Origin of the sequence: Chelativorans intermedius (genome assembly GCF_025398255.1) — a bacterium.
GTDB classification, from domain to species: Bacteria; Pseudomonadota; Alphaproteobacteria; order Rhizobiales; family Rhizobiaceae; genus Chelativorans; species Chelativorans intermedius.
In genome coordinates this window covers 1-222455 of sequence record NZ_JAODNW010000010.1, presented here as the reverse complement: position 1 = coordinate 222455, position 222455 = coordinate 1, and the positions used below count along the sequence as shown (strand labels likewise).

The following is a 222455-nucleotide window of genomic DNA, read 5'->3' as shown; positions in this document are numbered from 1 at the left end:
GGGTTGAGTTCCGCGACGGCCTCCGCCAACTTCAAGTCGCCGCCTGATCAAGCGTCACCAACTTTCGCCCATATCTCAATCCGCGCTTTCATACATTGGAAAATGTGAGTTGACGCGATATATTAAAGTGTGAATAAAGCGTCATGCTTTTTAGTTCGATTTGTCGAGACTAACGCATGCCGTTTTTGAATGCCGGTCGATGTAGAAACTGCGGCGCGGAATCATTGGAGACATTGGGGCAAGGTAATGGACATGGACGGGACACAGACAAAAAAAGACGAAATGCTTATCGAGCTGACGGCGGACGTTGTGGCCGCCTATGTCAGCAATAATCCTGTGCCTGCTTCGGAGCTTCCCAATCTGATCGCAGACGTCCATGCGGCATTGGGCAGGGTCAACCAGGCGACAGCGGAGCCGGCGCCGGCGGAAAAGCCCAAACCGGCGGTAAACCCCAAGCGTTCGGTCCATGACGACTACATCATCTGTCTCGAAGACGGTAAGAAGTTCAAGTCGCTGAAGCGCCATCTGATGACCCATTACGGGCTGACGCCGGAGCAGTACCGCGAGAAGTGGGGCCTCGACCCCAACTATCCGATGGTGGCGCCGAATTACGCCGCCGCGCGCTCGCAGCTCGCCAAGAAGATGGGTCTTGGCCGCAAGAAGAAATAGGGTTTCGCGCATCAGCGGGGATGCGCTTTGTGATCGGGCGGCGCTTGCAGGCGCCGCCTTTTTCGTGCCCCGGTGGGCATGGACCGGCGGCGGGCGGGACGCTGCTTGCGCACCTTCGGCGCCGCCTCCCCTTTCAGCCGATCATAGGCCTGGCTGAGCGCGATGTGGCGGTTGAGATCGTAGCTCCAGTGGCGGCGCATCCCCTTCAGCCGCTCGCGCTCGATCAGGCGGGCGAGCCGCATCAGGATCGCCCGCCTTTCCTCGCCCGTCGTCTTCAGCGCGGCCTCGAGGTCGATGCCCGAGACGAGAAAGAACGCCGCCATCTGCCGCGCCTCCCGGACCTGCCGCTCCTTGGCGCGGCGAAAGGCGCTGGCCTCCTCGCGAAATGCTGTCATGGACGCAACCTCCTGCTGTTCTTGAGCCCAGTGTGCGGCCAGCAGGAGGGACGGGGATAAACCGGCGGCAATTTCCACCGTCGCGAAGAAAAATGTCGTTTCTCAACAAAGGGATAGGGTTTCATCCCCGGATTTTGAGTTCTCTTTTTGTTCCCTCTTCGGCGACAGGACGATATAAGGAATATATTCCTTATTCTGATTGGAGGATCTGGTTCCGTGCCTTTGACCGCCGCGATCGCCATGCAGCAGGAAGACGAGGGGGAGGATATCGGGGCGCTCGGCCAGCCCGCCTATGCGCCGAGATTGAGCCCGGTGAGCGAGGAACGCGTTGCCGACATCTGCGAATGCATGATGGACATCGTGGCAGCACTTTTCGGTGTCAGTGGGCGCGAGCTGCGACAGCCGGGCCGCAGCCCCGCCGAGGTGGCGCGGGTGCGGCAGATCGGCATGTACGTCACCCATGTGGTTCTCGGGCTCAGCATGACGGATGTCGGCCGCGGCTTCAGGCGCGACCGCAAGACGGTGGTCCATGCCTGCCACCTGATCGAAGACATGCGGGACGACGAGGATTTCGACAGCATCGTGCATATGGTCGAGCGCGTCGCCGCCGCCGCCTTCCGCCAGACGCAGGTGCTTCCATGAAGCGGGCGGAAAGCGGTGCGGCGCGCGCGCGCAAGGAGCGCGAAAGGGTGGTGCGGTTTCTCGCGGCGGGGCCGGCGGCGGTCCGCCCGGCGGCGAAGGCGGACACGATGCTTCTCGAAGCGGGAGAGCGCGGCGCCGTCTCGGCCCGCAGCGAGACGCTTGCCGCGCTGGCGCGCGAGGGTGTGATCGCCCGGCAGGGAGCGCTGCTGGCGCTTTCCCCGGAGGGTCGGGCGCTGGCACGGCGCACGGAGTCCCCTGCCGAGCCCTTCCGCGCCCAGCACATGGAACGGGAGACACGCAGGCTTTCCACCGCGACGGGCGAGACCACGGTTGAGGCCAATCTTTGCGAGTCCCCGCTGGCCCAGCTCGCTCGGCGGCGGACGAGGAACGGCGCCCCCTTTCTCGCACCGGACGAGGTGCGGGCGGGCGAGCGCCTGCGGGCCGACTACACCCGCGCCCGCATCATGCCGCGCCTCGGGGCCAACTGGGACGCCGCCGTGGCCAGCCGCCGCCGGGGCAGCGGCGAAAACGGCGTGGCGGAGCTTACCGAGGCCGCCCTCTCGGCCCGGCAGCGCGTGGAGCGCGCCCTCGATGCGGTGGGGCCCGAGCTTGCCGGCATACTGGTGGATGTGTGCTGTTTCCTGAAAGGGCTGGAGCAGGTGGAGGCCGAGCGCGGCTGGCCGGTGCGTTCGGCAAAGGTGGTGCTTAAGACGGCGCTGGGCGCGCTCAGCCGCCACTACGAGCCGCCGCCCATCCGCCGGCGCGCTATTCTGCACTGGGGTGCAGAAGACTACCGGCCAAAGTTGCGGACATGAGGTGCCGAAGGCCGTTTTACCCTTGAAGAAGACGGCAAGGCCCTGTTCAGTCCTTGGGCAACGCGACAAGACAGAAATACAGAAGAAGAGCCGATCGACCATGCGACACGAGAAGATCGCCGCCTTCCCCTCCGCGCCCGCGCCACGCCCCGAGAAGCGGCCGCAGGAGGACACCCGCCACGGCATCACGCGCATCGATGAATATGCCTGGCTGCGCGCCGAAAACTGGCAGGAGGTGCTGAAGGACCCCGCGCAGCTTGCGCCCGACATCCGTGCCCATCTGGAGGCGGAGAACGCCTATCACAAGCAGCTCATGGCCGGCACCGAGGCGTTGCAGGAGGCGCTGTTTGCCGAGATGAAGGGCCGCATCAAGGAGGACGATTCCTCCGTTCCCATGAAGGACGGGCCCTATGCCTATGGCAGCGCGTGGCGCGAGGGCGGCGAATATCCCCGCTTCTTCCGCACGCCGCGCGAGGGCGGCGCGGAAGAGGTGCTGCTCGACGGCGACAGGGAGGCGGAGGGCAAGTCCTACTTCCATATCGGCGGCGTCGACCATTCGCCCGACCATACGCGTCTCGTCTGGGGCGCGGACGAGAAGGGCTCCGAGTTCTATACCCTGCGCGTGCGCGACATCGCGTCCGGACGGGACCTTGCCGACCAAGTGGAGAACACGGGCGGCAGCGGCGTCTTCAACGCCGACGGCAGCGGCTTCTTCTACACGCTGCTCGACGAAAACCACCGCCCATCCAAGCTCTTCTTCCATCCGCTCGGCGCGGCGGAAGAAGACCGCCTGATCTACGAGGAGCCCGATCCGGGCTTCTTCATGAGCGTGTCGGGCAGCCGCCTGAACGACTGGATCCTCATATGCTCGCACAACCACGAGACCAGCGAGTACCGCATCCTGCCGGCCGATGACTCTCATGCCGAGCCACGGCTGGTGGCGGCGCGCGAAACGGGCCTGCAATACGACCTGGAGCCTGCGGGGGAGGAGTTCTTCATCCTCACCAATGCCGACGGCGCCAAGGACTTCAAGATCATGACGGCGCCTGCCGCCGACCCTTCGCGCGAGAACTGGCGCGAGGTGGTGGCGCATGAGCCGGGACGGCTGATCCTGTCGATCCTCGCCTTCAAGGATCATCTCGTGCGGCTGGAGCGCAAGGACGGCCTGCCGCGCATCGTCGTGCGCGAGCGGGCCGGCGGCGCAGAGCATGTCATCGCCTTCGAGGAGGAAGCCTATTCGCTGGGACTCGCCGGCGCCCTCGAATACGACACCGACACCTTCCGTTTCACCTACTCCTCCATGACGACCCCGACGCAGGAGTTCGACTATGACATGCGCACGCGTCGGCGCACCCTCCTGAAAACCCAGGAAGTGCCCTCCGGCCACACGCCGCAGGATTATGTGACGCGGCGGCTCATGGCTCCGGCGCCGGATGGAGAGCTCGTGCCGATCTCGCTCGTCCACCGCCGTGGACTGAAGCTCGATGGCTCGGCTCCCTGCCTGCTCTATGGCTACGGCGCCTACGGCATCACCATTCCCGCCGCCTTTCGCACCAACTGCCTGTCGCTGGTCGATCGCGGCTTCGTCTATGCCATCGCCCATGTGCGCGGCGGCAAGGACAAGGGCTATCGCTGGTACGAGGAAGGCAAGCGCGAGAAGAAGCCGAACACCTTCACCGACTTCATCGCCTGTGCCCGCCATCTGGTGGCGGAGGGGTACACCAGCCACGACCGGCTGGTGGCGGAGGGCGGCTCGGCCGGCGGCATGCTGATGGGGGCCATCGCCAATATGGCGCCGCAGGACTTCCGTGCCATCGTGGCGGGTGTGCCCTTCGTGGATGTGCTCAACACCATGCTCGACGACACGCTGCCGCTCACCCCGCCGGAATGGCCCGAATGGGGCAACCCCATCGCCAGCAACGAGGACTTCGAGGTCATCGCCGCCTATTCCCCCTACGACAATGTGCGCCCGCAGCCCTATCCGGCCATCCTGGCGCTGGCGGGCCTGACCGACCCGCGCGTGACCTATTGGGAGCCTGCAAAATGGGTGGCGCGCCTGCGCGACCACAACACGGGCGACAACCCCATCATGCTGAAGATCAACCTCGACGCCGGACATGCCGGCGCCTCGGGCCGTTTCTCGCGGCTGGAAGAGGTGGCTTTCAGCTATGCCTTCATGCTGAAGGCGGTGGGCATGGCCGCGTAGGCGCGGCAGACCGGGGCCGGCATCCCGCCAGCCCCGGCGGTGTGCTACCGGTCTGCCGAAGGGATCGCCTTCAAATAGGCGGCAATCGCCTGCCGGTCCTCGTCGGGCAGCCGCGCCAGGTTCTCCTGAACCGCAACCATGGCGCCGCCCACGGAATCAAAGTCGGGCGTGAAGCCGGTCTCGAAATAGTAGACAATGTCGGCGGGAGACCATGCGCCCAGGCCATCGGCGCTCGGCGTGATGTCGGGCACGGTGCCCTCGCCTTCGAGCGACGGAGCGCCGGCCAGCCAGCGTCCGGTATCGAGGCCGCCGTCAAGGGAGCGCGGCGTGTGACACTCGCCGCAATGGCCGGGGCCTTCCACCAGATAGCGCCCGCGCAACACCTCCTCCGGCGCACCGGCGGGAAACTCGACCACGGGCGCCGCATCCAGATGGAGCCTCTTCCACAGCCCGATGCCGCGCCGCACCGTATAGGGAAAGGAAAGGGTGTGGCCGTCCGCGCGCCCGGCAACGGGCGGCAACGTCTTCAGATAGGCGAAGAGATCGGCCACATCCTGCACTTCCATGCGCGCATAGGAGGTGTAGGGGAAGGCCGGATAATAGTGCGCGCCTTGGGGTGAGATGCCGCGCATCACGGCATTGGCGAAATCGGCCACGTCCCAGCCGCCGATGCCGTCCTCGACGTGCGGAGAGATGTTGGGTGCCACGAAGGTGCCGAACGGTGTCTTGAGCGCGTGACCGCCGGCAAGCGAAAGCCGCGCCCCGCCCTCGGCGCCCGGCGGAGCATGGCAGGAGGCGCACCCGGCGAGATGGAAGATCCGCTCGCCATTCTGCGCATCGCCTGGCTGCAACCCGTCCAGCAGTGCCGGATCGAGCGGTTGCGGACGGGTTACAAGCCAGAACAGCCCGCCGCCGGCAGCGGCGAGCAGCACGGCGCCCAGAAGCAGCCTGCGCAGCATGGGCCGTCAGTTGTTGCGCACGCGGAAGTTTTCGTGGCAGCTACGGCAGTTGGAAAGAACCGGCGTGATGGCCTGCTGGAACGCTTCGAGGCTTGCCGGCCCCTCGCGCCCGGAAGCCTGCACCGCAGCGGCCGCGTCGGCCTGGAACTTGCCAAGCGCCTGCTGGAAGCCCTCCGGATTGTCCCAGATCGCCGGTGCGGCGGTGGTTTCGCCCTCGTCCGACCCCTCGGGGAAATAGTCGCCAAACGCCTTTGCGGTGGCGTTCAGAGAGGCAATCGCCGCCTTTGCAACGGCGGGGTTGTAGTCCAGCTCGCCCTTGAGCATGGCGCCGGCGACAGCGGCCGAGGCGGCGTTGGACTGCATCTGCGCCTTGCGCACGGCAACAGGGTCTTCCGCCGCCGTGGCGACCGCCGTGGCAAGGAAGGCGGAAAGGATGGAAGCCGAAATCACCTGTCTTTTCATCTGCACTCTCCGATTCAAATCGCCCCGAGCAACCATAGTGGCCGTGGTGCATCCTGCGCTCAAATCTGCAGCGCGTGCGATCACGCTTTCGTGAATCATCGAACTCTTCCACAGGCGAAAAGAAAACCCGGCGGTGAGGCCGGGTTTCCACGAAGCAAGCTTGGGTGCGTGTGCTCAGGTCGCCTTCTCGTAGAGCTCCAGCACGTAGTCCCAGTTGATGAGGTTGTCGACGAACGCCTCCAGATATTTCGGCCGCGCGTTGCGATAGTCGATGTAATAGGAGTGCTCCCACACATCGACGCCGAGAATGGGCGTTGCGCCGTGAACCAGCGGGTTCTCGCCGTTCGGCGTCTTCATGATCTCCAGCTTGCCGTTCTTCACGGCCACCCATGCCCAGCCGGAGCCGAACTGGGTGACACCGGCATTGATGAAGTCGGCGCGGAACTTGTCATAGCCGCCCAGATCGCTGTCGATGGCCTTCTGCAGGGCGCCGGGCAGGCTCTTGCCGCCGCCGCCTTCCTTCATCCAGTTCCAGAAGTGGATGTGATTGTAGTGCTGGCCGGCATTGTTGAAGAGGGTCTGGTGCTTGCCGTAGGACTGCTTGACCACCTCCTCAAGCGAAAGGTTCTCCATGCCGGCCTCGGCGGCAAGCTTGTTGCCGGTGTCGACATAGGCCTTGTGATGCTTGTCGTGATGGTATTCGAGCGTCTCGCGCGACATGTAGGGCTGCAGAGCCTCGTAATCGTAGGGCAGGTCTGGCAGTTCAAAGGCCATGTTCGGTCTCCCTCGTAACAGCGGTTGAAAATTCTGCGACTTGCAGATGGGGTCGGGCGCCCGTCTTGACAACTCTCCGCCCGCGCAAGTGTTCCTATCAGCTCAGGCGGCGGGCGTCGAATGCGCCCATTCCCAATAGAGATCGCGCGCCTTCTTGGCCACCGGCCCCGGCTGGAGTGCGCGATCCTCGATGCGGGTGACGGGCACCACCTTGGAGTGGTTGCCGGTGGAGAAGATCTCGTCCGCGTCGAGAAAGTCCTGCACGCTCAGGCTCTTTTCCACCACGGGCATGCCGGCGTCGGACAGGAGCTTCATCACGCGGGCGCGCGTGATGCCGGAAAGGAAGGTGCCGTTGGGGGCCGGGGTGAACACCTGACCGTCCCTGACCATGAAGATGTTGGAGGTGCCGGTCTCGGCGACATTGCCCAGCATGTCGAGGACGAGCGCATTGTCGAATCCGCGCGCCTTGGCATCGAGAATGGCCCGGCCGTTGTTGGGATAGAGGCAGCCCGCCTTGGCGTTGGTGGGCATCGTCTCGTAGGTCGGGCGGCGAAAACGCGAAACGCCGATGGAGAAACCACTGGGCGAAATCATCGGTGCCTCGTAGAGGCACAGGCAGAAGCGCGTGGAGGCGGGATCGGCCGGCACGCTCATATAGCCGCCATGCTCTGCCCAATACATGGGCCGGATGTAGACGGCCGTCTTGCCGTCGAACTTCTTCAGCCCCTCCCAGGTGAGCGCGACGATCTCTTCCGCCGGCTTCATCGCATCGAGGCCGAGCGCCCGCGCCGAGGCATTGACGCGCTCGCAATGGCGGTCGAGGTCGGGGGCCACACCCTCGAACCAGCGTGCCCCGTCGAAAACGGAGGAGCCCAGCCACATGGCATGGGTGCGCGGCCCGGCGATGGCCACATTGCCCTCATGCCACTCTCCATCCAGAAAGGTCCAGGTGGTGGTTTGCGCCTCCGGCAGGGCGTTCATGGCGTTTCGCCTCCTTGGTTCGTGTCCTTGTGCGGCAAGGGATAGCGCCTGCCACCGCACCGTCAATTGTCACATCTGCCCAAACGTCGGTCCAGCCGTTCTTGACCGGAGCGCGCACTTGCGGTCAAGTGCAGATATTCCCAAGGGCTTGAGCATGCGGTTTTCAGCTTTCGTTTTCGACGCTTACGGCACGCTTTTCGACGTGCACGCGGCGGTGCGCAAATATGCCGGCGAAATCGGGCCGGAAGGCCGGCGCCTTTCGGAGATCTGGCGCGCCAAACAGCTCGAATATTCCTGGGTCGGCACGCTGATGGGCGAGCATGTCGATTTCTGGACCCTGACCGAGCGCGCGCTGGATTACGCCTTTCGCAAGGTGCCTTCCGCCGACAGGAGCCTGCGGGAGGGACTGCTGGAGGCCTATTGGCATCTCGACTGCTACCCGGAAGTGCCCGGCGTGCTCAGGGCGCTCAAGGGTGCCGGGGCGCGCCTGGCCATCCTGTCCAACGGCTCCAGGGCGATGCTGGAAGCGGCGGTGCGCTCGGCGGCGCTGGAAACGGTTCTCGACGACATCTTCTCCGCCGATCAGGCGCAGAAGTTCAAGACCGACCCTGCCGTCTACGATCTGGTCACCACGTCCTGGCGTCTCTATCCCGACGCCGTTTCCTTCCAGTCGTCGAACCGATGGGACATCGCGGGCGCCGCGCGCTGCGGTTTTCGCACGGTGTGGATCAACCGCACGCAGGAGCCGGACGAATATGCCGACCACCAGCCCGACCTCATCCTGCCCTCGCTCGACGGCCTCATCACGGCAAGTTGATGAGACCGTGCCCGCCGCCTCATGTTGCACTGAAGCAACAAACGCGGGCAATGCGACCGGGCAGCGCGATCTTCACCTTGCCGCCCGATTCTTTCGCTTAAGAAGCAGGTGAATCGCATTGTTGCGTTCTCTTGGCGGGCGCTGTCCATGACGGGCGGGTCCGCCCTGCATTTGTCTGAATTCTTTTTTGAACGAACATGAAGAGAGACATGTCCAGCTTCGACGCCCCCTCTCCCGGCCTTTCGCGCCGCAGGTTCCTTTCCGCGGCGGCGGCCGGCGCGGCAGCCGCTGCCCTCTCCGGCTGCGTCTCCGTGCCCAACACCTCCACGCGGACGGTCTATGTCCCCACGACGCCGCGGCTGGCGCCCGGCCAGTCCTCCTATCGCGTCATGTATGGGGCGCTGGTCGACAACGGGTTCGAGATTCCTTCCGTACCCATCGACAGGATGGACCCGCGCATGCTGCGCCAGGAAGTGGACGACCCGACGGGCGAGAGGCCCGGCACCATCGTCGTCGATACCTCGCAGCATTTTCTCTATCTGGTGAATGAAGGCGGCCGGGCGCTGCGCTACGGCGTGGGCCTGGGCCGCGCCGGCTTCGAATGGTCCGGCCGGGCGCAGGTCGAGAGGAAAGCCGTCTGGCCGAAATGGCACCCGCCGGCGGAGATGATCAAGCGCCAGCCGGAGCTGGAGAAATATCGCACCACCTTCAACAAGAAGACCGGCGAGTGGGAGGGCGGCATGGAAGGCGGGATCATGAACCCGCTGGGTGCGCGCGCGCTCTATCTCTATCAGAACGGCAAGGATACGCTCTACCGCATCCACGGCTCGCCGGAATGGTGGACCATCGGCAAGTCCGTCTCCTCGGGCTGCGTGCGTATGCTCAATCAGGACGCGATAGACCTCTACAACCGCGTTCCGGAAGGCACGCCGGTGCTCGTCACGCACGGGCTCTATTCAGCCTGAGCCCTTAGACCGGTTCATCGTTTCAATGAAACGCTGACCCGGTCCATCTGTTTGTTTTGCCGCATTTTTGCGACGCCAGATGATTCGATCTGGCTGCAAAATGCTGTAGCGCGCGCTCCCTCCGTGAGCGGCGGGCGGGCCGCTCAACGCCTTCTCAGGCTGCCCAGGATTCCGCGAACGAGCTCGCGGCCGAGCGTCGTGCCGATGGAGCGGACGACCGACTTGATGGCGGCCTCCGTGACCGACTGGCGCTGGCGGGAGCTGCGCGCCGTGCCGGAACGGGAGCCACCAAGGCCCGGCAAGGACCAGCCCCCCTTGTCTTCGCGCGCTTCAGGCTCCCGATCGGTCCTGACGGCGCTTTCGGCGGCATGTTTCTGCAGCAGCTCGAAGGCCGACTCCCGGTCCACCGCCGTATCGTACTGGCCCGCCACCGGGCTCTCGCGCATGACCGCCTGCCGCTCCGCCTCGCTGATCGGCCCGATGCGCGAGGACGGCGGACGAATGAGGGTGCGCTGGACGATGGAGGGCACGGCCTTGGCCTCCAGCGTGGAGACCAGCGCCTCGCCCACCCCCAGCCTGGTGATGGTCTCGAAGCAGTCGAAGTCCGGGTTGGGGCGGAAGGTGTCGGCCGCCGTCTTCACGGCCTTCTGCTCGCGCGGCGAGTAGGCGCGCAGTGCGTGCTGAACACGATTGCCGAGCTGTGCGAGCACGCCGTCCGGCACGTCCAGCGGGTTCTGGGTGACGAAATAGACACCCACACCCTTCGAGCGGATGAGGCGCACCACCTGCTCCACCCGCTCGATCAGCGCCTTGGGCGCCTCGTCGAAGAGAAGGTGCGCCTCGTCGAAGAAGAAGACGAGGCGGGGTTTTTCCGGGTCGCCCACCTCCGGCAGCTCCTCGAACAGCTCGGAGAGCAGCCACAGCAGGAAGGTGGCATAGAGGCGCGGGTTCATCATCAGCCTGTCGGCGGCAAGCACGCTCACATAGCCGCGCCCGTCGCGCGTGGTGCGCATCAGATCGGCGATGCGCAATGCCGGCTCGCCGAAGAAGTGCTCGCCGCCCTGCTGTTCGAGCACCAGGAGCGAGCGCTGAATGGCGCCGACCGACTGCCTGGAAACATTGCCGTAGCGCGCGCCGATCTCCCCGGCACGCTCGGCAATGTTGGTCAACAGCGCTTGCAGGTCCTTGAGGTCGAGCAGCAGAAGCCCTTCCTCGTCGGCGATGCGGAAGGCGATGTTCATCACACCCTCCTGTGCCTCCGACAGGTTCATGAGGCGCGACAGGAGAAGCGGCCCCATCTCCGAGATGGTGGCTCGGATGGGGTGTCCCTTCTCGCCGAACAGATCCCAGAAGATCACCGGCGTCTCGCGGAAGACGTAGGGTTCGAGCCGGATCGCCTCGGCGCGCTTCAGCAGAAAGTCCTTCTCCTCGCCCTTCACCGCGATGCCGGAAAGATCTCCCTTGATGTCGGCGCAGAAGACGGGAACCCCGGCATTGGAGAAGCCTTCGGCCAGGATCTGCAGCGAGACCGTCTTGCCCGTTCCCGTGGCGCCGGTGACGAGGCCATGCCGGTTGGCATATTTGAGGAGCAGATGTTCGGCCTTCTGGTAGCTGTCGTCGGCATGCCGGCTGGCGCCAAGGAAGATGCTGTCTTCGCCGCTCATCGGGCCTTTTCTCCTCTTGTCCTGCGCGCCGCAGCCGGCAACGCTCCATTCTGGTATAATGGGCGGGGTGCGATGCCACAATTCCCGCCGGCCGGCTTGTTGCGCCCAGTCCACGGACATTGGCGAAAAGCGGCGGCGCGGCGACGGGCGCATTGCGGCGGGCGAGCGGTCATCCTAAACTCGCTTCATCTTGGCGCCCCGTGATTAGGAAGGGACAGGGGAGGAACATGGATCGCACGATCCTGGCACAGGCGAACTTTCCAAAGGTGGACCGCAAGCAGTGGCTGGAGCTGGTCGCCCGCTCGCTCGGCAAGGATACGGACTATGAATCCCTCATCCGCCACAGCGACGACGGAATCGGCATCGAACCGCTCTACGAACGGGCCGCCGATGCGCACGCCCTGCCCCGCATGCGGCCCGAAGCGCCGTGGACGCTGGTGCAGCGCATGGACGATCCCGACCCCGTGCGGGCAAACGCGCAGGCGAAGGAAGACCTGGAACAGGGGGCCGCGGGCCTTTCGGTGATCTTTGCCGGCGCGCCCAATGCCTTCGGCTACGGCCTGCCGGCCAGCATGGAAGCGCTGGAGATCGCGCTCGCCGATCTGCCGCTGCGCAACGTGCATCTGCGCATCGACGTGCACCCCAACAGCCGTGCCTCGATCGACTGGCTGGTGGAGGTGCTGCGCCGCATGCGCGCCGACCCTGCCCGCCTCAGCCTTTCTTTCGGCATCGACCCGGCCTCGCTGTTTGCCGGCACGGGCCGGCTGCGCATGTCGATCGAGGCGCTGGAGGCTTCGATGCCGCAGTCGCTGGCCGGTTTCTTCGCCATGGCGCTGCCCGGCATCCTGCTGGAGGCGGATGGCCGCGTCTTCCACAATGCCGGGGCGACGGAGGCGCAGGAGCTGGGCATCATGCTCGCCTCCGCCGTCTCGCATCTGCGCATGTTCGAGGAGGCGCGGCAGCCCCTGATCTATGCCGCGCCCCATATCGGCTTTGCGCTTTCGGTGGACCAGGACCAGTTTCTCGCGACCGCCAAGATCCGGGCGCTGCGCAGGTTGTGGGCGCGCATGCTGGAGGCCTGCGCCATCGACCCGGTGCCGGTGGCCATCCATGCGGAAACCTCGTACCGCATGATGACGGCGCGCGATCCCGAAACCAACATCCTGCGCACCACCATCGCCGCCTTTGCCGCGGCAACAGGCGGGGCCGATTCCATCTCCGTGCTGCCGCACACCATCACGCATGGTCTGCCGGATGCCTTTGCCCGCCGGCTGGCCCGCAACACGCAGCTCATTCTGGAAAAGGAATGCCATCTCGACTTCGTGGCAGACCCTGCGGCCGGGGCAGGCGGCATCGAGGCGCTGACCGAGGGGCTGTGCGAGAAGGCGTGGGAGGAATTCCGCCAGATCGAGAAGGAAGGCGGCGTTCTGCGCAGCCTCGCCGCCGGGCACATCCAGAAACGTGTGGCCGCCGCGCGCATGGAGCGGCTCGGCAAGATCCGCGAGGGCGAGCGCAAGATCATCGGCACCACGGTCTACACCATGGACCGCGAGCGCCCCGTCACCACCCTCGCCGCCGAACGGCAGCCCATGCCGCGCGACGGCGCCGTGGCCTGCGATCCGCTTCCTGCCTCTCGCCTCGACGAGGGGCTTGGAGGGGGCGAATGATCCCCGATTTCACCCGCCTCGCCTGGTCGGCACCGGCGAAGGCGGGCGGCGAGCGCCCCGAAGGCCGGCGCGAGACGCCGGAGGGAATCGCCATCCGCCGCAGCTATGGCGAGCAGGATCTCAGGGGCCTGCCCTTCCTTGAGACCTATCCGGGCCTGCCGCCCTTCATCCGCGGTCCCTATCCCACCATGTATGCCCAGCGCCCGTGGACGATCCGCCAATATGCGGGATTCTCCACGGCGGAGGAGTCGAACGCCTTCTACCGCCGCAACCTGGCAGCGGGCCAGAAGGGCCTCTCCGTCGCCTTCGACCTGGCCACGCATCGCGGCTACGACAGCGATCATCCGCGGGTGGCCGGCGATGTCGGCATGGCGGGGGTGGCGATCGATTCCATCCTCGACATGCGCCAGCTCTTCGAGGGCATCCCGCTCGACAAGATGAGCGTTTCCATGACCATGAATGGCGCCGTGCTGCCCATCATGGCCCTCTACATCGTTGCGGCCGAGGAGCAGGGGGTCGCCCAGAAGGACCTTGCCGGCACCATCCAGAACGACATCCTGAAGGAGTTCATGGTCCGCAACACCTATATCTATCCGCCGAAACCCTCCATGCGGATCATCTCCGACATCTTCGCCTATACGGCTGAGCACATGCCGAAGTTCAACTCCATCTCGATCTCCGGCTATCACATGCAGGAGGCGGGAGCGACGGCGGATCTGGAGCTGGCCTACACGCTGGCCGACGGCATCGAATATGCCCGCGCCGGCCTCAAGGCCGGGCTTGCCATCGACCGTTTCGCGCCGCGCCTTTCCTTCTTCTTCGGAATCGGCAAGGACTTTTTCATGGAGGTGGCGAAGCTGCGCGCGGCGCGGCTGCTGTGGGCCGCCCTCGTCAAACGAAGCTTCTCACCGCAGGACACGCGCTCCCTCGCGCTCAGGACCCATTGCCAGACATCCGGCTGGTCGCTCACTGCCCAGGACCCCTACAACAACATCGTGCGCACCATGGTGGAGGCGATGGCCGCCACCCAGGGTCACACCCAGTCACTGCATACCAATGCCTTCGACGAGGCGCTGGCGCTGCCGACGGACCACTCTGCCCGCATCGCCCGCAACACGCAGCTCGTTCTGCAGGCGGAATCCGGCACCACGCGCATCATCGACCCCTGGGGCGGCTCGGCCTTCGTCGAGCGGCTGACCCACGATCTTGCCGCCCGCGCCCTTTCCCACATCGAGGAGGTGGAGGGCATGGGCGGCATGGCGGCCGCGCTGGAGAAGGGCGTGCCCAAGCTGCGCATCGAGGAAGCGGCCGCGCGCGCCCAGGCGCGCATCGATTCGGGCGCGCAGACGATCGTCGGCGTCAACCAGTTCCGCCCGGAGGCGGAGCGGGAGGTGGAAATCCTCAAGATCGACAACTCGCAGGTGCGCGCCCGCCAGCTCGCCAAGCTGCAGCAACTGAAGGGCACGCGTGACGTGGCCGCGGTGGAAAGTGCGCTCGGTGCGCTGACCGAGGCAGCGAGGAAGGGCGACAATCTTCTTGCCTTCGCCATCCGCGCGGCGCGCGCCCACGCCACGGTCGGCGAGATCTCCGCGGCACTGGAAAAGGTCTTCGGCCGCCATGTGGCAGAGACGCGCACCATCTCCGGCGTCTACCGCAGGGAGGTGGGCGAAGACCCGGCCGTGGCACGGGCGGAGGAGAAGATTGCCGCCTTCCGCAAGCGCAGCGGGGCGGCGCCGCGCATCCTTGTCGCCAAGATCGGCCAGGATGGCCACGACCGCGGCCAGAAGGTGATCGCCACGGCCTTCGGCGATCTGGGTTTCGAGGTGACGGTCGGCGCCATGTTTCAGACGCCCGATGAGGTGGCCCGGCAGGCCGTGGAGAAGGACGTGCATGTCGTTGGCGTCTCCTCGCTTGCCGCCGGTCATCTCACCCTCATTCCCGAGCTGAAGGAAGCGCTCGAAAAGCGCGGGCGCGGCGACATCCTCATCGTTGCCGGCGGCGTCATTCCGCCGGGCGACCACGAGGCCGTGCGCCAGGCGGGTGCGGCCGAGATCTTTCCACCCGGAACCGTTCTGGCGGAAGCGGCAGAGCGGCTTGTCGACACACTCCTTGAACGGCTCTGAAACCTTTTGGCACCTATCCTTGCGAAACCGCAAGCGGGGGTGGGCCGGTATGGCCAAACGAGGAGTTTGCCATGATTCAGGTGTATTGCATCGAGGATGATCATCTTCGCCAGGTCGACCTGCAGCCGACGGATTCGCTGCCCGACAATGCGCTCTGGATCGACCTGCTCAACCCCACTCCCGAGGAAGACCAGGCCGTGGAGGGCTGGACGGGCGCGGCCATTCCCACCACCGAGGACATGGTCGAGATCGAGGAGTCGAGCCGCTTCTACACCGAAGGCGGGGTGAAATACCTCACCGTGCCGCTGCTTCATGCCGTGGGCAAGGAACAGCGGAGAATCGCGCCCGTTTCCTTCATCCTCACCGGCCGACGGCTTGTCACCGTACGCTACAGCGAGCCGAAGGCCATCGCGCTCTATGCTGGCCGTGCCTGCAAGCCCGGCAGCGGGCTCCTCGCGCCCGGCAGCGGCGGGCTCTCGGTCATGCTGGGCATCGTCGAGGCGGCGACGGACCGGCTGGCCGACATACTGGAAGGCGTGACGGAAGAGATCGAGACCGCCTCGCAGGCCATCTTTCACCGGCAGGGCGCCGACCGCCCGATGAGCACCAAGGAGTTCCGCCGGCTGCTGACGCGCATCGGCGGCCAGGGCACCTTTCTTTCCAAGGTGCGCGAGAGCCTGTCGGGCATCAGCCGGCTGCTCGCCTATGTCCGCGCCGCGGTGGAAAGCGGGGAGTCGCGCCGGGAATCACGGGTGTGGATCAAATCGCTGGAGCGCGATATGCAATCCTTGGAAAACTATGTCGACTTCCTGTCGAACAAGACCACCTTCCTGCTCGATACGATCGTCGGGCTGATCTCGGTGGAGCAGAACGCCATCATCAAGATCTTTTCCGTCGCCGCCGTGGGGCTGATGCCACCCACGCTCATCGCTTCCATCTACGGCATGAACTTCCATTTCATGCCGGAACTCGACGAGACGTGGGGCTATCCGGCGGCGCTGCTTGCCATGGTGGTGTCGGCCATTCTGCCGCTGTTCTACTTCCGCCGGAAGGGGTGGCTGTAGACGCGGCGGCCACGCGCAGCCCACGAAGCCGGGCCGCCCGGCGGACGAGCAAGACAGGATTGCCGCAACCCGCGAGTGCGCGGCCACCTCGAACCTGAGAAGAGCGGCTACAGCATTTTGCAGCCAGATGGAATCATCTGGCGTCGCGCAAATGCGGCAAAACAGACAGATGGACCGGATCAGCGTTTCATTGAAACGATGAACCGGTCTAGCGCAGCATCTGCTTGACGATGCCGCTGGCCTTGCCGAGGTCCATGCGGCCGGGGAACTTCTCCTTCAACGCGTTCATGCAGCGTCGCATGTCGCGCAGGCCGTCTGCGCCCACCTCGTGGACCACCTCGGCGCAAACCTGGCGCATGTCGTCCTCGTTCAGCGGGCGGGGCAGGAACTCGGAGATGATCCCGATCTCCTCGCGCTCCTGCTCGGCAAGCTCGAGGCGGTTGCCCTCCTCGAAGCCCTTGGCCGATTCCTGCCGCTGCCTTACCATTCGCGTCAGGATTTCCATGATGTCGTCATCGCTTACCGGATCCTTGCCGGCCCCGCGATTGGCGATGTCGCGATCCTTGATGGCCGTCTGGATCAGGCGCAGCGTCGCGACACGTCGTTTGTCCTGCTTCTCAACGGCGTCTTTCAGCGCCTGGGCGATTTTCTCGCGCATGGCATTCATCTCCCGTCGCAATGGCGACCATAACGCTGACCGCCCTGCGACGCAAAGGGTTTTCTGTTTTCGTAAGCCACTGGAATTCTTGCGTTAATTCTTTGCAAGCCATTTTCTCGCGGCGATTGACCGCGTGCTGGCCATCCTCTATTGTCCGCGCCCGCATGGGCCCGCATCGTGTTTGCCCGGTTTGCGGTTTCGCACCGTCTCCCGGTCTGTCGTGCCGGGCCATATGACCCAGTGCGGGCAATATTTCAAGGCCAGCCTATAAGATGGAGATTTGAGATGGCGACGACAAGCGCCCCCTGGAGCGAAACCAAGCCAACGGCGCTCCTGGTGCTGGCCGACGGCACGGTGGTCGAGGGCATGGGGCTGGGTGCGAGCGGCAAGGCGGTGGGCGAGGTCTGCTTCAACACCGCACTCACGGGCTACCAGGAAATTCTCACCGATCCCTCCTATGCCGGCCAGATCGTCACCTTCACCTTTCCGCATATCGGCAATGTGGGGGCGAATGACGAGGACATCGAGGACCTGCACCCCGCCCAGCGCGCCGGTGCGGTGGGCGCCATCTTCCGCGCCGATGTCACCGGGCCGTCCAACTACCGCGCGGGCGAGCATCTGGATGCGTGGCTGAAGCGGCGCGGCATCGTGGCGCTTTCGGGTATGGACACACGGGCGCTGACCACGCTTCTGCGCGAGAAGGGCGCTGCCAACGCGGTCATCGCCCACGCGCCGGATGGACAGTTCGACATCGAGACGCTGAAGGCCGAAGCCAGGGCATGGAGCGGTCTCGTCGGGCTGGACCTGGCCAAGCAGGTGACCTCCGGCCAGTCCTCCACCTGGAAGGAGACGCCGTGGGTGTGGGACGAGGGTTTCGGCACCGCCGACGAAACCGGGATGCACATCGTCGCCGTCGATTATGGCGTGAAGCGCAACATCCTGCGACTGCTTGCAAGCCTGGGCGCGGAGGTGACGGTGGTGCCGGCCACCAGCACGGCGGAGGACATTCTGGCCATGAAGCCGGACGGCATCTTCCTCTCCAACGGGCCGGGCGACCCCGCGGCGACGGGCGAATATGCGGTGCCGATGATCCGCGAGCTTCTGAAGCACGACATCCCGATCTTCGGCATCTGCCTCGGGCATCAGATGCTGGCGCTGGCGCTTGGCGCCAGAACGGTGAAGATGCACCAGGGCCACCATGGAGCCAACCATCCGGTCAAGGATCACACCACCGGCAAGGTGGAGATCGTGTCGATGAATCACGGCTTCGCGGTGGATGGAAAGAGCCTGCCGGACGGCGTGGAGGAGACGCACGTCTCCCTCTTCGACGGCTCCAATTGCGGGATTGCGCTGAAGGGCCGGCCGGTCTTCTCCGTCCAGCACCACCCGGAAGCCTCTCCCGGGCCGCAGGACTCGCACTATCTCTTCCGCCGGTTTGCCAATCTCATCCGCGAGCGGCGGGGAGAGCCGGCACTGGCAGAACGCTGAAGGCGCACGCTCAGGGCTTCAGATCGGACCGTTGAAGGTATCGCAGGCGCTCAGCCGGCCGGTTTCGAGGCCGCGGGCAAACCAGTACTTGCGCTGCTCGGACGTGCCGTGGTTGAAGCTTTCGGGCACCACATAGCCCTGGGTGCGCCGCTGCAGCGTATCGTCGCCGATCTGATGGGCCGCGTTCAGCGCCTCCTCGATATCGCCTTCCTCGAGCAGCCCCTTCTGCGCCGTATGGTGCGCCCAGATGCCGGCGAAGCAATCGGCCTGCAGCTCCACGCGTATGGACATGGCGTTGGCCTCGGCCTGGCTCATGCTGCGCCGCATCTCGTTGAAACGCGGCAGCACGCCGATGACGTTCTGCACGTGATGGCCCACCTCGTGGGCGACCACATAGGCGCGGGCGAAATCGCCGGCGGCGCCGAAACGGCGCGCAAGCTGATCGAAGAAATCGAGATCGAGATAGACCTTGCTGTCGGTCGGGCAATAGAAGGGTCCCACCGCGGAGGAGGCAAAGCCGCAGGCCGAGCCAATGTGCCCGGCGAACAGGACAAGCGCAGGCTCGGGATAGGTGGCGCCCTGCGCCGAGAAAAGGTCGTGCCAGACGTCCTCGGTCTCGGCCAGGACCACGCGGACGAACTGGCTCATCTCGTCATTGGCGGCGCTGCGCTGGACGGCACCGCCGCCCGCAGCAGGATTCTCGGCCAGCATCTCCATAGGGTCGATGCCGACGGCACGCAGGCCGAAGAACAGGATGACGAGAATGACGATGGTGGACAGGCCACCCTTTCCGCCACCTGCCCGGCCGATGGGCAGGCGGATTCGCCCGCCTGGGAAGGGCCGGCCGGCGGTGCGCCCGCGGCGATCCTCGACATTGGTGCTCTGACGGCGCCCTCTCCAGCGCATGACTGCTTCTCCTGCCTTCGCCCCCCACTTTTTTTGGACGTTAGCCGAACCGGATCATCGAGTCATGTCCGCCGGGCGCTGCGGGGCAAGCGGGCCGGCAGGCCGCAGGCCACCCACCTCGATGCCGCGCCAGTTCTTCAGCGTCGGCTCGGCCATGGCCGCAAGCGCGGTGCGCAGGCGATCTCCCTCGGGCAGAAGCCGGGCAAGGGTAGCGGCGATCATCACCTCGGCCGCCCGCCCCGCACCGTCATCGCATTTGATGGCAATGCCGAGGCCCAACTCGGGAATGGCGGCGCAAAAGACACCTTCCGCGCCGCCCTTGGTGAAGAGTCGGCCGCCGCCTGCCTGCATCATCGCCGTGTCGGCGCAGCCGGTGCCGGCCACATAGAACGGTTCGGCCGTGCAGGCGGCGAAGAGGCGCTTCGCAGCGGCGGCGCGGGCCGCAGAAAGGCCGGCGCCGGACGCCATGCGCGCGAAACCCCGCGCCAGCGCCATCAGCGGCACCGCATAGGTGGGGATGGAACAGCCATCCGTGCCGCAGGCATCGACGGCATGGACGGCGCCCGTCACCCCTTCCAGCGCCTCGCGCACCATGTCCTGGAGCGGGTGGCCCTGGCCCACATAGCCGCGATGGTCGATGCCAGCCTGAACGCAGGTACACAGAAAGCCCGAATGCTTGCCCGAACAGTTGTTGTGCAGCGCCCCCGGTGAGCCGCCCTGGCGGGCGAGCGCGATCGTCGCCTCATGGCTGGTGGGCCAGTGGGCGCCGCATTCGAGGGCGGTTTCGTCGAGGCCGACGCGGGCGAGCATGGCGCGCGCCAGCTCCACATGCGCCGGCTCGCCGGTGTGCGAGGCGCAGGCAAGCGCGATCTCGCGATTGCCGAAACGCAAGGCATCGGCGGTGCCGCTTTCGATGAGCGGCAGAGCCTGGATGGCCTTTACCGCCGAGCGGGGAAAGACGGGCCTTTCCACCTCTCCGAGGGAAAGCACCGTGCCGCCATCGGCATCGACCACCGCGACAGCGCCGCGATGGCGGCTTTCCACGACGCCGCCGCGCAGCGCCTCGACCAGAATGGGATTTGCCATGCTCTCACCACGATTGCAGGGATCATTTTGCTGTATGCCGCTACAGGCATGGGGTAAAGAACGGGTGCCGTGCGGAAAATCAAGCGTCTTGCGATCCTTGTTCTCTTCCTTTTCCTTCTGCCTGCGGGTGTCTTCGCCGGCTGGTGGGCGGTGAAGGAACGCCCCTCTTCCTGGCGCACGGCGGACTGGAGCGCCTCCGGCCTGCTGCCACCTGCCAAGGAAGACCCGCAAGCGGCCATCTATGTGCTGGCGGCACGCACCGGCGGCATGAAGGGCGCTTTGTCCGTGCATAGCTGGATCGTGCTCAAGCCGCAGGGCGGCGCCTATGAACGCTACGAGAAGGTGGGCTGGGGCCGGCCGGTGCGCCGCAACGCCCATCCGCCCGACGGGCTGTGGTATTCCAACCCGCCCTTTGTGGTGAAGGCTGTGACGGGCGCGCAGGCCGAACGGCTGATGCCGCAGGTGCGCGCGGCCATCGAGCGCTATCCGTGGTCCCGGCCCGGCGACTACGTGATCTGGCCGGGTCCGAACTCAAACTCCTTCGTCGCGCATGTGCTGAACGCCGTGCCCGCACTCGGCGCCTCCTTGCCGCCCCACGCCATCGGCCGCGACTATCGCCCGGGCCTTCTGGTGTTCGAGCACGATGCGGACTGGACGGACTACCGCCTCTCCCTGGGCGGCTATGCGGGGCTTGCGCTGGGACGCGACACGGGGCTGGAGATCAACTTTCTGGGGCTTGTGGCCGGCATCGACATTCTGCGCCCGGCGCTCAAGCTTCCCGGCTTCGGCCGCATCGCGCCATGGGGAACGGCATCGGCTCAGTCGGGGCGCGAGAGATCGGCCACGCAGAAGCCGCCATCCACCACCAGTGTATGGCCGGTGACGAAGCCCGCCTCCTCCGAAAGCAGATAGGCAACCGCCGCGGCGATGTCTCCCGGCTCGGCGGCGCGGCGCTGGGGCGTTGCCGCGAGCCAGGCGCGCCGGCGCTCCATATCCTCGTCGAACGCGGATGGCGAGGTCTCCACCAGGCCGGCGGCCACGCAATTGACGCGCACGCCGCGCGCGGCAAGCTCCAGCGCCATGACCTCGCTCATCAGCTTCACGCCGGCCTTCGAGGCACCATAGGCGGCATTGCCGCCATTGGCGCGCAGGCCGCTGACGGAGGCGAGATTGACGATCGACAGCCCCTCGCCCATGCGCGCAAGCGCCGCCTGGGAGGCAACCAGCGTGCCAACCAGATTGATGTCGAGAAGCTGCCGGAACAGCTCGGCACTCGTCTCCTCGAAGGGTGTTTCGCGGCGGATGCCGGCGCAGTTGACGAGGGCGGAAAGCAGCCCGTGCGCGTCCACCGCCGCATCGAAGGCTTCGGCCACCTCGTCCTCGTCGGTAACGTCGGCGGCGAGAAAGACGGCCTCCTCGCCGGCAAGCCGGTCCTCCGCCTCGGCAAGCGCAGCGCGATCGGAATCGATGAGCGCCACATACCAGCCATCGTCGAGAAGGCGCTCGGCCACGGCAAGGCCAACGCCGGAGGCACCGCCGGTGACGACGGCCGTCCTGTTCATCCTTCCCTCCGCCCGACGGGGCGGGTGCATGACACTGACGCCATGGCCGATTCCCTGTGCGGCTTTCATTGATAACACATCGCGATGGCGCGGTCGCGGGTCTCGCACCTTGCCTTTGCACGTCCGCTCCCTGCGGAGCCTGTCACTTTTTTCTTGATTGATCAATCAATCAATAATAAACCATCCCCATGCCCAGGATCGGAATGGAACCCCTGCGCCGCCGCGCGCTCATTGATGCCGCCATCGACGCCATCGGCGAGCGCGGCTCGCTCGAAGTCACCATGGCCGAGATTGCCGGCCGCGCCGGCGTCTCCCCTGCCCTGGCGCATCACTATTTCGGCGCCAAGGAGGATCTGCTCCTTGCCACCATGCGCCACATCCTGGCCGAGCTGGGGCGGGACCTGGGCGAGGCGGTGACGGGGCTTGAGGGGCTTGCGCGGGTGCGCGCCATCATCGCCGTCAACTTTTCACAGAAGCAGTTCCGGCCGGAGATCATCGCCGCATGGCTGGCCTTCTATGTGGCTGCACAGCGCACGCCGGCGCTCAGGCGCCTTCTGCGCGTCTATGCGCGGCGGCTGCATTCCAACCTCGTCTTCGCGCTCAGGCCGTTGCTGGAGCGGGACGAGGCAGAGCGCACCGCCGAAGGAATCGCGGCGATGATCGACGGGCTTTACATCCGCCGCGCGCTCAAGGACGGCCCGCCGGACGCCGCATCGGCAATCGCGCTGGTGGAGGATTATGTCGCGCTGCGTACAGGAGGTCTGCGTCATGGCTGAGGCCGATTACGTGATCGTCGGGGCGGGCTCGGCAGGCTCGGCGCTCGCCTACCGCCTGTCGGAGGACGGCAGGCATTCGGTGATCGTCATCGAATATGGCGGCAGCGACGCCGGCCCCTTCATCCAGATGCCGGCTGCCCTCTCCTTCCCCATGAACATGGCGCGCTATGACTGGGGCTACACAACGGAGCCGGAGCCGCATCTGGGCGGGCGGCGGCTGGCCACACCGCGCGGCAAGGTGATCGGCGGCTCCTCCTCCATCAATGGCATGGTCTATGTGCGCGGCCATGCGCGCGACTTTGACCATTGGGCCGAGGCCGGCGCCAGGGGATGGTCCTTTGCGGAGGTGCTGCCCTATTTCAAGCGCATGGAGAACGCCAAGGCCGGCGAGGACGGCTGGCGTGGCCGGGAAGGCCCCCTGCATGTGCAGCGCGGACCGCGCCGCAATCCGTTGTACGATGCCTTCATCGAGGCGGGCCGCCAGGCGGGGTTCGAGCTGACCGACGACTACAACGGCGCCAAGCAGGAAGGCTTTGCAGCCATGGAGCAGACCATTCACAACGGCCGCCGGTGGTCTGCCGCCAATGCCTATCTGAAACCGGCGCTGAGGCGGCAGAACGTGAGTCTTGTCAGGGGCTTCGCGCGCCGCGTTGTGATAGAGAATCAACGCGCCGTGGGCGTGGAGATCGAAGCTCACAAGACGATTCAAGTCGTTAAGGCGCGGCGTGAAGTGATCGTCGCCGCATCGGCCATCAACGCACCCAAGCTGCTCAAGCTGTCCGGCATCGGGCCGGCGCAGGAGCTGCGCCGCCATGGCATCGCTGTGGTGGCGGACAGGCCGGGCGTCGGCGAGAACCTGCAGGACCATCTGGAACTCTATATCCAGCAGGAGTGCCTGCAGCCGATTACGCTGCATTCCAGCCTGGGGCTGCTGTCGAAGGCGCTGATCGGCGCCCAGTGGCTGTTCTTCAAGAGCGGGCTTGGCGCTTCCAACCATTTCGAGGCGGCGGCCTTCGTGCGCTCGCGCGCGGGGGTGGAATATCCCGACATCCAGTATCACTTCCTGCCTGCCGCCATCCGCTATGACGGAAAGGCGGCAGCGAAGACGCACGGTTTCCAGGCCCATGTGGGACCGATGCGCTCGAAGTCGCGCGGCAATGTCACCCTTGCCTCCCCCGATCCGTGGGCCGCGCCGAAAATCCGCTTCAATTACATGGCGCATGAGGAAGACTGGGCCGATTTCCGCCATTGCATCCGGCTGACGCGCGAGATTTTCTCGCAGCCGGCCTTCGCGCCCTATCGCGGCCGCGAGATCGCGCCGGGCGAGGAGGCGACCAGCGACGAGGCGCTCGACGACTTCATCCGCGAGCACGTGGAAAGCGCCTATCACCCCTGCGGCACCTGCCGCATGGGCGCGCCGGACGACCCCATGAGCGTGGTCGACCCGGAACTGAGGGTGATCGGTGTCGAGGGCCTCAGGGTAGCCTGTTCCTCCGTTTTCCCGCGCATCACCAACGGCAACCTCAATGCCCCTTCCATCATGGTGGGCGAGAAGGCGGCCGACCACATTCTCGGCAGACCGCTGCTGCCGCCGTCCAATCAGGAGCCGTGGATCAATCCGCGCTGGCAGGTTTCGGACCGCTGACCGCGCCTTCGGACGCATTCGCGTCGGAAAAGACTGCCATCCTCCGGGATCATGCGTCACGCCAAGGAAGACAACCCCATGCACGCCCAGCCCAAAGCATCGCACTACATCAACGGCGCCTTCGTGGAGGACGAAAGGGGGGCTGCCCTCGATGTCGTCTATCCGGCGACGGCCGAGACGATCGCGCGGCTGCATCTGGCCACGCCCAACATCGTGGAGCTCGCCGTCGAGGCCGCGCGTGCGGCACAGCCGGCCTGGGCGCAGATGAAACCCATGGAGCGCGGGCGTATTCTGCGCAAGGCGGCAGAGCTTGTGCGCGCGCGCAATGCGGAGCTGGCACGGCTTGAGACACTGGACACCGGCAAGGCACTTCAGGAGACGCTGGTGGCCGACCCGGCCTCGGCCGCGGATGCGCTGGAGTTCTTCGGCTGTGCCATCGCCGTCTACAATGGCGAGCATATCGAGCTAGGCGGTCCCTTCGGCTACACGCGGCGCGAGCCGCTCGGCGTGACCGTGGGCATCGGGGCGTGGAACTATCCCATCCAGATCGCCGCATGGAAGGCCGCCCCGGCGCTTGCCGCCGGCAATGCCATGATCTTCAAGCCGTCGGAAAACACGCCGCTCACCGCGCTGGCGCTTGCCGAAATCCTCACCGAGGCCGGCCTGCCCGCCGGGCTCTTCAATGTCGTGCAGGGTGCAGGCGAGGTGGGCGCGGCACTCGTCGGCCATCCGGGGGTTGCCAAGGTCTCGCTCACCGGCTCGGTCGAAACGGGCAAGAAGGTGATGGGCCTTGCCGGCAGCCAGATGAAGCACGCCACGATGGAACTCGGCGGCAAGTCGCCCATCCTCGTCTTCGACGATGCGGACGTGGAAAATGCCGTCGGCGGCGCGATGCTGGGAAATTTCTACTCCACCGGGCAGATCTGCTCCAACGGCACCCGCGTGTTCGTGCAGAAGGGCATCTACGCGCGCTTCCTGGAGCGCCTTACCGCGCGCACCCGCGCCATCCGGCTGGGCGATCCGCTCGACCCGGAGACGCATCTGGGCCCACTCATCTCCGCCGCGCAGCGCGAGCGGGTTCTCTCCTATATCGAGGCGGGCCGGCAGGAGGGCGCGCACCTGCACCTTGGCGGTGGTGTGCCCAGCCTCCAGGGACTCGAGAAGGGTTTCTTCGTCGAGCCCACCATCTTTACCGAGGTGCGCGACGACATGCGCATTGCGCGTGAGGAGATCTTCGGGCCCGTGATGTGCGTCTTCTCCTTCGAGACGGAGGAAGAGGCCATCGCGCGCGCCAACGACACGGAGTTCGGCCTGGCTGCCGGCGTGTTTACCCGCGACTTGGCGAGGGCCCATCGCGTGGTCGGCCGGCTGCAGGCGGGAAGCTGCTGGATCAACGCCTACAATCTGACGCCGGTGGAGCTTCCCTTTGGCGGCGTCAAGAACTCGGGCATCGGCCGGGAGAATGCCCTCACCGCCCTCGACCACTATTCGCAGATCAAGGCTGTCTATGTGGAAACCGGCGACGTGGAGAGCCCCTATTGAGGCCGGGCTGCAGATGGCGATCACTGGCAAAGCCCTGGAAACCGGGCGGCCAACGCGACAGAGCCGGAGCGGGACGCCGGATTGATCCAGCGCCCCATTTCCCTGGAAGATCAGATTGGCCCGGAGCGTGCGTGAACAGCGTGTCCGGGTCTTTCTGATTCCAAGGGTGACATGCAGTGGAAGAATCCACATGGCAGTCACTTCCGGTTGGAGAGCGAAGCCGTCGCCACGGTCGGGGTGGCCCATCCTCCCCGAACGCGCCGGCCGGCGCGGCGCTGCCGCTTCCGCCCCCTATGCGCCTGCGGGCCTGCGACCCGCGAAGCGCAATCTTGGCGGTGGAGATGGAGAGTGCCGGCTTATCCGGTGGGCGAAAGCATTTCGGCTTGCAGAGGAAGGGCGTGGCCGCTATAAGCCCGCCGTCGGGTCGCGGAGTGTAGCGCAGTCTGGTAGCGCACCTCGTTCGGGACGAGGGGGTCGCAGGTTCGAATCCTGCCACTCCGACCAATTTTACCGAATTTTTACCGAAGCCCTCACAGATCATGCGCAATCTTCCCTCGATTGCATGTGAGGCTTTCATGACGAAAAAGCTCGCGACCTTCTGCCTGCTGGGAGCTATGATGGCTGCCGTGGCCGGCTGCTCCACCACGGAGAAGACGATTGCCGGCGCGGCTGCCGGCGGTGTGGGCGGCGCGGTGGCCGGCAACGCGATCGGCGGCAGCGGCGGCGCGCTGGTGGGCGGCATTGCCGGGGCCGCCGCAGGTGGCCTGATCGCTCGGCGCCTTTGACGCATCAGGAGGCGCGCCGCGCCTCCTTCCCATGCTTACGGATGTCGCCGAGTCGCAGGGCCTCGGCCCTGGCCATCATCAACGGGCCCACCCCCTTGGGATCATCGGCGACGACGGGTTCGCTCAGATAATAACCGGGCGTGCCGTTCCGATAGCTGCCTGATGGACCGCCGAGCCCGGCCACCTGGCAGATGCCACCGAAGCGCAGCCTGCCATGCCGATCCGCTTGCAGGGCGCGATGCGAAAGGGCTGCGAGGCTTTCCCGACCGATGGCTGCGGCTGTGTCGAGCAACCCCAGGCGACCGGCCTTCATGAAGGCGTAGGCCAGCATCGCCGTGGCCGAGCTCTCGGCGTAGTTGCCGGAAAGGTTCGGCTGGTCGATCACCTGCAGCCACATGCCCTCCCGCGTGCGAAAAGCAGCGATGCGCTGGAGCAGGGCTGTGGTCTGCCGCGCCACGCCCGACTCCTCCGCGCGCGCTGGGCCGATCAGGTCCGCAATGTCGACCAGCGCCATGGCGAGCCAGCCGAGCGCGCGCGCCCAATGGGCGGGCGAGCGGCCGGTGCGGGGATCGGCCCATCGCTGGCGGCGGCTTTCGTCGTAGCCGTGGACAGGCAGCCCGGTGGCTTCCTCGTGGGTGAGGACGAGCGCCGTGCGAAGCTGGATCAGCGCATCCTCGACGAGCGCCGCCCGGCCCGTCATACGGGCATATTCGATCTGGAAAGGAAGACCCATGTAGAGGCCATCGAGCCATACCTGCCAGGGATAGATCTTCTTGTGCCAATAGACGCCGGAGCGGGTTCTGGGATGGGCGGCAAGCTGCCTTGCAAGCAGCCGGGCGCCGGCGGCATATCTCTCCTCGCCGGTCAGACCGTGAAGATAGATGAGTGCGCGACCGGAAAGCACATGGTCGATGTTGAACTCCTCGACCGAATAGCCCGACAGCTCTCCACCGGCCGAGACCTGCGCGTCGACCAGGCGCTGCAGATGGGCAAGCCAGCGCCTCTCGCCGGTGGCCGCATGGAGCTGCGCAAGCCCGCGATAGATGCAGCCATCCTCATAGCACCAGGCGCCGCCCTTGTAGGGCGCATAGGCCGCAGCATAGCTGTCGAAATACTCCATCATGCCCCTACCCTCCCGAAGGCCGGAGGGGCCGTCCCCGCCCCTGCGCGGCGAAATGCGCCGGCGGGCGGAAGAATGGGCACATGGGGAGCGGTATGGCGCTGAATCATCGGCAACCAATCGGAAAATTACAGGCAGAAAAGGAAGGCGGCGGCGCAGGCCGCCGCCACGGGCGGGATCAGAAGCCGGCCAATACGTCGTTCACGCCGTCGACAATCTCCTGCGCCGCTTCGGCCGCCGAGATCTGGCCATAGGCCACGGCCTCAAGCGTGTCGGCAAAAATCTCGCGCACGTCAGGATGCTCGTTGAAGGGAGAGACCGTGGGACCCTCGGCTTCCATCACGATCTTGTGCGCCTGCAACAGATTGGGATCGATCGCGCCGCTTTCGGCCAGCGTCTGCGCGGCAATACGGCTTGCCGGAATACCGCGCGTGTCGCCCAGGGCGTTGATGCCCTCGGGCTCGTTCAACAGGCAGTTGACGATCTGGGCCGCAGCGCGCGGGTTCTCGCTGTTGCGCGAGATGGAGAAAAGCATGGAGGGCTTGCGGTAGACGCCCTGCGTCACCGCGCCGTCGACGGTCAGGATATCCACGGGAACGAGCGAACCTTCGGCAATGGGATCGTTGAACTTCTTGTAGGTCGAATCCCATTCATAGGAACCGGCGATCTTTCCTTCCGACCAGGCGGGAAGCTCGAAAAGGCTCACATTGCCGCCGGCCGCGACCGTCTTCCAACCGCGGATGACGCCCTTTTCCGCAAGATTCTGGTTGAACTCGATGCCCTTCTGCAGCTCCTCCGGCGTCCAGGCGACGGTGTTGGTCTCGGGATCGACCAGGTCCTTGCCCGTCATCTGTGTCGTCACCAGCGAGACATTGAGGATCGCGCCCAGCCCGTCTCCGCCCTGCGCATCGAAGGGATAATAGTCCTCGCCGAGCTTTTCCTTGAAGACGGCGGCGGCGGCAATCAGCTCGCCCCAGTCGGAAGGCAACGGCAGGCCGGCCTTGTCGAAGGTGGCCTTGTTGAAGAAGAAGACGCGGCCGGTGGTGGAGACCGGTAGACCGTTGAGCCTGCCGTTTACCGTGGCGCTGTCGAGCTGGGCCTTCGACCACTGGCTCAGGTCGATGATGTCCGCAAATGCCTTGAGATCGGCGAAACCGTCGCCTTCCAGCGAGAACAACGGCAGCCAAGGCCAGTTGATTTGCATGATGTCGGCCTCGGTGCCACCGGCGAGTTGGGTGGCCACCTTCTCCTGATGGCCCGACCAGCCGGTAAACTCGGGCTGGATCGTGTGGCCGTGCTTCTCGCCGCAGGCCTTGAGTGCGGCCTGCGTGGCCGCGTGGCGGCTGTCGCCTCCCCACCAGGACATGCGCAGATCTGCCGCCGCAGCGGCGCCCGTGCCGCAGGCCAGGACCACGGCCAGCGCTGTCATCATCCGTTTCATTTCAGTCCTCCCGTTTTTCCTTCGGTTTCAGGCGTTGCCCGCGAGGGAGACGTTCCTTTCCGTCTCCCGATCGAAGATGTGAACAGCCGTCTCGCGCGGGGCGAGGCGGATGCGGTCGTCGCGGATGTCTTCAGGGCGGTACTGCTCGGAGGGCACGACGACGACGAGCCGGATGCCGGCGATGTCGACATGAAGGTAGACCTCGTGGCCCATGAACTCGATGTGAGAGACATGTCCCTCCAGCGCATTGGCCTCATCGGGCGCGGCGATGCGCAGGTGCTGCGGGCGCACGCCGAAGAGAACGGTTCTCCGGCCGTGCGTCTCGAGTCGGGCGCCAAGCGCCTCTCCGAAGGCCAGCGTCTGGCCGGCAACGCACAGATTGATGCCGCCATCGACACCCAGAGTGCCCTCGATCAGGTTCATCTCCGGCGAGCCTATGAAGCCGGCGACAAAGGCATTCGCCGGCCGGTTGTAAAGCGTGACGGGATCGGCCACCTGCATGATGCGGCCGTCCTTCATCACACAGATTCGGTCGCCCATCGTCATGGCTTCCGTCTGGTCATGGGTGACATAGACCACGGTGGAGGACTGGCCTTCGCGCTTCAGCCGCTTGTGAAGGTCGGTGATGCGCACGCGCATGGAAGCACGCAGCTTGGCATCGAGATTGGACAGCGGCTCGTCGAAGAGGAAAACATCCGGCTTCTTGATGAGCGCGCGGCCCACCGCCACGCGCTGCGCCTGGCCGCCCGAAAGCTGCTTGGGCAAACGCTCAAGAAGCGGGTCGATTTCCAGAATGCGCGCCACAGCGCGCGTCGCTTCCTCGATTTCCGGCTTCGGCCTGCGCTTCAGCTTCAGCCCGAAGGCCAGATTGTTGCGCACCTTCATGTGGGGGTAGAGCGCATAGTTCTGAAACACCATGGAGACGCCGCGCTGGCCGGGCGGCAGGTTGTTGACGATGCGCTCGCCGATGCGGATTTCGCCGCCGGTGACGGTTTCGAGCCCCGCGATCATCCTGAGGGTGGTCGACTTGGCGCAGCCGGAAGGGCCGACCAGCACCATGAACTCGCCGTCCGCCACGTCCAGGCTGATGCCATGGACCGCCTTGAAGGCATTGCCATAGACCTTTTCGAGATTCCTGATCTGCAAGCGGGCCATGCGCCTAACCTTTCAATCCACCGGTGGAAATGCCCTCGATGAAATATTTCTGGGCCAGGAAGAACACGGTGAGCGCGGGCACAAGCGCCAGCACCGACATCGCCAGGATGCGGTTCCACTGAAAGGCTTCCGTGGTGTCGATGGACAGCTTGAGCGCCAGGGAAACAGGATACTTCTCGACCGAGGAAAGATAGATGAGCGGTCCCAGAAAGTCGTTCATGGTCCACATGAACTGGAACAGGCACACCGAGATGAGTGCCGGCGCCAGCATCGGCACGACGATGAACACCAGTGTCTGCCAGGTGTTGGCACCGTCGACGCGCGCCGCCTCCTCCATGTCGCGCGGGATGGCGCGCAGGAACTGGATGAGCATGAAAACGAAGAAGGCGTCGCCCGCGAAGGCCGAAGGCACCCAGAGCGGCAGGAACGTGTCCAGCCAGCCGAGATCGCGGAACAGCAGGTATTGCGGGATGCGTGTGACCACATTGGGCAGCAGCAGCGTGGCAATCACCGTGGCGAAGAGGATGCGTTTGCCCGGAAATTCGAAGCGCGCAAAGCCATAGGCCACCGCCGTGCAGGAAATCGCCGTGCCGATCACCTTCGGCAGGATGATCAGGAAGGTGTTCCAGAAGAAGGTAGCGAAGGTGTAGGGCGTCGAGGTCTGCCAGCCCTTGATATATCCGTCCAGGGTCGGCTCCTCGGGAATGAAGCCGGGATTGGCGAAGATCTCCGCGTTCTCCTTGAAGGAGGCGCCGATGAGCCAGATGAGCGGATAGAGCATCAAGAACCCGACGCCGGCGAGGATGGCGTAGCGCACCGCCGAGGAGACCGCGTGCTTGCGGCGGCCCTCGGCCAGGGTGCGCGCCCTCTCCCGCTCGATCTCGGCTTCGCTGGGCGTGGTGGTGTGAACCGTGAACTGCTCTGCCATGGTCAGCTCCGCTTGTCGCCCGCGTAGTAGACCCAGTGCCGCGACGACCAGAAGGCGATCAGTGTCAGCACCATGATGATGACGAAGAGCACCCAGGCGATGGCCGAGGCATAGCCCATGTCGAACTTCTTGAAGGCCTCCTCGTAGATGTAGAGCGGCAGCAGATAGGTGGATTTCAGCGGCCCGCCCTCCGTGATGACATAGGGGCCGTTGAACTCCTGAAAGGCCTGGACCATCTGCATGATGAGGTTGAAGAAGATGACCGGCGTGATCAGCGGCAGCGTTATGTGAAAGAAGGTGTGCCACTTGCCCGCGCCATCGATGGCCGCCGCCTCGTAGAGCGTCTTGTCGATGCTCTGAAGTGCGGCCAGGAAGATGACCATCGCCGAGCCGAACTGCCACAGACGCAGGAGCGTGATCGTGAAGAGGGCATTGCTCGGATCGCCGAACCAGTTGACCGGCTCGCCGCCAAAGGCCGTGATGAGCATGTTCACGAGCCCGGCATCGGCAAAGATGTAGCGCCACAGCACCGCAACGGCGATCGAGCCGCCGAGTATGGACGGCACATAATAGGCGGTGCGGAAGAGATTGATGAACTTCAGGCGGTAGTTGAGGATGTAGGCGATGAAAAGCGCAAAGGCGAGCTTCAAGGGCACAGTCATGAACACATAGAGCAGCGTCACCGTCAGCGACTTGCGGAAGGTCCGGTCGCGCGTGAACAGCTCGACATAGTTGTCGATTCCCGCCCAGCGTGGCGGACGCATCAGATTGTAGTCGGTGAAGCTCAGATAGAGAGAGGCAACGAACGGGATCGCCGTGAAGACGAAAAGCCCGGCGATATAGGGTGCCACATAGGCCAGCCCCAGATATCTGCTCTCGCCGCCCATCATCGCGCCCCCTTTCGGCGAAGCCGGCCAAAAGTGGAGCGAGCAGCCCCCCTGCCATATGCGAAATCATACATGCTTTTGCAAAGGACGGCGCCGCACAACGGAGCTGGCGGAGCAAACTCCGCCGGCGGCACCGTCATCTCCTCCCAGAATGACCAGATTTTGCGCTTGCCGCATCAAACGGGGCCAGTATCCTACCGCGAAGGCCGGTTTGAAATTGACAAATCTGGAAAAAATGATGGATAAAAATGAAGGTGGCGTGCTGGCGGGGATTCCCGAGAGCGCCCTGAAGCTCACGCTGACGCGCTCGACCATCAAGATGCAACACTCGCGCACATGGCGCGTCGACAAGTCCAACAGCGTGCACGACCTCATCATCTGCCTGACGGGCAGCGGCAGCTATGTGGTGGACGACGAGGCGCACACGCTCACGCCAGGCGATGCCATGCTGATACCGGCAGGCAGTCGCTTCGTGGGCTGGCATGCCTCCGGAGAAGCCTATACGGGCGTGGCGCAGCATTTCACACTTGACCTGTTCGGCAAGCACGACCTGATCGCGCAGATGCGCATTCGCCGGACGGTGCGCTTTTCGCGCTGGGAGCTGATCGAGCCGCTGGTGCACCATTATCGCGACATCGCGCCCGCTTCGTCGACGACGCTCACCCAGCACCACCTGTTCATGTTCATTCTGATTGCATTTCTGGAGGACGCCTTTATTGCCTGGAACGCACCGCCGGTCAGCGCCGTGGGCAATGCGGAGGGAATCTCGCTTGCCATCATGCTGGCGGCGACACGGATCACCGCGGACCCGCTGGACGGGGAAATCGCCGAGCGGGTGGTCACGGACGCGCCCTACAACCCAGACTATTTCAAGCGCGAGTTCCGAAGGCAGATCGGCTGGACACCGCGAAAGTTCCAGGAATTCAAGCGTATGGAACGGGCGATGAATCTGCTGGCCAGCGGCAATTCGGTAAGCGAGACCGCAGCCCTGGTGGGCTATTCCGATGCCTACTATTTTTCCCGCATGTTCAAGCGCCACATCGGCACGAGCCCCGCCGGCTACAAGCTGGCGGTCAGGGAAAGCCAGGACGGCAAGTTCCCACGCGGGGAGGAGGACGGCCAGGTGATCTACCCGCTGGTGGAACGGGTGGAATAGCCCTGGCCCCTCACCGCGCGAGCCAGCCCCCGTCCACCGGCAGCACCGCGCCGTGAACATAGCGCGCCGCGTCGGAGGCGAGGAACACCGCAGCACCGCCGAGATCGGAAGGCTCGCCCCAGCGGCCGGCCGGAATGCGCTCAAGGATGGCGCGATAGCGCGCCTCGTCCTCGCGCAGCGCCGTGGTGTTGGCCGTGGCGATGTAACCCGGCGCAATCGCGTTCACGTTGATGCCGTGCGCCGCCCACTCGCAGGCCAGAAGGCGCGTCAGGCCGAGGACGCCGTGCTTCGACGCCGTATAGGAGGCGACGCGGATGCCCCCCTGGAAGGAAAGGACCGAAGCGATGTTGACGATGCGCCCGCCGCGACCGCGCTCCAGCGCGGCGCGGCCGAAGGCCTGGCTCAACAGGAAGACGGCCTTGAGGTTGACGTCGATCACCGCATCCCAGTCGCTTTCGGGAAAATCCACCGCATCGGCACGGCGGATGATGCCGGCATTGTTGACCAGGATGTCGAGCCCCTCCCCGCGCCGCGCCTTGCCTTCCAGCAGGCCGGCGGCCGCCCTGGGATCGGAAAGGTCCATCTTCAGCGGCTCGGCGCTGCCACCAGCGGCCCGGATACGCTCCAGCGTTTCGTCCATGGACGAGCGGCCGGCGCAGACGACGTGCGCACCGGCCGCTGCCAGCGCCTCCGCGATGCCCTGGCCGATGCCCGTATTGGCACCCGTCACCAACGCGCGGCGGCCCGACAGGTCGAAGGACGTCATTTCATCTCTCCGATTTCGACCATCTCCACATCCTTGTAGTCGATATTATCGCCGGCCATAGCCCAGATGAAGCTGTAGGAGGCGGTGCCGGCGCCGGCATGGATCGACCAGCTCGGCGCGATCACCGCCTGATGGTTGGCCACGACGAGATGCCGGGTTTCCTGCGGCTCGCCCATGAAATGGAAGACGCGATGCCCCTCGGCCAGGTCGCGGTAGAAATAGACCTCCGAGCGGCGATCGTGCAGGTGGGCGGGCATGGTGTTCCAGACGGAACCCTTGCCAAGCCGCGTCATGCCCATGACGAGCTGGCAGGTCTCCACAACCGCGGGGTGAATGAACTGATAGATGACGCGCTCGTTGGAGCTTTCGGTGCTGCCAAGCGCCACCTGCGCGGCATCTTCGATGCGGATATGGCGCGTGGGACAGGCGCGATGGGCTGGCGCGGAGACGAGGTAGAAGCGTGCCCCCTCACCGGAGAAGGAAAGCGGGCCGGCGCCCATGCCGACATAGAGCATGTCGCCATCGGCCATGGCGTGTGCCTGGCCCGCAGCGCGCACCTCACCGGCACCCTGCACACAGGCAATGCCCACCTCGCGGCGGTCGAGCAGGCTTTCCGTGCCCGTCTGCGGCACGTGCGAGATCTCGACGGTCGCACCTACCGGCGCGACGCCGCCGACGATCATGCGGTCGTGGTGGGAATAGACGAGGCGCGCCTCGCCGCGGCGGAACAGATCCTCAATGAGGAAATGCTCGCGCAGCTGCGCGCTCGTCATGGTTCTTGCAAAATCCGGGTGAACCGGATGGCGGGTCTGCGTCGTCATCGTGAACGCTCCTCGTGCCCTGGGTTTGCCGCTTGTGCCCGGCGCCGGCGCAGGCGCCGGCTATTCCTCCCGGATCGGTTCGGCCACGAACAGGCCGCCCTGATAGAGCGCCTCCACCGAGTCCTTCGCCGGCGGCGGGGCCTTCGCACAGACCTCTTCGCGATAGACGGCCGAATTGTCCTTCGGCCGCCAGCCGAGATAGCCGACATGGCTGTTGTCCCACCAGCGGTCGTCGTTGTCGGAAATGCCGTAGATGACCGGGCAGCCAAGGCGCGGCACGGCGAAGACGCGCTCGACCAGGGAGACGAAATCGTCGGGGCTGAGCCAGGTGGCGAGCATGCGCCGGTCGACGGGCCTGGGAAAACATGAGCCGATGCGCACGATCGCCGTCTCGATGCCGAAGCGGTGATGGTACATCCGCGCCAGCCCCTCGGCGAAATGCTTGGACAGGCCGTAGAGCGTGTCGGGCATGGGCACCGCCGTGTGGTCCAGATACTGGTCCTGGCGGTAGAGGCCGACCACATGGTTGGAGCTGGCAAGGAAGATGCGGTTGCAGCCATGCCTGCGCGCCGCCTCGTAGACATGAAAGACGCCATGGATGTTGGCGTTGGCGATGACGGAGAACCTGTCCTCCACCGACTGGCCGCCCAGGTGCACGATGCCGTCGCAGCCCTCGACGAGGCTCTCCACCGCGCGCTTGTCGCCGAGGTCGCATTGCACCACCTCCTCCCCGGCACCGGCGGGGCCGAGATCGGCAATGTCGGAGACGCGCAGGGTTTCGGCGAGATGGGCAAGGCGCTGGCGCGCCATCCTGCCCAGTCCGCCGCCGGCGCCGGTGATGAGAAGTCGCTTCAGCATGGGCACTCTCATTGCAGCATGTTCGGAAGGGTCATGGATATGGCGGGAACATACGTCGTCAACAGCAGGGCGACCAGGATGGCCAGATAGAAGGGCCAGATGGTCCTCACCGCGTCCTGGATCTTGACCCCGCCCACCACGCAGCCCACGAACAGGCAGGCGCCCACCGGCGGCGTGCACAGGCCGAGGCCCAAATTCATCATCATGATGATGCCGAACTGCACCGGATCGACACCGATGGAGACAGCGACGGGCAGGAAGATGGGCGTGCAGATGAGAATGAGCGCCGCCATGTCCATGATCATGCCCAGGGCCAGCAGGATGAGGTTGAGCATGAGCAGGATGACGATCGGATTGTCGGAGACGAATGTGAGCGCGCCGGCGAGCAGCTCGGGCACGCGGTAGAGCGTGAGCAGATAGGCGAATGCGGAAGCGCAACCGACCAGGATCATCACCAGCGAGGTGGTGACGACCGATTTCAGCACCGCCTTCTTGAAGTTCTCCCATGTCAGCTCGCGGTAGACGAGCGCCGTGACGGCGATGGCATAGATGGCGCCGAAGGCGCCCGACTCGGTGACGGTCATGACGCCCGAGAGCACGCCGCCAACGATGATGACGGCCGTAAAAAGCCCGGGAATGGCATAGACGAAGCTGGAGGCCAGAACCGCCCAGCCGGGAAACTCCTCCCCGCCATAGCCGCGCCGCACGGCCACCAGATAGGCGGCAATGGCCAGGCAAAGGCACATGAGGATGCCCGGCACGATGCCTGCGATGAAAAGCTTGGAGATCGAAACGCCGCCGGCGGCCACCGCAAACAGGATCATGTTGTGGCTGGGCGGGATGACGATGCCGGCGATGGAGGAGGTGACGGTTACGTTCACATTGTAGTCGGGCGCATAGCCCTTCTCCTTCATCACCGGCATGAGAATGGAGCCCAGGGCGGACGTATCGGCCACCGCCGAGCCCGAAATGCCGCCGAAGAGCATCGAGGAGGCGACGTTGACGACCCCCAGCCCGCCGCGCATGGCGCCGACGGCCGCGGCCGCCAGGCGCACGAGCCGGGCGGCGATGCCGCCCTGCATCATCAATTCGCCGGCGAAGATGAAGAAGGGGATCGCCAGAAGCGAGAAGACCGAGATGCCGGAAAGGATGCGCTGGAAGGCCACGAACAGCGGCAGCCCCTCGTAGAGAAAGCCGGCGACCGCCGCCGCCCCCAGGGCGAAAGCCACCGGCACGCCGGCGATCATCAGGCCGAAGAAGAGGCCGAAGAGGATGAGAAGACCCATAAAGGTGCGCCCTTTCTAGACCGGCTCATCGTTTCATTGAAACGCTGATCCGGTCCATCTATCTGTTTTTGCTACATTTTTGCGACGCCAGATGATTCCATCTGGCTGCAAAATGCCCTAGCGTCCGGGCGCACGCAGGCGCCGGTAGAGGCCAGCGGAGACGAAGAGAACCATCAGCACGCCACAGATGATGAGCGGCGCGGCACGCCAGCTTTCCGACAGGCCGAGCAGGGGCACCTTGCGGTTCAGGTTCGTGGCCACCAGATGCCACCCCTGCCAGGCCATGAAGGCGCCGAAGGCGATGAGGGCCACGTCGCTTATCAGATGCAGCGCCGCGCGCGGTCCCTCCGGCATGGCCTCGCGGATGAAGTCGATGCTCAGATGCGTGCCGCGGTGCACACCCACCGCCGCGCCCAGGAAGGTGATGTAGAGGACGAGGATGAGGGCCGCCTGCTCGACCCAGGTGGGCGTGCTGTTGAGCACGTAGCGGCCGAAGACCAGCCAGCCGAAGATGGCAATCAGCACGACGAGAAGCACGCCGGCGACGCGCAGGCACAGATCGGACAGACCGTCGAGGAGCCGCTCCGCCGTGGCCGGCGTGCCGGCCCGCTCATCCTCTTCCTGCATGATGCGCCCCTTGAACCATGCGCGGGGGGCCGGCATCGCCGCGCCGGCCCCAAGACGCCGCCTGCCCTATTTCGTCTCGCGGATGGCCATAATCAGCGGCTCCAGATCGGGATTCTCCTGGACGAAGGTCTCATAGAGCGGCTGCATCGCCGCCTGGAACATCGCCTTGTCCTCGACCTCGTTGACGATCACGCCCGCCGCCTCGACCTTCTCGCGGCTTGCCTTGGAGCGTTCTGCCCAGAGCTGGCGCTGCGTCTCGGCGGCCCTGACGGCGGCCTGGCGCACGATCTCCTGATCCTGAGGCGTCAGCTCGTCCCAGCTTGCCTTTGCGATGCACAGACATTCGGGAATGATGAGATGGTCGGTGATGGAGTAGTATTTCGCCGCCTCGTAGTGGTTGCTCGACTCGAAGGAGGGATAGTTGTTCTCCGCCCCGTCGATGACGCCCGTCTTCAGCGACTGGAAGACCTCGCCATAGGCCATGGGCGTGGCGTTGCCGCCCAGCGCGTCGACCATCTGCACGTAGAGATCGTTGTTCATCACGCGGATCTTCAGCCCCTCCACATCCTGCGGCGTCTTGATGGGCTTCTTGGTGTTGTAGAAGCTGCGCGAGCCCGAATCGAACCACGAAAGGGCCACCAGCCCGTATTCGGAAAGCGCGTCGGAAAAGCGCTGGCCGATCTCGCCGTCCATCACCTTGTGCATGTGCTCCACGCTGTCGAACAGAAAGGGCAACGACAGCACATTGGTGGCCGGCACGATCGGCCCCATCGGGCCCATGTTGAAGTTGGCGAAGTCAAGCGCGCCGTTGCGCGTCTGCTCGATGGCATCCGGCTGGGCACCCAGAACGCCGCCATTGTAGACGGTGGGATTGATGCGCCCTTCCGTCTTCTCGGCCACCTCCTCGGCGAACTGTTCCATGGCCACGGTGTTGGGATAGCCTTCCGGGTGAATGTTCCAGCCGCGCCAATCGACGGCGGCAGCGGTGCCGGCAAAGGCGAAAAGGGCCGCACCGGCGAGCGCAGCGCGCAGGGATGTCCTGATGTGCATGGTGTTTCCTCCCAGTCGGAATATTTGTCATATATCCTTTTTGTCTTATAATATCTCTTCAGATGCTGCGTCAATATGCATCGGACAGGCCGCGCGTTGACAGGCACGCACGCCGGCGTGCAATCATGCTGCGGCTTGGAAGGGAGAGGTTGGGGATGGCCGAGGAAGCTGCCGAACACCGGCGCGAAGGGCGTGTCAGCCTTGTCAGCAAGGTCAGCGACGACCTGCGCCGCCGCATCGTCGAGGGGGAGCTGTCCGTGGGCGAGAAACTGCCCAGCGAGGCCGAGCTGACGCGCCACTATGCCGTCAGCCGCACTGTGGTGCGCGAGGCGATTGCCGCGCTGCGCTACGAGAACATGGTGGAGCCGCGGCAGGGCGCTGGCGTCTTCGTGCGCAACAACCGGCCGGCCGGCGGCTCGCCCTTCCCGCTTGCGGATACGGCGCGCATCTCCTCCATCATCGAAATCCTGGAGTTGCGCGCAGCCGTCGAGATAGAGGCGGCGGCGCTTGCCGCTCAGCGGCGCTCGCCCGCGCAGGAAGAGGCGATCATGGAGCGCTATGACGACATCAATGCCCTGATCGCCGAGGGGCGGCCCACGCTGGAGGCCGACCGCGCCTTCCATCTGGCCATCGCGGACGCCACGAACAATCCGCGTTTCCGCGAGTTTCTGGAGCTCCTCGGGCCCAGCGCCATCCCCCGCGCCATGCTGCAGCCGGGCCGCGAGACGGCGACGAAGGAATATCTCCTGCAGATCCAGGAGGAGCACCGGCGAATCGCCGAGGCCGTCTCCGCGCGCGACGAGGACGCAGCCCGCCAGGCCATGCGTGTGCATCTGATCGGCAGCCAGCAGCGCTATCGGGCGCGGCTCCGCCCGCAGGGGTGACGGCACCTGCCGCCTGTGCAATACATCATACATCTGTTGACAGATATATGATAAGCCGTATCATCCACGCGAGATCCGCAGCACAGGAACATACAAGACCATGGACCCCCTTGAGCTGAAGTCGGCGCTTGCCGCCGGCCTTCTGTCCTTTCCCGTGACGGCGTTCGATGCCGATGGCGACTTCAACGGCCGTCCCTATCGGGAGCACGTCTCCTGGCTTTCGGGCTTCGGGGCGAGCGTGCTTTTTGCCGCCGGCGGCACCGGGGAATTCTTTTCGCTGGCGCCCGAGGAGGTGCCGACCGTGGTCCGCGCGGCCAAGCAGGCGGCGGGTGAGACGCCCATCGTTTCCGGCTGCGGCTACGGCACGCGCATGGCGGTGGAGATCGCCAGGGCGGCGGAGGCTGCAGGCGCCGACGGCATCCTGCTGTTGCCGCACTATCTGATCGAGGCCGGCCAGGAGGGGCTTTACAGCCACGTGAAGGCGGTGTGCGAGGCCGTGTCCATCGGCGTCGTGGTCTACAACCGCAACAACTCCATTCTCAAGCCCGACACGCTGGCGCGGCTGTGCGAGGAATGCCCCAATCTCGTCGGCTTCAAGGACGGTTCGGGCGACATCGGGCTCGTTCGCGAGATCACGGCGAAGATGGGCGACAGGCTCAGCTATCTGGGCGGCATGCCGACGGCCGAGCTCTTCGCCGAAGCCTATCTGGGCGCCGGCTTTTCCACCTATTCCTCGGCGGTCTTCAACTTCGTGCCCGCGCTGGCGCAGGAGTTCTACGCCGCGCTGCGCGCCGGCGAGCGCGGGACGACCCTTCGCATCCTCAACGAGTTCTTCTATCCTTTCATGGCGATCCGCGACCGCGGGGCGGGCTATGCCGTTTCGGCGATCAAGGCCGGCGTGCGCATCATGGGCTTCGCGGCTGGGCCCGTGCGCCCGCCCCTGACCGATCTGACGGCGGAGGAGACGGCCATGCTGGAGGCGCTGGTGGCGCGCTACAAGCCATGAAGATTGCAGACGTCCGCACCCATGTTCTGGAGCACCGGCTGGACCGCGCCTTCCAGAGCGCTTCCATGCGTTTCGACCGGCGCCAGCACTGCCTTGTGGAGATTGTCTGCGAGGACGGCACCACGGGCTGGGGCGAATGCCTCGGCCCGGCGCTTCCCAATGCGGCGGTGGTGCGGGCCTATGCACAGGCGCTGATCGGCCGCAATCCGCTGGAGACGGAAAAGATCTGGCTGGAGCTTTACAACCTGCTGCGCGACCAGGGCCAGCGAGGGCTGACCGTGACCGCCCTTTCCGGCATCGACATCGCCCTGTGGGACATCAAGGGCAAGCGCTTCGGCGTGCCCATATCTCTTCTGCTCGGCGGGCGCTTCCGCGAGAGCGTGCGAGCCTATGCCACCGGCTCCTTTCGCCTGGAGGGCGTGGACCGGGTGGAAAGCGTGGCGCGCGAGGTGGCCGGATACCGCGAGGAAGGCTTCCACGCGGTCAAGATCAAGATCGGCTTCGGGGTCGAGGAAGACCTGAAGGTGATCGAGGCGGTGCGCGCCGCCATCGGGCCGGACATGCGCCTGATGATCGACGCCAATCACGGCTACGACGTGCTGGAGGCGGTGGAGCTGGGCAGGCGCGCCGCGCCCTACGGCATCGACTGGTTCGAGGAGCCGGTGCTGCCCGAGCAGCTCGACGCCTATCGCGCCGTGCGCGCCGGCCAGCCGATCCCGGTGGCCGGCGGCGAGACGTGGCACGGCCGCTATGGCATGGCCGAGCCCATCGCCAGCCGCGCTGTCGACATCGTGCAGCCGGACATCTGCGGCACCGGCGGCTTCACGGAGATGCGCCGCATCGCCGATCTGGCCGCCATGCACGGCGTGCGGCTCGTCCCCCACGTGTGGGGGACGGCGGTGCAGATTGCGGCCAGCCTTCAGTTCATGGCCGCGCTTGCCCCCAATCCGCCGCGGCCCGAACCCATGGAGCCCATCCTGGAATTCGACCGCACGGAGAACCCCTTCCGGCAGGCCGTGGTCAAGACGCCGCTGGAACACGAAAACGGTGTCGTGCGCATCCCCGACGGCCCCGGTCTCGGCATCGAGATCGAGCGGGCGACGCTCGCGCAGTTCGCGCTGAAAGAGGCTTGAGGTGATCAAACGGAAGCTGTCGGGCGCAAGACCCCGGACGCCGATGCCGACCGGCGCCACCGATACGCAGATGCACATGTATCTGCCAGGCTTTCCCGCCCTGCCCGGCGGGCCGGACCTGCCGGAGGGCTTGCCCGGCCCCGACGCCTATCGCAAGGTGATGGCGTGGCTCGGCATCGAGCGCGTGGTCATCACCCAGGGCAACGCCCACCAGGCCGACAATGCCAATCTCCTGGCCTGCCTTGCGGAAATGGGGTCTGTGGCGCGTGGCGTGGCGGTGATTACAGGCCAGACACCGGACGCGGAGATGGAACGGCTCGCCGCTGCCGGCGTGCGGGGCGCGCGCATCATGGATCTGCCAGGCGGCGCGGTGGGGCTGGAGGCGCTGGAGGCCGTGGAAGCCCGTGCCCGCGCCTTCGGCTGGTGCCTTGCCGTGCAGTTCGACGGCAGCCGCCTGCTCGACCACCTGCCGCGGCTCGAAAGGCTCCAGAGCCGCTTCATCATCGACCACCACGGCAAGTTCTTCTCCGGCGTCGCCCCGTCATCGCCCGAGATTGCGGCGCTGAAACGCCTGATCGACCGGGGCAACTGCTGGTTCAAGTTCGCCGGCTGCTACGAGTCCTCGCGCGCGGGCCCGCCGCACTACGAGGACATCGCCGCCGTGGCGCGGGAAATGGCGGCCCACGCGCCCGAGCGCATCATCTGGGGCACCAACTGGCCGCACAACCTCGTCAGACGCACCGCCGACTACCCGGACGATGCCGTGCTCCTCGACACGGTGCTCGGCTGGGTGCCGCGGGAGCACCACCAGAGGGTTCTGGTGGACAACCCGGCCGAGCTGTTCGGTTTCTGAACCTCGCGGGCTCAGGCAGGCGCCGGCTGGCGCGCCGCGCCGTTCAGGAACTCCAGCACCATGGCTGCCGTCCAGGTGAACCGGTTGCCGCCGCAGGGCTCGCCCGTCATGGGATCGTAATATTCGGCAAAGCCACCTTTCTCGATGAGCTCCAGGCTGGAAGCGCGGATCGCCTCGGCCACCCGATCCATGCCGGCGGCCACAAGCCCGTCGGCAATCAGATAGTTGACGATGAGCCAGGCCGGCCCGCGCCAGTAGCGCTTGGCATCGAAACGCGGGTCGGCCGGATCATGGCTCGGCACCACAAAGCGGCAACGCGCGCCAAGCGCCTCGATGCGGCTGCCCAGCGCGCGGGCGCGCACCTCGGGAATCGCGGCAAGCAGCGGGATGAGCCCGCCCACGGACGGGCTGTCGATAAGCGCGTCCGTCGTGCGGTCGAGGCACAGATACTGGCCATGGGCTTCGCTCCACAGCCTTTCCAGCGCCTTCAGCCCCTTCTCGGCGCGCGCCCGGTTGGCGCGGGCGATCGCGTCCATCCCGAGTTCCTCCGCCAGCGCGGCAAGATCGGCACAGGAGCGGATAAGGATGGCATTGAAGCCCGGATCGACGACGCGGAAGGGCGAAACATCGTGCAGCAGCTCGTTGTCCCAGCCGTGGTGGCGGAAATGTTCGAGCAGCCAGAGATAGCGGTCATACTGCTCCTTGGTCGGCCGGTGGGCGGGGTCAGCGTGCTCCACATCGCGCCGCCGGTAGGGGGCAATGCCCTCATGCGGCACACGGCGGAAGGGCTCGTCCCAATCGACCGCGTTGTCGCGCCCCGACTCCCAGGGGTGGATGATGGCCACCAGCCCCTCGCGGCGTGGGTCGCGCGCGGTGTAGAGGAAGGCGTGCCAGCGGTCGATCTTCTTCACCAGAGCGGCCGCGCGCCGGGCACTTTCCGCCTTGTCGGCCGAGCGCTCATGGATGCGCCGGGCGGCAAAGCCCGCCACCGGCGGCTGGGTGATGCCCGAGGTGGGCACCGGACGCTCGGTCTGCCACACCTCCGGTCCGGGGAAATAGCCCTCGTCCTCCTGGTGGAAGACGATGTGCGGCACCATGCCGTCCGGCCACTGGTGGGCGAACAGGGTCTCCATCTCCCGCCAGGCCCGGTCCTCGTCGAAGGAGGCAAAGCCCAGTGCGGTCAGGCAGGAGTCCCAGTTCCACTGAAAGGGATAGAGGCCCTTGGTGGGCACCGTATAGGCGCCGCGGTCGTTCTCACGCAGGATTTGCGCCGCCTGACTGGCAAGGCGCGCGCGGTGTTCTCGATTCATGTCACGCTCTATCGATGGGGTTGCAGGGATTCTTCGCTTTCGGGGTCGAACCAGCGGATGCGCTGCGGCATGGGCGCCAGCTTGACCGTGTCGCCGCGCCTGAGCCGTATATCGCTGTCCAGCACGGCGCGGAAGAGATGGCCTTCCACCTCGCAGGTGGCCAGCACATGCGGGCCCAGCGGCTCGACGACGCGCACCTTGGCCGGCAGGCCGTCCTCCGCCGGATGCAGGTCCTCGGGTCGGATCGCGAAGGCGATTTCCTCGCGCTCGGCCTGCGGGCCGTCGAAGCGCACCCCCGCCACCTGCCAGGAGCCGTTGTCGGCCTTCCTGGCGGGCAGGAAGTTCATCGGCGGATTGCCGATGAAGGAGCCGACGAAGCGCGCCGCCGGGTTGCGGTACACCTCGATGGGCTCCGCAGCCTGCACGATCCTGCCCTGGTTCATCACGGCAATGCGGTCTGCCAGGCTCATCGCCTCCACCTGATCGTGGGTCACATAGATGGTCGTGGTCTTGCTTTCGGCCAGCACGCCCTTCAGCTCGGCACGCATTTCGAGCCGGAGCAAGGCATCGAGATTGGACAGCGGCTCATCCATCAGGATCACGTCCGGCTCCATGGCCAGCGCCCGGGCCACGGCCACGCGCTGGCGCTGGCCGCCCGAAAGCTGGCCGGAGTAGCGCTTGAGAAGCTGGCCGATATGCATGAGCTCCGCCGTGCGCGTGACGCGACGGTCGATCTCGGCCTGCGGCAGCTTCTGCATCCTCAGCCCGAAGGCGATGTTCTCGAACACGGTGAGGTGGGGAAAGATCGCGTAGTTCTGAAACACCATGGCGATGCCGCGCTGGCGGGGCGGCAGATGGTCGACGCGCCGCCCGCCGATCCACACCTCGCCCTGGCTCGGCGTCTCCAGCCCCGCGATGATGCGCAGGAGCGTGGTCTTTCCGCAGCCGGAGGCGCCGAGCAGCACCATGAACTCCTGATCCTCGACGGTAAGGTCGATGGAGTGGAGGGCGGTGAAGTCGCCGAAGCGCTTGGCGACGTTTCTGATGGAGATTTCGGCCATGGTTTCAAGCTCCCCTATCGGTTGGCGATGCCCCACATGGCGAAGAGATATTTGCGCACGGCGAAGATGAAGATCAGCGCCGGCACGACGAGGACGGCGCCGCCGGCAAACTTCAGGTGGAGCGGCGAGACATCGAGATTCTGCAGGAGGAACGCGGTCAGCGTGCGGTTCTCGATGGTCAGCACGGCAGCGGCGAACACCTCGTTCCAGGAAATGACGAAGGCGAAGACGGCCGATGCGGCGATGCCCGGAAGAACGAGCGGCAGCACCACCTTGTAGAACGCCTGCAGCCGCGTGCAGCCGAGCGTCCAGGCCGCTTCTTCCAGCTCCACGGGGATGCCGGAAAAAAGCGAGAAGGTGATGAGCACGGCAAAGGGCAGCGCCAGCGTGGTGTGCACGATCGCCAGGCCGATGGCCGTGTCGTCGAGCCCGGTGCGGATGAACATGACCGCCAGCGGCAGGGCAAGCAGCGGCAGGGGGAAGGCACGGGTCATCAGCACCATGATGCGGAAGGTGCCCTTGCCCCGAAACTCGAAGCGTGACAGCGCGTAGCCCGCCGGCGCGCCCAGCCCGATGGCCAGCACCATGGTGATGCCGGCCACCAGAATGGAGTTGAAGAGCGCCCTGAGAACGCCGCCGAACTGCAGGAAGAAGGTGATGCTGCCCATCTCGAAGCCGGGCACGAAGCTCTTGGGGAAGGCGTTCACCTGATCGGGCGAGGACAGCGCGTTGACCGTCAGCAGATAGATGGGTGCGAGCACCCAGGCGCACAGCAACACGATCGTGGCAGCGAAGAGAAGCCGCGCCGGCCTGCGGATGTCGGCCGCCGTCGCGGCGGCGGTTGCGGTGGCGGTGGTCATATCCGAGCCTCCTTGGGTACGCGCAGCGTGCGCAGGAAGACCAGAGTGAAGGCGATGGAGATGGCGAGGATGACCAGCGCATAGGCCGCCGCCACATGCCTGTCCTGCAGATCGAACTGCCAGACATAGGTCTCGCCCATCAGCACCGGCAGGTTCGTGCCGCCGAGGGCCGCCACCACCGCAAACACCTCGAAGGCGAGGATGGTGCGCAGGATGAGCGCGGTCTGGATGCTGGGCCGCAGCAGCGGCAGGGTGATGCGCACGAAGCGCTTCCACGGGCCGGCGCCGAAAACCTCCGCAGCCTCGTAATACTCCTTCGGGATCAGCCCCATGCCGGCCACCAGGATGACGAGCACGATGGCCGTCGCGCGCCACAGCTCGGCCAGCACGACGGCGATGAAGATGGTTGCCTTGTCCTGATAGCCGAGCCAGGTGGTCGGCTGGTCGATCAGGCCGAGGCTCGAGAGGATGCTGTTCAGGAAACCCGTCTGCTCGAAGATGGCGAGCCAGATGATGCCGGCGGCCAGATCCGAGATGCCGAGCGGGATCGTCCAGATGTAGAGGATGACGTCGCGGCCCGCCCCCATGCGGGTGACCAGCGTCGCCATCAACAATGCCAGCGCAAGCTGCAGTGGCACCACCGCCATCGCCAGAAGGATGGTATTCCAGAAGGCGGTGGAGAACTTCCAGTGGTCGGCCATGGTGCGGAAGTGCTCGAGCGTGAAGCTGCCATCCTGCGAGACCGCCTGCCAGGCGACCAGCAGAAAAGGATAGATGAAGAACACGCACAGGAAGAGCGTGGCCGGCAGAAGCAGCAGATAGGGCAGCGAGCGCTGTTCCATTCCTCGGTCCCTTGTCTCAGGTCCCAGCGCTGGGGCGGGCACCGGCCCCTGCTGCCACCGTCATCTCAAGGCGTCGGCGGCAGCAGGCGGGGTGCGCTCACCTCCGGGACATCGGTGCAAACCCCGCCCGACCTGCAGCCGGGCGGGAGGCTTCAGAAGCCTTATTCGACCGGGCAGGCACCCTCGGAAGGCTCGTCGGGCGCCCAGCAGGGCGCGCCCGCCTCCTCCATGATGGCGCGCAGCGCCTCGGCCTGATCGTCGAGCACGGCGCGCACATCCTGGCCCGCCAGCACGATGCGCTCGAACGTGTCGTTATAGACCTGGTTGAACTTGCCGCCGAGGTCGCCCAGCCCCATGGGGAGCAGGCCGGGATTGGCATCCTCGGCCCCCGACATGGCCGCAATGGCGGCGCCCGAGATCCTGACGGCCGCCGGCATGTCGTCCGGCAGTTCGACATCGACGACGGGGAAGAAGTTGGTGGCCCTCAGCGTGGCGATCTGCGTCTCGGGCTTCAGCATGTAGGCGGCGAGCGCCTTCGCCTTTTCCATGTCCGGCGCCGTCTCGGGCACGGCCACACCGGCCACCACCGGCATGAAGCCGCGCCCCGTCGGGCCGGCAGGCGCCGGGAAGGCGACGAAGTCGTCCGGCCGTTGGTTGAAGGCTTCGGCCAGCCGTGCCGTGTGGTCGAAGGCCACCCACACCTCCTCGGTCAGAAGCTGCTCCTGCATGAAGGCGAAGCTGGTGGAAGCGGGGTTGGTGTAGGCCCACAGCTCCTTGAACTTGTTCCAGGCTTCCTCCGCCTCTGCAGAGCGGAACTTGGTGACCATGGAGTCGGTGTAGGAGGGATAGAGATAGCCCTGGAAGAAGCGGTGCTTGAGCCCCTTCGGCCCGGCAGGAAAGCCGAACTTCGGCCCGCCGGTCTCCTCGGCAAGCGTCTTCATCCAGGCGATCAGCTCGTCATAGGTGAGCGCGTTGATGTCGGCGCCCTCGGGCAGATAGTCGAGCGCCTTGCGGTTGGCCGCCATGATGTAGGTGGCCTGCATCCAGGGCAGATATTTCTGCTCGTCGGTGCCGAGACGGCCAAGCTGCTGAAAGGTGTCGTTCACGGACACGCCGCCCAGATCGACATCGGACAGATCGACGAGATTGTCCGCCAGGGTGGTGAAATCGCCGTGCAGGCCGCCCAGAAGACCGATCGTGCCCTGCCCGGCCTCCAGCTCCGCCTGGATGCGGGTGAGCCACGGGCCGGTATCGCTCGCCTGGTAGTCGACCGACTCCGAGAAGCCCGAAAGCACCTGCTCACGCATGGCCTGCGTCTCCTCCACCGGCTTGGCCTGAGTGGACCAGAACAGGATGTCGGCCTGTGCGCTTCCTGCCATCGCGGCAAGCGTGCCGCCTGCAAGCAGCGCGCTTGCCAGCCTCTTCATCGTGGGTTTCTTCATCGTCTCTCTCCCTTTCTAGACTTGCCTGATGCGCGGGCGGCCGCCTGCCGGCGACGGTGCCGGCCCATGGCTGCCGCGCTCTATGAAGCGGGGCACCTTGAGACTCGACAGCGGCCCGCTTCGCCCGTCCTCGATCAGACGGGTCAACATGTCGGCGATCTCGCGCCCGCTCTCGCGCGTCGCCTGGTCGAAGGTCGTCAGGCCGGGCGAGGAAAAGCCCGCCGCGGGAACGTTGTCGAAACCGACGACCGAAAGATCCTCCGGCACGCGAAGGCCCATGGCCTGTGCCTCGCGCATCGTCATCAGCGCCAGCTCGTCGAACAGGCCGATCACCGCCGTGGGACGCTCCGGCGCAGACAGCATGCGGCGGATGGCGGCGCGATGCGCGTCGTCGTCAAAGCGCGGCGACCGCGCAATCGCCAGCCGCACCGTGGGGTCGCCGATCTCGGCTATGCCCGCTTCGAGCCCCGATTCGCGGTGGCGGCGGAAGGTCATGCTGTCGCTGATCGTCACGAGACCGAAATGCCGGTGGCCCAGCGAATAAAGACAACGGAATGCCTGCAGGAAGGCTGCCTCGCCGCTGGTGTCGAGCCAGCTATAGGGCGCATCCTCGTCGGAAAGCCGCCCGTGCAGGACGAAGGGAAAGCGCTTCTCCATCAGGAAGGCGACGCGCTCGTCCTTCTCCGCGATGCGCGTCAGCACCACGCCGTCGACACGGCCGGAATGAACGAGGCGCTCCAGAACCTCAAGCTCCGACTGGCCGGCCGACGCGGTGGCGATCATCAGGTCCACACCCTTGGCCACCAGCCCCTCGCCCAGCCCGGTCACGAACTGGCCAAGGAAGGAATCGACGAAGTTCGGCCCGCGAATGGGCAGAACCAGCCCGACGAAACCGCTCTTGCCGGAGACCAGCATGCGGCCGGCCATGTTGGGCACGTATCCCATCTCGCGGGCCTTCTCGGCCACGCGGCGGCGGGTCTCCACGGCAATGTCCTCATAGCCGCCCAGCGCGCGCGACACCGTGGCGACCGAAAGGTCGAGCGCGGCTGCCAGCTCCTTGAGCGTGCTCCTGCGACGCAAACATTCCTCCCCGATTGGCCGTTTCCAGGCCAAAACGTTTTAGATCTTGTTCGATCGTCTTCTAAAACGTTTTAGGAATGTGCCGCAAAAACCAAACGACGTCAACAGCGCCGTTCCCGTTTCGCAAAGCAAGATCAGCCGCCGAACACGGCGTCGTAAGCGGCAACCGCGGCGCGGGCCCTTGTGGCGACTTCGGCGGCATCCGCGGCCGGCCTGTAGAGGCTCGACCCGAGGCCGAAGGTGCGCACGCCTACGGCTGCATAGGCGACGAAATCGCGCTCGGAAACGCCGCCAACCGCGCCCACCGGCACCCCGTCGGGCAATACGGCCATGATGGCCTTGATGCCCTTGGGGCCGAGCACGGAGGCGGGAAAGAACTTGAGCGCGGAGGCCCCGGCCGATACGGCGGCAAGCGCCTCGGTGGGCGAGAAGACGCCGGGCATGGTGATCATGCCGTGCCGGCCGGCGCGGGCGATCACCGCCGGATCGACATTGGGGCTGACCAGCAGATTGCCCCCGGCATCGTTCAGGCGATCCACCTCCTCCACAGAAAGCACGGTGCCCGCACCAATGAGCACGCCCTCGGGCGCCAGCCGGCGCGCCGCCTCGATGGAACGGAAGGGATCGGGCGAATTGAGCGGCACCTCGATGGCCTCAAAACCCGCCTCGACCAGGGCGCCGACGATGGCCGGCGCCTCCTCGGGCCTCAGTCCGCGCAGAATGGCCACCAGATCGCGGGTAAGCTTCGGCCAGGCGATGCGATTCATGCTGTTCTCCTTTCCGGCCACAGCGCCGTTGCGGCGTTGAACAGGCCCCGGCGCACCAGGCTTTCGCCATCCATGGTGCGGCAGGCGATCCCGGCCGCAGCAAGCGCGGCCTCGTAGGCCGCGCCCTGGACACCGCCGCCCACCAGCACGACGGCCGTCTCATCCCCGATCATGCCGCGGGCGGCGGCAATCTCCGCCCCGACGAGAAGGCCCGAAAGGCGCGCCCGCGGGTCCGCCGGCGCCCTGCCCAGCAGGCTGGCGGCACGGATCGAGAAGAGCTTTCCGGTCAGTCCCGCGCCGTCGGCCTGGAGCTCCTCCACGGCGGCGCGGAAATCGGGGGAATGCGGGCTGCCGCCGTCCTGTCCCAGCATGTCGCGCAGGATGGAATGCTCGCTCATCAGGGCGAAAAGCTCGCCGGTCATGAAGGTGGTAAAGGCGAGAAGCCGGCCATCCTCGACACGCACCCACTTGGAATGGGTGCCCGGCATGCAGAACAGGCCGGAGCGCTGGCCCTGCGCCACGGCGCCGGCAAGTTGCGTTTCCTCGCCGCGCATCACGTCTTCCCTGCCCGCCTCGCGCTGACAGACACCGGGCAGAATGCGCACGTCGCGCCCTGCCCCTTCGACGCGCACTGCATGGGCATGGAGCGTGTCGAGCGCGGCGGGCGTGTCGCGATAGGCCGCCTCACGCCAGGCACCGCGGGCGCCGGCCATGCCGGCGACCACCACCGGCAGGTCGGGCGCCGCACCCAGTGCCGAAAGATGCGCCTCCATCACCGCCTCGAAGCGGTCGGGCAGGCAGGCGCGCATCCCCTCCCCGCTGGAGCGGGCCGCCAGCACGCCGCCATGGCCATCCAGAAGCCACAGGCGCATGTTGGTTGTGCCCCAGTCGATGGCGGCGCAGAAGGCGGGCGCGGCCATCGGCGCTCAGCCCTTCAGGTCTTCCGGCAGAAGGGCGGCCGGCATGTCCTGATAGGCGACGGGGCGCAGGAAGCGGCGGATGGCCAGGGTGCCCACCGAGGTGGTGGAGGCATTGGTGCTGGCCGGATAGGGCCCGCCATGCATCATGGCGTCGCTCACCTCCACGCCGGTGGGGAAGCCGTTGGCAATCAGCCGGCCGGCCTTGCGCGAAAGGATGGGCATGAGCGAGGCGGCGAGCGCCGTGTCGGCCTCCTCCATGTGCAGCGTGCAGGTGAGCTGACCTTCCATGCCGTGGGCGATCTGGCGCATCTCCTCCTCGTCCTTTGCGCGCACCACGAGGCCGAAGGGGCCGAAGACCTCCTCATGGAGGGCAGGATTGGCGCGCCACTCCTCGCCGGTGGTCTCCAGCAGAACCGGTCCGGCGTTGCGGCCTTCCGCCTTCGCCGCCAGGCGGGCGCGGGCGCAGTTGAGACCGAGCGCACGGTCGCGCCCCTTGCGATAGGCCTCGGCAATGCCCGCCGTCAGCATGGGCTGTTCGGCGACCTTTTCAAGCGCGGCCTGGGCCGCCTCCAGAAACGCATCGACATTCGGGCCATCGAGCGCCACCGCCACGCCGGGATTGGTGCAGAACTGTCCGACCCCCATGGTGAGCGAGGCAGCCCAGCCCTCGCCGATCTTCGCCGCCCGCGCGGCAAGGGCCGCTGGCAACAGGAACACCGGATTGACCGAGCCGAGCTCGCCATAGAAGGGGATGGGTTCCGGGCGGCCGGCGGCCAGGTTGAAGAGCGCGCGCCCGCCGCCCAGCGAGCCGGTGAAGCCCACGGCCTTGACGAGCGGATGTGTGACAAGCGCCTCGCCCGCCTCCCGCAGGTTGCTCTGGATGAGGGAGAAGACGCCAGGGTGCTGGCCGGTCTTCTCGATGGCGGCAAGGATCGCCTCGGCCACGATCTCGCCGGTGCCGGGGTGGGCCTGATGGCCCTTGACGATGACCGGACAGCCGGCGGCCAGTGCCGAAGCCGTGTCGCCGCCCGCCGTGGAGAAGGCGAGCGGGAAGTTGGAAGCGCCGAACACACCCACCGGGCCGACGGGAAGCTGCATCAGCTTCAGGTCCGGCTTCGGCAGGGGCTGGCGCTGCGGGTCGGCGGGATCATGGCGGCGGTCGAGATACGCGCCCTTTTCGATGTGCCGGGCAAACAGGCGAAGCTGGCCGGTGGTGCGGCCGCGCTCGGCGTTGATGCGCGCTTCCGGCAGGCCGGTCTCGCGCGTGGCTATGTCCGCGATGGTCTCGGCGCGCGCCTCGATCTCGTCTGCAATGGCATTCAGGAAGGCGGCGCGGCTCTCGCGGCTCGAATAGCCGTAAGCCCAGAAGGCTTCCTCCGCGGCCTGCGCCGCCCTGTCCACCTCCGCCGCCGTGCCGACCGAGAACTGGTGGGCGGGCCCGGTGACGGGATCGGAAGAGAAGGTGCTTTCGCTCGCCACCCACGCGCCGGCGATCAGGTGCTTTCCGTGCGGCTTGAAATCGTGCGACATGTCCCGTTCCTTCCGTGAGAGAGCGTTCTGGCGAGATGGCCCCTATCTATTCGTGAAAAGGCGCGACGTCGACCTGGCGGCCGACAAGAAATGCGTCCGCCACGAGCTTGAGCGGCGCAACATCGACATCGCTTTCGCCCTTTTCCACGAGGGCCGCGAAGTGCTGATAGATGCCGTCATATTCGGCCTCCAGCCCGCCCTGGCGCTCGTCGCCATCGACCGACATGCGACTGCCGCCATCGGCCAGCACCAGGGCGCCCGCATCGGTGTCGATGCGGATTTCCCAGGTCTGCGGTCCTTCCTGCCGCCAGTCGAAGACCGCCTCGACGGCAAAGCCCGCAAGGCTTTCCATCGACAAGGCGACACCGATGGGCATGCGGCGGTTTTCCGGCACCTCCAGCGTGGCGCGCGTGACGAAGACCGGCGGCACGATGGCCGTAAGGATGGACAGCGCGTTGATGCCCGGATCGAAGACGCCGAAGCCGCCGGCCTCCCAGATCCATGCCTGCCCGGGATGCCACCGGCGCACATCCTCCTTCCAGACGATCTCGACATGGCGGATGGTCTTGCCGGCAAGCCAGCGGCGGGCGGGCTCGACAGCGGGCGCAAAGCGCGAGTGCCATGTGGCGAACAGCGTCACGCCGTTCTGCCGCGCCAGCTCCGCCAGCGCCTCCACCTCGCCCACCGTGGCGCCGGGCGGCTTTTCCAGAAGCACGTGGCGGCCGGCGCGGATGGCCGCCACGGCCATGGCATAGCGCGGCGCCGGGGGGACGCACAGCGCCACCGCCGGCACATCCTCCCGCGCCTTCAGGAAGGCGTCGAGGTCGGTGAAATTGTCGACGCCCTCCACCGTTCCGTGACGGCTGACGGCGGCCGCCAGTTCGAAGGCGGAGGAGCGGGCGATGGACGGCAGATGCTGATCTCGCGCGATCTTGCCGATGCCGGCGACGGCAATCTTCATCGTGTTCATGGAATGCCTCTCTCCTCGTGCGGTGAAGCGGCCTTTGCGCTAATGCGAATCCCGCGGCACCGGATGACCCCGGCAGCCTTTCAGGAAATCGAAATCGACGCCCTGATCGGCGCCGAGGACGTGATCGTGGAACAGCCGCGCATAGCCGCTCTCCGGGCGTTGCACCGCCGGTTTCCACGCCGCCAGCCGCCGTTCGAGCTCTGCCTCCGGGATGTCGAGATGCAGGCGGCGGGCCGGCACGTCGATCTCGATCATGTCGCCATCCCGCACCACCGCGAGAGGCCCGCCCTCGGCCGCCTCGGGCGTGGTGTGCAGGACGACGGTGCCATAGGCCGTGCCTGACATGCGGGCGTCGGAAATGCGCACCATGTCCGTCACCCCCTTGCGCAGGACCTTGGGCGGCAGGCCCATATTGCCCACCTCCGCCATGCCGGGATAGCCCTTCGGACCGCAGTTCTTCAGCACGAGCACGCAGGTCTCGTCCACGTCCAGCGCCTCGTCGCCGATCCTCGCCTTGTAGTCGTCGATATCCTCGAAAACCACGGCACGCCCGCGATGGCGCATGAGGTGCGGCGAGGCGGCGGACGGCTTCAGCACCGCCCCCCGCGGCGCCAGATTGCCGCGCAGAACGGCAATGCCGCCCTGTGCCGTCAATGCCCTCTCGACGGGGCGGATCACATCCTCGTTCCAGTTGCGGACATCCTTCACCTCGTCCCAGATCGGGCCGCCGGAGACGGTCAGCGCGTCGCGGTGCAGCTTGCCCCCCTCGCCCAGCATCCTGATGACCACGGGAAGCCCGCCGGCGTAGAAAAACTCCTCCATCAGATATTTGCCCGAAGGCATCAGGTTGACGATGGTGGGGATGTCCCGACCCAGCCTGTCCCAGTCGTCGAGGGACAGGTCGACGCCGACGCGCCCGGCAATGGCGAGCAGGTGAATCACCGCATTGGTGGATCCGCCAATGGCGCCGTTGACGCGGATGGCGTTTTCAAACGCCTTGCGGGTGAGAATGTGGGAGGGTCGCAGGTCCTGCTTCACCATCTCGACGATGCGCCGGCCCGACAGATGGGCCATCACGCGCCGGCGGCTGTCGACGGCGGGAATGGCGGCGTTGCCGGAAAGCGCCATGCCGAGCGCTTCGGCCATGGAGGCCATGGTGGAGGCCGTGCCCATGGTGTTGCAGGAGCCGGGCGAGCGGCTCATGGCCTGCTCGGCCTCCAGAAAGTCTTCGCGGCTCATGGTGCCGGCCTTCACGGCTTCCGACATCTGCCACAGCGCGGTGCCGGAGCCCACCCGCTCGCCGCGGAACCAGCCGTTGAGCATGGGGCCGCCGGAGACGAGGATGGCCGGCAGGTCGGCGCTGGCCGCCCCCATCAGCAGGGCCGGCGTTGTCTTGTCGCAGCCGGCGAGCAGCACCACCCCGTCGAGCGGATTGCCGCGCAGCGCCTCCTCCACATCCATGGCAGCAAGGTTTCGGAACATCATGGCGGTCGGGCGCAGCGCGCTCTCGCCGGTGGAGAAGACCGGGAACTCCAGCGGCAGCCCGCCCGCCTCGTAGATGCCGTGCTTCACGCGCTCGGCAAGGTCGCGCAGATGCGCGTTGCAGGGCGTGAGCTGCGACCAGGTGTTGCAGATGCCGATCACCGGGCGCCCGTCGAAGAGATCGGCCGGAAGGCCCTGGTTCTTCATCCAGGAGCGATGGTAGATGTGGTCGCGCGATGTGCCGCCGAACCACTCCTGCGAGCGCAGCTTGCGCGGCCAGGACTTGGGTGTGAATGCGTTCATGCGTTCAGGTTTCCTTTCGGATCCGGCCTTCCGGCCGGCTTTCTTCGTCGGGCCGCAGGCCGGTGCGGGGCGAGGACCATCCGGCCTGGCGGCGGCCGGCCGATCCCGTTCTCAAAGCGCCGTCACGGTCGTGTCGCGCCTTTCCTCCCGCGCCAGCGGGTTCCTCAGCGGCAGGCCGAAACCGGCGGCTTCGATCTCGAAGACATCGCCCTCGCGGCACGAGATGCCGTCGGCGAAGGAAAGCGTGGCCGTGCCGAACATGTGCACGTGCAGGTCGCCAGGCTGGCAGAACAGGCCGTATTTGAAGTGATGATGTTCGAGATTGGCAATCGTGTGGGACATGTTGTCCTCGCCGGAGAGGAACGGCTTTTCCCAGATCACCCGGCCCTGGCGCAGGATGCGCGAGGTGCCGCGAATGTCGGCCGGCAGATCGCCCACCAGAAGCTCCGGCCCGAAGGAGGCGGGACGCAGCTTCGAGTGGGCGAGATAGAGATAGTTGATCCGCTCCGTCACGTGGTCGGAGAACTCGTTGGCGAGCGCGAACCCGATGCGATGGGGCTTTCCGCTCCGGCCGATCAGATAGAGGCCGGCAATCTCCGGCTCCTCTCCGCCGTCGAGCGCGAAGGAGGGCGAGGCGAGCGGCTCGCCCGGCGCGACGGCGCCCACGCCCGTGCCCTTGTAGAACCATTCGGGCTGAACCCCCTCCTGGCCGGGCTCAGGCCTGCCGCCCTCGATGCCCATTTTGAACATCTTCATGGAATCGGTCATGCCGGCGGTGTCCGCCTCGGCATGCATGGCATCGCGCGCGGAAGCGGACCCCAGATGGGTGAGGCCCGTTCCCGTCAGGAACATGTGCGCGGGGTCGGGATGGCGCACCGGCACGTCGAGCTCGCCCGAAGCGGCGAGCGCGGCAAGATCCACCGCCTCGCCGAACCCGTGGTCGGCCACGACATCGGCCAGCTTGCGCGCCCCTTCGACGGCTTCCACGGCCAGCGCATAGACAGTCTGCGCGCCGGCGACCAGCCGCGCATCGTCGCCCCGGCGGCAGATCACCCCGCCTTTCTTCAACTGCGACAGGTGCATCGCCTCCTCCTCAGCTCGACTTGTTCTTGTTGTAGACATCGAAGATCACGGCGGCGAGCAGCACAAGCCCCTTGATAACCTGCTGATAGTCTATGCCGATGCCGAGGATCGACATGCCGTTGTTCATCACGCCCATGATGAAGGCGCCGACCACGGCACCGACGATCTTGCCGACACCGCCGGACATCGACGCCCCGCCGATGAAGACGGCGGCAATCACGTCGAGCTCGAAGGCAACGCCCGCCTTCGGCGTGGCCGTGTTGAGACGGGCAGCGAAGATGAGGCCGGCAAGCGCGGCCAGCATGCCCATATTGGCGAAGGTGAGGAAGGTGAGGCGCTCCGTCTGGATACCGGACAGCTTGGCCGCCTTCTCGTTGCCACCCAGCGCATAGATGCGCCGGCCAAGCGTCGTGGAATTGGTGATGAAGGTGTAGATGGCCGTCAGCACCGCCATCGTGATCAGCACGTTGGGAAACCCGCGATAGGTGGCCAGCATGTAGGACAGGAAGACGATGGCCGCCGCGATCAGGCCGTTCTTCGCCACGAAGAAGGCGAAGGGCTCGTCCTCGATGCCGTACTGGACGTGGCGGCGCCGGTTGCGCATGGCGAGAAAGACGATGGCCGCCGCCGTCGCCGCCCCCAGGAGGATGGCCGTGATGTTGGGCCTGTCCGGCCCGAACAGGTCCGGCACGAAGCCGGTGCTGAGCAGCTGGAAGCTGCGCGGGAACGGACCCACGGACTGCCCCTGCAGCACCCACAGGGTGAGCCCGCGAAAGACCAGCATTCCGGCAAGCGTGACGATGAAGGAAGGAATGCGCCAATAGGCGATCCAATAGCCCTGCGCCGCGCCGATGGCGATGCCGAGCACCAGGCAGGCGGGAATGACGAAGAGCGCAGGCAGCTCGTAATGCACCAGCATGACCGCCGCCACGGCGCCGATGAAACCGACGACCGACCCGACCGACAGGTCGATGTGGCCGGCCACGATGACCAGCAGCATGCCCAGCGCCATGATGACGATGTAGCTGTTCTGCAGGATCAGGTTCGTCAGGTTGACCGGCCGCATCAGCGTGCCGTCGGTGACGATCTGAAAGAAAACCATGATGACGACCAGCGCGAGCAGCATGCCATACTCGCGCAGATGCCCCCTGAAATGGCCGCCGATCGAGAGCGCGGCTCCCTCGCCTCGGGCCTCGCCGGCCTTCTTGTCGCGCGCGGAGAGTTCAGACATTTTCCTTGGACCTCACGATCATCGACATGATCTTCTCCTGGCTTGCCTCGTCGCGGGAAAGCTCGCCCTGTATGGCACCTTCGTTCATGACATAGATTCGGTCGCACATGCCGAGCAGCTCCGGCATCTCTGAAGAGATCATGATGACGCCCTTCCCCTCGTCCGCCAGCTCGTTCATGATGTTGTAGATCTCGAATTTCGCACCGACGTCGATGCCCCGCGTCGGCTCGTCGAGGATCAGCACCTCGGGCTCGGTGAACAGCCACTTGGCGAGAACCACCTTCTGCTGATTGCCGCCCGAAAGGTTCATGACCTTCTGGAAGACGGTGGGCGTGCGCACCCCGAGCCGCCTGCGATAGCCCTCGGCCACCTGGCGTTCCTCGGCATCGTTGATCACGCCGCTTCTGGAGACGCGCGCAAGGTTGGCCAGGGTCGTGTTGCGCAGCACGTCCTCTTCCAGAATGAGGCCCAGCGCCTTGCGATCCTCCGTCACATAGGCGATGCCCGCATCGATGGCGCGGCCGACGGTGGACACGTCGATCTCCTGGCCGCGCAGCCTGACCGTGCCGGAAATGTTGCGGCCATAGCTTCTGCCGAACAGGCTCATGGCCAGCTCGGTGCGCCCGGAACCCATCAACCCGGCGATGCCGACGATCTCTCCGGCTGCCACCTTGAGCGAGGCATTGCGGATCACCTGGCGGTCCGCGTGGAGGGGATGCCAGACGTTCCAGTCCTTCACCTCCAGGAGCGTTTCGCCGATGCGCGGTGTGCGCTCGGGATAGCGATGGGCCATGTCGCGGCCCACCATGTCGCGGATGATGCGCTCCTCGCTGATGGCTTCGCTGTGGCAGTCGAGGGTGGAGACCGTGCGGCCATCGCGCAGCACGGTGATGGAATCGGCGACCCGGCTCACCTCGTTGAGCTTGTGCGAGATGAGGATGGAGGAGATGCCCTGCGCCTTGAACTCGAGCAGCAGGTCGAGAAGCTTCTGGCTGTCGTTTTCCTGCAGCGCGGCGGTCGGCTCGTCCAGGATCAGGAGTTTCACCTCCTTCGACAGCGCCTTGGCGATCTCCACAAGCTGCTGCTTGCCCACCCCCAGCGTGTCCACCAGGGCGGAGGGCCTTTCGTCGAGCCCCACCTTCCTCAGCAGCTTTTCCGTGCGCGCATTGGTCTCCGGCCAGTCGATCACCCCGCCACGCACGATCTCGTTGCCGAGGAAGATGTTCTCGGCGATCGACAGCAGCGGCACCAGCGCCAGCTCCTGGTGAATGATGATGATGCCGACACGCTCGCTGTCGGCAATGCCGGAGAAGGCAACGGGCTTGCCCTCGAAGGTGATCTCGCCCTCGTAGGAGCCATGCGGATAGACCCCGCTCAGGACCTTCATCAGCGTGGATTTGCCGGCGCCGTTCTCGCCCACCAGGGCATGAATCTCGCCGCGCGCCACCTTCAGGTTCACATCATCCAGAGCCTTCACGCCGGGAAAGCTCTTGGTGATGCCGCGCATCTCCAGAATCGATTCCATGGGATCGTTCTTTGCCGCAGCGGCCCGCCCGCAGGCAGCGGGCGGGCCGGACCGCGCTTTCTTTGCTCAGTTGATCTGGTCTTCGGTGTAGTAGCCGGAGCCGATCAGTACGTCTTTCCAGTTGTCGGCATCGACGAGCACGGGCTCCAGCAGATAGGAGGGCACCACCTTGACGCCGTTGTTATAGGTCTCCGTGTCGTTGATCTCCGGCTCGCCGCCCTGGAGCAGGGCATCCACCATGCCCACGGTGACACGGGCGAGCTCGCGCGTGTCCTTGAAGATGGTGGAATACTGCTCGCCGGCAAGGATCGACTTGACCGAGGGAATCTCGGCGTCCTGTCCGGTGACGATGGGCATCTTGAGGTCGCCGGAGCCATAGCCCACGCCCTTCAGGGACGACAGGATGCCGATGGACAGGCCGTCATAGGGCGAAAGGACGCCGTGCACCTGCCTGTCGGTGTAGAAGGCGGACAAAAGGTTGTCCATACGCGCCTGGGCCACCGCGCCGTCCCAGCGCAGCGTGCCCACCGTGTCCATGCCCATCTGCTCGGAGGGAATGACGATGTCGCCGGCGTCGATCAGCGGCTGCAGCACCGACATGGCGCCGTCATAGAAGAAATAGGCGTTGTTGTCGTCCGGCGAACCGCCGAACAGCTCGACATTCCAGGGCTTCTGGTCGGGGAAGCGCTCCTTCAGCCCTTCCACGAGCGAGGTGCCTTGCTGCACGCCCACCTGAAAATTGTCGAAGGTGGCATAGTAGTCGACATGCGCGCTGTCGCGAATCAGGCGGTCATAGGCGATGACCTTGATGCCGGCGGCATTGGCGTTTTCCAGCGCGTTGGAAAGCGTGGTGCCGTCGATGGCCGCGATGACCAGCACGTCGACGCCCTTGGTGATCATGTTCTCGATCTGGGCGAGCTGGTTGGGAATGTCATCCTCGGCATATTGCAGGTCGGTGGTGTAACCGGCGGCCTCGAACTGCTCGACCATCGAGTTGCCGTCCGAGATCCAGCGCGCCGACGATTTGGTGGGCATGGCGATGCCCACATAGCCCTTCTCCTGGGCTGTGGCGGTGCCGGTGAAGACGCTTGCCCCGAGCGCCAGCGCGGCGACGAGAGACGTTATCCTTTTCATTGAAATCCTCCCCAAGGCCAAAGGGCCCGGCCCGATGCCCGCGCACCCGGCCGCACCCGATGGTGGTGTTTTCACAACGAGCGGATCCCCTGATCCGGCGCGCAAACTATGGGAGGACCATATACCAATCAAATGCATTTTCTGTTTATACTCATACCAGAAATGATATATCTCTCCCATGCCCGCCCATTCCCGCACCCCGTTGAAGCTTGCTCATTTCCGCCTGATCGCGGCAATTGCCGAACAGGGACAGCTCAGCCCCGCCGCGGCCGCCCTATCCATGACGCAACCGGCCGCCTCGCGCATGCTCGCGCAGATCGAGGCGATCGTTGGCGCGCCCCTGTTCGAGCGGCACGCACGCGGCATGGAACCCACCGCCGTGGGGCACATGCTGGTGCGCCGTGCCGAGACCTTGCTGACGACGCTGCGCCAGGCGGTGCGGGAGGTGGAGGATTTCAAGGGTGGGCGCAGCGGGCAGGTGCGCGTGGGCGCCGTCACCGGCGCGGCGGTGGGCTACGTGATACCGGCCATCCAGAAGCTGAAGGCGGCCGCTCCCGATGCGGAGGTGCATATCGACGTGGCGCCGAGCGACGAGCTGGTGCGCGACCTTCTGGCCGGTCATTTCGACTTCGTGCTCGGCCGCGTGCCGCCGCCTCACGACCCCGCCGATTTCATCGTCGCGCGGGGGCGGGAGGAACTGGTCGATCTCGTGGTGCGCCGCGGCCATCCCCTGGCCGGACGCAAGGCCGTGCGTCTGGCGGAGCTGACGGGCTTCGAATGGATCATGCAGTCGCGCGGTGCGCCGGTGCGGCTGGCGGTGGAGCAGGCGTTTCTCGAAGCCGGCGCGGCGCTGCCGCGCGACGTCATCAACACCACGTCGCTGCTGGCGATGATCGCGCATCTGGTAACGAGCGATGCCATCGCGCCCCTGTCGCGCGAGGTGTCGGACCTGCTGGGCGGCGACGACGGCAGGCCGGCGCTTTGCGTGCTGGCGCTGCGCGAGACGATCGTCGTGTCGCCCTATCACCTTCTCACGCTCAGGGACCGCCCGCTCTCGCCGCTTGCCGAGCGGCTGCGCATGCTGGTCGCAACGGAGCTGGCGCGGCAGGGCTGACGCGCCGGGAGGGGCCGGCTCAGGCGGCCAGCGCCTCGGCCGGCGGCTCCTTCGCACCCGTCATGAAGGCCACGGCGTCGGACATGGTGTAGTCCTTGGGATTGATGACGCACAGGCGCCGGCCGAGCCGGTGGATATGGATGCGGTCGGCCACCTCGAAGACGTGCGGCATGTTGTGCGAAATCAGCACGATGGGAAGGCCACGGGCGCGCACGTCCTGGATCAGGTCGAGCACGCGCCGCGACTCCTTCACCCCCAGGGCGGCCGTCGGCTCGTCCATGAACACGACCTTGGAGCCGAAGGCCACGGCGCGCGCCACGGCCACGCCCTGGCGCTGGCCGCCGGAGAGCGTTTCCACCGCCTGGTTGATGTTCTGGATCGTCAGGAGCCCGAGCTCGGCGAGCTTGCGGCGCGCCTGCCGCTCCATCTCGGCATGATCCAGCATCTTGAAGACCCGCCCGAGAAGGCCGGGCTTGCGGATCTCGCGGCCCATGAACATGTTGTCCGTGATCGACAGGGCCGGCGAGAGGGCCAGTGTCTGATAGACCGTCTCTATGCCGGCCTGCCGGGCAGCCAGGGGCGAGGCGAAGTTCACGGGCCTGCCGTTCAGCGTGATCTCGCCGCTGTCGACCTGGATGGCGCCCGACAGGGCCTTGATGAGCGTCGACTTGCCGGCGCCGTTGTCGCCGATCACCGCCAGAACCTCGCCGGGATAGAGGTCGAAATCCGCCCTGTCGAGCGCCACCACATGGCCGTAGCGCTTGACGAGGTTGCGTGCCTTGAGGATCGGTTCCGCCGTCATGCCGATACCTTTCTGATCCACTGGTCGATAGCCACCGCCAGGATGATGAGCCAGCCCGTGGCGAAGAGCTGCCACAGCACCTCCACGCCGGCCAGCCTGAGACCGGAATTGAAGACGCCGACGATGAGGGCTCCCAGCATCGGCCCGAGGATGGAGCCGCGGCCGCCGAACAGCGAGATGCCGCCGATCACCACCGCGGTGATGGATTGCAGATTGGCCTCGAAGAAGGAGGTGGGCGAGACCGAGCCGACGCGGCCGATCGAGGACCAGGCGGCAAGTGCCACGATGAACCCGGCCACCATATAGACCGAGACGAGAACCCGGTCGGTGCGGATGCCGGCGAGTTCGGCCGCCTCCTTGTCGTCGCCCACAGCATAGACGCGCCGCCCCCAGGCCGTGTATTGCAGCACGTACCAGAGGACGAGGAAGACGACGATCATCAGCACCACGCCCCATGTGAGCACGGCACCGCCGATCTCGAAACGCTCGCCGAAGAGCTTCAGCAGCGGCGCCTCGGCATCCAGCGTCTGCGAGCGGATGGTCTCACGGCCCGAGAAATAGTAGTTGAGCGCGAGGAACACGTTCCACGTGCCCAGCGTGGTGATGAAGGGAGGCAGGCGCACCAGCGTCACCAGAAGGCCGTTGATGGCGCCGGTGATCAACCCGCAGACCATGCCCACGAGAATGGCAAGCGGCACCGGCACGCCGAAATCCACCGACAGCCGGCCCATGATGACCGATATCATGACCATGACGGCGGCCACCGACAGGTCGATGCCGGCAGTCAGGATGACGAGGCTCTGCGCCGCCGCCAGCGTGCCGACGATCGCCACCTGCTGCATGATGAGAGACAGGTTGAAGGCCGAGAAGAAGTTGGGCGCGATCAGCCCGAACACCGCCGCCGACAGCACCAGCACGATGAACGGGACCATCGTCGGATTGGCGTGAAGAAAGCGCTGCAAGACGGCCAGCGGCCCGCGCGAGACGGGCTCGAACTGGGCAAACTGCTCGCCCGCGCCCTCTTCCTTGCTCAAGTCGGTCATCAAGATCCTCCCAGGCTTCGACAGGGCGGCCGCACGGACCGCCCTGCCCGGTCAAACGGCTGCGGCCGCGCTCAGCCCCAGCAGCGCTCCAGCCCTTCCTCGACGGAGATGGAGGGCACACCTTCGACCGGGTCATCCGTCACGAGGTTGACACCGGTGTTGAAGAAATCAAGGCCCTCGCTGGGCTCGGGCAGCGTGCCGTCCTCGGCATAGCGGGCGATCGCCTCGATGCCCATCGAGGCCATGAGCAGCGGATATTGCTGCGAGGTGGCTCCGATGATGCCCTCGGCGACGTTCTGCACGCCCGGGCAGCCGCCGTCGACCGAGACGATCAGCACGTCGTCGGCCTTGCCGAACGCCTGCAGCGCTTCATAGGCGCCGGCGGCGGCCGGCTCGTTGATCGTGTAGACGACATTCAGGTTGGGATCGACCTGCAGCAGGTTTTCCATCGCCCTGCGGCCGCCCTCCTCGTTGCCGTTGGTCGCCTCGTGGCCGACGATGCGCGGATCGTCCTCATCGCCCCAGCGGTTGGGGTTCTTCACGTCGATGCCGAAGCCGGTCATGAAGCCCTGGTCGCGCAGCACACCGACGGAGGGCTGACTTTCGTTGAGGTCGAGGAAGGCGATGCGCGCATTCTCCGCCGCATCGCCCAGCTTCGCCTTCGCCCAGGCGCCGATCAGCCGCCCGGCCTCGAAATTGTCGGTGGCGAAGGTGGCATCGGCCGCGTCGATGGGCTCCATAGGCGTGTCGAGCGAGATCACCAGAATGCCGGCCTCGCGCGCAGCGCGGGTGATCGGCACGATGGCCTTGGTGTCGGACGGCGTGATGAGAATGCCATCGACACCGGCGGCGATGCAGGTCTCCATCGCCTGCTGCTGGGTTTCATGGTCGCCGTCCACGCGGCCTGCATAGGTGGACAGCTCCACGCCCAGCTCCTCGGCCTTCTGGGTGGCGCCCTCCTTCATCTTCACGAAGAAGGGGTTGATGTCGGTCTTGGTGATGAGGCAGGCGCTCACCTTGTCATCCTGCGCGGCGGCGGGCTGGGCAAGGCCCAGAAAGCCCGCACCGGCAAGGGCGAGCGCAGTGGTCTTCAGTAGCGCGTTCTTGGTCACGGTATCCTCCCGAGAGACAGATCGGCGCCTGGAGGCGCCCGACTCCGTGGCGGCGCGATGTGCCGTCACGTGACGGTCAGAAAACAAAAGCCGGAGGGGTGTGTCAATAGATAAATCACATTTATTTATTTATTGACATGACGAGCGCACCGCCGCATCTTGCGCCCGGAAGAGAAGCGGGAGGAAGGTTGAGCGGCTTGGACGGCGGTCTTGCACGGCAGAACGACGGCGCGGCAGCGCCGCGCCGCGGCCTGGGCACCAACCAGAGCGGCATGCGCGACTACAACCAGCGCCTGGTGCTGTCGCTCTTGCGCCGGCATGGCAGCCTGGCGAAAACGGAGATTGCCCGCATGACCGGGCTTTCCGCGCAGACCGTCTCCGTCATCATGCGCGAGCTGGAGGCTGACGCGCTCCTGGTGCGCGGCGATCCGCAACGCGGCAAGGTTGGCCAGCCCTCCATCCCCATGAGCCTCAACCCGGAAGGCGCCTTCTTCCTGGGGCTGAAGATCGGCCGGCGCAGCTCGGAGATGGCGCTCATCGACTTTCGCGGCGCCATAAGGCGCATGTGCCAGCACTCCTATGCCTATCCCACGCCCGAGGACACGATCGCGTTTGTGACGAAGGATCTGGCGACGCTGGAGAAGACCCTCGACAGGCGCAGGTGGGCGCGTGTTGCAGGGCTCGGCATTGCCATGCCCTTCGAGCTGTGGAGCTGGGCCGACGCGGCAGGCGCGCCGCCGGGCGCCATGGATGGATGGCGCCACACGGACATTCGCGCCGCCCTTGCCGAGCGCTGCCCCTTCCCGGTCTATCTTCAGAACGACGCCACCGCCGCCTGCGGGGCCGAGCTTGTTTTCGGCCATCCGCCGGCGCAGGGCGATTTCATCTATTTCTATGTCGGCGCCTTTGTCGGCGGCGGCATCGCACTTGGGGGCCGGCTGTTTTCCGGCAGCACCGGAAATGCCGGCGCCCTCGGCTCGATGCCGGTGCCCGACCCCGCCGGCACCATGCGGCAGCTCATCGACGTCGCCTCCATCAGCGTCCTGGAAAAGACGCTGGTGGCGCGCGGCCTGGATGCGACGGGGCTGTGGACCTCGCCCGACGATTGGGGGGAGCTGGGCGAGGATCTGGAGCGCTGGGTGGACGGGGCCGCCCACGGCCTGGCTCACGCCATTCTGGCCGCCACAGCCGTCATCGACTTCCAGAGCGCGATCATCGACGGCTGGCTGCCGCTTGCCGTGCGCGCCGCCCTGGTGGCGCGCACGGCACACCATCTCTCGCAGCTCGATTCGGAGGGCCTTACCCTGCCCGCGGTGCGCGAGGGCACGGTGGGCCGCCACGCCCGGGCGCTGGGCGGCGCCAGCCTGCCGCTGGCCGAGCGCTTCCTGGTCGGCGCGCAATCTGCTTTATGAGCCCCATTGCCTGATTCCAAGGAGGAACGACAATGATCCTGTGCTGCGGCGAAGCGCTCATCGACATGCTCCCGCGCGAAACCGCGGCGGGGGAAAGCGCCTTTGCCCCCCATGTCGGCGGCTCGGTCTTCAACAGCGCGCTGGCGCTCGGGCGGCTGGGTGTGCCCGTCTCCTTCTTCTCCGGCCTTTCCGACGATCTGTTCGGCGTCCGCCTGCAGGCCGCGCTCAGAGAGAGCCGCGTCGATCTCTCCTACGCCAAGATCTCCAGCCGCCCCACCACCCTTGCCTTCGTCAGGCTGGAGGATGGCCAGGCGAGCTACTTCTTCTATGACGAGAACTCGGCAGGCCGCATGCTGGCTGCGAACGACCTGCCGGCGCTCAAGGGCGAGGTGGAAGCGCTTCTGTTCGGCGGCATCAGCCTGGCGGCAGAGCCCTGCGGCAGCACCTACGAGGCGCTGATGCGGCGCGAAAGTGCCGCCCGGGTGATCATGCTCGATCCCAACATCCGTCCCGCTTTCATCCGCGAGGCCGAGGCGCACCGCGCGCGCATGCAGCGCATGATGGCCATGGCCGACATCGTGAAAGTCTCCGAAGAGGATCTCGCCTGGCTCGGCGGGCCGGCTTCCCAGGAGGCCGCCGTGCGGGCGCTGCTGCAAGCGGGCACGAAGCTTGTCATCGTGACGGGCGGCGCCAGGGGGGCGACCGCCTTCTGGCAGGGCGGAAGGGTGCACATGGAAGCCGCGCCCGTGACGGTGGTCGATACGGTGGGGGCGGGAGATGCCTTCAATGCCGGCGTCCTTGCGGCGCTGCGCGAAGCCGGCGCGCTTGCCAAGGAAGCGCTCGCCAGCCCGTCAGAAACAGTGGTGCGGGAGGCGCTCTCCTTCGCTGCCCGCGTGGCGGCCTTCACCGTCTCGCGCGCCGGCGCCAACCCGCCCTGGCGTGAGGAGCTTTAACGGGGTGCGGCGGCATCGCGCGGCACCGGCCTAAGCCGGCCTGCCCTCGGCGATGAAGAAGGGATTGGCGAAGGCGTCCAGCCCGTGGCCGCCCTTGGGCCCATAGGTAAGCGGCGCGCCGTCCAGCGTCAGCGTGCGCCCGCCTGCAGCGCGCAGAACGGCGTCGCCCGCTGCGGTGTCCCACTGCATGGTGCGCCCGAAGCGCGGATAGACATCGGCTTCGCCTCGGGCGAGGATGCAGAACTTCAGTGACGAACCGATGGAGACCGTCTCCGCCCCCGGATGGCGGGCGATGAAGGCTTCCGTCTCCGGGGTGGAGTGAGAGCGGCTGGCAACAATGGCCGGCGGCGTGCGCAGCGGGCGGGCGGCGATCTCGTGCCGTTCGGCAAGCGACGCACCGTCGGGCGTGTGCGCCTCGAAGGCGTGCCCCGGACGGCCCGAATAGAGGAGCCGGCGCGCCGGCGCATGGACGACGCCCAGCACCGGCGCCCCCTTCCTGACGAGCGCGATGTTTACCGTGAAGTCGGCGCGGCGGTTGATGAACTCGCGCGTGCCGTCCAGCGGATCGACGAGAATGAAGTCGTCCTCGCCGCACGCCGGCAGATGGCCGGCCGAGGCCGCTTCCTCCGAAACGCAGGGCAGGCCGGGAAGGCGGGCGCGCAGGCCGTCCAGAATGATCTTCTCGCCGTCGCGGTCGGCCGCCGTCACCGGCGAAGCATCGGCCTTCTCCTCGACACGGACGCCTGCCTCATAGTGCCGCATGATGGCCCGGCCGGCGGCCAGTGCCAGCTCCTCGAACAGCGCCAGCAGGGCCGCATCGTCCTGCGGGTGGTGCGTCTCGGCGGTCAGCAATAGCCGCGCTCCCTGAGCCAGGCTTCCAATTCGTCTGCCAGCTCCTCGGGCTCGCGGCCCGCCGTCTTCAGGTGGACATCTGCCAGCTCGGGCTCCTCATAGGGCGAATCGACGCCGGTGAAGTTCTTGATCTCGCCCTTGAGCGCGCGCGCATAAAGGCCCTTGGGGTCTCGCCTGGCGCATTCCTCGAAGGGGGTATCCACGAACACCTCGATGAACTCGCCCTCGTCCATCAGGTCGCGCGCCATGCGGCGCTCGGCGCGGAACGGAGAAATGAAGGAGACGAGCACGATGAGACCGGCATCGGCCATCAGCCTCGCCACCTCGGCCACGCGGCGGATGTTTTCCACCCGGTCTTCCTCGGTGAAGCCGAGATCGCGGTTGAGGCCATGGCGCACATTGTCGCCGTCGAGGATGTAGGTGTGGCGGCCCGCGGCGTGCAGCTTCCTTTCCAGAAGGTTGGCGATGGTCGACTTGCCGGAGCCCGAAAGTCCGGTGAACCACAGGACGGCCGGCTTCTGGTGCTTGAGCTCGGCGCGCGACGCCTTGGTCACGTCCAGAGCCTGCCAATGGATGTTGGCCGCCCGGCGCAGCGGATAGAGGATCATCCCGGCGCCCACCGTGGCGTTGGTCAGCCGGTCGATCAGCACGAAGGCGCCGGTGGTGCGATTGTCCTCGAAGGAATCGAAGGCAATCGGCGCCTGGAGCGAGAAGTTGCACACGCCGACTTCGTTGAGCTCCAGGCACTTGGCCGCCTCGTGGGCGAAATTGTGGATGTTCACGCGGTGCTTCAGGTGGCTGACCGTCGCGTTCACCTGGTCCGTCTCGGTGCGCAGCAGATACATGCGGCCGGGCAGCAGCGGATGCTCGTCGAACCAGACGACATTGGCGGCAAGCTGGTCGGCCACATACGGGCGTGCATCCGGCGCCACCAGCATGTTGCCGCGCGAAACCTCGATCTCGTCCGCGAGCAGCAGCGTCACCGCCTCGCCCTCGAAGGCCCGCTCGCGATCGCCGTCATGGGTGACGATGCGCTTGATGCGCGAACGCTTCCCCGACTTGGCCACCACCACGTCCTCGCCCACCCCGATGGAGCCGGAGGCGACCGTTCCCGCAAAGCCGCGGAAGTCGAGATTGGGCCGGTTGACATATTGCACGGGGAAGCGGAAGGGCCGCTCGGCCAGTCCCTCCTCCACGTCCACCGTCTCCAGATGGTCGAGCAGCGAGGGGCCGGAATACCACGGCGTGTTTTCCGATGCCCGGGTGACGTTGTCGCCATAGCGCGCCGACATGGGAATGGGCACCACGGAGACAAAGCCCAGATCCTTGGAAAACGCCTCGTAGTCGGCAACGATCTTCGCGAAGACGGCCTCGTCGAAGCCCACAAGGTCGATCTTGTTGACCGCCAGCACGATGTGGCGGATGCCCAGAAGCGAGGCGATGATGGAGTGGCGTCGCGTCTGCGGCAGCACGCCCTGGCGCGCGTCGATCAGCACCACGGCGAGATCGGCCGTCGAGGCGCCGGTGGCCATGTTGCGCGTATATTGCTCGTGGCCGGGCGTGTCTGCGACGATGAACTTGCGCTTCGGTGTCGAGAAGAAGCGATAGGCGACGTCGATGGTGATCCCCTGCTCGCGCTCGGCCTCCAGCCCGTCCACCAGCAGGGCGAAGTCGATCTCCTCACCCGCCGTGCCGTGCTTCTTCGAATCCTGCTCGAGAGCGGCAAGCTGATCCTCGAAGATCAGCTTTGTGTCATAGAGAAGCCGGCCGATCAGCGTCGACTTCCCATCGTCCACCGAACCGCAGGTCAGGAAGCGCAGAAGCGTCTTGTTCTCCTGGCTTGCCAGGTAGTTGCGGATGTCGGCGATGTCGGGCTCGGGAAGCGCGGAGCCTTTTTCCTGCAGCATCAGAAATACCCTTCCCGCTTCTTCTTTTCCATGGATCCCGCTTCGTCGCGGTCGATGAGACGGCCCTGGCGTTCGGACGTGCGGGCCGTCAGCATTTCCGCCACCACCTCCTCCAGCGTCTGCGCCGTCGACTCGATGGCCCCGGTCAGCGGATAGCAGCCCAGGGTGCGGAAGCGCACCATGCGCTCCTCCACCTTCTCTCCGGGCTGCAGCTTCAACCTGTCGTCATCCACCATGATGAGCATGCCGTCCCGCTCCACCACGGGCCGCTTCCTGGCAAAGTAGAGCGGCACGATGGGGATGTTCTCCTGCAGAATGTACTGCCAGATGTCGAGCTCGGTCCAGTTGGACAGCGGGAAGACGCGGATCGACTCGCCCTTGGCGACACGCGTGTTGTAGATCTTCCACATCTCCGGGCGCTGGTTCTTGGGGTCCCAGGCATGGGTGGCGGTGCGGAAGGAGAAGATGCGCTCCTTGGCGCGGCTCTTCTCCTCGTCGCGGCGCGCCCCGCCGAAAGCGGCATCGAAGCCGTACTTGTCGAGCGCCTGGCGCAGCGCCACAGTCTTCATGATGTGGGTGTGCGTGTTGGAGCCGTGGTCGATCGGGTTGATGCCGTCGCGCACGCCCTCCTCGTTGATGTGCACCAGCAGGTCGAAACCCAGCTCCGCGGCCATGCGGTCGCGAAACGCGATCATCTCGCGGAACTTCCAGGTGGTGTCCACATGCAGGAAGGGGAAAGGCGGCTTGGCCGGATAGAAGGCCTTCATGGCCAGATGCAAAAGAACCGAGGAGTCCTTGCCGATCGAGTAGAGCATGACCGGCTTGGCGAAGGTCGCCGCGACCTCGCGCATGATGTGGATCGATTCGGCCTCCAGGCGCTGGAGATGGGTAAGCGGTGCCGGCATCTGTCGCTACAACCTCGTCCTCATGTCGGGCGCCGCCTGTTTCGCAGCGCCGGAAACCGCGTCGGGATAGCACGCCCGTCTCAAGCCTCTCAAGGCGCACCAACCCAATGGGCAGGTTCTCATGGCCTTCCTTTTGCGCCGATCGGGCCGAATGCGGAATGTTCTTCCCGACGGGCCCATCACGGGTCGACCTACCCCTCCGCCACGGCGCGGCGGACGATCCGGGCGATACGCTCCTGATCGTCCCGCGCAAGATAGGGATGCATCGGCAGGCAGAGGATCCGCTCCGGCAGGCTCTCCGAAACCGGCAGTCCCTTCGGCGTGCGCGGATAAGCCGCATATGCCTGCTGCAGGTGCAGCGGCTTCTCGTAATAGACGACGGAGGGAATTCCCTCTTCCTGCAGGCGTGCGCGCACCCTGTCGCGCGCCGGGGTCTCGATGGCATATTGCGCCCAGGCCGAACGATTGCCTGCCGGCACGACGGGCACCTTCACCGCATCGGCAAGAAGTTCGTTGTAGCGCGCGGCAACCTCCTGACGCAGCTCCATCTCCTCCGGCAGGATGGCGAGCTTTTCGAGCAGCACCGCCGCCTGCAGCGTGTCGAGACGCGAGTTGAGCCCGAGGCGCACATTGTCGTACTGGCTGGCACCCTTGCCGTGGAAGGCGATGGAGCGCAGAATCTCCACCAGTTCCCCGTCATTGGTGAACATGGCGCCGCCGTCGCCATAGCAGCCAAGCGGCTTGGCCGGATAGAAGCTGGTGCCCGCGACATCGCCGAAGGCGCCGCACATGGTGTTGCCCTGCGCGCCCCCCGTGGCCTGGGCGGCATCCTCGATGACACGCAGGCCCTCCCGCACGGCGATCTCGGCAAGCCCGCGATAGTCGGCCGCCAGGCCGAACAGGTCCACCGGGATGACGGCCCGCGGCGTCAGCCCGCCCTGCGCGCGCACGTGGGAGATCGCGGCCGCCAGGCTTTCCGGGTCGATGTTGTAGGTATCCGGGTCGACATCCACGAAAACGGGCGTGGCTCCGGCAAGCGCCACCACCTCCGCGGTGGCGGCGAAGGTAAAGCTCGGGCAGAAGACGGCATCCCCCGGCCCGATCCCGAAGGCCATCAACGGGATGAGCAGGGCGTCGGTGCCGCTGGCGCATGCCACGGCGTGTCTGACGCCGATATAGGCGGCGATCTTTTCCTCGAACTCGGCGACCTCCGGCCCGAGGATATAGCGGCCTTCCGCCAGCACCTTGGCCAGCCTCTTCTCCAGCCCCGGCTGGATGCGTGCGCGCTGCGCGCCGAGATCGATGAACTGCATGTACCCTGCCTTGCGCCCCCGGCGCGGAATCCATTTCCAAACCGCCCGGTGAATAGGCACATAACGGATATTTCGCAACAGAAAGCCGCATTCACTCTGGCGCAGCCGCTGTTACACGCGGTGAGCCGGCGGCAGCGGCCTTTCCTTTGCGTTGCGCGATCGGCGCCCAGCGCCTAACTAGGTGGCGACGAAACGAGGAGAGGACGAGCATGAGCGCACCATTCAAGGCCTATGACGTTCGCGGCCAGATCCCCGGCGAGATCAACGCCGTCTTCGCATATCGCTTCGCCCAGGCGGTGAAGAAGACGCTGGCGCCGGGATCGGTGGTGGTGGGGCACGACATGCGCCTCGACAGCCCTGCGCTGGCCGGTGCGCTCATCCAGGGCCTGCTCGACAGCGGAGTAGACGTGCTGCCCGTCGGCCAGTGCGGCACCGAGGAGGTCTATTTCCACACCGCCCGCAGCGGGGCCGATGCCGGCCTGATGGTGACGGCAAGCCACAACCCGCCGGACTACAACGGCATCAAGATGGTGCTGAAGGGCGCCGCGGCGGCCACGCCCGACAATGCCTTCAACGCCATAGAGGCCGTGATGCGCAGCGGCGAGCCGCTGGCGGCGGTGGATCGCTACGGCGCGCGCGGCACGCTGCATCCCGTCTGCGACCGCCGGGCCTACATCGAGCGGCTGCTCGAAGAGGTGGCCGGCGAGAAGCTCACGCCGTTCAAGATCGTCTGCCATGCCGGCAATGGCTGCGCGGGGCCCATCATAGACCTTCTGGAAGAGCACCTGCCCTTCACCTTCATCAAGATCGACCACGAGCCCGATCCGAGGCTGCCCAACGGCGTGCCCAACCCTCTCCTGCCCGAGAAGCGCGAGAAGGCGAGCAAGGCGGTGGTCGAGCACGGGGCCGATCTGGCCATCGCCTGGGACGGCGATTTCGACCGCTGCTTTCTCTACGACCACAAGGGCCGCTTCGTGGAGGGCTACTATCTTGTCGGCATGATCGCCCAGCGCATGCTGAAAAAGGCGCCGGGCAGCACCGTCCTCTACGACCCGAGGCTGACCTGGAACACCATCGACGTGGTGGAAAGCGCCGGCGGCGTGGCCAAGCCTTGCCGCACCGGCCACGCCTATTTCAAGCGCATGATGCGCGAGGAAAACGCCATCTATGGCGGCGAGATGAGCGCGCACCACTATTTCCGCGATTTCGCCTATTGCGATTCGGGCATGCTCGCCTGGCTCGCCGTGGTGTGCGAGCTTTCGGCCAGCGGGCAGAGCCTGGCGGAAACGCTGGAGGAGCGCATCGCCAAGTTCCCCTGCTCGGGCGAGATCAACTTCACGGTCGCAGATGCAGGGAGCGTGCAGGAAAGGGTAGCCGCCCACTACGCCCCCGCCAATCCGAAGCTTGAGACCATCGACGGCCTCGGCATGGTGTTCGATGACTGGCGCTTCAACCTGCGCGCCTCCAACACCGAGCCGCTGCTGCGCCTCAACGTGGAGACGCGCGGCGACAGGGCGCTGCTTGAAAAGAAGGTGGCAGAGCTGAAGGGCCTCATCACCGGCTGAGGCCAGACCTTCAGCCGCTGCGATACGGGAATGAGCCGCGAGGGACTCTACAAAGCGCTTTCCGAGGATGGGAAGCCCAGCTTTGCCACGATTGTAAAAGTCGCTCACGCGCTGGGATTGCGTTTGGGCTTCAAGCCGGCCGCGTAATCGCGCCTGAGTGCTTCTGGCGCAAAGGCTGGCTGGGGTTCCTGGAAGTATTTAGAACTTTGTGCGTGTCGCCTCCAGCGGAGGTCAAGGTGCTCATGGAGGATGCGGAGGCGCTTGAGATGGTTTCGGCGTAAGGCTGGAAATTGACATATGCAAGGCATATGTTATGATGCTGCCATCATCATGGAGGTCCGCCATGCCACGCCCAGACATCACGCGAAAAGTGTCCATCTTTCGCAACAACCGCAACCAGGCGATCCGCCTGCCCAAGGACTTTGAGTTCCAGGGAGTGACGGAACTGACCATCGAGCGGCAGGGCGATACGATCCTGCTGCGCCCCGTCCGTCCGGACTGGCTGTCCTTCATGGATGAAGCCAGCGCGGACACAGATTTCCTGCGCGAGCGGCCCGACCTCATTGAAGAGGGACGGTTTTCCCTTGATGAAAACGGGGAGCACTGATGCCAGGCGTCTATATGCTCGACACCAATATCTGCTCGTTCATCATGCGCGAGCGCCCCGCTTCCGTGCTTGAGCGGCTGCAAGCGGTCGTGGACGGCCAGCACCAGATCGTTATTTCGGTCATCACCTATTATGAAATGCTGCTGGGCACGGTCGGCCGCAACGCCTCGCCCCGTCATGCGCGACTGGTGGATGCCTTCGTCTCCCGTCTCTCCACCATTCTGCCATGGGACGCGGTCGCGGCAGAGAATGCCACGCGGATCAAGCGGGACCTGGCGTCCAGGGGAACGCCCATTGGCGGCAATGACACGATGATCGCCGGGCATGCGCTGGCCGCCGAATGCGTGCTGGTGACGAACAACACGCGCGAGTTTGAGAGGGTAAACGGGCTGCGCTTCGAAGATTGGGTAGGGCGAAACTAGGTCGCCCTTGATTGTAATCAATAGGCGATCGAGATACGGTGATTACGCCGTGTCGCTACGGTGCTATCCGTACTAACATATGGAAAATGGGCAATGGGGGGCGAGAACGCCAGAATTCGCCTGAAATTGGGGGCGATAGAAATCGAGTATTAGAGCCTGAATCATAAAGACGGCTTGGATTTCATGATCTTGCGAGCCGCCGCGTGAGCAGGCGGATGCTGGCAATGAGGATCCAGGCCTCGGCGGACGCGATCGTCCTTTCGAAATCCCTTGCCAGTCGGCGACAGCGACCGAGCCAAGCGAATGTCCGTTCCACCACCCATCGGCGCGGCAGCACCTGGAAGCCTCTTGCGCCATCGGACCTTCTGACGATCTCCAGCGCGAAGTTCCCGATCCTTTTCAGCGCGCCCTTCAGCTTTGGGCCTGCATAGCCGCCATCGGCGAAGACATGGCGCAGCCACGGCCAGCGCTTCACGATGGACTTGAGCACCTGCGCGGCGCCGTCGCGATCCTGGACCGCAGCACTGTGCACGACGAGGCCGACCAGCAACCCGCTGGTGTCGGTCACGATGTGGCGCTTGCGGCCATTGATCTTTTTGCCGGCGTCGAAGCCCCGGATACCGCCGCTTTCGGTGGTCTTAACGGATTGGCTGTCGATGACGCCGGCGGACGGGCTTGCCTCCCGACCCTCTTGCTCCCGCGCCGTCATGACGAGGGTATTGTTAATGGCCCGAAGCACACCCATGTCGCGCCAGGCGTAGAAATAGTTCTGCACCGTGGTGAAGAGTGGAAAGTCCTTCGGGAGCATGCGCCACTGGCACCCCGTCGAAGCCATGTAGAGGATCGCATTCACCACCTCGCGCAGGTTTGCCACGCGCGGTCGCCCGACCGGCTTCGGTCCAGGCAGCAGCGGGGCTATCAGCGCCCATTCCTCGTCGCCCAGGTCACTTGCGTAGCGTGCGCCTCCACGGGCATAGTCGCGACGGGTGATATCAGTCCACGGCATCGTGCTCTCCATCGAATCTTCGCAAATCCGACGGAATCACAACCTGCTGATATCACTCAATTCTTTCTAGGTCAGGCACTTAGTAGGCGTATTTGATCGTAGGCTGGCTGGGGCGGCAGGATTCGAACCTGCGAATGGCGGTACCAAAAACCGCTGCCTTACCGCTTGGCTACGCCCCATCGCGCCGCGGCCTGCGCGGACGCAGCCCATATAGAGACAGAGACCGGACAAGGCAACGGCGAATGCAATTCTGTTACATCGCAGAACAATTTATCATCGGCCTCCAGCCTTGATGTTCGACCTTTGCCACATTTGCTGCTAGGAAAGCAGGCAAGCTGTTGATTGCCTCGACCGGGGGATGTACGAGCGGTCTTGAGGGGCGTGAACGTGGTATCGTAAACCATGACGTTGACCGGCATCCGCGACTGGATCCAGGCGCGCTCGCGTCGCACGAAGAGAGCCGCGCTTGTGGCCATCGACGTTTTTGCGCTGATGCTCATCATATGGCTGGCCTTCTGCTTCCGGTTCGAGCGGATCTTCGTTCCCAACCGCGAGCAGATGCTGTTCATGCTTGCTGGGCCGGCCATTGCGGTGCCGATCTTCGTCCGCATGGGGCTCTACCGCGCGGTCCTGCGCTATCTGCGCGAGCGGGCGATCTGGACGATCGTCCAGGCGGTCACGATCTCCACGCTGATCTGGGTGAGCCTCGTCTTCCTCACCCTCTCCTATGGCGCGGAGGGCATTCCGCGCACCATTGCCGTGCTTTACTGGGTGGGCGGCATTACCGCCGTGACGGGCACCCGATTCGGCGCCAAGTGGCTGCTCGGGCGCGGCCGGCCGCGCGCCAAGGAGAAGCGCAGGGTGCTGATCTACGGCGCGGGCGAGGCCGCCGCGCAGCTCGCCGAGGCGCTGCACGCCGCCGGTGAATGCCGGGTCATGGCCTTCATCAGCGATGATATCAGCCTGCACGACATGGATATTCTCGGCATCCGGGTCTATTCCTCGGCTGGCTTCGAGCAGCTCATCCCCAATATGGGCATCGAGGAGGTCATCATCGCCGCCTCCTCCGCCAGCCCGCGCAAGAGGCGCGAGCTGGTGGCCAATCTCGGCCGGCTGCCCGTCAAGATCCGCGTGCTGCCGCCAATCGCCGATCTTGCCGCCGGCAAGTATCTCGTCAGCTATGTGCGTGACATCGACATCGACGACCTTCTGGGCCGCCCGCCAGTGCCGGCGGACCCGGCGCTGCTCAAGACCCCGGTCGAAGACCGCGTCATCATGGTCACCGGGGCGGCCGGCTCCATCGGCTCGGCGCTGTGCCGCACCATCGCCCAGGCCAGGCCGAAGAAGATGGTGCTTCTGGAGTTCAACGAGTTTGGCCTCTATCAGATCGAGCGCGAGCTCCGCCGCTATGGCGATTTTCCCATCGTGCCGGTGCTCGGCTCCATCACCGACCGGCGCCTGGTGCGCCGCGTGCTGGCCGAGCAGGCGGTGGAGACCGTCTATCACTGCGCTGCCTACAAGCATGTGCCGCTGGTCGAGGAAAACGCGCTGGAAGGCGTGCGAAACAACGTGTTCGGCACGCTTGCCCTGGTGGAGGAAGCGTGCGCGGGTGCGGTGGAGAACTTCGTCCTCATCTCTTCCGACAAGGCGGTGCGGCCGAAGAGCGTGATGGGCGCCACCAAGCGCTGGGCGGAGCTGATCGTGCGCCATTACGGCCGCGAGGCCGCGCAGGCCGGCAGGGGCCGCGTCTTCGCCTGCGTGCGATTCGGCAATGTGATCGGCTCCAGCGGCTCGGTCGTGCCCCTCTTCAAGGAGCAGATCGCCGCCGGCGGGCCGGTGACGCTGACGCACGAGGAAATGACGCGCTACTTCATGTCGGTGCGCGAGGCAGCGGAACTTATCGTGCAGGCTGGCGCGCTTTCCGAATCGGGCGACATCCTGCTGCTCGACATGGGCGAGCCGGTGAAGATCCGCGACCTGGCGGAGGACATGATCATGCTCGCCGGCCTCACCGTGCGCAACGAGGACAATCCCGATGGGGACATCGAGATCGTCACCATCGGCATGCGGCCCATGGAAAAGCTGAAGGAGGAGCTATTCTACGACCCCTCCGGCGTGACCACGACGCGGCATCCGAAAATCCTGCGCGCCAAGCCGCTGAACGGCAGCGCCGACAAGGTGCCGGCCATGCTGGCGGAATTGGAGGCGGCGCTCGAGAGCGATGACGAGCGGGCGGTCCGCCGCGTGCTCTTCCGCCATCTGGAGGAAAAGGCCGCAAGAGCCGCCGCGATGCCTGGGGGGAAACCGCCTGCCAAGGCCGGCGAGGGCCTTCGGCATACGGCATGAGCGGAAGGGCGGATTTGGCGCGGCCTATCCGCGGGGACCCCGTCATGCAGGCATGCAGGCCGCCGCAGCGCGGCAAGCGCGCGCTCGACCTTGCCATCGCGCTGCCGCTTGCCCTCCTCCTTTGGCCTGTGGTGCTCGTCGCGGCCGTCGCGGTGCGGGCCACCTCCCCCGGCCCGGCGGTGTATGTGCAGACACGCCTCGGCCGCGACATGGTGCCCTTCCGCTGCTACAAGCTTCGCACCATGCGCGCCGACACCCCCTCCGTGCCCACCCACGAGGCGCACGCGGAGGCGATCACCCCGGTCGGCCGGTTTCTGCGCAGGAGCAAGATCGACGAGCTGCCGCAGCTGTGGAACGTGCTGCGGGGGGAAATGTCACTGGTCGGCCCGCGGCCCTGCCTGCCGCAGCAGGAAGAACTGATCGCCCACCGCAAGCGGCACGGCGTGTTTGCCGCGCTCCCCGGGATCACCGGCCTGGCGCAGGTGCGCGGGATCGACATGTCGCGGCCGCAACTGTGCGCCGAAACGGACGCGGAATATCTTGAAACCTGGTCCCTGCGCGCGGATATCGGGCTTCTGTGGCGCACGCTCCGGCGTTCATAGCCGGTTGCGCTTCGCCAGCGCACGCTCCCAGGCAAGTGCGTGGGCGACGATCCTTTCGAGATCGTCATGGACGGGCTTCCAACCGAGCTCCGCGAAGCAGCGCTCGGGGCTTGCCACGATGGCCACCGCGTCGCCGGGCCGCCTGCCGCTTCTGACCACCTCGAAATCCTTGCCCGAGACGCGCTTGACCGCCTCGATGACCTCAAGCACAGAATGCCCGCGACCATAGCCGCAATTGGCCACCAGGTTTCCGCCGCCGCGGCGCAGGCGCTCAAGCGCCAGATAATGCGCGTTCACCAGGTCGGAGACATGGATATAGTCGCGCACGCAGGTGCCGTCGCGCGTCGGATAGTCGTCGCCATAGATCTCCATGCGCGGGCGCTTGCCGGTGGCCGTCTCGCACGCCACCTTGATGAGATGCGTGGCACCACGCGTGGACTGTCCGGTGCGCAGCTTCGGGTCGGCACCCGAGACATTGAAGTAGCGCAGCGCCGTAAAGCTGAGATCATGGGCAGCGGCGGCGTCGCGCAGCATCAGTTCCGTCATCAGCTTGGAGGTGCCGTAGGGCGATTCGGGGGCCGGCGGCTCCTCCTCCGTCACCGGGTTGCGCTGCGGGCTGCCGTAGACGGCGGCCGTGGAGGAGAAGATGAAATGCCGGACACCGCAGCGCACGGCGCTCTCGATGAGCGCGCGCGACTTCACCGTATTATTGAGATAGTAGCCGAGCGGATCGGAGACCGACTCGGGCACGATGATGGAGCCCGCGAAATGGATCACGGCGTCAACGCCGCGCCGCTTCATCGTCTGCTCTACCAGCTTCTGGTCGCCGATGTCGCCAACCACCAGCTCGGCGGCCTGCGGCACCGCCCAGTCGAAGCCGGTCGACAGGCGGTCGATCACCACCACATCCTCGCCATGGTCGATGAGTTCCCAGACCATGTGGCTGCCGATATAGCCGGCACCCCCTGTCACCAGTACCGTCAACACGTGCCTCCTTCGCCTCGTGAAAAGGGCCATGGACGCTGCCGCCCATGGCCCTGAAGCCGTGTGCGTTGGCCGCTCCTCAACCGCGGCCGATGCCAAGCGCGCGCAGCGCCGCCCAGCCGGCCGGCACCAGACAGGCTGCCAGCACTGCCTTGACGAGGTCGGGCAGGACGAAGGGCGCGACGCCGAACTGCCAGGCACCCGCCGCGCCAATCAGGGTGGAAAGCCAGGCAAAGCCGAGCGCCAGGATTGCCGCCTGGGCAGCGATCATCACCGCACCGAGCTTGACGGCATGGCGGTCCCAGCCGCGGTCCGCCGCGTGGCCGACCATGGCCGCGGCAGCGACGAAGCCGACGAGATAGCCGCCGGTCGGCCCCATCATATAGGCAAGGCCGATGCCCTTTTCCGGCGTGCTCTGGAACACGGGAAAGCCCATGGCGCCCTCGGCGAGATAGAGCAGCAGGGTGGCCACGCCGAGCCGGAAGCCGAAGGCTGCGGCTATCAGCAGAATCGCCAGATTCTGCAGCGAAAGATCCACCGGGCCGAGCACCACCTTCGTCTTGGCAGCAAGCGTCAGCACCAGCGTGCCGGCAAGGGCGAGCAGCACCTGCGCTGCCAGGCGCGCCGCGCCCGACTCGGGCAGGGCGAGGAAGATGAGCGGTCGAGAAGCAATCGCCTGCGACATGGGGCCTCCGCGAGTTCGATTTTGATGCCTTTGTGCGTTCTTCTATATTCGCTTCCATGGTAAGCGGCAACACGCTCCGCCGCACGCTTCACCGATCGGGACAGGACGAGCATGGCCGTGCAATTCGACAGGCGCTTCACACCCCACTATGGCGCGGCCGTCGAGGTGGCGCCCGGCGTGCGGCGCGTGACGGCGCACAACCCAAGCGCCTTCACCTTCCATGGCACCAACACCTATATCGTGGGCGAGAAGGAGCTTGCCGTCATTGACCCGGGCCCTGAAGACGAGGCGCATTTCAGGGCGCTTCTCGACGCCATCGACGGACGGCCGGTGAGCCATGTCTTCGTCAGCCATACGCATCGCGACCACTCGCCGCTGGCGCCGCGCCTGGCGCAGGCCACGGGCGCCAGGACCGCCGCCGAGGGGCCGCACCGGCCGGCGCGGGACCTCAGGATCGGCGAGACCAACCCGCTGGACGCCAGCGCCGACACCGCCTTCGTGCCGGACATCGCGCTGCGCGAGGGAGAACTGGTCGAGGGCGAGGGCTGGGCGATTCGTGCCGTCCACACCCCCGGCCACACGGCCAATCATTGCGCCTTCGCGCTGGAGGGGGAAGGAATCCTCTTCTCCGCCGATCACGTGATGGCCTGGTCCACCACCATCGTGGCGCCGCCAGACGGGGCGATGGCGGATTTCATGGCCTCGCTCGACAAGCTGATGACCCGCGACGACAGGCTGCTCCTGCCCGGCCATGGTGGGCCGGTGACGCGGCCCAGGGAGTTTCTGCGCGGGCTCAAGACGCATCGCAGAATGCGCGAGCGGGCAATTCTTGAGCGGCTTGCCGCCGGCGACCGCACCATTGGCGAGATCGTCGCCGCCATCTACCGCGATACCGATCCGCGGCTGCATGGAGCGGCGGCGCTGTCGGTTCTCGCCCATCTGGAGGATCTGGTCTCCCGCGGGCGCGCCACCGCCGAAGGCGTGCCTTCCATCGACGCGGTGTTCCGCCCGGCATGAGGCTTCAAAGATCGCCCAACGCCTCGATGCGCCGGTCGAGATCCTCCAGAAAACGCCTGATTCGCTCGGCATTGTCGCCCAGGTCGTGGCGGCCGTAGCGGGAGACGGAACGCATGTCGACATAGGTGGCGTTGTCGCGCTCCTCCACGCGGATGGCGACATCGGATGCAAAGCCCAGCAGAAAGGAGCGCGCCACCGCCTCGACTGTGACGTCCGCCGCGCCCTCGCGCCGTGGCACCGGAGCGTGCCGTCGCCAGCGGCGTGCCGCCACCAGCGCCTCCACCGCCTCCACCACCGTCTCCATGGCATATTCGTAGCGCCGGCCGTGCAGGGCCGGATAGGCCAGGGCCTGAAGCTGCGCATCTTCCCCGCCGATCGGCGCGATACGGTTCATGGGCGCGGTGCGCAGGGCAGCAGCGCGCAGAAGCCGGGGCGGCCGCTCCAGATCGGTGGAAATGTCGGTAAGCGGCGGATGGACGGCGAAACGATAGGCCGAGACGGCAAAGGGCGAAAGCACCAGCGCCGACAGGAGAAGCCCCGCGCCCGCCGCCTTCAGGCCGGCAAGTCCATGCTCCCACATCTGCACGAAGCCGCAGACAGCCAGCAGGAGGCCGAAAACCGCCAGCCCGCCCGACAGCCCGAGCAGCCAGAGGAACGGCACGGTCTCCACCAGCCCGAAGCGGTGGGCGAGAGCGGAGACGACGAACAGCATGGCGGAAAAGGCGCCAAGCGCGCGCGACCAGCGCGCCGCCGGCGAGAAGCGCGGTTGCGGAAATGCTGCCATGGACAGGCCGTGCCCGGTTTTGCCTCGCGTCCTCATATCGGCTCGCGCACGATTGGTCAAAAGATGAGCACAAAGCCATGGCACATCCCGTTCTCGGAAGCAGATGTGGAGAAGGGCCGCCGCCCCGAGGGGACGCTGGACCGAATCGTCCATGGCGGATAACGATTCTGGTGGTGGAACCTTTCTCAGCATCCACGCGTTCATCTCTTTGCTGGGCCGGGGGGACGTTATGGTGGATCATGGACACGCAGGCCGGACGAGATTCCAGCACTCCCTCCCCTGCCCTTGAGATCGTCGAACTGGAGCTGGCGCTGCGCCATCAGGATTTCCTGCAGACCGGCTTCGAGGGTGCCGTGCGCAAGGCGCTGGAGCGCATCGGCGGGACGATGCTTTTCAGAATGCGGATGAACGGAATGGCCGGCTGCGACTGGCTGGCGGCGGTCGTGCTGGAGGCGGGCGGCGAGCGCCGGATCGCGCTCGTGGCCCAGCCGGCCGAAGGCGGGGCCCTGCGGGTGGAGGACGCGGCGGCCAGCACGTTGCCGGTGGCGCGCATCGCAGAAGCCTATGCCGACATCATGGGCCGGCTGGAGGCCCGCCCGGCACGGGGTGGCACACGGCCGTTCGAGGCCGAGGGCGGATCATAGCGCCTGGGTGCGGCAGGCGGCCTGCGCCGCCGCCAGGCGCGCGATGGGCACGCGGAAGGGCGAACAGGACACATAGTCGAGCCCCACCGCCTCGCAGAAGGCGATGGAGGCGGGATCTCCGCCGTGTTCGCCGCAGATGCCGAGCTTCAGGCCCTGGCGCCTTGCCCTGCCCTGCTGTGCGGCCATGCGCACCAGCGTGCCCACGCCCTCCACGTCGAGGCTGACGAACGGATCCGCCTCGATGATGCCCTTCTTGCGATAGGTTTCCAGAAACCGTGCCGCGTCGTCGCGCGAGATGCCGAAGGTGGTCTGGGTGAGATCGTTGGTGCCGAAGGAGAAAAACTCCGCCTCGCCGGCGATTTCTCCGGCACTGAGGGCGGCACGCGGCAGCTCGATCATGGTTCCCACCAGATAGTCGATCTGCGCGCCGGCCTCTTCGAGCACCGTCTTCGCTACCTTCTCGATCAGCCCCTTGACGAAGGAAAGCTCGGCAGCCATGCCGACCAGCGGCACCATGATCTCCGGCACCACGGGCGCGCCCGTGCGCTTCGCCGCGTCGAGGGCCGCCTCGAAGATGGCGCGTGCCTGCATCTCGGCAATCTCGGGGTAGGACACGGCAAGCCGGCAACCGCGGTGGCCGAGCATGGGGTTGAACTCGTGCAGCTCCTCGGTGCGGGCGCGCAGCCGCTCGGCATCGACGCCCATGGCGGCGGCCACCTCGCCGATCTCCTCTTCCGTCTTGGGCAGGAACTCGTGCAGCGGCGGATCGAGCAGGCGGATGGTGACGGGCAGTCCCGCCATGATCTCGAAGAGTTCCACGAAGTCGGCCCGCTGCATGGGCAGCAGCTTGGCGAGCGCGGCCCGGCGCTCCTGCTGCGTGTCGGAGAGAATCATCTCGCGCATGGCCAGGATGCGCGCCTCGTCGAAGAACATGTGCTCGGTGCGGCAAAGCCCGATTCCCTCCGCGCCGAAAGCACGCGCGGTGCGCGCATCCGCCGGTGTCTCGGCATTGGCGCGCACCTTCATGCGCCGGGCGGCGTCGGCCCATTCCATGATCGCCGAGAAATCGCCCGAAAGCTCCGGCTGTCGCATGGGCACGGCCCCTGCCAGCACCTGCCCTGTCGAGCCGTCGATGGTGATGAGATCGCCTTTGCGGAAGGTGCGGCCAAGCGCCGTCATCGTGCCGCTTCGCGCATCGACGCGCAGGGTGCCGGCGCCGCACACACACGGCTTGCCCATGCCGCGGGCCACCACCGCGGCGTGGCTGGTCATGCCGCCACGGGTGGTGAGGATGCCTTCGGCTGCGTGCATGCCGTGGATGTCCTCCGGGCTCGTCTCGACGCGCACCAGGATCACCTTCTCGCCGCGCGCCTTCATCTCCTCCGCCTCTTCGGGCGTAAAGACGACGGTGCCCGTCGCCGCCCCCGGCGAGGCAGGCAGACCGATGGCGATCACGTCGCGGGCGGCATCCGGGTCAATGGTGGGGTGGAGAAGCTGGTCGAGCGAGGCAGGGTCGATGCGGCAAACGGCCTCCTGGCGCGAGATGAGGCCCTCATTGGCCATGTCCACGGCGATCTTCAGCGCCGCCCGCGCCGTGCGCTTGCCGGCCCGCGTCTGCAGCATCCACAGCTTGCCGCGCTCGATGGTGAACTCCAGGTCCTGCATGTCCCGGTAGTGCCCCTCCAGCTTCTGCGCAATTTCCACGAAGGCTGCGAAGGCCTCCGGCAGAAGCTTCTCCAACGATGGGCGGTCGGAACCGGCTTCCAGACGTGCCGCCTCCGTCAGGCTCTGCGGGGTGCGGATGCCGGCCACCACATCCTCGCCCTGCGCATTCAGGAGAAATTCTCCGTAGAGCGCCTTCTCGCCGGTCGAGGGATTGCGCGTGAAGGCGACGCCGGTGGCCGAGCTCTCGCCCATGTTGCCGAACACCATGGCCTGCACGTTGACCGCCGTGCCCCATTCCTCCGGTATGTCGTGCAGGCGGCGATAGGTGACGGCGCGCGGGTTCATCCAGCTCGAAAACACCGCGCCGATGGCACCCCACAGCTGGCGGCGCGGGTCCTGTGGGAAGGGCTCGCCCAGCTCGGCCTCCAGCCGCTCCTTGTAGACCGCGATGACCGCGCGCCACTCTTCTGCGGCAAACTGCGTGTCGACGTCATAGCCGCGCCGCGCCTTCTCGTCGGCGAGAATCTCCTCGAAGACCTCATGATCAAGGCCCAGCACGACATCGGAATACATCTGGATGAAGCGGCGGTAGCTGTCATAGGCAAACCGGGGATCGCCCGAATCGGCGGCCAGCGCCTCCACCGTCTCGTCGTTGAGGCCGAGATTGAGCACCGTGTCCATCATGCCAGGCATGGAGGCGCGCGAACCGGACCGCACGGAGACGAGAAGCGGCCGCGCCGGATCCCCGAAGCGGCGCCCGGCAATGCGCCCCACCTCATCGAGCGCAGCGTCCACCTGGGCTTCGAGCTCCGGCGGGTAGGTGCGGCCGTTGGCGTAGTAGTGGGTGCAGACCTCGGTAGTGATCGTGAAGCCTGGCGGCACCGGCAGGCCAAGGCTGCACATCTCCGCCAGATTCGCGCCCTTGCCGCCCAGAAGATCGCGCTGCGCGGCGCGCCCCTCCGCCCGGCCGTCACCGAAACTGTAGACCCACTTGACCATGCCATCCCCTCCGCATCGTTGCCGCACCGCTGCATCGGCCGTCAGGCAGCGATAAGGAGAGGCGCGCGCAATGGCAAGTGTGGCGACGTCCGACGGGCAAACTCAATCGATTTGGGTGGACAGATGGCGCTTGACGTCCGGCCGGTGGTACGGCACTATGAGAACATATCAGGAACACGTGAGGTCGTCATGCGCGAGACAGGAAAGCTCGACTATCTCGAAATGCCCGCCGGCGGCGGCACGCTGGACAGCGTGAAGGCATTCTATGCGAACGTCTTCTCGTGGTCGTTCACGGACTATGGCCCCGGCTATTCGGCCTTCAGCGAGGGGCTCGACGGGGGTTTCGACGGCAGCCCGGCGGAGGGTGCGTCCAAGCCGCTGCCCGTTCTTTATTCGCATGCGCTGGAGGAGACGATGCAGCGCGTCGAGGAGGCGGGCGGGCGCATCGTACGGCCCATCTTCTCCTTCCCCGGCGGCAGGCGCTTTCATTTCACCGATCCCGCGGGCAACGAGCTGGCGGTGTGGAGCGAGACCTGAAAAGCGGGATTTTCTAGCTGGCCTCGCGCATCTGCTCGGCCGTCTGCAGGTCAACCGAGACCAGCTGGCTTACCCCCTGCTCGGCCATGGTGACGCCGAACAGCCGGTTCATGCGCGCCATGGTGATGGGATTGTGGGTGATGATGATGAAGCGGGTGTCCGTGGATGCCGCCATCTCGTCCATCAGGTTGCAGAAGCGCTCGACATTGTGGTCGTCGAGGGGGGCGTCCACCTCGTCGAGCACGCAGATGGGCGCGGGATTGGTAAGGAACACGGCGAAGATCAGGGCCGTTGCCGTCAGCGCCTGCTCGCCGCCGGAAAGAAGCGTCATGGTTTGCGGCCTCTTCCCCGGCGGACGGGCGAGGATCTCCAGCCCCGCTTCCAGCGGGTCGTCGGACTCGACGAGCTGCAGCTCCGCCGTGCCGCCGCCGAAGAGATGGGTAAACAGGCGCTGGAAGTGGCCGTTCACCACGTCGAAGGCAGCAAGCAGGCGCTCGCGGCCCTCGCGGTTGAGGTTCTGGATGGCGTGGCGCAGCTTGCGGATTGCCTCGATCACGTCCTCGCGATCGGCAATCAGGGCCTCCAGCCGCTCCGACAGCTCCGCCTGTTCTTCCTCCGCGCGCAGATTGACGGCGCCCAGCCGTTCGCGCTCGATCTTCAGCCGTTCCAGGCGGCGCTCCACCTCGCCCACCTCGGGCAGGGGCTCTTCCGGCGAGAGCTCCGCCTGGCGGATCACCAGATGCGGTGCGACGTTGAGCGCCTGCTGGATGCGCGCCTCGGCATCGCGGCGCCGCTCCTCGGCCGCCGCCTCGCGCTCCTCGGCGCGGGCGCGGGCCTCGCGCGCCGCCGACAGCGCCTGGATGGCCTCGTTGGCCTGGCGGTCGAGGGCGGCCTGTTCGTTCTCCGCTTCCTGAAGCCGGTCGGCGGCACTCTTGCGCTCGGCCTCGGCCGCAGCAATCCTCGACAGAAGCTCGCGCCCGCGCGCCTCGATCTCGTCCGGCGCGTCGGCAATCTTCTCCATCTCGCCGGCGGCCTCGGCCCGCCGCTCGGCCAAGGCCGCGATGTGCCGGTCGGCATTTTCCGCGCGCGCGGTCCAGCTCTTTCGCTCGCCGGCAATGGCCGCAAGCCGGCGCTGGCGCGCCTCTGCCTCGCGTTTCAGCCCGTCATGGGCCGCACGCGCCTCTGCGGCCCGCGCGCGGGCGGCGGACACCTCGCTTGCCGCCCTGTCCAGGCGTGCCTGCAACTGGGTGAGATCCGGCGCGGCGGCGAAGGCGGCTTCGGCGTCCGCCACCGCCTTCAGCGCCTCCTCATGGTCCTCGGCCAGCCGGCGACGTGAATCCTCAAGCGCCGAGCGACGGCTCGCCAGCTCCCCGGCGGCCTTTTCCGCGCCCGCCAGCGCGTCGCGCGCGGCGCCCGCGGCCTGGCTCGCCTCGCGCAGGCGGGCGCGTGCCTGGCGCTCCGCCTCGACCGCGTTCGCTACGGCCCCTTCCGCCTCGGCGAGCGCTGCCTCGGCGGCGTGCACGGCCGCACGCGCGGCCACCGCCTCGTTCTCCAGCTCGGCCAGCCGGTTCTTCTGCGCCAGCCGCTGCGCGGCGGCGGTCGGCGCGTCGGCGCTCGCCCGGTAGCCGTCCCAGCGCCACAGTGCGCCCTCGGCGCTTACCAGGCGCTGGCCCGTCTTCAACTGTTTCTGCAGGCGCAGCCCGTCGGCGGGCGCCACGATGCCGATCTGGCGCAGCCGCCGGGCAAGCTCCGGCGGCGCGGCCACCACCTCGGCCAACGGCCGGGCACCCTCGGGCAGCGGCGGATCCCCCTCCGCCGATATGGGCTCGCCCCAATGGGCCGGGGCGGCACTGTCGAGCGGCACATCGAGATCCTCGCCGAGTGCCGCGCCCAGCGCGGTCTCGAAGCCGCGCTCCACACGCACCTGCTCCAGAACGGCGGGGAAGCGGTCGTCGCCGGCCGCATTCAGCACCTTGGCGAGCGTGGCGGCCTCGGTCTCGATGCGAGCGAGCTCCGCGCGCGCCTCGTTCACCGGCTGGCGTGCCGCGTTCTCCGCGGCACGAGCGGCGCTCACCGCCTCTTCCGCCGCGGCAACGGCCTTTTCGGCTTCGTCCTGGGCGGCAAGGGCGTGTTCCAGCGCGCGGCGCTTTTCCGCCGGGTCGGGCAGCGCGCCGATGCGCTCGGCAATGCCGGCGAGATCGCGGTCGGCGGTCTCAAGCTGGCGGGCCAGCCGGTCGCGGCGGGCGGCGGCATCGCGCATGGCGCGTTCGGCCTGGGCGCGGGCGGCGCTCGCCTCGGCCTTCTCGGCGGTGAGGGCCGTCAGCTCGGCCTCGCGTTCGGAAAGGGCCGCCTCGATCTTTTCCAGGGCGACGCGCGCCTCCGCCTCGCGCCCCTCGGCGCCGGCCTCCGCCTGCTTCAGCGCGGCCTCCTCCTCCTCAAGCCGCTGCAGGGTTTCGGCGTTGTCGCGCACCATCTGCTCTTCGCGGGCAATGTCGGCATCAAGCTGCTGGATGCGCTTGGCCAGTTCCCGCGCCCGCTCGCGCACGCGCCTTGCCTCCTCCTCGATCTGCGTGCGTGCAATGGTCAGCCGCTGCAGCGCGGCCGCCGCCGCCGCCTCGGCCTCGCGCAGTTCCGGCAGGCGTCTGGCCGCAATAGCCTGGGCCTTCGCCGCTTCCATCTGCCGGCTGGCGCGCTCGGCCACCAGCGCCGTGGCCTCGGCCAGCGCCGACTTCGCCTCCGCCTCCTGCGCCTTTGCCTGCGTCCAATGCAGATGCAGCAGAATCGCCTCTGCCTTGCGGATCTCGGCCGAAAGCTTCTTGAAGCGCGACGCCTGGCGCGCCTGGCGCTTCAGGCTCTCGATCTGCGTCCCAAGCTCGCCCACCACATCGTCGAGCCGCTCCAGGTTCTGCTCGGCGGCGCGCAGCCGCAGCTCCGCCTCGTGGCGGCGCGAATGCAGGCCGGAGATGCCTGCCGCCTCCTCCAGAAGCGCGCGGCGGGCCTGCGGCTTGGCCTGGATCAACTCGCCGATGCGCCCCTGGCCGACCATGGAGGGCGAGCGGGCGCCCGTCGACTGGTCGGCGAAGAGAAGCTGCACATCGCGGGCGCGCGCCTCCTTGCCGTTGATGCGATAGACCGAACCCGCCTCGCGCTCGATGCGGCGGGAGACCTGCAGCTCGTCGGCATCGTTGAAGGCAGCCGGCGCGCTGCGGTCGGAATTGTCGAGAAAGAGCGTCACCTCCGCGGTGTTGCGCGCCGGCCGGGTGGCCGAACCGGAGAAGATGACATCGTCCATGCCGGAAGCGCGCATGTTCTTGTAGGAGCTCTCGCCCATCACCCAGCGCAGGGCCTCGACAAGGTTCGACTTGCCGCAGCCATTGGGGCCGACGACGCCCGTCAGCCCCCGCTCGATGACGAACTCGCTGGGCTCGACGAAGGATTTGAAGCCCAGGAGGCGAAGCTTGGTGAATTTCATGCGCGCGCACCCCGGCGCGCGCTCCGGCCTTCGCCGGCGCGTCTGGCGTCCGCGTCAGAGCAGGGGATCAATGATCGCCGAAAGCTGCTCAATCGTCATTGCTCCCGTATACTTCTTCCCGTTGATGAAGAAGGTGGGCGTCGCATCGACACCAAATTCCTGTGCGCCGCGCGCGCGCACCGCTCTCACATCATCCAGAAGCTTCTGGTTCGTCAAGCAAGCCTCGAAGGACTCCTGTGAAAAACCGGCCAGTTTCGCGATGTTGAGGAGCGCGCTGCGCGCATCCTGAACGGGCGCCCAATTGCCCTGCTGCTTGAACAGCACGTCGATCATGGCGAAATACTTGTCATCCGCGCAGCGCGCCAGCATGAAGCCCGCCTCCGCCCGCGGGTCGAACGGAAACTCGCGCAGGATGAGGCGCACCTTGCCGGTGTCGATGTATTTTTCCTTGAGCGCCGGATAGGTGCGCACATGAAAATAGGCGCAGTGGCTGCACGTCATCGACGCATATTCGACGATGGTGACGGGTGCGTCCTGCGCGCCTACCGTCTTCTCGGGCAGAGCGCCGGGGGCGAGGAGCTTGTCCATGTCGACGCTGCCGCTGGGACGGGGGGCGTTCACGGCGCCCGTGGTGATCGGCGACACGCCCTGTGCGTCGGCCTCGCCCTCGCCGCTGTCGCTGCACGCGCCGAGCAGGGCAGCCGCCGGAAGGGCGGCCAGCGAAACGAGAATGCGCCTGCGCGCGATCGGTCCAGTCATACGAATCACCCAAGCTTGTCCAGAATCCTATCGAAGGCCGAGAAAATAGCGACCATTTGGTGTGGAATAAGGCAAGTTGCGGCCGGCGCCAAACGCGAATTGCACGCGAAGGCTCACGAATCCGCGAGCCGCCTCTTGCGCGCGGCCAGCACGTTCTCGCCCAACCGCTGCAGGCTGGCGCGCAGGCCCTCGTCCTCGATGGCCTGGGTCAGCCCGGCCAGCCGCTGCCGCTCGGGCGGCGAAAGGGGTGGCGGCGGCGTGCGCCTTTGCCTGGGCTGGGCGGAAAGCGGCTTCTGCACGATCTTCACCCGCCCGATGGCCGCAAAGCCCAGAAAGGAGTTGGCGCGGGCGATGATTTCGCCTGTCTCGTGCTGCACGTGAAGAGCGGCCGGGCCCTCGCAGGCGATGACCAGGGTGGCCGGCTTGAAGGGATCGTCCTCGCTGAAGCGGCGCGGCCAGGCGATCCGCTCCGGGCGGGTGCAGCCTGCCAGCCGCTCGCCCACGATCTCCGGCCAGCACTGGACGAGGTCCATCGAAAGCCCCGCGCGGCGGCGCAGCACCGGGTCGAGCAGCGCCGTGGCCAGATCGCTGACCGGAACGGGATTGTGCCAGCGGCCTTTCCCTGTCATGTGCTTGTCCTCGTTCATGGCTGGAACCTAGCGCAAAACGACGGCGGATGACACAGGCATTGGCGGCAGACGAGGAAGATGACTGGCAGAGGGAGACCCTCGCGGATGCCCTTCTTGCCTGGTACGACCGGCATCACCGCCACCTGCCCTGGCGCCTGCCGCCGCAGGCCACCCGGCAGGGGCACCGCCCGGACCCCTATCGCGTCTGGCTGTCGGAAATCATGCTGCAGCAGACCACCGTAGGCGCGGTAAAGCCCTATTACGAGCGTTTCCTTGAGCGCTGGCCCACGGTGGAGGCGCTGGCGCGGGCCGACCTGCAGGAAGTGATGAAGGCATGGGCCGGCCTCGGCTACTACTCGCGGGCGCGCAATCTGAAGAAGTGCGCCGAGGAGGTGGCTCACCGCCATGGCGGCGTCTTTCCGGACACGGAGGCCGGGCTGAAGGCGCTGCCGGGCATTGGCGACTATACGGCGGCGGCGGTGGCGGCCATCGCCTTTGGGCGCCGAGCGGCCGTGGTGGACGGCAATGTGGAACGCGTGGTCACGCGCCTTCGGGCCATCGAGACGCCGCTGCCGGCAGCCAAGCCACAGGTCAGGAAGGCCGTGGCGGCGCTGGTACCGGCGGAAAGACCGGGCGACTTCGCCCAGGCGATGATGGACCTCGGCGCCACCATCTGCACGCCACGCCGGCCCTCCTGTATTCTCTGCCCGCTGCAGGCCTTCTGCGCGGCGCGCGGCGCAGCGGCGCAGGAGCGCTTTCCCGTGAAGGCATCGAAGGCGGCCAAGCCGTCGCGGCGGGGTGCTGCCTTCGTGGCGGTACGGGCGGACGGCGCGGTGCTGCTGCGCCGCCGGCCGGAGAGCGGCTTGCTGGGCGGCATGAGCGAGGTGCCGACGAGCGGCTGGAGCGCAGGCAGCGACGGCGAAGATGGCCCCTCCGCAGCGCCCTTTCCCGCCCCATGGGAGCCCTGCGGCACCGTCACCCACACCTTCACCCATTTCACGCTCGCCCTTTCGGTCTACCGGGCGCGCGTGGCGGATATGCCCGCCCCGGCCGGTTCCTGGTGGTGCGCACCCGGCCTGCTGGCCGGCGAGGCGCTGCCGACTGTCATGAAAAAGGTCGTCGAAGCGGCTATACCCGGCGCCACGAAAGCAAGGAGGCCCACAGGCACATGAGCGAAATCCGCCACATCGTGTTCGACATCGGCAAGGTTCTCATCCACTACGACCCGGAAATCCCCTACGCCCGGCTCATCCCCGACGAGGCGCAGCGGCGCTGGTTTCTCGAAAATGTCTGCAGCAACGAATGGAACCTGGAGCAGGATCGCGGCCGCACCTGGGAGGAGGCGGAGGCCGAGCTCATCGCGCGGCACCCGGAACAGGAGCCTTATATCCGCGCCTTCCGCCGCCACTGGCACGAGATGGTCCCACACGCCTATGAGGATACGGTGGCGATCCTCGAGGGACTGCTGGCGGCCGGCCACGACGTCACCATGCTCACCAATTTCGCCGCCGACACCTTTGCCGAGGCGAAGGAGCGCTTCCCCTTCCTCAAGTGGCCGCGGGGCGTGACGGTCTCCGGCGAAATCGGGCTCATCAAGCCGGATCCTGCCATCTACGCTCACCACGCGGAGCGCTTCGGCCTTGAACCGGCGGCCACGTTGTTCATCGACGACAGCGAGAAGAACGTCGAAGGCGCCAGGGAGGCCGGCTGGCAGGCGGTGCAGTTCACCGCTGCCGACAGGCTGCGCCAGGACCTAGACCGGTTCATCGTTTCAATGAAACGCTGATCCGGTCCATCTATTTGTTTTTGCGGCATTTGTGCGACGCCAGATGATTCCGTCTGGCTGCAAAATGCCTGTCTTATGACTCTAGGCCCCCACCGCCTGCAGGTTCTGGCGCGCACGCTGGCGCAACTCGTCGATGGGTTTCAGCGCGCCTTCCTGCTCGAAGTGCCAGAACGTCCAGCCGTTGCAGGCTTCCAGCCCCTGCACGCGCGCGCCGAGGCGGTGGATGGAGCCCGCCTCATGGCCGATGGCGATGGTGCCGTCGGCGCGAACGCTCGCCGTCCAGCGCTTCTTGCGGTCGAAGAGCTGCGTGCCGGGCTTCACCAGGCCGGTGTCAACCAGGCTGCCAAAGGCGATGCGCGGCTCGGCGCGCTTGCCGGTCATGAGTGCCAGATCCTCCTCGCCGAGCGGCTCCACCGCGGCGATGCGCTCGCGCGCCGTCTCGATATAGCCGGCGTCGCGCTCGATGCCGACGAAATGGCGGCCCAGCCGCTTGGCCACCGCGCCCGTGGTGCCGGAGCCGAAGAAGGGATCGAGAACCACATCGCCGGGCCGCGACGTGGCAAGCAGCACACGCGCGAGAAGCGCCTCGGGCTTCTGGGTGGGGTGCGCCTTGGCGCCGTCGGCATTCTTCAGCCGCTCCCTGCCCGTGCAGATGGGAAACAGCCAGTCGGAGCGCATCTGCACATCCTCGTTGGCCGCCTTCATGGCTTCGTAGTTGAAGGTGTAGCCGCGTGCATCGCGGTCGCGCGACGCCCAGATCATGGTCTCGTGAGCGTTCTGGAAACGGCGGCCGCGAAAGTTCGGCATCGGGTTGGTCTTGCGCCAGACGATGTCGTTGAGCACCCAGAAGCCCAGATCCTGCATGATGGCGCCGACGCGGAAGATGTTGTGATAGGAGCCGATCACCCAAATGGTGGCATTGGGCTTCATCACGCGGCGGGCGGCCAGCAGCCAGGCACGGGTGAAGGCGTCATAGGCGGCGAAGCTGTCGAAACGGTCCCATTCGTCGTCCACGGCGTCGACCAGCGACTGGTCCGGCCGGTGCAGCGCCCCTTCGAGCTGCAGGTTGTAGGGCGGGTCGGCGAAGATCAGGTCGACGGATTTCTCCGGCAGCTTCTCCATCGCCGCGATGCAGTCACCCCTGACGATCGTGTCCACCCATTCGGCCCTGGCGGAAGACGAGGACAGATCCTCCAGACGACGCACCGCTGACATACACACACCTCAACTTGGAACTGTTAACCTGCGGTTATGGTTACCGGGCTGGGTAAATATTCCGTAAGGGCCGGGCAAATTCGGCGCGGCTGTTGCAACCGCGCCCCCATAGGGGCTATCAGCCAGCGTTGATCCGCCCTTGAGCCTCACCCGGAAATGGATGCGCCCAATGCCCGCCCCGGACCTCATCATCTTCGACTGTGACGGCGTTCTGGTCGATTCGGAGATTGTCGCCGCCCGCGTCGAGGCGGAACTCCTGCGCGAGGCGGGATACGAGATCTCCCCGGAAGAGATCGCCCAGCGCTATTCCGGCCTCACCTTCCGCGACATTCTCATGTCCATCGAGAAGGAGGCGCAGATGCTGTTCAAGGCGTCCGTGATCGACCATGCGGAAGCACGCACCGACGAGCGGCTGCGCAAGGAGGTGAAGGCCATCGACGGCGTGGCAAGGGCGGTCGGCGCGCTCAGGACAAGGAAATGCATCTGCTCCAATTCGAGCGGCGAGCGCATCTCGGCGATGCTGGAGAGAACCGGCCTTGCCCCGCTCTTCGAGGGAGTGATCTTCTCCTCGCTCGAAACGCCGAGCAGGCGGCCCAAGCCGGCGCCCGACGTCTTCCTGCACGCGGCCGGTCAGATGGGTGCGGACCCTGCCCGCACCTTCGTCATCGAGGATTCCGTGCACGGCATCGCCGGCGCGCGGGCGGCCGGGATGCGCGTCATCGGCTTCACCGGCGCCTCCCACAGCCATCCGAACCACGCCAACATGCTGATGGAGGCAGGCGCAGAGACCACCATTCACCGCATGGCCGACCTGAACCGCACCATCGCGGCCCTGTCGGAGTGGTCCGAGGAGGTTTAGACCGGTTCATCGTTTCAATGAAACGCTGAACCGGCCCATCTATTTGTTTTTGCTTCATTTGCGCGACGCCAGATGATTCCATCTGGCTGCAAAATGCTGTAGTGGTGCGATCCCAACAGATGGGTACCATCCGTTTCGGTCAGACCACTACCGCCGATGGCAGCGGGCAAAGGCGGCCTATTGCCCGCTGCCCGGTCCCTCGTCATAGCCGACCAGCAGGCGGACCGCCTGGTCCACGCCGCCGGGGATGACCACGTTGGGATCGGTGAACAGGAACTGCGTGGCGCCCGCGGTGTCCTCCACCGCCACGGAATGGCGGAAGAGCTGCGAATAGAGCACCTCCTCGCCGCGCACAGCCACCACCCGGATGGGCATGGTGATGGTGCCGGTGCGCCCCTTCGGCCCCGGAACGATCTTGCCGGCAACCGCAACCGTCATGGTCGTGGCGTCCGGGCCATACCTGCAGGCACGCGTGACGTCGGCGATCGAAGCCTGGTAGATCACGCTGTCGGGGTTGCCTTCCTCGCCGCGCGCATAGGTGCGGAAATAGGCCGTGCCTTCGCGCAGGGTGACCGGCGGGCAGAAGGCCCGCAGCTCGCTCTCGCGGATCGCGTTCTCCTGCGCATCGCCCTCGACCGCGGGCGCGGGCGCGGAGCCGGCAAGGCCGGGGCCGCCCCCCTGCTGGCAGCCTGCCAGAGACGCCGAAGCGAGGAGAATGAAGACGGTGGCGCTGCGCCACTTGAACACTGCTCTACCCATGAACTCACACTTCCCCTTGGCAAGGTCGCTGTTCTATACCAACCGCGCGAGAGAATTTCGACTGCCGGAGAGACTTTTCTCCCGCGCTTTGTGGCTGCTTATGAATCTGGAGCCGAAGGATGGACTATGTGAGTACGCGCGGCGAGGCGCCGGTGCTGGGCTTTTCGGACGCGCTGCTGCAGGGGCTTGCCCGCGACGGAGGGCTCTATCTGCCCCGTGAATGGCCGCGGCTTTCGGCCGAGGAGATGCGCGCCCTGCGCGGCCTGCCCTATGCCGAGGCGGCCTTCCGGCTCATCCGGCCTTTCGTGGGCGGCGAGATCGCCGATGGTCCGCTCAGGCGCATCGTCGAGGAGAGCTACGCCACCTTCCGCCACGCCGCCGTGTGCCCGCTGGTGCAGACGGGGCCCGGAGAGTTCGTTCTGGAGCTTTTCCACGGCCCGACGCTGGCCTTCAAGGACGTGGCCATGCAGCTTCTCGCCCGGCTGATGGACCATGTGCTGGCCGAGCGCGGCGCGCGCGTCACCATTGCAGGCGCCACCTCGGGCGACACCGGAGGCGCGGCCATCGACGCCTTTGCCGGGGCACGGCGCTGCGACGTCTTCATCCTCTTTCCGCACGGGCGCGTCTCGCCCGTGCAGCAGCGGCAGATGACCACCTCGGGCGCGGCCAACGTGCAGGCGATTGCCATCGAAGGCAATTTCGACGACTGCCAGGCCCTCGTCAAAGCCATGTTCAACGATCACGCCTTCCGCGACCGCGTCGGGCTTTCGGGCGTCAATTCCATCAACTGGGCGCGCATCATGGCCCAGATCGTCTACTACTTCACCGCCGCCGTCTCGCTCGGCGCGCCGGACAGGGCGGTCTCCTTCACCGTGCCGACAGGCAATTTCGGCGACATCCTGGCCGGCTATGCAGCAAAGCGCATGGGCCTGCCGATCGGCCGGCTGGTGATCGCCACCAACGAGAACGACATTCTGGCGCGCGCCCTTTCAAGCGGCGAGTATGCCACGCGCGCGGTCGTCGCCACCACATCGCCCTCCATGGACATTCAGGTATCCTCGAATTTCGAGCGGCTCCTCTTCGAGGCCTCGGGCCGTGACGCGGCACAAGTGCGCGGCTACATGGAAAGCCTGCGCCAGTCCGGCAGCTTCGTCATCGCCGCGCCGACGCTTTTGCGGATCCGCTCCGACTTCGCGGCCGGGCGCGCCAGCATGGAGGAGACCGCCGCCACCATTCGCGAAACCCTTGCCCGCAGCGGCTATCTGGCAGATCCGCACACGGCGACGGCAATGAAGGTGGCGCGCGAGAAGGCCGTGGCGGGCGAGATCATGGTGGTGCTTTCGACGGCCCATCCGGCAAAGTTCCCGCAGGCCGTCGGCGAAGCCTGCGGTGTCACACCGTCGCTGCCGTCATGGCTTGACGGGCTCATGGAGAAGGATGAAGTCTATACCGTTCTTCCCACCGACCTAAAAATGGTGGAAGATCACATAAACCGTCACACGAGGGCGGAAGGCTAGGGAGTGCGTTTGATGGGAGTAGAAGTAAGCCGTCTGTCGAATGGCCTGACAGTGGCGACCGAGACCCTTCCGCATCTTGAATCGGTTGCCTTGGGCATTTGGGTGAAATCGGGCTCGCGCAACGAGCGGGAGGACGAGCACGGCATTGCGCACCTCCTGGAGCACATGGCCTTCAAGGGCACCTCCCGGCGCAGCGCCCTGCAGATCGCCACCGACATCGAGGATGTGGGCGGCGAGATCAACGCCGCCACCAGCGTGGAGACCACCGCCTTCTATGCGCGCGTGCTCAATGACGACCTGCCGCTGGCCATCGACATTCTCGCCGACATCCTCACCGATCCCAAGTTCGACCCGGCGGAGCTGGAGCGCGAACAGCACGTCATCCTGCAGGAGATCGGCGCCGCCCACGACACGCCGGACGATGCCGTCTTCGACCGTTTCACCGAGACCGCCTTCCGCCATCAGGCGCTCGGCCGTTCCATCCTCGGTACGCCGGAGACGGTGAAATCCTTCACCTCGCCGCAGCTCCACCGCTTTCTGGAGCGCCAATATGGGGCGGAGCGCATGGTGGTGGTGGCCGCCGGCGGCGTCAGCCACGAGGATTTCGTGCGCCAGGTCGAAGAGCGGCTGGGCACGTTCCGCGAGAAGGCGGAGGCCGTGGTACCGCAATACGCCCACTATGTGGGCGGCGACTATCGCGAGCACCGTGACCTGATGGACGCCCAGATCATCCTCGGCTTCGAGGGCCGTGCCTACCATGTGCGCGACTTCTATGCCTCCCAGGTCCTGTCGATGATCCTGGGGGGCGGCATGTCGTCGCGGCTTTTCCAGGAGGTGCGCGAGCGGCGCGGCCTGTGCTACGCCGTCTATGCCTTCCACTGGGGCTTCTCCGACACCGGCATTTTCGGCGTGCACGCGGCCACCGGGCGCGAGGACATCGAGGAGCTGATCCCCGTCATCCTCGACGAGCTGCAGAAGGCCGGCGAACGCATCGAGCAGGCGGAGCTCGACCGGGCGCGGGCGCAATACCGCGCCGGGCTGATGATGTCGCGCGAAAGCCCGGCAAGCCGCGCCTCGCAGATCGCCCGTCAGCTCCTGCTCTACGGGCGGCCCATCGAGACGGAGGAGCTGATGGACCGGCTCGCCGGCCTGACCGTCGAGCGCCTGGCCGATCTTTCGGCGCGGCTGTTCAGCTCCAAGCCGACGGTCGCCGCCATCGGTCCGGTGGGCAGCCTCGCCCCCTTCGAGTCGATCCGCGACACGCTGGCGGCCTCCCACCCCATGCCGCGCAAGCTGGCGGTGTGAGCGCAGACGGAACCCATGTTCCAGACGCCCTTCTTCCGGCGCGACCTTCCGGCACTGGAGGGCGAGACGATCCGCCTGCGTCCGCCGCTTTCACAGGACCATGCCGAATGGGCGGCGCTGCGCGAGGAGAGCCGGGCCTTTCTGGAGCCGTGGGAGCCGCGATGGGCACCGGACGAATTGTCGCGCCGCGCCTTCCGCGAGCGGCTGAAGCGCTATCACGACGAATACGACCAGGGCACCGGCATTTCCTTCTTCCTGTTCGAGCAGGCAGGCGGGCGGCTGGTGGGCGGCCTGTCCCTGACGAACATCCGCCGCGGCGTGGCCCAGTCGGCGCATGTCGGCTACTGGCTGGGCGAGCGCTTTGCCGGCCGCGGGCTGATGCTGGAGGCGCTGAGGCTGGTTATCCCCTTCGCTTTCGACACGCTGCGCTTGCACCGCCTGGAGGCGGCCTGTATCCCCAAAAACACGCGCTCGATGCGGCTACTTGAAAAAGCCGGATTTCAGCGCGAAGGGCTTTTGCGATCCTACCTGCGCATCAACGGCGTATGGCAGGACCATTATCTCTACGCCCTCATCGCGGGGGAGCATCAGGTCTATTCGAGGCGAGGCTGATCCTTGTTGCGCTCAATCCCAGCCGCATATCGCGCAGCGGCGCTGCTCATGGTCCTGTTCCTTGCCGTCGCCGCAGGGCCCGCGGCGGCGGTGGAGCCGATCAAGATCTCGCGTGACGACGTGGCGCTCGACCTGTCGCGCGCCGTCGAAATCTATCGCGATCAGGGGCCGAACTTCCAGGTCTCGACCGCGCCGGGGGCCGACGGGATCGTGCGGCGCATCGAGGTGGAAGCGCAGGATGCGCGCTCGACTGGCGACTGGGCCGTCTTCGCGCTGGCCAACACCACGGATGAACAGCTCGACCGGCTGATCGTCGCGCCGCATTTCCGGCTGGTCGGGTCCGGCCTCGTCTGGCCCGATCTCGGCTCGCGGCGCATCGCCGCCATCACGCCAAGCGAAGGGTTTGCGCTCGACCGTCAGGAAAGCGGCGACGCCGACGAGTTTCTCGTCACTCTCAACCCCGGCACGGTGGTCACATTCGTGGCCGAGCTTTCCTCGCGCAACCTGCCGCAGGTCTATCTGTGGGACCCGGCCGCCTACAAGGATACGGTCAACTCCTACACGCTGTTCCGCGGCATCGTCATCGGCATTGCCGGGCTGCTCGCCCTGTTCCTCACCATCCTGTTCGTGGTCAAGGGCACCTCCATGTTCCCCGCCACGGCGGCGCTGGCCTGGGCGACGCTCGCCTATATCTCCATCGACTTCGGCTTCCTGACGCGCCTCATCGACATCTCGCCGGGCAGCGAGCAGCTCTGGCGCGCCGGCACCGAGATCGCGCTCGCCGCCACGCTGGTGGTCTTCCTGTTCGCCTATCTCAACCTCAACCGCTGGCACGAGCATTTCAGCTATGGTGCGCTGGCGTGGATCCTGGGCCTTGCCCTCATTGCCGGCGTGGCCTGGATAGACCCGGCCATGGCCGCTGGCATCGCGCGCATCTCCTTTGCCGCCACGGCGGTGGCCGGGCTCGGGCTCATCGTCTATCTGGGCATGCAGGGCTATGACCGCGCCATCATGCTGGTGCCGAGCTGGCTGATGGTCCTCGTATGGCTGGCCGGCGCCTGGATGGCGGTGACGGGCCGGATCGACAACGACATCGTGCAGCCGGCCATCGGCGGCGGCCTCGTTCTCATCGTGCTGCTCATCGGCTTCACCGTCATGCAGCACGCCTTTGCCGGCGGGGCGCTGTTCCAGGGCCTGTTCTCCGACATGGAACGCCAGGCGCTCGCCGTCACCGGCGCCGGCGATACCGTCTGGGACTGGGACGTGCTGCGCGACCGCGTGGTCACCAGGCCCGATGTCAGCCGCCAGCTCGGCCTGCCGGCCGACAGCCTGCACGGGCCGGCGCGAAGCTGGCTGCCGCTGCTGCATGCCGACGACCGCGACACCTTCCGCACCACCATGGATGTCGTGCTGGAAAACCGGCGCGGACGCATCGCCCAGAGCTTCCGCCTGCGCGGCGCCGATGGGCACTATCACTGGTTCACCCTGCGCGCCCGCCCCGTGGTCGGCTCGGACGGCGAGGTGATCCGCTGCGTGGGCACGATGGTGGATGTCACGGAGCAGAAAAAGGCCGAAGAGCGACTTCTCCACGATGCCGTGCACGACAATCTCACCGGCCTGCCGAACCGCGAGCTGTTCATCAACCGTCTCGACGCGACCATTGCCATGGCGGGGGCAGAACGCAGCATCCGCCCCACCGTGCTGGTGATCGACATCGACCGCTTCAAGCAGGTCAATGACGAGCTGGGCATCTCGGCGGGCGACACCATCCTGCTCACCATCGCCCGCCGCCTGCACCGGCTGCTGAAGCCCGGCGACGCGCTGTCGCGCATTGCCGGCGATCAATTCGCCATGATGCTGCTGTCGGAGCGCGAACCGGCCCACATCGCCTCGGTCGCCGATGCGGTGCGCCAGGCGATCCGCGCTCCCGTCACCTTCGCGCGCCGCGAGATCGTGCTTACCCCCTCCATCGGGCTCGTCTCGTGGACAGCGGCGCAGGCTTCCGCCGAGGAGATGCTGAAGGATGCCGAGCTTGCCATGTACCAGGCCAAGCGCTTCGGCGGCGATCGCATCGAGCCCTTCCGGCCCGCCTTCCGCACCATCGGCACCGACAGGCTGCAGATGGAGTCGGACCTGCGCCGCGCCGTGGAGCGCAAGGAACTGAGCCTTGCCTACCAGCCCATCGTGCGGCTGGAGGACGGCAGCATCGCCGGTTTCGAGGCGCTTTTGCGCTGGGAGCACCCGCGCCGCGGCACCATCCCGCCGGCCGATTTCATCCCGGTGGCCGAAAGCTCCGGCCTCATCGTGCAGCTTGGCCTGTTCGCCATGCAGCAGGCGGCGGAAGACCTGCACCGCTGGCAGAAGCAGCTTGGCGACCTGCCGCTGTTCATGTCGGTCAACCTGTCGAGCCGCCAGCTCATCCGCCGCGATCTGGTGGGCGATGTGCGCTCCGTCATCGCCCGCGCCAACATCAAGCCGCGCTGCTTCCGCCTGGAGCTCACCGAATCCCTGGTGATGGACAATCCCGAGCAGTCGGCCCATGTGCTCGGCAAACTGAAGAAGCTCGGCATCGGCCTGTCGCTCGACGATTTCGGCACAGGCTATTCGTCGCTGGCCTATCTCACCCGCTTCCCCTTCGACACCATCAAGATCGACCGCAGCTTTGTCGACGACCACAGCTCGAAGGGCCGCGCGCTGCTGCGCTCCATGGTGCTGATGGCGCACGATCTCGGCCTTTCGGTGGTTGCCGAGGGGGTTTCGGGCGAACAGGAAGCGGAGATGCTGCGCCAGACGGGTTGCGAATATGCCCAGAGTTTCCACTTCGGCGCGCCGGCGGACGCCGAGACCAGCCTCGCTCTCCTTCAGGAACAGTACCCCGGCCCCGTGGCGAGCTGAACCTCGCGCCCCCGCCCTTGACTCATATATATCCCGTCGGTTATCGGTCCGATCAATAACCAGAGAGTTATTGGTCGAGATGCCGCAGCCGCCCCACGACATCCTTTTCAGGACGCTTGCCGACCCGACACGCCGGGCCATCTTTGAGCGGTTGTGCCGCGAGGGCAACCAGACCGTTGCAGCGCTCACGGCCAGGGCGGGCGTCTCGCAGCCCGCTGTCTCGAAGCATCTGAGGGTTCTCAAGCAGGCTGGGCTCGTGCGCGATCGCCATCAGGGCCGGCAGACCCACTACAGCGCACAAGTCGACGCTTTATCGCCACTCATCGACTGGACGAAGCAGATGACCGGCTTCTGGCATGGGCGCCTCGACGCCCTCGAAGAGCTGCTCGACAGGATGGACCAATGAGCGACAGCGACGCCGAAACACTCTCCATCGTCGTCGAGCGGGAAATATCGCACCCGCCGGAAAAGATCTGGCGCGCGCTCACAGAGCCGCATTTCCTGGAGGAATGGTTCATGAAGATGCAGGACGACTTCGAGCCGGCGCCGGGCCATCGTTTCCGCGTCACCGCGGATTGGGGTGTCGTCCATTGCCAGGTCCGCGCGGCCGAGCCGAACAGAAGGCTCACCTATAGCTGGGATACGAAGGACCTGGTCAGCACCGTCACCTGGACGCTTACTCCGACGGAGAAGGGTACCCTCCTGCGCATGGAGCAGACGGGCTTCCGCGCCGACCAGCAGCCCTATTATCGAGGCGCCACGGCGGCATGGCCGCGCTTGCTCGCCGCGCTGGAGGAGGCGCTGGAGCGGATGGCTTGAACCGGACCGCACGAAACCGAGGCAGGGAGATGGCGCCATGAGAGACGAGGGAATGCCGGGCGCAGAGCCGCCATCGCGGCTGATCGACGCCAGAATCGCGGCGCTGGGCGACTGGCGGGGAGAGACCCTTGCCAGGGTGCGCGCGCTCATCCGGCAGACCGATCCCGCTGTGGTCGAAGAAGTGAAGTGGCGAAAGCCCTCGAACGGCATGCTCGGAGTTCCGGTATGGTCGCATGGCGGGATCATCTGCACAGGGGAGGTCTATCGGGACAAGGTGAAGCTGACCTTTGCCAAGGGCGCGGCACTGGCAGACCCCAGCGGCCTCTTCAATGCCGGCCTTGAGGGCAATGTGCGGCGCGCCATCGACATCCGCGAAGGCGAGGAGATCGACGGGGAGGCACTGAAGGCGCTCATCCGCGCCGCCGTGGCGCTCAACGTATCTACGGCGGCAAAACGGCGAACCCAACCAGCCCCGGCCCGCACATAGGAGAAAATCTCATGAACTGGAGCCACTGGATCCGTCAATCCCACCGCTGGCTTGCGCTCGCCTTTACGGCAGGCTTCATCGTCAACGCCTTTGTGGCGATGCGCGGGGCAGAAGCGGCCTTTTGGGTGTATCTCCTGGTACTGGTTCCGCTGTTCCTGCTTCTGCCGACGGGCCTCTACCTGTTCGTGCTGCCCCTTGCCGTCCGGTGGCGGCGGCGCGGGGAGGTATAGCCCGATGGCGGACAAGACGATTCTGCTTTCCGGTGGCAACCCGCAGATTCCAAAGGGCGACGGTGATGCTCCGGTGCAGGCCTATATCGCGGCTATGCCGGGCTGGAAGAGCGACGTCGGACGCCGCCTCGATGCACTCATCGTGCGCACCGTGCCCGAGGTGCGCAAGGCCGTCAAATGGAACTCGCCGCTCTATGGCATGGAGGGTCAGGGATGGTTTCTGGGCATCCATTGCTATACGCGCTATGTGAAGGTGGCTTTCTTCCGCGGCGCGTCGCTGCAGCCCCCGCTCCCTGTCGGCTCCAAGGACAAGTTCACGCGCTATGTCCACATCCATGAGAGCGAGGGGCTCGACGAGGCGCTGTTTGCCTCCTGGGTACGTCAGGCAGCCGCCCTGCCCGGTTGGATTCCCTGACTTTTGGCGGGGCGTGTAGTCTTGCCGCCGCGTCCTCTGGGGGCCGCAGGGCGTGCCGCGCGGCTCCGCCGGGCTTCAGGCGTGGCCGGCCACGGTGCTCAGATGCGCCAGGTCAACGCCGATCGAGGCCAGAATCCGGTCATAGAGGGTCTCGATGTCGTGCTCGAAGAGAAGTTCCGGCGTGGCAGGGCATGCAAGCCAGCCATTCTCGGCGATCTCCATCTCGAGCTGGCCGGCGCCCCAGCCGGAATAGCCGAGCGCCATCAAGGCGTGGCGTGGACCCTTGCCGACGGAAATGGCGCGCAGAATGTCCATGGTCGCCGTCAGGCACACCTGCTCGGAGACGGGCATGGACGAGTCCACCATATAGTCGCCCGAGTGCAGCACGAAGCCGCGGCTGCGGTCGACCGGGCCGCCATTGCGCACCGGCATCTGGCGGGCACGGGCGGGAAGCCGGATCGACTGGCTGCGGTCGAGCAGGCCGAGCTCCACCAGCACATCGGTAAAGCCGAGCTGCTGGGTCCGGTTGATGATCAGGCCCATGGCCCCGTCCTCGCTGTGCGCGCACAGATAGATGACGGAACGCGCAAAACGCTCGTCGCGCATGCCCGGCATGGCGATCAGGAAATGGTTCTGCAGCGTGCCCTGCACCGCCGCCTTGCTGGTGCCCGTCTCACCGTTCATGAAACCAGCCTACCGCGTTTTGACGGCGCTTGAAAGACGCCATCCATGCCTGCCTCACGTGAAAATGATGGGACTTGCTGTCGCAACGGCGTTGCCAGCATCGCGCGCAGACGGCACATTCCGCGCATGACTCGCCTTCCTGTTCTTCTCGCCCTTCTCGCCCTCCTTCCCGCCGCGGCGCGGCCGGCGGCAGCCGCCTCCAGCCCCTGGTTCGAAAGCGAGGGCGGGGCCGTCCGCATCGTCACCTCCGGCCTTGCCGATGCGCAGGGATATGTGCGCGGCGCCCTCGACATCCGTCTGAAACCCGGCTGGAAGACCTACTGGCGCGAGCCTGGCGAGGCGGGTGTGCCGCCGCACATCACGCTGTGGCAGACATCCGATCTCGCCGAGGCGGAAATCCTCTTCCCAACGCCCGAGCGCATCAGCCAGGACGGCGCCACATGGGCGGGGTACCGCCAGAGCGTCTCCCTGCCCGTCCTCTTCAAGGCGCGCGCGCCGGGGGCGGCGGGCATTCTGGAGGGAAGCGTCTTTCTGGGCATCTGCGAGACGATCTGCATCCCGGTCGACGCGACGTTCTCCTTCGATACCGGTGCCGACCCGGACAACCCCGCCGATGCCATTGCGGTGAATGCCGCCTTTGCCGCGCTGCCCGCTCCGCCCCGGCCCGGCTTCAGGGTGGCGGAAACGCGCCGCGAGGGGCGGAAGCTTCTCCTCGAAGCCGAGCTGCCGGAGGGCGCGGGCCCGGCAGTGCTCTTCCTTGCCGGGCCGTCCGGCGCGCGCCTTTCCATGCCCGTCCTGCAGGCCCGCGACGGCACGAAGGCCGTCTTTGCGGCCGAGCTCCTCGCCGCGCCGGAGGAAGCCGGCCCCCTCCACTACACGCTGGTCGCCGGCACGCGCGCCGTCGGCGGCACCATTGCCCTGCCCTGAAGAGGAGCCGGACGGGCCTTGCGCACAGGCTGCTTGACCGCCCCTGTTCCCGCCTTTCACTGCCCCCGCGATTCCGGCTCGCGCGGGAGGGCATGACACTTCGTTCAACCTCACCCAGGAGACTCTGAATGACGATTTCCATCGGCGACAGGCTGCCCGACACGACGATCAAGAAAGCCTCCCCGAAAGGGGCGGAGGACATCGCCACCGGCGATTTCTTCGCCGGCCGACGCATCGTCCTGATCGGCGTTCCCGGCGCCTTCACGCCCACCTGCAGCAACGATCACGTGCCCGGTTTCATCGAGAATTACGATGCCCTGCGCACCCGCGGCATCGACGCCGTGGCCGTGCTGTCGGTCAACGACCATCACGTGATGGCCGCCTGGGCGCGATTCCTCGGCGCGGAAGACAGGCTCGTCTTCCTGGCCGACGGCAATGGCAGCTTCACCCGCGCGCTGGGGCTCGACATCGACCTGTCGAAGGCAGGTCTGGGCACGCGCTGCCGGCGGTTCTCCATGCTGGTGGACAATGGAATCGTGAGAGAACTCAACATCGAAGAGAAACCCGGCCAGGCGGTGACCAGCGGCGCAGCCCGCATCCTCGAACAGGTCGAGTTCCAGGAGAGCTAGCCCGGCGATCCGGCGCTTGGGCGCCGCTTCTCAGGAGGCGGCGGGCGGCGTCTCGGGCGCCTTCCGCCGCTTCTTCTTGAACGGCTCCATGCCGGCGCGGGCCAGCGCGTCGGCGCGCTCGTTCTCGGCATGGCCCGCATGGCCCTTCACCCAGTGCCAGCGCACCGCGTGACGGCGGGTCGCCTCGTCGAGCGCCTGCCACAGCTCGGCATTCTTCACCGGCTTCTTCGCGGCCGTCTTCCAGCCGTTCCTCTTCCAACCCTCGATCCAGCCCGAAATGCCGTCGCGCACATAGCTGCTGTCGGTGTAGAGATCCACCTGGCACGGCTCCTTCAGCGCGTTGAGCGCCTCGGTGGCCGCTTTCAGCTCCATGCGGTTGTTGGTGGTGAGCGCCTCGCCGCCCGAAAGCTCCTTCTCCACGCCGTTGTAGCGCAGGATGGCGCCCCACCCGCCCGGACCCGGATTGCCCGAGCAGGCACCGTCGGTGAAGATCTCGACCTTTTTCACGCCAGATCGACCCCATATTCGCCAGGGCCTGTAATCCGGCGATGGAAGCGCAGGCGGCGGACATACTCCATGGGATCGCGCTTGTTGACCAACGCGCCGTCGGGAATGGTCAGCCAGTCGTAAAGACGGGTCAGCATGAAGCGCAGCGCCGAACCGCGCGCCAGAAGCGGCAGCGCCGCCACCTCCCCGGGCTTGAGCGGGCGCACGCTCTGATAGCCGGCCAGCAGGGCCGCCCCCTTGGTGACGTTGTAGGAAATATCCTTCTCGAAACACCAGGCATTGAGGCAGGTGGCAATGTCATAGGCCAGAAGATCGTTGCAGGCGAAATAGAAGTCGATGAGGCCGGAGACCCTGCCCCCCAGGAAGAAGACGTTGTCGGGAAAGAGATCGGCGTGGATGACCCCGACGGGCAGGTGCTGCGGCCAGCGGTCGACGGCGGCCAGATCCGCCTCCACCTCCCGTGCCAGTCCGGGCTCCACCTCGTCGGCGCGCGCCTTGCACAGCTCCCAGAGGCGCAGCCACTGGGCGGGAGACAGCGCGTTGGCCCGCGTCATGGGAAAATCCGCCGCCGCCGCGTGCAGCTCCGCCAGGGCGCGGCCCACCTCTCGGCAGTGCTGCGGCGTGGGCTTGCGCACCCACATGCCCTCCAGAAAGGTGATGAGGGCCGCCGGGCGCCCGGCCAAGGTGCCGATGGTCTCTCCATCCTGCCGGCGCACCGGCAGCGGGCAGGAAACGCCCTTCTTCGCCAGGTGCTCCATCAGCCCGAGAAAGAAGGGCAGATCCGCCGCCTCCACACGCCGCTCGTAGAGGGTGAGAATGAAGGCGCCCTCGGAGGTGTGCAGCAGATAGTTGGAGTTCTCCGTGCCCTCGGCGATGCCCTTGTAGGAGAGCAGCCGGCCCACCGGGTAGTCGCGCAGGAAGGCGCCGAGCTCTTCCTCGGAAATATCGGTATAGACCGCCATGTCAGCCTGCGCCGTTCACGAAGGCCATGTCGGCGCGCGTCAGCTCGACATCGCGCAGGGCGCGCATCACGGGAAACACCTCGTTTTCCTCCGCCGTGACGGCAAGCTCGATGGACACCTGATAGCGGGCCGCGAAGGCGTCGATGATCTCCTCCACCAGCACTTCCGGCGCCGAGGCGCCGGCAGAGAGGCCCAGCACGGCGATCTCGCCGATCTCGTCCCACGGCAGATCGGCCGCGCGCTGCACCAGCAGGGCGCGGCGCGCCCCTGACCTTTCGGCCACTTCGACAAGGCGGCGGGAGTTCGACGAGTTGGGCGCGCCGACGATCAGAAACAGGTCGGCGCCGGGCGCCGCCTTCCTCACCGCGTCCTGGCGGTTGGTCGTGGCATAGCAGATCGATTCGGCCGCCGGCGCCTGAAGATCGGGAAACCGCGCCTCAAGCACGCGGATGATCTCGGCGGTATCCTCCACGGAAAGCGTGGTCTGCGTCACATAGCCGAGAGGTGCCCCGTCGGGCGGGCGAAAGCTCTCGGCATCCTCGACCGTCTCGATGAGCGAGATCGTGCCTTCCGGCAGTTGCCCCATGGTGCCGATCACCTCCGGGTGGCCGGCATGCCCGACAAGCAGCACATGGCGGCCATGCCTCTGGTGGCGCATGGCCTGCTTGTGCACCTTCGAGACCAGCGGACAGGTGGCATCGAGATAGAAGAGGTCGCGCGCCTGCGCCTGCGCCGGCACCGACTTCGGCACGCCATGGGCGGAGAAGACCACCGGCCTGTCGCGATGCGCGTCGGGAATCTCGTCGAGTTCCTCGATGAAGACGGCGCCGCGCTCTCTCAGCCCTTCCACGACATAGCGGTTGTGAACGATCTCATGGCGCACATAGACCGGCGGGCCATACTTCTTCAAAGCCGCCACCACGATCTGAATGGCCCGGTCGACGCCGGCGCAGAAGCCGCGGGGCCCGCACAGCCTTACGGTGAGCGCCTGCTTGTGTCCGTTCGTCGCCATCGTATCGAAAACTCCTGTCCGGCGGGGCGGAGGGTGGGTCGAGCCTGCCTGCCTGTCAAGTGCGTCCCGTGTGGCGCCGGCGCAAGAACCAGTAGCCCACCACGCAGACCAGCGCAAAGGCCAGGCCATACCAGGTGATGGCATATTGCAGATGGTTGTTGGGCAGGTTGATGCGGGTGACACCCCCAACCGGAAGGCCGCCCGGATTGGGCTTGTCGTCGGCATCCACATAGAAGGGGTAGACCTCCCTCTCGCTCAGGCCGGCCGAGCGCGCCATGGCGTCCAGATCCTTCCAGTAGAAGATGTTTTGCACGGGGTCGTTGTCGGGCACCAGAAAGGACGGCTTTTCCTGGGGGGCCGTGCGCGCCAGACCGCCGATCTGCACCGTTCCCGGCACCTGTCCCTCGACACGGGTCTCGGGATCCTTGCGGTCGTAGGGTACGAAGCCGCGATTGACGAAGATGTAGCTGCCGTCGGCAAGCCGCAGCGGCGTGTGCACGAAGAAGCCGGAACGGCCATGCCACGTGGCGAGATAGTGCCGCTCGCCCTCATGCAGGAAGGCGCCGGCAAGCTCGACCGGGCGATAGTCGATGTCGCCGCCGCCCGCCTCGATGCGCGCCACCGTCTCCAGAGGCACGGGCGCGGCCGCGATGCGCTCCTCGATGCGCGCGATCAGCGCCTCCTTCCACTGCAGGCGCTTGACCTGCCATGTGCCGAGCACCAGCAGCAGCACCAGCACAGGAACACTGAATGCCAGCAGCAGAAAGCCCGTGCGCGGGCCGGTCCGGTGTTCTGCCAGACTCATCGTGTCTCGTCCAATCGCCCCTCGGCGGCCTTGTTGCGATATTGCAGGGCGATGAGCAGGCCCTTGATGAGCCGCAAAGCGCCCATCGAGAGCACCAGCGTCAGGGGAACCCACAGCACGAAATGCAGCCACAGGGGCGCGTTGGTCGTCACCTCCAGCCACAGCGCGAGGCCAACGACGATGAAGCCGATGACAAGAATGGCGAAAACCGCCGGCCCGTCGCCTGAATCGGCGAAACCGTAGTCGAGCCCGCAATTGGCGCAGCGTCGCCCCAGCCGCAGGAACCCGGCAAAAAGCCGGCCTTCGCCGCAGCGCGGGCAGCGGCCGGAGAGCCCGGCCCGGACGGGGTCGACCGGCGGCCAGATGGCCTTGTCTTCGTTCATGGCGTGGCGTCCCGTTCCCGAAAAAAGTCGAGGGGCAGCCGCGCGCCCGCGGCCGCCCCGATGTGCACGGCTCCAGCCCTCCCCGTCAATGGGCGATCGTCGCGCCGGCCGACCCCCAGACATAGACGAAGGCAAAGAGGAACAGCCAGACGACGTCCACGAAATGCCAGTACCAGGCCGCGGCCTCGAAGCCGAAATGCTGTTGCGGGGTAAAGTGGCCGGCCATGGCGCGCAACAGGCACACCGCCAGGAAGATGGTACCCACGATGACGTGGAAGCCATGGAAGCCGGTGGCCATGAAGAAGGTGGCGCCATAGATGGAATCGCGGAAGGCGAAGGGCGCGTGCAGATACTCGTAGGCCTGCACGCAGGTAAAGAACATGCCGAGCGCCACCGTGAGCGCCAGACCGGCGATCAGGCCCTTGCGGTCATTCTCCAGAAGCGCGTGGTGTGCCCAGGTGACGGTGGTGCCGGACAGCAGCAGGATGATCGTGTTGTAGAGAGGCAGGTGGAAGGGGTCGAGCACCTCCACGCCCTCGGGCGGCCATACGCCGCCGGTGAACTGCGCGCGGGCCACCTGCGCCGCCTCGTCAGGGAACAGGGCAGCGTCGAAGAAGGCCCAGAACCACGCCACGAAGAACATCAGCTCCGAGGCGATGAACATGATCATGCCGTAGCGCAGGTGCAACGACACGACACGGGTGTGGTGGCCTTCATGGGCCTCCTTGATGGTGTCGCTCCACCAGGCGAACATGGTGTAGAGCACGATCAGAAGGCCGACCAGGAAGAGCCAGAAATTGGTGGCTGCCAGATCGACGCCGAACAGCGGGAAGGAAGAGCCCTGCGCGGCCCGCATCCAGGCCACAGCGCCGATGGCCATGATCAGCGCGCCGACCGAGGCGATGAAGGGCCAGGGGCTCGGGTCGATGATGTGGTAGTCGTGGTGCTTCGCGTGGGCGGCAGCCATGTTATCCCTCGATCTTCTTCTGGTTCTTTGCTTCCTCGGGGCGCGGCGACTGGGCCGATTCCTGATTCAGCGGGTAGAATGTATAGGAAAGGGTTATCGTCTTCAGGTTCTTCAGCTCCGGCACATTGACGATCTCCGGGTCGACAAAGAACTGGACGGGCATCTCGTAGGTCTGGCCGGGCGCCAGCTCCTGCTCGGTAAAGCAGAAGCACTCCACCTTGTTGAAGTAGGCGCCGGCCAGGCCCGGCGCGACGTTGAAGGTGGCCGTGCCCGCGGTGGCGCGGGATGCCAGGTTGCGCGCCTCGTAGGCGATCTCGACCGTCTCGCCGATCTTCACCGTGATCTCGCGCTGCTTGGGCTTGAACTCCCAGGGCAGCGCCGTGCTGGTGTTGGCGTCGAAGCGGACGGTGATCTCCTGATCGAGCACCGTGTCGGAATACTGCGTTACGCGCTGCGTGGTGCCGCCATAGCCTGTCACCTGGCAGAAGAGCTGGTAGAGGGGCACGGCCGCGTAGGACAGCCCCACCATGCCGGCAAACACGCCCGCACAACTCAGCGCCACGATGCTGTTGCGGCGGATGCGGGCCTTTTCGGGATCGGTCTTGCTCATCTCACCCTCACATCGGCCGGTCGAACAGGGCAGGCCCCAGCTTCATGATGCTGCCCAGATAGACGATGACGACAAAGGCGGCGAGCGCCAGCGCAAGCGCGATGGAACGGCTGCGCCGCGCCTTGAGCTGCGCCTGTGTCGGCTTGATGCGTTCCTGCTCGTGTTCGCTCATCGCGTCAGCCTCCAAGTCGCCCGATCAGGCCGTCGGCGAGAAGCGCGGCGAAGATGGCGAACAGATAGACCAGGGAATAGGCGAACAGCGTCTTGGCCGGCTCCATCACCCGATCCTGCGGGTCCATTCTCAGGACGCGCCAGGCGTACCACACGAAACCGCCGCCCAGCACCGCCGCCACCGCGCCATAGGAAAGGCTTGCAAAGCCCATCAGGCTCGGCAGCACGCCGCTGGCGGCCACCGGCACCGCATAGGCAAAGATCTGGCGCCGGGTGTGCGCCTCGCCGGCCACATTGGGCATCATGGGGATGCCGGCGCGGGCATAGTCCCCCGCCTTGAACAGGGCGAGCGCCCAGAAGTGCGGCGGCGTCCACAGGAAGATGATCAGGAAGAGAACCAGGCTCTCCACCGTCACCGCGCCGGTGACGGCCGCCCAGCCGATGACCGGGGGCAGCGCCCCGGCCGCGCCGCCGATGACGATGTTCTGCGGCGTCGAGCGCTTCAGCCACATCGTGTAGATGACGACGTAGAAGAAGATGGTGAAGGCGAGCAGGCTGGCTGCCAGCCAGTTGGCCATCAGGCCGAGCGTCATCACCGCGAAGGCCGAAAGCACCAGACCGAAGGCGAGCGCCTCGCCCGGCGCCACGCGCCCCATGGGCACGGGGCGGCCCCTGGTGCGCGCCATCACGGCGTCGATGTCGGCGTCATACCACATGTTGAGCGCTCCCGCCGCGCCGGCGCCGACGGCAATCGCCAGGATGGCGATGAGGGCGAGAAGCGGGTTGGGCGCGGCCGGCGCCAGCACCATGCCCACAAAGGCGGTGAAGACGACGAGCGACATGACGCGCGGCTTCAGCAGTGCGATGAAATCCGCCGCGGTCGCCTCGGAGAGGAGACCGTCGCGCTCTTCCACATGCTTTCGTTCGACCAGCGCCATCGCTCTCACGCCATCTTCGTGGTCGGCGCGGCTCTTGGCCGCGCCTGCCATTCGCTACTTGATCCTCGGCAGCTCTTCCCACTGGTGGAAGGGCGGCGGCGAGGGAAGCTGCCACTCCAGCGTCGTCGCGCCCTCGCCCCACGGATTGGCGCCGGCGACGCGCTTCTTGGCGAAAGCTTCGGCCACGCCATAGAGGAAGACCAGCACGCCGATCGCCGCCAAGTAAGAGCCGTAGGACGACACCAGGTTCCAGCCGGCAAAGGCGTCCGGGTAGTCGATGTAGCGGCGCGGCATGCCGGCAAGGCCCAGGAAGTGCTGCGGGAAGAAGATCAGGTTCACGCCGATGAAGGTGATCCAGAAATGCAGCCGGGCGACGAAGGAATTGTACATGTAGCCCGTCATCTTCGGGAACCAGTAGTACCAGGCCGCGAAGATGGCGAAGACCGCGCCCATCGACAGGACGTAGTGGAAATGCGCCACCACATAGTAGGTGTCGTGCATGGCACGGTCGAGGCCGGCATTGGCAAGCTGCACGCCCGTCACGCCGCCGATGGTGAACAGGAAGATAAAGGCGATCGCCCACATCATCGGCACGCGGAAGGAGATGGAGCCGCCCCACATCGTGGCGATCCAGGAGAAGATCTTCACGCCGGTCGGCACCGCGATCACCATGGTGGCGAAGACGAAATAGCGCTGCGCGTCAAGCGACAGGCCCGTGGTGTACATGTGGTGCGCCCACACCACGAAGCCGACGGCGCCGATGGCCACCATGGCATAGGCCATGCCGAGATAGCCGAAGATGGGCTTCTTCGAGAAGGTGGACACGATGTGGCTGACGATGCCGAAGCCCGGCAGGATGAGGATGTAGACCTCGGGATGCCCGAAGAACCAGAACAGGTGCTGGAACAGGATCGGGTCGCCGCCGCCATCGGGCGCGAAGAAGGCGGTGCCGAAGTTGCGGTCCGTCAGAAGCATGGTGATGCCGCCGGCCAGAACGGGCAGCGACAGCAGCAGGAGGAAGGCCGTGATCAGCACCGACCAGGCAAACAGCGGCATCTTGTGCAGCGTCATGCCCGGAGCGCGCATGTTGAAGATGGTGGTGATGAAGTTGATGGCGCCGAGAATCGACGAGGCGCCGGCAATGTGCAGCGATAGGATCGCCAGATCCACCGCCGGGCCGGGATGCCCCACGGTCGAAAGCGGCGGATAGATCGTCCAGCCCGTGCCCGCGCCGTAGCCGCCGGGCGCGCCCGGCACGAACATGGTCAGCAGCAGCAGGATGAAGGCCGGCGGCAGAAGCCAGAAGGAGATGTTGTTCATGCGCGGGAAGGCCATGTCCGGCGCGCCGATCATGATCGGCACCATCCAGTTGGCAAAGCCACCGATGAGCGCCGGCATGACCATGAAGAAGATCATGATGAGGCCGTGGGCGGTGGTGAAGACATTGTACATCTCCTTGCCCGCGTCCACCGCGGCCGCCCCTTCATAGCCGTAGACCATGGATGCCAGGCCGTGGAAGATCTGGATGCCCGGCTCGGCAAGCTCCCAGCGCATCATCACCGACAGGAAGCCGCCGATGATGCCCGCCACGATGGCGAAGATCAGATAGAGCGTGCCGATGTCCTTGTGGTTGGTGGAATAGACCCAGCGCACCCAGCCTTTGGGCTTGTGGTCGTCGTGGTGGGTCTCGGTCGCAGCGCCTGCCATGTCCTTACGCTCCAATTGTCCTTGATGTCGCAGCCGGCCTATTCGGCGGCGGCGACCTTTTCCTCACCCCGGTCGAGCGCCGCCATCAGCGCCCGGTTGGCACCCGCCAGATCATCCTGCGCCGCAGCATACCAGTTCTGGAACTGCTCCTGCGAGACCACGCGGATGGCGATCGGCATGAAGGCATGATCCTTGCCGCAAAGCTCCGAGCACTGGCCGTAATAGATGCCCTCGCGCTCGGCCCTGAACCAGGTCTCGTTGATGCGGCCGGGCACGGCGTCAACCTTGATGCCGAAGGCCGGCAGGGCAAAGGCGTGGATCACGTCGCCCGCCGTCACCAGCACGCGCACCGTCGTGCCCACCGGAACCACCATCTCGTTGTCGACGGCCAGAAGCCGCGGATATTCCGTCCTGTCCTCCTTGCCGGCGGCGGCGCGGTCGTCCTCCTGCAGCATCAGGGAGGTGAAGGACAGCGCGTCCTCCTCGTCCTGATACTCGTAGTCCCAGTACCATTGCATGCCCGTGGCCTTGACCGTCAGCGCCGGCTCATCCTCGGGCGTGTACTGCGCGGTGAGAAGCTGAAAGGACGGAACGGCAAGGAGCAGAAGCACGATCACCGGTCCGACCGTCCACAAGACCTCGATCATCGTGTTGTGGCTGGTGCGCGAAGGCTCGGGATTGGCGCCGGCGCGATAGCGCAGGATGCACCAGGCCAGAAGCACCATCACGAGGAGCGTGATCGGCACGATGAACCAAAGCGTGTAGGCCTCGAACCAGGCTATCTGCTCCATGATGCCGGTGGCAGCCGGCTGGAACCGCATCTGCCATGGCTCGGGCTGCGCCGCAAAGGCACCGCTGGCGGCCAGCGACGGCGCAAGGGCCCCAAGGCTCGCAACAAATTTCTTCATCACCCTCGTCATCTCCCGATCAATGCGCTTCCCTCGGCGGAACCGTCGGATACACCAATGCATGCAGCTTGGCGAGAAGCCACATTGAAACCTTTCCAATACAGGCGCGTTCAAATCATACTCTCATGCGAACCGCAAGAAAGGCGTGAGAAAGCTCACATGCGGCATTTTTGCGCTGTCGCGCCCGGCTGGCCGCGGTTTCGCATTTTCGACCAATTTGGCGGCGATTGTGGCGGCGGCCGGGCCGTGGCGCGCGAAATCAGCCTTTTCTTTTCGCGCACGCGCCGGCAGGATGCGTCGTCGTGATTCGCCGGAAGCAGGGGGTTTGCCATGCCGTGGGTGGCGCGTTCGGTAGCGGTGGTTGCCTTGGGGCTCGCAGCGATTCTGCCCGCCGCCGCCCAGCAGCAGAACGGAAATGTGCGCTCCACCCATGGTGCCTGGTCGATCCTGTGCGACCAGCCGGCGGGGGCGGCCAGCGAGCAATGCGTGATGATGCAGAATGTCGTGGCCGAGGACAGGCCGGAGCTCGGCCTGTCCGTGGCCGTGCTGCGCACGGCCGACAACCAGGCGGAAATCATGCGCGTGCTGGCGCCGCTCGGCGTGCTTCTGCCCAACGGGCTCGGCCTCTATGTGGATGGCGAGGACATCGGCCGCGCCTATTTCATGCGCTGCTTCCAGGACGGCTGCTATGCCGAGGTTCTCCTGGAAGACCCGCTGCTTGAGACCCTGCGCAACGGCGAATCGGCCACCTTCATCGTCTTCCAGACCCCGGAGGAAGGCATCGGCATCCCCGTGGATCTCAAGGGCTTCGGCGAGGGATTCGACGCGCTGCCCTGAGCCCTGTCCGCCGCCGGCTTTTCTTGCCCGCCGGCACTGGATCGGCCCGGCACTTGCCCTTAAATGGTTGGGGTCAGCACAGGACATCCGCCATGCCCCATTCTCTCATCGATTCCTTCGACTGCTCGGCCGAGAAGCTCAGGTCCCTTGTCTCGCAGGCCATCTCGGGCGCCGACGACGGCGAGCTGTATCTCGAATATCGCGAGGGCGAGGCGCTGGTGTTCGACAATGGCCGGCTGAAAACCGCGAATTTCAACACCGACCAGGGCTTCGGGCTGCGCGCCGTGGCCGGCGAGGCGACGGGCTATGCCCATTCCAGCGAGCTTTCCGAGGCGGCCCTGCGGCGGGCGGCGGACGCGGTTTCAGCCGTCAAGAGCGGCCATTCCGGGCGGCTTGCCGCCCCGCCCCCCGGCACCAACCGGCACCTTTACGGCGAGGACAACCCCATCGCCGCGCCGGGCTTCGAGGAGAAGGCGAAGCTCCTTCAGGAGATCGACGCCTGGCTGAGGGCGAAGGACGACCGCGTGCGTCAGGTGACGGCGTCGCTCGCCGCCTCATGGCAGCAGGTGGAGATCCTGCGCGCCGACGGCCAGCTGGTGCGCGACATCCGGCCGCTCGTGCGCATCAACGTCGCGGTCGTCGTCGGCCAGGGCGACCGGCAGGAAACCGGCTCCTACGGCATGGGCGGGCGCAAGGGATTCGGCGCGTTCGTGGCCGAGGACTCCTGGCGATTCGCCGCCGGCGAGGCGCTGCGGCAGGCGCTGGTGAACCTTGAGGCCGCGCCCGCCCCCGCCGGCACCTTCGACATCGTGCTGGCCAGCGGCTGGCCGGGCGTCATGCTGCACGAGGCCGTGGGCCACGGGCTGGAGGGCGATTTCAACCGCAAGAAGACCTCTGCCTTCGCGGGCCTATTGGGCAGCCAGGTGGCTGCCAAGGGCGTCACGGTGGTCGATGACGGCACCATCGCCGAAAGGCGCGGCTCGCTTACCATCGACGACGAGGGCACGCCTTCCGCCCACAACGTGCTGATCGAGGACGGCAAGCTGGTGGGCTACATGCAGGACCGGCTCAACGCACGGCTGATGGGCATGAAGCCCACCGGAAACGGGCGGCGCGAATCCTACGCGCACGAGCCCATGCCGCGCATGACCAACACCTTCATGCTGGCCGGCGACCACACGCCGGAAGAGATCATCGCCTCGGTCAAGAAGGGCATCTATGCCGTCTCCTTCGGCGGCGGGCAGGTGGACATCACCTCCGGCAAGTTCGTCTTCGGCTGCACCGAGGCCTACATGATCGAAGACGGCAAGGTGACGCACCCCATCAAGGGCGCCATGCTGATCGGCAACGGGCCGGACGCCATGCACCGGGTGAGCATGATCGGCAACGACATGAAGCTCGACCCCGGCGTCGGCATGTGCGGCAAGAACGGCCAGGGGGTGCCGGTGGGCGTTGGCCAGCCGCATCTCAGGATGGACCGGATGACGGTGGGCGGCACGCAGGCGCAGTAGCTGCGCCGCCGCACGGGTGTCCGGGCTCTATCGCCGCGCCCGCTCCAGCAGCGCCACCGCCTCCACATGCGGCGACCACAGGAACTGGTCGATCGGCACCACGCGGACGAGGCGATAGCCGCCCGCCACCAGAATCGCCAGATCGCGGGCCAGCGTGCCGGGATTGCACGAGACGGCGGCCACGCGGCGCACGGCGGAGCGGGCGATCTGCCTGCTCTGCGCCTCGGCGCCGGCGCGCGGCGGATCGAAGACGAGGCCGTCGAAGGCAGCGAGCTCGCGCGTCGTCAGCGGCCGGTGGAAAAGGTCGCGCCGCTCGGCGGTCAGCGGCTTGAGGCCGGGGGCGGCCCTGGCCGCTGTTTCGAGCGCGGCGAGAGCGGTCGCCTCCCCCTCCACCGCGTGCACGCGCATCGCTGCGGCCAGACGCAGCGCAAAGGCGCCACTGCCGGCGAAGAGATCGGCCACGTGGCGCGCGCCCTGCAGGTGCTCTGCCGCCAGGGCGGCCATCGCCTCCTCCGCTGCGGCCACCGCCTGCAGAAAGCCGCCAGGCGGCGGCACGACCGCCACGCCCGAACAGTCCACCGTCGGCCTTGCCCGCTCCACGAGCACCTCACCGTCGAGAGAGAGGCGCGCATGGCCTTCCGCAAGCGCCCAGGCCACGGCCTGTTGCCGCCGCTTCTCGCCCACCGCGCCGGCGCCCTCCGCCGCGATGTCGAGGCCGCCTGCGGTTGCCGTGGCGGTGAGGCGGAACGGCTTTCCCGACCCCATAAGCAGCACGGCGAGACGACGCAGCCCCGGCAGGGCGGCAACGATCTGCGGCATGGCGACCGGACATTCCTCGATGTCCACGATGCGGTGCGACTGCGCCGCATTGAAGCCAAGCAGGGCACGGCCCCCCGCCACGCGCGCCGTCAGCACCAGGCGGCGGCGCGAGGCGGGCGGGCAGGCCAGAAGCGGCGCCACCTCGGCATCGAGCCCCCGGCTGGCGAGGGCCTGCACCACCTTTTCGCGCTTCCACGCCGCATAGGCCTGCGGTTCGAGATGCTGCACCGCGCAGCCGCCGCAGGTGCCGAAGTGCCGGCAGGCGGGCGGCACCCGCCGCGGCGAGGGCGTCTCCACCTCCAGAAGCCTGCCACGCTGCCCTTTCACCTCGGCCGATACGCTCTCCCCCGGCAGGGCGAACGGCACATAGACCGTCCCGCCCGGCGTCTGTGCTACGCCGTCGCCCTGGGCACCCAGCGCCTCGATGCGCAGCGTCGTGGTCATGGCGCCTTGAGCCCTGCAAGCAGGAACTCCTGGTTGCCGTCACCGCCCTCGATGGGCGAGGCGGCAAGGCCGATGGCGCGCCAGCCCGCATTCGTCTCCAGCCAGGTGCGCATGGCCTCGGCAACCGCGCGCCCCTTCTCGGGCACGCGCAGAAGCCCGCCCTTGCCGATTGCCGCGCGGCCTGCCTCGAACTGCGGCTTGACGAGGAAGAGGCCCCGCGCTCCCGGCGCGGCAAGGGCGAGCGCCGGCGGCAGCGCGAGTTTCAGCGAAATGAAGCTGACATCGCAGACGAGAAAATCCGGCACATGGCCGATGATGGCCGGCGTGAGGTGGCGGGCGTTCACCCCTTCGAGACAGGTGACGCGCGGGTCTGCCCTTACGCGCGGGTCCATCTGGCCATGGCCGACGTCGAGCGCCGTCACATGGGCCGCCCCCCGCTCCAGGAGCACCTGCGTGAAACCGCCGGTGGAGGCGCCGATGTCGAGCGCATGGGAACCGGCCGGGTCGAGGCCGAAGGCTTCGAGCCCGTGAACAAGCTTCAGGGCGGCGCGCGAGACATAGCCGCGCGCCGGGTCCTCCACGGCGATTTCGGCGTCGGCGGGAACCGGCTGTCCGGGCTTGGCCGCCAGTGTGCCCGCAACACGCACCGTGCCGCGCAACACCGCATCGCGCGCGCGGGCGCGGCTCTCGAACAGGCCGCGCTCGACCAGAAGCTGGTCGAGACGGAGGCGGGCTGGTGTCGCGGTCATCGTACCTTTCAGGGGCCGGATGGCGGCAGCCGTCCACGGCGGGTTGCCGTCAGGCCCGCGCGGCCCGTGCCTCCTGGCCCAGCGCGGCGAAAACCGTGCGCACGATGCCGGCCGCGTCCAGACCCGCATCGGCATACATCTTCTCCGGCTTCGCCTGGTCCATGAAGATGTCCGGCATCACCAGCGGGCGCACCTTGAGGCCGTTTTCGAGCAGGCCCCGATGGGCAAGGAAATGCAGCACGTGAGCGCCGAAACCGCCGATGGCGCCTTCCTCGATGGTGACGAGAACCTGGTGCTCGCGCGCCAGCCGCACGATAAGCTCGCAGTCCAGCGGCTTGGCAAAGCGCGCGTCGGCAACCGTGGTGGAAAGCCCCGCCGCCTCCAGCTCGTCGGCCGCCTTCAGGCAGTCGGCCAGGCGCGCGCCGAGCGACAGGAGCGCCACCTTGCCGCCTTCGCGCAACACGCGGCCCTTGCCGATTTCGAGCCGCTGCCCGCGCTCCGGCATCTCCACGCCGACGCCGTTGCCGCGCGGATAGCGGAAGGCGATGGGGCCTGCATCGTGACGCGCGGCGGTGCGCACCATGTGCTTCAGCTCCGCCTCGTCGCTGGCCGCCATGACAACGAAATTGGGCAGCGTCGAAAGATAGGTGATGTCGAACGCGCCGCAATGGGTGGCGCCGTCGGCCCCCACGAAGCCGGCGCGGTCGATGGCGAATCGCACCGGCAGATTCTGGATCGCCACGTCGTGCACCACCTGATCGTAGGCACGCTGCAGGAAGGTGGAATAGATGGCGGTGAACGGCCGGTACCCCTCCGAGGCCAGGCCGGCGGCGAAGGTGACGGCGTGCTGTTCGGCGATGCCGACATCGAAGGTGCGCTCGGGAAACTCCTTGCCGAACAGGTCGAGCCCGGTGCCGGAAGGCATGGCGGCGGTGATGGCGACAATCTTGTCGTCCTCGCGCGCCTCCTCGACAAGCGCCTGCGCGAACACCTTGGTGTAGCTCGGCGCATTGGCCGGCGCCTTGGCCTGAGCGCCGGTGATGACGTCGAACTTGGCGACGCCGTGATACTTGTCTGCCGCCGCCTCGGCCGGCGGATAGCCCTTGCCCTTCTGGGTGACGACATGGATGAGCACCGGCCCGCTGCCATGGTCGCGCACATTCTTCAGCACCGGCACGAGGTGCTCCAGATTGTGGCCGTCGATGGGGCCGATGTGGAGAAAGCCCATCTCCTCGAAGAGCGTGCCGCCGGTCACATAGCCGCGCGCGTGCTCCACGGCGCGGGTGATGGCCCGGTCGACGCTCTTGCCCAGATGGGCCGTCAGCCTCTTGCCGAAATCGCGAATGCCCTGATAGGCCCGCCCGGAGGCCAGCCGCGCCAGATAGGCGCTCATGGCCCCGGTTGGCGGCGCGATGGACATGTCGTTGTCGTTGAGGATGACGATGAGGCGCGCATCGAGGGCACCGGCATTGTTCATCGCCTCATAGGCCATGCCCGCCGACATGGCGCCATCGCCGATCACGGCGATCACGTGGCGGCGCTCGCCGGAAAGGTCCCGCGCCACGGCCATGCCGAGGCCGGCGGAGATGGAGGTGGAGGAATGGGCGGCCCCGAAGGGGTCATACGGGCTTTCCGCGCGCTTGGTAAAGCCCGAAAGCCCGCCCTCCTGGCGCAGCGTGCGGATGCGGTCGCGCCGGCCGGTGAGAATCTTGTGCGGATAGGCCTGGTGCCCGACATCCCAGATCAGCCGGTCTTCCGGCGTGTCGAAGACATAGTGCAGCGCCACGGTGAGCTCCACCACGCCCAGCCCGGCGCCCAGATGCCCCCCGGTCTGCGACACGGCGTCGATGACCTCCGCGCGCAGCTCCTCGGCAAGCCGCGGAAGCTGCTTTTCCTCAAGCCGCTTCAGGTCCGCGGGAATGCGAACGGTGTCCAGAAGCGGCGTTTCGGGGGGCGATTTCACTTCGTTCTCGCTGGTTGCCGGTTTGCGGGACATGGGGTCTGGCTTTACTGCGGGTCGAGCGGTTCGGTGCCGGCCGGCGCGCCCTCGCGGGACAGGCGGATCTTCTCCACCTTGTCCTCCGCCGCCTTGAGCAGACGGTCGCAATGCGCCTTCAGCGCCTCGCCGCGCTCGTAGATGCGGATGGACTGCTCAAGCGGCACGTCGCCGCGCTCCAGGTCGTTGACGATGTTCTCCAATGCCTCCAGCGCCTGCTCGAAGGTCATGCTCTTGATGTCGTCGTTGGCCGCTTTCTTGTCGGCGTCGGCGTTCATCCCTTACCCTTTCATCAAGCGCCCGACATGGGCGGCGACGGAAAGCGCCAGCCCCTCAAGGTCGTAACCGCCTTCCAGGAGGCTGACAAGCCGGTTGTCGGCCAGACGGCCGGCATACTCCATCAACCGGGCCGTCGCCCAGGCAAAATCCTCTTCGTTCAGCGCGAGTTCGGCAAGGGGGTCGCGATGATGAGCATCGAATCCCGCCGAAATGATGATGAGATCCGGGCGGAATGCGTCAAGGCGCGGCAGGATCTTCCCGCCGAAAGCCTCGCGAAAGACCGCGCCGTCCGAACCGGGCGCCAGAGGCACGTTGAGGATGTTGCCCGCTCCGGTCTCGGAGGCAGCCCCGGTGCCCGGATAGAGCGGCATCTGATGGGTCGAGCAGTAAAGCACGGAGGGGTCTTCCCAGAAGATGTCCTGCGTGCCGTTGCCGTGATGCACGTCCCAGTCGACGATGGCCACGCGCTCGGCGCCGTGCGCCTTCTGGGCGTGGCGGGCGGCGATCGCCGCATTGTTGAACAGGCAGAAGCCCATCGCCCTGTCCCGTTCGGCGTGGTGGCCGGGCGGACGCACGGCGGCAAAGGCATTGTCGGCGCGCCCCTCGAACACATCGTCCACCGCGGCCGTGGCGGCGCCGACGGCCCTCAGTGCGGCCTGCCAGCTTCCCGGGCTGACGGAGGTATCGGCGTCGATGCGCGCCAGCCCTTCGGCGGGAATGGCCTCGCGGATGCGACGGGCATAGGATTCGGGATGGGCCAGGAGCACCATGTCCTCTCCGGCAAGCGGCGCCTCGCGCCGCTCAAGCGGCGCAAAGACATCGTGCGCCAGCACCTTTTCGATGGCGCGCAGCCGGTCCGGCCGCTCCGGGTGGCCCGGCGGCGTGACATGCTCCAGAAAGGCGGGGTGGGTATAGAGACGCGTGGCCATGCCCCGATATAGGCGCTCGCGCGGCGTTTGGCCACGGGCGGGCGAAGGCGGCGGCAGACCGTCAACAGGATTGGACCCCTGCTACCATATCGGCTATCAAGCTCGAACGTGCCGGCTGGGCGCGAATAAGCGGAAACGGGGCGGGGCCTGCAATGGAGACATTCAATCTCTTCATGTTCGGCCTCGACGCCGTGATCTACTTCACGATCATGGTCAGCTTCCTGCATTTCCGCTACAGGCTTGGCCTCGGCGTCTTCCTCACCGCCCTTGGCGTCATGCATTTCATGGAGACCTACCTCGCAGCGGTCTTCTATGTGCCACTGCCGTTCGGCATCGTCTCGCCCGGCTCCTCGATCTTCTTCGCCGGCAAGCTGATGATGATCCTGCTTCTCTACATGAAGGAGGATGCCGCCACCGTGCGCATGCCGATCTACGGCCTGTTTCTCGGCAACATCCTGACGGTCGGCGTCGCCGCCATCCTGCAGCTTCACATCCCGGTGGAAATCGCCCCGGGGCGCGTGGCCGATCTTACCTTCATGCGGGAGATGGGCTGGCTGATGGTATGGGGCACGGCGCTGCTTTATCTCGATTCCCTCGGCATCATCCTGCTTTACGAGCGTCTCGGCCAGTTCATGAAGCACTGGACGGCGCTGCGCTTCTTCCTGTGCGGCGCGGTGATGCTCACCTTCGACCAGATCGGCTTCTATACCGCGCTGCGGTTCTTCCTCGGCGCGCCCATCGAGGTCTTCTGGGGCGGCTGGATCGCCAAGATGTTCGCCGCCGGTCTGTACTCGGTGCTGTTCGCGGCCTATCAGCGCCTGGCCACGAAGGGGGATGGCGCGCCGCATTCCGGCCGCTCGCTGGGCGACATCTTCAACGACCTGACGTTCCGCGAGCGCTATGAGGACCTGCTGGCGCGCACGGGCAAGGACTTCCTGACCGGCGCCTTCGATCGCAGCCGGCTGGAGATCGAGGGACCGCGTCTCGTCCACGACAGCGCCAGGAAGGGCGAAACGGCAAGCCTCATCATCCTCGACGCCGACCACTTCAAGGCCATCAACGACCGCTTCGGCCACATGCAGGGCGATGCCACGCTCAAGGAAATCGCGCGCATCATGCGCCACGAATGCCGCTCGATCGACCTTTTGTTCCGCTATGGCGGCGAGGAGTTCGTCGTGCTGTGCCCGGGCCTGGCCCACGGCGATGCCTGCGCCCTGGCAGAGCGGCTGCGGCGCAAGATCGCCGGCGCCGTGCGCACCCCGGACACCCAGCCCGTTACCGCCTGTCTCGGCGTGGCCACGCTCGGCGAGGACGGGCAGGACTTCAAGGGCATGCTGTCGGTGGCCGATGCCCGTCTCTACCGCGCCAAGAAGCAGGGCCGCAACCGCACCGTCGGCGCCATCGACAGAAGCGATGGGAGCGGGCTGCAGACTCCGGCCCAGGCATAGAGGCCTTTGGCGCTCCGGGCGCAGCGGCTGGACCGGTCCATCGTTTCATTGAAGCGCTGATCCGGTCCATCTCTTTGTTTTTGCCGTATTTGTGCGACGCCAGATGATTCCATCTGGCTGCAAAATGCCCTAGCCGCCGCTGCCCATGATCTGGGTGTCGACGATCTCGATGCCAAAGCCTTCGAGCCCCACATAGTGGCGCTCGCGGGAGGCCATGAGCCTAATGGAGGTGATGCCGAGATCCTTGAGGATCTGCGCTCCGAGCCCCACCTCGCGCCATTCGCTCTCGCGCCGCATGGCCTCGGCATGGCTCTCGGCCTCCTCGCCGCGGTGGCGGCGCGGCTGATGGGCCACACCCAGGGAGCCCTCGCGCAGATAGACGAGCACGCCGCGACCCATCGCCCCCATGGACTTCATCACCTCGTGCAGCCGATACTCGGTTCCGAAAACATCGGCCATCACATCCTCGGTGTGCAGGCGCACCGGCACGCCCTCCCCGTCGCGGATGTCGCCGAAGACCACCGCCACATGCTGCATCGCCTCCCACGGAAGGGTGTAGGCATGGGCGCGGGCGGGGCCGCCCGGCGTTTCGATGTCGAAGCTCGCCACCCGCTCCACCAGCCGCTCCTGGCGCTGGCGGTAGGCAATGAGATCGGCCACCGAGACCTGCTTGAGACCGTGCGTCTCGGCAAAGGCGGCCACCTGCGGCCCGCGCATCACCGTGCCGTCATCGTTCACCAGCTCGCAGATCACGCCGATGGGCGGCAGGCCGGCAAGCTTGCATAGATCGACCGCCGCTTCCGTGTGCCCGGACCGCATCAGAACGCCGCCCTCGCGGGCGACCAGCGGAAAGATGTGACCCGGTCGCACGAAGTCAGCGCTGCCGGCATTGGGATTGGCCAGGTTGCGCACTGTCAGCGTGCGGTCCTCGGCGGAAATGCCGGTGGTGGTGCCATGCCGGAAATCGACGCTGACGGTGAAGGCCGTGTGATGCGGCGCGTCGTTCTCGGCCACCATGGGCGCCAGGTTGAGCCGGCGCGCCTCCTCCCGCGGCATGGGCGCGCAGACGATGCCGGAGGTGTGGCGCACGATGAAGGCCATCTTCTCCGGCGTCGCATGAACCGCCGCGAGAATCAGATCGCCCTCGTTCTCGCGCCCGTCGTCGTCCGTTACCACCACGATCTCGCCGCGCTCGAAGGCGCGAAGGGCATCGACGACTTTTTTCTGATCATAGGGCATGTGCGTTCCTTAGCGAATGGCGAGTAGGGCGCAGCGAGCGGGGAGAATCAGGCCCGCAGCCATTCTGTTTTCGTGCAGCAAACTCACTGTTCGCACCTCCCTATTCGCTCAAATCCGGCCCGTCTGGCCTCTGTGCCGCAGATAATGGTCGGCGATGATGCAGGCAAGCATGGCCTCGCCGATGGGCACCGCGCGAATGCCGACACAGGGGTCGTGGCGGCCCTTGGTGACCACCTCGACCTCCGCGCCGCTCCTGTCGACCGAGCGCCGGGGGGTGAGGATGGAGGAGGTCGGCTTTACGGCGAAGCGCGCCACCACCGGCTGGCCGGTGGAAATGCCGCCCAGCACGCCACCGGCATTGTTGGAAAGAAAGACCGGCCTGCCGTCGGGGCCGGCGCGCATCTCGTCGGCATTCTGCTCGCCGGTGATGCGCGCGGCCGCAAAGCCGTTGCCGATCTCCACCCCCTTCACCGCGTTGATGGACATCAGCGCGCTGCAGATGTCCTGGTCGAGCTTGCCGTAGATCGGCGCGCCGAGGCCCGCCGGCACGCCCTCGGCCACCACCTCGATCACCGCGCCCACGGAGGAGCCGTTCTTGCGAATCGAATCGAGATACTCGGCGAAGACCGGAACGGACTGCGAATCCGGGGTGAAGAACGGATTGTCGGGGTGATTGACAAAATCCCAGTCCCAGTTGGCGCGGTCGATCTCCTTCTCGCCCATGGAGACCAGCGCGCCGCGCACCTTCAATCCCGGCACCACCTTGCGGGCAAGGGCGCCGGCGGCCACCCGCATCGCCGTCTCGCGGGCGGAGGATCGCCCGCCGCCACGATGGTCGCGCAGACCGTATTTCGCCTCGTAGGCGTAGTCGGCATGGCCGGGGCGGTAGCGCTGTGCGATCGCGCCATAGTCCTTGGAGCGCTGGTCGACATTCTCGATCAGCATGGAGATCGGCGTGCCGGTGGTCACCAGTGTCTCGCCATCCTCCTCGGGCAGGACGCCGGAAAGGATCTGCACCTGGTCGGGTTCGCGGCGCTGGGTGACGAAGCGCGAGCGGCCAGGGCGCCGGCGGTCAAGCTCGGCCTGGATCTCGGCGCGCATGAAGCGGATGCCCGGCGGGCAGCCGTCGACGACACAGCCGATCGCCGGTCCGTGGCTCTCGCCCCAGGTGGTGACGCGGAAAAGATGACCGAAGGTATTGTGAGACATTGTGCATTTCCCTGCGCGCGGGCCCACCGCTTCTATTTGCCTTTTCAGGCGTGGTCAAACGCTTGCAAAGGACCAGTTTTGACACAATTGCCGGTTCTATCTTGCAAAGAACGCCGCAAAGCCGTCATAGGTTCTTGCCAGTGCGTCGATCATGAGGTTCCGCCCATGCGCATACCCGCAGCCCTGCTTTGCCTGGTTCTCCTCGCCGCGCCGGCGCTTGCCGCCGACACCGAGGGCACCATAGCCGCCATCGACACCGAAAGCATGACGATCACGCTCGAAGACGGCGCCACATACAAGCTGCCGCCCGAAATGGACGTGTCTGCCATCGCCGATGGCATGGAGGTGGTGATCGCCTACCGCGTCAACGAGAACGGCGAACGGCAGATCACCGACATGTTCCTGCCGGAGTAGGTGCCGGCCGGGGATCCTACAGCCATTCGAGCTTGCCGTCCGCGATGCGCAGGATCCGGTCCTGCGGGATGCTGAGTTCGCACGCCTTCTCGGGCGGCAGGTCGCCCAGCCAGTAGAACAGGGTGCGCATGACGCCGCCATGGGTAACGCAGACGGTGGGACACTCCACCTCGTCGAGCCAGGAGCGGACACGCCCGGCCAGAATCTCGTAGCTTTCCGCCTCGCGGCCCGGCGGCAGAAAGTGCCACTTGCGGCGTGCGCGCTCCTGCGTGCAGCCGGGCTGATGGGCTTCGAGCTCGGCATAGGTGAAGCCCTGCCAGTCGCCGAAATGCACCTCCTTCAGCCGCGCATCGGTGCGAAAGCCCTGCGGGACAAGGCCAAGCTGGGTGCGCACGCGCTGCATGGTCTCCACCGTGCGGCGCATCGGGCTGGCGACGAAATCGAAGATGCCGGGGTCTTTGATGAGCGCGGCAAGGCGGCGTCCGTTGCGCTCGGCCTGCGCGCGGCCACGCGCGTTGATGTCCGTATCGGCCTGTCCCTGCAAGCGCCCTTCGACGTTCCAGTCGGTCTCGCCGTGCCGGAGGATATAGAGAAGCGGCAACACGAAATGCCCCCTTGCCGGGGCGCGGCACGCCCCCTTGCCTGTCAGTCCTTGACCACGGAGATATCCGGCGCGTCGACCGCCTTCATGCCGACGACGTGATAGCCCGAATCGACGTGCAGCACCTCGCCGGTCACGCCGCGCGCCAGATGCGAGAGCAGATAGAGGGCGGTATCCCCCACCTCCTCGATGGTAACGACGCGCTTGAGCGGCGCGTTGTACTCGTTCCAGCGCAGGATGTAGCGGAAATCGCCGATGCCGGAGGCGGCAAGCGTCTTGATCGGGCCGGCGGAGATGGCGTTGATACGGATGTTCCTGCCGCCCAGATCGACGGCGAGATAGCGCACGCTGGCCTCCAGCGCCGCCTTGGCGACGCCCATCACGTTGTAGTGCGGCATCACCTTCTCGGCGCCGTAATAGGTCATGGTGAGGATGGAGCCGCCATCGCGCATCAGCGGCTCTGCACGCCTGGCCACCGCCGTCAGCGAGTAGACGGAGATGTCCATGCTGCGCAGGAAATTCTCGCGCGTGGTGTCGATATAGCGCCCGGTCAGCTCGTCCTTGTCCGAATAGGCAATGGCATGGACGAGAAAATCGAGCTTGCCCCAGCGCTTCCCGATCTCGGCGAAGACCGCGTCGACGGTCTCCGGTTCGGTCACGTCGCAATGGCCGGCCACGATGGCGCCGAGCTCGGCGGCCAGCGGTTCGACCCGCTTCTTCAGCGCATCGCCCTGATAGGTGAGCGCCAGCTCGGCCCCTTCGGCTGCACAGGCCTTGGCGATGCCCCAGGCAATCGAACGGTTGTTGGCGACACCAAGGATAAGCCCGCGCTTGCCGGCCATCAGGCCGTTACCACCTGCCATGGACGATTCTCCGATCTTGTTGCGGCGAACGCCCTATCGCACAGCGGCTGCGAAGCATCAAGCGCGCAACGAAGCTGCCCATGACGATGCCCCCGGCCTACTGTCCGACCTTGCCCTCGCGAAACAGCGCCTCCAGCGCCGCATCGCCGCCCTCGGGCAGCATGATGCGCACATGGGCGTAGAGATCGCCATGGCCGCCGCCCTTGAGCGGCAGGCCGCGCCCCTTCAGCCGCAGGGTGCGGTCGGAACTCGACCAGGGCGGCACACGCACCGCCACCTTGCCGCTTGGCGTCTCCACCGCCACCTTGGCGCCGAGAACGGCGTCGCGCAGGCTCACCGGAAGATCGACATGCAGGTCGCGGCCCTCCACCCGGTAGCGCTTGTGCGGGCGCAGCTTGAGCGTCACCAGCGCATCGCCACGCCCGCCGAAGGGTGTCTCGGCCCCCTGCCCGCGCAGGCGGATGGTCTGCCCGTCCTCGACATATTCCGGCAGCTTGACGGCAATGCGCCGGCCGTCGGGAAGGGCCACCGTGACCTTGGCGGCCGTGGCGACCTCCTCGACGCTGACGGGAAGCGTGACCTTCAGCTCGCCGCCCTCCTGCGGGCGCGCCGTGCGGGCGCCGCGCCGCTCCTCGCCGCGCGAGAAGGCATGGCCGAAGATCTCGGAAAAGATGTCGGCGCCGGAGAACGGATCGCCGCCCATGCCCGAGGAACGAAACTCGAAATGAGCGCGGCCGGGACCGCCGCCGGCACGCCGGAAGCCCGCGAAGGGGTCGCCATGGGCACCGCCCTCGAAGCCATGGAAGCGCGGCTTGCCCGCGGCGTCGATCTCGCCATTGTCGAAGGCGCGGCGCTTTTCCTCGTCTCCGAGGATCTCATAGGCCTGGCCGATTTCGGCAAAGCGCTCCTTGGCCCGCGGGTCGTCCGGCCGCTGGTCGGGATGGTATTTCTTGGCCAGGCGGCGATAGGCCGCCTTGATGTCTTTTGCCGAGGCGCCCTTCGGCACACCCAGCACATCATAAGGATTCTTCATCGTCAGCCTTGTCCAAGGAAAGGACCTGGATCGTCAACCGGCGGTTTGCCCGTTCTTCCGGTTGCGCCCGTTATATGCGTATCGCGGCGGCGAAATTCCACCCCATGGGCGGCTGCGGCGGTTTTGCAGGGCCAAACGAACCGGCAACCTGCCCCCTTGCATGATCCTGCGCAAACGGCATGCTTGCCTCGACAGAGACAGCGGGCAGGACGATGGCAGACAAGGCGTTGAACGAAGCGGACTTCACTGAAAGCGACGATCCCTTCGCCCTTTTCGGGCGGTGGCTGGCAGAGGCCGAGCGCAGCGAGCCCAACGACCCCAATGCCACGGCGCTCGCCACGGTGGATGCGGACGGCATGCCCAATGTGCGCATGGTGCTGCTCAAGGGCTTCGACGAGCGCGGCTTCGTCTTCTACACCAACCTGGAAAGCGCCAAGGGGCGCGAGATTCTGGGCTCCATGAAGGCGGCCATGTGCTTCCACTGGAAGAGCCTGCGCCGCCAGGTGCGGGTGCGCGGTCCCGTGGAGCGGGTGAGCGACGAGGAGGCGGACGCCTATTTCGCCTCGCGCCCGCGCGGCAGCCGCATCGGCGCATGGGCGTCCAAGCAGTCGCGGCCGCTGGAAAGCCGCTTTGCGCTGGAAAAGGCGGTGGCCGAATACACCGCCCGATACGCCGTCGGCACGATCCCGCGGCCGGACTACTGGACGGGCCTGCGCATCAGGCCGGCGAGCATCGAGTTCTGGCACGACAGGCCCTTCCGCCTGCACGACCGGGTGGTGTTCTCCCGCAAGGGCGAGGGTTGGGAGAAGACCAGGCTCTATCCCTGAGCTGCGTCGCTGCGCTTCCTGTTCATGAAGGCGGTGAAGGCGGCGCGCGCTTCCTGCGATTTCAGCCGTTCGCGGAAAAGGCCGCCCTCCTCGCGGATGCGCGCCAACACCTCCTCGCGCGGGCCGCGAAGAAGCTCGCGCGTGATCCGCAGCGCCTCGGCGGGCTTGGCGGCCAGCGTCCGGGCCGTCGCGAGGGCCGTCGGCTCCAGCGCCTCGGCGGCGACGACGCGGTGGATCAGGCCGGCCTGGCAGGCGGCCTGCGCTTCCAGCCCCTCGCCCATCGCCAGCAGCGCGAAGGCGCGCTGCGGTCCGAGCACGCGGGGGCCGAGCAGGCTGGAGCCGGCTTCCGGCACAAGGCCCAGATCCACGAAGGGCGTGCGGAAGACGGTTTGCGGCGTGGCGAATGTCAGGTCGCAGTGCAGATGCATGGTGGCGCCAATGCCCACGGCGATGCCATCGGCCGCGGAGACAAGCGGCTTGCGGCAGCCGGCCAGCGCCACCAGGAAGTCGAACACCTCCTCCGCGCCGTCCCGGGCGCCGGTGGCGACGGCCAGGAAGTCGGCCAGGTCGTTGCCGGCGGAAAAGGCGCCGGGCACGCCCAGGATGAGATGGCAGCGCACCGCCTCGTCCGCGTCGCCCTGCCTCAGGGCGGCCGCCATGGCGGCATACATGGCGCGGGTGATGGCGTTCTTCTTCTCCGGCCGGTTGAGACGGATGAGCTGCACCGCCTCGCGGCGCTCGACCAGGATATGCTCGCTCATCGCCCGTGCTCCGAAAGGTCGCCGGCGGCGGTCAGCAGGCTTTGCGCGCCCTCCGTCACCGCCTGCTTCAGCGCCGCCGTCTCGGGCAGGTGGTTCTCGGCGAGATAGCGCACGAGGCGCGCCCTCGCGCCATCGCCCGCCGCCAGCGCGCCGCGCGTCAGCATGGCAGCCCCCGCCGCCAGCGCGAAAAGGCGCAGATAAGGGGTGGCGCCCGCGAGCGCGGCTTCCGTCTCGCCCTCGTCGAGAAGGCGCAGCAGATGCTCGCTTGCCTCCTCCAGATCGTCGAGTGCACGGGCAAGGCGGGCGCCCGTGGCGCCGAGCCCGGCCATGTTGGCGCCGCGCGCCGCCTCCGCGTCGCGGCGCAGCTCGCCGATGAAACCCCGCACATGCGCCCCATCTGCCTGCGGCAGCTTGCGCGTTACAAGGTCGATGGCCTGGATGCCGTTGGTGCCTTCGTAGATGGGTGCGATGCGCGCATCGCGCAGGAGCGCGGCCGCCCCCGTCTCCTCGATATAGCCCATGCCGCCATGCACCTGCAGGCCGAGCGAGGCCACCTCGACGCCGACATCGGTGGGGAACGCCTTGGCAAGCGGGGTGAGCAGATTGGCCCGCATCTGCCAGTGGGTGGCCTCATCGCCACCCGAAAGCCGCGCCATGTCGATGGCGTGCGCGCAGGAATAGGCAATGGCGCGGGCCGCCTGCGTCATGGCCTGCATGGTCATGAGCGTGCGCTGGATGTCCGGGTGCGCGACGATGGGCGACATCTCGTCCCCCTTCGCCCCCGGTGCGCGGCCCTGGCGGCGTTCGCGCGCATAGGCCAGCGCTTTCTGGCAGGCCGCCTCGGCCACCGCCACGCCCTGAATGCCGACGGCAAGGCGGGCGTTGTTCATCATGGTGAACATGCAGGCGAGGCCGCGGTTCTCCTCGCCTACCAGCCAGCCGATGGCCCCCGGCGCCTCGCCGAAACGGCCGTCGCCATAGATCATGGTACAGGTGGGTGAGCCGTGAATGCCCATCTTGTGCTCGATGGAGGCGCAGAAGACATCGTTGCGCGGGCCCGGCGTACCGTCCTCGCGGACCAGGAACTTGGGCACCAGGAACAGCGAGATGCCCCTGGTGCCGGGCGGCGCGTCCGGCAGGCGGGCGAGCACCAGATGCACGATGTTCTCGGTAAAGTCATGCTCGCCATAGGTGATGAAAATCTTCTGGCCGAAAAGGCGATAGGTGCCGTCAGGTGCCCGCTCGGCGCGGGTCTTGAGGGCGCCGAGGTCGGAACCCGCCTGCGGCTCGGTCAGGTTCATCGTGGCCATCCACTCGCCGGAGACGAGCTTCTCCAGATAGACCCTCTTCAGCTCCTCGCTCGCATGCCTTTCCAGCGCCTCGATGGCGCCGATGGTCAGTGTCGGACCGATGGCGAAGGCCATGGCGCCGGAGTTCCACATCTCCAGCGTGGCGATGGCCAGCATGGCAGGCAGGCCCTGCCCGCCCCAGCGCTCCGGCGCGGAAAGGGCGTTCCAGCCGCCCTCGCGCCATTTCCGGTAGAGCTCCGGCCAGCCGGGCGGCGTGGTGACGACGCCATCCCGAAGCCGTGCGCCTTCCTTGTCGCCGATGCGGGCGAGCGGAGCGATCTCCTCGGCGGCGAAACGGCCGGCCTCCGTCAGGATGGCTTCCACCAGGTCGGGCGAAAGATCGCCGGCCAGACCGGATTCGATAAGCCGGTCAAGCCCTGCGACATGGGTCAGCGTGTGGACGATCTCCTCGACGGGCGCACGATACATGCCTGGCCTCCTCCGATTTGCGGCGCTTGCAGGGCGAGCCTAGCCGCAGCCTGCCCGCGCCGCCAGCCTCGCCCTGCCCGCACCGATAATTTCTTTTTACGTAAACGTCAAATGAAGGTTGCTTGAATCGCGACCCCCGGAAGGTTAGGGAATGCCTTCCGCTTTCAGGAGGCAGGTGCCATGCTCGCGCGGCCCGAAAGACATCGTTGCATCGAGTGCGGGAAGGCCATGGGCATGCCCGGCTTCACCTATCACCAGGGCCGCATCGAAAACGGTCCCGCCTACTGGTGCGATCGCGGCATTCTCTGCTCGATCGAATGCTCGCTTGCGCATCATGAAAGACGGCGGGCGGAAGGCACCCTGTCCCCCCACCCGGCACCGGACCCCTTCGAGGACGAGTAGCCGGCCGCTCGACCGGTTCATCGTTTCATTGAAACGCTGATCCGGTCCATCTCTTCGTTTTTGCCGCATTTGTGCGATGCTAGATGATTCCATCTGGCTGCAAAATGCCTCTCTTATGACTTTAGCGGCCCGCCGCCTCCCGCCCGATCGCGCGCCAGCCGATGTCGCGGCGACAGAAGCCCTCGGGCCAGTCGATGCGGTCGACGGCGCGATAGGCGGCGTCGCGGGCGGCGGTCACGCTGGCGCCGAGCGCCGTCACGTTGAGCACGCGCCCGCCATTGGCGATCAGGCGGCCTTCGCGCAGCGCCGTCCCGGCGTGGAAGATTTCCACGCCCTCCTGCGCCCCCGCCGCCTCGACGCCGGCAATCGCGCTGCCCTTCTCCGGGGTGGCGGGATAGCCCCTTGCGGCGAGCACCACGGTGAGCGCCGCCTCCTCGCGCCAGCGCGCCGACATGCGGGCAAGCTGCCCGTCCACAGCGCCCTTCATGAGCGCCAGAAGATCGTCCTTCAACCGCGGCATCAGCACCTGGCATTCGGGGTCGCCGAAGCGCACATTGTATTCGATGAGGCTCGGGCCGTCGGCGGTGATCATCAACCCCGCATAGAGCACGCCGGTGAAAGGCGCCCCCATTTCGGCCATGCCCTTGAGCGTCGGCTCGATGATCTCGCGCATGCAGCGCTCCACCATCGCCGCATCCATCACCGGTGCCGGCGAATAGGCGCCCATGCCGCCGGTGTTGGGGCCGGTGTCGCCTTCGCCCACGCGCTTGTGGTCCTGGGCCGTGCCGAAGGGCAGCGCGGTGCGTCCGTCGCACAGGCAGAAGAAGCTTGCTTCCTCGCCCTCCAGATATTCCTCGATCACCACCTCCGCACCCGATTCGCCGAAAGCGCCGGAGAAGCATTCGTCTATGGCGGCGAGCGCCGCTTCCTCGCTGAAGGCGATGGTCACGCCCTTGCCGGCGGCAAGGCCGTCGGCCTTCACCACGATGGGGACGCCGACGCTCTCGACATAGGCTCTGGCCTGGGCGGCATCGCGGAAGCGCGCATAGGCGGCGGTGGGGATGGCGTAGCGGCGGCACAGATCCTTGGTGAAGCCCTTGGAGCCCTCCAGCCTTGCCGCCGCCGCCGTCGGCCCGAAGACCGGAATGGCTGCGGCGGCGAGATCGTCGGCAAGCCCCGCCACCAGCGGCGCCTCCGGGCCCACCACCACGAGGTCGATGCCGTGACCGCGGCAGAAGGCAACCACCGCCTGATGATCGGTCACGTCGAGCGCCACGCACTCGGCATGCCGCGCAATGCCGGGATTGCCCGGCGCGGCATACAGCTTCCCGAGCAGCGGCGAGGCGGCGATCTTCCAGGCCAGCGCATGCTCGCGCCCGCCCGAACCGATGAGGAGTACCTTCATGTCGTTCAAAGCCCTGCTGTTCCTGGGCATGGGCTATGGGCGAAACGGGCCGAGGTCAAGCTGTCGTCGACGGTTTTGGGGGGACAGCGCCTGTCCATGGGCGCGGACGGCAGGACGGTGGTGCACGGCTGTGCATCCCTCACCCGGCCACCCTCTTCGGTGCCTTCGTGCCTGCGGCTTCGTCCGCCTCGCTGGCGCGTGCGGTATCCGTGGCTTCCCACCAGTCCCCCAGGGCGTCGATCAGCGGAACGAGGCGGTGGCCGGCCGGCGTCAGATCGTATTCGACACGCAGCGGATAGCCGTCGAACTCCGTGCGCTGCACGATGCCTGCCTCCTCCAGCTTGCGGAGTTCCGCGGAGAGCATCTTGTGCGAGATCGTGGGATTGTCGCGGCGCAGGTCGCTGAAACGCTTCGTCCCCTCCTTCAGATAATAGATCAGCAGCGTGGGCCAGCGACCGCTCAGAACCTGCATGACCTCCTCGATGGGGCAGCGGGAGACAAGGTCTTTCATCGACGCCTCGTGGTTACAAAAAGGTGCGTAATTTACTTGCGCGAACGCGCGAGTAGGGTTCCGGCTTCGCTGCGCAGCGTGATCGTCAGAAATCACGGAGACCAATTGATGGAACCGATCCTACTTTACGGCTTCCCGGCGGGAAGCTCCATGGGGCTCGTCGCTGCCCTCGAATGGCTGGGCAAGCCTTACCGGCTCTGCCGGGTCGACATGCTGGGCGAGATGCGCCGTCCATCCTATGCCCGCATCAACCCGCGGCACGAGACGCCGGCTCTCATAACCGACGAGGGCCGCAGCTTGACCGAGACCATGGCCATCGCCGCCTGGCTCGAAGCAAGAGACGTCGAGCGACGGATCAGCTTCGACCCTCATTCCGCAGAAGCCGACCGGATGCATCAGTTGATGGCGTTCGTGAACACCGGCTTCGTCGGCGCGTTCAGTCCACTCTGGGCCGCGATGGAGATGGAACCGCCAAACCCGGCGATGCAGTCGGCGCTGCGGGAATGGGGACGGGAACGCGTCATCGAACGCCATGACAAGCTGGAGGCCATGATCGGCGATACACCCTTTCTCGTCGGCGACCGGCCGACCCTCGCCGACGGCATCCTGATCGGCGTCGCGCGATGGCTCGACTACCACGCCATCGCCGGCAAGGACCGATGGCCCAGGCTGGCAGCCCTGCGCCAGCGGCTGGAGGCCGATCCGGCGGTGATCCGTGCGACGGCGCTGGAGGAAGGAAAAGAGCATGCCGGCACGGGCGCCTGCCTGGGGCACGTGCCGCTTGCGGAGGTGATCGAGCGGTTCGGCGCCTGAAAGCCATGAGCGCGGCCCGGCGGTGGCACGCCGGGCCGCGCGGCAACGGGCAGAAGCCGGGACGGCAGCGGGAGATCGTCCGGGCCTCGGATCATCACTTGACGCCGCGCGTCTGCCTTGCCACTCCACGGGAGGACAAAGCGGCAAGAGGCAGGATCATGGACATCATCCAGTCGCGGCAGGCGCAGGGCCGGGTGGCCGATGCACCGTCGAGCCATTGGGTCTATCGCCTCCTGCCGCGCGCGGCCTGGCCCTATGCGCAGCTTGCCCGCTGGGACCGGCCGATCGGCTGGAAGCTGCTCCTGTGGCCGTGCTGGTGGTCGCTGGCCATGGCGGCCAGCGCCGGGGCGGAGCCGGGCGCGCCGCTTGGCCAGGTGCTGCCGTCGCCCTGGCTGCTGGCCCTGTTTCTGGTCGGCGCGGTGGCCATGCGCGGGGCGGGCTGCACCTACAACGATCTGGTGGATCAGGAGATCGACGAGGCGGTGGAACGCACGCGCTCCAGGCCCCTGCCTTCCGGGCAGGTGACGCGGCGCCAGGCATGGGCCTTTCTCCTCGCGCAGGCGCTCCTCGGCCTTGCGGTGCTCGTGCAGTTCAACGGCTTTGCCATCCTGCTGGGCTGCGCTTCGCTGCTGGTGGTGGCCGTCTATCCCTTCGCGAAGAGATTCACCGACTGGCCGCAACTCTTTCTGGGGCTTGCCTTTTCGTGGGGGGCGCTGCTCGGCTGGGCAGCGCATTTCGGCTCGCTCGCGCTGGCGCCCTTCCTGCTCTATTGCGGCTCCATCCTTTGGGTGATCGGCTACGACACCATCTATGCCCACCAGGACAAGGAGGACGATGCCATTGTCGGGGTGCGTTCCACCGCGCGGCTGTTCGGCGCGCGGACGAAGGCATGGCTGGTCGGCCTCTACGGCGCTGCGCTTCTGTTCTTTGCCGTCGCTTTCGCCCATGCCGGCGTGCCCATGCCGGCGCTGGCCGGGCTGGTGGCGGCCGGGGCGCACATGGCGCGCCAGGTGCGCACGCTGGACATCGACGATCCCGACCAGTGCCTGGCGCTGTTCAAGTCCAACAGCATGGTGGGCTGGCTGATCTTCCTCGGCCTCCTGGGCGGCGGCGTCTGGGCAACCATCAGCCCGTATTTCTGATCATTCGGGCGCGACAAGCTCCTCGCCGTTCACCACCAGCCGCAGGCCCAGCCGGCCCGGCTTGCGACGGACAAGGAAGCGCGGGCGCCTGCGGCGCGCCGCGTGGCCCTGGCGGCGCGCCCTGGGCGGCTCCACCCGCACCTGGCCGATCGTTTCCTCCAGCGGGCGGGCCACGCCATCGGCTTCCACCAGCAGCATGGGCAGGCGATAGGCGGCGGCCCAGGCGCGCCAGTCGGCCGCCACGTCGTCGAGGTCATCGGCCACCAGAAGCGGCACGCACAGCATGGGATCGGCGTGCAGAAGTTCCAGCGTCACCGTCACCTGCCCGTCTTCCTCCACCGCGCGCGCGGCCACCCCGCGAAAGGCATTGGGCGGCAGGGCGAAGGTGACGGGAAGATGGCTCCTGTCCAGCAGCCGGCGCATGCGCACGCCGCGCCCGGTGATGGTGAACGTCACCTCTCCCCGGTCGTCATGGGTTGCATAGGAAACCGATTGGGGCAGGCGGAACGGGTCGAGCCGCATCTGGCGGCCCGCCCATACCGGCTTGAGACCACATGTCATCTTCTTGCCTTCCTGTTGCTCCTGAGAGCCGGTTTTCCGGTTCTCTCCGGGCCGCTTTGCGCGACCTCTTATGGGGCGACACTAGCGGTCGGTCGTTACCTGCCGCCTTAGAAAGTCGGTTAAATTTTGCTGACCCGCCAGATGGTTAGCGCTTTGCAATCGGGTGCAAGAAAGCGGCAAGATTCGTGGATGAAGCCTGAAGGCCCGCCGCGCCTCAGATCACCTTGCCGGGGTTCATGATGCCGGCGGGGTCGAACGCCTTCTTGATGCGGCGCATCAGCTCGGTGGCGATGGCCGGCTGCGTGGCGATCAGTTCCTCACGTTTCATCCGCCCGATGCCATGCTCGGCGGAGAAGGAACCGCCAAAGGCGCGCACCACGGCATGCACGGCATCGTTCATGGCACGGTAGTGGGCGAGATATTCCGCCCGGTCCATGCCCACGGGCTGGGAGACGTTGTAGTGCAGATTGCCGTCGCCCATGTGGCCGAAGCAGACGACGCGGCTTCCCGGCAGCACGGACTGGACGGCCTCGGCCGCCTTCTCGATGAAGGCGGGGATGGCGGCGACGGGCACCGAGATGTCGTGCTTGATGGAGCCGCCCTCCGGCTTCTGCGCTTCAGACATCGCCTCGCGCAGATGGCGCAGGGCAAGGGCCTGCGCCTCGTTCTGGGCGATCACCGCATCCTCCAACCGCCCTGCCTCGAAGCCGGCCGTCAGCACCTCCTCCATCAGCGCGCGGGCATCCTCCGCCGAGCGGCCGGAGGAAATCTCCAGCATCACATGCCAGGGGTGCGGGCCGGCAAGCGGCGGCCTGGTGTCCGGCACGTGCCTGAGAACGAAGTCGAGCGGCGTCCGCTCCATCAGCTCGAAGGCAGTAAGCGCCGCCCCTGCCTTGGCCAGCGCCGATTCGAAAAGGGCGAGCGCAGCCGCCGGCGAGCCGACGCCCGCCCAGGCAAGCTCGCGCCCCTTGGGCTTCGGGAACAGCTTCACCACCGCGGCGGTAATCACGCCCAGCGTGCCCTCCGCGCCGATGAACAGGTCCTTCAGGTCGTAGCCGGTGTTGTCCTTCTTCAGGCTGCGCAGGTCGTCCAGCACCTCGCCGGTGGGCAGCACCACCTCCAGCCCCAGGCACAAATCGCGCGCCGTGCCATAGGCCAGCGCGCCGATGCCTCCGGCATTGGAGGAGAGATTGCCGCCGATCTGGCACGAGCCCTGGGAGGCGAGCGCAAGCGGAAACAGCCGGTCCCTTTCGCTCGCCGCCTCCTGCAACACTTGAAGCACGACACCCGCCTCCACCACCGCCGTGTTGGAGGAAAGGTCGATCTCGCGGATGCGGTTGAGCCGCGAAAGCGACAGCACCACCTCGCGGCCCGTGCCGTCCGGCATCTGCCCGCCCACCAGGCCGGTGTTGCCGCCCTGCGGCACGATGGGCGTGCCCGTCTCGCTGGCGAGCGTCAGGATACGGCTCACCTCCTGCGTGCTGCCGGGCTTGAGCACCAGCGTGGCGCGGCCGGAAAACAGCCCGCGCGGCTCCTCCAAATGCGGCGCAATGTCGGAGGGCGCCGTCAGCGCGTGGCGCGGGCCGACGATGGCGGCAAACCGCTCGATGAGGTGGGCGTCCAGCTGCCTCGGTGTCGTCGTCTGCATGGGCGGCAGGCTAGAGCTTCTCGCCGCCGGTGTCACGCGGCGCGGCGGCGCGCGCCAGGCGATCGTTGATGGCCTCGCCGAGACCGCTCGCCGGTACCGGCTCGACGGCGATGACGGCGGCGGCGCCCAGGTCGAGCGCCGCGAGGTGGCCGAAGAGATTCGCCGCTGCTTCCCGCAGGTCGCCCGCGGGCGACAGGTTCAGCACCTTCACCGCCGTCTCCGCACCCCGGGCCCGCCGCGGCCCGAAGGCCAGCAGCGCCTCGCCCGGCTCCACCTGCGCCACATTGAGGCGCAGGCGGGCGCTCGGCGCATAATGGGAGGCCAGCATACCCGGCGCCTCCACCCCCGTTGTGCCGCGCACGAGCGCGCGCCCGGCCACGCGTTCGATCTCCTCCGCCGCCAGGCCGCCGGGACGCAGCAGCGTCAAGGTCTCCCCCGCCACCTTGACGATGGTCGACTCGAGCCCCACCGGCGTCGGACCGCCATCGACGATGAGCGGAATGCGCGTGCCGAGCTGGGCCTGCACCGCCTCTGCGGTGGTGGCGCTGATGCGGCCGGAGACATTGGCGCTGGGAGCGGCCAGCGGGCGGCCGAGGCGGGCAATCGCCTGCCGGGCAAAGCCCCGCGGGCAGCGCAGCGCCACCGTGTCGAGCCCGGCGGTCGCCAGCGGATGGATGGCCGAACCTTCCGCCTGCGGCAGCACGAGGGTGAGCGGCCCCGGCCAGAAGGCACCGGCCAGCCGCTCGGCAAGGGGCGGGAAGACGGCGAAGCGCCGCGCCATCTCCATATCCGCCACATGGGCGATCAGCGGGTTGAAGCGTGGGCGGCCCTTGGCCTCGAAGATGCGTGCCACGGCTTCGCCGTTCGTGGCGTCGGCGGCAAGCCCGTAGACGGTCTCGGTGGGCATGGCCACCGCCTCACCCGCCGCCAGATGGCGGCAGGCAGCCTCCAGCGCGTCGTCTTGCTGCAGGATGCGGGCCAAGGATGTCGGTCTCCGTTTTCGGCTGCGGCCGGCAGGCTTTCATGCATGGTGGAACTGCGCCGTCCGCGGCCCCACAGCCTCTACAGCATTTTGCAGCCAGATGGAATCATCTGGCGTCGCACAAATGCGGCAAAAACAAAGAGATGGACCGGATCAGCGTTTCATTGAAACGATGAACCGGTCTAGCGCGCCGCGATGCCACCGGCAAGGGCGCCGGCCGGCGGATCGTTACAATGCCGCCTATCCCTGCACCGCTTTGTTAAATCCCGCCTGCTATCCATCGGAACCGAACGCAACCGCGGGAGGGACAGGAAAAATGAGAACACGCGTCGTCGCGGCGGCCGCGCTCGCCATCGCTCTGTCGGCCGGCCCGGCCGCCGCCTCCTCAATCCTGGCGCTGGAGCCGGCTGCGCCGGCTTCCACGCCCTCGATGATCGTGCTGCCGGCGCTGGAGACGGCCGCGCCGCCGCCCGAGAAAACGCGCGGCTATCAGCCCAGCCCTCTCGTCATCCGCGGCGGTCTTGCCGGAGCGCCCTTCGTGCGCGCGCTCCCCGCGCAGCCGGAGCCGGCCTCCGCGCAGCCGGAACCGGGCGATGCCCAGCCGCTGCCGCGCTCTGTCAGCAGACCCGAATAGTGCCGCTTGACGGGCCGGCGCCAAGGGCGCACCTTCCGGCCGTTGCGATGGGGAAAGGGCTGCGGCCATGCTTGCTTTCATGAAGATCCTGCATCTTTTCGGCCTCATGCTGGGCGCCGGCGGCGGCATGGGAAGCGCGATGGTGGGCATCCAGGCAAGCCGTGCCGACGGCCCGCCGCCGCCCGCGCTTCTGGCGCTGCGGAAGAACTTTGCGCTCGCCGCCCTGATCGGCGTCCTCCTTCTATGGATCACCGGGCTGTGGATGTGGCTGGTGGACTATCGGGGCGCCTGGCTCGGCACCGCCTTCGCGCTGAAGCTGGCCGCCGCGGCCGCCATTCTCGCCATCCTGGTGGCCGCGCGCCTCGCCATGGCGCGCACGGCTCCCGGCAGCCCGCCGCCCGGCTGGCTGCAGCGGCTGGGTCCGGTTTCGGGCCTTCTTGCCTATGTCGCCGTGGCGCTGGCGGTGATCGCCTTCAGCGGAGCCTAGCCGGCGATCTTCGAGAAGTCGGCCACCTGTCCGGTCGCCTGGCGGATGCGCGCAAGCAGCGCCAGCCGGTTGGCGCGAAGCGAGTCGTTCTCGACGTTTACGAGGACTTCCTCAAAAAATGAGTCAATCGGTCCGCGAAGGGCGGCGAGCGCCTTCATGGCGGCGGAAAAGTCTTGTTTCTGAATCGCTTCGCCGGCTTCCTTCTCGGCCTGATTCACCGCATCGAAAAGCCGGATCTCCGCCTTCTCCTGAAGGAGCGCGGGATCGACGGCCTCGGCGATCCCCGTCCCCTTCTTCTCCTCGATTGCAAGGATACTGATGGCGCGGTTGGTGCCGGCGAGAAGGTTCTTGCCGTCCTCGGTGCCGAGAAGATCGGAGAGCGCCTCGACGCGGCGGACGATCAGGAGGAGGTCGTCATTCGCGGTCGCCTCCCCCGAGCCGCTTGCGAGCACGGCGTCGATAAGATCGTAGCGCGCGCCCTGATCGCGGAGGTAGACCTTCAGGCGGTCATGGAAGAAGGAGAGGAGGTCCAGATTTCTGATGCCTGTCCTGCTGTCCGCGTCAATCGGCGTCGGAGCCTCGATATGGTCCTGAGCGTTGGCCTCCCATGAGCGCATGAACGCCAGCAGCTTGAGCTGCACCGCGTTCTCCACCACAATCCGGATCACGCCCAGCGCCGCGCGTCGCAGCGCATACGGGTCCTTGCTTCCCGTCGGCTTCTCGTCGATGGCCCAGAAGCCCACCAGCATGTCGAGCTTGTCCGCCAGCGCCACGGCGACCGACACCGGGTCGGTGGGCACGATGTCTGACGGCCCCAGCGGCTTGTAGTGTTCCTCGATGGCAGCGGCCACCGAAGGGTGCTCGCCCTGCAGCTCGGCATATTTGCGCCCCATCGCGCCCTGCAGCTCGGGAAACTCGCCCACCACCTCCGTCTGCAGATCCGCCTTGGCGAGCACGGCCGCGCGCTCGGCAAGATCGGGATCGGCGCCGACGATGGGCGCCAGTTCGCGCGCCAGCCGCCGTATGCGCTGCACGCGCTCGCCCTGCGTGCCCAGCTTGGCGTGGAAGGTGACGTTCAGATGGTCGAGCCGCGCCATGCGCTGGTCGAGCGGCTTCTTCAGGTCGAGGCCGAACTTCTCGGCCGAGTCCTTCAGCTTGGCAAGGTCCGGCAGGTCGGCCTGGTCGGTCTTCCAGAAGTACAGCGCATCGGCAAGGCGCGCGCGCACCACCTTGCCGTTGCCGTGGGCGATCTCGCGCCCGCCATCGGCAGCCTCGATGTTGGCCACGATCACGAAGCGGTTGGACAGCCGCTCGGTCTCGCCGCGCCGGCGGGTAACGAAGCATTTCTGGTTGGCGCGGATGGTCAGCCGCACCACTTCCGGCGGAATGTCCAGATAGTCCTCCTCGAACGTGCCCAGAAGCACCACCGGCCACTCCACGAGGCCCGCTACCTCCTCCACGAGCCCCTCGTCCTCCACCAGCTCCAGCCCGTTGGCGAAGGCAAGATTGGTGGCGTCTTCAAGGATCATGCGCTTGCGCCGCTCAGGGTCGAGCACCACCCTGGCCTTCTCCAGGCTTGCCGCATAGTCGTCGAAGCGGCGCACCGTGATGGCCTGCGGCGCGTGGAAGCGGTGGCCGTAGGTGACGTTGGAGGCGCGGATTCCGTCGACCTCGAAGTCGATCACCACAGGCTCCTCCGTCTCCGGGCCGAAGGTGCACAGGATGGATTGCAACGGCCTCACCCAGCGCAGAGAGCCGGGATTGCGCGAGGCGGCGCCCCAGCGCATGGATTTCGGCCACGGGAAATTGCGGATGATGCCGGGCATCATCTCGGCAATGATCTCTTCGGCGGGCCGGCCCTTGCGCTCGATCACCGCGAGGTAGAAATCCCCCTTCCTGGGGTCGGAATGCACCTGCGCCTGTTCGATGGAGGAAAGGCCGGCGGCGCGCAGGAAGCCCTCGATCGCCTTTTCCGGCGCATCGGTGCGCGGGCCCCTGCGCTCCTCGCGCACATCGCGGGAGCGGGCGGTGATGCCGCGCACGTCGAGCGCCAGCCGGCGCGGCGTCCAGTATTCCTGGCACCCTTCATAGGTGAGCCCCGCCTCCACAAGGCCATCCGTCACCAGCTTCTTCAGGTCTCCCGCCGCCTTGCGCTGCATGCGGGCGGGAATTTCCTCCGAGCGAAGTTCAAGAAGCAGGTCGGGCATGGGTTGTCTCGGGATTTCTGGAAGATGCTGCCGGGGCAATACCAACTCCCCGTTCCAATGTCCACGCGCCAGCACGGCGCCGCCCCCCTTCCCGCCGCTGAACGCCAGCTAAACGACGCCGCCACGCCCGGTTCAGCCGCCATCCGCACAATGGGCGGCAAGCCTTTCGGCAAAGGAGAGCACACAGCGAAGGGCTTCAGGGCAAGGGAACGGGACGATGAAAACCGCCGCTTCGACGATCATCCAGATCCTGGCACTGGCGGCCTGCCTTTCCGTGCAGGCTTCGGGCGGCGAGTTCAAGATGGCGGGTGTGCGCCGGGCGATCCAGACCATCGCCGCCGCCGGCCCCTCCACCCAGATCGCTCCGCCGGCCGGGACCATGGCCGCCGATGACGGCATTGACGTTTCCGCCTGACCCTAAGTCCCCAGCAGGGCCCCGCCCGCTTCCGTCTGCAGGAAGGCCTCGCCGCAGGCTTTTGCCAGCTCGCGCACGCGCAGGATGTAGCTCTGCCGCTCCGTCACCGAGATGACGCCGCGCGCGTCGAGAAGGTTGAAGACGTGGGAGGCCTTGATGCACTGGTCATAGGCGGGCAGCACCAGCCTGTGCAGCGCCGGATCGTCGGAGGCGGACGGCGCGCCTGCTTCCAGCAGCGCCCGGCACTCCGCCTCGGCATCCTTGAAATGCCGGAAGAGCACGTCCGTGTCTGCGTGCTCGAAATTGTAGCGCGAATATTCCTGCTCGGCCTGCAGGAAGACATCGCCATAGGTCACCTTGTCCGGGCCTTCGAGGCCGTTGAAGTTGAGCTCGTAGACGTTATCCACGCCCTGCACATACATGGCCAGCCGCTCCAGCCCGTAGGTGAGCTCGCCCGAGACCGGCGCGCACTCGATGCCGCAGACCTGCTGGAAATAGGTGAACTGCGAGACCTCCATGCCGTCGCACCAGCACTCCCAGCCGAGCCCCCAGGCACCGAGCGTGGGGCTTTCCCAGTCATCCTCCACGAAGCGGATGTCGTGGGTGAGCGGGTCGAGCCCGATGGCGGCGAGCGAGCCCAGATAAAGCTCCTGCAGGTCCGGCGGATTGGGCTTCAGGATCACCTGATACTGGTAATAGTGCTGCAGGCGGTTGGGGTTTTCGCCGTAGCGCCCGTCCTTGGGGCGGCGCGAGGGCTGGACATAGGCCGCGTTCCACGGGCGCGGGCCCAGCGAGCGCAGCGTGGTGGCCGGGTGGAAGGTGCCGGCGCCCACCTCCATGTCGTAGGGCTGCAGGATCACGCAACCCTTCTGTGCCCAATAGCTGTGCAGCGTCAGGACAAGGCCCTGAAAGGAGCGGGCGGGGTGCATGTTCGGCAGAGGTTCGGCGTTCACGCGGGCATCTCCGGCAGGTTGGGCAAGCGCGCTTCGTCCTATTGCGCGCCCGTGCGAGCGTCAAGCCGGCGGCGCCGGGCCTATTCCGCCGGCGGCAGTTTCAACCGCTGGCCGACGCCGATGCGGTTGGGATCGCCCTTGAGGAGGGGATTGAGCTCCAGAATCTCGCGATAGCGATGACCGTCGCCCAGCTCCTCCACGGCGATGGACCACAGCGTCTGGCCCGGTCTGACCGTGTGGATGCGCGGCGCCGCCTCCTCGCGCGTGGGCTGGACGGTGGGGGCACCGTCATTCATCACGTTGCGGGCGGTGCCGGCGGCATCGGCCACCTTTCGCCCCTTGTCCGGCGGCGGCAAGCCCGCTTCCAGCTTCTTCTCCACCTCGGCGCGCAGCTCTGGCTCCGGTTCGAGCGCCAGCGCATGCCGCCACTGGTAGATCGCTTCCAGCCGGCGGCCGACGCGCCAGTAGGCATCGCCCAGATGGTCGTTCAGGATCGGGTCTTCCGGGCGCAGGGAGACGGCGCGCTCAAGCTGCTCCACCGCCTCCTCGTAGCGGCCCAGCCGATAGTAGGCCCAGCCGAGCGAATCGACGATGTAGCCGTCGCTGGGCCTCAGTTCGACGGCACGGCGGATGAGGTCCAGCGCCTCCTCCAGGTTCATGTTCATGTCGACCCAGGAATAGCCGAGATAGTTCAGCACCTGCGGCTGGTTGGGGTAGAGCTCCAGCGCCTTCTTGAAGTTCGGCTCCGCCTTCGGCCACTCCTTCAGCCGCTCATAGGCGATGCCGCGCTGATAGAAGATGTTCCAGTGCTGGCGCTCCGGCTCGCCGATCCGCGCCACCGCGCGGTCGTAGAGCCGGGCGGCGGAGCGGTAGTCCTCCTGCGCCGCATAAACGCCGCCGAGCGCCAGATAGGCGCGCATGTCGGAGGGATCGGCCTCCAGCACCTGCTTGAGGTGGTCGACGGCTTCCTCGTAACGCTCCATATCCGCCAGGTTGAGCCCGATCTGAAAATCGGCGAAGCGGGACCAGGGCGAGGCGCGGTCGATCTGACGGTAGAGGGCAAGGGCGCGCTCCGGCTCGCCCTGCCTCTCGGCCACGCGGGCAAGCTGCAGGAGGATGGTGTCGTTGCCCGGCCGCAGCGCCAGCGCATAGTTGAGGTAGAGCCGCACGAAGGAATCGCCGCCGCCATTGGCAAGCTCGCCGGCGACGTTGACCAGGATTTCCGCGGCACCCTCGACAGGCGTGCTTACCACGGGGGCGAGCGTCTCCCCCGCCTCCAGCCGGGCGCGCATGACGGGGATGGAGGCGACGCCGCCGCCCAGTTCCTCGGCGCGCGTCAGTACCTCAAGCGCCGCCTCGGGCCTTCCCTGCTGCGACAGGTGGGCGGCATAGGCCCGCGCGGCGCGGCCCAGCGTCTCCGGTGCCATCGCGCCGGGCACGAGCGCACCATAAAACGCCTCGAACGCCTCCGTGGCATCGTCGCCGCGCCCGCCCTGGGCGAGCATCAGCGCACGCTGATAATCCTTGAAGAAGTCGTACCAGGCCGGTCCTTCAAGACCGTCGAGATGGACGAGGGCCGCATCCAGCTCGCCCTTGCCGGCCAGCGCCCAGGCCGTCATGGAGCCCGTGATCAGCCGGTCGAGATCGGACTCCACCACCAGCTTCAGCCAGCGTTCGGCGGCTGCGAAATCCTTCTTCCTGAAGGCATCGACGGCAAGCGCCAGGCGCGAGAAGCGCTCCACCTCGGGCACCGACTTCAGTGCCTGCGCATAGGGAAGCGCTGCCTCCAGCCGCCCGAGGGAGACCAGCGCCAGCAAAAGCCGCTCCTGCAGGGCCGCATTGTCCGGGTCGAGCGCCAGCGCGCGTTCGTAGTAGGCGACGGCGGTCTCCAGGTCATTGTCGGTCTCGGCTGCCCGGGCGGCCAGATAAGCACCGGAGAAGGAGTGGGTGGGCACGGTGTCCACGCCGCCTGCCGCCTGCCCGGCAAGGCCCGTCTCCAGCCAGACGGCCATGAGGACCGCCACGCCCGCAGCCGCGTTCAATGCTTTCTTCATTCGCCGCATCTGTCCCTTCCCTCCGGCACAGCCGGGGTTGCCTCACCCCTTGTCTATGACCGGAGCATGGCCATTTTGCGAAGGCGCTGCAACCGCCGCAGGAGCGATTTTACCGCCGCGTTCACGCCACCCGGCCGATGCAGAAGTCGATGACGTCGAAGAACGCCGCCTTCTGCGGCGTGTCCTGAAGCGGCGCCAGCGCATCGCGGGCGATCTCGCCGAAATGGCGCGCACGGCCGATCGTGTCTCCGATGGCGCCATGCCTGTGCATCAGCGCGATGGCCCTTTCGAGCGCGGCGTCGTCGCACGCCCCCTCTTCGATGGCCTGCTTCCAGAAGGCGCGCTCCTCCTGCGTGCCGCGGCGATAGCTGAGGATCACCGGCAGCGTCACCTTGCCCTCGCGGAAATCGTCGCCGATGTTCTTGCCCAGCTCGCTGGTGTTGCCGCCATAGTCGAGCGCGTCATCCACGAGCTGGAAAGCCAGGCCCAGATTGGCACCGAAGGAGCGCAGGGCCGCCCGGTCGCCGCGTGTCGCCCCGGCGATGACCGGCCCGACCTCTGCGGCGGCGGAGAACAGCGCCGCCGTCTTGGCCTTGATGACGGCCAGATATTCGTCCTCCGTGGTCTCCAGGTTCTTGGCGACGCCAAGCTGCATGACCTCGCCTTCGGCGATCACCGAGGCGGCGGTGGAGAGGATGTCGAGCGCCTCCAGCGAGCCGACATCCACCATCATGCGGAAGGCCTGGCCAAGCAGGAAGTCGCCCACCAGCACGCTGGCCTGGTTGCCCCAGATCATGCGCGCCGTCTTGCGGCCGCGGCGCATGTCGCTCTCGTCCACCACGTCGTCATGCAGAAGCGTTGCGGTGTGCATGAACTCCACGCTGGTGGCGAGCTTCACATGCCCCTCGCCCGCATAGCCGAACATCTGCGCGGCGGCCAGCGTGACCATGGGGCGCAGGCGCTTGCCGCCGGAGGAGATGAGGTGACGCGCAAGCTCGGGGATCAGCTCGACATCCGAGCCCGCCTTGGCGAGGATGAGCTCGTTGACGCGCGCCATGTCGTCCTTGGTGAGCTCCATCAGGCGGGCCATGGTTGCCGCGCTGCGCTTGCCGCCCTCGAGATTCACTACGACGCCCACCGGGGACTCCTCCATGTCTTGGCTGCCGGACGTTCCGCCCGGGAAACAGTATGGCCGCCCTGGACGTGCGGCAAGCCCGCGAATTAGCGCGACTGGGCGGCAAGGGCAACCGCCCGCATTTACAAGCGCGTGCCGACCTGCCAACGTCTACCCCATGATCGAGCTTATCCGCACCAACGACGCCGTCACCATCTCCTTCGTCGAGAGCCTGCTGCGCGATGCCGGCATCGAATATCTGGTGGCCGACCGCAACATGAGCATCATGGAAGGCTCGCTCGGCGTGCTGCCGCGGCGCGTGCTGGTGGCGCCCGACCAGGCGGAAGCGGCGCGCCGGCTTCTGGCCGATGCCGGGGTGACGGGCAGCGGCGAGGCCGGCTGAGCAGAACCCATGGCCGAAGCGCAGCGCTTCACCGTCGACGCTTTCCATCGCGGCCGCTTCCACCTCGTGCAGCCCGCCGAAAGGGGGCATCGCGCGGGGCTCGATGCGATGCTGCTCGCCGGCGCCGTGCCGCGTGCCTTTTGCGGGCAGCTTGCCGATCTGGGCGCCGGCGCGGGCGCCGCCGGCCTCGCCGTGGCCGCCCGCTGCCCGCAGGCGCAGGTGAAGCTGGTGGAGCGGGCGGCGGAAATGGCCGCCTGCGCGCGCCGCAGCCTGGCGCTGGCGGAAAACGCCGCGCTCGCCCCGCGCATCACGGTCGTCGAGGCCGACGTGACGCTGCCAGGCAGGGCGCGGCGCCAGGCCGGGCTCGGCGACAACGCCTTCGACTTCGTTGTCATGAACCCGCCCTTCAACACCGCGCGCGACCGGGCGACGCCCGACGCCCTGCGCCGACAGGCGCACGTGATGGAGGAGGGACTTTTCGAGCGCTGGCTGAGAACGGCCGCCGCCATCGCCAGGCCCGGCGCGGGGCTTGCCATCATCGCCAGGCCCGCCTCGCTGGAGGAGATCCTGGCGGCCCTGCGGGGCCGCTTCGGCGCCGCACGGGTGCTGGCCGTGCATCCGCGCCCGCAGGCCGCGGCGATCCGCGTTCTCCTGCGGGCGAAGAAGGGCGCGCGCGGCGCCCTGGCGCTCATGCCGCCGCTCGTTCTGCACGGGCCTGATGGGCAGGGCTTCACCGAGCGCGCCGAGGCCATCATCAACGGCCGGGAAACCCTCTTCGCCGATTGAGGGAAGACGGCACTGGCGGCCATTGCGCGGCGGCGCCGAATGCCTACATGTGAACCCGACCCGAGGCACTGGAGAAACCGCCCTTGAAAGACACCTTCGCGCGGCTTCTGCCGCAACGGCTTCGTTCCGGCACCGTCACCATTCCCGTGGTGCGCCTGCAGGGCGCCATTCTGGCCGGCGGCGGCGCCCTGCGGCCGCAGCTCTCGCTGGCGGCCACCGCCGGCATTCTGGAAAAGGCGTTCTCCCATTCCGCGCCGGCCGTGGCGATTGCCGTCAATTCGCCCGGCGGCTCGCCCGTGCAGGCCCGCCTCATCTACCGGCGCATCCGCGACCTGGCGACGGAGAAGAAGAAGAAGGTTCTCGTCTATGTCGAGGACGTGGCTGCATCCGGCGGCTACATGATCGCGCTTGCCGGCGACGAGATCATCGCCGACCCCTCCTCCATCGTCGGCTCCATCGGCGTGGTCTCCGCCGGCTTCGGCTTCCACGAGATGATCCGCAAGATCGGGGTGGAACGCCGCGTCCACACGGCCGGGCGCAACAAGGCCATCCTCGACCCGTTCCAGCCGGAAAGGAAGGAGGATGTGGAGCGGCTGAAGGCCCTGCAGCTCGAAATCCACGAAATGTTCATCGGGCTGGTCAAGGAGCGGCGCGGCAGCAAGCTCGCCGACGATCCCGATCTTTTCACCGGCGCCTTCTGGACCGGGGGACGCGGGCTCGAACTCGGCCTTGTCGACGGACTCGGCGACATGCGCTCGCACCTCAAGAGCCGCTTCGGGGAAAAGACCCGGCTCAAGCTCATCGGCCAGCCGCGCGGCCTGTTCGGGCGCAGGCTGCCGCTGTTTGCCGCCGGTGCCCAGGCCGCCGACATCGCCGCGGCCGCCACAGACGGGATTCTGACGGCGCTCGAAGAGCAGGCGCTCTGGCGCCGCTTCGGGCTTTGAAGGAGCGTTGAACGGCCCTATCATGGGCCGATCGCGAGAAAGGCCGAGCCATGCCGCAACTGATCTTCTTCGCTCTCATAGCGCTTGCCGCCTGGTGGGGCTATCGCGCCTTCCTGCGCGAGGCCGAGCGGGTGACGCAGCGCGCCGAACGCGCCCGCAAGGAGGCTGCGACCGGCAGCATGGGCACGCTGGTCAAGGACCCCGAGACCGGCGAATACCGGCTGGCGAAGGACTGAGAGACCGTCCCGGATGACCCAGGGCCTGGAGCGCGCGGCGCCGGCGAAGGTCAATCTGGCGCTCCACGTCACGGGACGCCGCGCCGACGGCTATCACCTGCTGGAAAGCCTGGTGGTGTTTGCCCGCCATGGCGACACGCTGCAGGTGACGGGGGCGCAGCGCGACGGTTTTTCCGTTTGCGGCCCGTTCGCCGCCGAGGTGCCGCGCGGACAGGGCAACCTCGTGCTGCGCGCGCGCGATCTGCTGCGGCGGCATTTCGGCGCGCTGCCGCCGGTGGCGCTGACACTGCGCAAGAACCTGCCTGTTGCCTCCGGCATCGGCGGCGGGTCGAGCGATGCGGCCGCCACGCTGTCGCTGCTTTGCGCCTTCTGGCACCTGCCCGCCGATGCCGGCCTGCTCGGCCGGCTTGCCGTCTCGCTCGGTGCGGACGTGCCCATGTGCCTTCTGGCGCGGCCGCTGCTGGCGCGCGGCATCGGCGAGACCGTGGAGCCGCTGGCGCACATGCCGGCGCTGCCGCTTCTTCTCGTCAATCCCGGCCAGCCGCTTGCCACGCCGGATGTCTTTGCCGCGCTCGGGCGCCGCGACAATCCGCCCCTTCCGCCCTTCACGGGGGGGAGCAGCGCCGTCGAGATCGCCCGCTGGCTTGCCGCCACCCGCAACGACCTGGAAGCACCCGCCCTCACCCTGCTTCCCGCCATCAGCGCGGTCCTGGAGGCGCTGCGCGGCGAGGGCGCGCTCCTTGCCCGCATGTCGGGCTCAGGCGCCACCTGCTTCGGCATCTTCGAGAGCCCGGAGCGGGCACAGGCGGCCGCAAACGCCATTGCCAGCCGCCACGCACGGTGGTTCGTTCAGGCGACGACCACCCTTTCCTCCACGGAGGCGACCGCCCATGACTGACCGCGAGTTCATCCCCGTACGCTTCGCCGTGCTCACCGTCTCCGACAGCCGCACGCTCGACGACGACAAATCCGGCCGAACGCTTGCCGAGCGCATCGAGGCCGCCGGCCATGTCCTTGCCGGGCGGGCCATCGTGCCGGACGAGGCCGCGCGCATCCGCGAGATCGTCGGCGGCTGGTGCACGGGCGGCGCGGTGGACGCCGTCATCACCACCGGCGGCACGGGATTCACCGGCCGCGACGTGACGCCGGAGGCGCTGGAGCCGCTGTTCGACAAGCGGATGGACGGTTTCTCCCATCTCTTTCACCGCGTCTCCTTCGAGAAGATCGGCACGTCCACCATCCAGTCGCGGGCAACCGCCGGGCTCATCGGCCAGACCTTCGTCTTCGTGCTGCCGGGTTCGCCCGGCGCCTGCCGCGATGCCTGGGACCATATCCTGAAGGACCAGTTCGACTACCGACACCTGCCCTGCAACTTCGTGGAAATCATGCCGCGCCTCGACGAGCACCTGAAGCGCGGCGCGAAATAGGCGACACCGCCCCCATCGGCACCTCCTGCCCGCCCGATCAGGTCCAACCTGGCGGCGAGGATGGCTTTTGCGCAGAAAGTTCTTGATTTGTTCTTGTCTCCGGGATAGGAATAGATTCAGCAACACGGATCGCGGAGGCGCGAAGACCATGGACCAGATCGCACGTGCAGATCGTGCCGTCTCGAACGGCGCCGAAGCGGCCCTGGCCAATACGATGATCGAGGAGGCGGGCCTGCGCATCGGCGAGGACCGGCGGCGCGGCCGCGCCGCAGGCATCAACCCGTCCGGCCGCTTCGAGCCGTTGACGCGGCATGTCTTCGACGACGGCTGGGAGACCCTTGAGGACCTGCCGCCCTTCAGGACCGAGGTGCAGGTGGAAAAGCCACGCACCATCATCACACGCAACACCTCGCCGGACATCTCCTTCGACCGCTCCATCAATCCCTATCGCGGCTGCGAGCATGGCTGCGTCTACTGCTTCGCGCGGCCCACCCATGCCTATATGGGCATGTCGCCGGGGCTCGACTTCGAATCGCGGCTGTTCGCCAAGCCGGATGCGGCGCGGCTTCTGGAGCGGGAGCTGTCGAAGCCCGGCTACGAGCCGCGCACCATCGCCATCGGCACCAACACCGACCCCTATCAGCCCATCGAGCGGAAGTGGCGCATCATGCGCGAAATCCTGGAGGTTCTGGAGGCGTACAACCACCCGGTGGGCATCGTGACCAAATCGGCGCTGGTGGCGCGCGATGCCGACATTCTGGCGCGCATGGCGCAGAAGGGGCTTGCCAAGGTGGCGCTGTCGATCACCACGCTGGACCGCAGGCTTGCCCGCACCATGGAGCCGAGGGCGGCCACGCCGCCCCTGCGGCTGGAGACGTTGCGCAGGCTCAGCGATGCCGGCATCCCGGTTTCCGTGATGATCGGCCCGGTCATTCCCGGCCTCAACGACAGCGAGATCGAGCGCATCCTGGAATCGGCGTACACGGCAGGCGCGCGCGAGGCGGGCTATATCATCCTTCGCCTGCCGCTGGAGGTGAGCCCCATCTTCAAGGACTGGCTGCTGCGCCATTATCCCGACCGTTACCGCCATGTCATGTCGCTCATCCGCTCCATGCGCGGCGGCAAGGATTATGACGCCGAATGGGGCAAGCGCATGCGCGGCACCGGCCCCTATGCCTGGCAGATCGGGCGGCGCTTCGAGATCGCGGCCAAGCGTCTCGGCCTGAACGCCGAGCGGCGGCGGCTGCGCACCGACCTGTTCGTGCCGAAGGGCGAGCAGGCGGAACAGCTCATGCTCCTTTGATTTGAGCCGGAGGCCGGCGCTTTCCGCCTTGCCGGCCTTCTGCTTTCCGTCGCGCCCTCAACCCCGGCCGACGGTGCCTTCCCGGCGACCCCGCCCCCGGCGTCGGGAATGGCTTGCGGAGAATCGGAAGCGATGCGAGCATGCCGCCGATGGCTCCTTCGCGTTCCGATTCTCCGCTTCTTTTCGATCTGCCCGTGCTTCCCGACTTCTCGCTGGAGGCCGGGCTGATGCGCGACGGCCTGGCGCCCGTTGCCGGGCTCGACGAGGTGGGCCGCGGGCCGCTTGCCGGCCCGGTGGTTGCCGCTGCCGTGGTGCTCGATCCCGAGCGGGTGCCCCAGGGACTCGACGATTCCAAGCGGCTTTCGGCGGCGGCGCGCGAGGGGCTTTTCCGCATCGTCGCCGAGACCGCCCTTTCCGTCAGCGTCGCCTCCCTTTCGGCAGCCTCCATTGACGGCACGGACATCCGCAAGGCCAGCCTGGAGGCCATGCGCCGCGCGCTGGATGGCCTTGCCCTGCCGCCGGCCTTTGCGCTGGCCGACGGGCGGGACGTGCCGCCAGGGCTTGCCTGCCCCTGCCGCGCCATCGTCAAAGGGGACCGGCGCTCGGCGAGCATTGCCGCCGCCTCCATCGTCGCCAAGGTTGTGCGCGACCGCATGATGGCGCGCGCCGGCGCCCAGGCGCCGCAATACGGCTTCGACAGCCATGTCGGCTATGCCACGAAACAGCACCGCGCGGCGATCGCCGCGCATGGCGCCCTGCCCCGTCTGCACCGGATGAGCTTTGCGCCCCTCAGGCCCGCCGGCGCATCGGCCCGATAGGCGGAGCCGGCGTTGTGCGGGCAAGGCGCGCCGATTGATCGGCCTGCCGGGTTCCTGCCTGCCCCGATGGCGGGACGGACGCTTCAGATACGGTCACAGCAGCGGGACGCCGGTTATCACCCGGTGCAGGCCGCCCAGAAAGGCTGCGTAAAGGACGAGCCCGCCGATGACGGCGATGGCATCGTTTCGCACCGACGGCGCCGCGGCGGGTGCGGTGTCGGCTGGCCGGCGCGCCGCGCTCGCCCAGTCGGCCGCTGCCCAGAGCGCAAAGCCCCCGAAAAGGAAAAGATCGGCAAGCCCGCCATTGGCCAGCAGGTGCGCCAGACCCCAGAGCACGGTGGCGATCAGCATCGGGTGGCCGAGCGTGGCCCTGATGCGGCTCGGCACATAGGCGGCGATGAGCAGGGGGAAGACCGGCAACATGACGAGCAGCGCCGCATGGCGCAGGCCCACGGGCGGCGTGTAGAGGACGAGCGGCGCCTGCCTGGCAAGCCCGTAGCCCCAGACGATCAGCGCCAGACCGAGGATCGAGGATAGGGTGTAGGGAACCATCCAGGCAGCCCGGCCATGCTGCGCCAGAACGCCCTCGCGCATGCGCGGCGCCGCCATGCGCAGCGAATGCGTGCCCAGAAAGATGACAAGCCCCAGTAGCAGAACCGCCATGCCCGTTCTCCCGTGCCCTCCACGGCCCCAGCCGCCCGGCATTTGCGGCGCCGTTTCGCTTGCATCATTCACGCAAGTTAGATACTCTAACTATTATTGATGAAGCTTCCGTGTCAATGCAAAGATGCCGCCGAGCGAGAAAGCCGCTACCGCCGGGAAGATGACGCGCCGGGCGCGGCAGCGCGCGGCAACGCTTGAGGAAATCCGCCGGGTGGCGCGCCGGCTTCTGGTGGAAAGGGGCAGTGCCGCGGTGAGCATCAACGCCATCGCCCGCGAGATGGGGCTGAGCGGCCCGGCGCTTTACCGCTACTATGCCAGCCAGGCCGAGCTAGCGGCGGCACTCAGGGCAGATTTCTATCGCGAGCTGATCGACAGGATGCGCGCGGCAGGCGAGCAATGCGGCGGCACCCCCGGGCGCCGCCTGCTGGCCATCAGCCGCGCCCTGCGCGGATGGGCGGTGGCGCATCCGGCCGAGTTCGGCTGGCTGTTCGCCAGCCCCGCACCCGCGATGGGAGAGCCGCGCGGCGCATCCCCCGATTGCGAGACCGGCCAGGCGTTCGGCCTTGTCTTCCTCGAGCAGATGGTGGACATCTGGCAGACCCAGCGCTTTCCCGTTCCCAGCCTTGAGGACATGGACCCCTCGCTTGCCGAGCAACTGCGCGCCTATTCGCAGAAGATCGACGGCCAGCTGCCCCCGGAGGCGGCCTATGTGTTCCTCTCCTGCTGGATGCGGCTCTACGGCCTCCTGTGCATGGAGGTGCTCAACCAGATCAGCTTTGCCTTCACCGATCTGGAGCCGGTCTTCGAGGAAAGCCTTCAGGAGCTGTGCCGGATGGTGGACGTGCCCTATGAGGCGCCCTGAGGCAGGCCGGGGCTCCTCCAAAAAAATGCCGCCTGAACGGCGGCATCATGCTTCGGCGATGACGCGAAGCCTCAGTTCAGCTTCGCCTTCACCGCCTTCAGCGAATCGTCGAAGAGCGCCTTGCTCACCTGGCCGTCCACCTTGCTGGCCAGAATCTCGCCGGCCGCCGCCACCGCCACATCGACGGCGCGGGCGCGCACCTCGTTGACCGCGTCCTGTTCGGCCTGGGCGATCTTCTGCTCGGCGAGCGCGGTGCGGCGGGTGACATAATCCTCGGTCTTGGCCTTGGCCTCGGAGACGATGATCTTTGCCTCGCGCTTGGCCGCGGCCACCAGATCCTTGGCCTCCTGCTCGGCTTCCTTGCGCTTGCGCTGATATTCGGCCAGCACCTGCTGGGCCTCCTCGCGCAGCCGGCGCGCCTCGTCGAGCTCGTTCTTGATGCGCTCGGCCCGCTTGTCGAGCGCCTCGTTCACCATCGCCGGCACCTTCAGATAGGCCAGGATGGCGAGGAAGATGATGAGAGCGACAAGCGCCCAGAATGTCGCGTCCATGGCCTTCTCCTAATGGCGTGCGGCCTTCACGGCGGCGGCAAGCGTCCTCTTGTCCACCGATCCGCCCACAAGCTCGGCGACGATGGCCTGCGCCGTCTCCTCGGCGATGGTGTCGACCTCGGAAAGGGCGGCTGCCTTGATCTCGGCGATGCGCGTTTCCGCCTCCTCCAGCCTGGCCTCCAGCGCCTCTTCCACCCGGCGCCGCTCGGCCTCGGCCTCGGCCTTGGCGCTGTCGCGCGCCTCCTGGGCGATGGCCCCCGCCTTGCGGCGCGCCTCGGCCAGCTCCTGCTCATAGGCCGCCAGCGCCGCGTCGGCCTCCTCCTTCATGCGCGCAGCCTCGTCGAGGTCCTGGGCGATGCGGTCGCGCCGCACCTCCAGGATGCCGGCGATGCGCGGCAGCACCACGCGCTTGAGGAACAGGTAGAACAGGCCGAAGGTGATGGCCAGCCACAGAATCTGCGAGGGGTAGGTGTCCGTCTCGAACGGCGGGAAGGCACCGCCGCCGTGGGAAGGGTCCTCCACGGTGTGGGCCGTATCCAGCGCCGGCGGCAAATCCTGCGCAAACCCCGGTGTCACAAACATGCGCTTTTCCTGTTCACATGCGCCGGCCACGCATACCGTGGCCGGCAATGCCCGCCATGTCGCGCCTTCAGGTGAAGAGCAGGAGCAGGGCGACGAGCAGCGAGAAGATGCCCAGCGCCTCGGTCACGGCAAAGCCGAAGATGAGGCGGCCGAACTGGCCGTCGGCGGCCGAGGGGTTGCGCAGCGCACCCGCCAGATAGTTACCGAAAATGTGGCCGAGGCCGATGCCGGCGCCGCCCATGCCGAGGCAGGCGATGCCCGCGCCGATTGCCTTCGCTGCTTCTACTTCCATCTTGCAACTCCTTGTGCGTCGTAGCTTTCCAAACTGACTGGGGTTTTGGCGGAGGGGTCCGCCGATGAGGTTTCCTAGTGGCCGGGGTGCAGGGCGTCGTTGAGATACATGCAGGTCAGCACCGCAAAGACATAGGCCTGCAGGAACGCCACCAGAAACTCAAGGCCGGTGAGCGCCACCGTCATGGCAAGCGGCAGGACCGCGCCAGCGGCCCCCGCCACGCCAAGCGCGCCGAGCGAGGTGACGAAACCGGCAAAGACCTTCAGCGTGATGTGCCCGGCCAGCATGTTGGCGAACAGACGCACCGACAGGCTGATGGGCCGCGACAGGAAGGACACCACCTCGATGGCCACCACGAGCGGCACCAGAACCGCCGGCACCCCCTCGGGCATGAACAGCTTGAGGAAGCCCAGACCGTGCTTCCAGAAGCCGTAGACGATCACCGTGCCGATGACCAGCATGGCCAGCGCGAAGGTGACGATGATGTGGCTGGTGATGGTGAAGAAATAGGGGAACATGCCGAGCAGGTTGCCCACCAGCACGAACATGAAGAGCGAAAAGACCAGTGGGAAGAAGCGCATCCCCTGGCTGCCCGCCGCGTCGCGCAGCATGGAGGCGATGAACTCGTAGGCCATCTCGGAGATAGACTGCAACCGCCCGGGCACGAGACCACGCCGCGAGGTGGTCAGGAACAGGAAGGCCCCAGCGCTCGCCACGGTGGCGACCATGAAGGCGGAGGCATTGGTGAAAGAGAAATCCAAGCCGCCGACCTCGATCGGGATCAATTTCGTGATCTGAAACTGGTGGATCGGATCAGTGGCCACTGGGACCCCCTCGCTATCACGCCGCGGCCAAGCCGCCCCATCTCATCCTAAAGATCGTCGTCGCCCTTCTTCGGCGCCTTCGATCCAAACTCGGCAACCAGCCCTGCAGAACGCAGGACGTTCAGAATTCCCGCCCCAAATCCCAGGAGCAGGAAAACGATCAATCCCCAAGGCGAGGTGCCGGCCAGGCGGTCGATGAACCAGCCCAGGGCCGCCCCGACCAAAACGCCGGCAATGAACTCGCTGGAGAGTCTCAGCGCATTTGCGAAATCGCCTTTGCCGCCCCTCTCCGCGCGCCCGTCGCTGCCCGCCTTTCCCGGCCGCCTGGCCGCCAGCGCCGCTTCGAGATCGCGCCGACGCCCCTCCAGGTCGTCCGGCTTTTCCCGATCGGCCACCGCAACCTCCATACCGGCTGACGGACAGCTCCCGTCGCCTCAAAGTCGCGCGCAACATAGAGAGCGACCCCGCGCCAGTCAAGCCGCGTGTGGACCTTGATGATGGACGGATTTTTCCTTTCAAAACAGCATATTACGCAAGTGCGACAATGCGCCGTTCACAAAGGGCCGCGCGCGGCGGCAGAATCGCGGCCCTTTTGCGGGAAATCCCGCGTCCCAAGCGCCTATCGCCAGCCGCCGCCATAGGTGCGGTAGAAGACGTGCCGCCCGATGCGCTTCACGCGCTCCATGGTCGAGGCCCAGCGCGGGTGCACATAGGTGGCGTGGTAATGGGTGGCGCTGCCCACCTCCTCCAGCCAGATCTTGCCGGCCGTCACGGCCATGGCCACCTGCCGGGCGGTCTCGAAATGGGCCGGGCTCTTCACGCGGTCGCGGATGCCGTCGCAGGCGAAGGAGAACTGGCAGCGGTTGCGCCATTTCTCGTTCTGGTAGACCACGCCGCAGATGGAGCTGGGATAGGCGGGATTGCGCACGCGATTGAGGATGACCTGGGCGACGGCGGCCTGCCCCTTCACCGGCTCGCCGCGCGCCTCGAAATAGATGCCGGCGGCAAGGCAGCGCTGCTCGCGCTCGGAAAAGGCGGAAGCGGGCAGCGGCTGGCGCGCCCAGGGGTGGTCGGTGGGCGGCACCGGCGGGATGAAGCGGCCCTCGTTCTCGTCGCGCAGGATGCTGGCGAAGGGGGATTGCTTGGCATAGTCCGGCGCCTTCGGGGCATAGGCGGTTGCCAGGATGTCGGCCTCGTCATTGTTGACCAGGCTGGCGATGGCAGGCGGCAGGTCGGGGGCGGCGGGCTTGTCCTCCTTGAGATAGAAGGCGGTGGCAATCTGCACCTCCTTGCCCTTGATCTCCGGCCTGGCGAAGGCCATGCGCGGCTCGTCCGCCACCGGCGGCGAGAGCAGAAGCGCCGCCCTGCCCTGCCCTGCCACCGCGCCGGCGCCGAAAGGCTTCGGCGGTGCCATGGGCAGAACCTTCACCAGCCGTCCCGACTTCCCGGCGCGGTTGACGCGCGCCTCGTCCGGGGTGGCCGCCGCCGCGCCCTTCGTGCGGAAGGCGACGGTGCCGATGCCGGGTGCGGTGCGCCCGGCGCCCGAGAAGGCGTCGAGCCGCGCGCCGGCATCGCTGAAGGGCATCTCCGCCTGGTGCAGGGAGCCGGCCACCGAGCGCTCGATCACCGCCGTCCAGCGCGCGCCCGTCTCCTGCCCGGAAACGAGGCTCGCCATGTCCTGATAGGCGGCCACAGTCGGAAACCCGATCCAGAACCCGAGGCCAATCACCGCAGGGGCAAGAAAAGATTTCTCCCGGCCCGGCAACGGGCGCGAACGCCGAACAGCCAAACGAAACACCCGACCCCTCACTGCTTCCGATACGCAACGCGAACCGTTCGCAAGACTAATTGGTTAACCTTGACCACCGGTTAACAGGCAGGAAGAGATCGTCGGCGAATGCGCTGCGCCGAAGGGCGCTTTCGGTTATGATGGTGCCCGACACCCGCCCGCCCGCGGGGCTGCCGCACGTTGAAGGGAGGGACAGGCGATGGACGCTGCCGCGTTGCGCGCCATGCAGGCGCCGCTCAAGGAGCGCTACAATTCCGACCCCCGGGCCGCCCGCATCACGCTCAGGGCGAGCGGCTCGCTCGATGACCGGAACATCGCCTGCAAGGTGGAGACCGGACGCGCGCTTGCCGTTGCCGGCCTGCACCCGGCCACCGGCGGCTCGGGCATGGAACTGTGCTCCGGCGACATGCTGCTGGAGGCGTTGGTGGCCTGCGCCGGCGTGACGATGAAGGCGGTGGCGACGGCGATGGACATCCCGCTTCGCGCCGCCACCATATCCGCGGAGGGCGATCTCGACTTCCGCGGCACGCTGGGCGTGGCGAAGGACGCGCCGGTCGGCTTCTCGCAGATCCGCCTGACCTTCCAGGTCGACACCGACGCCCCGCAGGAAAAGCTCGAAAAGCTGCTCGAACTCACCGAACGCTATTGCGTCGTCTACCAGACAATCCGCAGCGGACCGCCGGTTGACCTGCGCCTGGAGCGCGGTTGAGACTGCCGCTCAGCGCTTTTTCGCGCGGCCCGCATAGGGGTTTTCCGAGGTGCGCAGCGTCACGCGGATCGGCACGCCGAAGATGTCGAAGCTCTCGCGCAGGCCGTTGACAAGGTAGCGCACATAGGACTGCGGCATGGCCTCGGGCCGGGAGCAGGACAGGACGAAGCCCGGCGGGCGCGTCTTGACCTGCGTCATGTACTTCACCTTCAGCCGGCGCCCGGCAACGGCAGGCGGCGGGTGCTGGGCGGTGGCGGCGGCCAGCCAGCGGTTGAGCGGGCCGGTGGGCACACGCCGGTTCCACACCTCGTGGGTGGCCAGCGCGGCTTCCATCATGCGGTCGAGCCCGCGCCCGGTTTCGGCCGAAATGGGCACCGCCTTCAGCCCGCGCACCTGCGGCAGCAGCCGCTCAGTCTTCTCGCGCAGCTCGGCCAGCATGCGCTCCCGATCCTCGATCAGGTCCCACTTGTTGAAGACGATGACGGGTGCGCGCCCCTCGCGGATCACCAGATCGGCAATCTGCAGGTCCTGCTTGTCGAAGGGCATGGTGGCGTCGAGAACGACGATCACAACCTCCGCGAAACGCACGGCCCGCAGTGTCTCGCCTACCGAGAGCTTTTCCAGCTTTTCCTGCACGCGCGCCTTGCGGCGCATGCCGGCCGTATCGAACAGGCGCACCGCCCGCCCGCGCCAGCTCCATTCCACCGCGATGGAATCGCGCGTGATGCCCGCCTCCGGCCCGGTCAGAAGGCGCTCCTCGCCGATCAGCGTGTTGATGAGCGTGGACTTGCCGGCATTGGGCCGCCCGACAACGGCGATGCGCACCGGCCTTGTGGTGTCGTAGGCCGGGGGCTCGGCATCGGGGTCGATGTCCTCTCCCTCGCCCGTGGCCCCCTCGCGCGGCTCCTCGTCCTCTTCCCCGGCCTGCGGCGCCGCGGCGGCGATGGCGTCGCGCAGCTCCGCCATGCCGTGCCCATGCTCGGCCGAGATGGCCACCGGCTCTCCGAGCCCCAGGCTCCACGCCTCCAGGACGCCGGCCTCGGCCGCGCGCACATCGGTCTTGTTCGCCACCAGCACCACCGGCTTGCCCCGGCGCCGCACCACCTCCGCGAAGGTGCGGTCGTCGGGGGCAACACCCGCGCGCGCGTCGATCATGAAGACAACGACATCGGCCTCGTCGATGGCCGTCTCGGTCTGCGCACGCATCCGCCCCTCCAGCGTGGGGGCGGCGGCATCCTCCAGCCCCGCCGTATCGATCACGTCGAAGCGCAGATCCTGCAGGCGCGCGGCATGCAGGCGCCGGTCGCGCGTGACGCCCGGCGTATCGTCGACCAGGGCAATGCGCCGGCCCACAAGCCGGTTGAAAAGCGTTGACTTGCCGACATTCGGCCGGCCGATGATGGCGACCTTGAATGCCATGGGCTATCAGGACGCGCTTCCGGAGCCGACGATCAGCTCCGACATCATCTCCGCCCGCTGGCGGATGCCCGCCGGCGCCTGCGGGTCGTCGAGAATCTGCTCGAACAGGCTCAGCGCGTTCTCCCGCTCGCCCGCCTTCAAGGCGGCCAGCGCCAGCAGCTCGCGCGCGCTGTGGCGCATCGCGTTGCCTTCCGCCGTCAGCGGCTCGACGCGCGCTGCCACATCGTCGTAGGAGCCATGATCGAGCAGCAGAAAGGCAGCCCGCAGGCGCGCGATGTCGCGGATGGCGCCTGGCACCGCGCTGTCCTGGGCGACAGCGTCGTAGCGGGCAATGGCCTTCTGCGGCTCGCTGTCGGCGAGGGTCGCCGCCGCGCCCAGGCGCGCCAGCACCGGATAGGCGCCGTAGCCGTCGACCTCCAGCGCCTCGAAGGCGGCGAGCGCGCCCTGCGCGTCGCCCTCCTCCATCAGGTCGAGCGCGCGGGCAAAGGCATCGCCCGCCTGGTTGGCGCGGGCGGTCGTCCAGTACTGGTAGCCGACATAGGCGGCGGTCGCCAAGATAACGAACGCCGCCGCGGCAATCGCCATCGTGCCGTAGCGGCGCCAAAGCGCCCGGAGCTGGTCCTGGCGAAGCTCCTCGTTGACCTCGCGGATGAAACTGTCGTCGGACATGGAAAACCTGTTCTCGGCCGGGCTCGCCCGGAGATTTGTCTTTCTGCCCGCCTTTTAACGGAAATTTGCGCGCATGGAAGGGGTAGCGGCCACCGTGGCCACCGCGCTAGACTGGCGCCATGACGATCGACAGCGAAGGGACGCGGCAACGGCTGGCCGCCAAACGTGCTGAACTGGAAGAGCTTTCGCGCCTGTCACAGGAGGCGCGAAAGCCCGTCGAGCTCGACCAGCAATCGGTGGGCCGGCTGTCGCGCATGGACGCCATCCAGCAGCAGGCGATGGCGGAGGCGGCCGAGCGCGCCCGCAAGCGCGACCTCGCCCGCATCGACATGGCAGAGCGCCGGCTGGCCGAAGGCGAATACGGCTATTGCCTCGATTGCGGCGAGCCCATTCCCGACCGCCGGCTGGAGATCGACCCGATGGCCGAGCGCTGCGTGGCCTGTGCAGGCGGCGGGCGCGGCTGAAAGAGTGCTGCGACCAGCGACGGGATTGCGAGGCCGCGACCGCAGTCCACACCCTGCCACATTTCGCCCCTAGCCGGTGAGGCGGGGACCTTCCTTGCGATTCATTTTCACGGCCTCTGCATGTCCTTTCTATCGCGTCTTTGCGTTTGCGCCCTTGCGCTTCTGTCCTGCCTGCCGGCACGAGCCGGCGAGGCGCCGCAATATGTGATCATCTCCTTCGATGGGGCTTCCTCCATCGAGCAGTGGGAGCGCAGCCGGCGGCTGGCGGACCGCACCGGCGCGCGCTTCACCTATTTTCTCTCCTGCGTGTATCTTCTCTCGCCGGAAACGCGGAAGCGCTATCGCGGCCCCGGCATGGCGGCAGGCAGGAGCAATGTCGGCAACGCCGCCTCCGGGGACGACGTGCGCCGGCGCCTTTCCCAGATCTGGCAGGCGCGTGCCGAGGGCCACGAGATCGCGAGCCACGGCTGCGGCCATTTCGACGGCGGCGCATGGAGCGGCGCGCAGTGGGCGCATGAATTCGCCCAGTTCGACACCATCCTGCGCGATGCCTGGGCGATCAACGGCCTTACGGGGGAGCCGGCAGGCTGGCGGCGCTTCGCCGAGGAGGAGATCGTCGGCTTTCGCGCCCCCTATCTTTCCACCGGCCCCGGCCTTTTCCGGGCGCTGGCGGCGGCGGGCCTGCGCTACGACGCCAGCACCGTCTCGCGCGGGCCCGTGCCGCCACGGGCGAAGGGCGGGCTCGTGCGCTTTTCCCTGCCGCTCGTGCCGGAAGGCCCGGCCGGGCGCCCGCTCATCGCCATGGACTACAATCTCTATGTGCGCCATTCGCAGGCAGAGGAGCGCCCGGCGGAGGCGGAAGCGTTCGAGCAGCGCGCCTATGAGGCGTTCCTTGCCGCCTTCGAGACGGAATATGCCGGCGCGCGCACGCCGCTGCAGATCGGCTTTCACTTCACCCTGATGAACGGCGGCGCCTATTGGCGGGCGCTGGAGCGCTTCGCCGAGGCGGTGTGCACCAGGCCGCAGGTGCGCTGCACGAGCTACCGCCAATATCTCGACGAGGCGGAACGCCGGCCCGGTGCCGACGGCTGAAGCCCAGTGGTCTGACCGAAACAGATGGTACCCGTCCGTTTCGACAAGTCGGCCCACAAGCTATTGATCTGGTCGGGCGATTTTTCCCAACAGATGGGTTACCATCTGTTGGGATCGCACCACTAGGAACCCGGCTCCGGCGCCACGTCGCCCTGCCGGCGCTCCAGATAGTGGCGGTCGATGTCGGGCAACGGCTCGCCCTTGATCGACGCCTCGAAGGCCTTCAGGCGCTTGTAGATCGACATCAGTTCGACGATCGTCGTCCAGGAATTGACCAGATACTGGAAGGAGTTTTCCACGCGCGTGAAGGCGCGGATGATCTGCTGCATCACGCCGAGCGTGATGGCGCCGCCGATCACCGACGGGCCCAGCGCGATATAGGGCACCAGATTGCCGATCTGCAGATAGAAGATGCGCACCAGATTGAAATACATGTAGTTGAGGTAGAGGCGGAAATAGTTGCGGCGCACATCGTCGAACAGGGCGCGCACCGTGGGCGGCTGGGCGCGGTCGGCGTAGTCCTCGCCATAGACCAGCTCCTTGCGGTAGGCCGCCTCCACGCGCTGGTTGCGGAATTCGAGCCCCGGCAGCCGGACGCCCGCGACGGCCACCAGAGCCGTGCCCAGCACCGACCACAGGATGGCCACGAAGACGAGCCCCTGGCTCACCTCGCCGATGATCGGCAGCTCCTTCACATGCGCCGACAGCCCCCACAGGAGCGGCAGGAAGGCAATCAGCGTCATCACCGAATCGAGCAGGCTTATCCCCAGGCTTTCGGTGATCGAGGCAAAGCGCATCGTGTCTTCCTGCACGCGCTGGGCAGCGCCTTCGATATGGCGCAGCTTCTGCCACTGCGCCATGTAGTAGGCGTTCATCGCCGTGCGCCAGCGGAAGATGAAGTGGCTGACGAAGAAGCGGAACAGCGTGCCGAAGAACACGTAGACGAGCGCAATGCGCAGGAAGGCGACGATCTGCCAGTAATAGTCGCCCGCCTCCACCGAGTCCGGCGCGCCGAGCGCGGTCTGTATCATGTCGTAGAAGGTGCCGAACCACTCGTTGATCATCACGTCGAGCTGGACCAGGAACCAGTTGACAAAGAAGATCAGCGCCGAGCCCGCCACCGACCAGCGCGCCCAGGGATGCGGCGACAGCCACATCCAGCCGCCGACGAAAAGGGCGATCACGAACAGGAAATACTGATAGAACCAGAAGCCGGCGGCCCGCGACTGCGCCTCGGCGAGGGCGGCGCGCGCCGCCTCCTCCACCTCCGGGCCCAGCGCTTCGGGATAGCCGAAGCCCACGAGGCCGCCGAGGCTCAAGCTCGGGCCGAGGCCCCGCGCCACCCCATACCAGAAGGCGATGCAAAAGAGGCTCCATAGGACGAAGCTTGCGAAGAACAGGCGCGGTCTGGGGAAGAATGAGATGAACATGGTGCAATCCCGGAGGTGAATCCGCAGGCATGGGTGGGCTGTTGCGCCGTGCTTTTCAGCACCGGCGCGCGCGGCACATTACGGGCGCCCTCCCCGCATCGCAACATAACAATCCGTAACATCCCGGAGAGTGGCGCGAATACAAAGAGCCCGCCGGCGGCGACCGGCGGGCCCTTGCGGATCGGCCGATGCAGCCGGCCCTTTCTCAGCGTTCCTCGTTGGCCAGCGCCCGCCAGGTGGCGTAGAGCATCACCACCAGCAGGATGGCGAAGGGGAAGCCCGTGGCGATGGCGCCGGCCTGCAGAGCGGCCAGACCACCGCCCAGAAGCAGCACGATGGCCACCAGCCCCTCGAAGGTGGCCCAGAAGACACGCTGGGCCACCGGCGCGTCGATCTTGCCGCCGGCGGTGATCGTGTCGATCACCAGCGAGCCCGAATCGGAGGAGGTGACGAAGAAGACGATCACCAGGATGATGCCGATGAGCGAGGAGATGCTTGCCAGCGGCAGGTCGGCCAGCATGGCGAACAGCGAAAGCTCCGGCACATAGTCGACCACCGTCTCCTGCACGCCCGTGTAGCCCTCGATGAGGAACTGGTCGAGCGCGGTGCCGCCGAAGGTGGTCATCCACAGGATGGAGACCAGCGTCGGAATGATGAGCACGCAGGTGATGAACTCGCGCACCGTGCGCCCCATGGAGACGCGCGCGATGAACATGCCGACGAAGGGCGACCAGGAGATCCACCACGCCCAGTAGAAGGTGGTCCAACCGTGCATGAAGCCGGTGTCCTCGCGGCCGATCCAGTTGGAAAGCGCCGGCAGCTCCTTCACGTAGGCCCAGCTGTTGGCGAAGAAGCCAGTGATGATGGCAAGCGTCGGCCCGAAGATGATGATGAAGAGCAGCAGGGCCAGCGCCAGCACCATGTTGATCTCCGACAGCCGCTTCACGCCCGCGTCGAGCCCGGCCACCACCGAGGCCAGCGCCATCGCGGTGATGATCAGGATGAGGACCACCGTGGAGGTCTCGGTGTTGGGAATGCCGTACAGCTCGTTCAGGCCGGCCATCGCCTGCGAGGCGCCGAGCCCCAGGGAAGTGGCCAGGCCGAACAGGGTGGCGAAAACGGCCATGGTGTCGATCACATGGCCGATCCAGCCGCGCACGCGCTCGCCGAAGATGGGATAGAAGGCGGAGCGGATGGAAAGCGGCAGGCCCTTGTTGTAGGCGGCCAGCGCCAGCGACAGGGCAAGCACGGCATAGATCGCCCAGGGATGCAGACCCCAGTGGAAGATGGTGGCCGCCATGGCCACCTCGCGCGCGGCCGGCACGGCCTCGGTCACGACCTCGCCGTCGACCAGCGGCGAGGCCACGCCGAGCGGCGGATTGTTGAAGTGGTACATCGGCTCCAGAACGCCGAAGAACATCAGCCCGATGCCCATGCCGGCGGCAAACAGCATCGCGAACCAGCCGGCATAGGAGTATTCCGGCACGGCGTCCTTGCCGCCCAGGCGCACCTTGCCGAGCGGCGAAACGACCACGGCGAGGCAGAAAACGACGAACAGATTGGCAGAGATCATGAAGACCCAGTCGAAGGTCGAGGTCAGCCAGACGCGCAGCCCGCCGAGCATGTTGCCGGCCGTCTCGCGGAAGATCAGCGCCAGAATGACGAATGCGACGATGAGGACGGCGGAAACGAAGAAAACGGGATTGTGAACATCGAGCCCGAGAATGCGGACATTGTCCTGTCCTGGTTCGAGGCCGTGTTCCTCCACGGATGTATCAGCCATACTTCAACTCCTTTTCTGTCCGGCGCGTGGAATGATGAGAACCCGAGGCGCGGCGCCGGAGCTTCTCCCACAGAAAGGAGCCTGTAAGAAAACAGGCGCTCAAAATGGTCTCATTGCGACCTCGGTGTGCCGAATACGACGAAAATTCAACAAATCTGGCGGGAAATGAACCCCCCGGCGGCAAAATTGAGGCAGAACAAGCCAAAGTCCAAAGGATTTTCGCCGCTTGAACGCACAACCCTTGACGCGGGCGCGGCGACGGGGGAGCATCGGCCTGTGTCCGGCCTTCGGCGCAGGCCCGCCTTTCGCGGGTTGCCCGGGCCAATGCCAGCTTGGAGGTCCCATGAAGAAACTCATTCTCTTGCTGCCGTTCGTGGTTGCGGCTGCCGCCTGCACGCCCACCCAGCAGGGCGCGGCGATCGGCGGCGCGAGCGGCGCGGCCATCGGTGCACTTGCCTCGGGCAACAAGGTGGAAGGCGCCATCATCGGTGGTGCGGTCGGCACCGTCGCCGGCGCGCTCATCGGGCGTGCCGCCGAGGGCAGCAACCAGTGCATCTATCGAGACGAGTACGGTCGCCGCTATACCGCCCCCTGCCCGCGCGGCTACTGATGCCGCCTTCGGGGGACGAGACGGACAGGAGCGGAGGCCGAAGCCTGACTTCGGCCTCCGTTTCCTTCCGGGCCGGAACGGCCAATCTTCCATATCCGCGCCGCCGCCCCGCGCGGGGATAAAATCAGCGCCCCAGCCCCCCCGGCTACCCGTTGCCTCTGCTCGCTATTCCCTGTTCGCCATTCGCTTCCCGCCACTTTATTCATCCCCATCCGCACCGCCGCCCTTCTCCTCCCCCCATCGCTTTCGCGGAAACCGGGTGCTCGGAAGAGCGACGGCAGCCACCCTCTTCGCGGTCGGTTCTGGAAGGCATGTGTGGGCCCGCGGCAGGCCGGGTGCGGAGAAACCGAAGAGGGCGGCGGGACCTGCCGCAGACAAGCAGAGAGGCGCGATCAACGCGTCCCGTTTCCCGCGTTGCTCACCAAAGGCCAGAAGGCCAAAGCCGGACGTGGCGAAGATGGCGCGCGGGCAGCGGTTTCCGGCTTGATTGACTTTTGTCAGAGCCCGTGAATAATGTCTAACCGGAGGCGCGCTATGGCTTATCGTCCGGCAGATCAGATCGTCCACAAGGCGGCATGGCTTTACTACACCCACGGCTTGCGCCAGGACGAAGTGGCGCAGCGCCTCAACATCTCGCGTGCTTCCGTGGCGCTCTACCTGCGCCGGGCGCGCGAGGCGGGCATCGTCCACATCTCCACCTCCACACAGCTTTTCCGCGAAGACAGGATGGCGCGCCTTCTGGAGGATGCGCTGGGTCTGGAAACGGTGTGGATCGCCGGCGGCGAAGGGCTGAACGACGATCCTGCTGCCGAGATCCCGACGCTGGCGGCCAGCGTGTTTCTCGAGATGGTGAAGAATGGCGACCGGGTGGGCGTCGCCTGGGGCCGCACCGTCTATGCCATTGCCGATGCCATGGCCTATGCCGACCGGCAGGGCGTGACCGTGGTGGAGCTGTGCGGCAATCTCGGCTCTCCCTATTCCTACCGTCCCGACCAGTGCACGATGGAGATCGCCCGCCGGCTCAATGCCCGCGGCCTCAATTTCTACGCGCCGCTGGTGCTCAGCACACCGGATCTGGCAAACCGCCTGCGCGAGGAGCCGGTCATCCGCGAGCAGCTCGACGGCATCAGCGCCTGCGACCTGGCGCTGTTTACCGTGGGCACGCTGGACGAGGACAGCCATGTCATCAAGTGCGGGGCGCTTGGCCTGGCGGAGCTGCAGGCGCTCAAGCAGCAGGGCGCGGCTGGCGTGATTGCCGGGCAGATCATCGACGCCAACGGCCGGCTGCTCGACTGCGACTACAACCGTCGCATCATCTCGGCCGATTTCGATTCCATCCGCGCCATCCCCCGCCGGCTGATGGTGGTGCAGGAGGACGAGAAGTTCGCGCCGCTTCTGGCTGCCATCGCCGGCCGTTTCTTCACGCATCTGGTGCTGACCTCGCGCATGGCCCGGCGCCTCATCGAGCACATCGAGGCGAAAGGCGCCAAGACGACCGCCAAGGCCACCGCGTGACGGTCCGCCGTCCGCTGCAATCCGACAAACGATACGGGGAGACCATGCAGAACCTTTGGAACGACAGCCAGGCCGAAAAGCTGGTGGGGGACTACGCCGCCAAGGGCGTTTCCCGCGATCTCGCGCTCAGGGTCTACACCACCCGTCTGCTGGGCGGCGAGCCGCGGCTGGTGCTGCACGGCGGCGGCAACACCTCGTTGAAGACCCGCGCGAAGGACATTCTGGGCATCGAGTGGGAGGTCCTGTGCGTCAAGGGAAGCGGCTGGGACATGGGCGTGATCGAGCCTGCCGGCCTGCCGGCGGTGAAGCTCGACGCGCTGCTGGCGGCGCGCAGCCTGAAGGCGCTGTCCGACGAGGACATGGTGGCCATGCAGCGCGCCAATCTGCTCGACCCCTCCGCGCCCAACCCGTCGATCGAGACGCTGCTTCACGCCTTCCTGCCGCACAAATTCGTCGACCATACCCATTCCACGGCCATCCTCGCGCTGGTCGACCAGCAGGACAGCGAACCCCTGTGCCGGGAGGTTTTCGGCGGGCGGCTGGGCTTCGTGCCCTACATCAAGCCGGGCTTCGACCTTGCCAAGGCGGCCGCCGACATCTACGACGCAGACCCCTCCGTTCAGGGCCTCATCCTCGACAAGCACGGCATCTTCACCTTCGCCGAGACGGCGAAGGAAGCGTATGATCTGATGATCGAGTTCGTCACCATGGCCGAGGAGCACGTGGCGCAGCACGGCAGACGGCCCTTCACGCCCGTCAGCCTGCCAGCGGCCCTTGCCACGCCCGCCGACATCGCCCCCTATCTGCGCGGCGCCATTGCCGTTCCCCAGGGCGAGGGCAGCTTTGCCCGCATGGTGTCGGACTTCCGCACCTCCCCGAAGATCCTCGACTACGTCAATGCCGAGAACGCCGAGGAGCTTGCCAGGCGCGGCGTCTCCACGCCCGACCTGTCCATCCGCATCAAGACCGGGCCCATGGTCCTGCCCGCGCCGGAGGCCGGCAAGCTGGCCGAGTATGGCGAGACCATCCGCCGGAAGGTGGCCGAGTTTGCCGACCGCTACCGCGAATATTTCGAGACCAACAATGCGCGCGACGACGTGGCGCGCACCATGCTCGATCCCATGCCGCGGCTTACCCTGGTGCGCGGCCTCGGCCTGTTCGGCCACGGCCGCAGCATGAAGGAGGCGAAGATCGCCGCCGATGTGGGCGAGATGCTGGTGGAGGCCGTTACGGGGGCGGAGGCCATCGGCTCCTTCCATCCGCTTGCGCTGTCCGATCTCTTCGAGCTCGAATACTGGTCTCTGGAGCAGGCCAAGCTCGCCGCCAACAAGCCCAAGCCCCTGTCCGGTCAGGTGATGCTCGTCACCGGCGGCGCCGGGGCCATCGGCGCGGCAACGGCCAGGGCGTTTGCCGCCGAGGGCGCGCATGTGGTGGTTGTCGATCTCGATGCCGAGAAGGCACGCGCCACGGCGCAGGCGGCGGGCAACGCCTCGGTAGGGGTGGGCGCGGACGTCACCGATCCGGCGGCCGTGCGCGCCGCCTTCGACCACGCGGTGGAGGTCTATGGCGGCGTCGACATCGTGGTCTCAAACGCCGGTGCGGCCTGGCAGGGAAGGATCGGCGAACTCGACGATGCCACGCTGCGCAAGAGCTTCGAGCTCAACTTCTTCGCACACCAGAACGTGGCGAAGAACGCGGTGCGCATCTTCCAGATGCAGAAGACGGGCGGCGTGCTGCTCTTCAACACCTCAAAGCAGGCGGTCAATCCGGGCGCCAATTTCGGCGCCTATGGCCTGCCCAAGGCGGCCACGCTGTTCCTGTCGCGGCAATACGCGCTCGACTACGGTGCCGAAGGCATCCGCTCCAACGCGGTGAATGCCGACCGCATCCGCTCCGGCCTGCTCACCGACGAGATGATCGCCAGCCGCGCGCGGGCGCGCGGCGTCTCAGAGAAGGACTATATGGGCGGCAATCTTCTGGGGCTGGAGGTGCGCGCCGAGGACGTGGCCCAGGCCTTCCTGCATCTGGCGCTGGCCGAGCGCACCACGGCCAGCGTGACCACGGTGGATGGCGGCAACATCGCCGCAGCGCTGCGCTGATGCGGCCCGGAAAAAGGGGCGGCCCGACGGACCGCCCCTTTTTCTTCCTTCTCGCTGCGGCGCCGGCGCTCAGTCGCGCGGCGGCAGCGGCATCCAGTCCGGCACCGCCACGTCGGCATGGGCGAACTGCGGCAGCTTCTGCGACAGCTCCTCCATGTTGGAGATGTCCTGCTCGTTGAGCATGTCCTGGGTGATCAGGGTGGGCGGCACGATGACGTTGCGGCCGGGGTCTTCGCCGGCGAGCAGCATGGCCAGCGCGCGCACCGAGACCTCGCCGACCACGGCCGGATTGGTGGCGGCGGTGGCAACCCAGGCGCTGCCGGGCTCGCGCATCGCGGCAATGTCGGCGGTCGAGATGTCGGCGGAATAGATCTTCACGTCGCTCGAAAGCCCCGCCTCGTCGACCGCGATCTTCACGCCCTTGGCAAACTCGTCATAGGGGGCAAAGACCACCTCGATGCCGGGGTTGGCCGAAAGGACGGAGCGGGCCTGATTGGCCACGGAGTTGGCGATCGGATTGTCCAGCGTGCCGAACTGGGCGACCTCCTCGATGCCCGGATACCGCTCCTTGAACTCCACCCAGGTCTCGTTGCGCCGGTCGAGCGGCGCAATGCCGGGAACATAGACATAGGCCGCCGTCCAGGCTTCGCCATTGTCCTTGATCGCCTGCTCCAGCGCCAGGCGGGCCAGGTCGCGGTCGGACTGCTCGATCTGCGGGATCGCCTCGTTCTCGACATTGACGTCAAAGGCGACCACCTTGATACCGGCATCGACGGCGCGTTGAGCCGCTTCCTTCATGGATTCCGTCAGGCCATGCTGGATGACGATCCCATCGACACCCAGCGCGATGGCCTGGTCCACCATGTCGGCCTGCAGCGCGGCATCCTGGCGGCTGTCGAAGACGCGCAGGTTCACGCCCAGCGCCTTGGCCTGCGCCTCCACACCGGAGAGATAGGCCTGGAAGAAGTCGCCGGTGGACAGGTAGCGCACCAGCGCAATCTCCACCTCGCCCGGATTGTCGAAGGGGGCCGGCATCTCCTGCGCGCCCGCCGCAGCCGGCCACACCATGCCGGCGGCCAGAAGACCGGCTGCCAGCCGGCCCAGATGTCTGCGTGTGGTCTTCATTCTTTCCTCCACTGGTGTTTCCTCCAAGATCCCGCCCTACCGGCCGTTGCGACCCAGCAGCGCGAAGGTGAAAACGAGCGCGATGACGAGCACCGCCCCCTTGACGAAATCCTGCGTGTAGTAGGGCACGTTCATCATGGTCAGCCCCTGCAGCAGCACGCCGACGAACAGCGCGCCGATGGCGGTGCCGAAGGCGTTCGGCTTGGCGGCGCCCAGCACCGCGAAACCGATGAGGGCAGCGGCCACGGCATCAAGCAGCAGGTTGTTGCCCGATGCGATGTCGCCGCGGCCCAGCCGGGCGGCCAGCAGGATGCCGCCGATGGCGGAGAACACGCCGGAAATGACATAGGCCCAGATCCTGTAGGCCCGGACCGGCGCGCCGGCGAAGGCGGCAGCCTGCGCGTTGGAGCCCACGGCATACATCATGCGCCCGAAGCGGGTGTATTCGAGAAAGAACCAGATGAGCACCGCCAGCACGACGAGCACCACCACCGAGGCGGGCACCAGGTTCTCGATGAAGAAATCGAAGCGATGGCGGCCGAGCGCCAGAAAGGCGGGAGAGAAGGCGCCACCCGCCGTGGAACCGTCGGGCAGGGTCATGCCGGCGGCGATGGAGCGGCCTTCCGTGGGAATGCGCTGCAGGCCGATCAGCAGGAACATCATTCCCAGGGTGGCCAGGAGATCGGGCACGCGCATGTAGCAGATGATGAGACCGTTGATGAGGCCGACCAGGGCGCCGATGGCCAGGCAGGCAAGCACGGCAACAAGGGCGTTCTGCTCCAGCACCACCATCACATAGGCGGCCGCCATCATGGCGGAGGTGGCGATGGCGCCGATCGAAAGATCGAAGCCGCCGACCACCAGCGTGGCCGTGACGCCAAGGGCCAGGATGCCGGTGATGGAGACCGACTGCAGGATGAACACCGCGGCCTGCGGCGAGGCGAACCCGCGGGTGGCCAGCGAAAAGAAGACGATGAGGCCGGCAAGCAGGGCGAGGAAACCATAGCGGATGGCAAGCTCGCGCGGCGACAGGCGCGGGCGGGCGCCCTGCCCTTCCTCGACTCTTGCCGTCGCCTTGCCCGCCATGTCGCTGTCCATCGGTTGCGCTCTCCCTGTCCTTCTTCCTCAGGCCGCGCCCTGAAGCCCCCTGCCCGCCACATCGGCCAGCAGCCGGTCCATGTCGAGGTTCCTGTTGCGATGCTCGCCGACGATCGTGTGCTCCGACATGACGAGGATGCGGTCGGCGGTCTCCAGCGCCTCGTCGAGCTCGGTCAGGAAAAGGAGCGTTGCGCGCTGGCCGGCGCTCTCGCGCAGCTTGGCGGCGATGTCGTGCCGGGCTGCAATGTCGACGCCCTGGAAGGGCTCGTCGAGAATGAGCATTCGCGAGGGCTGCGAAAGCCACCGCGCAACCGTCACCTTCTGCTGGTTGCCGCCCGAGAGCGTGGCAAGATCGTCGCGCTCGGAGCGGCAGACGATCTTGAGGTCGGCAATCCGGGCACGCGCGGCGGCGCGCTCCGCCCGCCTGCTGGCCACGCCGAGATGCGAAAAATGCGGCAGGAATGGCAGGCTGATGTTCTCATAGATGTTGAAGTCGGGAACGATGCCCGTTCTCGCCCGGTCCTTGGCGACGAGAAAGACGCCGCGGCGAATGGCGGCAGCGGGGGAAGACGGCGCATAGGGCCGGCCGTCGATCCGCATGGCGCCGGCAAGCGGCGGGTGAACCCCGAACAGGGTTTCGGCAAGCCGCGTCTTGCCCACGCCGACGAGGCCGGTGATGGCGACAACCTCGCCGATGCCCAGGCTGAGCGAGAAGGGCCTGGCGCCCTCGGCGATCCGAAGCCCGTCGGCGGTGAAGACCGGCGCCGTCGCCTCCCGCGACTCGATGCCGCCGGCGCCCAGGTTCTGCCCCAGCATGGCGTTGACCGCACCCTCATAGTCGAGCGGCTTTTCCTCGAAGACACCGACGATGCGCCCGTCGCGCAGGCTGACGATCCTGTCGGCGATGCGGCGGATGTCCGACATGCGGTGCGAGATGTAGAGAATGGCTACCCCGCGCTCGCGCAGCCGCTCGACCAGCGCAAACAGGCGGTCGGCCTCGCTGCTCGACAGGGAGGAGGTGGGCTCGTCGAGGATCATCACCTTCGGCTCGTGCGCCATGGCGCGGGCAATCGCCACCATCTGCCGGTCGGCCAGGGAAAGCCCGGTGACATCCGCCATCAGATCAATGCCGAGCCCCATGCGGCGCGCCACCTCTCGCGCCTCGCGGCGGATGCGGCGCGGGTTGAAGAAGATGCCGCGGCCTCCGCCGCTCAGCCGGTCGAGCACAAGATTGGTGGCGACGTCGAGCGCGGCGACCACGCCGTCATTGATGTTCTGATGCACGGTGACGACACCGGCACGCATGGCTTCCGCCGGGGAAGCCGGCGCGAAGGGGGCCTCGCCCAGAAACATCTCGCCCCTTTGGGCGCGGTACACGCCGCTCACAATTTTCACGAGGGTGGACTTGCCGGCGCCATTGGCGCCCATCAGCACCGTCACCTCTCCGGCGCGCAGCTCCAGCGTCACGCCGCGCAGCACCTCGTTAGGGCCGAACGACTTGCCGAGACCCGCAATGCGGAAAATGGCGCCTTGTCCCATGCCTTCCTCCCACGATGACGCTAGGCACAGTTCAATCATTTGTCAACATGATTGACAAATGACAGAGCCTTGGTAGCGTGCTCATGGTCGCACATGCTGGCACTGGCGCGGGACCGGCCCGATCGGCGGCCTTCGCGGGACCCGGCGTCGCGGCAGCGGCCGCATCGCCGCCGGGGCCGCGGCAAGAGAGGGAGGAGACGGAAGGGATGACGGACGACGCGTTTCAAGCACTGACCGTGGAAACGCTGCCCCGAAGGCTGGGCGCGGTCGCCGCCGTCGCCGAAAAGGTGGGCGGGGCACCGCAGGGCTGGAAGGTGCGCGAGGTGGGAGACGGCAACCTCAACCTCGTCTTCATCGTGGAGGGCGAGACGGGCAGCCTCGTCATCAAGCAGGCCCTGCCCTATGTGCGGCTGGTGGGCGACAGCTGGCCGCTGCCGCTCAAGCGCTCCTTCTTCGAGTATCATGCGCTGACCCGCCAGGAGGCGCGCGCCCCCGGGGCCGTGCCGAAAGTCTTCCACTTCGACGAGGCGCAGGCGCTCATCGCCATGGAGTATCTGTCGCCGCACATCATCCTGCGACGCGCCCTCATCCAGGGCCAGGAGCTGCCGCGGATCGCCCGCGATCTGGGGCTCTTCATGGCGCGCACGCTGTTCCGCGGCTCCGACCTTTGCATGAAGGCGCGCGAGCGCAAGGCGGACCTGGCGCTGTTTGCCGACAATGTGGAGCTGTGCGACATCACCGAGAACCTCGTCTTCACCGACCCCTATTTCGGGGCGCCGATGAACCGGCACACGCCGCAGCTCGACCCTCTGGTGGCGGAACTGCGTGCCGACCGCGACCTGAGGGTGGAGGCGCAGCGGATGAAACACCTGTTCGCCGCCAATGCCGAGACGCTGGTGCATGGAGACCTGCACACCGGCTCGGTGATGGTGACGGCGCAGGATACCCGGGTGATCGACCCGGAATTCGCCTTCTACGGGCCGATGGCCTTCGATGTCGGCATGCTGCTGGCCAATTTCTGGATGGCCTTCTTCGCGCAGAGGGGCCACGAGACCGGGGGTTCACGGGCGGGCATGCGCGCCTATCTGTTGAATGTGATCGAGGAAACGTGGCGCGTCTTCCGCGAGGAGTTTTCCGCGCTTTGGCGCACGGAGCGCACCGGCATGCTGTACCATCGCAGCCTCTATGAAGAGCAGAACGACACGCTGGGCGCCGAGCAGGCGCTCGGCCACGTTCTGCACGGCGTCTGGGAGGACATGCTGGGCTTTGCGGGCGTCGAGATCCACCGGCGCATCCTGGGCCTCGCCCACAACGCCGATTTCGAAGACATCGAGGATGTGGCGCTGCGCGCGCAATGCGAGGCGGCGGCGCTGCGCTTCGGCCGCCACATCGCCGTCAACCGGCGGCATGTCACCTCGCTCGGCGAGATCAACCAACTGGCGCAACTGCTTGATGAAGGGCGCGGCGCCCCGGCAGGGAGGCTGTCATGAAAGTCGAAGGCAAGCATTTCCGCACCATCTGGGTGAACGAGGACGGCTGGTCGGTCGATCTCATCGACCAGCGCTGGCTGCCCCACGAATTCCGCGTCGAGACCGTGCGCACGGTGGCGGGCATCGCCACCGCCATTTGCGACATGTGGGTGCGCGGGGCGCCGCTGATCGGCGTTGCCGCCGCCTACGGCGTGGCGATGCGCATGCGCGAAGACCCCTGCGATGCCGCGCTGGACGCGGTGTGGGAGGAGCTCCATGCCACGCGGCCCACGGCCATCAACCTGCGCTGGGCGCTCGACGAGATGCGCAACCTGCTGCGTCCCCTGCCCCCCGGCGAGCGCGCGGCGGCAGCCTATCGCAGGGCGGCCGAGATTGCCGACGAGGATGTGGAACTCAACCGCAGCATCGGCCGGCACGGGCTCAACATCATTCGCCGCATCGCCCGCGGAAAGAAACCCGGCGAGCCGGTGAACATCCTTACCCACTGCAATGCCGGGTGGCTGGCCACCGTCGATTACGGCACGGCCACAGCACCCATCTATCTGGCGGTCGAGGAGGGGATCCCCGTCCACGTCTATGTGGACGAGACGCGCCCGCGCAACCAGGGGGCCCACCTTACCGCCTGGGAGATGGCCGGCCACGGCGTGCCGCACACGCTGATTGTCGACAATGCCGGCGGGCATCTGATGCAGCGCGGCAAGGTGGACATGGTGATCGTCGGCACGGACCGCACCACCGCCCAGGGCGACGTGTGCAACAAGATCGGCACCTATCTGAAGGCGCTCGCCGCGCATGACAACGGCGTGCCGTTCTATGTGGCGCTTCCCTCGCCCACCATCGACTGGACGGTGCGCGACGGCGTGAAGGAGATCCCCATCGAGGAGCGATCCGAGGACGAGGTCTCGCTGGTGTGGGGACGGGACACGGAGGGCCGCATCCGCCAGGTGCGCATCGCGCCGCAGACCACGCCTGCAGGCAACCCGGCCTTCGACGTGACCCCGGCGCGGCTGGTGACGGGGCTGATCACCGAGCGGGGCGTGACGGAAGCCTCCGCCGAGGGGCTGGCCAAGCTGTTCCCCGAGCGCGCCAGGACGGCGGCCTGAACCCTTGCCCGCGGGGCGTCAGGTCTCCCCCATGCGGCCGGGCAGCCGCCCGCTGGCGGCCAGGCTGCGCCGCATCTCCAGAGGCGTCATGCCATAGGCGGCGCGGAAATGGGCGTAGAACTGGCTGAGCGAGGTAAAGCCGGACTGGAAGGCGGCGTTGGCGATCGACAGATTGCCCTCGAAGAGCAGGGCACGCGCCCTGATGAGCCGCATGCGGATGACGAAGCGGCGCACGGGAACGCGCATGACGCGGGTGAACAGGTTGAGCGCATAGTTGGGGTGCAGGCCCACCACGCGCGCGATGTCCTTCGAGGTGATCGGCTCGGCCAGGTTCTCATGGATGTAGCGGACCATGGCCACCACATAGCCGAGCGGTGAGGCGGTGCCAGCCACCGGCTCCTGCGTCTCGATCCACGGCGGCAGGAGCACCTCCCAGCCGACCAGCATGGTGCGCCGCAGCATGCTGGCGATCTCGGACTTGAGGATATCGGCGCGCTCGACATCGCCGCTGCGATAGTCCCGATACCAGCGCTCCAGGAGCGCGTTGTCGACGGCATCCTCCGGCAGCATGATGACGCCGCCGCCGATCATGGTCTCCGTCAGCCGGCCGAGATTGGGCATGTGGAGAAACGTGTCGAGCGGCAGATAGATGTTGCACTGACGGGCACCGCCGCCCCGGCCCCGGTCGATGCTGACGGTGCGGTGGGGAATCCCGGCCCAGAACATGGCCAGCCGCCGCGGCGGGACACGCACCGGACGGCCATCGAAGAGGTAGCCCATCGAGCCCTCCGTGAGCCAGTTGAACTCGATATGGCCATGCCAGTGTTCGGCCGGCATGAGCTGCGGCATGAACCAGCGGATGCCGAAACGGCCGAATGCCTTGGTGGTGGCATAGAAGCGGCGGTCGGGACGCGGCACCGTGCGCGGGGCCACGTCCCTTCCGCCTCCGGCCGTTTGGCGTCCGTTCACATCCGACATGGCTCCCACCCGATCTTTAAAACCCGGAAAAGGTGCTTAGAAAGCCGGATTGCGCGCCATTGTGCAAGAGGTACCGTCAACGAGCACGCCACTCGACCGGACGGCAATCCCGGCGACGGGCGTATGGTAATGAAAGGGAGGAACGATGCACAGGAAGCTGAGCACCCTGACCGGGGCCGGCCTTCTGCTCGGCGTGTCCGCGCTGGCAGCACAGGCCCAAATGGTCGAACCCACCACGCCGCCCGACCCGCCGGCATTCCCGGCCCAGAGCGAGCCCGTCTTCGTCGGCATTTCCGACATTCTGGAGTACCGGGCGCTGCCCGAATATCACGAGCCGGAATGGGTGACGGAAAAGTTCGTCAAGACCGGCAAGCTGCCGCCCGTCGGGGAGCGCCTGCCGAAGGAACCGATGGTCTACAAGGCGGCCAACATGCCCGACGGCATCGGTGACTACGGCGGCACGCTGCGCCATGTGATCGGCGGGCGGCCGGAGGGCTGGAACTACATCGCCGGCCAGAGCCAGGGCTGGGGCGGCATCGACATCGGCATGATGGAATGCCTCACGCGTACGGGACCGCTGTTCACGATCAGGGCCGAGGAACTTCAGCCCATGCCGAACCTCGCCAAGAGCTGGGAATGGTCCGAGGACGGCCATCAGCTCACCATGCACCTGATCGAGGGGGCCAGATGGTCCGACGGCGACCCCTTCGATGCCGAGGACGTGATGTTCTATTGGGAGGATCATGTTCAGGACCCGAACGTTACGCCGCTCAATGGCGCAAGCCCGGCAAATTTCGGTGAAGGCACCACGCTGGAAAAGATCGACGACTATACGATCCGGTGGACGTTCAAGACGCCGTTCCCCACCGAATATCTCTATCAGATGGCGTATGGGAATTTCTGCCCGGGGCCGTCGCATATCCTGAAACCCCAGCACCCGAAATATTCCGACAACACCTATGAGGAATACAAGAACGCGTTTCCGCCGGATTTTCTGAACTGGCCGGTAATGGGTGCGTGGGTGCCGGTGGAATACCGGCCGGACGACATCATCGTGCTGCGCCGGAACCCCTACTACTGGAAGGTGGACGAGGAGGGAAACCAGCTCCCCTATCTCGACGAGGTGCACTACCGGCTGTCTACCTGGGCTGATCGCGACGTGCAGGCCGTTGCCGGTTCCGGCGACTTCTCGAATCTGGAGCAGCCTGAAAGCTATGTCGAGGCACTGCGCCGCAGTGCCGAGGAAACAGCGCCTGCCAGGCTGCAGTTCGGGCCGCGGACGATCGGTTACGCGCTGCAGATGAACATGTCAGCCAATGGATGGGGCGAGCCGGACGAACGCGCACAGGCCGTGCGTGAGCTGAATCGCGAGCTCGATTTCCGCAAGGCGGTGACCATGGCAATCGACCGGCAGAGGCTGGGAGAATCGCTGGTACGCGGGCCGTTTACAGCCATCTATCCCGGGGGCCTTTACGCAGGCACGACCTATTATGACAAGGAATCCACGGCCTACTACCCCTACAATCTCGAGGCGGCCAACGCGCTTCTTGACGGTCTGGGGCTGAAGGACACGGACGGAAACGGCATCCGCAATTTCCCTGACGGGATGGCCGATGGACAGGATGTCGAGATCACCCTACTGGCCAACGCGGACTACAACACCGACCGCAATCTTGCGGAGGGCGTGGTCAACATGATGCAGAAGCTGGGTCTGCGGGTGATCCTCAACCTGCAGCAAGGCGCCTCGCGCGATGCGCTTTACCAGTCGGGCCGCTTCGACTGGCAGGTCTTCCGGCAAACACCGGAGATGGTGACGGTGGTGCAGAACACCGCGATGCTGGCGCCGACCGGACCGCACGTGCACCAGTTCCACCGGGCCGGGCCGGACGGCACGCTCGATCTCCTGCCCTTCGAGGAAGAACTGGTGGAGATCGTACGTTCCTTCGTACGCACGCAGGATCTGGGCGAGCGCGCCGAGCTGATGAGGCGCTACCAGAGGGTGTTCACCGAAAACGTCTATTCGGTGGGGCTTACCCAATATCCGGGCGCGCTGATCATCAACAAGCGCTTTGCCAACATACCGGCCGGGGCTCCGATCTTCATGTACAACTGGGCCGAGGACAACATCATCCGCGAACGGGTGTATGTGCCCGAGGACAGGCAGCAAGACTATGAGCTGCATCCCCAGACCTTGCCGGGCGAACCGGGCAGCGACGGCCCGCTGACCTGATGGCTGCATGACCGGTCAGGGGGAAGCGCTCCCCCTGACCAACCAACCAATGGCTGCGCGACATGCTGAGATTTCTCGTCATCCGGATTCTGGGAGCGATCCCGATCCTCTTCGCCCTGAGCATCGTGACCTTCGCCATCATCGAGGCGAAGCCTGGCGACTACTCCGACTATATCCGCTCCATGCTCATCAACCAGGGCGGAGCGACCATCGAGCAGGCCGAAGCACAGGCGAGAGCCTATCGCGAGGCGCATGGGCTCGACGACCCCCTGATCGTGCGATATGTGCGCTGGGTGACCGGCATTGTCACGCGTTTCGATTTCGGGCACAGCTTCTACTACAATCGACCCGTGGGAGACGTTGTCGCCGACCGCTTGCCGGCCACGATCGCGTTGGCACTGACCTGCCACCTGCTGGCCTCGCTGTTCGGCATATCGCTGGGCATTGTCGCTGCCACCCGTCAATACAGTTGGGTGGACACCCTGCTCAGCTTCATATCCTTTCTGGGACTGACCATCCCGCGCTTCCTGCTGGCGATCATCATTCTCTACATCCTGGTCTTCCGCCTCAACGTGTCGGAAGTGGGCATGTTCTTCTCCGCCCGCTATGGCGGCGCACCCTGGAGTTGGGACAAGTTCGTCAATCTCGTGCAGCATGTCTGGCCGGTGGTCTTCATCGCCACCTTCGGCGGGCTCGCCTACAACATGCGCGTGATGCGCGGCAATCTGCTCGATGTGCTGAACGCCCAGTATATCGAGACGGCGCGCGCAAAGGGGCTGTCGGAAGGGGCGGTGGTGATGCGGCATGCCGTGCCCAACGCCCTGCATCCACTGGTCGCGTATCAAGGGGTGGTGCTGCCTTACATGCTCACCGGAGAAATCGAGGTGGCCGTCGTCTTCGGCCTTGCAACGGTGGGTCCGGCCATCGTCGGCTCCATGGCGGTCGGCGATGTGTGGGTGACGGCCACCTTCATGCTGGTGCTCGCAACCACGCTCATCATCGGCAACATCATCGCCGATCTGCTTCTGGCATTGCTCGATCCGCGCGTTCGCCTCGGCGGGGAGAAGTCCGCATGACCAATCTCGACCTACGTCCACCAGCCTCACATCCTTCCAGCGCCGGCGAGCCACTGCAGGCACCGGATGCCACGTTGCCGGAAGAACAAGCCGCTGTGCGCCTGCCGCAGCGCCACGAAAGCTACTACACGCTGGTATGGCGGCGCTTCAGGCGCTCGGTGAGCGGCATGACGGGCCTGGTTCTCGTGTGTCTGCTTGTCATCATCGCAGTCTTCGCGGATTTCTTTGCACCGATGGACCCACGGGCGACCGATACGCCCTTTGCGCCACCGGATGTTATCTCGTTCACCGCCCCCGACGGCAGCTTCAGCCTCATCCCCTATGTCTATCCCGTCGGCGAGACGGGCGAGCTCGATCCGGTGACCTTCCAACCTCTGACGGGCCCGATCCTCGACAATCCCACTCCGGTCGGCTTCTTCGTGAAGGGACATTCATACCGCCTGTTCGGCCTCATTCCGGCCGAGCGTCACTTCTTCGGCACGAGGGACGGGCGGCCGCTCCACCTGCTCGGCACCGACAAGTTCGGCCGCGACATCCTTTCGCGCGGCATCCACGGATCGCGCATCTCGCTGATTATCGCCTTTGCCGTGGTGACCATCACCACCACGGTGGGCACGCTTGTGGGCATCGGCTCCGGCTATCTGGGCGGTAACGTGGACAATATCGTGCAGCGATTTGTCGACTTCGTGCTCGCGTTTCCGCAGTTGCCGCTCTATCTGGCGCTGACCTCGCTGGTACCGCTCACGGCACCTTCCAACGTCTTTATCGCCTTCGTGATTGCGGTGCTGGCCGCTCTTGGCTGGGCACAGCTTTCACGGGAGGTGCGCTCAAAGACATTGGCGCTGGCGCGCATCGACTATGTGCGCGCCGCCATTGCCGTGGGGTCCGGCGACATGCGCATCATCACGCGCCACATTCTGCCCAACGTGCTCTCGCACATCATCGTGGCCGTCACGTTGGCCATTCCCACGGTGGTGCTTCTGGAAAGCTTCCTCGGCTTCCTCGGCTTTGCCGTGAAGCCGCCGCTGATCTCCTGGGGCCTGATGCTGCAGGATACCAACACCTTCTCCGTCATCGGCTCCTATCCGTGGATCCTTTCGCCGGTGGTCTTCGTGCTGATCACCGTCTTTGCCTTCAACGCGCTGGGTGACGGCCTGCGCGATGCCGTCGATCCGTATTGAGGGGGAGAAGAATGCTCGACGAGAACAATCCCTTCGCCCCGCCGGAGCGCCACGATCTGGGCAAGCACGGGCGCGAGCTGATCCTCGATGCCCGCAACGTCGCCGTCGACTTCAAGGTGGAGGGCGGGGTCGTGAACGCGGTGCGCGATGTGTCCTTCCAGCTCCACAAGGGTGAGACCATCGCGCTGGTCGGCGAGAGCGGCTCCGGCAAGTCGGTGACGGCGCGCACGGTTATGCGCCTGCTTTCGCGGCGGGCCACCATCAAGCCGGGAACGAAGATCACGCTTGCCGGAAAGGACATCGTCTCCCTGAGCGAGAAGGCGATGCGGCGCCTGCGCGGCAAGGACGTCTCCATGATCTTTCAGGAGCCGATGTCCTCGCTCAACCCCGTCTACACGATCGGCCGGCAGATCTGCGAGATCCTGCACCTGCACAACCGCATCTCGAACAAGGAGGCGATGGCGCGGGCGAGGCAGCTTCTGGAGGAGGTGCAGATCCCGGAGCCGGAGGCGCGGCTCCGGCAATACCCGCACCAGCTCTCCGGCGGGCAGCGCCAGCGCGTGATGATCGCCATGGCGCTCGCCAACCGGCCCGACATCCTGATCGCCGATGAACCGACGACGGCGCTGGACGTGACGGTGCAGGCGCAGATCCTGCACCTCATCAAGGACCTGAAGGACAAGTACGGCATGGCGGTGATCCTGATCACCCATGACCTGACCATCGTGCGCCAGTTCTCCGAATACGTGTATGTGATGCAGAACGGCGTGGTGCGGGAGCACAACGAGACGGAAGCGCTGTTTGCCAACCCGCGGCACCCCTACACGCAGCGCCTTCTCGCCGCCGAGCCGAAGGGCGCCGCCAGGCCGATCTCGCCGGCCAGCCCCATCGTGCTGGAGGGGCGGAAGGTGAACGTCACCTTCCGGCTCAGGCGCGGCGGCTTCTTCAAGCCCGACTATTTCGACCTGGTGGCCGTCAACGATCTCGATCTCGCGCTGAAGCGCCACGAGACCCTGGGCCTGGTGGGCGAAAGCGGCTCGGGCAAGACCACGTTCGGGCAGGCGCTGATAAGGCTGATCGACAACAACGGCGGCGAGATCTTTTTCGACGGTCAGGCAATCCACGGCAAGGAGCGCAAGGCCATGCGCCCCCTGCGCTCGCGCATGCAGGTGGTCTTCCAGGACCCGTTCGCCTCGCTCAACCCACGCATGTCGGTGCGCCAGATCATCGAGGAAGGGCTGATCGTCAACAGGATCGGCGCCAACACGCGCGAGCGCGTGGACCGCGTGCGCCAGGCGCTCAGGGATGCCGGGCTGCCCGACACCATTCTCAACCGTTTCCCGCACGAGTTTTCCGGCGGACAGCGCCAGCGCATCGCCATCGCCCGGGCGATCGCGCTGGAGCCGGAATTCATCCTGCTCGACGAGCCGACATCCGCGCTCGATCTGTCGGTACAGGCGCAGATCATCGACCTTCTGCGCAAGCTGCAGGACGAGAAGGGCCTGTCCTACCTCTTCATCTCGCACGACCTGAAGGTGGTGCGCGCGCTGTGCCACCGCGTGATGGTGATGCAGTTCGGCAAGATCGTGGAGGAAGGCCCGGTGGAGGACGTGCTGTCCAACCCCAAGACCGACTACACGGCCCGGCTCGTCCGCGCCGCATTCGAAATTGCCGCTTGAACTTCGGAGAAAGCAGAAATGGCATATCCCAAAATCGCCTTCATCGGCGCCGGTTCCACGGTGTTCATGAAGAACATCATCGGAGACATCCTGCAGCGTCCGGCGCTTGCCGGCGCCACGGTCTCGCTCATGGACATCGACCCCGCACGCCTGGAGGAGAGCGCGGTGGTGGCCAACAAGCTGGTCTCCACGCTGGGCGTTCCGGCCAGGGTGGAGACCCACACGGACCGGCGGGCCGCCCTCGACGGCGCCGACTTCGTCATCGTCGCCTTCCAGATCGGCGGTTACGAGCCTTCCACCGTCATCGACTTCGAGGTGCCCAAGAAGTACGGCCTGCGCCAGACCATCGCCGATACGCTGGGCATCGGCGGGATCATGCGGGGGCTGAGAACAGTGCCGCACCTGTGGCAGGTGTGCGAGGACATGCTGGAGCTCTGCCCCCGGGCCATCCTGCTGCAATATGTCAACCCGATGGCCATCAACACCTGGGCGATCGCCGCCAGATACCCGCAGATCCGCCAGGTGGGGCTGTGCCATTCCGTGCAGGGGACCGCCTTCGAGCTGGCGCGCGACCTCGACATTCCGGTCGAGGAGATCCGCTATCTCGCAGCCGGCATCAACCATATGGCGTTCTATCTCACCTTCGAGCACCGCCAGCCCGACGGCACCTACAGGAATCTCTATCCCGAGCTCTTCAAGGGCTATCGCGAGGGCCGCTTCCCCAAACCCAGCCACTGGAACCCGCGCTGCCCCAACAAGGTGCGCTACGAGATGATGACGCGTCTCGGCTATTTCGTGACCGAGAGCTCCGAACACTTCGCCGAATATGTGCCCTGGTTCATCAAGCGCGACCGGCCGGACCTGATCGAGAAGTTCGGCATTCCGCTCGACGAGTACCCCAAGCGCTGCGTCGAACAGATCGAAAGCTGGAAGGCACAGGCGGAACGCTATCGCAAGGCCGAGCGCATCGAGGTGAAGGAAAGCCACGAATACGCCTCCTCCATCCTCAACGCGGTGTGGACCGGCGAGCCTGCGGTCATCTACGGCAATGTGCCGAACAGGGGCTACATCACCTCGCTGCCCGAGGGCTGCGCCGTCGAGGTGCCCTGCCTGGTGGATGCCAACGGCATCCAGCCGACGGTGGTGGGCGCGCTGCCGCCACAGCTGACCGCGCTCATGCGCACCAACATCAATGTCCAGGAGCTGACGGTGGCGGCACTGATGACCGAGAACCGCGAGCACATCTACCACGCCGCCATGATGGACCCGCACACGGGCGCCGAGCTCGATCTCGACCAGATCTGGAGCCTTACCGACGAGCTCATCGCCGCCCATGGCGATTGGCTGCCCGCCTGGGTGCGCACCGCGGCCAAGCGCCAGGTGGCTTGATATCCCCTCCTCCTCCCACGGAAACCTTGCCCGGCCCGAAGGCCGGGCTTTTTTTCCCGGATGTCCCGTGGCTGTCGCGGATTGCGGAAAGTTCAGGCCGTTTCCCGCACATGCTTCAGAAACGCCCCATGGCCGAGTGCCTTCAGTGCGGCGTGACGATACTCCCTCGCCAGGCTCTCGTAAGCCTTGCGTGCGAAGGCGCGCAGGGCGGGGGAACGGGCCATCTCCTGGCGGGCCACCGCACGGTCGAGCAGGCCGAGGCCGTCGAGCACAGGATAGTAGAGCTGCGTTTCGACATGGGGCAGGCCGTCCAGATAGTCGGGGAAATGTTCGCGGCGTGGCATCTCCCGCTGCCAGCGGGCCAGGCGCTCGCGCGTGTGCGCGTGGATGCGGTTGGCACGCACCTCGCGCCAGAACGGGGTGTCGTCGCGCTCCACCACATAGTGCATGTTGACGAAGGTGCGGAAATCGTCGACCTGCCGCCCGACACGGCGGTTGTAGTCGTCGCGGTCGGCCTGCGTCATGGCCGACGGGTGCTTCAGGAAGCGGCCGGAAAAGAGCATCATCTGCACGATGGTGCCGTGGATGGAGGTGGACTCCAGCGGCTCCAGAAAGCTTGAGCTCAAGCCCACCGCCAGACAGTTGCCGAGCCAGGGCGTCTCCAGCCGGCCGATGGAGAAGCGGATGTCGCCCCGCGCCTCGATCTTGCGGCCTATCGCCCGCTCGACCTCTTCATGGGCCTCGTCGGGCGAAAGAAAGGCATCGGAATAGACATAGCCACAGCCGAGCCGCGTCTGCGTCGGGATCTGCCACATCCAGCCCGCACTCTGCGCCCAGGCGCGGGTGTAGTTGGGGATGTCGGCGGTTTCGTCATGGTCGAGCCAGAAGGGCAGCGCGCGGTTCACCGGCAGCTCCTCGGCATAGGATTTCCAGGCGGCCGCGAGCTCGCGCACGATGATCTGCTTGCGAAAGCCCGTGGCGTCGATGAAGAAGTCGCCGCCGAGCCGGCTGCCGTCGTCCAGCACCAACGCCTCGACGAGGCCGCTCTCCGCGTTGCGCTCCACGCCGCGGACCAGCGCGTCGACGGTCTCCACACCGCGCGCCCGGGCCGCAAAGAACCTGCCCACCAGCGCCTGGTCGAAGTGATAGGCATAGTGAAACGGACCGAGCGGGGCGAGCGTGCCGTCGGACCGCAAGGCATAGGGAGCCTTGCGGCTTTCCAGCAGCGGCTGGAACAGATGCATGGCCTGCACCGGCCTGCCGGCCGCCACCGCATAGATGTTGAGATAGTCGGAGGGGGCGCCCGGAGGGGCGGCCACCACCTGATGCGGGTCGTCGATGGGCCCGTAGTAGACATGATCCCTGCGACGCCAACCTTCATGCCGGATGCCGAGCTTCAGGCTCGCCTCCGTCTCGCGCAGGAACGCGAACTCGTCGATACCGAAATACTTCAGGAGCACGCGGAAGGCGGCTGTGGTGGCCTCGCCGACGCCGATCGTCGGCATCCTGGAGGACTCCACGACCGTGACTTTCGCGTCGAGGCCCTTGCGCCGGGCGCTGTCCTGAAGGACGAAGGCGGCGATCCATCCCGCCGTGCCGCCGCCGACGACAATGAAACGGGCAGGCTCCTTCATCGCACTCCTTCCCGGCCGGCCGGCGGCGGCTGCCGCACTACGCGCCCGTCCTTTGCCGTAACTCCTCGACCGTGCGCACCTTCTGGCGCGCCGCCCCCTGCCATTCGCGCGTGGCCGCCTTCGATCCGGCAAGCCGCTGGCGGGCAGCGGGCACGGCGTCGGCATATTGCGGCAGCCAGCGAGCCTGCGCCACCACCATCTCGTCCACCATCGACCACACCTCCTCCGGTGTGCAGACGGCACCCACCAGCGGGTCGTGCAGCATGGCAAGCTTCAGAAGCTCGATATCGCCCGAGACCGCGGCCTCCACCGCCATGCGCTGCACGGAGATGGAGGCAGAGCACGTGGCCGCACAGGCGAGCGGCAGGGTGATGCCCTCCACCATGTTGATGCCGAAACGGTCAACGAAGCCGGGGCTCTCGACAATCGCGTCATCCGGCAGGTTGGTGACGACGCCGCCGTTCCTGACATTGAAATGGCCACGATAGACGCGCCCGGTCTCCCGCGCTTCGATGATCCAGGATGCATGTTCGCTGGTGCGTTTGTGCTCGGAAAGCGGCCTGCCGGCATCTTCCAGAAACTTCGGGAAGTCGGTCTCGAACCAGTTGCGCATCTCCGTGCAGTGGCGCAGATAGCCGCCTGTCTCGCCGTGTATCCAGTCGCTCAGGTCGATCCATTTTCCGATCTCCTCCGGGCGCTTGCGATACCAGGGAAGATATTCGGAAAGGTGTCCGTTGCTCTCGGTCGAATAGACGCCGAAACGCTTCAGGACGTCGATCCTGAGCTTTTCCTGCCTGGAATAGACGGGATGGCGCTCGAAGGCGGCAATCAGCTCCTCCCTTTCGACCCTGCGGCCGTTGACGCGGATGTCGATATACCAGGTCTGGTGATTGATGCCGCTGCACACATAATCCAGCTCCTCGTCCTTCACGCCCAGAACCTTGGCGATCTGTTCCGCGCCGTGCTGCACGCCATGGCAAAGGCCGACCGTCTCCACGCCGCCATATTTCAGCGCCGCCCAGGTGTTCATGGCCATGGGATTGGCATAGTTGAGGAAGAGCGCGCCCTCTTCCGCCACCTCGCGGATGTCGCGGCAGAAATCGAGGATGACGGGGATGTTGCGCTGGCCGTACATGATGCCGCCGGCGCAGATCGTGTCGCCGACGCACTGGTCGACACCGTATTTGAGCGGAATGTCGATGTCGGTGGCAAAGGCTTCCAACCCGCCCACGCGCACGCAGCTCAGGATGTAGCGCGCGCCTTCGAGGGCCGAACGGCGGTCCGTGGTCGCCGTCACCCTTGCCGGCAGATTGTTCACCGCGACGATCTTCTCGATGATCTGGCGGATCATGTCGAGATTGTGCGCGTTGATGTCCGTCAGGGCGATCTCGATGCCGGCGAACTCCGGCACCTTGAAAAGGTCCATGACCAGCCTCTTGGTAAAGCCGACAGAGCCGGCGCCGATGATGGCGACCTTGAACGACATGCGCGCATCCTCCTCGGGAATGTTCATCCGAACCGTCGCCGAAGCTGTAGCCTTTCGCCGCGCGGCGGTGTAGAGAAAGCTTGTGCTGAAAAGGGTAATTCTGTGCTGTCGGAACTGATCGCGCATGGCCATCGCATGCGCCAGATCACCGCTCCCAGGGGCGGGATCGGCCTGTTCTGCATGGCCAGCGGGGCCGGCTACGAACTCCGGGTGAACGAGGTCTATTCCTGGGACGGGCTGCGGCGCGGCGCCGTGCCTTTCGTGCTCATCCAGCACACCGTCGCCGGTGAGGGACGGCTCGACTATGAGGGTGCGGGCCATGTGCTGCTGCCGGGTGAGACGATGCTGCTGACCTTTCCCCACGCCAACCGCTACTGGCTGGAGCGGGGGAAGCGATGGGAATATTTCTGGATGATCCTGGCAGGCCGGGAGGCGCTGCGCCTGGCAGGCGCGATCCTGGAGGCGGAGGGACCCGTGCTGAGGCCGACGCCGCAGGTGGTGGACCGGCTGGCAGGCGCCTGCCTCAAGCTGCTCTCCGGCACGGCGGAGAAGCCCGGTGCGCTTTCGGCCGCCGCCTATTCGGCCATGGCGGCGCTCTACGACGCGGCCTTCGGCACGGCGGCGGAGACCGTGGATCTGCCGGCGGCGGTGTTGCGCGCGCAGCGCTTCGTGGACGACAATCTGGGGCGGCTGATGGATGTCGGCATGCTGGCGCGGGCGGCGGGACTGAGCCGCGCCCATTTCGTGCGCGTGTTCAGGCAGGCGGTCGGGCAGCCGCCTGCCGATTACATCTTCGAAAAGCGCATGGAACGCGCCCGGCGCATGCTGCTGGCCACCGATGCACCCATCAAGGCCGTGGCGGCCGCCTGCGGCTTTGCCGATGCCAACTACTTCTCCAAGGCATTCCGCCGTGCCGAAGGCTGCGCGCCCGGCGCGTTCCGCAGCAGGGGGCGGCTGGGGCTCATGACAGACCTCGCGGAGAGGTGATAGGGTCCGGCCCATCACGGACCAGAAAGGGAGAAGCAGATGATCGTCGTAACCGGGGGGAGCGGCCAGGCAGGGCGCGCCTGCGTGCGGGATCTGATGGAACATGGCTATGAGGTGACGTCCATCGACCTTGTACCGCCCGGCGACGCCGACGTGCGGTTCAGCCGCGCGGACCTTGCCGATTTCGGCCAGGCGATCGCCGCGCTTTCAATGATCGACGAACGGGTGGAGAAGGTGACAGGCGTGGTGCATCTGGCGGCGATCCGCGCGCCGGGGCTGGCTCCCAATCACGTCACCTTCGCCAACAACACGGTTTCCACCTACAACATCTTCGAGGCTGCGCGCCAGCTCGGCATCAAGAACGTGGTGTGGGCCTCCAGCGAGACCGTCTATGGCATTCCCTACCCGCAAGGCCCCGCCTATGTGCCCGTGGACGAGGAGATCGAACGGCCGGAGACCGCCTATTCGCTGTCCAAGCTCATGGGGGAGAAGATGGCGGAGCAATTCTGCCGCTGGGACCCCGAAATGAAGATCGTGGGCCTCAGGCTCTCCAACGTCATGGATCCGCAGGACTATGCCCGTTTCCCCGATTTCGACAAGGATCCACGCTCGCGCCACTGGAACCTGTGGACCTATATCGACGCGCGCGACGCCGCGCAGGCCGCCAGGCTGGCGCTGGAGGCGAAGATCACGGGGGCGCATGTCTTCGGCATCGCCAATGCGGATTCGGTGATGAGCCGGACCAACGAGGAGCTGCTTGACGAGGTCTATCCCGGCGCCGTGCGCAAGCGGCCGATCGCGGCCAACGAATCGCTCATCTCCATCGAGAAGGCACGCAAGGTGCTGGGCTACGAACCGCGCTACTCCTGGCGGGACCATGTGAAGGCGTCTTGAGGCGTCGGCGAATGCCGGCCACGGGCGGCGGGGCGGAGACCGTCAGGCGCTGACAGTGCAGAAATCCTTCAACTCCCGCTCGAAACGCTCCACCAGCCAGCCAGCCGCCGGGCCGAAGGGCGCATCTTCTGCCCGGATGGCAAAGAGCGTGTAGTCGGTCGGCGGATAGGGCTCCAGGACAAGCTCCACCAGACGGCCGGCCGCCAGATCCTTCTCCACCATCCAAAGGGGCATCCCGCCCCACCCGAGCCCTTCGAGCAGCAGCGCATGCTTGGCAAGGGCATCGCTTACCCGCCAGGTATTGAAGGCGAACACGCGAAAGTTCCGGCCTCTTGTGTGCTCGGTCTGGTCGGTGATCACGACCTGGAAGTGCTCGCGCACGACGGCCGCGGGAACCGGCTTTTCCGCCAGCGCCAGGGGATGGTCGGGCGCAGCCACCGGCACGATGCGCCGTTCGGCGATCTGGCGCACGACGAGGCCTTCTCCATGTTTCTTGAACCCGGCCTCACCGGCAATGCCCAGATCGGCCTCGCCGCGCAGCACCAGATCGACCACCGCTCCCAACGCGCCGGTGTGAAGGTGGACGCCGACCGTGGGAAAGGTCGCCCGGAACGCCTTGAGCACCAGGGTGAGAACGGGCATCGGCACAAGCACATCTACGGCCAGCCGCACCTCGGCCTCCAGCCCCTGGCGGAGACCGCGGGCGCGGGCGCGCAGGAGCTGCAGCGAGGCGGCCATGCGGCGGGCATCCTCCACCATGGCGGCACCGGCCTCCGTCAGGCGCGGATGGCGCGTGCCCGTGCGCTCGAAAAGCTTCAGCTCAAGCTGCGCCTCCAGATTGGCGATGGCATAGCTGATGGCCGACTGGGCACGATTGAGCCTGCGGGCGGCAGCGGAAAAACTGCCCTCCTCCGCAACGGCGAGAAAGACCTGCAGCTGATCCAGGGTGGGTTGGGCTTCCATGACCTATCTATATTCTTGATCATTTGTAGCGATATTTTCCCTGTTTTTAAAATGGATGTCCATCGCCAAATTCCGTCCGAACCGTTTCCCGGCGCCCTGCCGGACACGAAGAAGAAGGACGAAAAGCCATGTCATCCATCCTGCTTGTCACCTCCAGCCCGCGCGGCGAAGCCTCTCTTTCGAGCCGGGTCGCAAGGGAGCTCGCCGAGAAGCTGAGTGCCGCCCGGCCGGGAAGCCGGCTGGTTGCGCGCGATCTCGCACGCGAGCCCCTGCCCCACATCGACCCCCACTTCGCTGCCGGCATCTACACGGCGCAAGAGGCACGCACGCCAGAGCAGGCGCGCGCTGTCGCCATCTCCGACCAGGCCGTCGACGAGCTGTTGGAGGCCGAGGCGATCGTCATCGCGGCCGCGATGATCAACTTTTCCATTCCCTCGACGCTGAAGAGCTGGTTCGACCATGTGGCGCGGGCCGGGCGCACCTTCCGCTATACCGAGAAGGGGCCGGAGGGGCTGGTAAAGGGCAGGAAGGCCTATCTGGTGCTGGCCTCCGGCGGCGTTTATTCGCAGGGAGCTTCGGCAGCCTTCGACCATGCGGTTCCCTACATGAAATCCTTCCTCGCCTTCCTCGGCATAAGCGATGTGGAGGTGATCCGCGTCGAAGGCGTGGCGCTGAGCCCGGATGCCGCGCAGCAGGCGGTCTCCCAGGCGCTTGGCCAGGCTTCGCAATACGCGCTGGCGGCGTGAACCGCACCGCCGTGGCGCCCCGGCGCCACGGCGGTGAAAAGGACAATTTTTTCCCCGCTCTTGTCATCTGCCTGCAACAGGTCTTCGATTAAGCGTTTCGGGACATCAAGCGACCCCGAACGACCCACCCGAGGAGGCAGGCATGAACGAGCACGTCAACGCCAGGGATATCAGGACGCCCACGGACATCCGCGAAGAATCGGAGGATGTCGGCCGCAATCCGAGCGACAATCCCACCATGGGCGACATCATCAACCGCCGCTACTCGCGCCGCGGTTTTCTGGGCGGCTCGCTGGCGGTCGCCGCCATCGGCGCGACCGTGAGCCCGATGGCACTGCTGGCCGGCCGCGCCGAAGCCGCGGCGGGCTCCAGCTTCGACTTTCCCGAGGTCGAGGCCGGCGTGGACGAGACACACCACGTGGCCGAGGGCTATGACGCCGACATTCTCCTGCGCTGGGGCGACAAGGTGTTCGCCGACGCGCCGGAGTTCGATCCCATGAACCAGACGGCGCAGGCGCAGGCCAGGCAGTTCGGCTACAACAACGACTATATCGGCTTCATCCCGCTCGGCGCAGCAGGCGACCGCGGCATTCTGGTGGTCAACCACGAGTACACCAATGGCGAGCTGATGTTCCCCGGCCTCGCCCGCGTGGTGGACGGCAAGGTGCAGCTGGGCGACTACACGAAGGAGCTGGTCGACATCGAGATGGCCGCCCATGGCGGAACGGTGATCGAGATCCGCAAGGGCGAGAACGGCAAGTGGCAGCCGGTGCTCGACAGCCCGCACAACCGCCGCATCACCGTCGAGACGGAGATGATGCTGTCCGGGCCGGTGGCCGGCCATGACCGGGTCAAGACCAATGCCGACCCCTCCGGCACGAAGGTTTTCGGCACGCTCAACAACTGCGCCGGCGGCGTGACGCCCTGGGGCACCTATCTGATGGCCGAGGAAAACTTCCACGGCTATTTCCGCGGCGAGCTGCCGGAAGGGCACCGGGAAGCGCAGAACTATGCGCGCGTGGGCGTGCCGGGCGGCTGGTACAACTGGGGCAACTTCCACGACCGCTTCGACATCGGCAAGGAGCCGAACGAGCCGAACCGCTTCGGCTGGATCGTCGAGGTGGATCCGCGCGATCCCAACTCGGTGCCGAAGAAGCGCACCGCCCTTGGCCGCTTCAAGCATGAGGGCTGCGAGACGGTGGTCAACCGCGATGGCCGCGTGGTGTGCTATTCCGGCGACGACGAGCGTTTCGATTATGTCTACAAGTTCGTCACCAGCGGCACCTTCAACGAGGCCGACCCCGCCGCCAATGCCGATCTGCTGGATGACGGCACGCTCTATGTGGCGCGCTTCGACGAGGACGGCACCGTGACGTGGCTGCCGCTCGTCCATGGCGAGGGGCCGCTGACGGCGGAAAACGGCTTCGAGAGCCAGGCGGATGTGCTGATCGAGACGCGCCGGGCAGCCGACCTTCTGGGCGCCACCAAGATGGACCGGCCGGAGGATGTGCAGCCCAACGCGCAGACCGGCAGGGTGTACTGCATGCTCACCAACAACACCCGTCGCAAGGCGGATGACGTGAACGCCGCCAACCCGCGCGCCGAGAACGCCTTCGGCCACATCATCGAGATCACCGAGACGGATGGCGACTTCGCCTCCACGAAGTCCCGGTGGGAAATCCTGCTCAAGTGCGGCGATCCGTCAATCGCGGAAGTGGGCGCCACCTTCTCGCCGGCCACCAGCGAAAACGGCTGGTTCGGCATGCCCGACAACGCCGCCGTCGATGCGGCAGGCCGCCTGTGGGTCTCCACCGACGGCAACAGCAAAGACAAGACCGGGCGCACCGACGGTCTGTGGGCCGTCGATACGGAAGGCGAGGCGCGCGGCACCTCGAAGCTGTTCTTCCGTGTGCCCATCGGCGCGGAGATGTGCGGGCCCTATTTCACGCCGGACGGCGAGACGCTGTTTCTGGCCGTGCAGCACCCGGGCGACGAAGGGCTGTCCACCTTCGAGCAGCCCGCCACCCGCTGGCCGGACTTCGATGAAAGCCTGCCGGTGCGGCCCTCCGTGGTCGTGGTGACAAAGCAGGGCGGCGGCAGGATCGGCTGACCGCCATTTCGTGACGGGTCCCTCCGGCATCGCCGGAGGGCAGTCGCACAAGGCTTCCAGGTCCCTGACCGGACCCGCAATCCCTCCCCTCAACGGGGAGGGAGGCAGGCCGCGCGCACCTCGATCCCCCATCTGGAGGGATCTTTGGTGGAGGGGCCGGCAAAGCCGAACAAGGACTCAACCCACATGCAATAGCCCCGGACATCGCCGGGGACCGCAAAGCCGCTTGAAAGTCCATCCAACCGGGAAGACGACGATGAAACCCTTTGCAGTGACCACCCGTCGTGCACTTCTGGCCCGCACCGGCGCGGCCGCACTCACCGCCGGCCTCGGCACGCTGGCCATGCCCGCCATCTCCCGCGCCGCCGCCCGGCCGCAATTCACCCATGGTGTGCAGTCGGGCGACGTGGACACCACCTCCGGCATGGTGTGGACGCGCACGGACCGGCCGGCACGCGTCTTCTTCGAGGTGTCCACGACCGAAAGCTTTTCCAACGCCGTAAAGCTGCCGCCCCTCGATGCGCTCCCGGAGAGCGACTTTGCGGTCAAGCGTCTGCTCGCCGGGCTGACGCCGGACCAGGAGATCTTCTATCGCATGACGGCGGTGAACCTGGACGATGTTTCGGCCAGCTCCGAACCCATCGTCGGCCGCTTCCGCACCGCGCCGGCGGCGCGCCGCAATGTGCGCTTCGCCTGGTCGGGCGACACGGCCGGCCAGGGCTGGGGCATCGACGAGACCGGCATGCTGACCTACGCCACCATGGCCGGACATCAGCCCGACTTCTTCCTTCATTCCGGCGACACGGTCTATGCCGACGGCCCCATGCAGGACGAGGTGGAGCTGAAGGACGGCACCAAGTGGGTGAACAAGGTGCTGATCGACGAGAAGCGCAAGGTGGCCGAGACGCTGGCGGAATTCCGCGCGCAATGGAAATACAACATGATGGACGAGCATGTGCGCGCGCTCAATGCCGTCTGCCCCACCTTCTTCCAGTGGGACGACCATGAGGTGGTGAACAACTGGTCGAGCGCCAAGGACCTCTCGGGCGACGACCGCTATACGGTAAAGTCTGTGCCGCTTCTGCAGGCGCGCGCCGCCCGCGCCTTCCACGAGATGACGCCGATCCGCTACACGCCGACCGAGCCCGGCCGCATCTACCGCAAGATCGCCTACGGGCCGATGCTCGATGTCTTCTTCATCGACCTGCGCTCCTATCGCGGGCCCAACGGCCCCTCCATGGAGGAGGCGCTGACCGACGCCGCACGCATCATGGGCGAGGCGCAGTTGCAGTGGCTCAAGCGTGAGCTCGCAAACTCCCGGGCAACCTGGAAGGTGATCGCCAGCGACATGCCGCTGGGGCTGATCGTGTGGGACAACTGGCAGGAACAGGCCGGCGCGGAGGCCATTGCCAATGGCGATCCCGGCGCACCGAAGGGCCGCGAGCTGGAAATTGCCGACCTCCTGCGCTTCATCAAGAACGCCGGCGTGCAGAACGTGGTCTGGCTGACGGCGGACGTCCACTATACCGCCGCCCACCACTACAACCCCGACAAGGCCCGGTTCCAGGACTTCAACCCGTTCTGGGAGTTCGTCTCCGGTCCGCTGCATGCGGGCACCTTCGGCCCCAACGCGCTGGACGGGACGTTCGGCCCGGAGGTGAAGTTCGTAAAGGCGCCGAGCCCGGAACAGGGTGCCAACCTGCCGCCTTCGGCGGGCCTGCAGTTCTTCGGCCTTGTAGACATCGACGCGGCCAGCGAGCAGATGACGGTGCGGCTGATGGATCGCGGCGACAACGAGCTTTACAGGGTGACGCTCGACCCCGCGCGTTCCGCCTAGGGCATTTTGCAGCCGGATGAAATCATCTGGCATCGCAAAAATGCAGCAAAAACAAATAGACAGACCGGATCAGCGTTTCAATGAAACGATGAACCGTTCTGGTGGTCTGACCGAAACAGATGGTGCCCATCCGTTTCGACAAGTCAGCCCACAAACTATTGATCTGGTGGGGCGGCGGCGGGCAGCGGCAGGCATTCCCGCCGCCCGCCAGATCCGGCAGACCGCTTCAGCCAGCGATTTCAGCCAGCAGAAAGCCGTTCGGCCCCAGGCGGACGGCGCCGTCCTGCGGCTCGGCCGCCTGGGACAGCAACACCGTGCGGACGGCCGGAACATCCACCCTGTGGCTGTCGGCGGAAAGGTTGAAGACGCAGAGAACGCGCTCGCCCCGCAGGAAGGCCAGGACCGGCTCCGCCGTCTCAAGGAAGCGTGTCCTGCCGGTCTTCAGCTCTTCGCGGCCGCGGCGCAGCGAAAGCATGGTTCTGTAGAAAGCGAGCACCGAATCGGGATTGTCCGCCTGGGCATCCACGGCACGGGCGCGCTGGGGTTCGCGAACGGGAAGCCAGGTCTTCTGCGCGGCCGAAAAGCCGGCATGAGGCTCCTTCGCGCTCCATACCATGGGCGTGCGACAGCCATCCCGCCCCTTGTCGTCGGGCCAGAAGGCGATGCCCTGCGGGTCCGTCAGCTCCTCGAAGGCAAGTTCGGTTTCGGTCTGGCCCAGCTCCTCGCCCTGATACAGGCAGATCGAGCCTTTGAGCGAAAGAAGCAGCGCGCCCGAAAGCTTCGCCAGGCTGTCCTGGTCATGCCCGAAGCCGGCCCAGCGCGTGACATGGCGCGGCACGTCATGGTTCGAGAAGGCCCAGCATGGCCAGCCCTGGGGCGCCAGGCGGAAGAACTCCTCGACATTGCGGCGGAAATGCGCGGCAGAGAACTTCGGGCCCAGCATCTCGAAGGAATAGGCCATGTTGAGCCGCTTGCCGGTCGTGTATTCGCCCATGAGCTCGACCGCGAAATGCTGCTCACCGATCTCGCCGACCACGGCGCGGCCGCCATATTCGTCCAGAAGCGCGCGGATGCGCTCCAGAAAGGCAATGTTTTCGGGCTGGTTCTTCTGGCGGGTGTGAACCTGCATCATCGCCGGGTTGACCGGCGGCAGGCCGGAGCCGTCGTCAAACGGAGGATTGTCGCGCAACAGCCTGTCGTGGAAGTAGAAATTGGCCGTGTCGAGGCGGAAGCCGTCCACCCCGCGCTCCAGCCAGAAGCGCATGGTGCCGAGCAGCCACTCCCGGACTTCCGGGTTGTGGAAGTTGAAATCCGGCTGCTCCTTCAGGAAATTGTGCAGATAGTACTGCCGCCGGCGCGGCTCCCACTGCCAGGCGATGCCGCCGAACATCGACTGCCAGTTGTTGGGGGCTGTACCGTCGGGCCTGGGATCGGCCCACACATACCAGTCGGCCTTGGGATTGTCGCGCGACCTGCGACTTTCCTGAAAGAAGGGATGCCGATCGGAGGAGTGGGAAAGCACCTGGTCGATGATGACCTTGAGCCCCAGCTCGTGGGCGCCCGCCACCATGGCATCGAAATCGGCAAGCGTGCCGAACAGCGGGTCGATGTCGGTGTAATTCGAGACGTCGTACCCCATGTCGGCCATCGGCGAGGTGAAGATGGGCGAGAGCCATATGGCATCGGCCCCCAGCTCCGCGATGTGGCCGAGCCGCCGGGTGATCCCCTTCAGATCGCCAATGCCGTCGCCATTGTCGTCCTGAAAGGAACGCGGGTAAATCTGATAGATGACGGCACCGCGCCACCATTCGTTGCTGCCGCTCATGGGCACTCTTCCTGCAAATCGATTCTGGGCTGATTGAAACCGCAAGCCGAAGCGCTTCGGATCGCGGCGACCTTGCCCGAAGCGCTTTGGAAATACAAGGCCCCCCGCATCTCTTGATCCGGCATCTCGGCCGGCGCACCCGGGGTCGACGGTTGATCCGGCGAGGATTTACGTTAAGTTGCGAACACTTAAGTCGCCTTCCCCTTGCATCCCCGCCGGCCTGGAGAATGTGTGACATGAACTTCTGGCGTTCCTTCTCGGCCACTGGCCTGCTCATCGGCACCTTCTTCTTCGCCGCCTCGCTGACGCCCTCGCTGCTGCCGCGGAACTTCCTGACGCAGGGGGTGCTTTCCGGCGTGTGCTTTGCCGCGGGCTACGGAATCGGCGTGTTCGGCCGGTGGCTGGCCGCCTATCTGGAGCTGCGCGGCCCTTCCGAGCGGGCTTTGCTGCTCGTCAAATATGCCGCATCCGTGATCTGCGCCTTCATTGCCGGCCTCTTTCTCTGGCAGGCCTCGGAATGGCAGAACTCCATCCGCGGCCTGATGGGCCTGGAGCCGCTCGATACCGCCAATCCCGTGCGGATCATCGTCATTGCCGCCCTCACCTTCCTGCTGGTGATGGCGGTGGCGCGCCTTTTCCGGCTGGTGCTGACCTTCGCCGCGGCGCGGCTGCGCCGCTTCGTGCCGCGGCGTCTGGCGAACGTGCTGGGCGTGGCGGCTGCCGTTCTGGTGTTCTGGCTGCTGATCGACGGGGTGCTGCTCAGGCAGGCGCTCCGGATGGCCGATTCCTCCTTCCAGACCTATGACGAGCTCATCGAGCCCGAAAGGGAGAGACCGGAAGACCCCTCGAAGACGGGCAGCGCGGCTTCGCTGGTGGCGTGGCAGGATCTTGGCAGGGCCGGACGCGAGTTCATCGCCTCGGGCCCTTCTGCCGAAACCATCGGCGCCTTCTGGGGCGAGGAGGCGATCGAGCCGCTTCGCGTCTATGTCGGGATCAATGCGGCGGACACGCCGCAGGCCCGTGCCAGGCTGGCGCTGGAGGAGCTCATCCGAATCGGCGGCTTTGAACGCTCGGTGCTCGTCATCGTCATGCCGACGGGCACCGGCTGGATCGACCCCGCCGCCATGGACACGCTGGAATATCTGCATCGCGGCGATGTGGCGAGTGTCGCCATCCAGTACTCCTATCTCACAAGCTGGCTGTCTCTGCTGGTGGAACCGGAATACGGCGCGGAGGCGGCGCGCGCCCTCTTCAACGCGGTCTACGGACACTGGACCAGCCTGCCGGCGGACAGCAGGCCGCGGCTCTATCTCCACGGGCTGAGCCTCGGCACGCTGAACTCCGAGCTTTCCAGCGAACTCTACGACGTGCTGGGCGACCCCTATCACGGCGCGCTGTGGAGCGGGCCGCCCTTTGCGAGCCGCATCTGGCACTATGCGACCAATCACCGAAACCCGGACACACCAGCCTGGCTGCCGCGCTTCCGCGACAGCTCCGCCGTCCGTTTCACAAACCAGGACAACGCCCTGGACATTCCGGGCGCGGAATGGGGCCCCATGCGTATCGTCTATCTGCAATATGCCAGCGACCCGGTGACCTTCTTCGACCATCACGCGCTTTACCGGGAGCCGGAGTGGATGGCGCCGCCGCGCGGTCCCGACGTCTCCCCCCATCTTCGCTGGTATCCGGTGGTGACCCTGCTGCAGATCGCTCTCGACATGGCGCTGGCCACGACCGCGCCGATGGGCCACGGCCATGTCTACGCCCCCGAACACTATATCGACGCGTGGATCGAGGTGACGGGTGTGCGCGGCCTGTCCGACGGGGACGTGACGCGGCTGAAACGGCTCTTCCTCAGCGAACGCGAGGGCTGAATCCCCACCATCACAGCGCCGGGCGCCGGGGCGAAGGCCCGGCACCCGGCAATGCGACGCAGGCTCAGGCCGCCCGATAGGCGATTTCGCCGGCGGTGGCCGAACCGATGACGCTCCACACGGTCGCCGGGCCAGCGGAATTGTTGCGGAACCAGTGCCTGCGGCCGGCCGGCGTCTTGACGAGATCGCGCGGGCCGAGCTCGGTTTCCACATGCTCGCCATTCTCCTCCCAGCCAACAGTGAGCGAGCCCTCAAGCACCAGGAACGCCTCTTCGACATCGCGGCTGTAGGGCTTGACGCCGACGCGCGAGGGGATGCCCAGCATCTCCTTGCGGCATGTATCGTGCTCGATGCCGCCGGGGCCGACATAGACCTTGCGCGTGAAGCCCGCATCCTCCCAGATGGTGGGCAACTCGTTGTGGCGCACGACATAGCGCGCCATCAGCTTCTGCAGCGGGTGCTCGCCATTGCGGTCGAACGGCAGGGTCTTGCCGGGGGCGGCGCCGAAGCTGCGGGCAAGCTCGCTGGGATGTTCCTTGGGATGGTAGTGATAGACGGGCGGCAGCGGCTTGCCGACATCCACGGAGATGGACATCAGCACCGGGGTGACACCGTCATTGCGGAAGCCGTGGCCGATCTCGCGCGCATTGAGGATCATGTCCTTCGGTCCGAGCCTTACCTCGACAACCTCGCCGTCCTTTTCCCAGCCGACCGTCAGCACCCCTTCGATGATGAGAAAGCTCTCCTCGATCTCATGGCTGTGGCAGGCCGCATATTTGCCCGGCTCCTTATAGATGAGGCTGAGCGTGAAGTTGTCGGGCTTGAGCGTCGAGCTGTCGCCCACCTTGGGCGAGCCGCCGGCCCCGATGTAGCGCATTTGCGCGCGCGCCAGCTCGTCGAAGCCGGCATTGGAGGGAAAGGCGTTCCAGTCGAAGGACTTGTCGGTGAAGCGGCCGGTGTGCGCAGCCAGCTCCTGCGCCAGGGCGGACGTGGGGGTTGCGTGGATCGTCATCGGAGGCTCCCTTTTCTTTGTGATCTGACAGCAGGCTAGACGCACGACGTTTTGCCTGCTAGACAGTGTTTTATGGGCAAAACACTGGATCAACCTCCGGCCACAGGCTCGGCCGGCGACAAATATCTCGTGCCCGGCCTGCTCCGCGGCCTGCAGGTGCTGCAAGCCTTCACGCCGGAAGAACGCGAGATGACGCTTTCCCAGATCGCGCGCCGGCTCGGCACGACGCGCTCTGCCGCGTTCCGCGCCGTCTACACGCTGGCGCAGCAGGGCTATCTGCTGCACGATCCGAACAGCGGGCGCTACGCGCTGGGCCCTGCCGTGCTGCGTCTGGGATACGGCTATCTGGCATCGCGCGAGCTGGTGGAGATTGCGCTGCCCGAGCTCGAAAGGCTGCGCGATGCCACCGACTGGTCGGCGCATCTGGGCGTCAGGGACGGGCGTTTCGTGCTCTACATGCTGCGGGTGCCAAGCCATATGGGGCTTGCCAGCATCGTGCATGTGGGCAGCCGCCTGCCGGCGGCGGGCACGACGATGGGGCGCGTGCTTCTCGCCGATCTTTGCGAAGACGATCTCATCCGGCTCTATCGCGACGAGACCTATCAGAACGCGCCCGGCCGGACGCCACGCAGCCTGGGCGAGCTGGTGGCCCAGTGGCGGCGCGACCGGAAGGCGGACGCCATCGTCCAGATCGGCAAGTTCGAGACCGGAATTGCCAGCATCGCAGCACCCGTGCGCGATATCGAGGGGCGCGTGGTTGCCGCCATCAACATCACCCAGGCCGCCTCCTCCGACACGTCAGCAGTGATCGAAGGCGGCCTTCGCCAGAAGGTCGTGGACGCCGCCGCCGCCATCACCCGGCTTCTTGGCGGCGACCCGGCACCCAGGCGCGACCCGCCCGCCTGATTTCCCGCTGCCTGCCTTCTGCCGCAAGGGCCGAATCCTCCGGTCTTGCAAGCCATGCGAGAATATGATTATGTCTAATGAACATTAAGTTCACATTTGAACAGGAGGGGAGCGTGAAGCTGACAAGACGAAGCCTGATGATGGGCGCGATGGGGAGTGCGGCGCTGCTGTCGCTGCCGACCAGGGGGCATTCCGAGACGACATTCAACTTCATCACCCCTTTCTCCTTCTCGCTCTCCTTTTCGTCGGTACTCTACGCGGATGCGGCCGGCTACTACGCCGATGAGGGCCTGGCCATGCGGCTGGAGGCCGGCAAGGGCGCCGCGCTTGCCGCGCAGATGACCATTGCGGGGCAGATGGACTCCGGCCGCACCGGCGGCACCAACTATATCGTCTCGCATGTCAACAACGGTGCGCCGCTGATCTCGATCGCCACGATCGCGCAGCGTTCGCCCTTCTTCATCATTTCGTCAAAGGACAACCCGGTGCAGTCGGTCACCGATCTCGAAGGTCGGACCGTCGGCATGGCAACGCTCGGCGGCTCCATGGAAGGGACGCTGGATCTCATGATGCGCCGCGCCGGCATCTCTCCGCAGACTGTGAACAAGGTGAAGGTGGCCGATTCCGCCGCCTCCTTCGCGCTCATCGAGGCGGGCCGCGCCGGCGCCTTCATCGGCAACACGTCCTCCATGGTGATCGCGACGTCGGCCCGCGACGACGTGGCGGCAATGCCGATCGACGATGGAATGCCGGGCCAGGTCTATGTCGCGCGGCCTGACCAGGTCGCCGAGAATCCCGAGAAGTTCGTTTCCTTCCTGCGCGCCACCCATCGCGCAGCCAGCGAGATCGTGAACACCGAAGACCTCGTTCCCATCCTGAAAACCATCGGTGAAAAGCACGATGTGACCGGACTCAACAACCTTGAGACCGCGCAGAAGGACCTGCGCGCCAATGCGCAGAACTGGGCCGCCCAGGGCAACGAGAACCTGCTGCGCAACGTGCCGGAGGTCTGGGAACGCGCCGTGGAGCTGCTCGCCGGCGCCGGGCTGATCGACAGGAAAGTGCCAGCCACACAGCTCTACACCAACGATCTGCTCGATCAGGCTCTCAAGGCATGAAGATGGACAACGATGCCGACATCCGCCTGTCGGGTGTCGGCAAGACCTTTGGCCGCGGCGAGAACGCCGTGCGGGCCATCGGCGATGCCACGCTCGACATGAAGCGCGGCGACTTCATCTCGCTTCTTGGGCCTTCGGGCTGCGGCAAGACCACGCTTCTGCGCATCATCGCCGGTCTGGAACAGCCGACGGAAGGCGAGGTTCTGGTGCGCGGCCGCCCGGTATGGAACGGCGAGAAGCGTTCTGCGGAGGCGACACGCCCGATCTCCATGATGTTTCAGGAGGCACGGCTGTTTCCCTGGTTCACGGTGGCGGAAAACGTGGCGCTGCCGTTGCGGCTGCGCGGGGTGAACCGTGCCGAGCGCGAGGAACGCGCCTTTGCGCTGTGCGAGACGGTGGGTCTCAAAGGTTTCGAGAGGATGCGCCCCTCGGCCCTTTCGGGCGGAATGCGCCAGCGGGCCTCGCTGGCGCGCGCGCTCATCACCGGGCCGCAGGTGCTGTTGCTCGACGAGCCGTTCGGCGCGCTCGACGCCATGACGCGCGACACGCTCAATCTTGAGCTCATGTCCGTCTGCCAGCAGGCACGCGTGACCACCATCCTGGTGACCCATTCGATCACGGAGGCCGCCTTTCTTTCCGATCGCGTGGTGGTGCTGGCGCCCCGCCCGGCGCGCATCACCGAGGTGGTGGAGATGCCCTTCGAGCGCCCGCGCTCGCTCGACCTGCAGCGCCGGACGGAATTTCAGGACATGCTGGTGCATCTGCGCGCCAGCCTGACGGGAGATCACTGATGGCCGGCGACCGCTTTCTGCGCATTGCCCTTCCGACGGCCACCGTCGTCGTATTCCTCGTCTTGTGGACGGTCTATGTGCGCACGGCGGAAGTCTCCGCCTTCATCCTTCCCACCCCGCTGGAGATCGTTGCCGCCTTTGTCGAGCTCGTGGGCGATCCCGACATCTGGCATCACGCCCTCGTCACGGTCATCGAGGCGGTCTCCGGCTTTCTCATAGCCGTGGCGATCGGCATCACGCTGGGCATGGCGATGGCGCGCATCCAGGTGCTGGAATGGGCCTTCAAACCCTTCATCGTTTGCCTGCAGCTCATCCCCAAGATCGCGCTGGCGCCGCTGTTCATCCTTTGGTTCGGCTTCGGGCTGGAGTCGAAGATCGTCATCGCCGCTGCGCTTTCCTTCTTTCCCGTCTTCTCGAATGCGCTGGTGGCGTTCCGATCGGTGGAGCCGGGCGACCGCGACGTCTTTACCATGTTGCAGGCGACGCCGTTTCAACGCTTCGTCATGCTCGACCTGCCCACCGCCCTGCCGGTGGTGCTGGCCGGCATGGAGGTGGCCGTCGTGATGTCGATGATCGGTGCCATCGTGGGCGAGTTCATCGGCGGCAACGAGGGGCTGGGCTACCTGGCCGTGGCGATGCTGCAGGAGCTCAGGGTGCCTGGCCTGTTCGCCGTCATCGTCCTTCTTACCCTCATCGGCCTCAGCCTTTACACGCTGATTGCGCAACTGCGTGGCTGGCTTACGCCTTGGCATACGTCGGTGATGCAGGGCAACCGCGACGCCTGACCACCTGTCGGCCGGCGAGGAGCGGTGGAAGGCCGCTCCCCGCCTGCCCCATCGGTCAGACAGCGGGAAAGAGGAATGCGGTGGCGATGGTGAAATAGATCACCACGCCGCTCGCATCGGCGATCGAGGTGATCAGCGGCGCGCTGGCCGTCGCGGGGTCAAGCCCGAAACGGGTCAGCACGAAGGGCAGCGTCATGCCGATCACACTGCCGACGATGACAATCAGCACCATGGAGGCGGCAACCACGACCGCCACCTCCGGCCCGGCGCGCACGATGCCGATCAGCGAGACGGCGAGCGCCATGGTCAGCCCCATCAGGGCGGCCACCACAACCTCCCGGCCCAGCATACGTCCCCAGTCGCCAAGCTGCACGTCGCCGGTGGCAAGAGAGCGCACCATCAGCGTCGCCGATTGCGAGCCGGCATTGCCGCCCGAATCGATGAGCAGCGGCAGGAAGAAGACGAGCGCCACATGGGCCGCGATCGTATCCTCGAAATAGGCGATCCCAGCACCTGAGAAGACGTTTCCGAAGACCAGGACCACCAGCCAGAAGATGCGCGCGCGATAGAGCATGAAGATGCCGGCATCCCGCAGGTTCTCCACCGCGCGCGAGGCGCCGACATGGTGGAAGTCCTCCGTGGCCTCGTCCTCGATGACATCCAGCGCGTCGTCGTGGGTGATGATGCCGACCAGCCGGCCTTCGGCATCCACCACCGGCAGGGCCACCACGTCGTAACGTGCGATCCGCCGGGCCGCCTCTTCCCGGTCCTCCTCGACGGGAATGGCCAGCGTGTTGCGGTCCATGATGTCGGCAACGCGCGCCCTGGAAGGGGCAAGGATGAGGTCCTGAAGGCGCACGGAGCCGAGCAGCCGGCGCTCACCGTCCACCACATAGGCTCGGTTGATGGTCTCCTTGTCGGGCGCTTCCCGGCGCAGCTTCTCCAGCGCCTGCGTGACCGTCAGTTCCTCCGTCAGCGTCGCGTAGTCGGAGGTCATGACGGCACCGGCCGTGCCTTCGGCATAGCTGGCCATGCGGCGGATGTCCTCGCGCTCGGCCTGGGCGAGGGCCGGAAGGAGAGCGGCCTGCTGCTCCTCGGACAGCTCGTTGAAAAGGTCGGCGCGTTCGTCGGAGTTCATCTCCGTGACGATGCAGGCAAGCTTGGCCCGCCCCACGTTCTCGGCAAGCCTCACCTGAAAGTCACGGTCGAGATAACCGAACACCTCGGCCTGCCGCGGTACCGAGAGACAATCGAGCACGCGCCAGGCATCGCCGGGTTCGCGCGTGCCGATGAAGGCGGCGATGTCGGCCGGATGCTGGCAAGCGAGGAAGGCGCGCAGCGCCTCCCCGTCCTGGAGGTCTGCCCTGTCATGGAGCAGCGCCGCGAGATGTTCGTAGGTCATGATCCACCTCCTTTCAGGCCGCGGCGCGGGGCGGCCGGAGGTGGGGAACGGCTAGTTCCTCATTCCTGCAGACCGCCGGGCGACGCGGCAGTGCCGGCCCGGGACACACCGGCGCCGTTTCGTGCCTGTCCTGCTTCCGAAGAAGCGCCTACTGGAATCTTCCATGGTCTATTGCCTAGTCGGGTTCTGCTGCGCTCGTGCGACAGCGCATCGCCTATCGACCAAAACCTCCCGCAGGTCAATCCTGTTTTCCATTTCGCCGGCGGCGAGGGATGCAAAACCTCCCGTGCCAGACCCGGCAGTGCGTTGCGCCATCGCGGTGCGCCACGCCCGGCATTTGTTGACCCTTTCGCCGGGTGCGGGGAAGGCGGCCATATCCGCATAGTCTGCGCAGGCTATCGGCATGGGGCGGGCGGGTTTTTCCTGATCGCATGGCGTACGGCGTCGATCAGGTTCTGGCCGAGCAGCGGCTTCACCACCACCACCCGGACAAAGCCCCGGGACGCCATCTCCTGCGGGTTGCTGGCGAGCACCACCACCGGCATCTGCAGGCCAGCCAACCCCGGCGCGCCATCGGGCCCGGAAGCAATCACCCGGTGGTCGACCACGAGGCACGCATAGCGGGCCGGCAGCCCATCAAGATCGCAAAGCCTGTCCGCCATGTCGACATGGCAGCCTTCCGCCTCGAGGACGAAAGCCAGCGAACGCCGGAAGGCCGGGTCTGGCGCTGCAACGAGGATTTTTGCATTTGTGGGCAAGCTGGTCTGCTTCTCGAGACGATGCTTCGTCTGTCCAAGCTATACGGCGGCACGCCGCTGGCCTTGCGATGGATCAAGCCGGTTTCAGGAGCCTTCCTCCCCCACAGCCAAAACCATGCGCACAAGCTCCGGGAGGTTCTTGGCGTTCATCTTCGCCATCACATTGGCCCGGTGCACCTCCACCGTGCGCGGGCTGATGTCGAGATCATAGGCGATGGTCTTGTTGGGCAGACCGGCGACAATTCCGGTCATGACCTGCCGCTCCCGCCTGGTGAGCTGCTCGAGACGCTCTCGAATGGCCGAAAGGTCGTTGCGCTCCTGCGGCCTTCTTTCAAGCTCGGCGGTGGCGCGCCTCACTGCCTCGAGCAAGACCTCGTCCTCGAACGGCTTTTCGATGAAATCGAGCGCCCCCGCCTTCATCGCCTCGACGGCCATCGGGACATCTCCGTGTCCCGTGATCACGATGGCGGGCAGCATGGCGTCTTCCTCGCGCAGCCGCTTGAGCAGTTCGACCCCGCTCATCTCCGGCATGCGCAGATCCGTCACCAGACAGGCCCGGTCGAGCTGGCCTGCCAGGGCAAGGAAGGCCTTTGCCGAGGCATGCACCCGCACCGCGTAACCCGATATGCTCAGCAGGAAGGCAAGCGACTTCCTGACAGGCTCCTCGTCGTCAACGATGTGAATGACGACATCACTGCTCATCTTCCAGCTCCTGTTGCGTTGCGGCAGGCAATGTGAAGCGGAAGGTCGCGCCGCCCTTCTCGTTGCGCCGCATGGTGAGTTCGCCCCCATGGGATTCGATGATCCGCTTCGATATGGAAAGGCCGACGCCCATACCGCCCGGTTTGGTGGTGAGGAAAGGCTTGAAGAGCTGAGAAGCCACTTCCTCGGGCACGCCGCCGCCGGTGTCCGAGACCTCCACCGCCGCTTCGCCGCCCTCGCCCGGCGTGATGCGCACCACAAGTTCGCGCACCTCGCTTTCCTTCATGGCCTCCATGGCGTTGCGCATCAGATTGATCAGCACCTGCTGGATCTGGATGCGGTCTACCAGCACGGTCCTCGGACCGGAATCGAAATCGAACACCGTACGCACGCCCAACTCGCGCGAGCCGACCAGGGCGAGGGCTCCCGCCTCCTCCACAAGCCTGTGGAGATCCTCCGGCTGTTTTTCCGTCTCGCCGCGGGTAACGAACTCGCGCAGATGCCGGATGATCTGGCCGGCCCTTTGCGACTGGCGACCCGCCTCGTCCAGCGCCTCGCGCATACGGGAGGCGAGAGCGTCGTCCATGCCGCGCAGCAGCCGGCTGCAACCCTGCACATAGTTGGCGATGGCCGAAAGCGGCTGGTTGAGCTCGTGCGCCAGGGTCGAGGCCATTTCACCCAGCTCGTTGAGCCGCGCCAGGCGCGCCAGCTCCGCCTGGACCTCCTGCAGGCGGGCCTCGGATTCGGCCCTCTCGGTCAGATCGCGGATGAAGCCGGTGAAGAAAACGCCGTCATTGCTCTGCATCTCCCCGACGGCAAGCTTCATCGGGAAGGTCGAGCCGTCCTTACGCCGCCCGACCACCACCCGATCGACGCCGATGATGCGCCGCTCGCCCGTCCCCAGATATCGCTGGATGTAATGGTCGTGCTCGCCCCGATAGGGTTCGGGCATCAGGATGCTCACGTTCCGGCCCACCGCCTCGGCCTCCGAATAGCCGAACTGGCGGACCGCCGCGCGGTTGAAGGAGATCATCCTGCCGCTTGAATCGATGACCACCGTGGCATCCGGCACGGTGTCCAGTATGGAGCGCAGATGGGTTTCGCGTGCTTCGAGCTGTTGCTGCGCGGTGCGGATGGCCGCCCTCGCCTCGCGGCAGCGGGCACCGAAAAGGACGAGAATCACCGAAAGGGCAAGAGACAGGCCCACCCCCGCAGCACTCAGACCAGGGGTTGTGCCCAGTGCGGCCGCGGCAAGGAGTGCCGCACCGGCAGCCAGAATCGCAAATCCTGCCAACTTTCCCGCAAGAACGGTGCCGCCGAGCACCGCCAGCGGAACAAGCGGCAGGAACCAAGACAGGTCCGTTTGGTTGAAAATCACATGCCGTCCCGAGGAAACACGCAGATACTCTTGGATAGTCTAGGGCAGTTCATGTTTGATGGCCACCTCTACTCCGCCCCGCGACATACCGGCGCGGGAGGGGAGAGAAGAATGCGGCAAGCCTACATGAGATCGCGCATGAGCGCGGGCAGGAGCTGAATTTCCTTCAGCGCCCTTTGCAGCTCTGCCCTGCGCTCACGCGGAAACGAAGCGATTTCAATGCTGTTGGACATGGGCACGCCCTGATGGCGATCACGCCCCTGCTGCACGAGCAGCAGCGAAAGCACCAGATCGTGAGCGGCAAGGAGGCGGCGGATCGTCGGTTCGCTGCCGATGCCCCTGTCGAGAAGTCCTTCGAGCCGCGCCCGCGTCGAACGGGCGCGGATGTCGTGGCGGATCGAGAGGACCCGCGCCGCGGAGACGAGCGGAAAAAGCGCATGGCGCTTCAGATCGAGCCGCCCCTCCTGCGTGCGCAGCCTGCCAAAGAGCGTGAAGGGCGTCGGCAGGCCGCCGAGCCGTTCGCCGAGCACCAGGGGGAACGCCGCATCCCCATGTCCGTGCGCGTAGGCTTCCTCGAAAAGAGTCTCGCCGAGGCGCCTTTCGCCATGGACGGGCACGAGATCGAAGAAGATGTCCACATTGAGCAGGTCCTGGGGGCGCGAACGGCGAACCCACTGGCCGAAACGCTGCCGCCAGAGATCCAGAGAGCCGCGCCACTCGGCATTCTTCGCCATCACCCCGCCCTTGCAATAGGCGATGCCCGCCGTATCAAGGATCGCCGCGATTCGTCCGCCCAGAGCCCCGAACCAGCGGTCCTGCGGACCATCGGCCTCACCCCGCTCGAAGACGATGGCATTGTCCTGATCGGCGGCAAGCAGACTTTCACCGCGCCCGGCCGACCCCAGAACCAGCAGTGCATAGGGGACCGGCGGCCCGCCGAGGCCGGCTTGCCGCATCTCCTCCTCCGCGAGGATGGCCGCCCGGCGCGTCATGGCGCGCAGTTCCTCGCTGACGATCTCGGCGACGATGCGCGCTTCGATGTCCTCCGCCACCAGCGCGGCCGCGACGGAGGGAAGGGACGCCCACGCGGCGGCCATTTCCGCGTCCGACTGCGCCGCCTCGATCGCATCGTCGAGCTTGATCGCCGCGCCGGCGCGCAGGCGCAGGAGATCGCGCGCGGAGATGATGCCGACAACGGCTTCTTTTTCGTCGCGCACGCCGAGATGGCGGATTCCCAGCCTTTCCATGCGGCCAATTGCCCGGTAGGCGAAGGCTCGGGCGCGGATGGTGGCAAGCGGCCTGCTCTGAAACTCGCCGGCGCGGCGCGCAAGCCCCCTCTCCCCTTCCGTCGCCAGCACGCGCAGGACATCGCGCTCGGTGAGTATGCCATAAGCCTCGGCGGGACGGCCCGGCTCTGCCTTGGCCGAGACGAGGACCGATCCGACCTTGCGCTGCGCCATCAGGGCAATCGCCGCGCGCAGCGGCGTTTCCTGCTGGACGACGAGAGGCGGCCCGCTCATGAGATCGCCCACGCGGTGGCGATAGGCAAAGGGGTCGATGGCAGCGAAAGGCGGCGGAACCGGCCGCAGGACAGGCGCCACCCATCCTGCACGCGCTTCGTCGTCCGCCTGCCCCGCCTGTCGCAGGGAGGCCATCTCCGCCTCCGCGAAGGTGCGAATGCCCAGGGCCTGCAACCGGGGAAGAAGGCCGGTGAAGATCTTCGCCGCCGCTTCGGCATCGCCCAGTGCCTGATGGCGGTTTGCAATCTCGAAGCCCAGCCAGGCGGCCAGCGCTTCCAGCGAGCAGTCGCGCAGATCGGGATTGACGACGCGGCTCAGCGTGCGCACGCACAGGGTCCGCGGGCGTTTCCAGGCAATGCCGGCGCGTGCCGTCTCCTTCTCCACAATGGCGAGGTCGAAGCCGATGGCATAACCCACCAGCGGGCGGCCGGCGCGAAAGCTCTCGAAGCGCGGCCAGGCCACGGCAAAGGCCGGCTCGATGCGCACCATCGCATTGGTGATCCCATGAATGCGCGTCGACGCGGCCGGCACGGGCGCGCCGGGATTGACCAGGCTTTCAAAACGCTGATGAACGGACACCGCACCGTGTGCGATGCCGACACCGCCGATCTGGACGATGCGCGCCTTGCGCACGTCGAGGCCCGTGGTCTCCGTATCGAAGGCCACGGCGTCGAGCGCAATCAACGGGGTCGCTCCAACGTCAGGCTGCACGCGCTCCCCTCCCGGTTCACAGCCATATAGCGCGTTCCGCCACCCGGTGCGACAGGCAGATCCGATGCGCCGCTTCCGGGCCGCTGCCGGCTAACCCGCCTTCTCGCCGAGCCGGCGCATCTGGTCGAGCCATTTGCGGCGTTTGCTGTCGCCCGCCGCCTCGATCATGCCGAAGAGCGTCTCCCTCACGGGCGCCAGTCCCGCAAATTTGAGGATGTTGCGGCGCATGCCGCTCAACCCGTGGCTGAAGAACCACCAGCGATAGAAGAAGGCCGGCATGCCCATGGTCACGATGATCCGTGCAGAGCGGCCCGAAAGCAGGGTCCTGGGGAAGCCCTTGCTGTCATAGGCGAACGCCACACCCGGACGCATGACCTGTTCCAGGAAGCCCTTCAGCAAGGCAGGCATGGTTCCAAGCCACAGGGGAAAGACGAAGACCAGATGCTCGGCCTTCAAGATGGCCTCCTTGGCGGGCTCGAGCTCGCGCGGCAGCGCGCCGTGCAGAAAGTCTTCCTGTTTTCGCAGAAGCGGGAAGTCCAGGCTCGAAAGGTCGATCCTCGTCACCTGGTGGCCGGCTGCCGCGGCCCCTTGCGCATAGGCATCCGCCAGGGCGCGGCAGTAGCGGCGGGGGTCGGGGTCGGGATGCCCCTGGATGATGACGATGCGGCGGGTCATGGCGAATCCTGTTCTGGAGGTTGAGGGCGGGCCTGCTTCGGACGTCAGATCTTCTCCACCCGCTTCACCTGATATGTGTGCATCACCCCATCGCTGAGGATCGAGACGTATTCGCCGGGCACGAAACGTTCGTCGCTGAAGCGAAATCCGAGTTCGTCGTCCTCCTCGCCCTCGCCATAGTCGAAGAACCACTGGCCGCCCGGCCTGCGCCGCAACGCACCCACCATATCCTCCTCGCCGGGGCGGAACCGGCGCACGCGGCAGTGCTCGCGATGCCTGGCGCATTCCCTGGCATCGAGGTTGCCCTCGGCATCGAGCGGAATGACGAGGTCGTATCCATATGCACGGTCCCCGAGCGGATGGCCCTGCTCCCGTGCAAGCTCAAGTCTGACGTGACGGAATTTCTCGCCCGGCTTGGCGGTGGTCGCGGTCATGGTGCGTCTCCCGTGACAGAATGGGTTGGCCGCCACTTTTTCGCGGGGCGGCGCCTTGTGCCTTGATCAGGGTCAATCTCCCATGCAACCTGCGCCCGCCGGTTTGACGCGGGTCAAGGTTCGCCCCTGCCGCTTCCTGCATTGTGCCATTGTCAAAAACGGAGCAATGAACCGAGATGGGATGGAACTGGTTCCCTTGCAGTGCCCTTTGCCTGGGGCTCGCGATTGCGGTGACACCCGCCATTGCGGATCCGGTGATCGAATATGGCAGGGCGCTGGTGGAGACAAACTGCGCCCGGTGTCATGCAATCGGCATTGACGACACGAGCCAGCACCCTGAAGCCCCGGCGTTCAGAACGCTTTCCGAGCGCTATCCCCTCGATGCGCTGGAGGAAGCCTTTGCCGAGGGCATCTATGTCGGACACCCCGACATGCCCGAGTTCGTGGCCGAACCCGAACAGATTGCTGCCATCATCGCCTATCTCGAAACGCTCCAGGACTGAGGCCCGAAGGCAGGGGAGAAACAACCATGGCGGAACAGCTCAAATGCATCCTGACAGGCGTGATGGCGCGCGCGGAACCCTCCGCAACGCCGGCGCTGGTCTTCGCCACCGCGCTTGCGCGACGGCATGGCGCCTGCCTGACGGTCTGCGCGCTGCCGCCGGCATTCTATGTGCCGGTCACCAGAACCGGCGGGTCCGCCTCCGCCATCCTCAAGAGCGAGATCGAACGGCTGGAGGAGATGACTCGGCGCTCGGCGCGCGATGCGGCAGAATATATCGGCAAGGCCGGCGTGGTCTGCATCGCCGAACACACGCTTTCGCCCCTCGAAGCCAGGACAGGCCGTCTCGTAAGGCTCGCGCGCGTGAACGACATCACAATTCTGGATGCCGCCGACCCCGAAGACAATGCACAGGGCGCGGCGATCGAGGATGTGCTTTTCGACAGCGGCCGTTCCGTCGTGATCGTCCCGGAGAAGGGAGGGAAGCCAGTGCCGCGGCGCGTGGCCATTGCCTGGGACGGAAGCGCCCGCGCATCCCGGGCCGTGGCCGATGCCATGCCCTTCCTGCGGCAGGCGGAAGCCATCTTCATCGTCACCGTGACCGGCGAGAAGGACCTCTCGCAAATGGCGCCCGGCGCGGATCTCGCCACCCACCTCCTGCAGCATGGCACCTGCGAGCCGCGGCTGGAGATTCTCTCCGCCATCGAGGGCGATGCCGCCGAAAGGCTGCGCAAGTTTGTCAGGGACGAGGCCATCGACATGCTGGTCATGGGCGCTTTCGTCCATTCCCGGTTCAGGCAGGCCGTCCTGGGCGGGGTTACGCGGTCGCTGCTGGAAGCAGCCCCCGTTCCCCTGTTGATGGCGCACTGATGGCGAATCTCGCTCGTCCCGCGCGACGGCGTGCGGCGCAAGGAGGCATGGCGGCAGGCCGCACGAGAGCCGCCCCGAATCCATCCGACACCTGATGAAGCCACCTTCCGTCTCCGAGTCCCTGCTCAGACAATTGCTGTTGGCGATGGCCCTGTTGGGGCTGTCGAGCGGCCTTGCGCTGCACTGGGCGCCGACCTTCCAGGCGCCGCCGGCACTCACACCGGAAACCATTTGGGCCGCCGGGGCGCTTCCCGTCGCCCTTGCGCTGTTCGTCTCGATATTGAGGGATCTGTGGATCGGCCGGCTGGGTGTCGACGCCATCGCGCTCGTTTCCATGTCGGCAGCGCTGCTGCTCGACCAGTCGCTGGCAGCGGTGGTGGTGGCTATCATGTATGCCGGCGGCACGGTGCTCGAAGACTTTGCACGCGGCCGCGCCGAGCGCGACCTCACCGCGCTTTCCGACAGATCGCCGCGCTTTGCACACCGGAAGGAGGATTCCGGGGTGGTCACCGTTCCCGTAGGCGATGTCGAGGTGGGCGACCTGCTGCTGGTGCGTGCAGGGGAGGTCCTGCCGGTGGACGGCACGCTCGTGGATGCAGCGGCGCGCATCGACCAGTCGGCGGTGACCGGAGAACCCCTGCCGGAGAACTGCCGCAGCGGGGATTTCCTTCGCAGCGGTACCGTCAATGCCGGAGAAACCTTCCTCATGCGCGCCGGAGCGCGCGCAGAGGAGAGCACCTATGCCGGGATCGTGCGCATGGTCGCGGCAGCGCAGACGGCCAAGGCGCCCTTCATCCGCATGGCGGACCGCTTTGCGCTCTTCCTGTTTCCCGCCACCCTGCTGGTCGCGGGGCTTGCATGGGCCGTTTCGCAGGACCCCGTCCGGGGGCTTGCGGTTCTGGTGGTCGCCACCCCTTGTCCGCTCATCCTGGCGGCGCCCGTCGCTTTCATCAGCGGCGTCTCCAGGGCGGCACGCGCCGGAGTTCTCATGAAAGGCGGCCAAGCGCTGGAAGCGCTTGGCCGGGCGCGCACGGCGATCTTCGACAAGACGGGCACGCTCACCCGCGGTGGCGCCCAGTTCATCGAGCAGGAGACGGCGCCGGGATACGATCCAAGCGAGGTACTGCGGCTTCTGGCCTCGCTCGAGCAGGCATCCCACCACGTTCTGGTCGACTCCATTCTCCGCGAGGCCCGCGCCCGCGCGCTGGCGCTTTCGCATCCCCGCGAGGTGCGTGAGCGTCGCGGCGCCGGCCTGGAAGGCATCGTCGGCGATACCCGCATCGTCGCCGGCAGCCGGGCCATGGTGATCGGCGAAGGAATGTTGCCTCTCTGGGCCCAGGAAAGCGAAAGGAAATATGGCGGCGAGCCCGTGCTGAGGGTCTTCGTGGCGCTCGACGGCAGGCTTGCGGGAATCTTCACCTTCGGCGATGCATTGCGCGCCGATGCAACACAGGCGCTGGAGACGCTGCGCGCAGCGGGCGTGGATCGGATCATCATGCTGACGGGCGACGACAGGCAGGCGGCCAGGCGCATTGCCTCGCGGCTCAATCTCGATGCGTTGCTCGCCGATGCCGACCCCGCCGACAAGATAGAAGCGGTGCGTGCCGAGATGCGGCGCGCTCCCACCATGATGATCGGCGATGGCATCAACGACGCGCCGGCGCTGGCAGCGGCGACGGTCGGCATCGCCATGGGCGCGCGCGGCGCGACCGCCTCCTCGCAGGCGGCGGATGTCGTCGTTCTCACCGACCAGCTTCGCCCCGTCGGCGAGGCTGTGAGGATTGCGCACCGCACCCGCTCGATCGCCATGCAGAGCATCCTCGTCGGGCTGGGCCTTTCGGGTGTGGCAATGGCCGCTGCCGCAATGGGCTTCATCCCCCCCGTTGCCGGCGCGCTCCTGCAGGAAGGCATCGACGTGGCGGTGATCGCCAACGCACTGCGCGCATTGAGCGGCGGCCCCTCCAAACGGTGAGGCGCGCCGCGTGTGCTCGCCGCCGGGCGTTCGCCGGTCCGGCGGCGGGACGTCCAGGCTTCAGCCCGAAGCGCCGTGGGGCGCCATGTCCTTCGCGTCCCCTTCCTGCACGGACGTCGCGCTGGACTTGCCCCTGAGCGCCACATAGATCGCCGGGATCACCAGCACCGTCAGTGCCGTGGAGGAGGCAAGGCCGAAGAGCAGCGAGATGGCCAGCCCCTGGAAGATGGGATCGGCGAGGATGACCGCCGCGCCGATCATCGCCGCGATGGCGGTGAGCAGGATCGGCTTGAAGCGAATGGCGCCGGCCTCCAGCAGCACGTCGATCAGCGGCCGCTCGGGCGTGCGCGCGTGGCGTATGAAGTCCACAAGCAGGATCGAGTTGCGCACGATGATCCCGGCAAGCGCGATGAAGCCGATCATCGACGTGGCAGAGAACGGCGCCCCGAACAGCCAATGGCCGACCATGATGCCGATGAAGGTGAGCGGGATCGGCGTCAGGATGACGAGCGGCAGCCTGAAGGAGCCGAACTGGGCAACCACGAGAATGTAGATGCCCAGAATGGCAACCATGAAGGCCGCCCCCATGTCACGGAACGTGACCCACGTCACCTCCCACTCGCCATCCCACAGCAGGGTGGGTTGGGACTCGTCGTCGGGCTGCCCGTGCAGCGCGATCACGGGTTTGGGCAGATTCCCCCAATCCGCCTCCTCGATCGCGTCGGCCACTGCCATCATTCCGTAAACGGGTGCCTCGAAGTCGCCTGCCAGCTCCGCTGTCACCATCTCCGCCGCGCGGCCATTGCGGCGAAAGATCGGATAGGAAGCGGGCTCGCGCGTCACCGTCACCACATCGCCAAGCTCCACGATGCCGCGGTCTCCAGGAAGCGCGTTCGCGGGAACGGGCGTCGCCAAGGCACGCTCGTCGATGAGCTTCGCGCTCTTCGGCAGAGCGACGCGGATCGGGATCGGCTGCCGCCCTCCCCCGCGATGCGAATAGCCAACGGTGGAGCCGGCATAGAGGGCACCAATCGCGTCATAGACGTCCGCCTGCTCGACACGGTGATATTCGAGATTGTCCTGATCGATGGCGATCCGCACCCTTTCCGCCTGCACGCCGAAGGAATCGTCGACATCCACGATGAAGGGAACGCTTTCAAAGGCCTCCCGCACCCTGGCCGCCACGGCACGCCGCGTCTCGGCGTCGGGCCCGTAGATCTCGGCAAGCAGGGTGGCCATGACCGGCGGCCCCGGCGGCGGCTCGACAACCTTGATCGCCGTTCCCTCGGGCAGGGAGAGGCCGGCGAGGCGCTCCCTCAGCTCCAGCGCAATGTCATGGCTGGTGCGGCTGCGTTCGCCCTTGGGCGCGAGATTGACCTGCACGTCGCCGAGCTCGGGAGAAGAACGCAGGTAGTAGTGGCGCACCAGGCCATTGAAGTTGAACGGCGCGGAGGTGCCGGCGTAGCTCTGGAAGGAAACCACCTCCGGCACCGGCGCAAGCCGGTCGATGACCTGCTGCAGGGCTCGATCGGTGTCTTCCACCGATGCGCCCTCCGGCAGATCGACCATCACCTGCAGCTCCGTCTTGTTGTCGAAGGGCAGAAGCTTGACCGTGACGTCCTTGGTGTAGAGAAGCCCCAGCGAAGCGAGCGTGGCCACGCCGACGACGACCAGGAAGGCCCAGGCGCGCAGGCGCGAGGCAAGGATGGGCCTGGCGATGGCGATGTAGGCCCTTCCGAGCCATCCGCCGTGGTCTGCCGCCTCGCCCGTCGTCGCGTGCGCGTGTTCGCCCTTGCCGGCCAGCTTCAGCATCAGCCATGGTGTCACCATGACGGCGACGAAGAAGGAAAACAGCATCGCTGCCGAGGCATTCGCCGGGATCGGGCTCATATAGGGGCCCATCATGCCGGAGACGAAAAGCATGGGCAGCAGCGCGGCAACCACGGTGAGCGTGGCCACGATGGTTGGATTGCCGACTTCCGCAACAGCTTCGATCGCCGCCCGGTGGCGCGGCCGCCCGTCCTTCATGGCCCAGTGGCGGGCGATGTTCTCGATGACCACGATGGCATCGTCGACCAGGATGCCGATCGAGAAGATGAGCGCGAACAGACTGACGCGGTTGAGCGTATAGCCCATGATGCGCGAGGCAAAGAGCGTCAGCAGAATGGTCGTCGGAATGACCACGGCCACCACCAGCGCCTCCCGCCAGCCGATCGTGAAGGCGACAAGAAGCACGATGGAAACGGTGGCGAGGCCCAAATGGAAAAGCAGCTCGTTGGCCTTCTCGTTGGCGGTCTCGCCATAGTCGCGCGTGATCGTCATCTCGACGTCTTCGGGGAAGATCCGGCCGCGCACCTCCTCCAGCCGTTCGATGATGGTCTCGGCGATGACGACGGCGTTGGTCCCCGGCCGCTTGGCAATCGCGAGCGAGACTGCGGGCAGGCGTTCGAGCTCCTCTCCCGTCTTGCGCACCTCGGTGACGCGCGTCTCGTCCGGTGCGGTGGCGAGCACCACCCTGGCCACGTCGCGCACATAGACCGGGCGGCCATCCCGCGCGGTGACGAGAAGATTGCCGATCTCGCCAAGGGTCTGCAGCGTCTGTCCGGCCACCAGATTGCGCTGCCCTCCCGCATCGCGCACGGTCGCCGCCTGGAAGGAGCGGTTGGCGCCCTCGACCTTCATGGCAAGCTGCTGCAGGGTGACGCCGTAGAGCGACAGCTTTTCCGGGTCGGGCTCGACGCGGATTTCCTCGGGCTGCTCGCCGACGATATAGGTCAGGCCGATGTCGGACAGCTTGACCACCTCGGTCTGCAGCTCGCGCGCAAGCCGCGTCAACCCGTTTGCCGTCCAGCGGTCGGCCGCTTCCGGCGTGGGGGTGAGCGTCACCACGACGATGGCGACATCGTCGATGCCGCGCCCGACGATGAGCGGCTCCGGTATGCCCACCGGAATCCGGTCCATGTTGGCGCGCACCTTCTCGTGCACGCGCAGGATTGCCGCGTCCGAGCTCGTTCCGACGAGAAAGCGCGCCGTAACCAGCGCTCCGTCATCCCGGGTCTGGGAATAGACATGCTCCACACCGGGAATGCTCTTGACGATCGCCTCCATGGGTTCGGTGACGAGCTTGACGGCATCCTCCGCCTTCAGGCCATTTGCCCGAATGTGGATGTCGACCATCGGCACCGAGATCTGCGGCTCTTCCTCGCGCGGGAGGGTGACCAGCGCGACGAGCCCCAGCGCGAAGGCGGCGAGCAGAAACAGCGGGGTGAGCGGCGAGGCGATGAAGGCGCGGGTGAGCCCGCCAGCGATACCGAGCTTCATGGCAGGAGCACCTTGTCGCCGGCCCGCAGGCCGCTCAGGATCTCGATCCGCTCGGCATCGGCATGGACGAACCGCTCTCCGAGGATGACGGCGATCTCGATCGGTCCATCCGCCGTCAGCAGGCTCACATAGTCTATGCCGTGGCGCGTCGTGACCGCTTCAGGCGGAACGGAGAGAACATCCCGGCTGCCGACGGGGATCCACACAAGCGTGCGCTCGTTGACGAAATAGTCTCCCAGCTCGGCAACCTCGACATCGGCGATGACGCGGCCATCGGCGATCTCGGGATAGACCTTCGCGATGCGGCCTTCAAGCTCCGTCTCCACCATGGCACTGCCGCGAAGGCCGCGCTGGCCCAGGCGCACCGTGCTTCCCTCCCTGATCTGGGCGGCGTGTCGCTCTGGCAGGGACAGGCGGAGATAGTACTGTCCGGTGGCGATGCGGGCGATGGTCTCGCCGGGCAGAACCACCGAACCCGGCGTCACCGGCACGGTCAGCACGCGGCCCGTGGCCGGAGCCAGCACCTCGCCTTCGCGCGCCTGCTGCTCGATCACCGCCTTGTTCGCCTCGGCCGCGGCCAGCTGGTTGGTCGCCACGTCGAACTGGGTCCGCGCCTGGTCCACCCGGCCCTGCGAGACCACTCCGCGGGCAAAGAGCTGCTCGGCGCGCTCCAGCTCGGTGCGCGCGTTGGCAAGCTGGGACAGAAGCTCCTGGATTCGCGCCTCGGCGGCGTCGAGCTCCAGGGCGATCTTCTCGTCCACCACCGTGGCGATGATCTGCCCCTGTCTCACCTCGCTGCCTTCGGTGACATCGACCTGCCTGACGGTGCCGCCCCGGCGCGCCCGTGCCGGCACCACGGTGCGGCTCTGCACCTGGCCGAAGACAGCCTTCATCTCGGGAATGGCTGTACTTTTCACCGCGAACTCGCCGGCGGCGGCGTGAGCGGCGTGAAACACGCCGGCGAGGCCGAACGCCAGCAATGCAAAAACAGGAATGTTCTTCCGAATCATCGGAACCTCTGGGAATGAAAAATCGGGGGCGCCTGGGCTGCGGCGGGGTGCGGAAGCTGCGCCCCACGTCCGCTTACTTGAACGCCGCGCCTGGCTTGAAGCCGAGCCGCTTGAAGATCATGGCAGCCGGGCAGAAGCCGGTGATCGACGCCTGCATCAGGTTCAGCCCGACGAAGGCGGCGAGCAGATACCAGTAGGGTGAGTAGGCATAACCCAGCGCCAGCGAAACCAGCACCAGCAGGCCGGCGAACATCATTACCGCACGATCAATGGTCATCTTCTTCTCCAAGGTTGCAGGCGGGCGTCATTCGCCCGGTTCGAGTTCGATTTCCTTGAGCTTTTCGATTCCGAGCATGTGCAGGGCGAGCTTCTCGTAGAAGGTCTCCGCCGTGCCCTGCCGGACCTTGCGCAGGAAGTATTTCTCAAAGCCGATCTTGGCAGCGTGCACCCACCGGCCCTGGGAGGACCAGCTCACATTGCGCGGCGGGATCTGCGGCTGTGCCACGAACGCCATCCCATCGTCGCCGAAATCGGCAAGGCACACCGCGTTCCAGGAGGCGACGGCCCTGGGCTCCTCGCCCCTCATCAAGGACGCGATGTTTTCCGCCGTCGCCGTGACCATGGATTCGATCATGAATCCCGTCTTCGGCACGCCGACGGGCAGCGCCGTCTTGCCGACGGGCGGAATGGCGACGCACACACCCACCGCAAAGATGTTGGGAAAGGCGGCATTGCGCTGATGCCTGTCGATGGTGATGAAGCCGCGGGGGTTGGCAAGCCCTTCGATGCCGTGCACCGCCGGCACGCCGCGGAAGGCCGGCAGCATCATCGAGAATGCAAAGGGAAGCTCGTGCGTGGCGCGTGTGGCTCCGTTGTCATCCACCTCCTCCACGAACATCCTGCCAGGCTCGACGGATGTCACCTTGGCGTTGGTGATCCACTTGATGTGCCGGTCGCGCATGGCGCTTTCGAGAAGCCCCTTGGTATCGCCCACGCCATCGAGCCCCAGATGTCCGATGTAGGGCTCCGGCGTGACGAAGGTGATCGGCACCCGATCGCGCTTTCTGGCGCGGCGAAGTGCCGTATCGAGAATGAAGGCGAACTCATAGGCAGGCCCGAAGCAGGAGGCCCCCTGCACCGCGCCCACCACGATCGGGCCGGGCGCCTTCAGCAGCGCGTCGAAGGCCTGCTTCGTCCCGGCGGCATGCTCCACATTGCAGATCGAGCAGGTGTGGCCCTGCGGTCCGAGGCCCGGCACCTCGTCAAAGGCGAGATCGGGGCCGGTGGCGACGATCAGATAGTCGTAGTCGAGGAAGGAGCCGTCCTGCAATTCGATGCGGTTCTCGGCCGGATGAACGCGCCTGGCGCCTTCCGGCCGCAGGCCGATCCCCCGCTGCCTGAAGACCGGCTCCAGCTCGACCGTGATCTCCTCCGGCTTTCGCCAGCCGACGGCAACCCAAGGATTCGACGGCACGAAGGAATAGGTCGACCCGAGATTGACGACCGTCAGCGTGTCGGAAGACCGCAGGCGGTCCTTCATCTCATACGCCATGATGACGCCGCCCAGACCGGCACCGAGGATGACAATGTGTGACATGGCTCTCTTCTCCTCAGGCGGATTTGCCCAACTTCGCGTATTTCTGGCATTTGTTGCCCTGCGGCGCCTTGATCCGGCTCAAACCCGCGGCGAAGAAGAAGGCACTCCCATGCATCCGAAAACCTACCTGATCGCACGACACCCCAACCGGGCTGCCGCCGACTTCGTCCTTGCATCTAACATTCAAACATCTTAAATTCAAGACCATGAATGTAGAAGAAATGATTCCGGCCTCCCGCGAGGCGGCAGACCTGATGCGCAGCCTGTCGCATCCGCAGCGTCTTCTGGTGCTCTGTGCGCTTGGAGGTGAGGAAAAATCCGTCGGCCAGCTGCGCAACGAACTGGGGATCGACCAGGTGCCGATGTCACAGCAGCTGATGCGGCTGCGCTCCGACGGGCTCGTGGAATCGCGCCGCGTGGGCACGACGGTCTACTACCGCATCACGCGGCCAGAGGTGCTCACGGTGGTGGAAGCGCTTCACAAGGCGTTCTGTAGCCCGAGATAGCGGCTGGCGACCGTCGAAGCCCGGCCCTGCCCGCATCCTGGCGATACCCTCCAGATCGCCTGGCGCGAATGCGGCAATAAGGTGCCTGGCCGCCTCACGCTGCTTTCCTCGAAGACAATGGAGGGCAAGGTGCGTCATCAGATCGTCGAAGCCGACTTCCAGCGGTGTCAGGCTGAAAGGCGCTGCCGCTCTCGCCGCAAGGCCGTCAAAATTTGTAGACCATGCGGAGCGCACAAGATTCGCCTCCGCGAGTTGACAGAGAAGCTGATAACCGATGTGCGGCCGGGCTTCGCGGACCTTTTCCTGAAAATAGGCACGCCGGTCTTCAGCGATCGGGAAACATTGCTGAATGTAAATGACCTGCCCCCAAGAAACTGGGCCATTCAAAAGGAGAGCTTGTTCTCTTAATGTTCGAAGCAACAAGGAGAACAGACGATGCGCAAATCACGTTTCACCGAAGAACAGATTGTCGGGATCCTGCAGGAGTATGCGGCGGGGG

General features: G+C 66.5%; 211 protein-coding genes and 2 tRNA genes. 95 read left to right on the top strand and 118 right to left on the bottom strand.

The window, feature by feature from the left end; genetic code table 11:
* Positions 1-252 precede the first annotated feature (252 nt).
* Entirely contained in the window at positions 253-669 is a 417-nt protein-coding gene (locus NYR58_RS10140) for a MucR family transcriptional regulator (RefSeq protein WP_378074662.1), read from the top strand.
* 11 nt (positions 670-680) lie between these two features.
* Here the strand turns inward: NYR58_RS10140 and NYR58_RS10135 are convergent, their stop codons facing one another.
* Entirely contained in the window at positions 681-1064 is a 384-nt protein-coding gene (locus tag NYR58_RS10135; RefSeq protein WP_378074663.1) for a cytoplasmic protein, read from the bottom strand.
* A 216-nt stretch (positions 1065-1280) separates the two neighbouring features.
* Between NYR58_RS10135 and NYR58_RS10130 the strand changes: the two genes are divergently transcribed.
* The 3 genes from NYR58_RS10130 (at position 1281) to NYR58_RS10120 (ending at position 4727) form a co-directional block, all read left to right on the top strand.
* Positions 1281-1706 (top strand): helix-turn-helix domain-containing protein, encoded by a 426-nt coding sequence (locus NYR58_RS10130; protein WP_261520481.1) that lies wholly within the window; start codon positions 1281-1283, stop codon positions 1704-1706.
* Positions 1703-2521, top strand: a complete 819-nt coding sequence (locus tag NYR58_RS10125; RefSeq protein WP_261520480.1) for a DUF6456 domain-containing protein — start codon at positions 1703-1705, stop codon at positions 2519-2521. The genes NYR58_RS10130 and NYR58_RS10125 overlap by 4 nt, the downstream gene beginning before the upstream one ends.
* Before the next feature lie 100 nt (positions 2522-2621).
* Complete coding sequence (locus tag NYR58_RS10120; protein WP_261520478.1) at positions 2622-4727, top strand: S9 family peptidase; 2106 nt, start codon at positions 2622-2624, stop codon at positions 4725-4727.
* Between the two features lie 44 nt (positions 4728-4771).
* Here the strand turns inward: NYR58_RS10120 and NYR58_RS10115 are convergent, their stop codons facing one another.
* The 4 genes from NYR58_RS10115 to NYR58_RS10100 form a co-directional block, all read right to left on the bottom strand.
* Positions 4772-5686, bottom strand: coding sequence for a c-type cytochrome (locus tag NYR58_RS10115; RefSeq protein ID WP_261520477.1), 915 nt, complete (start codon positions 5684-5686; stop codon positions 4772-4774).
* Positions 5687-5692: 6 nt separating this feature from the next.
* Entirely contained in the window at positions 5693-6148 is a 456-nt protein-coding gene (locus NYR58_RS10110; protein ID WP_261520476.1) for a c-type cytochrome, read from the bottom strand.
* Between the two features lie 174 nt (positions 6149-6322).
* Positions 6323-6922 (bottom strand): superoxide dismutase, encoded by a 600-nt coding sequence (locus NYR58_RS10105; protein ID WP_261520475.1) that lies wholly within the window; start codon positions 6920-6922, stop codon positions 6323-6325.
* Between the two features lie 102 nt (positions 6923-7024).
* Entirely contained in the window at positions 7025-7903 is an 879-nt protein-coding gene (locus tag NYR58_RS10100) for a branched-chain amino acid aminotransferase (RefSeq protein ID WP_261520474.1), read from the bottom strand.
* Between the two features lie 154 nt (positions 7904-8057).
* On the opposite strand from NYR58_RS10100, the gene NYR58_RS10095 reads away from it, so the two are divergent.
* Positions 8058-8720: a haloacid dehalogenase type II gene (locus NYR58_RS10095; protein ID WP_261520472.1), complete on the top strand. Its 663-nt coding sequence runs from the start codon at positions 8058-8060 to the stop codon at positions 8718-8720.
* Between the two features lie 209 nt (positions 8721-8929).
* Positions 8930-9685 carry a L,D-transpeptidase gene (locus tag NYR58_RS10090; protein WP_261520471.1) on the top strand — a complete coding sequence of 252 codons (756 nt, stop codon included), beginning with the start codon at positions 8930-8932 and terminating at the stop codon, positions 9683-9685.
* Between the two features lie 143 nt (positions 9686-9828).
* Here the strand turns inward: NYR58_RS10090 and NYR58_RS10085 are convergent, their stop codons facing one another.
* Entirely contained in the window at positions 9829-11349 is a 1521-nt protein-coding gene (locus NYR58_RS10085) for a helicase HerA-like C-terminal domain-containing protein (RefSeq protein ID WP_261520470.1), read from the bottom strand.
* A 227-nt stretch (positions 11350-11576) separates the two neighbouring features.
* Here NYR58_RS10085 and NYR58_RS10080 point away from each other — a divergent pair, with 227 nt between their 5' ends.
* The 3 genes from NYR58_RS10080 (at position 11577) to NYR58_RS10070 (ending at position 16203) form a co-directional block, all read left to right on the top strand.
* Positions 11577-13016 carry a methylmalonyl-CoA mutase family protein gene (locus tag NYR58_RS10080; protein WP_261520469.1) on the top strand — a complete coding sequence of 480 codons (1440 nt, stop codon included), beginning with the start codon at positions 11577-11579 and terminating at the stop codon, positions 13014-13016.
* Positions 13013-15139, top strand: coding sequence for a methylmalonyl-CoA mutase (gene scpA, locus NYR58_RS10075; RefSeq protein WP_261520468.1), 2127 nt, complete (start codon positions 13013-13015; stop codon positions 15137-15139). Before NYR58_RS10080 ends, scpA begins: the two co-directional genes overlap by 4 nt.
* Positions 15140-15210: 71 nt before the next feature.
* Positions 15211-16203 carry a magnesium transporter CorA family protein gene (locus NYR58_RS10070; RefSeq protein ID WP_261520466.1) on the top strand — a complete coding sequence of 331 codons (993 nt, stop codon included), beginning with the start codon at positions 15211-15213 and terminating at the stop codon, positions 16201-16203.
* A gap of 208 nt (positions 16204-16411) precedes the next feature.
* Here the strand turns inward: NYR58_RS10070 and NYR58_RS10065 are convergent, their stop codons facing one another.
* The gene (locus NYR58_RS10065) at positions 16412-16861 is read right to left on the bottom strand and encodes a GatB/YqeY domain-containing protein (RefSeq protein ID WP_261520464.1); all 450 of its coding nucleotides are present in this window, start codon (positions 16859-16861) and stop codon (positions 16412-16414) included.
* A gap of 285 nt (positions 16862-17146) precedes the next feature.
* On the opposite strand from NYR58_RS10065, the gene carA reads away from it, so the two are divergent.
* Positions 17147-18349 carry a glutamine-hydrolyzing carbamoyl-phosphate synthase small subunit gene (gene carA, locus NYR58_RS10060; protein ID WP_261520463.1) on the top strand — a complete coding sequence of 401 codons (1203 nt, stop codon included), beginning with the start codon at positions 17147-17149 and terminating at the stop codon, positions 18347-18349.
* 18 nt (positions 18350-18367) lie between these two features.
* On the opposite strand, the gene ypfJ is transcribed toward carA, so the two are convergent.
* Positions 18368-19255 (bottom strand): KPN_02809 family neutral zinc metallopeptidase, encoded by an 888-nt coding sequence (gene ypfJ / locus NYR58_RS10055; RefSeq protein ID WP_261520462.1) that lies wholly within the window; start codon positions 19253-19255, stop codon positions 18368-18370.
* A 54-nt stretch (positions 19256-19309) separates the two neighbouring features.
* Positions 19310-20341 (bottom strand): asparaginase, encoded by a 1032-nt coding sequence (locus NYR58_RS10050; RefSeq protein WP_261520461.1) that lies wholly within the window; start codon positions 20339-20341, stop codon positions 19310-19312.
* A 69-nt stretch (positions 20342-20410) separates the two neighbouring features.
* On the opposite strand from NYR58_RS10050, the gene NYR58_RS10045 reads away from it, so the two are divergent.
* On the top strand, positions 20411-21253 hold the full coding sequence (locus tag NYR58_RS10045; protein ID WP_261520460.1) for a DUF3750 domain-containing protein: 843 nt from the start codon (positions 20411-20413) through the stop codon (positions 21251-21253).
* Here the strand turns inward: NYR58_RS10045 and NYR58_RS10040 are convergent.
* On the bottom strand, positions 21160-21903 hold the full coding sequence (locus tag NYR58_RS10040; RefSeq protein ID WP_261520459.1) for an SDR family NAD(P)-dependent oxidoreductase: 744 nt from the start codon (positions 21901-21903) through the stop codon (positions 21160-21162). The genes NYR58_RS10045 and NYR58_RS10040 overlap by 94 nt on opposite strands.
* A gap of 188 nt (positions 21904-22091) precedes the next feature.
* Here NYR58_RS10040 and betI point away from each other — a divergent pair, with 188 nt between their 5' ends.
* The 5 genes from betI (at position 22092) to NYR58_RS10015 (ending at position 26651) form a co-directional block, all read left to right on the top strand.
* Positions 22092-22679 carry a transcriptional regulator BetI gene (gene betI, locus NYR58_RS10035; RefSeq protein ID WP_261520457.1) on the top strand — a complete coding sequence of 196 codons (588 nt, stop codon included), beginning with the start codon at positions 22092-22094 and terminating at the stop codon, positions 22677-22679.
* Positions 22672-24324 carry a choline dehydrogenase gene (betA, locus tag NYR58_RS10030; protein WP_261520456.1) on the top strand — a complete coding sequence of 551 codons (1653 nt, stop codon included), beginning with the start codon at positions 22672-22674 and terminating at the stop codon, positions 24322-24324. The genes betI and betA overlap by 8 nt, the downstream gene beginning before the upstream one ends.
* A gap of 78 nt (positions 24325-24402) precedes the next feature.
* On the top strand, positions 24403-25866 hold the full coding sequence (gene betB, locus NYR58_RS10025; RefSeq protein ID WP_261520455.1) for a betaine-aldehyde dehydrogenase: 1464 nt from the start codon (positions 24403-24405) through the stop codon (positions 25864-25866).
* Between the two features lie 427 nt (positions 25867-26293).
* Positions 26294-26370: transfer RNA gene (locus NYR58_RS10020), tRNA-Pro, on the top strand.
* Positions 26371-26441: 71 nt separating this feature from the next.
* Positions 26442-26651 carry a hypothetical protein gene (locus NYR58_RS10015; protein ID WP_261520453.1) on the top strand — a complete coding sequence of 70 codons (210 nt, stop codon included), beginning with the start codon at positions 26442-26444 and terminating at the stop codon, positions 26649-26651.
* Between the two features lie 4 nt (positions 26652-26655).
* Here NYR58_RS10015 and NYR58_RS10010 read toward each other — a convergent pair whose 3' ends face one another.
* The 5 genes from NYR58_RS10010 to NYR58_RS09990 form a co-directional block, all read right to left on the bottom strand.
* Positions 26656-27774, bottom strand: a complete 1119-nt coding sequence (locus tag NYR58_RS10010) for a glycoside hydrolase family 88/105 protein (protein ID WP_261520452.1) — start codon at positions 27772-27774, stop codon at positions 26656-26658.
* A 175-nt stretch (positions 27775-27949) separates the two neighbouring features.
* Entirely contained in the window at positions 27950-29212 is a 1263-nt protein-coding gene (locus NYR58_RS10005) for an ABC transporter substrate-binding protein (RefSeq protein WP_261520451.1), read from the bottom strand.
* Between the two features lie 27 nt (positions 29213-29239).
* Positions 29240-30367 carry an ABC transporter ATP-binding protein gene (locus tag NYR58_RS10000; RefSeq protein ID WP_261520450.1) on the bottom strand — a complete coding sequence of 376 codons (1128 nt, stop codon included), beginning with the start codon at positions 30365-30367 and terminating at the stop codon, positions 29240-29242.
* Between the two features lie 4 nt (positions 30368-30371).
* The gene (locus tag NYR58_RS09995) at positions 30372-31295 is read right to left on the bottom strand and encodes a carbohydrate ABC transporter permease (RefSeq protein WP_261520449.1); all 924 of its coding nucleotides are present in this window, start codon (positions 31293-31295) and stop codon (positions 30372-30374) included.
* Between the two features lie 2 nt (positions 31296-31297).
* Entirely contained in the window at positions 31298-32182 is an 885-nt protein-coding gene (locus tag NYR58_RS09990; RefSeq protein WP_261520448.1) for a carbohydrate ABC transporter permease, read from the bottom strand.
* Between the two features lie 238 nt (positions 32183-32420).
* On the opposite strand from NYR58_RS09990, the gene NYR58_RS09985 reads away from it, so the two are divergent.
* Entirely contained in the window at positions 32421-33338 is a 918-nt protein-coding gene (locus NYR58_RS09985; protein ID WP_261520447.1) for a helix-turn-helix domain-containing protein, read from the top strand.
* A gap of 10 nt (positions 33339-33348) precedes the next feature.
* Here the strand turns inward: NYR58_RS09985 and kduD are convergent, their stop codons facing one another.
* The 6 genes from kduD to NYR58_RS09955 form a co-directional block, all read right to left on the bottom strand.
* On the bottom strand, positions 33349-34104 hold the full coding sequence (gene kduD / locus NYR58_RS09980) for a 2-dehydro-3-deoxy-D-gluconate 5-dehydrogenase KduD (protein ID WP_261520446.1): 756 nt from the start codon (positions 34102-34104) through the stop codon (positions 33349-33351).
* Positions 34101-34925: a 5-dehydro-4-deoxy-D-glucuronate isomerase gene (gene kduI / locus NYR58_RS09975; protein ID WP_261520445.1), complete on the bottom strand. Its 825-nt coding sequence runs from the start codon at positions 34923-34925 to the stop codon at positions 34101-34103. The genes kduD and kduI overlap by 4 nt, the downstream gene beginning before the upstream one ends.
* 60 nt (positions 34926-34985) lie before the next feature.
* A complete protein-coding gene (locus NYR58_RS09970) occupies positions 34986-35783 on the bottom strand; it encodes an NAD-dependent epimerase/dehydratase family protein (RefSeq protein ID WP_261520444.1) in 798 nt (265 codons plus the stop codon).
* Positions 35784-35791: 8 nt separating this feature from the next.
* Entirely contained in the window at positions 35792-37069 is a 1278-nt protein-coding gene (locus NYR58_RS09965; RefSeq protein WP_261520443.1) for a TRAP transporter large permease, read from the bottom strand.
* A 117-nt stretch (positions 37070-37186) separates the two neighbouring features.
* A complete protein-coding gene (locus NYR58_RS09960) occupies positions 37187-37732 on the bottom strand; it encodes a TRAP transporter small permease (protein WP_261520442.1) in 546 nt (181 codons plus the stop codon).
* A 30-nt stretch (positions 37733-37762) separates the two neighbouring features.
* The gene (locus NYR58_RS09955) at positions 37763-38746 is read right to left on the bottom strand and encodes a TRAP transporter substrate-binding protein (protein ID WP_261520441.1); all 984 of its coding nucleotides are present in this window, start codon (positions 38744-38746) and stop codon (positions 37763-37765) included.
* Between the two features lie 155 nt (positions 38747-38901).
* Between NYR58_RS09955 and NYR58_RS09950 the strand changes: the two genes are divergently transcribed.
* From NYR58_RS09950 to NYR58_RS09935, 4 genes are all read left to right on the top strand, one after another.
* Positions 38902-39630: a FadR/GntR family transcriptional regulator gene (locus tag NYR58_RS09950; RefSeq protein ID WP_261520440.1), complete on the top strand. Its 729-nt coding sequence runs from the start codon at positions 38902-38904 to the stop codon at positions 39628-39630.
* A gap of 100 nt (positions 39631-39730) precedes the next feature.
* Positions 39731-40636 carry a 5-dehydro-4-deoxyglucarate dehydratase gene (gene kdgD, locus NYR58_RS09945; protein WP_261520439.1) on the top strand — a complete coding sequence of 302 codons (906 nt, stop codon included), beginning with the start codon at positions 39731-39733 and terminating at the stop codon, positions 40634-40636.
* A complete protein-coding gene (locus tag NYR58_RS09940; RefSeq protein WP_261520438.1) occupies positions 40633-41769 on the top strand; it encodes a mandelate racemase/muconate lactonizing enzyme family protein in 1137 nt (378 codons plus the stop codon). The genes kdgD and NYR58_RS09940 overlap by 4 nt, the downstream gene beginning before the upstream one ends.
* Position 41770: 1 nt before the next feature.
* Positions 41771-42622 carry an amidohydrolase family protein gene (locus tag NYR58_RS09935; RefSeq protein ID WP_315903331.1) on the top strand — a complete coding sequence of 284 codons (852 nt, stop codon included), beginning with the start codon at positions 41771-41773 and terminating at the stop codon, positions 42620-42622.
* Positions 42623-42633: 11 nt separating this feature from the next.
* Here the strand turns inward: NYR58_RS09935 and NYR58_RS09930 are convergent, their stop codons facing one another.
* The 15 genes from NYR58_RS09930 to chvE form a co-directional block, all read right to left on the bottom strand.
* Positions 42634-43932 (bottom strand): MGH1-like glycoside hydrolase domain-containing protein, encoded by a 1299-nt coding sequence (locus tag NYR58_RS09930; RefSeq protein ID WP_261520437.1) that lies wholly within the window; start codon positions 43930-43932, stop codon positions 42634-42636.
* A gap of 8 nt (positions 43933-43940) precedes the next feature.
* On the bottom strand, positions 43941-44993 hold the full coding sequence (locus tag NYR58_RS09925; RefSeq protein ID WP_261520435.1) for an ABC transporter ATP-binding protein: 1053 nt from the start codon (positions 44991-44993) through the stop codon (positions 43941-43943).
* A gap of 14 nt (positions 44994-45007) precedes the next feature.
* Positions 45008-45853 (bottom strand): carbohydrate ABC transporter permease, encoded by an 846-nt coding sequence (locus NYR58_RS09920; RefSeq protein WP_261520434.1) that lies wholly within the window; start codon positions 45851-45853, stop codon positions 45008-45010.
* Entirely contained in the window at positions 45850-46695 is an 846-nt protein-coding gene (locus NYR58_RS09915) for a carbohydrate ABC transporter permease (protein ID WP_261520433.1), read from the bottom strand. The genes NYR58_RS09920 and NYR58_RS09915 overlap by 4 nt, the downstream gene beginning before the upstream one ends.
* A 161-nt stretch (positions 46696-46856) precedes the next feature.
* Entirely contained in the window at positions 46857-48137 is a 1281-nt protein-coding gene (locus NYR58_RS09910) for an ABC transporter substrate-binding protein (protein ID WP_261520432.1), read from the bottom strand.
* 15 nt (positions 48138-48152) lie between these two features.
* Entirely contained in the window at positions 48153-49217 is a 1065-nt protein-coding gene (locus NYR58_RS09905) for a LacI family DNA-binding transcriptional regulator (protein ID WP_261520431.1), read from the bottom strand.
* Positions 49218-49351: 134 nt separating this feature from the next.
* Positions 49352-49984, bottom strand: coding sequence for a 2-dehydro-3-deoxy-6-phosphogalactonate aldolase (locus NYR58_RS09900; RefSeq protein WP_261520430.1), 633 nt, complete (start codon positions 49982-49984; stop codon positions 49352-49354).
* On the bottom strand, positions 49981-50904 hold the full coding sequence (locus tag NYR58_RS09895; RefSeq protein ID WP_261520429.1) for a 2-dehydro-3-deoxygalactonokinase: 924 nt from the start codon (positions 50902-50904) through the stop codon (positions 49981-49983). The genes NYR58_RS09900 and NYR58_RS09895 overlap by 4 nt, the downstream gene beginning before the upstream one ends.
* 6 nt (positions 50905-50910) lie before the next feature.
* A complete protein-coding gene (locus tag NYR58_RS09890; RefSeq protein ID WP_261520428.1) occupies positions 50911-52434 on the bottom strand; it encodes an aldehyde dehydrogenase (NADP(+)) in 1524 nt (507 codons plus the stop codon).
* 46 nt (positions 52435-52480) lie between these two features.
* Positions 52481-53404, bottom strand: a complete 924-nt coding sequence (locus NYR58_RS09885) for a Gfo/Idh/MocA family protein (RefSeq protein ID WP_261520427.1) — start codon at positions 53402-53404, stop codon at positions 52481-52483.
* Positions 53405-53443: 39 nt separating this feature from the next.
* Entirely contained in the window at positions 53444-55189 is a 1746-nt protein-coding gene (gene araD / locus NYR58_RS09880; RefSeq protein ID WP_261520425.1) for an L-arabinonate dehydratase, read from the bottom strand.
* 111 nt (positions 55190-55300) lie between these two features.
* Complete coding sequence (gene araD1, locus NYR58_RS09875) at positions 55301-56272, bottom strand: AraD1 family protein (RefSeq protein WP_261520423.1); 972 nt, start codon at positions 56270-56272, stop codon at positions 55301-55303.
* A 10-nt stretch (positions 56273-56282) separates the two neighbouring features.
* Positions 56283-57503 carry a multiple monosaccharide ABC transporter permease gene (gene mmsB, locus NYR58_RS09870; RefSeq protein ID WP_261520422.1) on the bottom strand — a complete coding sequence of 407 codons (1221 nt, stop codon included), beginning with the start codon at positions 57501-57503 and terminating at the stop codon, positions 56283-56285.
* Positions 57496-59028, bottom strand: a complete 1533-nt coding sequence (mmsA, locus tag NYR58_RS09865) for a multiple monosaccharide ABC transporter ATP-binding protein (protein ID WP_261520421.1) — start codon at positions 59026-59028, stop codon at positions 57496-57498. Before mmsA ends, mmsB begins: the two co-directional genes overlap by 8 nt.
* Positions 59029-59094: 66 nt before the next feature.
* On the bottom strand, positions 59095-60162 hold the full coding sequence (gene chvE / locus NYR58_RS09860) for a multiple monosaccharide ABC transporter substrate-binding protein (protein ID WP_261520420.1): 1068 nt from the start codon (positions 60160-60162) through the stop codon (positions 59095-59097).
* Positions 60163-60340: 178 nt separating this feature from the next.
* Here chvE and NYR58_RS09855 point away from each other — a divergent pair, with 178 nt between their 5' ends.
* Entirely contained in the window at positions 60341-61276 is a 936-nt protein-coding gene (locus NYR58_RS09855; RefSeq protein ID WP_261520419.1) for a LysR family transcriptional regulator, read from the top strand.
* 19 nt (positions 61277-61295) lie between these two features.
* On the opposite strand, the gene NYR58_RS09850 is transcribed toward NYR58_RS09855, so the two are convergent.
* The 3 genes from NYR58_RS09850 to NYR58_RS09840 all read right to left on the bottom strand — a co-directional run bounded on the left by NYR58_RS09850 (position 61296) and on the right by NYR58_RS09840 (position 64233).
* Positions 61296-62078: an ATP-binding cassette domain-containing protein gene (locus tag NYR58_RS09850; RefSeq protein WP_261520418.1), complete on the bottom strand. Its 783-nt coding sequence runs from the start codon at positions 62076-62078 to the stop codon at positions 61296-61298.
* Positions 62075-63121: an ABC transporter permease gene (locus NYR58_RS09845; protein WP_261520417.1), complete on the bottom strand. Its 1047-nt coding sequence runs from the start codon at positions 63119-63121 to the stop codon at positions 62075-62077. Before NYR58_RS09845 ends, NYR58_RS09850 begins: the two co-directional genes overlap by 4 nt.
* Before the next feature lie 71 nt (positions 63122-63192).
* The gene (locus NYR58_RS09840; RefSeq protein ID WP_261520415.1) at positions 63193-64233 is read right to left on the bottom strand and encodes a sugar ABC transporter substrate-binding protein; all 1041 of its coding nucleotides are present in this window, start codon (positions 64231-64233) and stop codon (positions 63193-63195) included.
* A gap of 197 nt (positions 64234-64430) precedes the next feature.
* Between NYR58_RS09840 and NYR58_RS09835 the strand changes: the two genes are divergently transcribed.
* Positions 64431-65645 carry an ROK family transcriptional regulator gene (locus NYR58_RS09835; protein WP_378074666.1) on the top strand — a complete coding sequence of 405 codons (1215 nt, stop codon included), beginning with the start codon at positions 64431-64433 and terminating at the stop codon, positions 65643-65645.
* Positions 65646-65677: 32 nt separating this feature from the next.
* Complete coding sequence (locus NYR58_RS09830) at positions 65678-66598, top strand: carbohydrate kinase family protein (RefSeq protein ID WP_261520414.1); 921 nt, start codon at positions 65678-65680, stop codon at positions 66596-66598.
* A gap of 30 nt (positions 66599-66628) precedes the next feature.
* Here the strand turns inward: NYR58_RS09830 and cysQ are convergent, their stop codons facing one another.
* The 4 genes from cysQ to NYR58_RS09810 form a co-directional block, all read right to left on the bottom strand.
* Positions 66629-67450: a 3'(2'),5'-bisphosphate nucleotidase CysQ gene (gene cysQ / locus NYR58_RS09825; protein WP_261520412.1), complete on the bottom strand. Its 822-nt coding sequence runs from the start codon at positions 67448-67450 to the stop codon at positions 66629-66631.
* Positions 67444-69357: a sulfate adenylyltransferase subunit CysN gene (gene cysN, locus NYR58_RS09820; RefSeq protein ID WP_261520411.1), complete on the bottom strand. Its 1914-nt coding sequence runs from the start codon at positions 69355-69357 to the stop codon at positions 67444-67446. Before cysN ends, cysQ begins: the two co-directional genes overlap by 7 nt.
* Positions 69357-70262, bottom strand: a complete 906-nt coding sequence (gene cysD / locus NYR58_RS09815; protein WP_261520410.1) for a sulfate adenylyltransferase subunit CysD — start codon at positions 70260-70262, stop codon at positions 69357-69359. The genes cysN and cysD overlap by 1 nt, the downstream gene beginning before the upstream one ends.
* 191 nt (positions 70263-70453) lie before the next feature.
* On the bottom strand, positions 70454-71575 hold the full coding sequence (locus NYR58_RS09810; protein WP_261520409.1) for a DegT/DnrJ/EryC1/StrS family aminotransferase: 1122 nt from the start codon (positions 71573-71575) through the stop codon (positions 70454-70456).
* Positions 71576-71784: 209 nt separating this feature from the next.
* Here NYR58_RS09810 and NYR58_RS09805 point away from each other — a divergent pair, with 209 nt between their 5' ends.
* From NYR58_RS09805 to NYR58_RS09790, 4 genes are all read left to right on the top strand, one after another.
* The gene (locus tag NYR58_RS09805) at positions 71785-73140 is read left to right on the top strand and encodes a phosphomannomutase/phosphoglucomutase (RefSeq protein ID WP_261520408.1); all 1356 of its coding nucleotides are present in this window, start codon (positions 71785-71787) and stop codon (positions 73138-73140) included.
* A 30-nt stretch (positions 73141-73170) separates the two neighbouring features.
* Positions 73171-73287 carry a helix-turn-helix domain-containing transcriptional regulator gene (locus NYR58_RS09800; protein WP_378074665.1) on the top strand — a complete coding sequence of 39 codons (117 nt, stop codon included), beginning with the start codon at positions 73171-73173 and terminating at the stop codon, positions 73285-73287.
* Positions 73288-73483: 196 nt separating this feature from the next.
* Positions 73484-73747, top strand: a complete 264-nt coding sequence (gene vapB / locus NYR58_RS09795) for a type II toxin-antitoxin system VapB family antitoxin (protein ID WP_261520407.1) — start codon at positions 73484-73486, stop codon at positions 73745-73747.
* 14 nt (positions 73748-73761) lie between these two features.
* Positions 73762-74169, top strand: coding sequence for a type II toxin-antitoxin system VapC family toxin (locus NYR58_RS09790; RefSeq protein WP_261520406.1), 408 nt, complete (start codon positions 73762-73764; stop codon positions 74167-74169).
* Between the two features lie 181 nt (positions 74170-74350).
* Here the strand turns inward: NYR58_RS09790 and NYR58_RS09785 are convergent, their stop codons facing one another.
* Positions 74351-75175 carry an IS5 family transposase gene (locus NYR58_RS09785; RefSeq protein WP_261520490.1) on the bottom strand — a complete coding sequence of 275 codons (825 nt, stop codon included), beginning with the start codon at positions 75173-75175 and terminating at the stop codon, positions 74351-74353.
* A 104-nt stretch (positions 75176-75279) separates the two neighbouring features.
* Positions 75280-75354: transfer RNA gene (locus NYR58_RS09780), tRNA-Gln, on the bottom strand.
* A gap of 223 nt (positions 75355-75577) precedes the next feature.
* On the opposite strand from NYR58_RS09780, the gene NYR58_RS09775 reads away from it, so the two are divergent.
* On the top strand, positions 75578-77521 hold the full coding sequence (locus tag NYR58_RS09775) for a polysaccharide biosynthesis protein (protein ID WP_261520405.1): 1944 nt from the start codon (positions 75578-75580) through the stop codon (positions 77519-77521).
* Between the two features lie 44 nt (positions 77522-77565).
* Positions 77566-78123, top strand: coding sequence for a sugar transferase (locus NYR58_RS09770; protein ID WP_261520404.1), 558 nt, complete (start codon positions 77566-77568; stop codon positions 78121-78123).
* Here the strand turns inward: NYR58_RS09770 and galE are convergent.
* Positions 78118-79107 (bottom strand): UDP-glucose 4-epimerase GalE, encoded by a 990-nt coding sequence (galE, locus tag NYR58_RS09765; protein ID WP_261520403.1) that lies wholly within the window; start codon positions 79105-79107, stop codon positions 78118-78120. The genes NYR58_RS09770 and galE overlap by 6 nt on opposite strands.
* 79 nt (positions 79108-79186) lie before the next feature.
* Entirely contained in the window at positions 79187-79792 is a 606-nt protein-coding gene (locus NYR58_RS09760; RefSeq protein WP_261520402.1) for a biotin transporter BioY, read from the bottom strand.
* A gap of 111 nt (positions 79793-79903) precedes the next feature.
* On the opposite strand from NYR58_RS09760, the gene NYR58_RS09755 reads away from it, so the two are divergent.
* The gene (locus tag NYR58_RS09755) at positions 79904-80809 is read left to right on the top strand and encodes an MBL fold metallo-hydrolase (protein ID WP_261520401.1); all 906 of its coding nucleotides are present in this window, start codon (positions 79904-79906) and stop codon (positions 80807-80809) included.
* Between the two features lie 4 nt (positions 80810-80813).
* Here NYR58_RS09755 and NYR58_RS09750 read toward each other — a convergent pair whose 3' ends face one another.
* Positions 80814-81593 carry a DUF1499 domain-containing protein gene (locus NYR58_RS09750; RefSeq protein ID WP_261520400.1) on the bottom strand — a complete coding sequence of 260 codons (780 nt, stop codon included), beginning with the start codon at positions 81591-81593 and terminating at the stop codon, positions 80814-80816.
* A gap of 239 nt (positions 81594-81832) precedes the next feature.
* Between NYR58_RS09750 and NYR58_RS09745 the strand changes: the two genes are divergently transcribed.
* Positions 81833-82237: a hypothetical protein gene (locus NYR58_RS09745; protein ID WP_261520399.1), complete on the top strand. Its 405-nt coding sequence runs from the start codon at positions 81833-81835 to the stop codon at positions 82235-82237.
* Here the strand turns inward: NYR58_RS09745 and ppdK are convergent.
* Positions 82232-84901 carry a pyruvate, phosphate dikinase gene (ppdK, locus tag NYR58_RS09740; RefSeq protein ID WP_261520398.1) on the bottom strand — a complete coding sequence of 890 codons (2670 nt, stop codon included), beginning with the start codon at positions 84899-84901 and terminating at the stop codon, positions 82232-82234. The two genes, NYR58_RS09745 and ppdK, sit on opposite strands and share 6 nt — an antisense overlap.
* A gap of 189 nt (positions 84902-85090) precedes the next feature.
* Here ppdK and NYR58_RS09735 point away from each other — a divergent pair, with 189 nt between their 5' ends.
* On the top strand, positions 85091-85438 hold the full coding sequence (locus NYR58_RS09735) for a VOC family protein (protein WP_261520397.1): 348 nt from the start codon (positions 85091-85093) through the stop codon (positions 85436-85438).
* Between the two features lie 13 nt (positions 85439-85451).
* Here the strand turns inward: NYR58_RS09735 and NYR58_RS09730 are convergent, their stop codons facing one another.
* The 3 genes from NYR58_RS09730 to NYR58_RS09720 form a co-directional block, all read right to left on the bottom strand.
* Positions 85452-88910 (bottom strand): chromosome segregation SMC family protein, encoded by a 3459-nt coding sequence (locus tag NYR58_RS09730; protein WP_261520396.1) that lies wholly within the window; start codon positions 88908-88910, stop codon positions 85452-85454.
* Between the two features lie 54 nt (positions 88911-88964).
* The gene (locus tag NYR58_RS09725) at positions 88965-89669 is read right to left on the bottom strand and encodes a DsbA family protein (RefSeq protein WP_261520395.1); all 705 of its coding nucleotides are present in this window, start codon (positions 89667-89669) and stop codon (positions 88965-88967) included.
* A gap of 113 nt (positions 89670-89782) precedes the next feature.
* The gene (locus NYR58_RS09720; RefSeq protein ID WP_261520393.1) at positions 89783-90298 is read right to left on the bottom strand and encodes a DUF721 domain-containing protein; all 516 of its coding nucleotides are present in this window, start codon (positions 90296-90298) and stop codon (positions 89783-89785) included.
* Positions 90299-90345: 47 nt separating this feature from the next.
* Between NYR58_RS09720 and mutY the strand changes: the two genes are divergently transcribed.
* Both mutY and NYR58_RS09710 read left to right on the top strand, forming a co-directional pair.
* Positions 90346-91470, top strand: a complete 1125-nt coding sequence (mutY, locus tag NYR58_RS09715) for an A/G-specific adenine glycosylase (protein WP_261520391.1) — start codon at positions 90346-90348, stop codon at positions 91468-91470.
* Positions 91467-92084, top strand: coding sequence for an HAD family hydrolase (locus NYR58_RS09710; protein ID WP_261520389.1), 618 nt, complete (start codon positions 91467-91469; stop codon positions 92082-92084). The genes mutY and NYR58_RS09710 overlap by 4 nt, the downstream gene beginning before the upstream one ends.
* An 81-nt stretch (positions 92085-92165) precedes the next feature.
* On the opposite strand, the gene NYR58_RS09705 is transcribed toward NYR58_RS09710, so the two are convergent.
* Positions 92166-93299: a site-specific DNA-methyltransferase gene (locus NYR58_RS09705; protein WP_261520388.1), complete on the bottom strand. Its 1134-nt coding sequence runs from the start codon at positions 93297-93299 to the stop codon at positions 92166-92168.
* Between the two features lie 169 nt (positions 93300-93468).
* On the opposite strand from NYR58_RS09705, the gene NYR58_RS09700 reads away from it, so the two are divergent.
* A complete protein-coding gene (locus NYR58_RS09700) occupies positions 93469-94158 on the top strand; it encodes an HAD family hydrolase (protein WP_261520387.1) in 690 nt (229 codons plus the stop codon).
* 177 nt (positions 94159-94335) lie between these two features.
* Here the strand turns inward: NYR58_RS09700 and NYR58_RS09695 are convergent, their stop codons facing one another.
* Entirely contained in the window at positions 94336-94917 is a 582-nt protein-coding gene (locus NYR58_RS09695) for a hypothetical protein (RefSeq protein WP_261520386.1), read from the bottom strand.
* Positions 94918-95036: 119 nt separating this feature from the next.
* Here NYR58_RS09695 and thrC point away from each other — a divergent pair, with 119 nt between their 5' ends.
* The 9 genes from thrC (at position 95037) to NYR58_RS09650 (ending at position 103197) form a co-directional block, all read left to right on the top strand.
* Entirely contained in the window at positions 95037-96434 is a 1398-nt protein-coding gene (gene thrC / locus NYR58_RS09690; RefSeq protein WP_261520385.1) for a threonine synthase, read from the top strand.
* 12 nt (positions 96435-96446) lie between these two features.
* Positions 96447-97739: a M16 family metallopeptidase gene (locus NYR58_RS09685; protein WP_261520384.1), complete on the top strand. Its 1293-nt coding sequence runs from the start codon at positions 96447-96449 to the stop codon at positions 97737-97739.
* Positions 97740-97754: 15 nt separating this feature from the next.
* Positions 97755-98351, top strand: a complete 597-nt coding sequence (locus tag NYR58_RS09680; RefSeq protein ID WP_261520382.1) for a GNAT family N-acetyltransferase — start codon at positions 97755-97757, stop codon at positions 98349-98351.
* A gap of 48 nt (positions 98352-98399) precedes the next feature.
* Positions 98400-101246, top strand: coding sequence for a putative bifunctional diguanylate cyclase/phosphodiesterase (locus NYR58_RS09675; RefSeq protein WP_261520381.1), 2847 nt, complete (start codon positions 98400-98402; stop codon positions 101244-101246).
* A gap of 79 nt (positions 101247-101325) precedes the next feature.
* A complete protein-coding gene (locus tag NYR58_RS09670; protein WP_261520380.1) occupies positions 101326-101652 on the top strand; it encodes an ArsR/SmtB family transcription factor in 327 nt (108 codons plus the stop codon).
* The gene (locus NYR58_RS09665; RefSeq protein WP_261520378.1) at positions 101649-102065 is read left to right on the top strand and encodes an SRPBCC family protein; all 417 of its coding nucleotides are present in this window, start codon (positions 101649-101651) and stop codon (positions 102063-102065) included. Before NYR58_RS09670 ends, NYR58_RS09665 begins: the two co-directional genes overlap by 4 nt.
* 37 nt (positions 102066-102102) lie before the next feature.
* Positions 102103-102552 carry a DUF1801 domain-containing protein gene (locus tag NYR58_RS09660; RefSeq protein WP_261520377.1) on the top strand — a complete coding sequence of 150 codons (450 nt, stop codon included), beginning with the start codon at positions 102103-102105 and terminating at the stop codon, positions 102550-102552.
* Between the two features lie 11 nt (positions 102553-102563).
* Complete coding sequence (locus NYR58_RS09655) at positions 102564-102782, top strand: hypothetical protein (protein ID WP_261520376.1); 219 nt, start codon at positions 102564-102566, stop codon at positions 102780-102782.
* A gap of 4 nt (positions 102783-102786) precedes the next feature.
* A complete protein-coding gene (locus NYR58_RS09650; protein WP_261520374.1) occupies positions 102787-103197 on the top strand; it encodes a DUF1801 domain-containing protein in 411 nt (136 codons plus the stop codon).
* A 75-nt stretch (positions 103198-103272) separates the two neighbouring features.
* Here NYR58_RS09650 and NYR58_RS09645 read toward each other — a convergent pair whose 3' ends face one another.
* Entirely contained in the window at positions 103273-103881 is a 609-nt protein-coding gene (locus NYR58_RS09645; RefSeq protein WP_261520372.1) for a YqgE/AlgH family protein, read from the bottom strand.
* A gap of 126 nt (positions 103882-104007) precedes the next feature.
* On the opposite strand from NYR58_RS09645, the gene NYR58_RS09640 reads away from it, so the two are divergent.
* Both NYR58_RS09640 and NYR58_RS09635 read left to right on the top strand, forming a co-directional pair.
* Positions 104008-104808 (top strand): protein-disulfide reductase DsbD domain-containing protein, encoded by an 801-nt coding sequence (locus tag NYR58_RS09640; protein WP_261520371.1) that lies wholly within the window; start codon positions 104008-104010, stop codon positions 104806-104808.
* 128 nt (positions 104809-104936) lie between these two features.
* Complete coding sequence (locus NYR58_RS09635; protein WP_261520370.1) at positions 104937-105437, top strand: peroxiredoxin; 501 nt, start codon at positions 104937-104939, stop codon at positions 105435-105437.
* A 30-nt stretch (positions 105438-105467) separates the two neighbouring features.
* On the opposite strand, the gene rnhA is transcribed toward NYR58_RS09635, so the two are convergent.
* The 11 genes from rnhA to coxB all read right to left on the bottom strand — a co-directional run bounded on the left by rnhA (position 105468) and on the right by coxB (position 114407).
* Entirely contained in the window at positions 105468-105944 is a 477-nt protein-coding gene (rnhA, locus tag NYR58_RS09630) for a ribonuclease HI (RefSeq protein WP_261520369.1), read from the bottom strand.
* Entirely contained in the window at positions 105941-106906 is a 966-nt protein-coding gene (locus NYR58_RS09625) for a homoserine kinase (RefSeq protein WP_261520368.1), read from the bottom strand. Before NYR58_RS09625 ends, rnhA begins: the two co-directional genes overlap by 4 nt.
* 1 nt (position 106907) lies before the next feature.
* Positions 106908-107918, bottom strand: a complete 1011-nt coding sequence (gene ispH / locus NYR58_RS09620; protein WP_261520367.1) for a 4-hydroxy-3-methylbut-2-enyl diphosphate reductase — start codon at positions 107916-107918, stop codon at positions 106908-106910.
* A 55-nt stretch (positions 107919-107973) separates the two neighbouring features.
* Positions 107974-108723, bottom strand: coding sequence for an SURF1 family protein (locus tag NYR58_RS09615; RefSeq protein ID WP_261520366.1), 750 nt, complete (start codon positions 108721-108723; stop codon positions 107974-107976).
* Positions 108720-109106: a DUF983 domain-containing protein gene (locus tag NYR58_RS09610; RefSeq protein WP_261520365.1), complete on the bottom strand. Its 387-nt coding sequence runs from the start codon at positions 109104-109106 to the stop codon at positions 108720-108722. Before NYR58_RS09610 ends, NYR58_RS09615 begins: the two co-directional genes overlap by 4 nt.
* 85 nt (positions 109107-109191) lie before the next feature.
* Entirely contained in the window at positions 109192-110073 is an 882-nt protein-coding gene (locus NYR58_RS09605) for a cytochrome c oxidase subunit 3 (RefSeq protein WP_261520364.1), read from the bottom strand.
* Position 110074: 1 nt separating this feature from the next.
* Positions 110075-110683 (bottom strand): cytochrome c oxidase assembly protein, encoded by a 609-nt coding sequence (locus tag NYR58_RS09600; protein WP_261520363.1) that lies wholly within the window; start codon positions 110681-110683, stop codon positions 110075-110077.
* 7 nt (positions 110684-110690) lie between these two features.
* Positions 110691-110855: a hypothetical protein gene (locus NYR58_RS09595; RefSeq protein WP_261520362.1), complete on the bottom strand. Its 165-nt coding sequence runs from the start codon at positions 110853-110855 to the stop codon at positions 110691-110693.
* Between the two features lie 4 nt (positions 110856-110859).
* Entirely contained in the window at positions 110860-111792 is a 933-nt protein-coding gene (locus tag NYR58_RS09590; RefSeq protein ID WP_261520489.1) for a heme o synthase, read from the bottom strand.
* Between the two features lie 54 nt (positions 111793-111846).
* The gene (gene ctaD, locus NYR58_RS09585; protein WP_261520361.1) at positions 111847-113499 is read right to left on the bottom strand and encodes a cytochrome c oxidase subunit I; all 1653 of its coding nucleotides are present in this window, start codon (positions 113497-113499) and stop codon (positions 111847-111849) included.
* Between the two features lie 38 nt (positions 113500-113537).
* Complete coding sequence (gene coxB / locus NYR58_RS09580) at positions 113538-114407, bottom strand: cytochrome c oxidase subunit II (RefSeq protein WP_261520360.1); 870 nt, start codon at positions 114405-114407, stop codon at positions 113538-113540.
* A gap of 330 nt (positions 114408-114737) precedes the next feature.
* On the opposite strand from coxB, the gene NYR58_RS09575 reads away from it, so the two are divergent.
* On the top strand, positions 114738-115244 hold the full coding sequence (locus NYR58_RS09575; protein WP_261520359.1) for an invasion associated locus B family protein: 507 nt from the start codon (positions 114738-114740) through the stop codon (positions 115242-115244).
* Positions 115245-115336: 92 nt separating this feature from the next.
* The gene (gene tldD / locus NYR58_RS09570) at positions 115337-116755 is read left to right on the top strand and encodes a metalloprotease TldD (RefSeq protein WP_261520358.1); all 1419 of its coding nucleotides are present in this window, start codon (positions 115337-115339) and stop codon (positions 116753-116755) included.
* Between the two features lie 27 nt (positions 116756-116782).
* Here tldD and NYR58_RS09565 read toward each other — a convergent pair whose 3' ends face one another.
* Genes NYR58_RS09565 through NYR58_RS09545 form a run of 5 tightly spaced genes read right to left on the bottom strand, consistent with a single transcriptional unit; the run spans position 116783 to position 121971 of the window.
* Positions 116783-118018 carry a class I SAM-dependent RNA methyltransferase gene (locus tag NYR58_RS09565; protein ID WP_261520357.1) on the bottom strand — a complete coding sequence of 412 codons (1236 nt, stop codon included), beginning with the start codon at positions 118016-118018 and terminating at the stop codon, positions 116783-116785.
* Complete coding sequence (locus tag NYR58_RS09560) at positions 118015-118767, bottom strand: TlyA family RNA methyltransferase (protein WP_261520356.1); 753 nt, start codon at positions 118765-118767, stop codon at positions 118015-118017. The genes NYR58_RS09565 and NYR58_RS09560 overlap by 4 nt, the downstream gene beginning before the upstream one ends.
* A gap of 49 nt (positions 118768-118816) precedes the next feature.
* Entirely contained in the window at positions 118817-120763 is a 1947-nt protein-coding gene (gene dxs, locus NYR58_RS09555) for a 1-deoxy-D-xylulose-5-phosphate synthase (RefSeq protein WP_261520355.1), read from the bottom strand.
* 11 nt (positions 120764-120774) lie between these two features.
* Positions 120775-121041: an exodeoxyribonuclease VII small subunit gene (locus NYR58_RS09550; protein WP_261520353.1), complete on the bottom strand. Its 267-nt coding sequence runs from the start codon at positions 121039-121041 to the stop codon at positions 120775-120777.
* Positions 121042-121044: 3 nt separating this feature from the next.
* On the bottom strand, positions 121045-121971 hold the full coding sequence (locus NYR58_RS09545; protein WP_261520352.1) for a histone deacetylase family protein: 927 nt from the start codon (positions 121969-121971) through the stop codon (positions 121045-121047).
* Between the two features lie 152 nt (positions 121972-122123).
* On the opposite strand from NYR58_RS09545, the gene NYR58_RS09540 reads away from it, so the two are divergent.
* Entirely contained in the window at positions 122124-123419 is a 1296-nt protein-coding gene (locus NYR58_RS09540) for a GGDEF domain-containing protein (RefSeq protein WP_261520351.1), read from the top strand.
* Positions 123420-123548: 129 nt separating this feature from the next.
* Here the strand turns inward: NYR58_RS09540 and ribB are convergent, their stop codons facing one another.
* Positions 123549-124658, bottom strand: coding sequence for a 3,4-dihydroxy-2-butanone-4-phosphate synthase (ribB, locus tag NYR58_RS09535; RefSeq protein ID WP_261520350.1), 1110 nt, complete (start codon positions 124656-124658; stop codon positions 123549-123551).
* Positions 124659-124766: 108 nt separating this feature from the next.
* A complete protein-coding gene (aroC, locus tag NYR58_RS09530) occupies positions 124767-125867 on the bottom strand; it encodes a chorismate synthase (RefSeq protein ID WP_261520349.1) in 1101 nt (366 codons plus the stop codon).
* A gap of 165 nt (positions 125868-126032) precedes the next feature.
* Between aroC and NYR58_RS09525 the strand changes: the two genes are divergently transcribed.
* Positions 126033-126281: a DUF1344 domain-containing protein gene (locus tag NYR58_RS09525; RefSeq protein WP_261520348.1), complete on the top strand. Its 249-nt coding sequence runs from the start codon at positions 126033-126035 to the stop codon at positions 126279-126281.
* A gap of 16 nt (positions 126282-126297) precedes the next feature.
* On the opposite strand, the gene NYR58_RS09520 is transcribed toward NYR58_RS09525, so the two are convergent.
* The 3 genes from NYR58_RS09520 to NYR58_RS09510 form a co-directional block, all read right to left on the bottom strand.
* Complete coding sequence (locus NYR58_RS09520; protein ID WP_261520347.1) at positions 126298-126885, bottom strand: histidine phosphatase family protein; 588 nt, start codon at positions 126883-126885, stop codon at positions 126298-126300.
* A 41-nt stretch (positions 126886-126926) separates the two neighbouring features.
* A complete protein-coding gene (gene fabI / locus NYR58_RS09515) occupies positions 126927-127745 on the bottom strand; it encodes an enoyl-ACP reductase FabI (RefSeq protein ID WP_261520345.1) in 819 nt (272 codons plus the stop codon).
* 97 nt (positions 127746-127842) lie between these two features.
* Positions 127843-128778 carry a J domain-containing protein gene (locus NYR58_RS09510; protein WP_261520344.1) on the bottom strand — a complete coding sequence of 312 codons (936 nt, stop codon included), beginning with the start codon at positions 128776-128778 and terminating at the stop codon, positions 127843-127845.
* 212 nt (positions 128779-128990) lie between these two features.
* Here NYR58_RS09510 and pdxH point away from each other — a divergent pair, with 212 nt between their 5' ends.
* Positions 128991-129605, top strand: coding sequence for a pyridoxamine 5'-phosphate oxidase (pdxH, locus tag NYR58_RS09505; protein WP_261520488.1), 615 nt, complete (start codon positions 128991-128993; stop codon positions 129603-129605).
* Here pdxH and NYR58_RS09500 read toward each other — a convergent pair.
* Entirely contained in the window at positions 129596-130366 is a 771-nt protein-coding gene (locus tag NYR58_RS09500) for a crotonase/enoyl-CoA hydratase family protein (protein WP_261520343.1), read from the bottom strand. The two genes, pdxH and NYR58_RS09500, sit on opposite strands and share 10 nt — an antisense overlap.
* Positions 130363-132144 carry an acyl-CoA dehydrogenase gene (locus tag NYR58_RS09495; protein ID WP_261520342.1) on the bottom strand — a complete coding sequence of 594 codons (1782 nt, stop codon included), beginning with the start codon at positions 132142-132144 and terminating at the stop codon, positions 130363-130365. Before NYR58_RS09495 ends, NYR58_RS09500 begins: the two co-directional genes overlap by 4 nt.
* Before the next feature lie 180 nt (positions 132145-132324).
* On the opposite strand from NYR58_RS09495, the gene NYR58_RS09490 reads away from it, so the two are divergent.
* Positions 132325-132546: a hypothetical protein gene (locus NYR58_RS09490; protein ID WP_261520341.1), complete on the top strand. Its 222-nt coding sequence runs from the start codon at positions 132325-132327 to the stop codon at positions 132544-132546.
* Positions 132547-132667: 121 nt separating this feature from the next.
* On the opposite strand, the gene purD is transcribed toward NYR58_RS09490, so the two are convergent.
* Positions 132668-133951: a phosphoribosylamine--glycine ligase gene (gene purD / locus NYR58_RS09485; RefSeq protein ID WP_261520487.1), complete on the bottom strand. Its 1284-nt coding sequence runs from the start codon at positions 133949-133951 to the stop codon at positions 132668-132670.
* Positions 133952-134090: 139 nt separating this feature from the next.
* Positions 134091-134462, bottom strand: a complete 372-nt coding sequence (locus NYR58_RS09480; RefSeq protein WP_261520340.1) for a winged helix-turn-helix transcriptional regulator — start codon at positions 134460-134462, stop codon at positions 134091-134093.
* Between the two features lie 108 nt (positions 134463-134570).
* Between NYR58_RS09480 and NYR58_RS09475 the strand changes: the two genes are divergently transcribed.
* Together NYR58_RS09475 and ubiA are read left to right on the top strand one after the other, a co-directional pair.
* Positions 134571-135275: a glutathione S-transferase family protein gene (locus tag NYR58_RS09475; protein WP_261520339.1), complete on the top strand. Its 705-nt coding sequence runs from the start codon at positions 134571-134573 to the stop codon at positions 135273-135275.
* A 158-nt stretch (positions 135276-135433) separates the two neighbouring features.
* Entirely contained in the window at positions 135434-136417 is a 984-nt protein-coding gene (gene ubiA / locus NYR58_RS09470) for a 4-hydroxybenzoate octaprenyltransferase (protein ID WP_261520337.1), read from the top strand.
* Here the strand turns inward: ubiA and NYR58_RS09465 are convergent, their stop codons facing one another.
* The 3 genes from NYR58_RS09465 to NYR58_RS09455 form a co-directional block, all read right to left on the bottom strand.
* On the bottom strand, positions 136418-136978 hold the full coding sequence (locus NYR58_RS09465) for a DUF6101 family protein (protein WP_261520335.1): 561 nt from the start codon (positions 136976-136978) through the stop codon (positions 136418-136420).
* Positions 136979-137192: 214 nt separating this feature from the next.
* The gene (locus NYR58_RS09460; protein ID WP_261520333.1) at positions 137193-138626 is read right to left on the bottom strand and encodes an FAD-binding oxidoreductase; all 1434 of its coding nucleotides are present in this window, start codon (positions 138624-138626) and stop codon (positions 137193-137195) included.
* Positions 138627-138636: 10 nt separating this feature from the next.
* On the bottom strand, positions 138637-139608 hold the full coding sequence (locus NYR58_RS09455; RefSeq protein WP_261520332.1) for an L-threonylcarbamoyladenylate synthase: 972 nt from the start codon (positions 139606-139608) through the stop codon (positions 138637-138639).
* Between the two features lie 316 nt (positions 139609-139924).
* Here NYR58_RS09455 and NYR58_RS09450 point away from each other — a divergent pair, with 316 nt between their 5' ends.
* Together NYR58_RS09450 and NYR58_RS09445 are read left to right on the top strand one after the other, a co-directional pair.
* Positions 139925-140242, top strand: a complete 318-nt coding sequence (locus tag NYR58_RS09450; RefSeq protein ID WP_261520330.1) for a hypothetical protein — start codon at positions 139925-139927, stop codon at positions 140240-140242.
* 67 nt (positions 140243-140309) lie between these two features.
* Complete coding sequence (locus NYR58_RS09445) at positions 140310-140729, top strand: hypothetical protein (protein WP_261520329.1); 420 nt, start codon at positions 140310-140312, stop codon at positions 140727-140729.
* On the opposite strand, the gene glyS is transcribed toward NYR58_RS09445, so the two are convergent.
* Positions 140726-142936 carry a glycine--tRNA ligase subunit beta gene (gene glyS, locus NYR58_RS09440; protein ID WP_261520327.1) on the bottom strand — a complete coding sequence of 737 codons (2211 nt, stop codon included), beginning with the start codon at positions 142934-142936 and terminating at the stop codon, positions 140726-140728. The two genes, NYR58_RS09445 and glyS, sit on opposite strands and share 4 nt — an antisense overlap.
* Before the next feature lie 217 nt (positions 142937-143153).
* Here glyS and NYR58_RS09435 point away from each other — a divergent pair, with 217 nt between their 5' ends.
* The gene (locus NYR58_RS09435) at positions 143154-143351 is read left to right on the top strand and encodes a hypothetical protein (protein ID WP_261520325.1); all 198 of its coding nucleotides are present in this window, start codon (positions 143154-143156) and stop codon (positions 143349-143351) included.
* A 2-nt stretch (positions 143352-143353) separates the two neighbouring features.
* On the opposite strand, the gene NYR58_RS09430 is transcribed toward NYR58_RS09435, so the two are convergent.
* From NYR58_RS09430 to NYR58_RS09420, 3 genes are all read right to left on the bottom strand, one after another.
* Positions 143354-144280 (bottom strand): glycine--tRNA ligase subunit alpha, encoded by a 927-nt coding sequence (locus NYR58_RS09430; RefSeq protein ID WP_261520485.1) that lies wholly within the window; start codon positions 144278-144280, stop codon positions 143354-143356.
* A gap of 104 nt (positions 144281-144384) precedes the next feature.
* Positions 144385-146358: a tetratricopeptide repeat protein gene (locus tag NYR58_RS09425; RefSeq protein WP_261520324.1), complete on the bottom strand. Its 1974-nt coding sequence runs from the start codon at positions 146356-146358 to the stop codon at positions 144385-144387.
* 121 nt (positions 146359-146479) lie between these two features.
* Positions 146480-147496, bottom strand: a complete 1017-nt coding sequence (locus tag NYR58_RS09420; protein ID WP_261520322.1) for a polyprenyl synthetase family protein — start codon at positions 147494-147496, stop codon at positions 146480-146482.
* A gap of 154 nt (positions 147497-147650) precedes the next feature.
* On the opposite strand from NYR58_RS09420, the gene NYR58_RS09415 reads away from it, so the two are divergent.
* The 8 genes from NYR58_RS09415 (at position 147651) to NYR58_RS09380 (ending at position 153389) form a co-directional block, all read left to right on the top strand.
* Positions 147651-147875, top strand: a complete 225-nt coding sequence (locus NYR58_RS09415) for a putative signal transducing protein (protein WP_261520319.1) — start codon at positions 147651-147653, stop codon at positions 147873-147875.
* Between the two features lie 9 nt (positions 147876-147884).
* The gene (locus tag NYR58_RS09410; protein WP_261520317.1) at positions 147885-148661 is read left to right on the top strand and encodes a tRNA1(Val) (adenine(37)-N6)-methyltransferase; all 777 of its coding nucleotides are present in this window, start codon (positions 147885-147887) and stop codon (positions 148659-148661) included.
* A gap of 83 nt (positions 148662-148744) precedes the next feature.
* Positions 148745-149605 (top strand): S49 family peptidase, encoded by an 861-nt coding sequence (locus tag NYR58_RS09405; protein ID WP_261520315.1) that lies wholly within the window; start codon positions 148745-148747, stop codon positions 149603-149605.
* Positions 149606-149655: 50 nt separating this feature from the next.
* The gene (locus tag NYR58_RS09400; RefSeq protein ID WP_261520310.1) at positions 149656-149841 is read left to right on the top strand and encodes a hypothetical protein; all 186 of its coding nucleotides are present in this window, start codon (positions 149656-149658) and stop codon (positions 149839-149841) included.
* A 13-nt stretch (positions 149842-149854) separates the two neighbouring features.
* Positions 149855-150739, top strand: a complete 885-nt coding sequence (locus NYR58_RS09395) for a 4-(cytidine 5'-diphospho)-2-C-methyl-D-erythritol kinase (protein WP_261520304.1) — start codon at positions 149855-149857, stop codon at positions 150737-150739.
* Entirely contained in the window at positions 150732-151268 is a 537-nt protein-coding gene (gene moaB, locus NYR58_RS09390) for a molybdenum cofactor biosynthesis protein B (RefSeq protein WP_261520301.1), read from the top strand. The genes NYR58_RS09395 and moaB overlap by 8 nt, the downstream gene beginning before the upstream one ends.
* A gap of 148 nt (positions 151269-151416) precedes the next feature.
* Entirely contained in the window at positions 151417-152571 is a 1155-nt protein-coding gene (locus NYR58_RS09385; RefSeq protein WP_261520299.1) for a PA0069 family radical SAM protein, read from the top strand.
* A gap of 149 nt (positions 152572-152720) precedes the next feature.
* On the top strand, positions 152721-153389 hold the full coding sequence (locus NYR58_RS09380; RefSeq protein ID WP_261520298.1) for a ribonuclease HII: 669 nt from the start codon (positions 152721-152723) through the stop codon (positions 153387-153389).
* Between the two features lie 93 nt (positions 153390-153482).
* Here NYR58_RS09380 and NYR58_RS09375 read toward each other — a convergent pair whose 3' ends face one another.
* Positions 153483-154052, bottom strand: coding sequence for an NnrU family protein (locus NYR58_RS09375; protein ID WP_261520296.1), 570 nt, complete (start codon positions 154050-154052; stop codon positions 153483-153485).
* 160 nt (positions 154053-154212) lie between these two features.
* On the opposite strand from NYR58_RS09375, the gene NYR58_RS09370 reads away from it, so the two are divergent.
* Entirely contained in the window at positions 154213-154914 is a 702-nt protein-coding gene (locus NYR58_RS09370; protein ID WP_261520294.1) for a TetR/AcrR family transcriptional regulator, read from the top strand.
* Positions 154915-154985: 71 nt separating this feature from the next.
* On the opposite strand, the gene NYR58_RS09365 is transcribed toward NYR58_RS09370, so the two are convergent.
* From NYR58_RS09365 to NYR58_RS09340, 6 genes are all read right to left on the bottom strand, one after another.
* The gene (locus NYR58_RS09365; protein ID WP_261520291.1) at positions 154986-155465 is read right to left on the bottom strand and encodes a F0F1 ATP synthase subunit B; all 480 of its coding nucleotides are present in this window, start codon (positions 155463-155465) and stop codon (positions 154986-154988) included.
* 9 nt (positions 155466-155474) lie between these two features.
* Positions 155475-156047, bottom strand: a complete 573-nt coding sequence (locus NYR58_RS09360; RefSeq protein ID WP_261520288.1) for a F0F1 ATP synthase subunit B — start codon at positions 156045-156047, stop codon at positions 155475-155477.
* A 67-nt stretch (positions 156048-156114) separates the two neighbouring features.
* The gene (locus NYR58_RS09355) at positions 156115-156339 is read right to left on the bottom strand and encodes a F0F1 ATP synthase subunit C (protein ID WP_008595464.1); all 225 of its coding nucleotides are present in this window, start codon (positions 156337-156339) and stop codon (positions 156115-156117) included.
* A gap of 74 nt (positions 156340-156413) precedes the next feature.
* Positions 156414-157163, bottom strand: a complete 750-nt coding sequence (locus NYR58_RS09350) for a F0F1 ATP synthase subunit A (RefSeq protein ID WP_261520286.1) — start codon at positions 157161-157163, stop codon at positions 156414-156416.
* 47 nt (positions 157164-157210) lie between these two features.
* Positions 157211-157570 carry an AtpZ/AtpI family protein gene (locus NYR58_RS09345; protein ID WP_261520284.1) on the bottom strand — a complete coding sequence of 120 codons (360 nt, stop codon included), beginning with the start codon at positions 157568-157570 and terminating at the stop codon, positions 157211-157213.
* A 212-nt stretch (positions 157571-157782) separates the two neighbouring features.
* A complete protein-coding gene (locus tag NYR58_RS09340; RefSeq protein ID WP_261520283.1) occupies positions 157783-158856 on the bottom strand; it encodes a cell wall hydrolase in 1074 nt (357 codons plus the stop codon).
* A 295-nt stretch (positions 158857-159151) separates the two neighbouring features.
* Here NYR58_RS09340 and NYR58_RS09335 point away from each other — a divergent pair, with 295 nt between their 5' ends.
* Positions 159152-159661: an OsmC family protein gene (locus NYR58_RS09335; protein WP_261520282.1), complete on the top strand. Its 510-nt coding sequence runs from the start codon at positions 159152-159154 to the stop codon at positions 159659-159661.
* Positions 159662-159670: 9 nt separating this feature from the next.
* Here NYR58_RS09335 and der read toward each other — a convergent pair whose 3' ends face one another.
* The gene (gene der, locus NYR58_RS09330; protein ID WP_261520281.1) at positions 159671-161080 is read right to left on the bottom strand and encodes a ribosome biogenesis GTPase Der; all 1410 of its coding nucleotides are present in this window, start codon (positions 161078-161080) and stop codon (positions 159671-159673) included.
* A 6-nt stretch (positions 161081-161086) separates the two neighbouring features.
* Positions 161087-161749, bottom strand: coding sequence for a tetratricopeptide repeat protein (locus NYR58_RS09325; RefSeq protein ID WP_261520279.1), 663 nt, complete (start codon positions 161747-161749; stop codon positions 161087-161089).
* 119 nt (positions 161750-161868) lie between these two features.
* Here NYR58_RS09325 and NYR58_RS09320 point away from each other — a divergent pair, with 119 nt between their 5' ends.
* Both NYR58_RS09320 and NYR58_RS09315 read left to right on the top strand, forming a co-directional pair.
* Positions 161869-162213: a TraR/DksA family transcriptional regulator gene (locus NYR58_RS09320; protein WP_261520278.1), complete on the top strand. Its 345-nt coding sequence runs from the start codon at positions 161869-161871 to the stop codon at positions 162211-162213.
* 120 nt (positions 162214-162333) lie between these two features.
* Positions 162334-163305: a polysaccharide deacetylase gene (locus NYR58_RS09315; protein ID WP_261520276.1), complete on the top strand. Its 972-nt coding sequence runs from the start codon at positions 162334-162336 to the stop codon at positions 163303-163305.
* 122 nt (positions 163306-163427) lie between these two features.
* Here the strand turns inward: NYR58_RS09315 and sbmA are convergent, their stop codons facing one another.
* Together sbmA and NYR58_RS09305 are read right to left on the bottom strand one after the other, a co-directional pair.
* Entirely contained in the window at positions 163428-164735 is a 1308-nt protein-coding gene (sbmA, locus tag NYR58_RS09310; protein WP_261520275.1) for a peptide antibiotic transporter SbmA, read from the bottom strand.
* Between the two features lie 205 nt (positions 164736-164940).
* Positions 164941-166518, bottom strand: coding sequence for a BCCT family transporter (locus tag NYR58_RS09305; protein ID WP_261520274.1), 1578 nt, complete (start codon positions 166516-166518; stop codon positions 164941-164943).
* 343 nt (positions 166519-166861) lie between these two features.
* On the opposite strand from NYR58_RS09305, the gene NYR58_RS09300 reads away from it, so the two are divergent.
* The 3 genes from NYR58_RS09300 (at position 166862) to NYR58_RS09290 (ending at position 170742) form a co-directional block, all read left to right on the top strand.
* Positions 166862-167128, top strand: coding sequence for a YMGG-like glycine zipper-containing protein (locus NYR58_RS09300; RefSeq protein ID WP_261520273.1), 267 nt, complete (start codon positions 166862-166864; stop codon positions 167126-167128).
* A gap of 534 nt (positions 167129-167662) precedes the next feature.
* Positions 167663-168643: a sugar-binding transcriptional regulator gene (locus NYR58_RS09295; RefSeq protein WP_261520272.1), complete on the top strand. Its 981-nt coding sequence runs from the start codon at positions 167663-167665 to the stop codon at positions 168641-168643.
* Positions 168644-168687: 44 nt separating this feature from the next.
* Positions 168688-170742: a bifunctional aldolase/short-chain dehydrogenase gene (locus NYR58_RS09290; protein WP_261520271.1), complete on the top strand. Its 2055-nt coding sequence runs from the start codon at positions 168688-168690 to the stop codon at positions 170740-170742.
* 69 nt (positions 170743-170811) lie between these two features.
* Here NYR58_RS09290 and NYR58_RS09285 read toward each other — a convergent pair whose 3' ends face one another.
* Genes NYR58_RS09285 through NYR58_RS09275 form a run of 3 tightly spaced genes read right to left on the bottom strand, consistent with a single transcriptional unit; the run spans position 170812 to position 174504 of the window.
* Positions 170812-171867 (bottom strand): substrate-binding domain-containing protein, encoded by a 1056-nt coding sequence (locus NYR58_RS09285; RefSeq protein ID WP_261520270.1) that lies wholly within the window; start codon positions 171865-171867, stop codon positions 170812-170814.
* A 36-nt stretch (positions 171868-171903) separates the two neighbouring features.
* The gene (locus NYR58_RS09280) at positions 171904-172965 is read right to left on the bottom strand and encodes an ABC transporter permease (protein WP_378074675.1); all 1062 of its coding nucleotides are present in this window, start codon (positions 172963-172965) and stop codon (positions 171904-171906) included.
* Positions 172966-172992: 27 nt separating this feature from the next.
* Positions 172993-174504: a sugar ABC transporter ATP-binding protein gene (locus NYR58_RS09275; RefSeq protein ID WP_261520268.1), complete on the bottom strand. Its 1512-nt coding sequence runs from the start codon at positions 174502-174504 to the stop codon at positions 172993-172995.
* Between the two features lie 206 nt (positions 174505-174710).
* Between NYR58_RS09275 and mtnK the strand changes: the two genes are divergently transcribed.
* Both mtnK and mtnA read left to right on the top strand, forming a co-directional pair.
* Positions 174711-175994, top strand: coding sequence for an S-methyl-5-thioribose kinase (gene mtnK, locus NYR58_RS09270; protein ID WP_261520267.1), 1284 nt, complete (start codon positions 174711-174713; stop codon positions 175992-175994).
* On the top strand, positions 175991-177097 hold the full coding sequence (gene mtnA / locus NYR58_RS09265; RefSeq protein ID WP_261520266.1) for an S-methyl-5-thioribose-1-phosphate isomerase: 1107 nt from the start codon (positions 175991-175993) through the stop codon (positions 177095-177097). Before mtnK ends, mtnA begins: the two co-directional genes overlap by 4 nt.
* An 18-nt stretch (positions 177098-177115) precedes the next feature.
* Here mtnA and NYR58_RS09260 read toward each other — a convergent pair whose 3' ends face one another.
* Positions 177116-178030, bottom strand: coding sequence for a helix-turn-helix domain-containing protein (locus tag NYR58_RS09260; RefSeq protein WP_261520265.1), 915 nt, complete (start codon positions 178028-178030; stop codon positions 177116-177118).
* Positions 178031-178220: 190 nt separating this feature from the next.
* Here NYR58_RS09260 and NYR58_RS09255 point away from each other — a divergent pair, with 190 nt between their 5' ends.
* The 5 genes from NYR58_RS09255 (at position 178221) to melA (NYR58_RS09235) (ending at position 185630) form a co-directional block, all read left to right on the top strand.
* Positions 178221-180305: an ABC transporter substrate-binding protein gene (locus NYR58_RS09255; protein ID WP_261520262.1), complete on the top strand. Its 2085-nt coding sequence runs from the start codon at positions 178221-178223 to the stop codon at positions 180303-180305.
* 62 nt (positions 180306-180367) lie between these two features.
* Positions 180368-181381: an ABC transporter permease gene (locus NYR58_RS09250; RefSeq protein WP_261520261.1), complete on the top strand. Its 1014-nt coding sequence runs from the start codon at positions 180368-180370 to the stop codon at positions 181379-181381.
* Positions 181378-182562 carry an ABC transporter permease gene (locus tag NYR58_RS09245; RefSeq protein WP_261520260.1) on the top strand — a complete coding sequence of 395 codons (1185 nt, stop codon included), beginning with the start codon at positions 181378-181380 and terminating at the stop codon, positions 182560-182562. The genes NYR58_RS09250 and NYR58_RS09245 overlap by 4 nt, the downstream gene beginning before the upstream one ends.
* 11 nt (positions 182563-182573) lie before the next feature.
* Positions 182574-184241 (top strand): ABC transporter ATP-binding protein, encoded by a 1668-nt coding sequence (locus NYR58_RS09240; protein WP_261520259.1) that lies wholly within the window; start codon positions 182574-182576, stop codon positions 184239-184241.
* 18 nt (positions 184242-184259) lie between these two features.
* Entirely contained in the window at positions 184260-185630 is a 1371-nt protein-coding gene (gene melA / locus NYR58_RS09235) for an alpha-glucosidase/alpha-galactosidase (protein WP_261520258.1), read from the top strand.
* A 92-nt stretch (positions 185631-185722) separates the two neighbouring features.
* Here the strand turns inward: melA (NYR58_RS09235) and NYR58_RS09230 are convergent, their stop codons facing one another.
* Together NYR58_RS09230 and melA (NYR58_RS09225) are read right to left on the bottom strand one after the other, a co-directional pair.
* The gene (locus NYR58_RS09230; protein ID WP_261520257.1) at positions 185723-187264 is read right to left on the bottom strand and encodes a tryptophan halogenase family protein; all 1542 of its coding nucleotides are present in this window, start codon (positions 187262-187264) and stop codon (positions 185723-185725) included.
* 37 nt (positions 187265-187301) lie between these two features.
* The gene (gene melA, locus NYR58_RS09225) at positions 187302-188750 is read right to left on the bottom strand and encodes an alpha-glucosidase/alpha-galactosidase (protein ID WP_261520483.1); all 1449 of its coding nucleotides are present in this window, start codon (positions 188748-188750) and stop codon (positions 187302-187304) included.
* Between the two features lie 102 nt (positions 188751-188852).
* Here melA (NYR58_RS09225) and NYR58_RS09220 point away from each other — a divergent pair, with 102 nt between their 5' ends.
* Both NYR58_RS09220 and NYR58_RS09215 read left to right on the top strand, forming a co-directional pair.
* Positions 188853-189737, top strand: a complete 885-nt coding sequence (locus NYR58_RS09220) for a helix-turn-helix transcriptional regulator (RefSeq protein ID WP_261520256.1) — start codon at positions 188853-188855, stop codon at positions 189735-189737.
* A gap of 39 nt (positions 189738-189776) precedes the next feature.
* A complete protein-coding gene (locus tag NYR58_RS09215; protein WP_261520255.1) occupies positions 189777-190631 on the top strand; it encodes an NAD-dependent epimerase/dehydratase family protein in 855 nt (284 codons plus the stop codon).
* A gap of 42 nt (positions 190632-190673) precedes the next feature.
* Here the strand turns inward: NYR58_RS09215 and NYR58_RS09210 are convergent, their stop codons facing one another.
* Positions 190674-191594, bottom strand: a complete 921-nt coding sequence (locus NYR58_RS09210) for a LysR family transcriptional regulator (protein WP_261520254.1) — start codon at positions 191592-191594, stop codon at positions 190674-190676.
* Between the two features lie 128 nt (positions 191595-191722).
* Between NYR58_RS09210 and NYR58_RS09205 the strand changes: the two genes are divergently transcribed.
* The 3 genes from NYR58_RS09205 (at position 191723) to NYR58_RS09195 (ending at position 196287) form a co-directional block, all read left to right on the top strand.
* Positions 191723-192340, top strand: a complete 618-nt coding sequence (locus tag NYR58_RS09205; RefSeq protein WP_261520253.1) for an FMN-dependent NADH-azoreductase — start codon at positions 191723-191725, stop codon at positions 192338-192340.
* 142 nt (positions 192341-192482) lie between these two features.
* Complete coding sequence (locus tag NYR58_RS09200) at positions 192483-194450, top strand: PhoX family protein (protein ID WP_261520251.1); 1968 nt, start codon at positions 192483-192485, stop codon at positions 194448-194450.
* A gap of 256 nt (positions 194451-194706) precedes the next feature.
* The gene (locus tag NYR58_RS09195) at positions 194707-196287 is read left to right on the top strand and encodes an alkaline phosphatase D family protein (protein WP_261520250.1); all 1581 of its coding nucleotides are present in this window, start codon (positions 194707-194709) and stop codon (positions 196285-196287) included.
* 226 nt (positions 196288-196513) lie between these two features.
* Here NYR58_RS09195 and NYR58_RS09190 read toward each other — a convergent pair whose 3' ends face one another.
* Complete coding sequence (locus NYR58_RS09190; protein WP_261520249.1) at positions 196514-198112, bottom strand: alpha-glucosidase family protein; 1599 nt, start codon at positions 198110-198112, stop codon at positions 196514-196516.
* A 236-nt stretch (positions 198113-198348) separates the two neighbouring features.
* Between NYR58_RS09190 and NYR58_RS09185 the strand changes: the two genes are divergently transcribed.
* A complete protein-coding gene (locus tag NYR58_RS09185) occupies positions 198349-199986 on the top strand; it encodes an alpha/beta hydrolase (RefSeq protein ID WP_261520247.1) in 1638 nt (545 codons plus the stop codon).
* A gap of 64 nt (positions 199987-200050) precedes the next feature.
* Here the strand turns inward: NYR58_RS09185 and NYR58_RS09180 are convergent, their stop codons facing one another.
* Positions 200051-200998, bottom strand: a complete 948-nt coding sequence (locus NYR58_RS09180) for a cupin domain-containing protein (RefSeq protein ID WP_261520246.1) — start codon at positions 200996-200998, stop codon at positions 200051-200053.
* A gap of 72 nt (positions 200999-201070) precedes the next feature.
* On the opposite strand from NYR58_RS09180, the gene NYR58_RS09175 reads away from it, so the two are divergent.
* From NYR58_RS09175 to NYR58_RS09160, 4 genes are all read left to right on the top strand, one after another.
* Positions 201071-201904, top strand: a complete 834-nt coding sequence (locus tag NYR58_RS09175; RefSeq protein ID WP_261520245.1) for an IclR family transcriptional regulator — start codon at positions 201071-201073, stop codon at positions 201902-201904.
* A gap of 113 nt (positions 201905-202017) precedes the next feature.
* Positions 202018-203022: an ABC transporter substrate-binding protein gene (locus NYR58_RS09170; RefSeq protein ID WP_261520244.1), complete on the top strand. Its 1005-nt coding sequence runs from the start codon at positions 202018-202020 to the stop codon at positions 203020-203022.
* On the top strand, positions 203019-203813 hold the full coding sequence (locus NYR58_RS09165; protein ID WP_261520243.1) for an ABC transporter ATP-binding protein: 795 nt from the start codon (positions 203019-203021) through the stop codon (positions 203811-203813). The genes NYR58_RS09170 and NYR58_RS09165 overlap by 4 nt, the downstream gene beginning before the upstream one ends.
* On the top strand, positions 203813-204598 hold the full coding sequence (locus NYR58_RS09160) for an ABC transporter permease (protein WP_261520242.1): 786 nt from the start codon (positions 203813-203815) through the stop codon (positions 204596-204598). The genes NYR58_RS09165 and NYR58_RS09160 overlap by 1 nt, the downstream gene beginning before the upstream one ends.
* 55 nt (positions 204599-204653) lie before the next feature.
* Here NYR58_RS09160 and mgtE read toward each other — a convergent pair whose 3' ends face one another.
* From mgtE to NYR58_RS09125, 7 genes are all read right to left on the bottom strand, one after another.
* Positions 204654-206000 (bottom strand): magnesium transporter, encoded by a 1347-nt coding sequence (gene mgtE / locus NYR58_RS09155; RefSeq protein WP_261520241.1) that lies wholly within the window; start codon positions 205998-206000, stop codon positions 204654-204656.
* 395 nt (positions 206001-206395) lie between these two features.
* Positions 206396-206758, bottom strand: a complete 363-nt coding sequence (locus NYR58_RS09150; protein ID WP_261520240.1) for a hypothetical protein — start codon at positions 206756-206758, stop codon at positions 206396-206398.
* An 84-nt stretch (positions 206759-206842) separates the two neighbouring features.
* A complete protein-coding gene (fixJ, locus tag NYR58_RS09145) occupies positions 206843-207460 on the bottom strand; it encodes a response regulator FixJ (RefSeq protein WP_261520239.1) in 618 nt (205 codons plus the stop codon).
* The gene (locus NYR58_RS09140) at positions 207450-208784 is read right to left on the bottom strand and encodes a sensor histidine kinase (RefSeq protein ID WP_378074676.1); all 1335 of its coding nucleotides are present in this window, start codon (positions 208782-208784) and stop codon (positions 207450-207452) included. Before NYR58_RS09140 ends, fixJ begins: the two co-directional genes overlap by 11 nt.
* Positions 208785-208960: 176 nt before the next feature.
* On the bottom strand, positions 208961-211069 hold the full coding sequence (locus NYR58_RS09135) for a DUF294 nucleotidyltransferase-like domain-containing protein (RefSeq protein WP_261520238.1): 2109 nt from the start codon (positions 211067-211069) through the stop codon (positions 208961-208963).
* A gap of 90 nt (positions 211070-211159) precedes the next feature.
* Positions 211160-211744, bottom strand: coding sequence for an NAD(P)H-dependent oxidoreductase (locus NYR58_RS09130; protein ID WP_261520237.1), 585 nt, complete (start codon positions 211742-211744; stop codon positions 211160-211162).
* A 44-nt stretch (positions 211745-211788) separates the two neighbouring features.
* On the bottom strand, positions 211789-212178 hold the full coding sequence (locus tag NYR58_RS09125) for a hypothetical protein (protein ID WP_261520236.1): 390 nt from the start codon (positions 212176-212178) through the stop codon (positions 211789-211791).
* Between the two features lie 176 nt (positions 212179-212354).
* Here NYR58_RS09125 and NYR58_RS09120 point away from each other — a divergent pair, with 176 nt between their 5' ends.
* The 3 genes from NYR58_RS09120 to NYR58_RS09110 all read left to right on the top strand — a co-directional run bounded on the left by NYR58_RS09120 (position 212355) and on the right by NYR58_RS09110 (position 215522).
* Positions 212355-212681, top strand: a complete 327-nt coding sequence (locus NYR58_RS09120; protein WP_261520235.1) for a c-type cytochrome — start codon at positions 212355-212357, stop codon at positions 212679-212681.
* Positions 212682-212707: 26 nt separating this feature from the next.
* On the top strand, positions 212708-213550 hold the full coding sequence (locus NYR58_RS09115; protein ID WP_261520234.1) for a universal stress protein: 843 nt from the start codon (positions 212708-212710) through the stop codon (positions 213548-213550).
* Positions 213551-213644: 94 nt separating this feature from the next.
* Positions 213645-215522 (top strand): heavy metal translocating P-type ATPase, encoded by a 1878-nt coding sequence (locus tag NYR58_RS09110; RefSeq protein ID WP_261520233.1) that lies wholly within the window; start codon positions 213645-213647, stop codon positions 215520-215522.
* A 60-nt stretch (positions 215523-215582) separates the two neighbouring features.
* On the opposite strand, the gene NYR58_RS09105 is transcribed toward NYR58_RS09110, so the two are convergent.
* The 4 genes from NYR58_RS09105 to NYR58_RS09090 form a co-directional block, all read right to left on the bottom strand.
* The gene (locus NYR58_RS09105) at positions 215583-218843 is read right to left on the bottom strand and encodes an efflux RND transporter permease subunit (RefSeq protein ID WP_261520232.1); all 3261 of its coding nucleotides are present in this window, start codon (positions 218841-218843) and stop codon (positions 215583-215585) included.
* Positions 218840-219853 carry an efflux RND transporter periplasmic adaptor subunit gene (locus NYR58_RS09100; protein WP_261520231.1) on the bottom strand — a complete coding sequence of 338 codons (1014 nt, stop codon included), beginning with the start codon at positions 219851-219853 and terminating at the stop codon, positions 218840-218842. The genes NYR58_RS09105 and NYR58_RS09100 overlap by 4 nt, the downstream gene beginning before the upstream one ends.
* A gap of 73 nt (positions 219854-219926) precedes the next feature.
* Positions 219927-220130, bottom strand: a complete 204-nt coding sequence (locus NYR58_RS09095; protein WP_261520230.1) for a YgaP family membrane protein — start codon at positions 220128-220130, stop codon at positions 219927-219929.
* Between the two features lie 27 nt (positions 220131-220157).
* The gene (locus NYR58_RS09090) at positions 220158-221450 is read right to left on the bottom strand and encodes an NAD(P)/FAD-dependent oxidoreductase (protein WP_261520228.1); all 1293 of its coding nucleotides are present in this window, start codon (positions 221448-221450) and stop codon (positions 220158-220160) included.
* On the opposite strand from NYR58_RS09090, the gene NYR58_RS09085 reads away from it, so the two are divergent.
* Together NYR58_RS09085 and NYR58_RS09080 are read left to right on the top strand one after the other, a co-directional pair.
* The gene (locus NYR58_RS09085; protein ID WP_261520226.1) at positions 221449-221646 is read left to right on the top strand and encodes a hypothetical protein; all 198 of its coding nucleotides are present in this window, start codon (positions 221449-221451) and stop codon (positions 221644-221646) included. The genes NYR58_RS09090 and NYR58_RS09085 overlap by 2 nt on opposite strands.
* 25 nt (positions 221647-221671) lie before the next feature.
* Complete coding sequence (locus NYR58_RS09080) at positions 221672-221956, top strand: ArsR/SmtB family transcription factor (RefSeq protein ID WP_261520225.1); 285 nt, start codon at positions 221672-221674, stop codon at positions 221954-221956.
* Positions 221957-222455 lie beyond the last annotated feature (499 nt).

Coding starts and splice junctions, on each gene's coding strand:
- NYR58_RS10140 (WP_378074662.1), top strand. CDS start 253: ATGGACGGGACACAGACAAAAAAAGACGAAATGCTTATCGAGCTGACG.
- NYR58_RS10135 (WP_378074663.1), bottom strand. CDS start 1,064: ATGACAGCATTTCGCGAGGAGGCCAGCGCCTTTCGCCGCGCCAAGGAG.
- NYR58_RS10125 (WP_261520480.1), top strand. CDS start 1,703: ATGAAGCGGGCGGAAAGCGGTGCGGCGCGCGCGCGCAAGGAGCGCGAA.
- NYR58_RS10120 (WP_261520478.1), top strand. CDS start 2,622: ATGCGACACGAGAAGATCGCCGCCTTCCCCTCCGCGCCCGCGCCACGC.
- NYR58_RS10115 (WP_261520477.1), bottom strand. CDS start 5,686: ATGCTGCGCAGGCTGCTTCTGGGCGCCGTGCTGCTCGCCGCTGCCGGC.
- NYR58_RS10110 (WP_261520476.1), bottom strand. CDS start 6,148: ATGAAAAGACAGGTGATTTCGGCTTCCATCCTTTCCGCCTTCCTTGCC.
- NYR58_RS10105 (WP_261520475.1), bottom strand. CDS start 6,922: ATGGCCTTTGAACTGCCAGACCTGCCCTACGATTACGAGGCTCTGCAG.
- NYR58_RS10100 (WP_261520474.1), bottom strand. CDS start 7,903: ATGAACGCCCTGCCGGAGGCGCAAACCACCACCTGGACCTTTCTGGAT.
- NYR58_RS10095 (WP_261520472.1), top strand. CDS start 8,058: ATGCGGTTTTCAGCTTTCGTTTTCGACGCTTACGGCACGCTTTTCGAC.
- NYR58_RS10090 (WP_261520471.1), top strand. CDS start 8,930: ATGTCCAGCTTCGACGCCCCCTCTCCCGGCCTTTCGCGCCGCAGGTTC.
- NYR58_RS10085 (WP_261520470.1), bottom strand. CDS start 11,349: ATGAGCGGCGAAGACAGCATCTTCCTTGGCGCCAGCCGGCATGCCGAC.
- NYR58_RS10080 (WP_261520469.1), top strand. CDS start 11,577: ATGGATCGCACGATCCTGGCACAGGCGAACTTTCCAAAGGTGGACCGC.
- scpA (WP_261520468.1), top strand. CDS start 13,013: ATGATCCCCGATTTCACCCGCCTCGCCTGGTCGGCACCGGCGAAGGCG.
- NYR58_RS10070 (WP_261520466.1), top strand. CDS start 15,211: ATGATTCAGGTGTATTGCATCGAGGATGATCATCTTCGCCAGGTCGAC.
- NYR58_RS10065 (WP_261520464.1), bottom strand. CDS start 16,861: ATGCGCGAGAAAATCGCCCAGGCGCTGAAAGACGCCGTTGAGAAGCAG.
- carA (WP_261520463.1), top strand. CDS start 17,147: ATGGCGACGACAAGCGCCCCCTGGAGCGAAACCAAGCCAACGGCGCTC.
- ypfJ (WP_261520462.1), bottom strand. CDS start 19,255: ATGCGCTGGAGAGGGCGCCGTCAGAGCACCAATGTCGAGGATCGCCGC.
- NYR58_RS10050 (WP_261520461.1), bottom strand. CDS start 20,341: ATGGCAAATCCCATTCTGGTCGAGGCGCTGCGCGGCGGCGTCGTGGAA.
- NYR58_RS10040 (WP_261520459.1), bottom strand. CDS start 21,903: ATGAACAGGACGGCCGTCGTCACCGGCGGTGCCTCCGGCGTTGGCCTT.
- betI (WP_261520457.1), top strand. CDS start 22,092: ATGCCCAGGATCGGAATGGAACCCCTGCGCCGCCGCGCGCTCATTGAT.
- betA (WP_261520456.1), top strand. CDS start 22,672: ATGGCTGAGGCCGATTACGTGATCGTCGGGGCGGGCTCGGCAGGCTCG.
- betB (WP_261520455.1), top strand. CDS start 24,403: ATGCACGCCCAGCCCAAAGCATCGCACTACATCAACGGCGCCTTCGTG.
- NYR58_RS10015 (WP_261520453.1), top strand. CDS start 26,442: ATGACGAAAAAGCTCGCGACCTTCTGCCTGCTGGGAGCTATGATGGCT.
- NYR58_RS10010 (WP_261520452.1), bottom strand. CDS start 27,774: ATGATGGAGTATTTCGACAGCTATGCTGCGGCCTATGCGCCCTACAAG.
- NYR58_RS10005 (WP_261520451.1), bottom strand. CDS start 29,212: ATGAAACGGATGATGACAGCGCTGGCCGTGGTCCTGGCCTGCGGCACG.
- NYR58_RS10000 (WP_261520450.1), bottom strand. CDS start 30,367: ATGGCCCGCTTGCAGATCAGGAATCTCGAAAAGGTCTATGGCAATGCC.
- NYR58_RS09995 (WP_261520449.1), bottom strand. CDS start 31,295: ATGGCAGAGCAGTTCACGGTTCACACCACCACGCCCAGCGAAGCCGAG.
- NYR58_RS09990 (WP_261520448.1), bottom strand. CDS start 32,182: ATGGGCGGCGAGAGCAGATATCTGGGGCTGGCCTATGTGGCACCCTAT.
- NYR58_RS09985 (WP_261520447.1), top strand. CDS start 32,421: ATGGATAAAAATGAAGGTGGCGTGCTGGCGGGGATTCCCGAGAGCGCC.
- kduD (WP_261520446.1), bottom strand. CDS start 34,104: ATGACGTCCTTCGACCTGTCGGGCCGCCGCGCGTTGGTGACGGGTGCC.
- kduI (WP_261520445.1), bottom strand. CDS start 34,925: ATGACGACGCAGACCCGCCATCCGGTTCACCCGGATTTTGCAAGAACC.
- NYR58_RS09970 (WP_261520444.1), bottom strand. CDS start 35,783: ATGCTGAAGCGACTTCTCATCACCGGCGCCGGCGGCGGACTGGGCAGG.
- NYR58_RS09965 (WP_261520443.1), bottom strand. CDS start 37,069: ATGGGTCTTCTCATCCTCTTCGGCCTCTTCTTCGGCCTGATGATCGCC.
- NYR58_RS09960 (WP_261520442.1), bottom strand. CDS start 37,732: ATGCCGGCCCCCCGCGCATGGTTCAAGGGGCGCATCATGCAGGAAGAG.
- NYR58_RS09955 (WP_261520441.1), bottom strand. CDS start 38,746: ATGCACATCAGGACATCCCTGCGCGCTGCGCTCGCCGGTGCGGCCCTT.
- NYR58_RS09950 (WP_261520440.1), top strand. CDS start 38,902: ATGGCCGAGGAAGCTGCCGAACACCGGCGCGAAGGGCGTGTCAGCCTT.
- kdgD (WP_261520439.1), top strand. CDS start 39,731: ATGGACCCCCTTGAGCTGAAGTCGGCGCTTGCCGCCGGCCTTCTGTCC.
- NYR58_RS09940 (WP_261520438.1), top strand. CDS start 40,633: ATGAAGATTGCAGACGTCCGCACCCATGTTCTGGAGCACCGGCTGGAC.
- NYR58_RS09930 (WP_261520437.1), bottom strand. CDS start 43,932: ATGAATCGAGAACACCGCGCGCGCCTTGCCAGTCAGGCGGCGCAAATC.
- NYR58_RS09925 (WP_261520435.1), bottom strand. CDS start 44,993: ATGGCCGAAATCTCCATCAGAAACGTCGCCAAGCGCTTCGGCGACTTC.
- NYR58_RS09920 (WP_261520434.1), bottom strand. CDS start 45,853: ATGACCACCGCCACCGCAACCGCCGCCGCGACGGCGGCCGACATCCGC.
- NYR58_RS09915 (WP_261520433.1), bottom strand. CDS start 46,695: ATGGAACAGCGCTCGCTGCCCTATCTGCTGCTTCTGCCGGCCACGCTC.
- NYR58_RS09910 (WP_261520432.1), bottom strand. CDS start 48,137: ATGAAGAAACCCACGATGAAGAGGCTGGCAAGCGCGCTGCTTGCAGGC.
- NYR58_RS09900 (WP_261520430.1), bottom strand. CDS start 49,984: ATGAATCGCATCGCCTGGCCGAAGCTTACCCGCGATCTGGTGGCCATT.
- NYR58_RS09895 (WP_261520429.1), bottom strand. CDS start 50,904: ATGGCCGCGCCCGCCTTCTGCGCCGCCATCGACTGGGGCACAACCAAC.
- NYR58_RS09890 (WP_261520428.1), bottom strand. CDS start 52,434: ATGTCGCACGATTTCAAGCCGCACGGAAAGCACCTGATCGCCGGCGCG.
- NYR58_RS09885 (WP_261520427.1), bottom strand. CDS start 53,404: ATGAACACGATGAAGATTGCCGTCGCCGGCATCGGCAAGATCGCGCGA.
- araD (WP_261520425.1), bottom strand. CDS start 55,189: ATGAACGCATTCACACCCAAGTCCTGGCCGCGCAAGCTGCGCTCGCAG.
- araD1 (WP_261520423.1), bottom strand. CDS start 56,272: ATGCACCTGTCGCAGTTGAAGAAAGGCGGGGTGATCTGCCGCCGGGGC.
- mmsB (WP_261520422.1), bottom strand. CDS start 57,503: ATGTCTGAACTCTCCGCGCGCGACAAGAAGGCCGGCGAGGCCCGAGGC.
- mmsA (WP_261520421.1), bottom strand. CDS start 59,028: ATGGAATCGATTCTGGAGATGCGCGGCATCACCAAGAGCTTTCCCGGC.
- chvE (WP_261520420.1), bottom strand. CDS start 60,162: ATGAAAAGGATAACGTCTCTCGTCGCCGCGCTGGCGCTCGGGGCAAGC.
- NYR58_RS09855 (WP_261520419.1), top strand. CDS start 60,341: ATGCCCGCCCATTCCCGCACCCCGTTGAAGCTTGCTCATTTCCGCCTG.
- NYR58_RS09850 (WP_261520418.1), bottom strand. CDS start 62,078: ATGACGGCGGAACCGATCCTCAAGGCACGCAACCTCGTCAAGCGCTAC.
- NYR58_RS09845 (WP_261520417.1), bottom strand. CDS start 63,121: ATGACCGACTTGAGCAAGGAAGAGGGCGCGGGCGAGCAGTTTGCCCAG.
- NYR58_RS09830 (WP_261520414.1), top strand. CDS start 65,678: ATGATCCTGTGCTGCGGCGAAGCGCTCATCGACATGCTCCCGCGCGAA.
- cysN (WP_261520411.1), bottom strand. CDS start 69,357: ATGCTGCAGGAAAAAGGCTCCGCGCTTCCCGAGCCCGACATCGCCGAC.
- cysD (WP_261520410.1), bottom strand. CDS start 70,262: ATGCCGGCACCGCTTACCCATCTCCAGCGCCTGGAGGCCGAATCGATC.
- NYR58_RS09810 (WP_261520409.1), bottom strand. CDS start 71,575: ATGCAGTTCATCGATCTCGGCGCGCAGCGCGCACGCATCCAGCCGGGG.
- NYR58_RS09805 (WP_261520408.1), top strand. CDS start 71,785: ATGAGCGCACCATTCAAGGCCTATGACGTTCGCGGCCAGATCCCCGGC.
- NYR58_RS09800 (WP_378074665.1), top strand. CDS start 73,171: ATGAGCCGCGAGGGACTCTACAAAGCGCTTTCCGAGGATGGGAAGCCC.
- vapB (WP_261520407.1), top strand. CDS start 73,484: ATGCCACGCCCAGACATCACGCGAAAAGTGTCCATCTTTCGCAACAAC.
- NYR58_RS09790 (WP_261520406.1), top strand. CDS start 73,762: ATGCTCGACACCAATATCTGCTCGTTCATCATGCGCGAGCGCCCCGCT.
- NYR58_RS09785 (WP_261520490.1), bottom strand. CDS start 75,175: ATGCCGTGGACTGATATCACCCGTCGCGACTATGCCCGTGGAGGCGCA.
- NYR58_RS09775 (WP_261520405.1), top strand. CDS start 75,578: ATGACGTTGACCGGCATCCGCGACTGGATCCAGGCGCGCTCGCGTCGC.
- NYR58_RS09770 (WP_261520404.1), top strand. CDS start 77,566: ATGCAGGCATGCAGGCCGCCGCAGCGCGGCAAGCGCGCGCTCGACCTT.
- NYR58_RS09760 (WP_261520402.1), bottom strand. CDS start 79,792: ATGTCGCAGGCGATTGCTTCTCGACCGCTCATCTTCCTCGCCCTGCCC.
- NYR58_RS09755 (WP_261520401.1), top strand. CDS start 79,904: ATGGCCGTGCAATTCGACAGGCGCTTCACACCCCACTATGGCGCGGCC.
- NYR58_RS09750 (WP_261520400.1), bottom strand. CDS start 81,593: ATGGCAGCATTTCCGCAACCGCGCTTCTCGCCGGCGGCGCGCTGGTCG.
- NYR58_RS09745 (WP_261520399.1), top strand. CDS start 81,833: ATGGACACGCAGGCCGGACGAGATTCCAGCACTCCCTCCCCTGCCCTT.
- ppdK (WP_261520398.1), bottom strand. CDS start 84,901: ATGGTCAAGTGGGTCTACAGTTTCGGTGACGGCCGGGCGGAGGGGCGC.
- NYR58_RS09735 (WP_261520397.1), top strand. CDS start 85,091: ATGCGCGAGACAGGAAAGCTCGACTATCTCGAAATGCCCGCCGGCGGC.
- NYR58_RS09730 (WP_261520396.1), bottom strand. CDS start 88,910: ATGAAATTCACCAAGCTTCGCCTCCTGGGCTTCAAATCCTTCGTCGAG.
- NYR58_RS09725 (WP_261520395.1), bottom strand. CDS start 89,669: ATGACTGGACCGATCGCGCGCAGGCGCATTCTCGTTTCGCTGGCCGCC.
- NYR58_RS09720 (WP_261520393.1), bottom strand. CDS start 90,298: ATGACAGGGAAAGGCCGCTGGCACAATCCCGTTCCGGTCAGCGATCTG.
- mutY (WP_261520391.1), top strand. CDS start 90,346: ATGACACAGGCATTGGCGGCAGACGAGGAAGATGACTGGCAGAGGGAG.
- NYR58_RS09710 (WP_261520389.1), top strand. CDS start 91,467: ATGAGCGAAATCCGCCACATCGTGTTCGACATCGGCAAGGTTCTCATC.
- NYR58_RS09705 (WP_261520388.1), bottom strand. CDS start 93,299: ATGTCAGCGGTGCGTCGTCTGGAGGATCTGTCCTCGTCTTCCGCCAGG.
- NYR58_RS09700 (WP_261520387.1), top strand. CDS start 93,469: ATGCCCGCCCCGGACCTCATCATCTTCGACTGTGACGGCGTTCTGGTC.
- NYR58_RS09695 (WP_261520386.1), bottom strand. CDS start 94,917: ATGGGTAGAGCAGTGTTCAAGTGGCGCAGCGCCACCGTCTTCATTCTC.
- thrC (WP_261520385.1), top strand. CDS start 95,037: ATGGACTATGTGAGTACGCGCGGCGAGGCGCCGGTGCTGGGCTTTTCG.
- NYR58_RS09685 (WP_261520384.1), top strand. CDS start 96,447: ATGGGAGTAGAAGTAAGCCGTCTGTCGAATGGCCTGACAGTGGCGACC.
- NYR58_RS09680 (WP_261520382.1), top strand. CDS start 97,755: ATGTTCCAGACGCCCTTCTTCCGGCGCGACCTTCCGGCACTGGAGGGC.
- NYR58_RS09675 (WP_261520381.1), top strand. CDS start 98,400: ATGGTCCTGTTCCTTGCCGTCGCCGCAGGGCCCGCGGCGGCGGTGGAG.
- NYR58_RS09670 (WP_261520380.1), top strand. CDS start 101,326: ATGCCGCAGCCGCCCCACGACATCCTTTTCAGGACGCTTGCCGACCCG.
- NYR58_RS09665 (WP_261520378.1), top strand. CDS start 101,649: ATGAGCGACAGCGACGCCGAAACACTCTCCATCGTCGTCGAGCGGGAA.
- NYR58_RS09660 (WP_261520377.1), top strand. CDS start 102,103: ATGAGAGACGAGGGAATGCCGGGCGCAGAGCCGCCATCGCGGCTGATC.
- NYR58_RS09655 (WP_261520376.1), top strand. CDS start 102,564: ATGAACTGGAGCCACTGGATCCGTCAATCCCACCGCTGGCTTGCGCTC.
- NYR58_RS09650 (WP_261520374.1), top strand. CDS start 102,787: ATGGCGGACAAGACGATTCTGCTTTCCGGTGGCAACCCGCAGATTCCA.
- NYR58_RS09645 (WP_261520372.1), bottom strand. CDS start 103,881: ATGAACGGTGAGACGGGCACCAGCAAGGCGGCGGTGCAGGGCACGCTG.
- NYR58_RS09640 (WP_261520371.1), top strand. CDS start 104,008: ATGACTCGCCTTCCTGTTCTTCTCGCCCTTCTCGCCCTCCTTCCCGCC.
- NYR58_RS09635 (WP_261520370.1), top strand. CDS start 104,937: ATGACGATTTCCATCGGCGACAGGCTGCCCGACACGACGATCAAGAAA.
- NYR58_RS09625 (WP_261520368.1), bottom strand. CDS start 106,906: ATGGCGGTCTATACCGATATTTCCGAGGAAGAGCTCGGCGCCTTCCTG.
- ispH (WP_261520367.1), bottom strand. CDS start 107,918: ATGGCGACGAACGGACACAAGCAGGCGCTCACCGTAAGGCTGTGCGGG.
- NYR58_RS09615 (WP_261520366.1), bottom strand. CDS start 108,723: ATGAGTCTGGCAGAACACCGGACCGGCCCGCGCACGGGCTTTCTGCTG.
- NYR58_RS09610 (WP_261520365.1), bottom strand. CDS start 109,106: ATGAACGAAGACAAGGCCATCTGGCCGCCGGTCGACCCCGTCCGGGCC.
- NYR58_RS09605 (WP_261520364.1), bottom strand. CDS start 110,073: ATGGCTGCCGCCCACGCGAAGCACCACGACTACCACATCATCGACCCG.
- NYR58_RS09600 (WP_261520363.1), bottom strand. CDS start 110,683: ATGAGCAAGACCGATCCCGAAAAGGCCCGCATCCGCCGCAACAGCATC.
- NYR58_RS09595 (WP_261520362.1), bottom strand. CDS start 110,855: ATGAGCGAACACGAGCAGGAACGCATCAAGCCGACACAGGCGCAGCTC.
- NYR58_RS09590 (WP_261520489.1), bottom strand. CDS start 111,792: ATGGCGCTGGTCGAACGAAAGCATGTGGAAGAGCGCGACGGTCTCCTC.
- ctaD (WP_261520361.1), bottom strand. CDS start 113,499: ATGGCAGGCGCTGCGACCGAGACCCACCACGACGACCACAAGCCCAAA.
- coxB (WP_261520360.1), bottom strand. CDS start 114,407: ATGAAGAAATTTGTTGCGAGCCTTGGGGCCCTTGCGCCGTCGCTGGCC.
- NYR58_RS09575 (WP_261520359.1), top strand. CDS start 114,738: ATGCCGTGGGTGGCGCGTTCGGTAGCGGTGGTTGCCTTGGGGCTCGCA.
- tldD (WP_261520358.1), top strand. CDS start 115,337: ATGCCCCATTCTCTCATCGATTCCTTCGACTGCTCGGCCGAGAAGCTC.
- NYR58_RS09565 (WP_261520357.1), bottom strand. CDS start 118,018: ATGACCACGACGCTGCGCATCGAGGCGCTGGGTGCCCAGGGCGACGGC.
- NYR58_RS09560 (WP_261520356.1), bottom strand. CDS start 118,767: ATGACCGCGACACCAGCCCGCCTCCGTCTCGACCAGCTTCTGGTCGAG.
- dxs (WP_261520355.1), bottom strand. CDS start 120,763: ATGTCCCGCAAACCGGCAACCAGCGAGAACGAAGTGAAATCGCCCCCC.
- NYR58_RS09550 (WP_261520353.1), bottom strand. CDS start 121,041: ATGAACGCCGACGCCGACAAGAAAGCGGCCAACGACGACATCAAGAGC.
- NYR58_RS09545 (WP_261520352.1), bottom strand. CDS start 121,971: ATGGCCACGCGTCTCTATACCCACCCCGCCTTTCTGGAGCATGTCACG.
- NYR58_RS09540 (WP_261520351.1), top strand. CDS start 122,124: ATGGAGACATTCAATCTCTTCATGTTCGGCCTCGACGCCGTGATCTAC.
- ribB (WP_261520350.1), bottom strand. CDS start 124,658: ATGCCCTATGATCAGAAAAAAGTCGTCGATGCCCTTCGCGCCTTCGAG.
- aroC (WP_261520349.1), bottom strand. CDS start 125,867: ATGTCTCACAATACCTTCGGTCATCTTTTCCGCGTCACCACCTGGGGC.
- NYR58_RS09525 (WP_261520348.1), top strand. CDS start 126,033: ATGCGCATACCCGCAGCCCTGCTTTGCCTGGTTCTCCTCGCCGCGCCG.
- fabI (WP_261520345.1), bottom strand. CDS start 127,745: ATGGCAGGTGGTAACGGCCTGATGGCCGGCAAGCGCGGGCTTATCCTT.
- NYR58_RS09510 (WP_261520344.1), bottom strand. CDS start 128,778: ATGAAGAATCCTTATGATGTGCTGGGTGTGCCGAAGGGCGCCTCGGCA.
- pdxH (WP_261520488.1), top strand. CDS start 128,991: ATGGCAGACAAGGCGTTGAACGAAGCGGACTTCACTGAAAGCGACGAT.
- NYR58_RS09500 (WP_261520343.1), bottom strand. CDS start 130,366: ATGAGCGAGCATATCCTGGTCGAGCGCCGCGAGGCGGTGCAGCTCATC.
- NYR58_RS09495 (WP_261520342.1), bottom strand. CDS start 132,144: ATGTATCGTGCGCCCGTCGAGGAGATCGTCCACACGCTGACCCATGTC.
- NYR58_RS09490 (WP_261520341.1), top strand. CDS start 132,325: ATGCTCGCGCGGCCCGAAAGACATCGTTGCATCGAGTGCGGGAAGGCC.
- purD (WP_261520487.1), bottom strand. CDS start 133,951: ATGAAGGTACTCCTCATCGGTTCGGGCGGGCGCGAGCATGCGCTGGCC.
- NYR58_RS09480 (WP_261520340.1), bottom strand. CDS start 134,462: ATGAAAGACCTTGTCTCCCGCTGCCCCATCGAGGAGGTCATGCAGGTT.
- NYR58_RS09475 (WP_261520339.1), top strand. CDS start 134,571: ATGGAACCGATCCTACTTTACGGCTTCCCGGCGGGAAGCTCCATGGGG.
- ubiA (WP_261520337.1), top strand. CDS start 135,434: ATGGACATCATCCAGTCGCGGCAGGCGCAGGGCCGGGTGGCCGATGCA.
- NYR58_RS09465 (WP_261520335.1), bottom strand. CDS start 136,978: ATGACATGTGGTCTCAAGCCGGTATGGGCGGGCCGCCAGATGCGGCTC.
- NYR58_RS09460 (WP_261520333.1), bottom strand. CDS start 138,626: ATGCAGACGACGACACCGAGGCAGCTGGACGCCCACCTCATCGAGCGG.
- NYR58_RS09450 (WP_261520330.1), top strand. CDS start 139,925: ATGAGAACACGCGTCGTCGCGGCGGCCGCGCTCGCCATCGCTCTGTCG.
- NYR58_RS09445 (WP_261520329.1), top strand. CDS start 140,310: ATGCTTGCTTTCATGAAGATCCTGCATCTTTTCGGCCTCATGCTGGGC.
- glyS (WP_261520327.1), bottom strand. CDS start 142,936: ATGCCCGACCTGCTTCTTGAACTTCGCTCGGAGGAAATTCCCGCCCGC.
- NYR58_RS09435 (WP_261520325.1), top strand. CDS start 143,154: ATGAAAACCGCCGCTTCGACGATCATCCAGATCCTGGCACTGGCGGCC.
- NYR58_RS09430 (WP_261520485.1), bottom strand. CDS start 144,280: ATGCACCCCGCCCGCTCCTTTCAGGGCCTTGTCCTGACGCTGCACAGC.
- NYR58_RS09425 (WP_261520324.1), bottom strand. CDS start 146,358: ATGAAGAAAGCATTGAACGCGGCTGCGGGCGTGGCGGTCCTCATGGCC.
- NYR58_RS09415 (WP_261520319.1), top strand. CDS start 147,651: ATGATCGAGCTTATCCGCACCAACGACGCCGTCACCATCTCCTTCGTC.
- NYR58_RS09410 (WP_261520317.1), top strand. CDS start 147,885: ATGGCCGAAGCGCAGCGCTTCACCGTCGACGCTTTCCATCGCGGCCGC.
- NYR58_RS09400 (WP_261520310.1), top strand. CDS start 149,656: ATGCCGCAACTGATCTTCTTCGCTCTCATAGCGCTTGCCGCCTGGTGG.
- NYR58_RS09395 (WP_261520304.1), top strand. CDS start 149,855: ATGACCCAGGGCCTGGAGCGCGCGGCGCCGGCGAAGGTCAATCTGGCG.
- moaB (WP_261520301.1), top strand. CDS start 150,732: ATGACTGACCGCGAGTTCATCCCCGTACGCTTCGCCGTGCTCACCGTC.
- NYR58_RS09385 (WP_261520299.1), top strand. CDS start 151,417: ATGGACCAGATCGCACGTGCAGATCGTGCCGTCTCGAACGGCGCCGAA.
- NYR58_RS09380 (WP_261520298.1), top strand. CDS start 152,721: ATGGCTCCTTCGCGTTCCGATTCTCCGCTTCTTTTCGATCTGCCCGTG.
- NYR58_RS09375 (WP_261520296.1), bottom strand. CDS start 154,052: ATGGCGGTTCTGCTACTGGGGCTTGTCATCTTTCTGGGCACGCATTCG.
- NYR58_RS09370 (WP_261520294.1), top strand. CDS start 154,213: ATGACGCGCCGGGCGCGGCAGCGCGCGGCAACGCTTGAGGAAATCCGC.
- NYR58_RS09365 (WP_261520291.1), bottom strand. CDS start 155,465: ATGGACGCGACATTCTGGGCGCTTGTCGCTCTCATCATCTTCCTCGCC.
- NYR58_RS09360 (WP_261520288.1), bottom strand. CDS start 156,047: ATGTTTGTGACACCGGGGTTTGCGCAGGATTTGCCGCCGGCGCTGGAT.
- NYR58_RS09355 (WP_008595464.1), bottom strand. CDS start 156,339: ATGGAAGTAGAAGCAGCGAAGGCAATCGGCGCGGGCATCGCCTGCCTC.
- NYR58_RS09345 (WP_261520284.1), bottom strand. CDS start 157,570: ATGGAGGTTGCGGTGGCCGATCGGGAAAAGCCGGACGACCTGGAGGGG.
- NYR58_RS09335 (WP_261520282.1), top strand. CDS start 159,152: ATGGACGCTGCCGCGTTGCGCGCCATGCAGGCGCCGCTCAAGGAGCGC.
- der (WP_261520281.1), bottom strand. CDS start 161,080: ATGGCATTCAAGGTCGCCATCATCGGCCGGCCGAATGTCGGCAAGTCA.
- NYR58_RS09325 (WP_261520279.1), bottom strand. CDS start 161,749: ATGTCCGACGACAGTTTCATCCGCGAGGTCAACGAGGAGCTTCGCCAG.
- NYR58_RS09320 (WP_261520278.1), top strand. CDS start 161,869: ATGACGATCGACAGCGAAGGGACGCGGCAACGGCTGGCCGCCAAACGT.
- NYR58_RS09315 (WP_261520276.1), top strand. CDS start 162,334: ATGTCCTTTCTATCGCGTCTTTGCGTTTGCGCCCTTGCGCTTCTGTCC.
- sbmA (WP_261520275.1), bottom strand. CDS start 164,735: ATGTTCATCTCATTCTTCCCCAGACCGCGCCTGTTCTTCGCAAGCTTC.
- NYR58_RS09305 (WP_261520274.1), bottom strand. CDS start 166,518: ATGGCTGATACATCCGTGGAGGAACACGGCCTCGAACCAGGACAGGAC.
- NYR58_RS09300 (WP_261520273.1), top strand. CDS start 166,862: ATGAAGAAACTCATTCTCTTGCTGCCGTTCGTGGTTGCGGCTGCCGCC.
- NYR58_RS09295 (WP_261520272.1), top strand. CDS start 167,663: ATGGCTTATCGTCCGGCAGATCAGATCGTCCACAAGGCGGCATGGCTT.
- NYR58_RS09290 (WP_261520271.1), top strand. CDS start 168,688: ATGCAGAACCTTTGGAACGACAGCCAGGCCGAAAAGCTGGTGGGGGAC.
- NYR58_RS09285 (WP_261520270.1), bottom strand. CDS start 171,867: ATGAAGACCACACGCAGACATCTGGGCCGGCTGGCAGCCGGTCTTCTG.
- NYR58_RS09280 (WP_378074675.1), bottom strand. CDS start 172,965: ATGGACAGCGACATGGCGGGCAAGGCGACGGCAAGAGTCGAGGAAGGG.
- NYR58_RS09275 (WP_261520268.1), bottom strand. CDS start 174,504: ATGGGACAAGGCGCCATTTTCCGCATTGCGGGTCTCGGCAAGTCGTTC.
- mtnK (WP_261520267.1), top strand. CDS start 174,711: ATGACGGACGACGCGTTTCAAGCACTGACCGTGGAAACGCTGCCCCGA.
- mtnA (WP_261520266.1), top strand. CDS start 175,991: ATGAAAGTCGAAGGCAAGCATTTCCGCACCATCTGGGTGAACGAGGAC.
- NYR58_RS09255 (WP_261520262.1), top strand. CDS start 178,221: ATGCACAGGAAGCTGAGCACCCTGACCGGGGCCGGCCTTCTGCTCGGC.
- NYR58_RS09250 (WP_261520261.1), top strand. CDS start 180,368: ATGCTGAGATTTCTCGTCATCCGGATTCTGGGAGCGATCCCGATCCTC.
- NYR58_RS09245 (WP_261520260.1), top strand. CDS start 181,378: ATGACCAATCTCGACCTACGTCCACCAGCCTCACATCCTTCCAGCGCC.
- NYR58_RS09240 (WP_261520259.1), top strand. CDS start 182,574: ATGCTCGACGAGAACAATCCCTTCGCCCCGCCGGAGCGCCACGATCTG.
- melA (WP_261520258.1), top strand. CDS start 184,260: ATGGCATATCCCAAAATCGCCTTCATCGGCGCCGGTTCCACGGTGTTC.
- NYR58_RS09230 (WP_261520257.1), bottom strand. CDS start 187,264: ATGAAGGAGCCTGCCCGTTTCATTGTCGTCGGCGGCGGCACGGCGGGA.
- melA (WP_261520483.1), bottom strand. CDS start 188,750: ATGTCGTTCAAGGTCGCCATCATCGGCGCCGGCTCTGTCGGCTTTACC.
- NYR58_RS09215 (WP_261520255.1), top strand. CDS start 189,777: ATGATCGTCGTAACCGGGGGGAGCGGCCAGGCAGGGCGCGCCTGCGTG.
- NYR58_RS09210 (WP_261520254.1), bottom strand. CDS start 191,594: ATGGAAGCCCAACCCACCCTGGATCAGCTGCAGGTCTTTCTCGCCGTT.
- NYR58_RS09205 (WP_261520253.1), top strand. CDS start 191,723: ATGTCATCCATCCTGCTTGTCACCTCCAGCCCGCGCGGCGAAGCCTCT.
- NYR58_RS09200 (WP_261520251.1), top strand. CDS start 192,483: ATGAACGAGCACGTCAACGCCAGGGATATCAGGACGCCCACGGACATC.
- NYR58_RS09195 (WP_261520250.1), top strand. CDS start 194,707: ATGAAACCCTTTGCAGTGACCACCCGTCGTGCACTTCTGGCCCGCACC.
- NYR58_RS09190 (WP_261520249.1), bottom strand. CDS start 198,112: ATGAGCGGCAGCAACGAATGGTGGCGCGGTGCCGTCATCTATCAGATT.
- NYR58_RS09185 (WP_261520247.1), top strand. CDS start 198,349: ATGAACTTCTGGCGTTCCTTCTCGGCCACTGGCCTGCTCATCGGCACC.
- NYR58_RS09180 (WP_261520246.1), bottom strand. CDS start 200,998: ATGACGATCCACGCAACCCCCACGTCCGCCCTGGCGCAGGAGCTGGCT.
- NYR58_RS09175 (WP_261520245.1), top strand. CDS start 201,071: ATGGGCAAAACACTGGATCAACCTCCGGCCACAGGCTCGGCCGGCGAC.
- NYR58_RS09165 (WP_261520243.1), top strand. CDS start 203,019: ATGAAGATGGACAACGATGCCGACATCCGCCTGTCGGGTGTCGGCAAG.
- NYR58_RS09160 (WP_261520242.1), top strand. CDS start 203,813: ATGGCCGGCGACCGCTTTCTGCGCATTGCCCTTCCGACGGCCACCGTC.
- mgtE (WP_261520241.1), bottom strand. CDS start 206,000: ATGACCTACGAACATCTCGCGGCGCTGCTCCATGACAGGGCAGACCTC.
- fixJ (WP_261520239.1), bottom strand. CDS start 207,460: ATGAGCAGTGATGTCGTCATTCACATCGTTGACGACGAGGAGCCTGTC.
- NYR58_RS09130 (WP_261520237.1), bottom strand. CDS start 211,744: ATGACCCGCCGCATCGTCATCATCCAGGGGCATCCCGACCCCGACCCC.
- NYR58_RS09125 (WP_261520236.1), bottom strand. CDS start 212,178: ATGACCGCGACCACCGCCAAGCCGGGCGAGAAATTCCGTCACGTCAGA.
- NYR58_RS09120 (WP_261520235.1), top strand. CDS start 212,355: ATGGGATGGAACTGGTTCCCTTGCAGTGCCCTTTGCCTGGGGCTCGCG.
- NYR58_RS09115 (WP_261520234.1), top strand. CDS start 212,708: ATGGCGGAACAGCTCAAATGCATCCTGACAGGCGTGATGGCGCGCGCG.
- NYR58_RS09110 (WP_261520233.1), top strand. CDS start 213,645: ATGAAGCCACCTTCCGTCTCCGAGTCCCTGCTCAGACAATTGCTGTTG.
- NYR58_RS09105 (WP_261520232.1), bottom strand. CDS start 218,843: ATGAAGCTCGGTATCGCTGGCGGGCTCACCCGCGCCTTCATCGCCTCG.
- NYR58_RS09100 (WP_261520231.1), bottom strand. CDS start 219,853: ATGATTCGGAAGAACATTCCTGTTTTTGCATTGCTGGCGTTCGGCCTC.
- NYR58_RS09095 (WP_261520230.1), bottom strand. CDS start 220,130: ATGACCATTGATCGTGCGGTAATGATGTTCGCCGGCCTGCTGGTGCTG.
- NYR58_RS09085 (WP_261520226.1), top strand. CDS start 221,449: ATGGCTCTCTTCTCCTCAGGCGGATTTGCCCAACTTCGCGTATTTCTG.
- NYR58_RS09090 (WP_261520228.1), bottom strand. CDS start 221,450: ATGTCACACATTGTCATCCTCGGTGCCGGTCTGGGCGGCGTCATCATG.
- NYR58_RS09080 (WP_261520225.1), top strand. CDS start 221,672: ATGATTCCGGCCTCCCGCGAGGCGGCAGACCTGATGCGCAGCCTGTCG.